The sequence below is a fragment of the Sulfitobacter sp. OXR-159 genome, from assembly GCF_034377145.1.
Taxonomy (GTDB): domain Bacteria; phylum Pseudomonadota; class Alphaproteobacteria; order Rhodobacterales; family Rhodobacteraceae; genus Sulfitobacter.
This window is the reverse complement of sequence record NZ_CP139707.1, coordinates 2,119,043-2,345,199: the sequence shown is the minus strand read 5'-3', so window position 1 is coordinate 2,345,199 and position 226,157 is coordinate 2,119,043. Positions and strand designations below refer to the sequence as shown.

The window sequence follows — 226,157 nt, the reverse complement described above, 5'->3', positions numbered from 1 at the left end:
CTTTAATGACGTAACAAACAGACTTTCTGAAAAGGAGAGCCGATGGCCGGATCATCCGCCGTGCTGGAGGACAGCAGCCTACTCAGCCGCCTCGACCGGGGCCTGCTGAAGCTGGAGACCTTCTTTGCCCTGATCTCGGGGATTGCCGTTTTTATGTTGATGGTGCTGGCCGTTTGGTCCGTGGGGGGGCGCAAGTTCTTTTCCACGCCGCTGGCGGGCTATGTCGACTGGATCGAAGCGGCGATGCCCTTCATCGCCATCATGGGCATCGCCTATACCCAACGTATGGGCGGGCATGTGCGCATGGACATCTTGATCGGCCAGCTTAAGGGCCGCGCGCTTTGGGCGGCGGAGCTGCTGTCGGTCGTGCTGATCCTGCTCTTGATGCTGGCGCTGACGTGGGGCGCTTGGGCGCATTTCGACCGCAGTTTTGATATGGCTGCCCCGATGTGGAGCCGCGATAGCTCGATCGACATCGGCCTGCCGATCTGGCCCAGCAAACTGGTGGTGCCACTTGCCTTTGCCGTGATCTCTCTGCGGCTTTGTCTGCAGATTTGGGGCTATGGCCGGGCCTTGGTGCTGGGGCTGGAACGCCCTGTGGCCGTGCCGCTGGTACAATCGGCAGCAGAACAAGCAATGGCCGAGGCCGAACAACTGGATGGACGCGACTGATGGATCCTATCGAAATCGGCCTTTGGGTCTCGGGCGGCATGCTGCTTATGGTGGTGCTTGGCATGCGGGTGGCCTTTGCCGCCGCTATGGCCGGGCTTATCGGCCTTATCTGGATTTTCTGGGCCAAGAAAGGCATGGAGTGGGACCAGCTGGGCTGGGCGCTGACCGTGGCGATCAAGACCGCCGGGCAGGTGCCACACTCAAAAGTATCAAGCCAGACACTCTCGCTGATCCCGACCTTCATCCTGATCGGCTTTCTGGCCTATTACGCAGGTCTGACCAAAGCGATCTTCGAGGCTGCGAAACGCTGGTTCGCTTGGGTGCCGGGTGGTTTGGCCGTCTCGACCGTATTTGCTACGGCGGGCTTTGCGGCGGTCTCCGGCGCCTCGGTGGCCACCGCAGCGGTTTTTGCCCGTATCGCCATCCCTGAGATGCTCAAGATCGGTTATAATAAGCAGTTCGCGGCGGGTGTCGTGGCGGCAGGGGGCACGCTGGCCTCGCTGATCCCGCCCTCGGCGATCCTCGTGATCTATGCGATCATCGTTGAGCAGGACGTGGGCAAGCTGCTGCTCGCAGGCTTCATCCCCGGTGCCTTTTCGGCGGTAGTCTATGCGGTGTTGATCATCGGCATTGCCATGATCTGGAAGAACGTCGGCCCGCCGGTGACCGGCTTCACATGGCGTGAACGCTTTGCCGCTTTGCCTGCCGCTCTGCCGATTGTCGCGGTGGTCGTGATCATCATCTTCTTCGTCTACAACCCCTTTGGCGACGCTTGGGGCACCCCCACTGAGGGCGGCGCCGTGGGTGCGTTCATCGTCTTCTGCATGGCGGTTTTCCGTGGGATGCGTCTGGCCGAGTTGAAGGACGCGCTGTTGGAGACGGCCAAGCTGACGGTGATGATCTTCACCATCATCTGGGGCGTGTTGATCTACGTGCGTTTCTTGGGCTTTGCCGATCTGCCGGGCGCGTTTGCCGATTGGATCTCCTCGCTCGAAACCTCTCCGATGATCATCCTGATCTGCATCCTGCTGGCCTATGCGGTATTGGGTATGTTCATGGACGCCATCGGCATGCTGCTTTTGACGCTGCCCGTGGTCTATCCGGCGGTCATGGCGCTCAACGGGGGCGAGTTCGTCTCTGCGGCTGACAGCGCCTTTGGCATGTCGGGGCCAATGTGCGCGATCTGGTTCGGCATTCTGGTGGTGAAGATGGCGGAGTTCTGTCTGATCACCCCGCCCATTGGCCTCAACTGCTTTGTCGTCGCGGGCGTGCGCCCCGACCTCAGCGTGCAGGACGTGTTCCGCGGCGTGATGCCCTTCTTCATCGCCGACGCGGTGACCATCGGCTTGCTTGTGGCCTTCCCGCAGATTGTGCTTTGGCTGCCGTCCCTCGCGGGCTAGGCAGCTTTAGCCACCGGGCTTTTCCGCGGCGGGTTCATCCGCCGCGGTTGCCGCCACATCGGGGGCGGATTTATCCAGAAAATGCCCGATCATGTTGAGCGCGGTGACATTCTCGCAAATCACCTTGAAGACCACGAGGAAGGGCACCGCCACGAGCGCGCCCGCAATCCCCCAAAGCCAGCCCCAAAAGACCACGGTGAGGAACACGGCAACGGTGTTCAACTCCAACCGACGCCCCACAAGGTAGGGGGTGATGAACTGCCCCTCGATCCCGGTGAGGATCTGATAGCCGATGGGGGCAAGGATCGCATAGCCGACGCTGTCGAATGTGGCGATGGCATAGGCCCCCACCAGCACCGCGCCGATCACCCCGCCGATATAGGGCAGGAAGTTCAGCAAGAACGCCGCCAAGCCCCAGACATAAGGAACGGGCAGCCCAAGCGCGAAAAGGTAAAGCCCAACAGAGACGCCAAGCCCCGCGTTGATGATGGTGATGGTCAGCAGGTAGCGCGACACGCGGCGCTCAACGTCATAGACCGCCTTTAGCGCGCGCTTCTTGCCGGTGAAGGTCTGGAAGGACTGAACCAGCTTGAGGTAAAACAGATCGCCCGAGGCCAGCAGGAACAGCGCCAGCACAAGGGCGACGGCCACCGTGCCGCCAATCCGCGCGCCGGTGTTCATGGCATTGTCGAGCAGGCCCGGCTGTTTGACCACCACCTCTTCGGGTTTGCTGGCGCCGTTATCTGCGCCGATCTTTTCGACCTGTTCCGTGGCAGAGCGGACATCCTCTACCGTCTTCATCCAGCCTTGCAGCTTGCGCTGTATCTCATTGCCCATCGAGGGGATTTCGTCGGACCACGTGGCCACGGTGCCCGCCGACAGCCCGGCCAGCACAAAGATGATCAGCCCGACAAAGCCAATCAGCAGCACAGCCCCCAGCGGAGGCGAGATGCCAAATTTTTCAAAGGAGCGGATCAGCGGACTAAGCGTCAGCGCGAGGAGGAAACCAAGCAGGATCGGCAGCAGCAAATCCTTGGCGAAATAGGCAGTCACGAAGAGGGCGATCAGTACCAGCACTTCCAACAACCGTCTGATCGCGGCGATATCGTTCAATGTATTCCCCCCACCATGCCCTGCGCAGATGCTACGAAGCCAACGCGGGACAGGGGGAAAAGTTCATTTACGCAGGGCACTTGATGCCGTTATTTCTATCGGTCCACCGTTTGCAGCCGCAAAGCCTGTCCGCCAAGGGCACGAAAGGCGCGTTGGCGGCAAGTCAGGACGATGATCTGCATATCGCTGGCCTGCCGGTGAAGCGCGTCGAACATCCGCTCGATCCGGTCGTCATCGGTAAAGACCAGCGCGTCGTCCAAGATCACCGGCGCGATGCGTCCCGCACGGGCCAGCATCCGCGCAAAGGCCAGCCGTACCAAAAGCGCCACCTGTTCCTGTGTGCCACCTGAAAGGACGTCGATCGGCTCTTCGCGACCTTCGCGGATCAGCGCGTGCGGCAGCAGCGATTCCTCGCCCCATGTCAACTCAGCATCGGGCCAAAGGAGCTGCAGCAGCGGTTTGAGTTCTTTGACGATGGGGGTGAAGTACCGCTCTCGCGCCTCGTTCCGCGCGTCTTGCAAAGCGCCTTCCAGCCGGATGAGCACCGCAACCTCATGGGCGATCCGCGCGAGGGTCTCTTCGGCGGCCTGCAATTGGTCTTCGGTCTCGGCGAGCCGTTCCTCCACCGCGTCGCCAGAGGCGCGGGTGATGCGTTCGCTGAGCCGGGCCAGCAGGGGACGCAGGCGGGCGACTTCCTCTCGGGCTTGGGCCTCGACCGATTCCGCGCGGGTGAGGGCGGCCCGAAGGCTGGCCGCATCTGGCGCGTCTTTGGCCTTTTCGGCGTGGGACAGGCGTGCGGCCTCCAGCGCGGCGGCGGCGCTGGCGGCTTGGGTGGCAAGCGCGTCTTCCGTGACATCGCCCAGCTTGGCCTGCTGCGCCTCGGCGCGCTGCAACCGGTCACTGAGCGAGGCAAGCTGCGCGTCTTTGACCGCGGCATCGGCCTTGGCATCGGCCAGCGCCTCGGCTGCTGTCTCCCGCGCAATCCGGCACGTCTCATGCCCGGCCTGCGCAGTTTCGAGGGCGTTTTCGGCGTGCGCAAGATCAGGTGCGTCGGAAACCTCCTCCGAGGCCGGAATAGCGGCGAGGGCTTGGTGCAGCGCGTCGATCCCCTCAGGGGCGAGGCTGTTGAGAACGGCCTTGGCCTCTCCCTGACGCGCGGCGGCTTCCACACGGGCTGCGGCGGCGGCGCGGGCCCCGGTCAGGTCAGGCGCGCCAATCTGGTCGAGCGCGGCTTGCAGGCTGGCGGCTGCGGTTTCGACTGGGCCGTCCTCTGCGCCCTCCGCGCCGGGGTGGACTTCCAAACTGCCGATACCGTCGATCCGCAGGGTGGTGCTGCGCGGAAGGGGCAGGGGGGTGCCCTCCGCCAACGGCCCGCTGTCGCTGTGAATGCTGCCCGATTGGCCGTGGGCGTAGCGGACGATCACTTGGGGGGCTGCGGCATCGCGGGCGGCGCGGCTGGCGGAGAGTTCGGCAGAAAGGGTTTCTAGCCGTTGCATCGTGGCGGCGTCCGGGCCGGATTGGGCGGCGGCACCGGCGGTCTCCATCCGGCGGCGGGCCTCTTCGGCCTCTTTGATGCGATCCTCAAGCGCGCGGCGGCGGTCAGCGCCGTCCCGCGCGGCGCGCGCCCGCAAAGCGTGGCGGTGTTGGTCCTCGGCGGTTTTGAGGGCGGCGCGGGCTTCTGTCGCGGCGGCCTCTGCGGTGTCCAGTGCGGCGCGGCGTTCAGATAGGATACAGTGGGCGGTCTCTGCCGCTTTGCGGGCTGTGGCTTCGGCGGCGCGGGCGGCCTTTTGCTCGATCTCTCCGGCGCGGTAGCTGTCGAGCCGTGATGTGGCGCTTTCAGCCGTGAGACGCGCGAGGTCTACGGCCCGGACGAGGGTTTCCAGTTCTTCCGCGTAGCGGGTGGCGGCGGCATGGGCGGCGCGGGCGGCCTCGAGCTTTTGGCGGCGTTCTTCGACCACCTCAGGCGCTTCGAGGTCGGCCAAGGCCCGCCGTGCCCGCTGACGCTCGGCCAAGGCGTCCTGCAACTCTCGCGCGGTGGCGGTCAGTTGGTCGCGCGTGGCCTGTAGCGCCTCCACTTGATCTTGGGCCTCTTTCCACGCTCCGCCGGTGCGCGGGCGTCCGGTGCCGGTGGCGTATTGGGCAAGCTCGTCGCGGCATTGTGCCAGCGCCTTGTCCATGCGCCGCCCGCCGGTCATCGCTTCGACCTCGGCCCCGACCGAGGTCATCAGATCGCGCCGCGCCTCCAGCGCCAGTTTCTCCTCTTTGGTCGAGCCGCCGGTCAGCGCGGTCATGCCCTGCCGGACCCAGATCAGCCCTGACGGACCGCCTGCATCCCCGCCCAAAAGCTGCGCGATCCATGCCTCGGCCTCATCCGCCTGCGCGATCAGCCTGCCATCGCGGTGCACGGTGGCAAGGGGCTTTTGGAACCACCGTTTGTGAACGGTAAAGAGCCCTTCGTCGGTTTCGACCTCGATGGTTACCTCCGGCGCACCGCCCGCATGGGGGCGCAGGGCGGCGACCTCTTTATCGCGAGAGCCGAAGGGTTTGAAGAACAGCGCCTGTATCGCGTCGAAAAGCGTGGATTTGCCGTGCTCGTTCGGCTCGCTCAAGACATTGATCCCGTCGCCTATTCCGGTCACCTGCGCGGGGTCGGTGAAGCGGCGGACGTTGTTGAGGGTGATGGCGCGGATTTTCATGCTTTTGCCCCCTGCACATAGGCATGAAGCCGGGCGAGGGCATCGGCGGCCACATCACGCTCGGACTGGGGCAGGGTGTCGGATTGCGCCTCGTTCACCAAAGCTTCCGCCGCCATGCGCAGGGCACCGCCGCGGTCGATCTCATCAAGGTCTGCGGCCTCATATTGCGTGCCCAAACCTTCGGTCACCAGTTCGAAATGCGCGAAATCGGGGGCACAGGCCTCGGCCGCGCGGGCAAGCGCTGCGCGATCGGGAAGGCCCGCCCAGCCCCCTGCCTTGACGCGCAGCAGGTGATCCCGGCGGCCCGCAGCGGGCAGCAGGGCCTGCAATGCCGCCGCCGCGTCTTGGCGGGGGTGAAGCGTAAGCTCGGCCTCGGACCAAAGGAATCTGCCGGTTTCGATTTCATCCACCTTGGGGGCAGCGCCGGGGCCTGCAACCTCAACCGCAAGGCAGACGCCCCGGCGCCCGTGTTTGAAACGATCCTGCTCCGGCGTGCCGCAGTATTGGACCCGGTCTGAAACGGCCATCCGCCCGTGCCAATCGCCAAGAGCGAGGTAGTCCAACCCCGCGCGCTGGTCCCGGTCAGGCGCAATCGCCTCTCCGCTGTCGGTGAAATCGGTGACGCCGCCGTGGGCGAGGCCGATGCGCAGATGCCCCTCGGGGCTTTGCATCTTGTCCAAAGGGGCGCTTGGATCGCTGGCGCCGGCGCGAAAGGTGACGGGGCAGGGCAACAGGCTTGCATCCGTGCTGATCTCAACCGGGGCAGCGTCCATGAGGGCGCGCAGATTGGCGGGGGCATCGCGGTGGATCACCTCCCACAGGGGTTCGGCATCGCGCAGATTGTCGTGGTTGCCGGGCAGGATCCACCAAGTCACCTCTGCCGCCTCGCCCATGGCGGTCAGGGCCTGCCGCAGCACGGCGGCCGAAGGTGTCGCAGTGTCGAATGTATCGCCCGCCAAGAGCACATGCGCCGCCCCGTGATCCCGCGCGGCTTGGGCCAGTTTGGCGATGGCCCCATGCCGTGCTTCCATCAGGCGCCCCCGGATGTTGCCATCCGCCGCTTGCGGGATATTGGCGAACTTGCGCCCGATGTGCAGGTCAGACGCGTGGATGAAGCGGAATGTCATGCGGTGGTCCTGAATGGCTTTTGGAAATGGCCGCGCGGGCGGAAATGAGAAAAAGGCGATGGCTGATCGGCCCGTTGGGCATGGTAGGCGCGGCGGCTCCATTCATCGCAAACTCAGCGCAGAGTGCAAGACGTTGCAAAATCTGCGCGAGGTGCTGGTTCCGCAGGGATTGTGGACTACATATGCGTGACGCGCGGCTAAGACGCAGCGGCGCCCGCCGCCCAGACCTAAAAATTCCGAGATACGATGAAATCTAGAGCAGCCTCCGAAACCCTCCCTGCCGTAGCGAGCCAAGTCAGGGCAGCCGCGAGACACGGCGCTGCAACCGTCCTTGCCTGACATCATAAATCAAGATTGAATGCGCGGCTGAGGCTGCTGACCTGCACGTTCCGATAGATAAGAAGATCAACACACGATGACCCATGACTTTGAAAAAATCCTCCAGGCCGCGCCGTCGCCCTTCGTGTTGTTGGATAGTGAGCTTCGGGTGGTCTGGGCGAATGATGCCTACCTACAGGTGACTGATCGCCAGTTAGAGCGGCTTATCGGGAAGGACTTGTTCGAGGAATTTCCATCTGACCCCGAAAGCGAGTCGGGCCGCATGCTGCGCGCGTCTTTCGCACGGGTGTTCCGCGATGGCACCACCGATCACCTGCCGGTCATCCCCTATCCAATCGCCAGTGCCGAGGGCAAAACCGAAGACCGCTATTGGAGCGCGACCCATACGCCGATCCTAGATGCGGATGGCGAGGTTGAGTTCATCTTGCAGCACACGCAGGACATCACCGAGGTCTATACCGCCGAAACCCCGGGGGAGGGGCGTGCAGGCTCGGCCCAAGCCGCCGTGTTGCGCCGGGCCCATGAGGTGACGCAGCAGAATCTGGAACTCGATACCGGGATCAGCCTTTTCAAGTTGATCTTTGAACAGGCACCGAATTTCATGGTCACCCTCATGGGGCCGAACCACGTCTTTCGCACGGTCAACGCCGCCTATTTACGAATGGTTGGTCAGCGGGACCTTATTGGCAAACCCGCGCGCGAGGCTTTGCCCGAAATCGCAGGGCAAGGCTTTTTCGAAATGCTGGACGAGGTCTATCGCACCGGCGAAGCCGTGAGCCAACAGGGGGCCGAGGCATGGGTGCAACGCAGCCCCGGAGGTCCGACTGAACGGGTCGTCGTCGATTTCGTGTTTCAACCGCTCGACAACGTGCGGGGGGAAACCATCGGCATCGTGATCCAAGGCAATGACGTCACCGCGCATAAGCTTGCCGAAACCAAGCTGCGCGAGGCGGAGGAACGATTCCGCACTATGGCCCATACCATGCCGGTCCATGTCTGGACCGCCACCGCCGATGGGCGTTTGGATTGGGTCAGCGATCAGATATATGCCTTTTCGGGTGCTACGCCGGGCAGTCTGGTTGGGGATGCATGGCCCGCGATCATTCACCCCGAGGACCGCGCCGAGGCGATTGCCACTTGGGCAAAGGCAGTGGAAACCGGGGCGGTCTACGAAAGTGAATTTCGCCTGCGACGGGCCGATGGTGCCTATTGCTGGCACTTGGTGCGGGCCGTGCCGACCAGAGATGACCAAGGCGCGGTGATGCGCTGGGTCGGCACGAATTCCGAAATTCACGAGCAGAAAGAACTGTCCCGCCAACTGGCCGATCTGAACACGACGTTGGAAGAGCGTGTCGAGAAACGCAACCGCGAGTTGGAAGAGCTTCACGACCGGTTGGCCCAAAGCCAGCGGGTCGAGGCGGTCGGCAATCTTGCTGGCGGCGTTGCCCATGATTTCAACAACCTGCTGCAGGTGATGACCGGCAGCCTGACCATGGCCGCGCGCGAAATTGCAGCCGATTCCCCGGCGCGGGTGCGGATCGACGCGGCCATGCGGGCGGTGGAGCGCGGCGCGTCGCTGTCCTCGCAACTGCTTGCGTTCAGCCGCCGTCAGCCATTGCAGCCGCGCTCGATCGACCTGCGCGATCTGCTCAGTGATATCGACGACATCATGCGCAGCGCCTTGGGCGAGGGGATGGAGGTCGAACTCGACACGCCCGATGCCCTGTGGCCAGCCTACGCCGATGCGGCAAGCACCCAGAATGCCGTGCTAAACCTCGTCATCAACGCGCGCGACGCGATGGAGGGGCGCGGCAAGTTGAAAATCGCGGTCGAGAACCGGCATATCGGCCCCGAAGAATTGCTGGGTGAGCCTGATATGGTGGCGGGCGACTATCTGGAGGTCAAAGTCATCGACCACGGGCCCGGCATCCCGGCGGATACGCTGGCCAAAGTGTTCGATCCGTTTTTTACCACCAAACCGGTAGGCAAAGGCACCGGGCTTGGGCTCTCCACCGTTTATGGCTTCGCGCGGCAATCGGGCGGGCGGGCCACCATCGCCAGCCATCCCGGCGCGGGCACGACGGTGACGCTTTTGCTGCCGCGCGCCGAGACGGCGGCGGAGCCTTTGCAATGGCATGACCCCACCGACATCGCGGGCGGGAACGAGACCGTTCTGCTGGTCGAAGACGACGCCGAGGTGCGCGACGCCACCGCCGCCTTGCTGTCGGATCTGGGCTACCGCGTACGCACCGCAGAAGACCCCGCCACCGCCCTAGAGGCCGCGCGGCAAGCACCGGAATTCGATCTTTTGGTCTCGGACGTGGTCATGCCCGGAGAACTGAGCAGCCGCGACATGGCCGAAACCCTTCAGGCCGAGCGGCCCGACCTGCCGATCCTCTTTATCTCGGGCTATTCACGCGATGCGATCGTGCGCGATGGCCGGGTGGATGCCGGGGTGCAGTTCCTCGCCAAACCCTTCACCAAAGACGCTTTGGCGATCAAAGTCCGCGACGCGCTGTCCTCGGCTCCCGCTGCAAAAACAAAGGCTGACGTAGTCCAAGAGCAGCCAGACCGGCCCTGTCATGTGCTGCTCTGCGAAGACGACGCGCTGATCCGGCTTGATCTGGCGGATATCCTCAGCGGGCTGGGCACCGAGGTCACCGAAACCGCGTCGGGTCAGGAGACATTGGACAGGCTGCAAGAGGGGCAATACGACGCGCTGCTGATCGACGTGGGCCTGCCGGATATTTCGGGCGAGGAGGTCGCCACCCGCGTGCGCGCGCAGCATCCCGATATGCCGATCATCTTTGCCACCGGCCAAGCGGAAGTCCCCTCCGCCGCGGCTTTGGGCCGTTGTGCCGTGGTTCAGAAACCTTTCGGTGACCGCGATCTGGAACGTGCATTTGCAAGCTTGGGCATTCTGTCACAGACGGAGACGGCCACAGCGTTTTGACGGAGCGTTGCCCGCGCGCGCGCGACATGACGCGCGGGGAGGGCTGCGGCACAAGAACATCTTGCGCCGCCCCCGCAAAGCCGTGCAGAAGGCCGTGAATTAACGACGGAGCCACCCGCATGCGCGATCAGAAATTCACCCACGCCGAGGTTTACCGCGCAGCGCGTCTGTCGGTGGCACCTATGATGGACTGGACCGACCGCCACTGCCGCTACCTCCACCGGCTGCTGAGCCGTGAGACGCTCCTCTATACCGAGATGGTCACCGCCCCTGCGCTGGTGCGGGGCGGGGCGTTGCATCTGCTGGATCACGATCCTTCGGAACATCCCGTGGCGCTACAACTTGGCGGGTCGGACCCCGCAGAGCTGGCACAGGCGGCACGGTTGGGGGCTGACGCTGGCTATGATGAGATTAACCTCAATTGCGGCTGCCCGTCTGACCGGGTGCAATCAGGTGCCTTTGGCGCGGTCTTGATGCAGCAGCCGGGGCTGGTGGCGGACTGCGTGGATGCCATGCGCGCGGCCTGCGATGTCGAGGTGACCGTGAAATGCCGTATCGGCGTGGACGATCAGAACCCTGAGGAAATCTTGCCCGAGTTCCTTGCGCGTATTGTGGCGGCGGGCTGCACCCGTGTCACGATCCATGCGCGCAAGGCGTGGTTGCAGGGGCTGAGCCCCAAGGAAAACCGCGATATTCCACCGTTGGACTATGATCTCGTGCATCAGATGAAGGGGCTGTTTCCGAACCTGCATATTTCGGTCAATGGTGGGGTCACATCGCTCGATCAGGCCGAAGCTTTTCTGGATGCCGGGTTAGATGGCGTCATGGTGGGGCGCAGCGCCTATCATGCGCCGACCGACATCCTCGCCAGCGCTGATCGGCGCATCTACGGGCGGGGTGCTGACAGCAGTGCAGAGGCCGCGGTGCAGGGGATGTTGCCCTATATCGAGGCGCATCTGGCCAGCGGCGGACGTCTGGGGCAGATCACCCGGCATATGCTGGGGCTTTTTGCCGGGCGGCCCGGCGCGCGGCAGTGGCGGCGTATCCTATCGGAAGGGGCGCATAAGCCCGGCGCGGGGCCGGAACTGGTCGAAGCGGCCTTGGCCGAGGTCGCCGCGGCGCAGGAAATCGCCGCGGCGGGGTAGGTTTAAACCGTGGGCTCTGCCATCGGGCGGGGCCGCAGCAGCGCCAGCGTGAGCAGGGCGGCCACCAGTCCGCAGGCCGCGATCGCCCCCAGCATCGGTGTGACAGAACCGTCAAAGAACGGCCCGGCCAGCGCAATGGAGAGGCCACCCGCCACCATCTGCAATGTGCCGCCCAGCGAAGAGGCGAGACCAGCGATATCGCCGTGATCGTCCAGCGCCACGACCATGACCGTCGGCACCACGACGCCAAGGCAGGCATTGGCGCAAAACAGCCCCGCCATCACCAGATAGAGGCCCGGATCGGTGACCAACGCGGTGACAAAGATCGCGGCGGAAAAGAAGACAAAGCCCGCCACACCGCGCCGCACAAGGCTGCGCATGCCCCAGCGTTCGCCCAGCCACCCCGCCAGTTGCGAGGCCGAGAAGAAGCCGACCGCGTTGACCGCAAAGGCCAGCGAAAACCCCGTCGGCCCCAGCCCGTATTGCCCGGTGTAGACAAAGGGCGCAAAGGCGATGAAGACAAAGAATGACCCCATGGCAAAGCCGCCGATAAAGGTCAGCCCCATGAAGATCGGATCGCTCAGCAGCACTTTCGCCCCACGCCAAAGGTTGCGCGGGTTGATCCGCACGCGGCGTTTGACGGGCAGCGTCTCGGGCTGAGCGAAGGCGGTGAGTGCCAGAGCGGCAATGGCCAAGACAGCCAAGGTCATGAAAATCGCGCGCCAATCGGCCAGCGCCATCACTGCGCTGCCCGCCAGAGGGGCCAGCATCGGCGAGATCGAGATCACCAGCATCAACATCGCCATCAACCGCGTGGCCTGCGTGCCGGTATATTGGTCGCGGATGATCGCACGCGGCACCACCATCAGCACCGCACCGCCAAGCCCTTGCAGCGCGCGCCAGCCCGTCAGCGCCGCCATCGTCGGCGCGAAGGCGGCCCCGAATGATGCGATGAGGAACAGCACCAGCCCCACCATGATCGGCAGCTTGCGCCCCGCCTGATCGGCCCATGGGCCATAGAAAAGCTGACCCAGCCCGAAGGCGATGAAATAGGCGGTGATGGTCGCCTGAACCGCCGTCTCTGACGCGCCATAGCTGGCGGCGATGGCGGGCATGGCGGGAAGATACATGTCGATGGCGAAGGGGCCGACCAGCCCCAGCAACCCGAGAATGAGCGCTGAACGTAGCACGTGATGTCCTTTCGGATGGGATGGCCAGGGCCAAATGGGCAAGGCGGCAAGCGCAGACCGATGTCTGGGGCCGACTTTCGCGCGCAACCTAACTCCGCTTAGGGGAAGTGCAACCCCGCGTTATCGCCTTGAACCCCGGGCGCGAAACGTCTTGATAGGCGCAACGACAGCCGGGAGGTGCACATGCCAGAGTTGAATGATCTTTTGCCGATGCTGGTACTTATCGCTTTGATCGGAGGTTTTGCCGGTGTTCTGACAGGGCTGCTGGGCGTCGGCGGGGGGATTGTCTTGGTCCCCGCGTTTTTCTATGCGCTGCAATCGCTCGGCTATGACGGGCCACAGCTGATGCAGATTTGCCTTGCGACATCACTGGCGACGATCATCGTCACCTCTGCGCGTTCGGTCCATGCACATAATAAAAAGGGCGCGGTCGATTGGGAAATCCTGCGCACGTGGGCGCCGGGGATCATGGTGGGGGCCATCTTGGGCGTGCTGCTGGTGGCGCAATTGCGCACCCAGACGCTTCAGGCGATCTTTGGCGGGCTGGCGCTGATTGTGGGGCTCTACCTAGGGTTCGGGCGCAGCGATTGGCGCTTGGGAGAGACCATGCCGCGTGGCATCAAACGTGCGATCCTGTCGCCGATGGTCGGGTTTCTGTCGGTGCTGATGGGGATCGGTGGCGGCAGCTTTGGCGTGCCGCTGATGACGCTCCATGGTCGGCCCATTCACCGGGCCGTGGCCACAGCGGCGGGCTTTGGGCTTTTGATCGCCGTGCCCTCGGTGATTGCCTTTCTCTTCGTTGATATCGCGCAAAGCCGCCCGCCCTTGACCATCGGCGCGGTTAATCTAGGTGCCTTCGGGATTGTCGTGACAATGACGCTCATCACCGCGCCTTGGGGCGTGCGGCTGGCCCATGCGATGGACCCCAAGCCGCTCAGACGGGTCTTTGCCGGGTTTCTGGTGCTGGTGGCGCTAAATATGTTGAGAAAAGCACTTTGGGGCTGAGGCGACCCGTTTTTGACCTTAAACCTGCCGGAATGTGATGGTTTCTGCCCAATTTCGGACAATGTTCATCAAATTGCCGCAATCTCGACACAAACAACTGGCTTACTGCCTTAACAAACGCAGAATCATCCGAACCAAGGGACGTGACGAGATGCGCCGAAGCGGGACCAAAGCGATCATCCTCAAAGGGCAGGGCAGTGACCTCGCCTATTGGAAACCTGCGCGCCGTGGCCGTCGGGCATTTCGCTTTGACGGGATGTTCACCCGCGAAACCAGCCTGACATTTGCCCGTGCCTCGGTGCCCGCGGCCAATTACAACGCGACCCCGATGGGCCTCCACGACGCCACGGATGGCGAAGCGGCTCTTATTTTCCTGAACCAGATCGTCCAGCGCCGCGGCGCCTAAGGCGGCGCTAGTCGCGCCGCCGCGCCAGTTTTGCCGCGCGGCCCCCGCGCCGTTTTGCGTGGACGCTTTCACGTTGGGGCAATTCCGCCATGATGGCGCGGCGCTCCTCCGGGCTCATCGCTGACCAGCGGCCAATCTCATCAATCGAACGCAAACAGCCCGTGCAGAGCCGGCTTTCGGGATGCACCACGCAGATGTTGATGCAGGGGCTTTCGACCTCATTGCGCTGCCAGAGCTTCTTAGTCACGGCGCATCACCTGCAAACGGTCCAGCAGCCCCTGAAGGATATAGCCCGCGGCCACATGGTCGATCACCTCGGCGCGGCGTTTGCGGGTGGTGTCGGCCTCTAGCAATGCGCGTTCGGCGGCCACGGTCGACAGCCGCTCGTCCCAATAGGTGATGGGCAGCGGGGTGAGCCGGTCGAAGTTGCGTGCGAAAGCGCGGGTCGATTGGCAGCGCGGCCCTTCTGAGCCGTCCATATTACGCGGCAATCCCAAGACCAGCCCGCCGATACGGCGCTCGGCGATGATCTCGGCCAGACGCGCGGCATCCACGCCGAATTTCTTGCGCCGCACGGTTTCCAGCGGGGTGGCGACGGATTGGAAGCTGTCACTCACCGCGACGCCGATGGTCTTTTCGCCCAGATCAAGCCCGATCAGCGCCTGCATCGGGGGCAGGGCGGCGATGAAATCTGCCGTGTCGTCGTAAATCATCCTGCCACTCCTGCACGTTCTCCGGCGCTGCGGATCATGTCCAGCGCCGCATTATCGCCTGAAAAGACCTCAAGCGCGTTGTCATAGACCGCGCGGGCCTGATCGGTGTCGCCCAAAACGCCAAGCGATGTGATCAGCCGCGCCCAGTCCTGCGGCGGGCCTCCTTCGCTGGCAAGACGATCCGAAAGCCCGGCCACCATCCCGCCGATCATCTCCATCCGGTCGTCTGCGCTCATCTCCGAGGCGGCTTCGATGTCTTCGGCGGATGGCCCCCGCGCAGGGGCGCCGGTGCCGATCTGCGGCATCTCGTAATTCACCCCGGCAAGGCTGGCGACCTGCGAAATCTGCGCGCGGATCGGCTCGATCCATGCCGCCTCCGCAGGCCCGCGCCGCAACAGCGCGTCCCAAATGCGGAAACCGACATCCGGCCGCCCGGTCTGCACCATCATCAGGCCAAGGTAATAGCGTGCGCGGCCATCCTGCTCATCGCGGTTGAGCACTTCCCGCAGGGCGGTTTCCGCCTCGGGAGAGACATAGCCCCCCGCCGCGAGAACCAAAAGTTCGGCGTAATCCGCGATGTCCTTCGCGGTCCGGTTCGCGCCTTTGAGACGCAGCACATTGCCCTGCGCCTCGGCAGCGGCGGCGAAATTGCCGATACGGGCTTCGTTCTGGGCAAGCAGGGTCTGACCTTGCAGATCTTCGGGGCGCTCTTTGACCGTGGCGCGGAGCTGTTGGATCAGCGCGAGGTAGTCGGCGCTCAGCCCTTCGGTGCTGGGGCTGGCGGGCAGGCTTTCCACCGCGCTTTGCTGGCTGGGGCGGTTGCGGCGCATATCTTCGGCAAAGGCGATGCGGTCAGCAAGCGCCAGATCACCATAGCCGGGTTGGCCCAGATGCCAGTACAGCGCCAGTGACCCGGCACCCAAAGCGATAATCCCCCCGATCAGCACGAGCGGCGCGGGCCGCGACGTGCTTTGCACACGAGTGTCGCGCCCAGCATCGGCGGCGAGGATCCGGCGCGAGATCTCGGTTCGGATCCGGACGGCATCGGTCTCAGACACCACACCGCGGGCGAGGTCACGCTCCACCTCGTCCAATTGGTCGCGGTAGACCTTGAGATCATAATCCGCCTGTGCGGGGAGGGGCGTATCCGCACCGCGCCACGCGGCCCGCGCTAGAAAACCGCCCACGACAAGCGCCATCGCGCCAGAGAGAAACCAGAATATCATGGCCTCTACCTAACCTTTGCCCGGCCCCAACAAAAGACCGCAATTGCTGCGCCCCCTGCGGCATTTTTCACCAATTGCACCACATGTCGCAAAACCGCGTCCAAATGCCGTGGTGGTCATTTCGAATATCTGCTCCTAGGCTCAGAAAAGACCTCAGCCGCCCGCGCGGCCCGAATCCTTGCCGGGAAGTGACGTGATGAAGAAATACTCCGTTTTCGCAGTGGCCCGAGAGGCGATGCGCCATCATACGGGCTGGACCCGCGCGTGGCGCGATGCTCAGCCCAAGAAACGCTATGATGTGATCATCGTCGGCGCAGGCGGGCATGGGCTGGCCACGGCCTATTATCTGGGCAAGAATTTCGGCATCACCAATGTAGCGGTGCTTGAAAAGGGATGGCTCGGCGGCGGCAACACCGGGCGCAACACTACGATCATCCGCTCGAACTATCTCCAAGACCCTTCGGCCGCGATCTATGAAAAGGCGCGCAGTCTCTATGAGACGATGAGTCAGGATTTGAACTACAACGTCATGTTCAGCCCCCGCGGGGTGATCATGCTGGCGCAGACCGAACATGAGGTGCGCGGCTATCAGCGCACGGCGCATGCCAACGCGCTTCAGGGCGTCAGCACGGAGTTCATCGGGCCGGACCGCGTCAAACAACTTGTGCCGATCATCAACATCGACGGGCCGCGCTATCCTGTGCTCGGCGGGTTGTGGCAAGCGCGCGGCGGCACGGCGCGGCATGATGCGGTGGCTTGGGGCTATGCGCGGGCCTGCTCGGATATGGGCATGGACATCATCCAGAAATGTGAGGTCACCGGCGTGCGCCAGACGGGCGGCAAGGTCACCGGTGTCAGCACCACACGCGGCGATATTGAATGCGACAAACTGGGCATGGTCGTCGCCGGACACTCAGGGCAGTTGGCGAATATGGCGGGCTTCCGTCTGCCGATGGAAAGCGTCGCCCTGCAAGCGCTGGTCAGCGAGCCGATCAAACCCTGTATGGATGTCGTTGTGATGGCCAATACGGTGCACGGCTACATGAGCCAGTCCGACAAGGGCGAGATGGTCATCGGCGGCGGCACCGATGGCTACAATAACTACACCCAACGCGGCAGCTTCCATCATATCGAAGAGACGGTGCGCGCGCTGGTTGAGACCTTCCCGATGATCTCACGGCTCAAGATGTTGCGGCAGTGGGGCGGGATCGTGGATGTGACCGGCGACCGCTCTCCGATCCTCAGCAAGACCCCGGTGGAGGGGGTCTTTATCAACGGCGGCTGGGGCACGGGCGGGTTCAAGGCGATCCCCGGGTCGGGCTGGGGTTTTGCCGAGTTGATGGCCAAGGGGCATTCACCGCTGACCGACGCCTTTGGGCTAGAGCGGTTCGCCGAAGGCCGCTTTATCGACGAATCCGTTGCCGCCGGGGTGGCGCACTGATGTTGCGGATCGGCCACAAATCGCTGAAGCGTTGTAATGCACGGAACGAATTCGCCCGCGCTGGAGTTGCCTGTTCAGACATTGAATATAACGGAGCTGAACAATGGCAACCCCGGAAAACAACCGCACAGACCACGTCGATCACACCAACACCACCACGACCACAACCACGACTGATCGTGGCGGCAGCAGCGGCCTTGCCTTTATCGTTGGCGCGGTTGTCGTTGTCGTGGCTCTGCTGGCCTACTTCCTCTTTGCAGGTGGCGACATCGACGGTGCGAATGACGTTAACGTCAACGTCGAAGGCGCAACCGAAAGCACAGGCGAAGCCATCGAAGGCGCAGCCGAAAGCACAGCGGACGCAGTCGAAGAGACAGCCACACCGACTGAGTAAACCGACTTTGGCAGCGTCCCGCGGGACGCTGCCCTTTCACGACCGACGCCGTTCCGCGCCTTTGCGCCGGGGCGGCGTTTTGCCGTTCTCCATACGACAAGGAGCCTGCCCATGCTGATCCTCACCTGTCCTTGCTGTCATGTTACCGCCGAGGAGGCAGAGTTTCACGGCGGCGGTGAAGCGCATCTGAAACGTGTCGGCCCCAGCGGCGCGGACGACGATTTCGAGAGCTATCTGTTCATGCGCGAGAACCCGAAGGGAGTGCATCTGGAGCGGTGGCGCCATGTCTATGGCTGTGGCAAGTGGTTCCACATGGCCCGTGATACCGCCACGCTTGAAGTTTTTGGCAGCTATGCGGCCCAGACCCTCGCCCCGCCGGAACACATCCTTGAGGCGATCCGCAATCGCCATCCTGATTGGCAGTGGCACAGCGCCAACTAGCCCCGTTCGGTTCCGATCCCCGCACCGGCATCCCTCTTTCTTCAGCCCGCAAGGTTTTCCAAGATGAGCACAAGACTGGCCACAGGCGGCCGCCTGCTGAACAAAAGCAAACCGCTGAGTTTCACCTTCAACGGCAAGCAAATGCGCGGCTATGAGGGTGACACACTGGCCTCGGCTCTGCTGGCCAACGATCAGGTGTTGGTCGGGCGCTCGTTCAAGTACCACCGCCCGCGCGGCATCGTGACCTCCGGCCCCGAAGAACCCAACGGTTTGGTGGGGCTGGGCCAAGAGGGGCAGTTTGAGCCCAACGCCCGGGTTACCACGACCGAGCTTTACGAGGGGTTGGCGGCGGAAAGCCAGAACCATTGGCCGAGCCTTGAGTTCGATGTGGGCGCTCTCAACAAACACCTCAGCCGCTTTCTGCCCGCGGGGTTCTACTACAAGATGTTCATGCATCCGCGCCCGCTGTGGAAGCACCTCTACGAGCCGATCATCCGCCATTCCGCAGGCTTGGGCAAAGCGCCAAAGGCGGCGGATGCGGATTCCTATGAACACTTCCACGCCTTCTGCGACGTGCTGGTCATCGGCGGCGGGGTCGCGGGGCTGCAAGCGGCGCTGGCGGCGGGGCTGAGCGGCGCGCGGGTCATCGTGATGGAGCAATCCGGCCATTGGGGCGGGCGTGCGCCGGTCGATGGGGGCACGGTGGATGACGCACCGGTTGAGGATTGGATTGCCCAAACGCTCGACCGTCTGCGCGGCATGGAGAATGTCGACCTGCGCGACCGGACCATGGGCGCGGGTGTCTACGATCACGGCTATGTGCTGGGCTATGAGCGGATACGCGATCATGCCCCAGAAGCCTTAGGCCCCCGCCACCGGCTGTGGCGCGTTCGGGCCGGGCATGTGATCACCGCGACAGGCGCGATTGAGCGGCCTTTGAGCTTTGCGGGCAATGACGTGCCGGGCGTGATGCTGGCCTCGGCCATGCGCGACTATGTGGCGAATTACGGGGTCTCGCCGGGGGACCGCACTGTTCTGGTCACCAATAACGACAACGCCTATCTTACCGCCATTGCGCTAAAGCAGGCGGGGCTGGATGTGCCTGCCGTGCTAGATGCCCGGGTATTGCCACAAGACAGCGAATTGGTCGCAAAAACCAAGGCGCTCGGCATTCGGGTGGTCATGGGCCATGCGGTTTCCTCGGTTCAGGGGGGCAAGCGCGTGACCGGCGTGGCGGTCTGTTCGCAGGCGGGCGAAGGCGCGGTGCTGGAAGAGATCGCCTGCGACGCCGTCGCCATGTCGGGCGGCTGGTCGCCCGTGGTGCACCTGTGGTCCCATTGCGGCGGCAAGCTGACATGGGACAAGACGCATGCCTGTTTCCGCCCCGATCAGGATCATCCGCCCACCGGGGCGGATGGCCACGGTTTCGTCACGCCCGCGGGGGCTGCGGCGGGGGTCTTCGCGCTCGACGACGTGTTGCACGACGCCCATGCCGCCGCCGATGGGGTGGCCACCTCGCTCGGGTTCAAGATGCCGCGCGATTTCACCTCGCCCGAGGCCATGCGCCGCGAGGAAGCGCCGATGATGCCGGTCTGGCAAATGCCGCAGGGCGCCAGCGTCAAACTGCGCGAGAAGACCTTTCTGGATTACCAGAACGACGTGAAGGTCTCGGACGTGCGGCTAGCGGCGCAAGAGGGCTTTGTTTCTGTCGAACACGCCAAACGCTATACCACGCTCGGCATGGCGACGGATCAAGGGAAGCTGAGCAATATCAACGGGCTGGCCACGCTGGCGGGGGCGCTGGATGCGGAGATACCCAGCGTCGGCACCACCACCTTCCGCCCGCCCTATCACCCGATCTCAATGGGCGCGATTGCGGGGGCGGCGCGGGGCGATACCTTCCAGCCGATCCGCCGCACCCCGCTGCATGACTGGCACGCGGCCAATGGCGCGGTTTGGGAGCCGGTCGGCCAGTGGCGGCGGCCCTATGCCTATGTGCAAAGCGGCGAAAGCACCCATGACGCGGTGATGCGCGAGGTAACGAATACGCGGCAAAACCTCGGCCTGCTGGATGCCTCGACACTGGGCAAGCTGATCGTGCGTGGCCCGGATGCGGCGCGGTTCCTCGACATGATGTACACCAATATGATGTCGACGCTGAAGCCCGGCAAATGCCGCTATGGGTTGATGTGCAATGAAAACGGGTTCCTGATCGACGACGGCGTGGTCGCGCGGCTGGATGAGCAGACCTTCCTTTGTCACACCACCACCGGCGGGGCCGACAGCATCCACGCCCATATGGAGGAATGGCTCCAGACTGAATGGTGGGACTGGAAAGTTCATGTGGTCAACGCCACCGAACATTACGCGCAGGTGGCCGTGGTCGGCCCCAATGCGCGCAAGTGTCTGGAGAAACTCGGCGGCATGGACCTGAGCCGCGAGGCGCTTGGCTTTATGGAATGGACCGAGGGCGAGTTGGGCGGCTTCAAGGTGCGGGTCTTCCGTATCTCTTTCTCGGGCGAGCTGAGTTATGAGATCGCGGTCGAGGCCGGGCAGGGGCAGGCCTTTTGGGATGCGCTGCTGATCGCCGGGCATGACTTGGGCGTGATGCCCTATGGCACGGAATGTCTGCACATCCTGCGCGCCGAGAAGGGTTTTATCATGATCGGGGATGAGACCGACGGCACGGTGATCCCCCAAGACCTTGGCCTCAACTGGGCGATTTCGAAAAAGAAAGACGACTACCTTGGCAAACGCGCCCAGCAGCGCAGCCATATGCAGGACCCGACACGCTGGAAGTTGGTGGGCCTAGAGACCACGGATGGCAGCACCCTGCCGGATGGCGCCTACGCGCTTGGCGAAGGGGAGAATGAGAACGGGCAAAAGGTGATGCAGGGGCGCGTGACCTCGACCTATCATTCGCCGACGCTCGACCGCGGCATCGCCATGGGGCTGGTGCTGAACGGGCCGGACCGGATGGGCGAAGTGCTGATCTTCCCCGGCACCGACGGCAAAACCTACGAGGCGATGATCGTCGACCCGGTGTTTTATGATCCCAAAGGGGAGAAACAGAATGTCTGAACCCGTCACCGCGTTGAAGAACGCCCGCTACGACGCTGGTATCGCTACGATTTCCGAAGTCGCCCCCTTGGGCATGATCACCATTCGCGGCGATCTGGATGCCCCCTATGTGCGCAAGGTGACCAAAAAACTCACCGGCGTTGACCGCCCGGAGCGCGGGCAGTGCCAGTTCGAAGGCGCAGCCGGCGTGGCTTGGATGTCGCCCGACGAACTGCTGCTTTTCTGTCCGCATCCGCAGGTCCCAGAGGTGCTGGCGAGGCTGCATGCGGCCTTCGAGGATACCTACACTACGGCGGTGGATGTCTCCGGCGCGCGGGCGGTGTTTCGCGTCGACGGCCCCCATGCGCGGGAGGTGCTGGCCAAGCTGGCGCCGGTCGACCTCGCCCCCGGTCAGTTCACCCCCGGCATGTTCCGCCGCACCCGCATGGGGCAGGTGCCAGCGGCCTTTTGGCTGCGCGAAGACGGTGCTTTTGAAGTGATCTGCTTTCGATCGGTTGCGCAGTATATGTTTGACCTGCTCAGTGTCGCGGCCCAGCCTGCCAGCGAGGTCGGCCATTTCCAAACGGCATAAGTCGGGAGAAAAACTGACTATTTCGCTTGGAACGGATGCGATTTGCAGACGTTGACCTTGACGTTGGCGCTTGATCCCCATCAAGTGGCCGCAGCGAAATTCCCAAATGAGGAGGCCCAGAAATGGCTTTTGAACTTCCCGATCTCCCCTATGCCCACGACGCGCTTGCATCCAAAGGCATGTCCAAGGAAACGCTGGAATACCACCACGACAAGCACCACAACGCCTATGTGACCAACGGCAACAAGGCGATCGAAGGCACCGAGTGGGAGGGCAAGACCCTCGAAGAGATCATCAAGGGCACCTATGACCCGAACGCCGTGGCGCAGTCCGGCATTTTCAACAACATCAGCCAGCTGTGGAACCACAACCAGTTCTGGGAAATGATGAGCCCCGAAGATAACAAGCTTCCCGGCGAGCTGGAAAAAGCGATCACCGAGAGCTTTGGTTCCGTCGACAAGTTCAAGGACGAGTTCAAAGCCGCAGGCGCGGGCCAGTTCGGCTCGGGCTGGGCATGGCTGGTGAAAGATAAAGACGGCAGCCTGAAGGTCACCAAGACCGAGAACGGCGTGAACCCGCTCTGCTTTGACCAGACGGCATTGCTGGGCTGCGACGTGTGGGAACACTCCTACTACATCGACTTCCGCAACGCGCGCCCCGACTACCTGTCGAACTTCCTCGACAATCTGGTGAACTGGGACAACGTCGCCTCGCGCCTGTGATTAGGTTGCGGCGCGTTTGAGCGACGCCTGCGCTTGATGCGGGTGTTGCTCTCCCAGCCACCGCCGCCCGCGGCTGCGCCGCAGGCTGGGTGAACTGGGACAACGTCGCCTCGCGTCTGTGATGCGGTCCTCCGGCTTTTGGGCTGGCCCCAAGTGACAGACAGAACCCCGCAGCCTGCTGCGGGGTTTTTTCGTTGGAACCCAAGCCCCTTCGCGGATGTTTTTCCCCTGAGACTTCACGTCAAAAAAGGAGGACAACATGGCCGAGCGGAAACGATCCAACGACGGTACCAAGGAAACGGAAAAATTCCTCTCCGAGGCTGAGACGCCAGATCAAGGCGGCCGCGCCGGGGGCGATTTGCAAAAGGACGTTGGCACCCAAGACGCCATGCGCCGCGCCGAGAAGGGCGAAGACGGCGTGACCCGTGTCACCGGCGAAGACAAACGCAACCACGGAGAGCCTTCATGACCAAACTCAGCCAAGATACATGGGTTCTAATCGCGGATGGCGAAAAGGCCCTTTTCCTGCAAAACCACACGGACGGCAAAGACCCTTATCTTCAGGTCGTGCGCAAGGAACAGCAGGAAAATCCCCCGACGCGGGAACAAGCCGCCAACCGCCCCGGTCGGATGAGCGATGGGCCCAGCGGGCACCGCTCTGCCTTTGACGATACCGATTGGCACGAGCTGGAAAAAGAGCGCTTTGCCAAAGACTTGGCGGACATTCTTTACAAGCTTGCCCACAAGGGACGTTTCGAGCGGATCGTTCTGGTGGCGCCACCCGCCGTGCTGGGTGATCTCCGCGATGATCTTCACAAAGAGGTGCGGAACAAGGTCGTGGGCGAAATCCCCAAGACCCTGACCAACCACCCCATTGACGAGATCGAAAAGATCGTGGCCGGGGAATTGGCCCAAGCCTGACTTTTCCCTTGGCGCGGGAATTGATTGCCTTCACAAGGAAGCAGTCTACCGCGCCAAGGATTTCCAATGACCGACACCACCAAGGGTTTCGCCGCCATGATCGCGGCCTGCTGCATCTGGGGGCTGTCGTCGATCTTCTATAAATTGTTGTCGCATGTGCCCGCCGCCGAGGTGCTCGCGCATCGCACCGTATGGTCGCTGGTGTTTTTCATCATTGTCTTGACGGTACAGCGGCGTCTGCGGGCGGTATTCGACGCGATGGCGGGGCCGCGGGCCTTTGGTCTGCTCGCCTTCGCGGCGCTGGTGATCGCGACGAACTGGTATCTTTTCATCTCAGCGGTGCAGAGCGGGCAGGCGACCGAGGCCGCTTTGGGCTACTACATCTTCCCGCTGGTCTCCGTCCTGCTGGGGCGGCTGGTCTTTGGCGAGCGGCTGAGCCCTGTGCAGCTCTTCTCGGTCGGTTTGGTCACCGTGGCCGTCTCATTTCTCACCTATGGGCTGGGCACCGCGCCCTGGCTCGCCTTGGCGCTGGCAGCCTCCTTCGGGCTTTATGGGCTGGCGAAAAAGCGGTTGGCGGTGGGGCCGGTGGTCTCCGTCACGGCGGAGGTACTGCTTTTGTCGCCCCTCGCGGTGCTCGTGCTGTGGCAAACGGGTGACAATGGGGCCGGGGCCTTTGGCGTGTCGTTTCGCGATACAGCGCTTTTGATACTGTCAGGACCGATCACGGCCACGCCGCTGATCCTGTTCAGCTACGCCGCGCGGCGCCTGTCGATGGCGACGGCCGGATTGCTGAGCTACATCAACCCGACCTTGCAGTTTTTCTGCGCCGTGGTCCTGTTCCGCGAGCCTTTCACCGGCTGGCATGTGCAGGCTTTCGTTCTGATCTGGTGCGCGTTGGCGGTCTATTCCGTCAGCAGCTTCCGTCAGGACAAGGCGCGGCGCAGGGCGCTGAGAGCGGCATCGGCATCCGCCACTACGGTGACGTAATTTAATAGCGTCGCATCGGCAAAACCATGAGCCACGACATGGTTCATAAGTGACATGAAGGGATCCCAGTATCCATTTGTGTTCACAAGGAAAATCGGTTTTTCATGTAGGCCCAACTGGCGCCATGTCAGCACCTCGAAAAGCTCATCTAGTGATCCCGCGCCGCCGGGCAAAACGGCTACGGCATCGCAGTTCATGAACATCACTTTCTTCCGCTCGTGCATCGTCTCGGTCACGATGTAGCGGGTCAGATCGGTCTTGCCGACTTCCCATGCAACAAGATGCGCGGGGATCACGCCGAAGGTGTCTCCGCCAGCCGCTTGGGCGGCACGAGCGACGCTGCCCATTAGGCCGACATCGCCCGCGCCATAGACCAGCCGCAGCCCGGCTTCGGCCAGACCACGGCCCAGCGTTTCGGCGTCACGGGTAAAAGCATCGTCATCGCCGGGGCGGGAGCCGCAATAGACACAGACAGAATGTTGCATGGTAAAGTGTCCTGATTATTTGGAAAAATCGGCGCAGATGGTCTGCGCTTTTGACCCCTGTTAGCCTGCTTGCTAAAAAGGCTCAACCACAGGGGAAGTAGAAGATGTTCAAGGGATTTGGCCGGTTTGGCGGCATGGGGGCGATGGCGGCGGGCGCCTTTGCGGCGGCGGTGCTGGCGCTTGGCGCTTGGATCGGCAGCAAGCGCAGCGGGCCGGAGGAGGCAGGGCAAACCACCGTGGCCGTGCTCCCCGAACGCGATGCCACCCCAGAGAACGCCACGCTTGTGCCAAATGCCGTACAGGGCGTTTCCATCGGCCCCGAAGACGCGGCAGCGACGGAGCCCAGCACCGCGCAGCAAGCAAAAGAGCCGCAGGTCTCAGAGCCGCAGGCCCTGGCTTTCGACGAAGTGCGCCGCGAAAGCGATGGGATGACTGTGATCGCAGGCCGCGCGGCCCCCGGCAGCAGCGTGGCCGTGTTGAAGGACGGCGAAGAGATCGCCACCGCCACCGCCGATGGGTCCGGAAAGTTCGCGACCCTCGCGATGATCCCCCCCGACGGAAAGGGCCATGTGCTGACGCTTTTGGGGCAGGACGGTGAGACCAAGCTCGCCTCGGAAGAAGAGATCATCCTCACGCCGACCGCAGCGCCTCTGCAGATGGCAGAGGCGGACACCACGCCCGAACAAAGCCCGCTTGCCCATGCGGAGGAGGGCGGGGACCCCGATGGCGAGGCGGCAGCAGACGAGGGTGCCGAGCCTGACCTCGCATCGCCGGGCGACGTGCAGGCGGAGGCTGAAGCCTCTGACGTGACCTCGCTTTCCGAGGCCGAGATGACGCGAGAGACGCCTGCGGATCAGACGGCCTCGACCGATGCTCCTGCTGAAGAGCGGGACGAGGCCGCAATCGAGCCCGCCGCGACCGCTCCGGAACAGGCGACCCCGCTGGCCGGGACCGCGACCGCCGAGGCTGAGGGGGCTGCCGAAAGCCAGCCAACATCTGACGACGGTTCGGCAACGCCCGCAGCTGCAAGCGAGACGGCCACAACGGAGGAAGAGACCATTGAGGGCGGAGGCCAATCGGACCCTCTGGAAACCGACAGGGCCCAGGGCAGCGCAGCAGAGCAAGAGCCTGCCGCGGGTGAAGGAGCGATTGCAAACGTATCCGACCTCACTCAGGCCACACCGCTTTCCGGAACTGGCACGGCGGAGGGCGTGAACGCCGCCCCAGAGCAAGAGCCCGCTGCGGGCGAAGGAGAGATCGCCAAGGTTTCCGACCCCACTCAGGCCACACCGCTTTCCGGAACCGGCACCGCGGAGGGCGTGAGCTCCGCCCCCGAGCAAGAGCCTGCCGCGGGTGAAGGAGCGATAGCCACCGGCTCTGACCCCTCTCAAGCCACAAAGCTTTCCGAAACCGGCACCGCCGAGGGAGCGGGCTCCGCACCGGAGCGGGAACAAGTCACCGAGGCGGGGGAAGACCTTGCCGCCGGCACCGCGCCCTCTCAAGCGACTCCGTTGGCCGGAACGGGCACTGGCGCGGGGTTGGCCGGAACGGGCACTGGCGCGGGATTGGCCGGAACGGGCACTGGCGCGGGGTTGGCCGGAACAGGCACTGGCGCGGGGTTGGCCGGAACGGGCACTGGCGCGGGCGACAGCACTGCGCCAGAGCGTGCGCCAGACCAAGGGCAACAGGCGACCTCCGACACCCCAGCCCAAGCCACGCCGCTGGCGGAGACGGGAACGGCGGACGCCGCCACTGGCGCTGCCGACGGTACCGCTTCCCCTGCGCAGGGGCCCCCGACGCCAAATCCCACAACCGATGCCCCCAGCCTTGCGGAACGCGACGCGCCCAGCCCTGAGACCACAACCCCGACGCCCACGGAAGAAACCGACACCACCGCCGCCCCGGCTCAGCCATCTGCGCCAGCCCCGGTGCTGAAATCCACGGCCGAGGGTGTGGAGCGGCTCGACACCGCGCCGCCGCAGGTGATGACCAATGTAGCGCTCGACACCATCGGCTATTCCGATCAGGGTGACGTGCAGCTTGCAGGCCGTGCGCAGCCGGACACCAGCGAAGTGCGCGTCTATCTCAACAACAACGCGGTGATCAGCCTGCCGGTCGATCAGGAGGGCCGCTGGCGGGGCGATCTGCCGAACATCGATGAGGGCGTCTATACCCTGCGGGTGGATGAGCTTTCTCGCGCAGGCGATGTGACCAGCCGGGTGGAGACACCCTTCAAACGCGAATCCCCCGAGGTGCTGGCCGCCGCCACCGAAGGGCTGAGCGGCCCGTTGAGCGCTGTGACGGTCCAGAAAGGCGACACGCTCTGGGCGATCTCACGCGAACGCTACGGTGATCCATTGCTCTACGTGAAGGTGTTCGAGGCCAACAGCGGCAATATCCGCGACCCCGATCTGATCTACCCCGGACAGGTTTTCGATCTGCCCGAAGAACCCGCACCAGAGTGATCTGATGGCCCAAGGCGGGGCGGCATTCGCAGCGCGCAGAGCGGCTGTGCGCCGCCCCACACTGGCAACCTTGGCGGATGGGGCCTATGTAGCCTGTAATCACTTCAGGAATTCCCATGCCAGCCGATACAGACCAAACGCCCGCCGCGCGTCGGCGCGACCGCAAAACCCCCAAGCCTGAGCGCATCCCCACAGAGGCCGAGATGATCGACGCCGCCGAGCGTCAGTCGGGCTTTTTGGTGCTGCGCAAAGTGGCACCCTACCTTTGGCCCAAGGATATGCCGTGGGTGAAACGCCGGGTTGTTCTGGCTATGTTGGCGCTGCTCGTGTCGAAACTGATCATCGTCGCCACGCCGTTCTTCTACCGCGACGCGGTGGATGCGCTGGCGGGCGAGGGCGCGCCGATGCTGGCGCTTGGGGCGATTGGCCTGACCGTGGCCTACGGCATGGCGCGGCTGATGGGCGTGGGCTTTCAACAGGTGCGCGATGCGGTCTTTGCCCGTGTCGGACAGCGCGCCTTGCGGATGTTGGCGCTCGAGACCTTTCAGCACATCCACAAACTGTCGATGCGCTATCACATTACCCGCAAGACGGGGGGCTTGAGCCGGATCATCGAGCGTGGGGTCAAAGGCGTCGATTTTCTGCTGCGCTTTTTGCTGTTCTCCATCGGGCCGCTGATCCTTGAGCTGATCCTCGTCGGCGTGATCCTCGCCGTTTTGTTCGACATTTGGTATCTGGCGGTCGTGACCGTGACCATTGCGGTCTACGTCTGGTTCACCTTTGCCGTGACCGAATGGCGCGTGCGTCTGCGCAGGCAGATGAACGACAGCGACACCGAGGCCAACCAACGCGCGATCGACAGCCTGTTGAACTATGAGACGGTGAAATACTTTGGCGCCGAGGGCCGCGAGGCCGCGCGTTATGACTTGGCAATGGCCGACTACGAAAACGCGGCGATCAAGACGAACTATTCGCTCGCTTTCCTAAACTTTGGCCAAGCGTTGATCATCACGGCGGGGCTGGTGGGGGTCATGGTGATGGCCGCGATGGGCGTGCAAAGTGGCGAACTCAGCGTCGGCGACTTCGTCATGGTGAACTCCTATATGATCCAATTGACCGTGCCGCTGAACTTCCTTGGCACCGTTTACCGGGAGATCCGTCAGGCGCTGGTGGACATGGGGCAGATGTTCGGCCTGCTCGAACAACCGGCAGAGATTGACGACAAGCCGAATGCGCCGGACCTCAAGGTAACGGGTGGCCATGTGACGCTGGAGAATGTGCGCTTTGCCTATGACACCGACCGTGAAATCCTCAAAGGCATCTCGCTTGAGGCGCAACCGGGAGAGACGGTGGCGATTGTCGGCTCGACGGGCTCGGGCAAATCCACCATCGGGCGGCTGTTGTTCCGCTTCTACGATGTCGCCGGGGGCGCGCTGAAGATCGACGGGCAAGACGTGCGCGATGTGACCCAGCATTCGCTGCATATGGCGATTGGCGTGGTGCCGCAGGATACGGTGCTGTTCAACGACACTATCGGCTATAACATCGCCTACGGACGCGATGGGGCGACGCAGGAAGAGGTCGAGGAGGCGGCACGCGCTGCACAGATCCACGATTTCATCATGGCGTTGCCACAGGGCTATGCGACCACGGTGGGCGAGCGGGGGCTGAAACTCTCGGGCGGCGAGAAACAGCGCGTGGGCATCGCCCGGACGCTGCTGAAAGACCCGCCCATCCTGCTGCTGGACGAGGCGACAAGCGCGCTTGACAGTGAGACGGAGCATGAGATTCAAGACGCGCTGCGCCGGGCGAGCCAAGGGCGCACGGTGCTGACCATCGCTCACCGTCTTTCCACCATCGCAGAGGCGGATCGCATCGTCGTGCTGGAGAAGGGCGAGATTATTGAGCAGGGCAGCCACGAGGTGCTCTTGGCCCAAGGCGGGCGCTATGCCCAACTCTGGCAGCGCCAGCAGGCGGAAGAAGAGTAAACGCCGCGCAGGCCCCGCCTTCTGTTTTGGCAGACGGGCGGGGCATTGCCGCCGATGGTGCAAACGTTGCTGATCTGCTCTTGCGTTGTGCCAAGCGGCACACGATATCTACCGCCATGACCGATCTCTCCCCTCCCTCGCCACAGTCGCTGCGCGCCCGCGCGGCACGACTGGCTGACCGCGCTTCGTTTCAGAACTTCATTCTGGGCGTGATTCTGTTCAACGCTGTCATTCTGGGGCTGGAGACCTCGGATGAGGTGATGGCGCAGGTAGGGCCGTTGATCCTGCTGCTCGACAAAATCTGTCTCGGCATCTTTGTCATTGAGATCGCGATTAAACTCTACGGTCGGGGGATGGATTTCTTCAAACGCGGCTGGAGCATTTTTGACTTTGTGATCGTCGCCATCTCTTTGATCCCTGCCACCCAAGGGCTCAGCGTGTTGCGGGCGCTGCGCATCTTGCGTCTGCTGCGCGTCGTCTCCGTCGCCCCCTCGCTGCGCCGCGTGGTTGAGGGGCTGGTCAACGCGCTGCCCGGTATGGGCTCGGTTTTCCTGCTGATGGGAGTAATCTTTTACATCGCCTCCGTCATGGCCACCAAACTCTTTGGCGCGGATTTCCCGCAGTGGTTCGGCACGCTGGGGCGCTCGGGCTATTCGCTGTTTCAGATCATGACGCTCGAGTCGTGGTCCATGGGCATCGTGCGCCCGGTGATGGAGGTCTATCCCTATGCGTGGATGTTCTTTGTGCCCTTCATCATGGTCACGACCTTCGCGGTGGTGAACCTGCTGGTCGGTCTGATTGTGAACTCGATGCAAGACGCGCATCATGAGGAAAGCAACGAGCAGACCAATACCTACCGCGATGAGGTCATGTCGCGGCTGACCGATCTGGAAAACCTCATCAAGGCGCAGAACACCCCGCCCAAACGCTAAGGTCCGGGCGGGGAGAAGCGTTACTCTTCGCCGATCGCCTTGGCGGTGAGGTTGTCCAGCGCCTCGGTCATCTTGGTGATATATTCCGCGTCTTCGGGCAGGCCATGGGCCGTAACCAGTGTTTCAGGGTCGGCATAGGTCACATGCACGGCCCCTTCGCCATCGGCATAGACCAGCACCCGCATCGGCAGATCCAGCCCGGCGGTCTGCGCATCCTGCATCGCGGGCGTGCCGAGCTTGGGGTTGCCAAAGATCAAAAGCTGCGTTGGGCGCAGCTCCATCTCGACCTTCTCGGCCCCGGCGGCGTGATCGACGCGGGCGAAAACCTCGGCCCCGGCCTCTTCGACGGCGCGTTCCAGCCGGTCCATCGTTGTCACCACGTCATGGGGTGACACTTTGGCCACCAAATCTTGGGCCAAGGCGGGCACCGCTGCCATCACCAGACCTGCGGCCATTGCTATCGCTCTCATCATCTTCTCCTTTGTTGCATCCTGCCCCTGATCTAGCGTGACCCTTGCCCGTGCCAAGCGCGCAACACCGTGCTGCGGTTCGCTGGGTCTTGGCTTGGCTGTCCACGCGCGGTAAGAGGGGCAAAATCAGGCCGGGGGCAGGGCGCGATGAGCGATACCGACAGTTTTATTGACGAAGTGAACGAAGAGGTCCGCCGCGACCGGTTTTATGGCCTGCTGCGCCGCTATGGTTGGATCGCTGTGGTCGCTGTGGTTGCCATCGTCGGCGGTGCCGCGTGGAACGAATATAGCAAAGCGCAAGAACGCGCGCAGGCCGAAGCCTTGGGCGATGCCATGCTCGGAGCGCTTGAAGCGGATGCCAGCAATGCCCGCGCCGAAGCGCTTGCCCCGATTGAAGCCGAAGGCCCCGGTGCCCGCGCCGTGCTGAATTTCATGCGTGCCGATGCCTTGGCCGAGGCCGGTGAGATTGACGCCGCCGTCGAACAGCTCGACGCCGTGGCGCTCGACGGCGATCTTGCGCCGATTTACCGCCAGTTGGCGCAGTTCAAGGCCGTGACCCTTCAGGGCCAATCGGTGCCCGTGGCAGAGCGGCGTCAGGCGCTCGAAACACTGGCCCAGCCCGGTGCCCCGCTGCGTCTTCTGGCCGAAGAGCAACTGGCCCTGATCGACATCCAACAGGGTGAGACCGACAAGGCCGTGGCGCGATACCAATCCATTCTCTCCGATGCGGAAACCACCCCGGACTTGCAACAACGCGCCCTTCAGGTGATTGTGGCCTTGGGTGAAGAACCGGGGGTCGAAGACGCTGCTGCAGCGGCTGAGCTGGAGATCCCCGAAGCAACGGGTGACTGACACATATCCACCCGCCGAAAACGGCGGGGGCGTGAAGGTTGAGGAAAGACAGAAAGTGAGCAGGTCCATGACGAAGCATCGCGAATCCGAACCCGGCCATGCGGGTCTGCGGGGGCTGGGCGTGGCGGGGGCCATCGGTGCCGCGCTGCTGCTGACGGCCTGCGCGGATGAGCAGACCTATCTGCCGGGCAAACGTGAAGACGTGCGCGCGGTGCTGCAAAACCCCGGTGTGCAAGACCCGGCCTTTGACGCCATCGACGGCCCGGTGCCAGAAAACACCAGCCGCGCCATCGCTTTGGGCGGCGCGGTAAACAACGCCAACTGGACCCACAGTGTCGGCACCCCCTCGACCCGCGTGGGCCACCCCGCGTTGCGCAGCACATTGCAGCCGGTCTGGAGCGCCAAGATCGGCGCGGGCGACAGCCGCAAACAGCGCATCACTGCCGATCCGGTGGTCGCGGGCGGGCGCGTCTTTACGCTCGATGCAGGCGCGCAGGTCACTGCGACCTCGACCTCAGGCCAAACGCTCTGGACCCGCGACCTCACCCCCGCATCCGACCGCGAAGGCCAAGCCACCGGTGGCGGGCTCGCCGTGGACGGCGAAACGCTTTACGTCTCTGTGGGCTTTGGTGTTCTGGCCGCGCTCGACGTGACGACAGGCGGAGTGCGTTGGACGCAAGACCTCGACGCCACGGGTTCGGGCACGCCGACCGTCTCGGGCGATCTGGTCTATCTCACGGCGGGTGACGATACCGGCTTTGCGCTCGACAAAACCACAGGCCGCATCCAGTGGCAGACCGGTGCTGTCACCAGCCTCAGCAATGTGCTGGGCGCACCGGCGCCCGCCATCACCAATGATCTTGCGATCTTCGCCTTCGGCTCGGGTGAGGTTCAGGGGCTGTTCCGTCAAGGCGGGCTTGAGCGGTGGGCGACCTCTGTTCTGGGCAAACGTCAGGGCCGCGCGCTGAGCTTTGTTGGTGACGTGACAAGCGCGCCCGTGGTCTCGGGCGGGACTGTCTATGTGGGCAACCATTCGGGCCGTCTGGCCGCGCTCGACGTGAACAGCGGGGACCGTAAATGGGTCGCGCGCGACGGGGCGATCGGCCCGGTCTGGCCTGCGGGCGATTCTGTTTTCGCGGTCACCGACCTCAATGAACTTGTGCGGCTCGACGCCAGCACGGGCCGCCGCATCTGGGGCACGCCGCTGCCGAATTTCGTCAAGGACCGGCCCAGAAGGCAATCCGAAGTCGTGGCGCATTACGGCCCGATCATCGCCGGAGGCCGCGTGATCGTGGCGTCCAACGATGGGGTGCTGCGCAGCTTTGACCCCGTGGGCGGCGGGCTGACGGGCACCACCCAAATCCCCGGCGGGGCGACCACTGCCCCCGTCGTGGCAGGCGACACGCTTTATGTCGTCTCCACCAAGGGGCAATTGCACGCTTTCCGTTAGGCCGCAAATAGGCTAAGGCGCGTGTCTGAACTGGCCCAACCGGGGCCCGGAGCCTGAATTATGTCCTTTACCCTTGCCATCGTGGGCCGTCCCAATGTCGGGAAATCCACGCTGTTCAACCGCCTTGTCGGCAAACGCCTTGCGCTGGTCGACGACCAGCCCGGCGTAACACGCGATCTGCGCGAAGGGGCGGCCAAACTGGCCGACCTGCGCTTTACCGTGATCGACACGGCCGGTCTGGAAGAGGTCACCGACGACAGCCTCCAAGGCCGGATGCGCCGCCTGACTGAGCGTGCCGTGGATATGGCCGATATCTGTCTGTTCATGATCGACGCCCGTGTCGGCGTGACCCCGTCGGATATGGTCTTTGCCGAGATCCTGCGCAAGAAATCCGCTCATGTAATTCTCGCCGGTAACAAAGCCGAGGGCAAAGCCGCCGATGCGGGCATGATCGAGGCCTATTCGCTGGGTCTTGGTGAGCCGATCCGCCTCTCCGCTGAACATGGCGAAGGTCTGAACGATCTCTACTCAATGTTGATGCCGCTGGCCGATGAATATGAGGACCGCGCCACGCGGGACGCGCCCGAGACGGATGTGGACCTGCCTGAGGATGACGCCGATCTCGAAGCCGAATCCGTGCCGATGCCCACGCGCGCCAAGCCTCTGCAGGTTGCCGTGGTGGGCCGCCCCAATGCGGGCAAGTCGACGTTGATCAACCAGATTTTGGGCGAGGACCGTTTGCTCACCGGACCGGAGGCGGGGATCACCCGCGATGCGATCTCTCTCATGACCGAATGGGCCGGGCCGGATGGTGATCCGGTGCCGATGCGGATTTTTGACACCGCCGGGATGCGTAAAAAGGCCAAGGTGCAGGAGAAGCTTGAAAAGCTCAGTGTCAGCGATGGTCTGCGCGCGGTGAAATTTGCCGAGGTCGTTGTCGTTCTGCTCGACGCCGAAATCCCGTTTGAGCAGCAAGACCTGCGGATTGCCGATTTGGCCGAGCGTGAGGGTCGTGCCGTCGTTGTTGCCGTGAACAAGTGGGACATCGAAGAGAACCGTCAGGAAAAGCTGCGCGATCTCAAGGAAAGCTTCGAGAGGCTCTTGCCGCAGCTGCGTGGCGCGCCGCTGATCACTGTGTCTGCCAAAACGGGCAGGGGGCTTGACCGTCTTCAGGCCGCGATCATGCGCGCCTATGAGGTCTGGAACCGCCGGATCACCACCGCACAGCTTAACCGCTGGCTCTCGGGCATGATGGAGGCGCATCCGCCCCCCGCGCCGCAGGGCAAGCGCATCAAGCTGCGTTACATGACGCAAGCCAAGACCCGTCCGCCGGGCTTCGTGGTGATGTGCAGCCATCCCGACAAGGTGCCGGACAGCTACGCGCGCTATCTGGTCAACGGGTTGCGGTTGGATTTCGACATGCCCGGCACGCCGATCCGTCTGTGGATGCGCGGCCAGTCGGATGCCAACCCCTATAAAAACCGCAAAAAGGCCGCGCCGTCGAAGCTGCGCAAGCACACCGACGGTCGCCGCCGGGATTGACCTCGGTCAGCCCCGCCGAAACGCCCTGAGCGTGGGCAGCGCCACAAGGATGCTGCCCCCAAAGGCCAGATAGGCGACCAAGGGCGTTTCGCCCCAATTGGTCACGATCACGCCCACCAGCCCCCAGATCACCGCGATACCGTAGGTGGGGGTCCGGCCAAGGGCGGTCTGCACGATGGCCCCAATCGCCCCTGCGAGCCCGACAAAGACCACGGCTGCCGTCTGCTCTTCCAGATAGCCATAGCCCGCCGCAAGCAGCGCCAGCGACACACAGGATGCGGCAGAGAGCCAGCCTGCGTAGAGCCCCACCGGGGCCGCGGCCCACAGCGGGTCTTCGACCGGGGCGAGGAACAGGGCGATCAGGGCGGTGATCAGCATGACCCAGATCAGCACCGCCGCCCAGATCGGGCTCATGGTGGCCACCGCGAGCCATGTTGTCCCCACGGCGAGCGACAGGCAGAGCGGCACGCGCATGTCATGCCACTGCCCATCCCGCGGCGCGCGCAAAAGCCCATAGGCCAATCCGATAATCAGCCAAAGATAGATCACACCCCAGATGGAAAACGCATAGCCCGCAGGCTGCGCGGGCGGGTTGTCTTGCGGGACCGGGAATTGGTTCGGGTCAAAGCCCGAGAAGCTGGGCACGAAGAAGGGCGAAATCGCGAAGGCGATGCTGAGCAGCAGTGCAAGCGCAGCGATCAGGGTGCGGGAGGATTTGGGCAAGCGGGGGCCTCGCGGGATTGGATGTTGCGGTACATCTAATCCTAGAGCGCCCGCTCGCCACGGCAACCAAGGGCCAGCGCCTTCCCGTGGGGTGGCGAACCCTGCCGCTTTATGGCTTAGCAGTGAGGCACGTTTGCAAGGGAGTACTCAGCCTCACGAAATCGCCGGCCCGTCGCACCAAAGGTGCGCTCATAGAGACAGGCACGCCTTTGGCGTGCCGGGACGGGCAGGCGATGGCCCGGCGCCTGCGGCGCGGATCGGGCTGGGTGCCTCACCCTTACGCTAGCACACCTTCCGCAGTCAGCGTCGTCTTGCCCCCTAGATACGGCGCTAGCACCTCGGGCAGTTTCACCGACCCATCCGCCTGCTGGCCATTCTCCAGCACCGCGATCAGACAGCGCCCAACCGCCAGACCCGAGCCATTCAGCGTATGCACAAACTGCGGCTTGCCGCCGCCCTCGGGCTTGAACCGCGCATTCATGCGGCGCGCCTGAAAATCCCCGGTGGTCGAGACCGAGGAAATCTCGCGGTAGCAATCCTGCCCCGGCACCCAAGCCTCGATGTCATAGGTGCGCCGCGCGCCAAAGCCCATGTCGCCGGTGCAGAGGATCACCGTACGGTAGGGCACGCCGAGCTTCTCGAGGATACCTTCGGCGCAGGCCACCATGCGCTGCTGCTCGGCGTCGCTTTCATCGGGGTGGGTGACCGAGACCATCTCGACCTTCTCAAACTGGTGTTGGCGCAGCATGCCAGCGGTGTCGCGGCCTGCACTCCCGGCCTCGGAGCGGAAGCAGAGGGTATGGGCGGTCAGCCGGACCGGCAGGGCGCTTTCCTCTAACGTGTCGCCGCCCACCGAATAGGTCAGCGGCACTTCCGAGGTCGGGACCAGCCACCAGCCATTGGTGGTTTGATAGCTGTCTTCGCCGAATTTGGGCAGCTTATCCGTGCCATACATTGCCTCGTCGCGCACCAGCACGGGGGAGTTCACCTCTGTCAGGCCGTTCTCATCCACATGGGTGTCGATCATGAACTGCGCCAGTGCCCGGTGCACCCGCGCCACGGCGCCTTTCAGCATGACGAACCGCGCACCCGAAATCTTGGCCGCGGTCTCGAAATCCATGCCGGGTTTGACGCCCTTGATCTCGTAATGCTCGACCGGTTTGAAATCAAAGCTGGGCTTCTCGCCCCAGCTTTTCACCTCGACATTGTCACCTTCGTCATCGCCTTGGGGCACATCATCGGCGGGGTTGTTGGGGATCCGGGCGAGCATATCGGTCAGCTTCGCGTCCAACTCCTGCGCCTCGACGTTCATCGCGGCGACCTCTGCCTTTTTGTCGCTGACCAGCGTCCGCAGGCGCTCGAACTCGGCCTCATCGCCGCGGCCCTTGGCGGCCCCGACTTCCTTGCTGGCCTTGTTCTGCTCGGCCTTGGCAGTCTCAGCGGCGGCGATCTTAGCGCGGCGTGCGGCATCGAGCGACAGCACCGCCTGCGACATCGCAGCCTCGCCCCGGCGGGCGAGAGCGGCGTCAAAAGCCTCGGGATTGTCGCGGATGGCGCGGATGTCGTGCATGGGTTTGTCCTCAAAATCGGGTGAGTCGGTTTTGCTGCCTTATGCCTCAATGTGCTGCGCGGCGGTAGGGGCCGCAACCGTGCGGCGATTGGCCCCGCGCAGACGGCCATGCGGCGGCGGCTTTCCACCTTGCACCCCGCTGCCGCCGCGCATAGGTTCTGGCCAAATTCTCAGGGCCCATCCTGCGGCCCAATACCCATCGAAAAGGACGACCCCCATGGAAGGCATCCAGCAATTTGTGCCGCTGATCCTGATCTTCGCGATCATGTATTTTCTGCTCATCCGCCCGCAGCAGAAGAAGGCCAAAGAACATCAGGCCATGGTGGCCGGCCTGCGCCGCGGCGATCAGGTCGTTACCCAAGGCGGGATCATCGGCAAGGTCTCCAAGGTCAAAGACGACGGCGAGCTTGAGGTGGAAATCGCTGAAGGCGTGAAAATCCGTGTGGTGCAGGCCACCATCGCGACCGTCGTTTCCAAGACCGAACCGGCGAAATAAACCCTACCCCGAGGCCGCAACCCAAAGGCGGAACTATGCTACAGATTGATCTGTGGAAGCGGATTGTCATTGTCCTGACCTGTTTGGCAGGGCTTTGGCTCGCGCTTCCCAATGCCTTTTACGCTCCTGTCGAAAAGCACAATGACGCCGTTGCGGCCATCGAAGTTCAGGGCAGTACGCCTGAGTTGGAAGCGCAGCGCGCGCTTTGGCCCGAATGGATGCCCTCGGGGTTGGTGAACCTTGGCCTCGATCTGCGCGGCGGTGCGCATCTGCTGGCCGAAGTGCAACTGGCCGATGTCTATGCCTCGCGCATGGAAGCACAATGGCCCGAGGTTCGTGACGCTCTGCGCAGCCTGACTCCGGTCCGGCGCGAAGAAGCGCCAGCGGGGGAATTGCGGGTCCGTCTGAACGATCCGTCCAAAATGGAAGAAGCTCTGCAGATCACCCGTGATCTGGCCCGTCCCGTCACCACGGTCACCGGGGCAGGCGGCAGCGACATCAACGTGAGCGGCGCCAATGGCACCATCACCATCACCCTGTCGGATGCCGAAAAACAGGCGACTGACGAGCGCACCATGCAGCAGAGCCTCGAAATCGTGCGCCGCCGCATTGATGAGGTCGGCACCCGTGAGCCGACGATCCAGCGTCAGGGTGCAGACCGCATCTTGATCCAAGTGCCGGGCATTGGCTCCGCTGCCGAGTTGAAAGCGATCATCGGCACGACGGCACAGCTGACCTTCAACCCGGTGGTCAACCGTGGCTCCAATGAGAACGACAACCCCGGCATTGGCAACGCGATCCTGCCGGCGGCGGATGAAGAGGGCGTGTTCTACACGATCGAAACCGCCCCCGTCGTCACCGGCGAGCAACTCGTCGACGCACAGCCCAGCTTTGACCAGAACGGGGCACCTGCCGTGTCCTTCCGTTTTGACACTTCCGGTGCGCGCAAGTTCGGTGATTACACGGCCGAGAACATCGGCTCGCCCTTTGCCATCGTGCTCGACAACGAAGTCATCAGCGCGCCGACCATCCAAAGCCATATTCCCGGCGGCTCAGGCATCATCACCGGGCGCTTCTCGGTCGAGGAAAGCACCAACCTTGCCGTGCTGCTGCGCGCCGGGGCCCTGCCTGCGGGGCTGAGCTTTGTCGAAGAGCGCACCATCGGACCGGAACTGGGCCAAGACAGCATTGACGCGGGCAAGATCGCCACGATGGTGGCCTTTGCCGCTGTGCTGTTCTTCATGTGGGCGTCTTATGGGCTCTTCGGGTTCTTCGCCAATATCGCGCTGATCATCAACGTCGGGCTGATCTTTGGTCTGCTGAGCCTCATCGGGGCCACGCTGACCCTGCCGGGCATTGCCGGGATCGTGCTGACGGTCGGCATGGCGGTGGATGCCAACGTGCTGATTTTCGAGCGTATCCGTGAAGAGCAACGCAACGCCAAAGGTGCTGCGCGGGCGATCTCGCTGGGCTATGAGCGCGCACTCAGCGCCATTCTGGATGCCAACATCACGACCTTCATCGTGGCGGTCATCCTCTTTGCCCTAGGCTCTGGTCCGGTGCGCGGCTTCGCCGTAACGCTGGGACTGGGCATCATGACATCGGTCTTCACCGCCTTCTTCGTCACCCGCTTGCTGGTGGTGATCTGGTTTGAACGCCGCCGTCCCAAGACAATCGAGGTTTGACATGCGACTGAAGCTGGTACCCGACAACACGAACTTCGATTTCTTCGGCTATGCCAAGATCACCTTTGGCGCGTCTGTGGTGGCGATGATCCTGTCGCTGATCGCTTGGGGCGTGATGGGGCTGAATTTTGGCATCGACTTCCGCGGCGGCACGACCCTGCGGACCGAAAGCTCTGAGGCCATCGACGTGGGCGCTTACCGCGATGCCCTCGGCCCTCTGGAACTGGGCGACGTGACGATTTCCGAGGTCTTTGACCCCGGTTTCGGCGCGGACCGCCATGTGGCGATGATCCGCGTACAGGCCCAAGAGGGCCAAGAAGCGGCGACCACGGAAACCATCGAAACCATCGAAGCGGCGCTGCAAAGCGTGTCTCCGGACATCAAGTTCACCTCGGTGGAATCCGTTGGGCCCAAGGTCTCGGGCGAGCTGATCCAGACGGCATTCCTCGCCGTGGGCGGGGCGCTGGCGGCGATCCTGATCTATATCTGGTTGCGGTTCGAATGGCAGTTCTCGGTCGGCGCTGTGGTGGCCCTGTTCCACGATGTGGTGCTGACCATCGGGCTATTCTCGATCTTGCAAATCCGTTTCGACCTGCCGGTGGTGGCCGCGATCCTGACCATTATCGGCTATTCAATCAACGATACGGTCGTGATCTTTGACCGCCTGCGGGAGAACCTGCGCAAATATAAGAAGCGCCCCCTGCGTGAGGTGATGAACCTCAGCGTGAACGAGACGCTGAGCCGGACACTGATGACCTCGGGCACCACGCTGCTGGCGCTGATCGCGCTGCTGATCTTGGGCGGCGATGTGATCCGGGCTTTTGTCTTTGCGATTACATGGGGCGTGATCGTCGGCACCTATTCCTCGGTCTATGTGGCCAAGAATGTGGTGCTTTATCTCGGCGTGAAGCGCGACTGGTCCAAGCCCGACGCGGGCGCGGGCACGCAATTCGCCAATATTGATGCCTGATCTGCTGGCGCAGGCCATGGCCACCCCCGGGGTGGCTTGGCTTGCGCTGGCCGTGATCGTGGCGGGGCTGGTCCGCGGCTTTGCGGGATTTGGCTCTGCCATGATTATCATGCCGGCGGCGGCCTCCGTGCTTTCTCCGGTCGAAGCGATCCTGTTCATGACCGCTGCCGAGTTGATCGGCCCCCTGCCAAACCTCCCCGATGCCCTGCGCGAAGGTGCCCCCCGTGAAGTGGGGCGGTTGTTGCTGGGGGTGTTGATCGGGATGCCGCTGGGCCTGTGGGGGCTATCGCTCATGTCGCCCGAGGGCTTTGGCTGGATTGTCTCCGGCGTGGTTCTGGGACTTCTTGTGCTGCTGCTTGCGGGCTGGCGCTATCATGGGCCGCTGAGCGCGAAGCTGGTGACGGCAACTGGCGCTTTGGGCGGCTTCATGACCGGTTTTGCGGGCATCGCCGGGCCGCCGGTGATCCTGCTCTATATGGCCAGCCGGCGGCCCGCTGCGGTGATCCGTGCCAATTTCCTGCTCTATCTTCTGGGGCTCGACCTGATGCTTTTTGCGATGCTGGCAGCGACGGGGCAGGTGGTCTGGCCGGTGCTGATGCTGGGCCTCTTGGCCGGGGTGCCGAATGTCATCGCCAATATCGTCGGGGCGCGGCTATTTGATCCGGGCCGAGAGCGGCTTTTTCGCGCGGTGGCCTATATCGTCATCGCCGCATCGGCTATCCTTAGCCTGCCGCTGTGGAATACCTGAGCCTGAGAGGGACATGACATGCGATTGAACGAGATCACCTATACCGACGCCAAACCGATCGACGGCTATGGCCCCGGCTTTTTCCGCATTGGCGGAGAGGTTGTGCAAGGGCCGCAAGTGATCGGCCCCGACGGCATCACAGGCTGGGGCGGTCTGGCTGATCCCGCGCCGGTGTTGGCGCTGGCGGGCAAGGTCGATGTGGTCTTCCTCGGCACCGGGCCGGACGTGGCGCATATCCCCGACGACCTCCGTGAAACGCTGGAGGAGGCGGGTCTGGGGGTCGAGGTCATGTCGTCCCCCGCCGCTTGCCGGACCTACAACATCTTGCTGAGCGAGGGGCGGCGCATCGCACTGGCCCTCTTGCCGGTCTGAAGGCGGAGCGGCGACGCCGGTGCAAATAAGCGATCTCAGTGTGGCGCGGGGCGGGGTGCCGGTGCTTTCGGGCGTATCCTTTGCTCTGGAGGCGGGGGAGGCCTTGGTGCTGCGCGGCCCTAATGGCGCGGGCAAAACGACGCTGCTGCGCTGCATCGCTGGGCTGCAAGCGCCGCTCACGGGGCAGATCGAGGGGGCGGAGGACCGTGTCGCCTATGCCGCCCATGCGGATGGGCTGAAATCCATGCTGACCGTGCGCGAGAACCTGAGCTTTTGGGCGCAAGTCTTTGGAAATGTTGATATTGCGCAGGCGCTTGATAGTTATGCGCTGCGGCCGCTTGCAGATCGTTTGGCAGGTACGCTCTCTGCCGGGCAAAAGCGGCGACTGGGGCTGGCGCGGCTGTTGGTCACCGGGCGGCCGATTTGGGTGTTGGATGAGCCGACGGTTTCGCTCGATGCGGATGCTGTCGCGCTCTTCGGCAGCGTTCTGCGCCGGCATCTCGCGGCGGGGGGATCGGCGCTGATGGCCACGCATATTGATCTGGGGGTCGATGCCCGTGTGCTTGATATCAGCACCTTTCGCGCGGCCCCCGATGCCGATCTCGGCGCCAGCGACGCGGCGTTTCTATGAAGGCGCTGTTGCTACGGGATCTCCGGCTGGCGCTGCGCGCGGGCGGAGGCTTTGGCCTTGGGCTGGCGTTTTTCCTGATCGTGACGATGCTGGTGCCCTTTAGCGTTGGGCCAGAGGCCACGCTGCTCAAGGCGATTGCCCCCGGTGTGCTTTGGCTCGGCGCGCTGTTGGCCTGCTTATTGTCGCTCGACCGTTTGCTGGCGCTCGACCTTGAAGATGGCTCTCTCGAACTGCTGCTCACCGCACCTTTGCCCCTCGAAGGGGCGCTGGCGATCAAGGCTTTGGCGCATTGGCTGACCACAGGTCTGCCGTTGGTGCTGGCGGCGCCTTTCCTTGGGGTGATGCTGCAACTCGCGGCGCCCGGTCATCTGTGGCTGCTCGCGTCGCTCGCACTCGGCACCCCCGCGCTGTCGGTGATCGGCATGTTCGGCGCGGCGCTGACGGTTGGGATCAAACGCGGTGGTCTGCTGCTGTCACTGCTTGTACTGCCGCTTTATATCCCGACGCTGATTTTCGGGGCCGAGGTTGCGCGGCGTGGCAGCGCGGGGCTGGATGCCACGACGCCGCTTTTGATGCTGGCGGGGCTGACGCTGGCCGTGGTGGCGTTGATGCCATTTGCCGCAGCGGCGGTGCTTCGGATGGGGTTGCGATGACCCAAGAAATCGTGCCCCAAGTATTTGTGCATTGAGCACCACCCACCCGCGCGATAGGTAGTCCGCATGTCCCTTTGGCAATACGCAAACCCGGTCAAATTCCTTGCGCTTTCAGAGCGTGTGCAACCTGTGCTTTGGGCGCTGGCGGCAGTCTTTGTAAGCGTTGGCCTGCTTTGGGGGTTCTTCGGCACGCCCGATGACGCGCGCCAAGGTAGCACGGTCAAGATCATCTATCTGCACGTGCCAGCCGCCCTGATGGCGATCAACGCATGGTTTATGATGCTGGTCGCCTCGCTGATCTGGCTGATCCGTCGGCACCACGTCAGCGCGCTGGCGGCCAAGGCCGCGGCCCCCGTGGGGCTGGTCATGACGCTAATTGCGCTGGTGACCGGGGCGATCTGGGGCCAGCCGATGTGGGGAACATGGTGGGCGTGGGATCCGCGGCTAACGTCGTTCCTGATCCTGTTCCTGTTCTATCTGGGCTATATCGCGCTGTGGCAGGCGGTCGAAGACCCGGATACCGCCGCCGATCTTACTTCGGTGCTCTGCCTCGTTGGCTCGGTCTTCGCGGTGCTATCGCGCTATGCGGTGCAGTTTTGGAACCAAGGGCTGCATCAGGGCACGTCGATCCCCGTGGCCACGGGCAACCGCAGCGTGGCGGATGTGTTTTTCTATCCTTTGGTGCTTGCGATGATCGGCTTCGGCCTGCTGTTTTTGGCACTGGTGGTTTACCGCACGGGCACCGAAATTCGCCTGCGCCGTACGGCGGCGCTGCGAGCGCGGATGAACAGGGGGGCGTGATGCCGGAACTTGGAAAATATGCGGCCGAGGTGCTCTCGGCCTATGGTGTGTCGCTGCTGCTGTTGGCCGCATTGGTGGGGCTGACCCTGCTGCGGGGCCGGGCGGCACGCCGCGCTTTAGAAGAGGTCGAAGCGGAGGCCGGACGCCGTGGCTAGGTTCTCTCCCATGATGATCGCCCCGCCGCTGATTTTCGCGGCCTTCGTGGCACTGGCAGCGGTCGGCATGTACCGCGATGACCCCGAGGGGCTGCCCTCTACGTTGGTCGGGCAACAAGCACCCGCCATGCCCGAGGCCGCGCTGCCCGGCTATCCGCAGGCCACCGACGACATGCTGCGGGGGGGGGAGGTGAGCCTTGTGAATTTCTGGGCAAGCTGGTGCCCGCCCTGCCGTGCTGAGCATCCCAAGTTGCTGGATTTGCAGGCCGAGGGGATGAACATCATCGGCGTGAACTTCAAAGATACCGAGAAGAACGCCAGCGCCTATCTGGAAGACGAAAAAAGCCCCTTTGCCGGGGTTGGGTTCGACCCCCAAGGGCGGGTGGCGATTGATTGGGGTGTCACCGCCCCGCCAGAGACATTCATCGTTGGCGGGGACGGCACGGTGCTGTTCCGCTTTGCCGGGCCGCTGGTCGGCAGCGATTACGAACAGCGGTTTCTCCCGGCATTGCAAGACGCGCTTAGCCGCTGATCTTGCCTGCGAATTCGACCAGACGTTTGGCTTGGAAGGCGACGGATTTCTTGCCGGTTTCATCCAGCGGGCCGGGTTCGCAGGAATAGCCGTAGGGGTTGCCGCCGTCTTCAAACTTCACCCCATCGGCATAGCCCGGCGGCACGATGATCGCGCCCCAGTGCATGGCGGTGACATAGATCGACTGGATCGTGGTTTCTTGGCCCCCGTGGGGATTCTGCGCAGAAGTGGTCGCGGTGACCGCTTTATTGGCCAGCGCGCCTGATTGCCACTGTGGCCCCAGCGTGTCGATGAAGGCGCGGAACTGGCTGGCGGCGACGCCAAAGCGCGTCGGGACAGAGATGAAATAGCCATCGGCCCATTCCATGTCTTCGGGCTTGGCCTCGGGGATGTCTTTCATCTTGTCCAACTGTTCGCGCCACGCATCTTGTCCGTCGACAACGGCTCTTGGGGCGGTTTCGGTGCAGCGGCGGAGGCGGACCTCGGCGCCGGCTTCTTCGGCGGCGCGGGCGGCTTCCTCAGCAATGGCGTGGTTTGTGCCATAGGTGGAATAGAAAAGAACGGTGATTTTCGGGCTCATGAGGTGTCCTTTCGCTTGGGTGCGTCCAGACCAACGGCTGGGGGGGTGTTCTGTTCCTCGCGCTCAAAGCGAATACTGCCGCGCCCAGTCTCGCAGTCGGGCGATGAACTGCGCATCGGTCAGTTGATCCAAGGTGCCCTCAGGCGCGGTGAAGTCGGGCAGCGGCTCTAGTGCGATGCGCAGGCGGCGCATCTGTTCGGGGTAGGGTGCGACCCGCTGGGCCATCTCGACCATCGCCGCGGGCACGCGGCGGGCAGGGTGTTCGGCACTGTAGTAGAGCGCGAATTGCATCGCGTTGAGGTTCGACACCAGATCGGCAAGCTCAGGCAGGATGATGGTGTTCATCTCGTTGCTATCGGCTGCAAACATGGACGCTTTGGTCAGCAGCCCGCGCGCTTGGGCCACGGTGGTGGTGGTCGACAGCACAAAGCTGACCGACAGCGTGAGGATCACCATACCGTTGACCCCGGCAAGGACCGACAGCACCAGCCAAAAGGGGTTTTCGGTCTGAAACGGCCCGCCGCCGAGGGTTGAGAGCAGATGGCCGACGAATGCGAAATCGCGCAGAAAGCCCGCCGGGCGTTCGCTTTCGGTCATCACCACGGCCTCGCGGCTTATCTGAAAGACCAAGGTCCAGCCAAGCGAGACGAGTATGATCCATGTCACCGCAATGGCTGTCATCACCACCGGGCCAGAGAGGCGGTGGCGGGCGTTGCCCTCTGGCATGATTTTGGAAAAGACGAAGAACGCCGCCCGTGCAACCCGCTCCGACAGGGGCGCGACAGGGGCGGCACCGATGGCGGTATAGAGAAAGTCCAGCAGCACGATAGCTAGGATCAGCGCGCCCAAAGCGCCAAGCGCGTAACCTGCTATCATTGCTTTGCCTTCCCCGCACGCGATCGTCTTACAGGGGCAACCCGTGATCGGCAGGCAGGTTCCCGCGCAGGGGCTTGGGGCAAAAAGAAAAGGAGCGGCCCGCTGGGGGCCGCTCCTTGGATCAGTTCGCGAGGGCGATTGGCGCTTAGGCCGATTTCGCCAAGTTGCGCAGCACGTAGTGCAGCACGCCGCCGTGTTCGATGTATTCGATCTCAATCGCGGTATCGATGCGGCACTTCAGCGTGATCTCTTTGGTGCTGCCATCGGCCATTGTGATCGTGCAGGGCACTTCCTGCAGCGGCTTGATCGTGTCCAACCCGCTGATCGACACGGTTTCCTCGCCGGTCAGGCCCAGCGATTTGCGGGTGTCGCCGCCGGTGAACTCAAACGGGATGACGCCCATGCCGACGAGGTTGGAGCGGTGGATACGCTCAAAGCTCTCGGCGATCACGGCCTTCACACCCAGCAGGGCAGTGCCTTTGGCAGCCCAGTCACGCGAAGAACCCGCGCCGTACTGTTCGCCACCGAAGATCACGAGCGGTGTGCCGTTCTCCTGATGCGCCATGGCGGCATCAAAGATCGAGGTCTGCGCGCCATCGGGGCCTTTGGTATAACCGCCCTCAACGCCGTCCAGCATCTCGTTCTTGATGCGGATGTTGGCGAAGGTGCCGCGCATCATGACTTCGTGGTTACCACGACGCGAACCGTAGGAGTTGAACTCCCGTACCGGCACCTGACGCTCTGTCAGGTACTGACCCGCAGGGGTGGTTTCTTTGAAAGAACCAGCCGGCGAGATGTGGTCGGTGGTGATCATGTCACCCAGCACCGCCAGCACTTTCGCGCCGTCGATGTTGGAGATCACGCCCGGCTCTGGCGACATGCCTTGGAAGTAGGGCGGGTTTTGCACGTAGGTCGAGGTCGGCGGCCAGTCGTAGGTCTTGCTGTCCGTGGTTTCGACCGACTGCCACTTTTCGTCGCCTTTGAAGACATCGGCATATTTCTCTTGGAAGGCTTCGCGCGTCACGGTCTGTTCGACCAGTTCAGCGACTTCCTGCGTCAAGGGCCAGATGTCTTTGAGGTAAACGTCATTGCCGTTCTTGTCCTGACCCAGCGGGCTGTTTGTTAGGTCGTGGTTCATGTCACCCACCAGCGCATAGGCCACCACGAGGGGCGGGGAGGCGAGGTAGTTGGCACGCACGTCAGGACTGATGCGGCCTTCGAAGTTACGGTTGCCTGAGAGGACCGAGGTGCCGATCAGGTCATAGTCGTTGATCGCCTTGCTGATCGGTGCTTCCAGCGGGCCGGAGTTCCCGATGCAGGTGGTGCAGCCGTAGCCCACTAGGTTGAAGCCGATCGCATCGAGGTCTTCTTGCAGGCCAGCGGCCTCAAGATAATGCGACACGACCTGCGAGCCCGGCGCCAGCGATGTCTTGACCCAAGGCTTGCGGGTGAGGCCCAGTTCACGCGCTTTGCGTGCCACGAGGCCCGCGCCGATCATGACATAGGGGTTCGAGGTGTTGGTGCAGGACGTGATCGAGGCAATCACGATGGAGCCGTCATGCAGCTGGTAGTTGCCATCCTCGGTGGCGACAAAACCGCGGTTGTGATGACCTTCGTCACCGGGGATGTCCTGCGGTTCGGGCTGGCCGCCTTCGCCTTCCCAACGGATTTCCGAATTGGCCGAGGTGTCTTTGCCTTCGCGGATGCCTTTGACGTAGTCGGCGAATGCAGTGTGCGCACTGTCGAGAGCGATGTAATCCTGCGGGCGTTTCGGGCCCGAGATTGCAGGCACGATGGTGCCCATGTCGAGCGAGAGCGTGTCGGTGTAGACCGGCGCATAGTTCGCATCGCGCCACATGCCGTTCTCTTGGGCATAGGCTTTGACCAGCGCCACACGATCCTTGTCGCGGCCTGTGTTGGTCAGGTAACGCAGGGTCTCATCGTCGATCGGGAAGAAACCGCAGGTGGCACCGTATTCGGGGGCCATGTTGGCGATGGTCGCGCGGTCTGCCAGCGGCAGGTGATCCAAACCTTCGCCGTAGAACTCGACGAATTTGCTGACCACGCCTTTTTCGCGCAGCATTTCCACGACTTTCAGCACGAGGTCGGTGCCGGTGGTGCCTTCCATCATGCGGCCTGTCAGCTCAAAGCCGATGACTTCGGGGATCAGCATGGAGATCGGCTGGCCCAGCATCGCGGCTTCGGCTTCGATCCCGCCAACGCCCCAGCCCAGAACGGCAGCGCCGTTGACCATGGTGGTGTGGCTGTCGGTGCCGACGAGCGTATCGGGGTAGGCGACTTCCTCACCGTTTTGGTCCTTATCGGTCCAGACGGTCTGGCTGAGATACTCAAGGTTCACCTGGTGGCAGATGCCGGTGCCGGGGGGCACAACGCGGAAGTTATTAAACGCCTTTTGGCCCCACTTGAGGAAGGTGTAACGCTCGATGTTGCGCTCATATTCGCGGTCGACGTTCATCTGGAACGCGCGCGGGTTGCCGAATTCGTCGATCATGACGGAGTGGTCGATCACGAGGTCGACGGGGTTCAGCGGGTTGATCTTATCCGCGTCGCCGCCAAGCGCCACCAGACCGTCGCGCATCGCGGCGAGGTCAACGACGGCTGGAACACCGGTGAAATCCTGCATCAGCACGCGGGCCGGACGGTAGGTGATTTCGCGGGGGTTTTTTCCGCCTTTGGTCGCCCATTCGGCAAATGCCTTGATGTCGTCCTGAGTGACGGTCTTGCCGTCCTCGAAACGCAGCATGTTTTCCAGAACGACTTTCAGCGCCGCTGGCAATTTGGAGAAATCGCCCAAGCCCGCAGCCTCGGCGGCGGGGATGGAATAGTAGGCGATGTTCTGGCTGCCAACGGAGAGTGTCTTGCGTGTCTTGGCACTGTCGTGACCGACTTGGATTGTCATGGCGGGCTCCCTTCGGGGTCTGATGGGTGGCTAGATTGTCGTCTCAATGCCACTACGGGCGCGGCGGTTCAACTGTTATCAGGTGGTTTCGCGCGAATTTGTATACCATTGTGTACCGAGATTAAAGGGGGCAGTCTGCGCAAAGCCCTCTGTGGGCGCTAACGGGCGTCTCAACAAAGGTTGATTGGTGTTTCACCCGCCAAGCCGTTAGACCAATGCCATCACCGCGATATTGATCCGTCTGGAATTTTATGAAGCCCCTGATTTATCCCGTTCTCGCCGCGTTTTCGCTGCTGGCCGCCCCGTTGCAGGCCGAGCAGGATCAGCCTGTGGTGGTCGAACTCTTTACCTCTCAGGGCTGTTCCTCTTGTCCCGCCGCCGATGAAATGCTCGCCGAATTGGCCGATCGGGAGGACATTATCGCCTTGGCGCTGCACGTGGATTACTGGGATTATATCGGTTGGGAAGACCCCTTTGGCGACCCGGCCCATGCCGAGCGACAGCGCGGCTATGCCGCCGTGGGCGGGCGGCGCAGTGTTTACACGCCCGAGTTTATCGTGCAGGGTCAGACCGATATCGTGGGCGCCAAACCGATGAAGCTGATGGACGCGGTGGAGCGGCACGCCGAGGCCGCGCCTCAGGTGGCGCTGACGCTCACGCGGTCGGGTGAGACAGTTGATATCACGGCGAAACCCCTGACCGACGCCGCTGCGGGGCCGATGCATGTCCATATGTTGCGCTATTCGCCGATGGAGCGGACCAAGGTCACCCGCGGCGAGAATGCAGGCCATGTCATGGAGCACAGCAATGTCGTGCGGGGCTGGCAGGTTTTGGCGGATTGGGACGGGTCAGCGCCGCTGTCGCTGACAGCAAAAACCAAAGGCGATCAGCCCGTTGTGGTGATTGTTCAACGCCAAGAGCAGGGTGGTCCGGGCGCGATTCTCGCAGCAGCGCGCATCAAGTAGGCACGCAAAGATTAGGTTTCGTGCGGGCGCCAGCGGCGGTGCACCCAGAACCATTGCTCTGGCGTTTTGGTGACCTGCACGGTCAGGCTGTCGTTCAGCGCCTGCGTCATGGTCATCGGATCGCTATGTGGCACCGGCGCTTCAAGCACCACGTCAAAGCTGACCCCATCGTCTTGGCGAATGCCGTAGAACGGGATCAACAGCGCGTCATAGCGCAGCGCCAGCTCTGCCGCCGAGATCGCGGTGCGGGCAGGTTTGCCGATAAAGTCGAGGATCGGCGCGCGGATCACATGCTGATCAAACAGCAGCACCAGCCGACCGCCCTGTTTCAGATGCCGCACGAACCCCGCCGTGCCGCGCCGCCCTTGCGGAAATACTGGTCCACCGAAGGCTTCGAGCGTTTTGACGTAATGGGCGTTGAAATAAGGGTTCTTCATCTCGCGGTAGAGCCCGCCGATGTCATAGCCCCGCGCCACGAGGGACGCCCGCGCCGCTTCGTAATTGCCGTAATGCCCGGTCACCAAGATCACCGGCTGGCCACTGCGGTTGGCCTCCTCCAGCGCCGCCATGCCGGGGCCCCGCGGCTCGGCATCGGCCATGCGTTTGGGGAAATCATCGGCCGAGTAATTCTCGATGAAAGACCGGCCAAGGTTGTTGAGACAGCGCGTGGCGATTTCTTCGCGACGGGCGAGCGGCATCTCGGGCCAGACATGTTCCAGATTATCAAGCGCGCGGCGGCGGTAGCCCGCCAGCGGGGCCAAGACATGCTGCACCAAGCTGCCGACAAAGCTGAGCCGCGCCTTATAGGGCAGGGCCAAAGCCGTGCGAATGATCCCGACGATCAGCAGATTGCTCAGGTAATGGCGCGCCCGGCGACCGAAGGGATAGGGATTTTTGACTTGGGGGGCTTGGTCCGACATGGGCTCTGACAGGCTGTTAAAGTTTTCCTGACATAGCCTGCGCCGCCCCGCGCAACAAGCCATGCCGGGCGTCATAGGCCGGGGTCAGCCGTCGAAGGCCCGCGCGGTCGCAGCCGCGGGGGCCGCCAGGGCGCGGCCCTCTGATCCAGCAATGAGAAACCCTGCCGCCGTTGAAAACCTCAGGCGGTGGCGTCTGGCACGCAGGTGCCGCTGCTGATGTCGAGTTTCATTCCCTCGGCGCAGGTCATGACCTGTTTGTCATGAACGCAGCCCGATGCAAGGGCGAGGGAGGGGGCCGTGAGCGCCATGAGGGCGCCGAGTGTCAGTGCGAGTTTCATGTCGTTTGCTCCTTTGACAGGCGCAGACAGGGTACACCCGTCCGCGCCAATCTCAAAGCATTACGATGATCGCATCACGCGCCGAAGACGCGCTTGAAGATCGTGTCGACATGTTTGGTGTGATAGCCCATGTCGAATTTCTCGTTAATGCCATCTTCGCCCAAGGCCGCGACGACCTCTTCATCGGCGAGCAGCAATTCGCGGAAATCAAGGCGTTCTTCCCAGACTTTCAGCGCGTTGCGCTGCACCATGGAATAGGCGTCTTCGCGGCTTACGCCAGCTTGGGTCAGAGCCAGAAGCACCCGCTGGCTCATCACCAGACCGGGGAATTTGTTCATGTTCTCCAGCATGTTCTCGGGGAAGACGAGCATTTTGTCGATCACCCCTGCCAAACGGTGCAGGGCAAAGTCCAGCGTGACAGTCGCGTCAGGCCCGATGCCACGCTCGACGGATGAATGCGAGATATCGCGCTCATGCCAAAGTGCTACGTTCTCCATCGCCGGAACCACGGCCATGCGCACCAGACGGGCAAGCCCGGTGAGGTTCTCGGTCAGCACGGGGTTCTTTTTATGCGGCATGGCCGAAGAACCTTTTTGCCCCATGGAGAAGAATTCCGCCCCTTCGAGCACCTCGGTGCGCTGCATGTGGCGGATTTCAGTCGCCACGTTTTCGATGCTGCTGGCGATAACGCCGAGCGTGGCAAAGAACATCGCATGACGGTCGCGCGGGATGACTTGGGTCGAGATCGGCTCGGGGTTGAGGCCCAGTTTCTCGCAGACATGCTCTTCGACGCGGGGGTCGATATTGGCGAAAGTGCCGACAGCGCCCGAGATCGCGCCGGTGGCGATTTCCTCACGCGCGGCGACGAGGCGGGCGCGGTTGCGGTCCATCTCGGCGTAGAAGCGGGCAAAGGTCAGGCCCATGGTTGTCGGCTCGGCGTGGATGCCGTGGCTGCGGCCCACGCGGACGGTGTCCTTATGCTCAAGCGCGCGTTTCTTCAGCGCGGCCAGCAGCTTGTCCATGCCGTCCAGCAGCAGATCAGCGGCGCGGGTCAGCTGTACGTTGAAACAGGTGTCGAGCACGTCCGAGGAGGTCATGCCCTGATGCACAAAACGCGCCTCATCGCTGCCGACATGTTCGGCCAAGTGGGTCAGGAAGGCGATGACGTCATGTTTGGTGACGGCCTCAATCTCGTCGATGCGGGCCACGTCGAATTCAACGTCTTTGGCTTTCCACACGGCGTCGGCATTCTCGCGCGGGATGGTGCCCAGATCGGCCATCGCGTCGCAGGCATGGGCTTCGATCTCGAACCAGATGCGGAATTTCGTTTCCGGCGACCAGACGGCAACCATATCGGGACGGGAGTAGCGGGGGATCATGCGCGCACCTTTTTAGGACAGGGGATGGGTCAGGGGCGGCATAGACTGACTTGGGGTTAAGGACAAGTGTGAGGAGGGCGGGTCAGTGTCTGCCCGTGGGGTGGCGATGTTCAGGTGGCTTCGTGCCACTTTATGGTGCAGCCTTGGGGTGACCTACTAGACGCGCACTCAGCCTCATCAAATCGCCAACCCGGTCGCACCAAAGGTGCGCCAGTGTATATCGGCACGCCTCTGGCGTGACGGGCGGACAGACGATGGCCCGGCGCCTGCGGCTTGATTCCGGGGTAGGGAGTGTCATGAACTTTGTGTATCTGGCCTGGCCCATGCGGGTTTTAGATACAGTCACGCATTGAAGCGATCCTCGAACATTATGGCGAAATGATTGCGGGCCGCAGACCATTCTCGAACATTCCGGCCGCCTTTCTCAAAGTTGCGGATCGCCAAGTAGATCAGCTTCGTTGCAGCGTCTTCGGTCGGGAACGATCCCCGCGTCTTGATCGATTTGCGGATTACACGGTTCAAGCTTTCAATCATTGCCCGGCAGGCGCATGCAAAGCATGCTGCCGAGAGGGGGCGTTGGTGGTGTAGATGATCTTCCGGATGGCAGGATCAAAAGCAAAGAACGGGATCACTTCCTGCCAAGCTCTGCGCCAGGCCGGTGCGATGGGGGCATATTTCCCGGCCCATTTTTCCTCGAAGGCATCCAACTCCAAGCCAGCTTGATCGGCTGTAGGGGCGCTGTAAATCCGCCGCAGATCGGCTGCCACCTCCTTGCGATCTTTCCAAGCACAGAAGTTCAGCGAATGGCGCACGAGATGAACAATGCACATTTGCACGGCCGTGTCCGGAAAGGCTGCTGTGATGGCATCCGTTGCCCGGCAGTCGAAACGCAGTTTCGATGAGAGGGAGGGAAGCCCTTGAGACCATCTACGACCGCAATCAGGATGTCTTGCAGCCCACGGTTCTTCAGCTCTGTCATCACCGAGAGCCAAAATTTGGCGCCCTCGTTGTCAGCGATCCAAAGACCGAGAACCTCGCGCACGCCATCCCTGCTGACGCCGAGGGCCACGTAGACGGCTTTGCTCTTGACCATGCGGCTATCCACTGCCCGGCAGGGCATTGCGAAGCAATGTCCCGAGAGGGGCGTCGCGGATCTTGACCCGTAGAGCGTCAAAAATGACGATGGGATACATCCGGTCCAGCGCCCGGGACTGCCATTCCCGAACCTCATCCAGCACCGCATCGGTCACGCGGCTGATCAAGTCTGGCGAAACTTGCAGGCCATAGACGTCCTCAAGATGAGCACGGATGTCGCGGACGGTCAGACCGGCGGCGTAAAGCCCGATAATCTTGTCATCCATCCCATCAATGCGGGTCTGCCCCTTCTTCACCAGTTCAGGCTCGAAGCTGCCGTCTACTACCCGGCAGGCGATTGCAAAGCAATCTGCCGAGAGGGCCGGTCCCGCGGCACAGCGATAGGCAGTTCGCCGTCTTGCCCTTTCAATCTCTTGGCAGATGAGCCGTTGCGACGGTTGGCCTGATCAGACGGGGCATCCTTGCCGTCTTCATAGCCCAGATGTGCCGTCAGCTCAGCACCGAGCATCCGCTCCATCAGCTTGATCTTGAGCTCTTTCATTAGCCCGGCATCGCCAAGCAGGTCTTCAGGCCGCTCGCAGCCCTTCAGTAGTTCGTCCAGCAGTTCCTTGGATATGGTCATCGTCCTTGCTCCTCTCAGGAAGCATGGACCAGTTCGCAGTTACACAAAAGATCGGACACTCTCCTCAATGCGGTTGCGGCGCTTGTAACGACGCTTGTCGTATCTAACGACCTTCTTGCGCGACTTGCGACCAGGGATGCAGGGCCTTGTGCCCCTTTCCGACAAAGCTTCGCGGAACCAATCGGCATCATAACCTCGATCCGCGAGCAACCATTCTGCATTTGGAAAACTGCTCAGCAAAGCCATGGCACCGGTGTAGTCGCTAACCTGGCCAGCGGTGATGAATAAGCGGATCGGACGGCCGCTGGTGTCCGTAACGGCATGTAGCTTTGTGTTCATGCCGCCATTGGTCTGCCCAATCAGGCGTCCACGCCCCCTTTTTTAGCCCCAAGCTTGATGCGGTGCGGTGAGCTTTAAGATAGGTGGCATCGATAGAGATTGTCTTGTTGTCGGGGGCTTCTGCCGCCAATCCTATCATGATCCGGGCAAACACACCAATATCACTCCGACGCTTCCAGCGTTTGTATAATGTCTTAGGTGGACCGTAGGCAGCGGGCGCATCACACCAGCGTAAGCCGTTGCGGTTGATGAATATTATGCCACTCAATATGCGTCTATCATCAACGCGTGGCCGACCTCGGCTCTTTGGGAAATACGGCCGAAGCCGCGCCATCTGCACCTCAGTCAGCCAATAAAGATTGCTCATATTTTTCCCCACTAGTTTGGGGGGATGAATCACGCAGGCATAGCGACTTCAACCAGCTTTATGGGTCCTGAGCCTAAGGCTCTGGCGTTATTGCAACGTACGTGGCGGCGGGATCTCGATCGTGGCGAAAACTCTGTAGGATTTTATGTGCAGCGCTGGGTGGCTGACATCAAAGCGAATCGCCGAAGGTTGCGACAAAGTATAAGGATCGCAGGACGTACTCAGGCAGTGGCCTGCCATTGCTGCACATCCATCGCCACTCATCCCACTGGGAAGGCCACACATCGAAGCCGTGTGAACAGAAGCCATTTCACCGGATGTCAAACCAGCGGGTGCAGCACCCGCAGCATGCGTCATGAGCGAAGACAATGTTATTGTCAGCGCCAGCAGAAAAACCAGAATTGTTTTCCTCGCCTGTGTTATGTCATCCCGTTTAGATAAATCTTCAATGTCTTGAGCAGCTAACACAGCCAATCTCTCCTTAAAAGGCGTTTCCTGATGCAGTTCTACTGGCGCAAAGCGTTATGGATCGCCGTCGCGGCCACCGCACCCTGCCCCATTGCAAAAGCAATCTGATCAAGCCCCTCGACGATATCGCCGATGGCATAAAGACCCGCGACCGAGGTTTCCTGCTGTGCATCAACGATGACACATCCAGTTGCATTGCACTTTGCGCCGATCGATACGGGAAGATCAGAACGCGGGCTGGTGCCGAGGGCCACATAGAGCGTATCGAACCGATGCTGCTGGCCCGACTCCACCTCGACCAGAACTTGAGTGTCTGTCAAAGACAGGCGGCGCATCGGCGACGCTAAAACTCCGATATCATCGGTGGCATGTGGCACGTACCCCTCGGGTGGAATGAGCGTCACATCATCGGAATAACTGCGAATAAAGCGGGCCTCTGCCAGCCCGTGTTCGCCATGCCCCAACACACCGATCTGTTTGCCGCGAACTTCATAAGCGTCACATATCGGGCAATAGCGGATAAGCCCGCGCGACAGACCGAGGTCATGATCCTGTTTTGAAAGTGGCGGGCCATGGTTGATCACGCCGGAGGCCAATATAACGGTCCGTGCAGTGGTGGTGCCATTTGCGGTCGTCACACGGAATGCGCCATCTGTTTTGGAAACCTCCAGCACCTCATCATTGATGATCTCTGCGCCATAAGTTTCAGCATGGGATTGCATCCGTCCAAGCAGGTCCTCGCCCGAAATGCCGTCAGGAAAGGGAGCAAGATTGTGCGTCGTGGGGATTTTCAGCGCCCGTCCTGCGCGCGCATCGAAGACCACGACCTCGCGCAGAAAGCGGGCAAGGTAAAGTGCGGCGGTAAGACCCGCTGGCCCGCCACCGATGATGAGGCAGTCTTTCATTTCGGATATCCTATAAAAACTTGTTAAATTTGCCACATGATGCAGTTATCCGGGCAATAGCTGACTGAGTTGAAAGGCTGTGAACGCGCTTCCGGCCAACACAGCTCCGCCGATCACGAAAATGCCCCCGATCAACACTGCCACCCCACTTGAGCGATCAAGTACAGCGATCTCCTCAGGCGGCGCGTTGAAATATGCGCGGCCCATTACCCGCGCATAGTAGAACAGCGACGCAACGGTATTGGCAGCTGCAACCACCGCGAGCCAAGTATAGCCGCCGTCTACCGTGGTCATGAACAGCGCCAGTTTGCCCAGAAATCCGACTGTTGGCGGAATGCCCACCAGAGACAGGAAAGAGACCACCAGTACTGTCGCCACGAGCGGGCGCCGCTTGGCCAAGCCGTCGTAGTCGGCGATAGCCGTGCGCCCGCGTAGGTATGCCACGACCGCAAAGGCTGCGAGATTGCCTATCGCATAGCTGGCTATGAAGGCCAAAAGGGCGCTCAGCGCATCTGGGCTAAGCCCCAGAACGGTGACGGCCATCAATACGTAGCCTGCCTGTGCCACCGAGGACCAGCCGATTAGCCGACGGATATCATCCTGCCAAAACGCGGCCAGATTGCCCAAGGTCATTGTCGCTGCGGCTAAAATCGCGATCAGCGGGCGCAGGCCAAGAAATTCCGGGGGCACAAGCTGTACGAGGCGGGCCAATGCGATGGCCGCGCCGATCTTGGGCACGACCGTCAGGAATGCGGCTGAAGGGACTGGTGCGCCTTCGGCCACATCGGGCAACCATGCATGCGCGGGTACTGCGCCCAGTTTGAACGCGACGCCGGTTAGGGTTAGCGCAAATCCGACAAAGAGCAGCGGAGAAAACCCAGTGCCGAGCCTTAATGAAGCGGCAATATCTGCGTATCCGGTGTTCCCCAAGAGTCCCAGCATTAAGGTGACCCCGGTAATCAGCAATGCGTTTGCCAGTGCTCCCATGAGGAAATATTTCATGCCAGCTTCGATGGACAGCGCCCAGTCGCGGTGCCACGCGGCCAGCGTGTAGCCGGTGACTGAAGACAGCAGCACCGCGATAGTGAGTTGTAACAGGTCTCCGGCACCGGCCATTGCCATAGCCCCAAGCGCACCAAGCAGGAGGATCGTGTAATATTCTCCATGGCGTGGATCGGTGCGGAACCAGCCCGGTGCCAGCAGAATACAAAAGGCCGTGCCCAGCAGGATCATCAATCGCGCCCAAAGGCTCGCTCCGTCCAGCGCCCAAGTTCCTGAAAAGGTGAACCGGGTTTCCCCCAATTGCCCCAGGACCAAAACAATGGCGACGGCAATGCCTGCAAGGGCGATGAGTGCCGACCCCGCCTGCATCCGGCGGGGCGCAAAGGCCGCAAACAGCAGCGCCAACACTGCCGCCACGATGATCGCGATCTCAGGGGATACGTCGCCGATTGGCACCGGTCAGCTCCCTATTATGGCAGAGGAGGCGCTGCCGATCAGATCAAGCAACCAGCGCGGATAGATGCCGATCAGAATGACCAGCGCCAAGATCGCTGCAAGAATGCTGCCTTCACGTAAGCTGACATCGGCAAACCCCTCGCGCGCTTTTGGCAGGTCACCAAAGAACACCTGTTGCAGCAACCGCAGAAAGAGTGCGGCAGTAATGAGAATGCCCAGCAGACCAATCGCAGCGATCACCGGAAAGACGGCAAAGGTGCCGACAAAGATCTGCACTTCCGCCACAAAACCGGCCAACCCCGGCAACCCGAGGCTGGCAAAAGCCGCAATCACGGCAGCGGTTGTCAAGCGAGGAGCCACTTTGGCCAGCCCGCCGTAAGCATCCATGTCATAGGTCCCACTGCGCGCCCAGAAGCCACCGGCAATCAAGAACAGCGCGCCGGTGATTAACCCGTGCGCTACCATTTCGACCACCGCACCGGTCAAAGCCATTTCGCGCGCACCTTCTGCGCCGTTCAACAAGGCTCCTGCGGCGGCGATGCCCAAGACGGTATAGCCCATATGATTGACCGAAGTATAGGCGATGCGCCGTTTTAGGTCGGTCTGTCCCAAAGCGACAATGGCTCCCCACAGGATAGAAGCGAGTGCCACAATCGCCAGCGGCAATGCATAATCGGCGAAGGTTTCGCGCATCATCTGAAAGGGGATCCGCACGAGCCCATAGGTCCCCATCTTCAGCAAGACGCCAGCGAGGATGGCCGACACCGGCCCCGGTGCCATGACGTGCGCAGGTGGCAACCATGTGTGAACCGGAAACAGGGGGGCCTTGACGGCAAACCCCAGAACGAAGCCCAAAAGGATCAAACCACCCCGCAAATCCATCCCTGCCAATGGCTGCGCAGCAATCAAGGCGCGCATGTCAAATGTGATTGGGTCAACCGTCAACACCAGCCCGATAATCGCCAGCAAAATCGCGAGGGACCCCGCTAATGTATAGATAAAGAACTTGAGCGCCGCACCTTGGGCGTCACCATGGCCCCACCGTCCAATTAGGAAGAACATCCCGACAAGGCTAAGATCAAAGAAGACATAGAAGATCAGTAAATCGAGGACCATGAATAGGCCCAGCGACACCGACTCCAGAAACAGAAACCATGCATAGTAGGCGCGGGGACGTTCAGGGGTCTCCATCGGCCATGCGATGCAAGCGATAAAGAGGACGCCGCTCATCAACGAGAGCGCCAATGACATGCCATCCACGCCCACGCGCCAGAAGACACCGAGCGCGGGTATCCAAGGGGCCTCCGCATAGGCCTGAAAGGCAGGGGCCCCTGAGCTTGTGTCAAACTGGTACCAGACGATTAGAAGCAGCAAGAACGACAATGTCGAGGTTGCGACCGCGATGATGCGGGCAGTGGCATGGCCGAGACTGGGCAGAACGGTCAGAGCCAGGGCGCCCAGCATCGGGATTAGGATGGTGAGTGTCAGCATGTCATGCTCCTGCAGCGAGAATGGCGATCACGGCGATGACGCCGCCGATAATGTAAGCGTAATAGTGGTGAGAGAGCCCGGTTTGCAGGCGGCGAATGTCGCGGCCTAACATACCGGTCAGGCGCGCACTGCCTTCGGGTATGCCATCAGAGATCGTCTCCCCGAAACGGTCGCTGACCTGAGCGAGCCAGTCGCCAAATGCAGCAGTGTTCCGGATACCCTGATCAACAACACGGTTGTCCATTTCCGCGATAAAAGCCGCCCCTTTGCGGCCCATGAAAGCGACCCCACGAGGCCCCGCGTCAATGAGAGTGTCGTCAATCCAAGCCGTTGTGCGGGCAAGCGCATCTAAGGGTCGCACAACGGCGATGGTGATCAACTTGGGCAGCCCGAGCCAATCTGAGGCGGCAGCAGTGGCACCGCTTGTTCCGAGCGTAGGGTGCCGCCGCACCAGATAGACGCCGCCCAAGACACCGGCGGCGACAAAGGCCAGCGAAAGGCCAAGCATCAAAGGGCTGCCTTTGGGGAGCGTCATGTCCAATAGGGCGGCAAGTGCCTCAGCCAGGGGCGGATACCACAGAAGGCTTGTTGTCAGCGTTAATGCAGCGAGGATACCCAGTCCGATGGTTTCCATCATGCCAGGCACTTCGATTGACCGCTCGTCATCGCCGCGCCAGCTAAATGCCAACAACAAGAAGCGCGTCGTATAGGCCGCGCTCAGTGCGCCGCCGAGCATCACTGCGATTGGCAGCCAATACCCAGTATGTTCAACCGCTTTAATGATCTCTTCTTTACTCCAACCACCTCCCGCAGGCGGCATCCCGGCAAGTCCGACTGCTGCTATAGCTGTAAGCCCCCCGACGATTGGCAGCGATTGGCCCAGCATCATTTTATCCAGGCGGTAGCTCCCCGCAGCATCGCCTGCGAGGCCAGCCGAAAGGAAAAGCGGCGCTTTGAATGTGGCGTGGACAATCAAGTGCAGCACCGCGATCCCAGGATACCCCGCGCCGACTGCGACGAACATAAATCCGAGTTGGGCTGAGGTGGACGCCGCAAGCAGCCGTTTGGCGTGGTTCTGCAAAACCCCGGTGACGCCGCCCGCCAGAGCAGTGATTAACCCGATCGAGATCGCCGCGACGCTAAACCCGGGAGCGAGGGACAAGGATGGCTCAAGCCGCGCGATGATATAGGCTCCGGCTGCCACCAGCGTCGCCGCATGGAGAAGCGCCGAGACCGAACTGGGGCCAGCCATCGCCCGAAACAGCCAGGGCGAGAAGGGAACCTGTCCGGCTTTCGAGGCCGCCGAAAGAAGGATTCCAAAGGCTACGATCCACTGAAACGTGCCTTCGAGCGTTGCGATACCGGCATAATCGAAAGACCCCGTGGCGGAGTAGAGCGCCATCGCCGCGGCAAAAAGTCCAAGGTCACCGAACCGCGTCATCACGAAAGCATAAAGGCCCGAACGCGGATTTTCGATGTCGCGCCACTTGTGCGAGATCAGCGCCCAGGAACAGGCGCCAATTAGCTCCCAGCCGATAAGCAGCGTCAAGAGATCATCGGCGACGACAACCAATTCCATACCGCCTGTGAACAGGATCATGATGCCAATTAGCCGTCCCAGCCCACGCGCTTGTTCATGCTGTGTGGCGTGAAAGACAACAGCAAGTGCTATGGCGGGAACCATGAGAGCAACCGCCGCTGAGATCGGCGTGAGAGAGGCGGTAAGCCGGAGTGCATCCGACCAGATCAAGTATGCGGTCCAATCTTGTGTGACGTCAGCTAACGCCAAGACGAAAGTCCCGCCAAGCACGGCCACTGCCAACCCTCCAAGCCAGCCGCGCGACCGATCACCCATCACCGCGATTAACACGCCTGACAAAATCGGTAGAAGGGGGAGTAGCCAAAGCGTCATTCTTTCAGCGTCCCGAGCGCTTCAATCACATCCGCTTGGCGTTTGCGATAGACGGCAACAACCAAGGCAAAGCCGATTGCCAGTTCGACTGCCATCACCGCCATGATCAGGATCGCAAGCAATTGTCCCTCAGGCGCCCCTTCAAGGGTAAAGGCCCAAAACCCCACAGCCGCGAGTAGGGTGCCATTTAGCATCAGCTCCAAGCCCATCATCAGCATTACAAAGGATTTCTGTGATAACGCACCGAAGAGACCGATGCCAAAGAGCGCCGACGCGACAATCAATATGGCTGTTAACGTCATATCAATGCTCCTTCTTCGGCTTGGTGCCGTGGCCTTCATGCGGGTCCGGTGCTGGCTCTTGTTTGGGCTTCTTTGGATCGGCGCCTTCTGGGTTAGCGCCGGTTGTGTGTCCTCCGTGACCCGTATGCCCTGCTGACAACGCCGGGTCGGCGTCGGCCATCTCGTGACCCATATGGCCAGTGCCTTGGCCGTCGTCCTTCTCGTCAGTCATCTTGTCATGACCACCATGGCCGCCGTGCCCACCATGCCCTCCGTGGCCACCGCCTTCCTCCACCTTGCGCCCCGCAGGTGTTCCGCCCGGATGAAGCCCTGGGGGGATAGCACCCTCGTCCGACACTCCAAACCGGCCACGGCGGCTCGATAAGATGACAGCGCCGAGCATGGTCGCCAATAGCGTCACCCCGGCGGTCTCAAATATCAGCATCGAGCTGCCCAGCAGGTTGATGCCCAGATCACGCATGGTATCCCGACCCGCAGGCAGGGGATTATGCGGTAGGTCAGTTGTGAGCACCGCGACTGTGAGGCCGATAAAAGCGACAATGCCCGCTCCTATCGACAGGCGGTATTGATGCACCATCTGCATCGGGTTCAGGCCTGCCGGGTTCATCATGAACATCACCATGAAAAGACCCATGACCATCATCTCGACCGCCATCATAAAGACCGTGGCGACGCCGATGTAATCGGCAGACATCAATAGCGCGATGGCACCGACACAGATGAACGAGACCATCAGCGCGAATGTTGCACGGATCATCGAGTCGACCCGAAAAACCCGCCAACCGCTCCAGATGGCGATCGCCGAGAGGAAATAGAAAGCAATATCCGTCATGCCAGCGCCACCAGTCCGGCCAGCAACAAGTCTAAGAAGGCAATTGGCAGCAGGACCTTCCAGATCAGCCCGAGCATCCGTGCTACGGGCATACGCGCCAGCAGATGAGACAGGGCGATAATGACAGCCATGATGGTTAGTGTTTTGAACGCGAGCCAGACAACTCCCGGAAGGACCGGGCCGAGATAGCCGCCCAGAAATGCCGAGGCGGCCACTGCAGAAAAGCCGACCAACATGGACAATCTTGCCACCTGCCAACCGGACCGATTAGCGCCTGAATCCTCAATCGACGTGCCGCCTGCAAGGTCAGCACTGTCGGCGTAGTCGAGTGGTCCGCGCAGCGTAAGTGACAATCCCAACAGTATGAAGAGGGGCAGCCCAAGCGGTTGGCGGATCACGTTCCATATGTCCTCTTGCGACGTCACGATAGCGCGTAGATCAAGCGACTCTGCAGGCAGTGCGGCGGCGATCAGGACAAACATGCTAAGCAGCATGATCGGCAGCCCAATAGCGACATAGCGATAGGCCCCGATCAGGGCGAGCGGGGAATTGGGTGCCCAGCCGTGCAAAAACACAAGCACAACCACGAGGGACTCGCACGCCCCCCACAGCACCACACTGGTTTCGAGGCCAATCACTACAGACTGTGGCCCGAGCGGTACGACAGCGAGACCAATCGCACCGAGCGTCAGAAAACCCGAGATGGACAGGAACCAGTTCATTCTGTCTGGCGCCTCGGTCGAAATGCGTTGCCGAGACACTTCCGCCGCAGCGGTATAGAGCGGCGTTAGCAAACTGCCCCCAGTTCGTCCGGCCAGCCATCGGTAGAAAAACGTGTCCAGAACCGCAGCGATAAGCATGCCGACGGTCATGAATACGAGCATTATCATCAGGGTGAGGGCGACGCTCATGACATGTGCCCTGCATGGACGCCGTGATCCATTCCGCCCGCCATTGTATCGGGCTCGGGATCAGAGGTATTGGCGCAAATGGCGCGCAGCGATGCGTTGTCAAAGCTGTTCAAAACCAGCATGGCTTCGTGCCATTCCAGACCGATCAATAGATCATCAAGGCCTATTTGCTGGACGTGCAGGTTGAAAATGGGTTCTGAGGTGCCGGTCAGCAGGTCAAAGCGCGTGCGTACGTCCGATCCGTCATGAGTGCGGCCCAACCCTTCGGGGATTGCTGCCCGCGCGCCCGATAAGCGGATCAGCCGTTTGACGGTCGCATTGCCGATGTTGGTGGCGCGTAACATCCGTTCGGCCAGTGCGGGCAGTCCCAGAAGATTGAGTAGAACCCAACCGCGTTGTTCTTGGGTTTCGAACGGCGGATGCGCAACCGCAACGTTCTGTATCGTGTCGCCTTGGAGAGTGAGGGTCAAGACGAGCCCGGCCGGGAGCATGGGCAGAAAAGGACCGAAATCTGCGGTGTAGGCATCAAGCTCCAGCCCATCCCGCAGATCGGCGGCTGTCATCGCCATCGGCCTTCCATAAGGGGTGCCGCCCATCATGCCTTTGCCGCCTTGACCATGTGGCCCGACCCCGTGCCACTCGTTTGGCGGGGCATCTGACAAAAAGTCGGGCTCGGACTTGAGACTGCCACCCAGCAGATCTCTGTGAATTGCCCTCAACAAAACGCTGATGTTCGCTATTTCTTCTATTCTCGTCGCGCCTGGCAACTCATTGCGAGAATGCCAGAGAGCGCTGGCGCGGGGGTGCGGCAACTGGTCATGCAGGCGGTGCAGTTGAGGTAGAAGAGCCTCTGGAACCGTGCCTACAACGAACAAGATCGCTGCGGCTCGCGGCGTCTCAACAACGCGCAATCCGGGGGCTTTAGCCAGCACGCTCGGGGCATCTGCAGGGGCACCCTCGCCAAAGGCTACAAACACCGGCACTTCGGCCAGCCCTGCCATTTTTGCAAGCCAGCTCATTCCCACCGAAAAATACCCTCCCGCCAGCCATAGACGATCCCGACCGATAGAATGACCAAGAACATACCCATCTCTGCCAGCGCCTTGGGGCCTTCCTCTACAAAAACCACGGCCCAAGGATACATGAACATCATTTCCATCTCGAAGGCGACGAACAGCAGCGTCATAGTGTAGTACCGGATGTGGAAACGTTGCCATGCATGGGTCTCAGGATCACTGCCCCCGAGTATAGGGCGCTTCTGAGGATAGGTGCTTGGACCTGCAGCACCTGCGCGCAATGCTGCGGTGAACAGCATTGAGAACGCAAAGATCAAAATGATGGCGATCAATGTCGTCATGAATTTTGGTATCCCTTATGCCCAAGCAAGGTTACCTATCGGCGCGAACTATAAAAGCCTTCCTCCTGCTGGAGCCTTGCACTTTTTCTGAGGCCTGCGCGTCAAGTGGCTGTGACATCAAACAGTAGACCAGATCACAGGAAGGCTATCTTGCTGGCAAAATTCAGCCCTTTTCACCGTACCAGCTATGGCGCCAGTCGATCATTTTGCCGATCTCTTGGGCCTGAGCATCGATAATGCTCCTCGAAAGCTTCTTGATGTCGCTGTTGGAACTCTGTTTCAGAGCGACCGCTGCCATTTCAATTGCAGAGGCATGGTGCGGCAGTTGTGAATCGATGAATGCTTTGTCGAAGGGTGCCTTTTTTGCGAGTTCTTCTGGGCTGTCCATCCCGAGCATGCTGCGCTCATGGGGATGGGTTTCCGTCGCGACTTCATCAGGGCCATCAAGGTCTTCGATTATGCCATCAAGCGTTTCGATTTCTTTCTTCTGATCTTCGATCATGGTCTTTGCGAACTGGACGAGTTCGTTGTGCTCGCCTTTTTCCACCGCAACCTCGGCCATTGATACCGCCATCGCATGATGGGCGGACATCATATTGACGAACCGTAGATCGGAATATTCTCCATTGTGAACCAAATTTGCGGTCGCTTGGCACTGTGAAGTCATCATCGTTCTCCTTTGGTTAGTATTGGAAACGCGGAATAGCCGCTATGGTTCCGGTCGGATAAGTTGCGCCACGGGTAGAGGCCTTTCTTTCCACCTCAGATTTTCGCTGAAGCATGTGCTTTTCAACAAAAGGCCAGAGAGCGAAGCACGGCGCACGGGGTTTGGCTGGAACATTATCAGACAGTCAGAGTTCTGGGTAAAAGATGCCTTTGAAGCCAGTTAGCCGGCTCAGCGCGCCATTAGAGAACGGAGCACCCGATGCCAAACGAACCAGACTACGCCAAAGAAAAGCGCCCGCCGCACCGCAAGCGGCATAATGCACAAGACGATCACGAGGGAGCCGCTCACAGTCCTGAAGAGTTCGATTCAAAGAATCCCAAGAAAGTGCTCAAGGAGGGCGACTAAGCCTCTCGACTTGATGTCGCCTACAGCCCTTTCAGAAACCAATAGTGCTCAGACGGCCATTGGTCACGCTACTGCTGCCATCGCCAGGCTTCTCACAGCCTTGGCCTGCTAATCGTCCGCTGTAGCAGGGCCTCGTCCATTAAACCCTCTATAAACGTGCTGAGCAATTGCGTGCGCCCGGTCACGCCAGCCTTGCGATAGATTGCATTGGTCTGGGCTTTGATCGTGCTTTCCAATTTGCCCCCCATCTTCGCAATATCGCGCATGCTCAGCCCAATGATAAGGAACAATGCAACAGCCCGCTCAGCGGGCGTCAGGCCCGGTTCAGGCTCATCGTCAATACGATCCAGCTCAGAGCCACGCCCAAGTTCAGACCGATTTCTAAAACCATCTGATGATACTCATGGCTTTGCCATGTCAAGATCGCTGGCTCAAGCCCCAGTGCGTCCAGAACGAAATAGAAGGTAAAGGAGTGCGCTACGTAGGCTGGTAAGGTCAACATATAGGGCAGTTCACCGACGGGCGGGAAGGGGGCCTGACCTGCCAGTTCGACCGGCACGCGGCCTTAGTACTGGCTTGGATCAATTTTTACCGCCTGTGGCGCCCGGCTGAAGTTGGCGACGCAAAGTACCGCCTCATCGCCATCGGTACCCGGCTTTATCCCTCGGTTATGTCGGATATACGCCAAGATCTTCCGATTGTTCGGATAAGGCAGGTCGATATCGCCACGCCCTGATGTGTGAAGACAATTCGGCGACGCCCCACACTGCGGCCCGTCATATTTATAACTAAGTGCGAGACAAAACAGCGTTGTCGCCGTCGAAGTTCTCGATGACGTCGGCAAGCGGACCCAAGGCCAGGGCCAGGGCCAGGATGGCGAAAATCAGCAGTGCCGCAGCAGTCAATCGTGCGGTTCGCCCGAACACGAACCGTGGTATTCCCGGCCTCACGGCACATACAGCACAAAAAGGAAGGCTGCCGCCAACAGCTCGAAGACGACGCAGAACGGAATGTACCACCGCGTGACCGGCGCGCCGAACACATCGTTGTGATGCAGAAGATCCCACGCGGCATGTGCGGCGAGCCCTACAGGCAAAGCCAAAGGAGTCCAGAGCAATCCCGCAGCGCGGTCGCCGCGAACAGGACTGCAACCGCCAATTCTGCGCAAAAGGTTTTCAGCGAATTAGCCGTCGCACCAAATCCGATGTAGGCTCCGCCGATCAGCGCCAACGTTATCGCGGCGATCAGCAACAAGACGGCTCCCACTGCACCAGGCGCCCAAAAGCCTTCGCCGAAGGTCAGGGATTTTTCTCTATCCTGGATGCTGTCAGCCACCTGCCTCCCTGTTACTCGGGTTCGAGCCCGATTCCCCGATGCATACGCCCTCCAGCGACCCAAAGATCAACGATATGGCGATCATGCCGCATCGACAGTCTCGCACAGCATGTCGCGCAGGATAACGTTGCATGGCAACATCGCGCCCACGCGCGGTTCGATCCCGATTGCCTTGTGGGCCATTTCCGGATTGCAGGCGCCAAGGATGCGATAGCCGTCCATATCGACGTCGATCTTTTCCTTCATCGTCGTCTTGACATCGATTACGGTCAGAACGCCGAAACCCTTATCCGCCAGGGCGGCGCGGACGCGCTTTTCCGCGTCGTCGATACTGACGCCTCTGAGTACGCGGTTATAGGTATAAGTCACTTTCATCTCCTCAAGTTACTCAAGCGGCTGCTTGATCGGCTTGAGCCGACCCCGCAGGATCGTCGTTGTCGCGAGAACCAGCCAGACGATCATCATTACAAGGCTCATCATATTTGCCTCCGTCAAAGCAGGGCTAAGTCCGTACCGATCCGCCGACCATGGCTCGGTACCGGATAGGAGCGCCGCCACATAGGCCGACGCCCGAAAACGCTCAATCGTTGTTCATCATGTCGCTGTCGCCCATGCCGGGGCCGTCGCCGGGCTCCATCTGCCCCATTGCGTCGCGCATCTTTTGCATGCGCTCCATCTTGTCGGCCGGGGCTGTCATTTCTTCGGCTGTGATGGAGCCGTCGCCATCGGCATCCAGATGCTGGAAGCGATCCACCATCATCTCGCGGATCATCGCGCTGTGCAGCGCCTCGAATTCCTCGATAGACAGGGTGCCGTCACCGTCGCTGTCGTATTCGGTCAGCTCGGCCTGCAGTCCGGCGCGCATTTCCTCGGGCGTCACCGTGCCGTCACCGTCGGCGTCGAACATCTGCATCATGGCGCCGCCCATCGGGTCCATTCCGCCCATCATGCTGCCGCCCATCATCTGGCCGTGCATGCGCTTCATCATGCCCATCATGTCGGACATGCCGCCCTCCATGCCGGAACCGTCCTGCATCATGCCGGCACGGTCGCTCATACCGGATTTACCCCCATGTCCGTGATTGGAGTCCGCGATCGCGATTCCTCCGATTGCAGTTGCGGCCAAAACGGTTGCTGCGAGCAGGGTTTTGCGGGTCATCGTGATTTCCTCATGTTTTGGTTTCGATAGACTTTATATGGGAGTGTTAGGCCGCAGCGGAACCGGCTGGAACAACGGTATTGTATCGCCATGTCGCAAACCCCGCCCCTGTTACATTTCGTGACAATTCTCTTCGGGAAACCGATGCGCTAATCGTTAGAAGGAAGAACATGAACGATCAGCCCCATATCCTCGTCGTCGACGATCATCGCGAAATCCGCAACTCCGTTACCCGTTACCTCGAAAAGAACGGCCTGCGCGCAACCTCGGCGCGAGATGCCGTCGAAATGGATGCGAAGCTTGCGAGAGGACAGTTCAATCTGATCGTTCTCGATGTCATGATGCCCGGAGAAAACGGATTATCGGTCTGCCGTCGTCTGTCGGCCAAGGGCGACGTGCCGATCCTGATGCTGACAGCGCTCGGTGAAGAGACGGATCGCATCGTCGGATTGGAAATCGGGGCGGACGACTACCTTGCCAAACCATTCAATCCCCGAGAACTGCTCGCGCGCATCAAGGCCATTCTGCGACGTTCGCCGCTGCCCGGGACCCATGCCGGAAAATTGTCGGGAAGACGCATCGTATTTGCACAGTGGACCCTCGATACCGACAGCCGCATGTTGACCGATGAGAGCGGCGGGCAGGTCGACCTCACCGGTTCGGAACTCAAACTTCTAGTCGTTTTTCTCGAACGGCCCCGGCTCGTACTCAATCGCGATCAGCTTCTCGATCTCACTGCCGGACGCGCGGCCTGCAGGAAGGTGAGGCCATGAATCTGCGCTTGCGGCCGCAATCGGTCCGGCGCGCCCTTCGCAACCTCATCGACAATGCCGAACGCTATGGCGGAATGGTCGATGCCAGCTATGGACGCGAGAACGACCACGCCTTTATCCGCATTACTGACAACGGACCCGGCATACCGAATGCCGACCTCGAACAGGTCTTCGAGCCCTATTTCAGACTTGAAAAATCCCGTTCGAGAGAGACCGGCGGCACAGGGCTCGGGCTGTCCATCGCGCGAACCATTATCCGGGCACATGGCGGCGACATCAGCCTCGCCAACCGGGCGGAAGGCGGCCTTGTCGCGACCGTGATGCTGCCGCTGGAAACGCAAACGTCGAACAACGAAAGGACAATGACATGAAAATCTTGGGTTTTACGGCCATTGGCGGATCGCTTGGCCTCACCGCGACCCCTGGTTGGGCTGCGGCAGGCGACGGGTTCGGCCACATGATGTGGGATGGCGGCTTTGGAATGTGGGGCGGGCTGATGATGGTGATCTTCTGGGCACTCGTCATCGGTCTGATTCTACTTGCGGTTCGCGGCTTCTCCAACCGCTCGGACACTGGAACCGGGCAGACAGCGATTGATATTCTTCGTGATCGCTATGCCCGCGGTGAAATCGACGAGGACGAATTCGAGCGGCGACGGGCCAAACTGGAGGCCCGGAAGCAGTGAACTGTGCGGAATCCGGTCGGTGATGAAAGTACCGGTCGCAGCCCTCGCCAGCCTGATACGTCGGTGTTTACCCGCCGATGCGCGGAAAGAATTGTCTCCGAGCGTAACAGGTCCCTGCATTTGCGACAGACGCCTATATAAAAGGCCGCGAGGCTGTGTTGATAGTCGCAATCCCGTCCATACGTTGGCGGCAGTCGCAATTACACCTATGAAAGGAAATATATCATGCGCATCACTACCCTAACGCTCGGTGCGGTCTTGATGACCGGCAGCGTCGCGATTGCCGATGTCTACGTCCCCGAAGGCGAGCTGGGAACAGTGCTTCATCTGGATCAATTCTTCAATGAGGCAGGTCGCATCGAAGGGCTTGATAACGTCCACGGTCTCGCCGGTGCGCCCAAACGCGGCATTCTGGTGGCCGGTAGCCTGTCGGAATCCATGCCCGGCGATGTAGCCAAGCCGACCGCCGTCTCAGAAGAGGATCACGCGGCCCATCACGGGGGTGGGGACACGGCCAAGCCGGACACGGTAAGTCTGGTAACGCTGATTGAAGCTGACAGTCGCGAGATTCTGCGCCAGATCGAGGTGCCGGGCATTGTTCACCACGTCGGGATTTCGTCGGATGAACGCTTCGCCGTGGTGACCCATCCCGGCCTGGGTGCCGTTTCGGTAATCGACCTTGAAAGAGGCCGGGTCACCGCGACGGTCGCTACCGGTCCGGTTCCAGAATATGCGGTCGCCGATCCGAAGACCGGAAGTTTCCTCGTCTCCAACGCCGGCAACGCAACGATCAGTGTACTTGACCCGGAGGACGGGATCGTGACGCGAAATTTCAAGCTCCAGGGGCCACCCAAGCATATCCAGCTTGATGCCGATGCCCGTCAACTGATTGTCAGCGAAGCCGACAACGGGACCGTCTCCATCATGGATGCCGACAGCGGCGAAATCCTCGACACGTTCGACATCGGGGGAGAATTGCATGGCGTAGCGGTTGACCAGGACGCGATCTGGTCGAGCGCGCGTGAACGCAATCTCGTGGTGCGCATCGACCGGTCGACCGGTGAACGGCTGGAAGTCAACGTCGGACCTGAACCTTATCACATGGCGCGCATAGAGGATGCCTTGCTGGTGAGCAGTGCCGGCAAGCCGGAACTGTGGATTCTCGATCCCGAGACGCTGGAGCTTCGCCAGACGATCGAGACCGACAGTAGGGCACACCAGTTCGCCCCGATGCCGTAGGCCGAAGCGGGAAAAACGGCAATGATGCAACTGACGGGAATGTGCCAGCGGAAGCTGGAACCGGGCTTGACGTTCCAGTCCGGGAAGGCGGCAGGACCGCCAAAACAATAGGCTGACGGAAACATCCACGTGATACCTGAAATCGGACAATTTGCGCTAGAACTGGCGCAACGACAGATTCAGGCCGAACGCAGTGCCGCCGAACCCCAGAAAGAAGGAAATTGACAATGCACCCGATGAAGACCACCGCGCTGGCGATTGGCCTGGCGGTCGCGCCGATTGCCGGCTTCGCGCAGGAGCCAAGCGATGCGCGGATCAAGGAACTGGCGCTGGAAGCGATCCGGGAAAACCCACAGATCATCATGGAAGCCGTGCAGTTGCTCGAACAGGAGCAGGCGGCCACTCAGGCAGAGGCAGCCGCCGACCTTTTGAAGAACCAGCGCGAGTTGCTCGAGCATGATCCGAACGCGCCGGTCTTCGGAAACCCCGAGGGTGATGTCACGGTCGTGGAGTTCTTCGACTACAACTGCCCCTACTGCAAACGGGCCATGTCCGAGGTTCAGGGGCTGCTGGACGTCGACCGGGATGTCCGGCTCGTCTATCGCGAATGGCCCATTCTGAGCGAAGGGTCTGTCTTCGCGGCCAAGGCCGCCCTGGCCGCCAGGGAACAGGGCAAATACGAGGAGTTTCACTGGGCATTGATGGGTATGGAACAACGCGCCGAGGAAGCATCGGTCATGCGCCTGGCCGAGGAGATCGGGCTCGATATCGAACAACTGCGCACCGACATGGAAGCACCCAAGGTGCAGGAGCATATCGACGAGTCGATGCGCCTGACCCAGGCGCTTGGCTTCAACGGAACACCGTCTTTCGTGATTGGCGACGACATGGTGCCCGGTTTTGTCGAACAGGAGCAACTGGAGGCCCTTGTCGACAAGACACGAGAAAGCGATTGATGTTCGCGTAGCGGATCACGTGTTGAAATGGCGCCGAACCCATCGGCGCCATTTTTTCGTATCAGGTCGCTGCCGGTGCTTTTACATCATACCCGACATCACGAATTGCCTCGGATATTGCGCGCTCGCTCAAGTATCTCTCCACCTCGACAATATGCGCCCCAAGGTCACAGGAAACCTTGGCGGTCGGGTCGATCGCCTTGATCGCTTTTTCAATTGCGGCGGTGCAGTGCCCGCAGCTCATGTCCGGTACGCTCAATCTCATCATGCCGAACTCCTTCGAATGCCAGCTCAGGTGAGGGTCTTCCAGCGTGGAAAGGTCAAGGACGGAATGGAATAATTTTTAGTAGTGTCCGCAAATCGTGTCGGTGGCCTTCGATTCGACAAGAATGGCCAATATCGCTGCACGTTCCGATCATCATAAAGAAGCGCGAGTAGTGCATATTCTTTCACCTCCGTGCAGTAATTTACTAGTCAACAACATTCCGGCGCTGGAGGGCTCCATTCGTCGGGGTTTTCGTAGCTTCAAGGCAACAACGACGCGCGTTTTGCCAAGATCACGGTTTGTTTTCTTCTGTCCTGAAGCAAGCTGAATTTTTATGGGGCCGAGGAGACCGCGATGGAGAATTTTACGAGAAGAAAGCTGCTCTATGCCGGAATGATGGGATGCTTGCTGCCCAAAACCGCCTTGGCTCACAAAGTCAAACTGCCCGAACGATTCGAGCCGCAGTTGATAAACACCCGTCGCGGTGACTGGTTGAAAGGGGATATTCACGTCGTTCCTGACGATTTTTTCCTTTATTTCATGCTCGAAAAGGGAATGGCGATCCGTTACGGAGTCGGAGTAGGGCGCAAGGGTTTGTACGAACCCGGGGAGTTCATCGTAGCGCGCAAGGCCAAATGGCCGTGGTGGCGACCAACTAACGCCATGATCCGGCGCGATCCACAGAAATATGCTAAGTACAAGGATGGTCTGGAAGGTGGGCTAAACAATCCGCTCTGGGCCCGTGCGCTCTATCTTTATAATCATGTGGGGCGCGATACCTATCTTCGCATACATGGAACGAACGCTCCGCAAACAATCGGTTCGGCTGTATCTAATGGATGCGCCCGGTTGACGAATGAACACGTGAAAGACCTCTATGATCGTGTCGCTACCGGCGCCCGGGTATTCCTGTATCCAAAGATCGCAACGGCGTGAGGAGCGCTTTGTGATCTTGAACCCACTCCTCAGGCAATGGGAAACGCAAGACAAATGGCGGAAGCCCGTCGTGCGATGATGAAACGGTATTGCCAAATCGTGCAGTCTGTATGTAGGGCCATTTCAGTTCCTGCAGCTTAATCCGGCGCTCCAGAAACAGCCGGTCGGGGTGATGCTTGATCACTGGGCGGCGGCGAAATCCACGCGCAATCACGCCGCCGAATGTGAAAATATCAGGCGTGTCCTCGCGAAAATCTACCGCCACCGGGACCCATTGATCCCATTGATCCCATTGCGCCAGCCGGACCCGCGACTGCAGAAGGAAGTGGCCCAGCTATGGCGCAAGTCCCACATTTACTCATCCGCCGATGTACGTCGGATGCTCGACTTCGCTCGTTCCTGCTCCTCACCACGGTCACCACTTCGCCCGTTGACGGTCTGCAGTATGCTGGTGCCGACCTATTGTGCAGGCTCGCGGCGGGGCGAGCTTGCCCGTCTCGATCTTGTCGATGTCGATCTCCAGAAGGGTCCGATCACGGTTCGCCAAACGAAGTTCTTCAAAACCAGGATCCTGCCGCTGCCCGATAGCGTGAGGACCGATCTTCGAGCCTATATCAAAGCCCGGCGCCGTGCCGGCGCATCGCAGGATCCATGTTTTGGTCTCTTCTGGCACGAGCAGGGCCGGACCCGCCGTTACACACCAGAAATGATCACCTGGCTGCTCACGAACGTCATACGGCGCGCCGGGTTGAAGCCACTGCAAGGGCGAACCAGGCCACGCGTTGATGGTCTACGCCATTCGATGGTCGTGAACCGTATCCTTCTGGCCGCGCGCATGGTTTCCTTTATCGAGGGTCTTGACCTACCGCTGGAAACCCTTGCTGGCGTTGACCACGGTTGGGCGGCCCCTCTGGCGCGTCAGGTGGATGGCGACACGGCGTTCAAGATGCGTCGGCACGATGCCCGACCGATGGTTTGGGCTATTTGCCATCTATTTGATGCGCCGTAAATCATAGCTGATCGACGGGTTGATTGTAACCGCGCCATTGGTACCGCAGTTTACGCGGCTTGACTGTTGGCTTCTCGAGGCAACGTCTTCCAGTTCCACGGCAGCAGCTCATCCAGCTTGTTGATCTTGTGGTCGTGGATGCGGTCGAGAACGTCCGCGAGATATGCCTGTGGGTCGAGCCCGTTTAGCTTTGCCGTCTCGATAATAGTCATAGCGCGGGCCAAGGTTTCCGCACCTGTGTCGGCCCCTGCAAAGAGCCAGATGAGATGACCGTTTTCCGTGACTGCAGTGCATAATCGTGCGGCGAGGAAAGGAGAACTGTTATGGATAATTTTGATGCCTATGTGGGTCTCGATGTACACAAGGATACAATCGCTGTGGCTTTTGCTGAAGGCGAACGATCCGGCGAGGTTTGCTCTTTGGGTTCAATCCCGAACGAGACGACCGCCATCAATCGAATGGTCAAGAAATTGGCGGTCAGGTTTGAAGCGATATCTTTTGCCTATGAAGCAGGTCCGTGCGGCTATGGCCTGCACCGCCATCTTATCGGACTCGGACATGTCTGCGACGTCGTTGCACCCTCCAGAACCCCTGTTCAGCCGGGAAAGCGGCGCATGAAGAACGATACGATCGACGCGCTGAATCTGGCCCGATTGCACCGGGCCGGTGAACTCACCTATATCTGGACACCGGATGCGACCCACGAGGCGATGCAGGACCTGGTCAAGGCGCGGCGCATATCCTCTCATCAAGTTCGTAAGGCACGCCAGCGCATCAGCTGCTTCTTGCTGAAGCACGGCCGGCGCTATGAACGGAAGAAATGGGGACATCGACATCGGGTCTGGCTGGCGGATCTTCAATTCGGTCATGTTGCAACGCAATTCGCTTTGCAGAGCTATCTCAATGAAGAAGAGCAAGCTGTTGATCGACGGGCCCAGATTGACGGACAGATTGAAAACCTGATGTCAGACTGGGTTTTGGCCCCGATCGTGCGAGAACTCACAGCCCTTCGCGGTCTTGACATAGTGATAGCCGCAGCGGTTGTCGCCGAAGTCGGCGATTTTGCTCGGTTTGAAAACCCACGTCGTCTGATGAGCTACTTTGGCCTGGTGCCGGGGGAATTCTCAAGTGGGTCCAGCATACGCCCGCGCGGGATCACTAAGGCAGGATCCTCGGACGTTCGCGCGCTCTTGTTCGAGGCTGCCTGGCTCTACCGGCTGAAGCCAAAGGTGGGTCAATGGTCGCTGGTTCGACAAAAAGACCTGTCTCAGGCGGCGAAGGATATCGCCTGGAAAGCGCAGTTGCGATTGTATGGCCGATATCAACGTCTCACGCAGATACGCCACAAACGCAGTCAGGTGGCTGTGACAGCTGTCGCGCGTGAACTGGTTGGATTTATCTGGGCGATTGCTCGCAATGCAGAAGGCGAAATGGCCGTACGATAGAGCAATCCCGGGCCGAACAAATCTGGTGGTCTGTATGCAGAACGTTGAGACCGGTTAAGGGAATCCTTGGGCAAGAATTTGGAGCCGGCAAACCGGATCTCCGCAGCTAGATTAAGGCAGCCCTTTACGCCGTACCATCAATATGGGGCCGAACAGGATCCCCGAATGAGAGTTTGAGCAACCGTCGCGTTGAACTCAGCGCTCTGCACCAGCCCATCAGCCAGAAGTCCACAAACGTCGTACCGGCGATCGGTAAAATGCGCCTAAAATCTTGACAACGGTCATGAGAGTTCTTTCGCCCAATACCGATTGGGCGCAGAGCCCGCTCTGCTGGATTGTTGTCGATGGCCACGCGACCGTCAGTTAAGAAGAGGCTGAAGGCATCCCTTCGGCTTAGGCCATAGCGGAAGGCCTTGGCCAGATCGCTCTTGCCGGGGATGCGCATGAGCTGTTGTTCGGACCAATCAAAGAAGGCCTCCACCCTTGGTCGGCTCAGCCTTCGACGGGCCGCAAGGCGGGCCTCTGCAGCCTGGCCGTTGATGTCGCGCTCAATATCGTAGAACTTACCGATCCGGTCGAGCGCCTCACGCGCAATCTCGGACTTGGTTGAGGTCCAAAAGTCGTGGAAGTCTCGTCGTAGGTGCGCCCAACAGGCCGCCTCGTGCAAACGCGGTGAGCCATCGGATTGAGGCTCGTAGAGCTTGGCATAGCCTTTGTAGCCGTCCGCTTGCAGAATGCCGCGGGCATTGGCCAGATGGCTTAGAACGTGCTCTTCTTTCCAGTTGGGAGCGAACCGATAGACAGCGCCGGGTGGCGCATCTCCCGCCCACGGGCGCTGGTCACGCACGTAGGCCCAGATCCGGCCTTGCTTCACGCCTTTCCCCAACCCTTTGTCTCTTCGGGAACGGTCCAATACCCGGATTGGGGTATCGTCCGCGTGTAGAAGGTCGCTACCCAAGATCTCCGCATCGATCCGCTCGATCAGCGGCGATAGTGTCTTCATGGCGCGGCCGCACCAGCCCACAAGTGTGCTTTCGGGGATGTCGGCCCCCATACGCTCGAAGATTTCATGTTGACGGTAAAGAGGAAGATGGTCGTCGAACTTCGAGACCAACACATGCGCCAGGAGGTTCGGCCCGGCCATTCTGCCCGGGATCGGACGGCTGGGCGCAGGTTCTTGCACCATCCGCTCGCAGCGCCGACAGGATTTCTTGATCCGAGCGATCTGAATTACCTTCATCTGGGCGGCGATCATGTCGAGCAGTTCGCTGACATCCTCGCCCGTCGCACCATAGGTGCGCATGAGATCGCACGCCTCTGGCGTGACGCGCAGATCGCCCCCACAGTCTGGACAACACGCACCTGGGTCAAGCTCACGGCGTTCCCGCAGGGTCGCATCAGACACACGCGGGCGGCGGCGCCGAACAGGAGCTGACGCCTCCTCTGAAGCTGGCTCGTCCAACCCTTCGTCGATAGGACTTTCATCCTTCTCAGCCACTGCAACCAGCAGGTCTTCCAAAGCCAGTTCCAGTTGCTCAATCTCGCGCTCAACCTTCTCCGACGATTTGCCAAAAGCCAGCTTTTGCAACTTTGCGATCCGCAGGCGAAGCGCCTGAACCAATTGATCATGGGCCCGCAGCGTGGCTGACATCTTGGCGTTCTCCGCCGCGATCTGAGCATTTTCAGCCTGCAATGCCGCAATCATCGCCTTCAATTCGGCGGGATCATTGGGCAGTTTTTGGCTGAGCGCGACATGCGCCTGACTACAAAAAATCAGGCGCAAACACCATATAAATATAGCAGATCAGAAGCTCTAATCACCCTACGCGCGCAGGGGGAGCGCCCCAAGCGGGGCGTCGCCAGTCAATGCCTTCCCAGAGCATTGCAAGCTGCGCAGAGGTCAACCGCAAGGCTCCGTCTTCCGCACTCGGCCAAGGAAAGCGGCCGAGTTCGAGAACTTTATAATAGAGGCAAAACCCCTGACCGTCCCAGTACAGAAGCTTCACCCGGTCCCCGCGCCGACCCCGGAAGGCAAACACAGCACCGCCCGTGGGCTTCTGGCGCAATACATCTTGAGCCATAGCGGACAAACCTGCGATCCCTTTACGCATGTCCGTCACGCCGCATGCCAGATACACACGGACACCGGTTCCGGGCCCGATCATGCTACCTCAACTGCCCGAATGAGTTGCTGGACGCGCTCTGATGGCAGATCACTGGCGCAGCTTAGCTTGCGCCCATTTCCAAGCACGACTTCGATCTCCAAGTCTTGCCGATCTCTTGGCTGCCCGGGCTCCTCGCAAGAAGGCGAAGGCAGTGGCAGAAAAACCGTCTCCGAAGACCGCGGCAAAACCCCTTTACGTCGAAGTTCCTGGCGCCACTGGTAGATATGCTGGCGTGTAATGTCATGACATCGCGCAACATCACTGACCGTTGCGCCATTTAAGCCAACTTTTCCGAGGATCGATAACTTCTCTTCTTCGCGCCAACGGCGCCTTCGCTCAACGCCCACAATCACTTCATGATGCATAGCTCGTCCCATCTCATACGACGTCAGTAACGACGACAATAACGACAGTAGTTAAGTGAGTATGGGGTCACGCGGCAGGCGGTAACAATCGGGCGCTTACGGTTGATTAATCTGCTGTTGGGGGTCGTCCACCGCTTAAAAACGCGATCACGGCGCAAATTCATGCCAAGGCATTGCATCAGATATTAGCGCGGTTCACGGCTAAGAGCGCTTGCTCGTTGATATAGGCACCGCCACGTTGGAACATCCTGATGGCCGCGTCGGTGACGTTATCTTTGCGATTGCGGGGGCTGCCAAGTTGCGCGCGGTTATCGAAGAACATGGTGCTAAAGGGGAGCTGGATACGCGTATTCAGAATGTCATGCGCAGTTTTTATGCGCGCCACTACTACCGTATGCTTACCTCCTTGCTGAATGCGTTGCAATTTCGATCGAACAACGCGATGTGGCATCCGTTATTGACCGCTTTAAATCAGATTTTCCGGTTTGCAGCGGCTGGCCGCCGAATAGCTCCGGAAGACGGCATTCCCTCTGGGCTCATCCCCGCCAAATGGCGCAAAGCCGTCATCGATAAGGCTGGCCGGGTTAATGTTGTGTCCCTCGAACTCTGTGTGCTGACGCAGCTTCGAGAGCGCATCCAGGCTAAGGAAATCTGAGTTGAAGGGGCAGATCGCTACCGCGATACAGATGACGACCAGCCTCAGCCAATCGTCAAAACCAGATCATTAGATAGCTGCATTTCTGGAATATGAAGATTTTCAGGCGCAGGGCCCTTTCTTATCCGCCCGGCAGTGTCGTAGTGCGATCCGTGACAAGGACAGAACCATCCACCAAAGTCCCCGGCACCATCGCCTATCGGCACACAACCCAAGTGGGTGCAAACACCAATCATGACAAGATACGCCTCTTTTCCCGCTACTGCCCGATTATCGTCGGTTGCCAAAGCGTCTCCGTCAATGTTTGGGTTTCTTGCAATCTGGTCCGGCAAATCTTCAAGCGCTTCAGACTTTGCAGCGGCGATTTCTTCCTCAGTTCTGAAACGAATGAACACGGGCTTCCCTCGCCATTTCACAGTTAACTGACTACCGGTTTCCAATGACGATATGTCCACCCTGATCGTTGAAAGTGCCATGACGTCAGCCGTAGGATTCATTTGATTAATCAGAGGCCAAACCGCCGCACCAACTGCTACTGCACCAGTGCCTGCAGTGGCGAAATAAAGAAAATCCCTGCGTTCAGCTATTTGGATATCATTCATATCTAGGTTTCTCGTTTGTTGGATTAGACGATGTATGCTTGTGGCAGGCAGGATAAGCTTCGTGTCCTTCCGCTCGGGCGACCCTAGCCATAACGCCGACCTCAGCTTTGTTTAGGCTTGCAACTTCAGGTATAGGCGTATCGTCAGCAAAATTTTCGCGTTAATAGACTAGTTACATCCAAGTCGTCTAAGGTTTGAAGATTTAGTCAACATTGATTCCGCGTACAAATAGCGACGTAATTGGTTCCTGTGTGGGAAGGTCAATAGCCGATTTCAAAGTCACTTCCCAAAATGCCTGCCTATCCTTTGCACCTCATCTGCTTTGGCATCATGTTGCCTTGGCAGATGGAGCTGTCTCATGGCCACTAACAACTTGGAGGACAAAAAATTTGGATGGCATCGTTGCACGCGCTACAAATCTTCAAACGTAAATCTGATCAACTGGCTTCATATTATTAACATAATTAATCCTATAGGTCGTTTTTTCCAACGCAAGGCGCGCGCTACCCTAAAGTGCGACTCTTGTTAGAAAACAGTAGTTTATCTAATGAGAGGAATCGGTATGGGAGCCGTTTACAAGCAACTGAGTATCACAGAACGACGCAAGATAGAACGTTGGAGACACGCCAAGGTCCCAGTTAACGAGATGGCGCGCGTCCTGAAGCGCTGCAGATCAACGATATTTCGCGAGCTAAAACACATCCATTTCTTGCACGAAAACATATCTGGATGTGACGGCTCTTACGGCGCCGCCGCCCATATGATGCAAGCGGATCGTCGTGGCCGGAAGCGCAAGCTAATCAACTCCAGAACTGAGCGGCGCGGAAGTTGTAGCAAAACTGGTTAGATTTAATTTCGACTGCCAATACAAAAGCTGTTAAGAAAGCCTTCTCAATCTTCTCCCAAGCGAACGCGGACTTCTAGAGGAGTTCTAATCGTTCTGAAACACACGCTCTCTGGGCCTAGAGGACACCTCTGAAAGCACCTCACGCAAATCGCTAACCATCTTGTCGCCTTCGAACTCGATGCGCTGGTAAGCCACCAAGAATGAGAACCTTTCAGCAGCGCTCAATTTCTCAAGCCGCAGCTTCACGGATTCATAAATCGTCGCAATTGGATTTCTGGACATTTCCTTATAGGTAGGATGTTGCAGCAAATCTGCATAGAGGACCTCCCAGCCGCCGCACCCCGATTTCATCTTCTCGTAGCGCAGGTCCAACAATCCAACATACCACTCCATGGGTGTCAGCATTGGAAAGTATGTGGATGCCAAACAGACCGCCGCATCCAAAACATCGCAGACTTTAGCGCCGTTTTCTACGGCGACTTCCGAGCAGCTTTGTGCGTCACTTGACAACTCGGGCTCAGACAAGTTGTAAACCTCCGGCGACGGCCGTCTGATCTCAGGCTCGATCCGATGGTAAGTCCGACCTTATGTCCGACTTTATCAACCGCCCTCAAATCGAAGTTCTGTCTGCTGCCGATGGTGAACGCCGCCGGCATTGGTCGGATGATGACAAACTGCGCATTGTGGAAGAAAGCTTTATTGGCCACCGTCAGGTGACAGCCACGGCGCGGCGACACGGCATTTACCGGTCGCTTTTGACGACTTGGCGGCGGCAGTATCGAAACGGTGAGCTTGGGTCTTCTGGCTCTGTACCGTTCGCGCCGGTGACTGTGCCGAAGGAAGTTTCCGCGTCGCAGGCAAATCCGATCGATGCCATTCCATCTCCGGACTGTCGGGTTGAGGTAGCCCTTCCGAATGGGCGTCGACTCATCGTGCCGATCGGCGTGGAGTCCGAAGCGCTTGCTCGGATTCTGGCAGTGGTGGATCGGCAATGATCGCGTTTCCGGCGGGCGTGAAGGTGTGGATCGCAGGCGGCGTCACCGATATGCGGCGGGGCATGAACACGCTGGCGCTACAGGTGCAAGAAGGGCTCGGCCGCGATCCCCATGCGGGTGAGATATTTTGCTTCCGAGGTCGTAAGGGCGACCTCGTCAAGATCCTGTGGCATGATGGCGTGGGCATGTCGCTTTATCTAAAGCGCCTGGAGGCAGGCAAGTTCATCTGGCCCGTGAGCCGGTCGGGCGAAGCGGTGCAGATATCGGCGGCGCAGTTAGGCTATCTTCTGGAGGGCATCGACTGGCGCAATCCTCGCTGGACACAACGCCCTGCAAAGGCTGGTTAATTCAGGCCAGAAAGCCTGTTTTTATTGGTGTTCCGCGGCCCCGGCTGGTAAATATCGGTCATGTCTAATGCCGCCTCTGAACTCGCCAAATTACGCGCTGCCCTGGCCGCCGCAGAGGCCCGTGCAGATGTTGCGGAAAGCGAGCTGGCGCAGGCCCGCGCGGTTGTCTCCTGCTCCGAGGCGATGATCCAAGAGCTCAAGCTCGAGATCGCCAAACTGCGCCGTGACAAATACGGTATCTCGTCAGAACGACGCGCCCGGCTGATCGATCAACTGGAACTGCAGCTTGAAGAGATGGAAGCGGCGGCCACCGAGGATGCCTTAGCCGCAGATCAAGCAAGCGAGAAAGCCAGCACGGTGCGCGCCTTCACGCGCCGCCATCCCGTGCGCAAGCCGTTCCCCGATCACCCGTTGCCCGGCAGTCGCTGCTTGCAGCGATGAGAGGGAGCCGCGCGAGCGGGTTGTTGTTGAGGCACCGGCCGCCTGCACTTGCTGTGGCTCGGACCGGATCGTGAAGATGGGCGAGGACATCACCGAGACGCTGGAGGTAATCCCACGTCAGTGGAAGGTGATCCAGACTGTGCGCGAGAAGTTCACTTGCCGGGCCTGCGAGAAGATTAGCCAGCCGCCGGTGCCGTTCCATGCGATTCCGCGCGGATGGGCCGGACCCAGCTTGATCGCAATGCTGATCTTCGAAAAATACGGACAGCACCAGCCGTTGAACCGGCAGGCAGAGCGCTTTGCGCGTGAAGGCGTTGATCTGAGCCTCTCCACGCTGGCAGACTTGGTCGGGCACGCGACTGTCGCCTTGCAGCCGATCCATGCCCTGATCGAAAGCCATGTGCGTGCCGCTCACCGCCTACATGGCGATGATACCACCGTGCCGCTTCTGGCGCGGGGCGGTGCAAAAAAGGCCCGGCTCTGGACCTACGTGCGTGATGATCGGCCATGGAATGGTGGCGCCCCACCAGCGGCGTTCTTCCGCTTCTCTCGAGATCGCGGCGCAACCAATCCCAATCAGCATCTGGCCGGATGGCAAGGTGTGCTGCAAGCCCCCTCTCATGGTTTGCAAGCAAACCACTGCCGGGCAATGGACGCCTATGGTGGATACAACGATCTCTATCGCGAAGACCGCGACGAGGGGCCCGTGACCAGTGCGTTGTGTTGGTCACATGCCCGCCGGAAGTTCTTCGAACTGGCCGACATTGCGGGCAACGTCCGCAAGGGCAAACCCGCCCATCAGATCTCGCCGGTCGCACTGGAAGCGGTGAAACGGATCGATGCCATCTTCGACATCGAGCGCGAGATCAATGGGCTGGATGCTGATGCCCGGCTCGTCGCCCGCCAGAACCTGTCCCGTCCCCTGGTGAACGGCCTCCACGACTGGCTGCAGGACGAGCGCGCGAAACTGTCCAGACACAACAAGGTGGCCAAGGCGATCAACTACATGTTTGAGAAGCGTGGCCGTTGGCAGGCCTTCACGGCATTCCTCGATGACGGGCATATCTGTCTGACGAATAATGCGGCCGAACGCGCTTTACGTGGCGTGGCACTGGGCAGAAAGTCGTGGCTCTTCGCAGGCTCAGAGCGCGGCGGTGAACGGGCTGCCGCCATGTATACCCTTATCGTCACCGCCAAAATGAATGACATCGATCCGCAGGCCTGGCTCGCCGATGTTCTCGCCCGGCTGCCCGACTTGCCCGTCTCGCGCGTGCATGAACTTCTGCCTTGGAACTGGAAAGCTCTATCCCTTCCGCAAGCAGCCTAACCATGCAGCTGAACAAGGTGTATTCCGTCAAGACAATCGACCGCGTCGCTGTCGAACTGGGCGAAACCGTCAATAAGATCTTTGATCGCCACCGGTATGGAAACCGAAGATGGTATAATCTGGGTCTACGGTCCCAGCGACGAAGGTGTCATCGCATTCACTCCAATCGGGATCGAAAACCTGCAAGAGCTCATCGAAATGGACCGTGATCGCGAGCGATGACCTACCTGTGGCCTACGCCGGATGCTTACCATCCCTGGTCGCAAGTCGCGCAAGAAGGTCGTTAGATACGACAAGCGTCGTTACAAGCGCCGCAACCGCATTGAGAGAATGTTTGGCAGGCTCAAAGACTGGCGACGCGTCGCAACCCGCTATGACAGATGTCCAAAAGTATTCCTGTCGGCAATCGCCCTCGCTGCAACCGTCATATTTTGGTTATGAGTCCTGAACCTAATAATTCGAATGCCAAGGCCGAGCCGATGATGAAGCCCCCCGGCACCAGGACGAACCGCGACAGCACCAGTGAAAATCCGGCAAAGACCATCAGGAAAAGGTAGTTGGACGGTGCCAGCACCACGCCCAGTGCAAGCCCCGCCCACAGGTAATGTGTGGCAGAGATTATCTTTGCCGCAAAGGCGCCAAGCAGAACGTTCAGCCGGTGGCGCGTTGCCCGCGGCCAGAGCACGCCCTCACACAGCGAACTTCTGAGCGCAGCACCGTCGGCGCGGCTCCATGCCGCAATCCGGTCGAACAATCGGCAGATCAGCGGCCCGTCCTGTCCGAACAATGCGCGAAACCGGAACATCGCCCAGAGTGCCGCCCCAAACAGAATAAGGTTCAGCGCGCCTGCAACCGCAAGTCCAAGTTCCAGATTGCCTTGAATTTGCGGCACTTTTCCTGTCATCGCCACCAGCCCGGCGAAAAGTGCAAAGACCACGCCGTCAATAAATCGCGCGATGATTGTGGTTATCAGGACCGTTCCCATCTTCAAACCCTCCATCCGGGCGACCAGCCAGGATCGAACCAGCGGGCTGATGCCGAGTGGCACCAGAACGTTGGCGCCATTTCCAGCCATTCGCGAGCTGTTCCAGCAGGATGGTAAGCGCCAGTATCGCGATCCAACCGGTGTTTGCCGTGCCGAGGCCCGTCACGAAAAGACCCAAGTCAAGGTCGCGATAAAGCCAGAAGATGAACGCAAGCGCGATTGCGCCTCCGAAAAGCGGCGGTACCCAGCGTTTGAAATGCAGGGCGGCTTGATATTCAGCGAGGCGGCGTTTGATAATTCAATTCCAATTTACCAGTTGTCCTTTTGCGGGTGAGCTTAATCTACACGACTTGCAGTAGCGTCCCCAGATCAGAACCGACACTTGGATATGCTGCCGTCATCGGTTTGAGTTGCTTTGCTGTCAGCCCGAGCTTTATCGCCAGCCCGAAAAAGTTGATCTGTGCAACACGGCCCCAATTGGCCCCGTCCCGCAAACAATTACCAGCGGGACGGGGCCTTACTCATAAAGCGTTAGAAAAACAGACGCGTTCCGACCACAAGTGAGAGGTTGTCGCTTTGCCCCCCGCCTGCCTCGATCAGGTCAGCAGTGCCGCCAAAAGATTTCTCGTAATTCACTCCGACGTAAGGCGAAATGGCGCGATCCACGAGATCGTAGCTGAGCCGTGCGCCGATCTCGATCGTTGCACCGCCAGCCGCTTGGCCCGCCTTGATGTCGTCCTTGAACGGCATATTGACTTCGATGCTTGGCGTCAGGATCAACCGGTTGGTCAGCAAAGCCTCGTATTCAGCCTCAAATCGGCCAAACGGGTGCTCTGAGAGGTAAAGATCTGCGTCGATCTCGAACCACTGCGGAGCGAGCCCTTTGACGCCGACCACCAGATTATACCGGTCGGGTCCGTCAGTCGGGGTGCTTGCATGCGCCCCGACCACAGCATCAAAGAATGTTGAAATCGGCATTTGCAGACGCAGCTGGTTTTCGAGCGTCTCGAAGTCGTTTGACGCTGTCTCCATCTCCGCTTCGCTTCTGAATACCAGCTTCAATTCATCATTGCCGACCATGGCGTCGAAATCCCAAACGAGGAGCTCTTCGTCATTTTCGCCGAAACGGTATTCAAGCTGCTCGGCTTGAATGCCATAGATCAGCGGTGCCACACCGGGCTCTGCTAAGGCAGCGCCTGCGGCAAAGGTTGCAAGAGCCACTGCTCCGGACGTGATAAGGTTTTTCATAGGGGTACCCTTTGGATGTGTCTGAGTGCTCATGCTGGACCACCGACAACGACGACTTTGCGGAACATGCCCGCTTCGGCGTGGTAGGACAGGTGGCAGTGGAAGGCCCACTGGCCGGAGGCATCAACTTCGGTTTCGGTATAGACCGTGGTGCCGGGATTGATGTTGACCGTGTGCTTGATGGGGTCCCATTTTCCCTTGCCGGTATCAAGCAAGGACCACATGCCGTGCAGGTGCATCGGGTGCGCCATCATCGTCTCGTTCACGAACTTAAAGCGTACACGCTCGCCATAGTTCAGCACGATCGGGTCGGCATCTTTCATTTTGGCGGTGACGATAAGGGTATACATGGCGGCAGCCCGTTCACCGCCGCGCTCTGAGCCTGCGAAGAGCCACGACTTTCTGCCCAGTGCCACGCCACGTAAAGCGCGTTCGGCCGCATTATTCGTCAGACAGATATGCCCGTCATCGAGGAATGCCGTGAAGGCCTGCCAACGGCCACGCTTCTCAAACATGTAGTTGATCGCCTTGGCCACCTTGTTGTGTCTGGACAGTTTCGCGCGCTCGTCCTGCAGCCAGTCGTGGAGGCCGTTCACCAGGGGACGGGACAGGTTCTGGCGGGCGACGAGCCGGGCATCAGCATCCAGCCCATTGATCTCGCGCTCGATGTCGAAGATGGCATCGATCCGTTTCACCGCTTCCAGTGCGACCGGCGAGATCTGATGGGCGGGTTTGCCCTTGCGGACGTTGCCCGCAATGTCGGCCAGTTCGAAGAACTTCCGGCGGGCATGTGACCAACACAACGCACTGGTCACGGGCCCCTCGTCGCGGTCTTCGCGATAGAGATCGTTGTATCCACCATAGGCGTCCATTGCCCGGCAGTGGTTTGCTTGCAAACCATGAGAGGGGGCTTGCAGCACACCTTGCCATCCGGCCAGATGCTGATTGGGATTGGTTGCGCCGCGATCTCGAGAGAAGCGGAAGAACGCCGCTGGTGGGGCGCCACCATTCCATGGCCGATCATCACGCACGTAGGTCCAGAGCCGGGCCTTTTTTGCACCGCCCCGCGCCAGAAGCGGCACGGTGGTATCATCGCCATGTAGGCGGTGAGCGGCACGCACATGGCTTTCGATCAGGGCATGGATCGGCTGCAAGGCGACAGTCGCGTGCCCGACCAAGTCTGCCAGCGTGGAGAGGCTCAGATCAACGCCTTCACGCGCAAAGCGCTCTGCCTGCCGGTTCAACGGCTGGTGCTGTCCGTATTTTTCGAAGATCAGCATTGCGATCAAGCTGGGTCCGGCCCATCCGCGCGGAATCGCATGGAACGGCGCCGGCGGCTGGCTAATCTTCTCGCAGGCCCGGCAAGTGAACTTCTCGCGCACAGTCTGGATCACCTTCCACTGACGTGGGATTACCTCCAGCGTCTCGGTGATGTCCTCGCCCATCTTCACGATCCGGTCCGAGCCACAGCAAGTGCAGGCGGCCGGTGCCTCAACAACAACCCGCTCGCGCGGCTCCCTCTCATCGCTGCAAGCAGCGACTGCCGGGCAACGGGTGATCGGGGAACGGCTTGCGCACGGGATGGCGGCGCGTGAAGGCGCGCACCGTGCTGGCTTTCTCGCTTGCTTGATCTGCGGCTAAGGCATCCTCGGTGGCCGCCGCTTCCATCTCTTCAAGCTGCAGTTCCAGTTGATCGATCAGCCGGGCGCGTCGTTCTGACGAGATACCGTATTTGTCACGGCGCAGTTTGGCGATCTCGAGCTTGAGCTCTTGGATCATCGCCTCGGAGCAGGAGACAACCGCGCGGGCCTGCGCCAGCTCGCTTTCCGCAACATCTGCACGGGCCTCTGCGGCGGCCAGGGCAGCGCGTAATTTGGCGAGTTCAGAGGCGGCATTAGACATGACCGATATTTACCAGCCGGGGCCGCGGAACACCAATAAAAACAGGCTTTCTGGCCTGAATTAACCAGCCTTTGCAGGGCGTTGTGTCCAGCGAGGATTGCGCCAGTCGATGCCCTCCAGAAGATAGCCTAACTGCGCCGCCGATATCTGCACCGCTTCGCCCGACCGGCTCACGGGCCAGATGAACTTGCCTGCCTCCAGGCGCTTTAGATAAAGCGACATGCCCACGCCATCATGCCACAGGATCTTGACGAGGTCGCCCTTACGACCTCGGAAGCAAAATATCTCACCCGCATGGGGATCGCGGCCGAGCCCTTCTTGCACCTGTAGCGCCAGCGTGTTCATGCCCCGCCGCATATCGGTGACGCCGCCTGCGATCCACACCTTCACGCCCGCCGGAAACGCGATCATTGCCGATCCACCACTGCCAGAATCCGAGCAAGCGCTTCGGACTCCACGCCGATCGGCACGATGAGTCGACGCCCATTCGGAAGAGCTACCTCAACCCGACAGTCCGGAGATGGAATGGCATCGATCGGATTTGCCTGCGACGCGGAAACTTCCTTCGGCACAGTCACCGGCGCGAACGATACAGAGCCAGAAGACCCAAGCTCACCGTTTCGATACTGCCGCCGCCAAGTCGTCAAAAGCGACCGGCAAATGCCGTGTCGCCGCGCCGTGGCTGTCACCTGACGGTGGCCAATAAAGCTTTCTTCCACAATGCGCAGTTTGTCATCATCCGACCAATGCCGGCGGCGTTCACCATCGGCAGCAGACAGAACTTCGATTTGAGGGCGGTTGATAAAGTCGGACATAAGGTCGGACTTACCATCGGATCGAGCCTGAGATCAGACGGCCGTCGCCGGAGGTTTACAACCCTCAGGGCAATTCAGGCGTTGGAGTATCTATAAAATTGTTACACCTTTTTCGGGAACCAACAATCTCAAGCTGCGTTATTCTCTAGAGCACTTTGCAGATAGGAGCTAAAAATGAAAACGACTTTGAAAACAATCGCGATTGTTGGGGTTCTGGGCAATGTTTCTGCGCCTGCCTTTGCAGCTGCGCATACGGTCATGGCTACCATGACCTGCGCCCAATATGCTCAGCTAAGCGACAATGATAAATTGGAAGTCGCATCCAAGGCGATTGCTGAGCTTGACGATGGCGGTGATCACGTCGGTTCGATGATCAGCGAGACAAGAAATGATGGTTCTGCGCCAAGCGACATTTCTGTTACTAAAGCCACGGACGCTCAGGAGACTTCAGGCTCGATGATCAATGACACCCAAGCTGTGGAAGATACGGAAGAGGCGGACGCCATGGCTCACACCGATATGGAGCAGAATTTGGAAAACTTTGTGGCCATCTGTGCGCAGAACCCGGACGCACTGGTGAGCGAGGCTGCAGCGAACATGCGCGGTAAAGACTAGGCAGCACACCCATTAATTCTTGTTTGATTGCATAGTTTTGTGATTCACTTTCAACCTAACGGATTGAAGCGGAACGGCTTTCAGCCGGTCCGCTTCAGCGTGAAACCGTATGAGAGCCCCCCTGCGTTTGAAGCCTCCGAAGGGGTAAGGCTTCAAACGCAGGGGGGGCTCTCATGGCCTATTCTAAAGGATCACATACCATATTTTATTACCGATATCATATCGTTTGGGCGACAAAGTACCGTTACAAGGTGCTGTGCGGTCCAATGCGGGAGCGGATCCGCGATGACCTGCCACGGGATTTTTCCTCCACCGTCGATTAGAGTCCGGCCCAACTTGAGGACGGACAATGAAGCGAACGAGATTCACGGACGAACAGATCATCGGCATCCTTGGCGAGCACGAAGCAGGCGCAAAATGCGCGGACTTGTGCCGCAAGCACGGCATGTCGGAAGGCACCTTTTATAACTGGAAGGCCAAATTCGGCGGCATGACGGTGTCTGAGGCCAAGCGGCTGAAGACGCTTGATGATGAGAACGCCAAGCTGAAGAAGCTGCTGGCCGAGCAGATGCTCGATCTGGCTGCAATGAAGGAACTGGTTTCAAAAAAGTGGTGACGCCTGCCGTGAAGCGCGAGGCGGTCGCGCATCTGAAGGCCCTTCTCGGGCTATCGGAACGGCGGGCGTGCCGGATTGCCGGGGCGGACCGCAAGATGGTCCGCTACCAGGCTAAGCGTGCGCCGGACACGGTTCTACGCGGTCGGTTGCGGGATCTGGCCAATGAGCGTCGACGGTTCGGTTATCGGCGGCTCTTCGTGCTGCTGCGCCGCGAGGGCGAGCCCTCGGGGATCAACCGGATCTATCGGCTTTACCGCGAGGAAGGGCTGGCGGTGCGCAAGCGAAAGGCCCGACGCAAGGCTGTCGGGACACGGGTGCCAATCTTGGTCGAAGCACGGCCGAACGCACGTTGGTCATTGGATTTCGTCCACGACCAATTCGCCAGCGGCCAGCGCTTCCGGGTGCTCAACGTGGTCGACGATGTCACCCGGGAGTGCTTAGCGGCAATCCCGGATACCTCGATTTCGGGACGGCGTGTGGCACGCGAGCTGACGGCATTGATCGAGCGGCGCGGAAAGCCTGGCATGATTGTCAGCGATAATGGGACCGAACTAACCAGTAACGGGGAGTCTCATGAACTTTGTGTATCTGGCCTGGCCCATGCGGGTTTTAGATACAGTCACGCATTGAAGCGATCCTCGAACATTATGGCGAAATGATTGCGGGCCGCAAACCATTCTCGAACATTCCGGCCGCCTTTCTCAAAGTTGCGGATCGCCAAGTAGATCAGCTTGGTTGCAGCGTCTTCGGTCGGGAACGATCCCCGCGTCTTGATCGATTTGCGGATTACACGGTTCAAGCTTTCAATCATTGCCCGGCAGGCGCATGCAAAGCATGCTGCCGAGAGGGGGCGTTGGTGGTGTAGATGATCTTCCGGATGGCAGGATCAAAAGCAAAGAACGGGATCACTTCCTGCCAAGCTCTGCGCCAGGCCGGTGCGATGGAGGCATATTTCCCGGCCCATTTTTCCTCGAAGGCATCCAACTCCAAGCCAGCTTGATCGGCTGTAGGGGCGCTGTAAATCCGCCGCAGATCGGCTGCCACCTCCTTGCGATCTTTCCAAGCACAGAAGTTCAGCGAATGGCGCACGAGATGAACAATGCACGTTTGCACGGCCGTGTCCGGAAAGGCTGCTGTGATGGCATCCATTGCCCGGCAGTCGAAACGCAGTTTCGATGAGAGGGAGGGAAGCCCTTGAGACCATCTACGACCGCAATCAGGATGTCTTGCAGCCCACGGTTCTTCAGCTCTGTCATCACCGAGAGCCAAAATTTGGCGCCCTCGTTGTCAGCGATCCAAAGACCGAGAACCTCGCGCACGCCATCCCTGCTGACGCCGAGGGCCACGTAGACGGCTTTGTTCTTGACCATGCGGCTATCCACTGCCCGGCAGGGCATTGCGAAGCAATGTCCCGAGAGGGGCGTCGCGGATCTTGACCCGTAGAGCGTCAAAAATGACGATGGGATACATCCGGTCCAGCGCCCGGGACTGCCATTCCCGAACCTCATCCAGCACCGCATCGGTCACGCGGCTGATCAAGTCTGGCGAAACTTGCAGGCCATAGACGTCCTCAAGATGAGCACGGATGTCGCGGACGGTCAGACCGGCGGCGTAAAGCCCGATAATCTTGTCATCCATCCCATCAATGCGGGTCTGCCCCTTCTTCACCAGTTCAGGCTCGAAGCTGCCGTCTACTACCCAGCAGGCGATTGCGAAGCAATCTGCCGAGAGGGCCGGTCCCGCGGCACAGCGATAGGCAGTTCGCCGTCTTGCCCCTTCAATCTCTTGGCAGATGAGCCGTTGCGACGGTTGGCCTGATCAGGCGGGGCATCCTTGCCGTCTTCATAGCCCAGATGTGCCGTCAGCTCAGCACCGAGCATCCGCTCCATCAGCTTGATCTTGAGCTCTTTCATTAGCCCGGCATCGCCAAGCAGGTCTTCAGGCCGCTCGCAGCCCTTCAGTAGTTCGCCCAGCAGTTCCTTGGATATGGTCATCGTCCTTGCTCCTCTCAGGAAGCATGGACCAGTTCGCAGTTACACAAAAGATCGGACACTCTCTTGGGCCGGGATGGTAAACCTGTTGTAGCTAAAGCAGTTCGGTCAGCACCGTCGAACTCCGCTCCAACGTCCGATGCACCGGGCATTTATCCGCGATCTCCAACAACCGCTGCCGCTGCTCCTCGCTCAAATCCCCTTCTAACCGGATACGCCGCCGCCACGTGTCAATCTTCTCCGCAGCCCCGGTGCCCGCGTCCTGCGCATGGACCTTGTCATGGCAGACATCCACGCTGACACCCGTCAGCGGCCAGCCCTTGCGCCGCGCATACATGCGGATCGTCATTGACGTGCAAGCGCCCAAGCCCGCAGACAAAAAACCATAGGGCGACATGCCGCGATTGGTGCCGCCATAAGCCAGCGGCTCATCCGCCAAAGCGTGGTGGTGGGGGCCTGCGTTCACGTCTTGCAAGAACCCATCGGCGTCGGCTTCGGTCACGCGCACGATCCCCTCCGGCGCGCCGGGGGGCGGGGCGGGAGATTTCAGTGTCATATAGCGATCCGCCCATGTGGCGATGATCTCTGCCGCATATTCGGCATCGCCCGCGCGGGTGATGAGGTGGTCGGCATCGTCCAGCGTGACAAAGCTTTTGGGATGTTTCGCGGCCAAGAAAATCTGGCCGGCGTTGTCGATGCTTACAATCTCATCGCGCGGGGCATGGAGCACCAGCAGCGCGGCTTTCAGCTTGGCGATATCAGGGGCGAGGGAGGCGCCCTGCACATCGTCGATAAAGCCCTGACTGATGGTGAAAGGCCGCCCGCCAAGATTGACTTCGGCGCTGCCATTGGCCGAAATCTCGGGCAGGCTCTCGGCAAAATTATGGGTGACATGGGCCGGATCGAAGGGCGCGCCGAGCGTGGCGACCGCTTTGACATGGGCCAGTTGCGCTGCGGCTTTCAGCACCGCCGCTCCGCCCAGAGAATGACCGATCAACAGCGCAGGCGCCATGTCGCGGCTCGATAGATAGCTGCAGGCAGCGATCAAGTCGTCGACGTTGGAGGAAAAAGACGTGTTCTCAAATTCACCGCCCGAATGGCCCAGCCCGGTAAAATCAAACCGCAGCACGGCGATGCCCATCGCCGCCAACCGCCCGGCGATACGCCGCGCGGCGGGGATGTCCTTGCCACAGGTAAAGCAATGCGCAAACAGCGCGGTCGCCAGATGCGGCCCTTCGGGCATGTCCAGCCGGGCGGCCAGTTCCGTGCCATCCGGGCCGGGGAATGTGATACGTTCAGTGGCCATGGGGCGCTCCAGTTTGGGGTGCGTCAAAGGTGACATGTTCTGCCGGTGGATCAAGGGCCGCGGCTCTCTGCTCACCCAAGCGTTACGTGAAAGCACTGGCCGTGATCCCATTTGCCCCGGCTTGTTGCTTTGTATACCACTTGGAAAAACATCTGTTGGAGAAACCACTTGGCACAGCCTCCCAAATCGCAATTGCACCCTGCCACCATCGCGGCCCAAGCCGCGGGCGCCGTCGATCCCGCCTCGGGCGGGGTGGTGCCGCCGGTGCAATTTGCCACCACCTATCTGCGCGATGAGAACTACGATCTGGTCAATCCCGACAACGTCTATCTGCGCTCGCACAATGAAAACACCCGTGTGGCGGAGCGTATTCTGAACGCGCTCGAAGGGGCCGAAGAGACGTTGATCTTCCCCTCGGGCATGGCGGCCATCGCGGCGGTCTTCCGGACCGTGCCCAATGGCGCGAGCGTGGTGGTGCAAAGCCAGATTTACTGGGGCACGACGAAATGGATTCGCGATTTCTGCACCCGTCGGCAGATTGCGCTGCATGAGGTGGACGCCAGCGATCTTGATGCCTTTGCAGCACTTTGCAGGGCCGAAAAGCCTGACTTGTGTTTGATCGAGACCCCTTCGAACCCATGGCTGCGGATCACCGATATCTCTGGGGCCGCCGCCGCCGCGCATGAGGTCGGCGCGACGCTGGTGGTCGACAGCACGGCGGCCTCGCCCGTGCTGAGCCACCCGCTGGAGCATGGCGCGGATATCGTGATGCATTCGGCCACCAAGGGGATCAATGGCCATTCCGACGTTTTGGCCGGCTCGCTTGCCACCAATGACGCAGGCGCGCCGCGCTGGCAGATGATCCGCGATGACCGGAACGAGGCAGGCGCGGTGATCGGCCCGATGGAGGCGTGGTTGCTGGCGCGCGGCATGCGCACCCTGCCGCTCAGAATGCGCGAGATGTCCCGCAATGCCATGACATTGGCGGAGTTTCTGGCGGATCACCCGCAGGTCGAACAGGTGATGTATCCCGGCCTGCCGGACCATCCCGGCCACGCCCTTGCTGCGCAGCAGATGAGCGGGGGCTATGGCGGGCTGTTGTCATTTGTCGTCAAAGGCGGGGCGGGAGCGGCGCTGAAAGCGGCAGGGCGGTTGCAGCTTTTCCACCGGGCGACTTCGCTTGGCGGGGTGGAAAGTCTTGTTGAGCATCGCCACACGATTGAGCCGCACACCGGGATCCCCGAAGGGATGCTGCGGCTCTCGGTCGGGATTGAGGATGTCGAAGACCTTGGTGCTGATCTGGGGCAAGCGCTCGGCCAGTGAGGCTGGACTGGCCGCGGGCCTCCGCGGCCAATCTCACCCGAGGCACGGTGTTGTGCCCGTGCAGGTGCGCGAAAGATAACCGCTAGGTTTCAGACCAAGCCTGCAGCTTCTCGATCACCCCATCGGTCAGCGATTGCAGATCGTCTTGCACGGCCCGCGCGGGGCAGGGCCGATCCAGCCGCGCGGCGATATCGCCCATGCGGAACCCGTTGGCACTGTCGAGGTTTTCCAATTCCTCCCATGTCACCGGCACGGCAACCGGCGCACCGGGGCGCGCGCGCAGGGAATAGGGCGCGATGGCCGTAGACCCGCGTTCATTGCGCAGCCAATCGATGAAAATGCGGCCCTTGCGCTTGGCCTTGGACATGGTCGCGACATAGCAATCAGGGTTCTGCGCCGCCATGACATGGGCAAAGGTCTTGGAGAACAGCTTGACCGTCTCCCAGCCGCGTGTCCGGCGTAAGGCCAGCCAGACGTGCACGCCCTTGCCGCCGGTGACGATGGCACCCGATTGCAGGCCCAGAGCCGCCAGCGCGTCGCGCAGCTCAAAGGCTGCCGCGCGGATGTCGGGCCAGTCCAGCCCCTCATCGGGGTCAAGGTCAAAGACCAGCCGGTTGGGGCGGTCCAACCGGTCAACCCGCGCGCCCCAGATATGATATTCCAGACTGCCCATCTGCGCCGCCGCGATCAGGCTTTCGGGCCGCGTGGCATAGAGGTAATCCGCCGCGTCGCCATCGCTTTCCTCAATCGATACCCGTGACAGTGCATCAGGCATCCCGCCACTGTCGTGTTTTTGAAAGAAACATTGCCCGTCGATCCCCGAGGGGCAGCGGAACAGCGACAGAGGGCGATGGCCCATGAGTTCAATCATGCGCGGGCCGACACGCGCGTAGTGCCGCGCCACGTCACCCTTGGTGCAACCGGCGTCGGGGAAAACCTTGCGGTCGGCGTTGGTGATCTGCACGCCGCCGATCTTGCTGTCATCGCCCATCTTCGGCTCCTCCTGCGGTTCCTCCAATGTCACTTGGGCGGCGTCCTTGTCCTGACGTAGGCCCAGAAAACTGCCGTGGCGGATCACGCCATCGGCGGTGAACTCAGTAAAGTCGACCTCGGCCACCAGATCGGCGCGGACCCATTTCGCATCCCGCGCAACCTCGGCTGGCATGTCGCTGGCGGGCGGGGTTTTGCGGGCGGTCATGGCACGGGCAAGATCGGCCATCACCGCTTCGGAAAACCCCGTGCCGACACGGCCTTTATAGCGTAATTCACCCCCCTCATGACTGCCCAACAGGAGCGAGGCAAAGGCGCGGCCCTTTTTGTCAGAGGGGGAATAGCCGATGATGACGAATTCCTGCCGCCGGGTGCATTTGACCTTGAGCCAATTCTTGCTGCGTCTGCCGGAGTAGGGCGCGTCGATACGTTTGCTGATGATCCCCTCGGCCCCGGCTTTGCACGCGCGGTCAAAGACTTCGGGGCCATGACCGACAACATGTTCGCTCAGCCGCAACGGCCCGCCCGCTGGCACGCCGGAAAGCAACTTTGCCAGACGGGCGCGGCGGTCTTTTTGTGCCTCATCCCGAAAGTCATCGCCATCAAGCGACAGCAAATCGAAAGCATAAAAGACCAGCGGATGCCCCTCTTTCAGCGCCTTTTGCAGCGATGAAAACGCAGAGCCATTGATCTTGGCCGCCATGACCTCTCCGTCCAGCAAGGCGCGATCGCAGGGCAGCGGATCAAAAGCATGACCAAGCCCGTTGAATTTGTCAGTCCAATCCTTGCCCGAGCGGGTATAGAGCCGCGCACCGCCCTTGCCGAGTGAGACCAGACAGCGGTAGCCGTCGAATTTCGTCTCATGCATCCAATCCTCGCCCTCGGGCGCGTCGGAAACGAGCGTGGCAAGCTGTGGTTTGACAAAGCTGGGGTTCTTGCCTTTGCGTTTGGGCTGTGGGTCCGCGACATCTTTCGCGGGGGCATCCTTGGCGATTTCCGCCATGGTGCGGCCTGTGGTGATAGACCGGGCAGTGCCCTTGGTCAGCCCGTCCGGCACATCGCGGGCATAGTCGTCGCGCTCCTTGATCAGCAGCCAGTTCTCCCGCTTTTCCTGGCCCCGCATCCGCACCAGTGTCCAACCGCCCTGCATCTGTTGGCCTTGCAGCGTGAATTTGAGCTTGCCGTCCTTCAACCCCTTGGCGACATCGCCCTGCGGCATCCATGTGCCCCGGTCCCAGAGCATCACCGTGCCGCCGCCATATTGCCCCTTTGGGATCGTTCCTTCGAACCCGCCGTAGTCGAGCGGGTGATCCTCTGTCCGCACGGCAAGACGCTTTTCGGATGGGTCGGGGGAGGGGCCTTTGGTGACGGCCCAGCTTAGCAGCACCCCCTCCCATTCAAGACGAAAGTCATAGTGCAGGCGGGTGGCGTCGTGTTTCTGGACGACAAAGCTTTGGCCCGCACCGTTGCCGATCTGACCACGGGGTTCGGCTGTCGCCTTAAAATCGCGCTTTGCGTTATAATCGGCAAGCCTGTCGGGAGATTTGGCCATCACGAGGCCTTCTTGCGCGGCGCCTTCTTCTTGGCGCTGGATTTACCGCCCGCTTCCTTCAGGCTCTCTTTCAACGCGCCCATTAGGTCGATGACATTCTCGCCCTCGGCAGGGCCGTCATCCCCGGTTTGCACGCGCGGGGTTTTCTTGTTTTTCACCTTCGCATCCAAAAGCTTTTGCATCGCCTCGGCATATTTGTCGGTATAGGCGGAGGCGTCGAAGGGGGCTGTTTTCTTGTCGATCAGCGATGTCGCCACATCGAGCAGGTCCTTGTCGGTCTTCTCATCCTCGATATCGGTGAAAATCTGATCCGCCTCACGCAGCTCATCGGCGTAGTGCAGCGTCTCCATCAGCAGCCCGTCGCCACAGGGTTTGACGCAGGCCAGATATTCTTTGCCGCGCATGGTGACCTGCCCCAAACCGACCTTGCCCGCTTGGCGCAACGCGTCGCGCACCACGCGGTAGGCGTCTTGGGCCAGATCGTCAGAGGCGGTGATGTAATAGGGCTTGTCAAAATAGAGCGGAGAGATTTCGCAGGCGTCGACAAATTGCACCAGCTCAAAGGTCTTCTTCGTCTCGAGTTTGATCTCATCCACTTCGTCGGGGTCAAGCAGGATATATTCGTCACTGCCGACCTCATAGCCTTTGACGATATCTTCTGCCTTGACCGGCCCGATGCCGGGCACGGATTTCTCATAGCGCACCCGCTTGCCCGAGGGTTTGTGAATCTGCCGAAAAGAGACCTTGGAACTGGTCTTGGTGGCCGAGAATATCTCGACCGGGATCGACACCAACGACAGGCGAAGCTGACCTTTCCAGAGTGCGCGCGGTGCCATTGGATCCCCTCCTATTTACCCTTGGCGCGGCCCAGCCTGTCGGCCTTGACCGCGTCGCGGTGGCCCATCGGCTCTTCTGGACCGGTGGTGCTGTCCTTACGGGTCTGGGCTTCCATTTCGGAGTTGAACTCGGCCCCCAAGAGCACGATGAAGGCCGAAATCCACAGCCACATCAGCAGGATGATCGCCCCGGCCATGCTGCCGAAGCTCTCGTTATAGCTGCCGAAGTTGCTGACATAGATCGAAAAACCGACAGAGGCGACGATCCACAGGATGCAGGCGATGACAGAGCCGGGGGTGAGCCATTTCCACTCTGCGTCATCGCGGGCGGGGCCATAGCGGTAAAGCACGGCCAGCGCGAGCGTTGTGAGCGCGGCAAGCAATACCCAACTGCCATAGGTGAGCAATGTCTCAACCCAATCCGGCAGGGCGAGGAAGGCGACTACCGCAGGCACCGCCAGTGTCGCGGCAAGACCCAAGAGCAGCACACCGATCAGCATCACGGTGAGGCCCAGTGTCCAGATCAGTTTGGTGACGAAACCGCGGGTTTCATTCTCATCATAGGCCACGTTGAGACCTTCCATCAGGCTGCCAACGCCCTTGGAGGCAGAGTAGAGCGCAAGACCCAGACCGATGAGAAAGGCCCAGCCGAGCCCGGTCTCTTCCGATCCGGTCACAGCAACGGCCTGATCGAGAATGATGGTGGCGGCTTCTTTGGGGATGAGGTTTGTCAGCGCTTCAAGCTGGGCGGTGACCTGAGCAGGCTCCATCACCAGCCCGGCCAGCGCCATCAGCGCGGTAACAGCGGGAAAAATCGCCAGCAGCGCATAAAAGGCGACACCGGCGGCAACGAGCGACACGTGATCGGCGGCGATTTCGTCCTTGACCCGAAACAGGATGTCTTTCCATCCGGGGGCCGGTATCTCCATCGGCGTTTCCGCTTCACGTCCGCGCGCCATAATCGTACCTCTGACTTGCAATTATTGTCGTAAAAAAGGAGCCCACCCCCGGATGCCGGGAGCGGGCAATGGTATCGCTTAGCTCTTCACGTCGCCGAGCTTTTGCTTGTCGGCTTCGTTTTTGGCAGCATCTGCAACGCGTTGACCGCTTTCCTTGGCCTTTTTCACGGCGGCGTCGGCGGCGGTCTCTTCGTCGGCTGCGGCATCGGCGTTGGCTTTCGTCTCTTTCAAGACTTTGCCTGCCTCATCCGTGGCGGCCTTGGCCACTTTGCTCAGCTTGTCACGCTCTTCCACATAGATACGCTCGGCTTCGTTAAAGAGCGCATCGCTGTGCTCGCCCAGATAGGCGTCTTCGGTGCGGCTGCGGGGCAGGGCGGCACCGATGGCGGCACCCACTGCGAGAGCCAATGCACCAGCGACCATCGGATGCTCTTCGAACATGTCCGAGGCACGCTCACCGCCCTGACGGGCATAGCGGCCACCGGCATTCCACGCATCGACGGCACGAGCACGGGCCATCACGATGCGCTCACGCGCTTCGGCGGTCATGTTCTCGGTGCCTTCCGACAGACGGTCGCGCAGCACATGGGCACGCTCGTTGGCAGCATTGGCGCTGTCACGCACGCTATGGGCGGCGCCACTGGCGGTGCTGCGGATGCTGTCGACGGCAGAGCTTGCACCATAAGACGCGCGGTCACGGGCATAGCGGGCACCGCTGGCAACCGACGACCCGGCAGAGCGGGCACGACCAGCAGCCGAGCTTGCAGCGCCTTTGACGCTACCGGCGGCGGAGCCTGCGGCACCGGACACACCACTCGCGGCGGAGCCTGCGGCCCCCTTTACGCTACCAGCGGCAGAGCGGGCACGGTCGCCCAAGCCACGGCTGTCATCGTCGTCATGGTGCACGTCACGAGCCCATGCGGGCACATTGTCACCTGCGCCACGCTCGGAGCCATAGCTGGAGGCGTAGGCGCTTGCGGGGGCGGAGGAGCGGCCTGCGTCGCGTACGGCGGGACGGTTTTCGGTGTTGGTCACCGGCACCGGCACGGGATGTGCGCGGTCGCGGTCCAGCCCTTCGTAGCCACGGCGGTCACGGCTGTTGCCGCTGCCGAACATCATCCACGCCAGACCAGCACCTGTCAGCGCTAGAGCAACCGGGTTGCGCTTGGCCGCGTCAGAGATGGAGCGACCCCAGTCGCCGCCATGTTCGCGGAACTGGTCAGAAAACTGACGCGCGATGCCTTCGACGGAGAAGCGGTCTTGCAAATCGTCCAGCGTATCGGCCAGACCGGCGCGCTCCCGTTCGATTTCGCGTTCAATTTCTTCGGGGTTTCTGGAGTCATTTGTCATCGTAGATCTCCTTCATGGTTGCTGCGTCACGCTTGACGTTTTTGGCGGTGCGGGTCGGCGCAAGGCTACTGAGTTTCAGATCATTGGTGCCTTTCTGGACCATCACATAGGCGACGATGGCCAGAAGAACGCCCACGATCACGGCGGACCAGCCAGCGGCGATGCCGGCTTCGGTCAGCGCGGCGACGAGGGCGGCGCTCAGCACGTTCAGTGCAGTGAGGGCAACAACCACGGCGCCGACGATCAGGCCGATGGCCACGCCCGCATGTTTCAGGTTCTCGTTCACTTCGGCGCGGGCCAGATCAACCTCTTTGCGCATCAGGGAACTGACGTGGGAGAGTGCTTCGGTCAGCAGGCTCCCGGCGGATTTATTGCTTTCGGTGGTCATGCTTTCTCTCCTGTTACGACGTTGGGCGCGGCAGGCTGCGGGGTCGGCTGTGCGGCGGTGCGGCCGGGCACGGTGCTTGCGGCGCCTGTGGGCGGCGTGCCGGGCATGGGCCGGTCGATACGGTCGTCGTCGTCATATTCGACGCCGCTGCCGCCATAGCCGCCCTGAGGCCGGTCGCTGGACGCTTTGGCAAAGCGGGTCGCCACAAAGCCTAGAAGGGCAGCGCCACCAAGGAAGACCAGCGGGTTGCGCTTGGCAAAGCCATTAAGGTCGCCCATCATTTCGCCCAGATCTTTGTCGCGCATCGTGTCGGAAACATCGGCAAGGCCATCGGCGAGTTGGCTAAAGCTGCGCTCCTGCGGGGAGCCGCTGCGCAGCTCATCGGCTGCGGTGCGCAGCGCGGACGCGACGCCTTTGACTTCGTCGGCGGCGGTGTCACGCGCTTGGTAGGCGTAGTTGGTGGCTTCGGCAGATACGGTGTCGGCCACGTCCCGGGCCTGTGCCTTGGCGCTCTCGGCAGCACTGCTGGCGGCAGCGGCGGCTTTGTCTTTTGCAGCGGTCGCCTGCTCTTTCGCGGCGGCGGTTTGGGTCTGTGTGTTTTTGTCGTCGGGCATGGTGACCTCCTTTAAAATACGAGATTCAGGATCGCGAGAACGACCACGATCAGGCCGATGAGGTAGAAAATTCCGTGCATGGGTCCCTCCATTCGTCTGCAGCAATTATCTTATCTACAGTCCAACGAATGACGCTGCGGGCGGTTCCCCGGTCAGACCAAAAGATTGCAGGGAACCCGTTGACCTGTGGGAATTAAACGGGCTCAGAGGCCCGCCGAGCCCACAAACGCAAGCGGCGCGCCCCAAGGGGACGCGCCGCGGCTTAACAAAGATTAAGTGGTTCTTAGCCGTCGATGCGGCTGGCCATGATGGCGATGGCCTTTTGATAGACGCCCGCCGCGTTCCATGCCTGAATGACGCGGAAGTTCGGCTGCCCCTCCTGATAGCCAGCCCCCGGCTGCCAGCCTTTCTGGCGCAGGAAATTGGCGGTCGAGGCGAGCGCGTCGACTTCGTTGTAGAAATCCACGCGGCCATCACCATTGCCATCGACACCATAGGTCAGCGCGTTGCCGGGCAGGAATTGGGTGTGGCCAAGCTCACCGTGTTTCGCGCCTTGGGTGTTGGGCGTGATCGCGCCGCGGTCCACCAGCTTTAGGGCACCGATGGCATGGGGCACGAAAAAGTCGGAGCGGCGGCAATCATAGGCCAGCGTGGTGATCGCGGAGACGACCGCGCTATTGCCCATGAAACCGCCAAAGCCCGTTTCCATCCCGTGGATCGCCAGCAAAACCCCCGCGGGCACGCCATAGCGCTGCTCAAGCGCGTTAAAGAGCCCCGCACTGCGGGCTTTACGCTTGCGGCCTTGGGCTACAATCGTATCCGCGCCACGCACCTGCATGAACTTGGACAGGGAATACTTAAAGGATTTCTGGTTCCGGTCAGCGGCGATGGTCCCATTGGCGTAGCGGGCGCTGGCCAAGGCATCCAGTCCGCGCTGGCCTACTCCGGCGGCGCGGGCCTCTTGGGCGAAAGCGCCTTTCCAAGCATCAAAGCCATCTGCCGTATTGCCGCATTGGGCTGCCAATGCGGGCGCGGCCATAAAGGTGCAGATGGCCGCGGTGGTGGTGAAAAGTGATTTGAACATGAGTTTGACCCTCTGCGTCTGTGTGCCGATCAGAGGTTAGCCCGTCTGGACAACGGTTCAACTCAGTTGGTGAAGGGAAGGTAAAATCTTTGACCCTCAGCGCGGCAGCAGCGCGCGGACATATTCGATCGCAGTGCCTGCCCAGGCATTGACCTGCGGGGCACTATCTTGGGCAAAACTCGCGCCGCCGAACAGCAAAGCGAAGGTCACCAGAAACATCAGCCCTTTTCGGCTGCGTTTGGCGCGGCGGTGCTTGCCGTCCGCGCGTTTTGCGCGCTGTTCGATGCGGGTCAGCCGCTCGCTGAAAGTCGTCGTGGAAATCGCCATCTTATCTGCTTCCTTTGCAGGGTCTCGTTAAAGATTGCTTAGGTCCTGTGGCCCTTTTATGGCGATGGTGGGGCGGGTTGCGGTCAGCCGCCGAGAAAATAGGACGCGCCCGCAAATCCAGCGATACCCGCCCCAATAAAGGCCAGCAACATCAGCAGGCCGTCACGATAGAGCAGCGCCAGCCCGAAGATTGAGATCACGATCATCGGGGCCGAGGTGGCAAAGGGCACCACCTCAAGCGGCGGGACGGAGAGGCAAAGGCAAAGGATGACGACACAGGCGACCTTTTGACCGGTGGGGCCTGCAAAGCGGGACAGCCGGGCATGCAACTTGTCGTCGATCCATTCGGACACGGGCCGCAGCCACTCAACCGACTTTAACACCTTTTCGGATTTCAGAGATCGTTCGCGCAGCCAGTTCGGGGCCCAAAAATGCTCATAGCCCAGCAGCAGCCGCAACGCGAGGATGCCGACCAACAGCGCCAGAACGGTTGGGAAACCGGGAATGCCGCCCAAGGGGGTAAGCTCCATCAGCGGAATGACAGCAAGGGCAGGGCCGTAGCCCCGTTGGTCTAGCGCGTCGATCAATTGGCCGACTTCAACGGTGTCTTTCCCCTGGGAGGCGTCTTTCAGCTCGTCAACAACATCCGTCAGCGCCGTTGAATCCTCGGCCATGATCCGCACCCCTCTCTCGCTGCTCTGCCAAGCCAACGCGGCACGGGAGGCTCTGTTCCGGGGGGGGGCCATGCAAAAGGGCGCGGAATGAACCGCGCCCTTTCTAATTTCTCCAATCGCCCGGTAGGGCGGGGATGGATCAGCAGCTGTAGTACATGCCGAATTCGACGGGGTGTGGGGTCTGTTCGAATTTCAGAACCTCTTCCATCTTCAGCCCGATATAGCCTTCGATCTGGTCGCGGGTGAACACGTCACCGGCCAGCAGGTAGTCCATGTCCTTGGACAGTTCGTCCAGCGCTTCGCGCAGCGAACCGGCCACTGTCGGGATGTCCGCCAGCTCTTCTGCGGGCAGGTCATAGAGGTTCTTGTCCATCGCCTCGCCCGGATCGATCTTGTTCTTGATGCCGTCAAGGCCAGCCATCAAGAGGGCCGAGAAGGCCAGATAGGGGTTCGCCGCCGGATCGGGGAAACGGGCCTCAACGCGCTTGGCTTTGGGGCTTTCGGTCCATGGGATACGCACGCAGCCCGACCGGTTGCGCGCGGAATAGGCGCGCAGAACGGGGGCTTCAAAACCCGGGATCAGACGCTTGTAGCTGTTGGTCGTCGGGTTGGTGAAGGCGTTGAGCGATTTGGCGTGGGTCAGAATGCCGCCGATGAACCACAGCGCTTCTTGGCTGAGGTCGGCGTATTTGTCACCTGCAAACAGCGGCTTGCCGTCTTTCCAGATCGACATGTTCACGTGCATACCAGAGCCGTTGTCGCCAAAGATCGGCTTGGGCATGAAGGTGGCCGACTTGCCATAGGCATGAGCCACGTTGTGGACCACGTATTTGTATTTCTGGATTTCGTCCGCCTGCTCGGTCAACTCACCAAAGATCAGACCCAGTTCGTGCTGGCAGGACGCAACTTCGTGGTGGTGCTTGTCGACCTTCATGCCAAGGCGCTTCATCGTCGAAAGCATCTCGGCGCGCAGGTCTTGGGCTTCGTCCACCGGGTTCACCGGGAAGTAGCCACCCTTGAGGCCCGGGCGGTGACCCATGTTGCCCATTTCATAATCGGTGTCGGAGTTCCACGAGCCGTCGGATGCGTCAACTTCGTAAGATACCTTGTTGATCTGGTTCGAGAACTTGACGTTGTCGAAAAGGAAGAACTCGGCCTCGGGGCCAAAGTAGGCATTGTCGCCGATGCCGGAGGAGCGCAGATAGGCTTCGGCTTTTTCGGCGGTGCCGCGGGGGTCACGCTCATAGCTTTCGCCGGTGTCGGGCTCGGCGATGGAGCAATGCAGACAGATCGTGGTTTCTGCATAGAAGGGGTCGACATAGGCGGTGCTGACATCAGGCATCAGCTTCATATCGGAGGCTTCGATGCTTTTCCAACCTGCGATGGACGAGCCGTCGAACATGAAGCCTTCTTCGAGGAAATCTTCGTCGACCAGATCGCTTACGATGGTAACGTGCTGCAAGGCGCCGCGGGTGTCAGTGAAGCGGATGTCGACATATTCGATGCCTTCATCTTTGATTTTGCTCAGGAATTCCTGGGTATCCATCGTGTAGGTCCTTTATGGTCTATTCGTAGTCTGGGCCCGAAGGCCGATGTCAAAGTGCGTCTGAACCGGATTCACCGGTACGGATGCGAATTGTTTGTTCTACAGGGGAAACGAAGATTTTGCCGTCACCGATTTTCTCCGTTTTGGCGGCGTCGACGATGGCCTCAATAGCGGCATCGACCTGATCGTCATCCAATACCACTTCCACCTTCACTTTGGGAAGGAAATCTACGACATATTCCGCACCACGGTAGAGTTCGGTGTGGCCTTTTTGACGGCCGAAGCCTTTTACTTCAATCACGCTGAGGCCTTGAACGCCCACATCTTGAAGGGCTTCTTTGACTTCGTCGAGTTTGAACGGCTTGATGATGGCTTCGATCTTTTTCATGGTATTCCCCTGACAATTCCCGCGCATTTATGCTCTGGTTTCGACAGAGCATCCTGCCCGCGTAACGTCCAGCGCCGGGCAGGGGGTAACATGGCGCGGCGGATGCATTTGCCAAGGGGCGCTGAGAATTTGGGCGCTACGCCTAAAAAATAGGCGGTGATGAATCGGACTCGGACTGTACCTTCGTGTGGTGCTTGCTAGAACCCTATGCATGACCATTTCCGAGATCACCCGCGAGAGCCTTGATGTTGCACTGTTGCGCAAGCAGCCGGGGCATAAATACGACCACGGCCATGCGCTGATCCTGTCCGGCGGGCCGGGCCAGACCGGTGCCGCACGGATGGCGGCGCGCGCGGCACTGAGGGTCGGCGCCGGGGCTGTGACATTGGGCGTGCCGCCAGCGGCGCAGCTTGAAACAGCGATGCAGGTCACGGCGATCATGCTGCAAAGGGTGCCGGATGGCGCGGCGTTGTCGGAGGCGTTGAAAGACAGGCGGATCAACGCGCTTTGTCTTGGTCCCGCCTTGGGATTGGGGGCGCGTGCGACGGAGATGGTCAAGGCCGCCCTTGCCGCGCCCCAAGTTGTTCTGGACGCCGATGCGATCACCCTGCTGTCGCAAGACGCCGATCTGCGCGCCGCCCTTCACCCCGGCTGCGTTTTAACGCCCCATATGGGAGAGTTCGCCCGACTGGCCCCCGATTTGGCGCAGGCCGCCAAGGCTGAGGGGCAGGGCGCAAAAGCGCAGGCCGCCCGGGATGCAGCCACGCGATTTGGGTGCGTGATCTTGCTGAAAGGGCCCGAGACGATCATCGCCACGCCAGAGGGGAACCTGCGGCGTCACCGCGCGACCCAAGACCGCGCGACGCCGTGGTTGGCCACTGCGGGGGCTGGCGATGTCTTGGCGGGGCTTATTACCGGCCTGCTCGCGCGGGGGATCGCACCGGTAGAGGCGGCCACCCTCGCCACGTGGATGCATGCGCAGGCGGCGTTGCAGCATGGGCCGGGGCTGATTGCTGAGGATCTGCCGGACCTGATGCCACAGGTGTTGCGCGACTTGGGGGTTTAAGCGGCGTGCAGCACCGCACCGCGGGCGCGGGCGGCATCGGCGGTGCCAAGCTCAAGCCCATCGGCATAGATGATATGCGGGCCGTTGCAGAAAATCTGGATCAACGTCGTCTCTTCCTCACCCAGATCGGTGATGAATTCCTCGTCGACCAATGCGCGCGCTGCGACCAAGGCGCGTTCGGAGTTGAAAAGCGCCCGCGCGCGCCAATCGCGCACCAGCAGCATCTGATCCCCGGCGAGTTGTACATCGCGTTCGGGCCGCGTGTGGCCCAGCGATCCTGCCGCCAGCGCGATGCGCCGCACCTTGCGGGTCGTGCGTTGAATGTGAAGGATTTTGGCAAAGCCACTGTCGCGCGTGATGACCCGATCCCCGACCGAGAGGAACTCAACCGGGATTTCACCGTCCAGCGTCAGAATTAGGGCGCCCTGCACAAGACCGGTGTCCAGCGCAGCAAATGGGGAAAACTGCCCCCCATGGCGATCGTTGTCGCCTACGCACCCGACCGTATTCGGTTTCATGGGCGTCTCTTTCTATTGTACCTGCCTCAGGTATCACCAACCATATGCAAACATCTGGTTAATGTCTTGTGCTTTTTTGCTCTCGCATCTGCCGCGCGGGTTTGCTAATCAGCGCGGGCACCGGTTGGTGCAGTGCGGGTGTGGCGGAATTGGTAGACGCACCAGATTTAGGTTCTGGCGCCTATGGCGTGGGGGTTCGAGTCCCTTCACCCGCACCACTTCCCCTCCTAAATGACGGATATTTCAGGCTTTTCGCGGACGCTTTCGTTCAGCCCAGAACCGTCAACCAAAGCCATACCGTCAAAATCGAACTGCCCGTCGCGATCAGCACCGAGCTTGCCGCGACACGGCGCGCGCGGCCGTACATATTGGCGAAAATATAGGCGTTGAACCCCGGTGCCATGGCCGCCGTCAGCACGCCGGACCGAAATCCCGCCTGCGGCAGGTTAAACATGGTGCCAAAGCTCCAGACCAGCGCGGGATGTACCAAGAGGGCGATGGCGCAGACCATGAGGATCGCTTTCATGTCGCCTTCGGGCTTGTATTGCAGCAGCACCCCGCCAAGCGCGAAGAGCGCCGCGGGCAGGGCGGCGCGGACGATGAGCGACAGCGCGTCATCCACCACGCCGGGGATCGGCAAGCCGCTGAGGTTGACGGCAAATCCACCAAGAATCGCAATCACCAGCGCGTTGCGGAACATCGCGCGGCTGACATTGCGCAGAAGCGACAGGCCCGATTGCCCGCGGTTGCGCACGAATTCCATCACCGTGATGCCCAAACCATAGCAAAAGGGCGCGTGGAACGACAGGATCGCATAGTTCCCGGCCAGCGCCTCGGGCCCATAGGCGCGTTCGGTGATCGGCAGGCCCAAGAGGATCGAGTTCGAAAACAGGCAACAGAACCCGATCGCCACACTGTCCTCCCAATCGCGGCGGAAGAGCACCCGCGCGCCGAGGATGCCAAGTGCAAAGCACAGCGCCGCACCGCCGTAGAAACTGCTCAGAAGACGCGGATCATAGCTGCTGGAAAGGTCAATGCGGGCAATGGCTTGGAACAACAGGCAGGGGATGGCGAAGTTCTGGGTGAATTTCATCACCCCGTCGATGCCAGAGACGGGGAACAGCCCGCGCCAGACCGCCACGTAACCAAAGCCGATGACCAGAAAGACCGGCAGAATAACGTCTAAAAGAGTTTGCACTTAAAAGGGCCTTTTGGGGGCGCGGCGGGGCGCCGACCCTTAGGCCTGCGCCCGGCGCCGCCTAGTCTGAATGAGGTAGGGGGAAATGAAGGGTCAGCCCGTCATAGGCCGGTTGAATATGATCCGGCGTTTCCGCGGCGACGGTGTGGTAATCAAGATCGTTATGCATATTGGTCAGAACGGCGGTTTGTGGTGCCACGCGGGCGACCCACTCCAACGTCTGTGCCAAATGGCTATGGGTCGGATGCGGGTCACGGCGCAGCGCATCGACGATCCAGCAGCGCAGGTTGTCCATCATCGGCCAGCAGTCCTCGGGAATGGCTGAGACATCGGGCAGATAGACGATATCGTCAAAGCGAAAGCCAAGCGCGTCGATATTGCCGTGGGTCACGGTAAAGGGCGCGAATTCGAGCGTGCCGCCGGGGCCGTCGATGCGGACTTCGCCCGTGATGTCATGCATGTCGAGGATGGGCGGATAACTCGACCATTCGGGCTGCACGAAAGCATAGCCGAAGCGCTCAATCAGCGCGTCCCGCGTGGGCGCATCGGCCCAGACCGGCAGGCGGGCGCGCATGTTCATTACCACCATGCGCAGGTCATCCAGCCCGTGCACGTGGTCCGCATGGGCATGGGTGTAGATCACCGCATCAAGCCGTCCGACGCCCGCGTCGAGAAGTTGGCTGCGCATGTCGGGGGAGGTGTCGATCAGAACGGTGGTTGTGCCCGCATCCGTCACCCGCTCCACAAGGATCGAGCAGCGGCGGCGGGCGTTTTTGGGCTCATTCGGGTCGCAGTCCCCCCAGTGGCCGCCGATCCGCGGCACGCCCCCGGAAGAGCCGCTGCCCAATATGGTCACCCGCAACTCAGCCATCAGCGCGCGGGCTCCCAAGCGGCGGCTTTCGCAAAGAGCCGCTCGAAATTCGCCTGCGTGCGGGCCGCGAAATCGGCGTAGTCGAGGCCAAAGGTCTCTGCCCCGCGGCGGGCGGTATGGGCGGTGAAGGCAGGCTCATTCGGCTTGCCCCGATGCGGGGGCGGCGCGAGGTAGGGCGCGTCGGTTTCCACAAGGATGCGGTCGAGTGGGGCTTGGCTGAAGATATCACGCAAGTCCCGCGACTTGGGAAAGGCGGTGATGCCCGACATCGACAGGTAAAACCCCAGGTCCAGCGCCGCGCGGGCCAGTTCAGCCGAGGAGGAGAAGCAATGCATGACACAGGAATAGGCACCTTGCGCATGTTCCTCGCGCAGGATGCGGGCCATGTCGTCATCCGCATCGCGGGCGTGAATGATCAACGGCAGGCCACTTTCCCGCGCCGCAGCGATATGGATGCGCAAGGAGGTCTTTTGCACCTCGGCACTCTCGGCGGTGTAGTGGTAATCAAGGCCGGTCTCACCGATGCCGACCATCTTGGGATGCTGGGTCAGGGAGAGCAGTTCGTCGACGGAAGCCAGAGGCTCTTCGGCAGCGGACATCGGGTGGGTGCCCGCGGCGTAGAACACCGGATCATGCGCCTCGGCAATGGCGCGCACGGCGGGCTCATTCTTTAGCCGGGTGCAGATGGTGACCATGCGCGTGACGCCTGCGTCAGCGGCGCGGGCGATGACGCCGGGCAGGTCGGCGGCAAGGCTCTCGAAATCGAGGTGGCAGTGGCTGTCAGTGATGTGGGGCGTGTCGGTCATGCTGTCCTTTCGGCTATCGCGGCGCCGTCTGGCCTATCTGCCGCAGGGTATCTAGGACCAGCGCGGCAGGGTCAAGGTTCACCGCCAGTCCATGGCGGGCGCGGTCGGATATCTGTTGCGCGGCATCGGCCCAAGCGCGGCCCTGTGCGGGGCTGGGCGAAAGGCGTTGCAGCACGGCGATCTCATCGGGGCAGGCGGCGCGCGCGGGCGGCGCACCGGTGGCCCCGGTGCGTGCCAGACGGACCAGCAGCAGGTCGAGCAGGGTAAAAAGCAGGTCGAGCTTGGCTTCGGCTCCGCGCTGTGCTGCGGCTTCGGCCAGTTTGATGGCGCGGCCCCGGTCGAGTTGCGGCAGCGAAGAGATCAGCCCCACAAGATCGGCATAGGTCTTGACCCCACCCATCAGCGACAGGCGCAGTGCCCCGCCGACAGAGCCGCCGGAAAGCTCGGACAGTGCGGCGGGATCGTCTTCGACCTCCACCCCCGAGCCGGCCAGCGCCTCGGCCATCTGGTCCGCGTCGAGCGTGCCAAGCCGCAGCGTACGGCAACGCGAGCGGATGGTGGGCAGCAGGCTGGAGGGTTGGTGGCTCAGCAGCAGCAGAATGGCCCGTTCTGGCGGTTCTTCCAGCATCTTGAGCAAGGCATTGGCGGCGTTGGGGTTCATCTCATCCGCGTCGTCGATGATGACCACGCGGCGGCCCCCGTCGGCGGCGGACATCTGGAAGAACCCGTTTAGCGCGCGGATGTCATCGACGACGATCTGCTTGCGCATCTTCTTGGTATCGGGGTTCAGCGTGCGGGTGACGGATTTCAGCCCCGCTTCGGCCCCGGCGGCCACACGGCGGGCGACAGGATGCTCGGGGTCGATCTCAAGCGTGTCAGTCGGGGGCAGATCGAACATGCCGCCATCGGGGTCGGGCGTGGCCAAAAGGAACCGCGCGATGCGCCATGCCAACGTCGCTTTGCCGACGCCGCGTGGGCCGGTCAGCATCCAAGCGTGGTGCAATTTGCCGCTGTAATAGGCGTCTAGAAAGGCGGCCTCGGCTGCGCTTTGGCCGATCAGGTTCGGCGTGTCGCGCGGGTGGCGGGCACCTTCCACACGGTCTGGCTGGGGGGCGTCGTCTGTCATGGTCTCGGTCTAGCATGTTTCGCCGCAGAGGGAAGCGGGCAGGGCGATCACCCCAAATGGGCGGTCACGGTCGTGGTCACATCACGCGCAACGCTGTCAATATCGCGGCCCCCGTCGATCACTTGGAAACGGTCGCTGAATTCTTCGGCAAGGCTCAGAAAACCGGCCCGCATCTTCGCTTGGAGTTCCACGCCGAAATCCTCAAACCGCTCCTCCGCCGTCTGGCGCGAGAGGGCACGCTCCAGCCCATTGGCCGGGTCCATGTCGATCAACAGGGTCAGGTCAGGCTCTACGCCGATCATCAGCGCATGCAGATCGTCCACCATCTGCCGCAGATCACCGCGCGACAGGCCTTGATACATCCGCGTGCTGTCGGCGAAACGGTCGCAGATCACCACTTTTCCGGCGTCCAGCGCGGGGCGAATGGTACGCTCCAGATGGTCGCGGCGGGCGGCGGTGAAAAGCAGGATTTCGGTCTGCGCCGACCAGCGGTCGGGATCGCCTTGCAACACCAGCGCGCGGATTTCCTCGGCCCCCGGGCTGCCGCCCGGTTCGCGGGTCAGTACCACGTCATGGCCCTGCGCTGTCAGATGGTCAGCCAAAAGCCGCGCTTGGGTGGATTTGCCGGACCCGTCGATGCCTTCAAAGGTGACAAACAGACCCGACGTGCGGGTCTTTTCTATAGTCGTCACGAAGCTTCCGCTTCCGCTTCCACTTCGGGGGCGGCCTGCGGCCCGGCGTTAAGGCGGTTCATCAGATGCAGCGCGGCGGCGGTCATTTTAACCATGAACCCCCCCGGCGCGATGGAGGCGGAGGCCACCAGCGGCACACGCATGGCGGGCAATTCGCCCCGGTCGACCACCAGTTCGCCCAATTCGTCGCCCTTGCTGATCGGCGCTTGGAACGGGCCAGTATAGATTACCTCGGCCTCGATCTCATCTCCGCCGGTGACGGGCACGAGCATCGACAGATCGTCCTTCAGTTCCAGCCCGACCGATTGGGTCGTGCCAAGGGCCACAGGCGCCTCGGCAATACGGCTGCCCGCCGCGCCCAGATCGCGCTGTGTGAACTGACGGAAGGCCCAATTGACCACCGATTCAGCCTCCTGCGCGCGGGCAGCGGCGCTGTCGAGGCCCGACAGCACAAAGATCACCCGGCGGTCGCCCTGTTTAGCCGAACCGACGAGACCATAGCCCGCTTCATTGGTGTGCCCGGTCTTCAGCCCATCAGCGCCGATGCCGAGACCCAGCAGAGGGTTGCGGTTGCTCTTGTTCTGTGGCGCGCGGCCATCAAAGGCGAACTCGCGCTCGGCAAAGAGCGGGTAGAACTGCGGGTAGTCCGAGATGATCCGGTTCGCCAGCAGACCGAGGTCACGCACGGACATCAGATGCCCCGCCTGCGGCCAGCCGTTGGAGTTGGCGAAGGTTGAATTGGTCATTCCCATTTGCTGCGCGCGCTGTGTCATCAGCCGGGCAAAGCCGTATTCTGTGCCATCTGGGCTCAGCGCCTCGGCGATCACGGCAGAGGCGTCGTTGCCCGAGAGCACGATGATGCCCCGGATCAGGTCTTCGACAGAGACGCGGTCGGTGGTGTCGAGAAACATGGTCGAGCCGCCATAGGACATGGCATGTTCGGACACGGGCAGTTTTTCGACAAGGTCGAGCCCGCCGTTCTGCTTGCCGCGTTCCACGGCCTCAAAGGCCATGTAGAGCGTCATGAGTTTGGACATCGACGCTGGCGGCAGCGGCTCATCCGCGTTTTTGGCCAGCAGCACGGTGCCGGTGGTCTGGTCCAGCACATAGGCGGCGGTGGCGCGGGTATCGAAGGCAGCGGCAGGCTGGAACGTCAGCACCAGCGCCACGGCGGCAGCAAAAAGGCGGATCATAGGAAGCATTTCCTCCGGTTTGTCAGTTCGACACGGCGTAGGCGTCGGTAAAGCCCTCAGCTTTGACCTTCTTGAGAAGGGCGTCGAGTTCGGATTGGCTGGTGGCGGGGCCGATCACCACGCGCCAGAAGGGTTTGTTGTTGATCGCGCTTTGCTTGACGGTGGGCACCATGCCGGCGCCGCGCATCTGTTTGGCGGTGCGGGTGGCATTGGCCTCAACGCTGAAGATGCCCAGTTGCACGAAGGGTTTGGACAGTTTGGCACCGCTCGCCGTTCGCGCCGGTTTCGGGGCCGCGGCGACTGGCGGTTTGGCCGCCGGGGTGGTGCCGGCTGTCTCGCTGGCCGCAGAATTGGCCGCTGTGCTGGCCGACGCCGTCGCGGCAGGCTCCAACGCCGTGGCCGTCACGGGGGCAGGGGCGGCAAGCGTGCCAGCGGCATCGCCGGTGTTTTCCGCCTCAAAGCTCTCCTCAGAGGCGGCGCTTTCCTCGCGGCGCAGGGCGGTCACGTTCAGCGGGGCCGGGGCGCCCGCCAGAATGCCAAGTGCTGCGGCAGCGTCCGAAGAGATCTGCAATTTCGGGCCGGGCAGTTCCCGCTCACGGCGGAACAGCGCGCCGATCACGAATTTGCCGTTCGCCTCATTGCGCACGATTACGCGCTCAGGTTCGGTTACGTCCGGGTGCGCGACCCAGACACCGCCAAGCGAGGGGCGACCGTCCCACAGACCCTCATCCGTGGCCGAGAACACTTCAGGCGCTTCGACATCGCGCTCGACCAGTTTGGTTGAGGTGCTGCGCGGGGCGCTGGCACCCTCATTCGCGCCGAAGGGAAGTTTGAAATCGCCGCCTTCACAGCCAGCCAGCAAACCAAGCGCCAGAATGCCCACGCCCAAGCCCGCTGCGCGGCTTTTCTTGATGCGCAACGGTTGATTGTCCCTGCTCATGCCTTCGATGTCCTTGCCTGCTGTCGTCGCGCGCCGCGACCCATGTCCCGCGAGAATGTCGCGCCGTTGGATCGGCACGCCCTTCGCCCCCCCTGAAAGGGGCTTTGGCGCAGAGTAACCCGACCGAGCGGCCCTTGAAAAGGCCGCGCAGGGCAGATCGGCGAATTTCCCCAAGGGGCAGCAGGGGTCTGGCCGCGAAAATGTGCATTTGCCGAATCAATCAGGGCGCACTAGGAGGAGCGTGCTGCGGAGGAGTGGCAGAGTGGTCGAATGCACCGGTCTTGAAAACCGGCGTGCGTGAGAGCGTACCGTGGGTTCGAATCCCACCTCCTCCGCCATACATTCTTGATTTGAAAGTAATTTATTTAAGTGTTCTGGTTATACCCGCCATAAAGCCCGCCAACCGAATTGCGCTTGTTTGCGACGGTATCTTACAGAACCTGAGCATCTAAAGAAGTCCGGCAAGCTATTTATGGATGAGACAACGGTCCCCGTTCTGGACCCGGGTCGAGGCCGCACGAAGACAGGATACCTTTGGGCACTGGCGCGCGATGACCGAGGATGGGGTGGAGATGATCCGCCAGGCGTTGTCTTCACCTATGCCCCGGGTCGTGCAGGGCAGAATGCAGAGCAGATATTGCAGGGCTTTGACGGCACTCTGCAACTGGACGGCTATGCTGGCTACAACCGGCTCACGCGCCCGTCGCGCAAAGGCGGCGCGCCGATCACCATCGCGTATTGTTGGGCACACGCGCGGCGCAAGCTGAAAGAGGTCTTTGATCGAGACGGCTCAGAGATCGCCGCAGAAGGGCTGCGCCGGATCGCAGAGTTCTACCGCATTGAAGGCGAGATCCGTGGGATGGGTCCCGGTCAGCGCCTCTCGGCACGTCAGACCCGCACGGCGCCATTCGTTGCAGAGTTCGGCGAGTGGCTTCAGAGCCAACGGCGCCGGATCTCCTCGAAGTCCCGCCTCGGCGAGAAGTTGACCTATATCCATCGGCAATGGAGCGGGCTGCAGACCTTCCTGCACGACGGCCGGGTCGAGATCGACTCCAATGCAGTCGAGAACCTGATCCGCCCAATTGCCCTGACGCGAAAGAATGCGCTTTTTGCCGGTCACGATGAAGGTGGCCACGCCTGGGGCCGCATCGCATCTCTCATCGCCACCGCGAAGGTCAATGATGTCGAACCGTTCGCATACCTCAAAGCGACCCTTGAAGCGATTGCGTCAGGTTATCCTGCCAATCGCATCGATGATCTTCTTCCGTGGAATTTCCAGCCGTCAAGCTGATCCTAAGTGCTGCGTAGCCGCCGCTCTGATGTCTTTTTTCAAGGATTTTTTCACGCGAATGGGGACGCTGACGCGATCTCCGTTGTTTCGGCACCCAAAGGTGGGCACGAGGTCTGAAGACGTCGGTGAACAAGCTCTGATGCGCGGATTGGATACCGCATGACCGATTATTCGTCTCGGGGCTATTCCTGTCTTACAACGGGCGTCAACCAGAGTTGGCCACAAAGCGATTGCCGGATATTCCCCTGCAGTCGACCTCGCGCCCGCCATTGGGCGCATGTGAGTGCCGCTTAGCGCGCTGGCATGGTTCGGCGGGCAATATCCCACATGAAAGCGGCCATTTCGCGCGCTATGGCGGTGGTTACAACCGTCGATCTCTTTCCGCGCAGGCTGAGCTTTCGATACCTTGCTGTTAGACGCGACTGAGCTTTCCAGGCAATATCCTGAACATCCGGAGGCTGCTCTTCGAGAATGTAAAGCTTCTTTGCACCCGGGCGCGCCTGCAGCCGATACGTCCAGGCCCCTTCGATCAACTTGTGGCGAACGCGGGCATTTCCGGCCCGGGTGATGCCGCCACGCCTTGTTGTTTTGCCCGTCGAGTATTCGCTCGGCACAAGCCCCAGATAGGCCATCAGTTTTACCGGCGTTTCAAATCGGCGCACGTCGCTGATTTCGGCCATGAATGTGACCGCGCTGATCAACGCGACACCCCGCAATGCCTGAAGCGCATTCACTGCCGGGGCGAGATCCCAGTCTGGCACCAGTGCCTCTATGTGTCCGGTGAGCCGGCCCAGGCGTTCGGTTGCGTTGCGCTCGGCCTGCAGCATCTCCTGAAGAGCAATCTGATGCGCAGGATGATTGAAGCTCTGGCTTTGCAGCCATTGGCGATACCGCATCGTCCATGGCTTAGTCCTGTGATAGACACGCCCATGGCGCAACATGAACGCTGAAACGAGCTGACGTTTGTGTCGCTGATCCTCTGCCGCGCTTTCGCGGGCACGAACAAGATCGCGCATCGCCTCATGCGTTTCGTCCGGAACCCAGATCGGGGTCAGTTCGCCAGCACGCAACAGCCGAGCAAGTCGGATGGCATCCAGGCGGTCGGTCTTTACCCGCTCACCGGCACGAACCGGGATCAACGACGGAGCGACCACACAGCATTCAAACCCAAAGGCACACACCTGCCGATAAAGCCCATAACCTGTTGGTCCTGCCTCGTAGCAGACTGACACAGATGGTGCCCGACCGGACAGTTTCTTGAGTAACTTGTCAATGCTATCAGGAGCGTTCTCGAAATTGTCCAGGCTCAGCACTTCGCCCCGCAGCCCACCGCCGGCTATCGCAACCGCGAGCCTGTCCTTCGACACATCGATTCCAACATAAATCGTTGATTGTTCGTTCGTCATGCCTTCCTCCATCGCAGATCGACGGCACCTGCCGCCATGCGATCAGAATACAAGCTGATCCATCATGCGCGTGCCGCTGGAAAAAGACATGCGGTCTTACGACAGAGGCAAGCTATTTTGCACGTTCAAGCGCTCCTCGTTGCCCCGCCGCGCGCGCGAATTAGCGGTAGCAGACGGTGCCATTATGCGTCTGTCAGGAGGCGAAATGCTTTTGTTCGGTGATCGGGGTCTAAAGTTTGGCGCTCAAGCCGCGCAAGCTGCAATAGCAGTTGCCGGTTACAGACCATCCAATAGCTTTTCCAAATTTATGACGCTCTCGGGTCAGAAAAGATAGGTACGCATTCGCTGTCTTGCTAGGCGCCATTGTCTAAGGGGCATCAGGGATCGCCTTCAGAAGTGCGTCACGAGCGTCTAAATAAAACTGAATATCAACCTTCGTTGCCATGTCGTCAGACAAGTCGAACAGTTGGCGCCTGCATGCAACCGGCATCAATACCGCAGTCGCTCCCTTTTCGACCGCGATCTCCACCATCTCCACAGGGTTGTGAAGGGTTTCGATCGATCCTCCGAGATTGACCTCACCGACAATTACAAGCCCGCCACGCGTAGTTTTCTTTAATAGCGCGGTGCATAAAGCCACTAGCGCCGCGACACCTGTTTTTGAACCAGACTTCGCTGCGTCAAAGGCCCTAAGCTGAACTGAGAACTCGTGATGACGTGGATCTTTGTCTCCAACTAGCTGAGCCGCTCGCGCATACAAGTTTTGTTCGGCATAACCGATGCTCTCCTTAAAGGCTGCAGGGACCGGTTTGTTGAGAATCCGCACTCCAGAGCCTGGGCCTTCGTTAACTTCAATTCGGAACAACCCCGGGTGTTCACCTTCGCCTCCCGGCCCAATTGTCCAAACTTGGCCAGGTTCGAGGGGATCACCTGCGATACTATTGTCATTCTGTAGCTCAGGTGTTGAGATGAATTTTTCCACACCGTCGTCGCCCATAGTATAACTGAAGTGGGTGTTTCGGAATTCCGCCGCACCCACGCGCTTCTGCTGCTCTTTCACACGGCGACGCGCTTCAAGCGCAATCCGCACAGCCCACTCGATATCCTCCTCACTCACGTTATCGGCGGTCGGATAAAGAAGCTTAAGGAGTCCGCTTGCCGTCTTGTTTACGGCATTTGTGTCGCGCCCCGACAAGGCTCCGCCGAAATAGACTCTTCCCTGAAGCAAGCCAACGCGACTCTCGTTACGTAGCTGGCTCCAGCATTCCGAAAGGAAGTCGCTCACTAGGCCAAAATGTGAAGTCAGTAGTTCCTTGCTAATTTTGGGCACGTCCCAACCGGGCAAGAAAGCATGGATCCGATCCATGAAGGCAGTATCGTCTCGCATCTCTGGAGGCATCGGACCAAAGAGGTGACCAATGCGTTGTTGATGCTCGACATCGACATCAAAATTCCCGACCAGCACGATGCTTCCGTCCGCGCGAATGCTTTCTTTACCTCTGCTAAACTCACCCGATTCCATGTAGCCTTTCATAATATTGACGCCGTCTTTCTGATCAAACGATACCCCTGAGACTTCGTCGAAACAGACAACATCGTACTGGCAAACCAGGCCCCGTTGCCCATTGGAATTGTTAACGAACATTTTGGCTACCGTGGCTTTTCCGCCTGAAATCAAGTGGGCATATGGTGAGACCTGTTGAAATAGGTGGCTTTTCCCGGTGCCTCTTGGGCCGAGCTCGACCAGGTTGTAGTTTCGCTCAACGAATGGCACCATTCGCAGCATTATGGCATCCCTTTGACGTACCGTGAGGTCGCCAGGCTCTAAGCCAATTGAACGCAGCAGGAAGTCTTTCCATTCTGCCGTACTAAAGTTCTGGCGCGCTTTCGCGAGGTCGCCAAGTACGTCACGTTTGGAGAGCTGAATTTCCCGTAGCGCCGTAATCCCGAAGGGACGGCCCTTACTTTCCTGTGCGATCGATGCGTCGTAATTAAGGGTGACCTCGGCGTAAAACCCTCCAGTCAACATTCGCTCATGTTCCTGTATTTGCTCAGGATTGATCCGGACGTCTGTCAGTCTCAAGCTTGGCAGCGACGCGACATAGGAGTCTGTTTTAGCGTCCAGCCTAGCGGTGATGATATCAATTATTTTGACGCTGCCTTCTTCGCGAGCCCGAGCCTTAAAAAGCTCCTCTTCACCGGCACGAACCGTTCGCGATTTCAACTGTCGTTCAACAATTTCTAGACCTTCTTCGATTTCTTCGGGATCAATGCTGGCGCAATATCTGCCCAGCAGGAACTCCACCACGTAAGTTGGAACCGGATACTGTCGGCTGAAGGTTCGGACCAAGTCCTTTCGAACGAGATAACCATCGAGGATGGCTGCCGCCTTTCGGTCAATGTCGTCAAGCTCGATCATCCCCCAACTCCGCCTATGCTTATTGATACTTGACCGACAGTTGCACTATTTTCGTTGACAATGACCAGTGTTGCCTCGGTCCCTTCGAGGTCCTCGTTGTCGACTACGACGGATGCTGACCCTGAGGCTGAAAAAGGCTTTGGTTTTACGACGACGGTGCTGCTCGGGTTGGCCGGCTGTAGGCGGATATCAAGCGTTAGAGTTTCATTGGGAACAGTGAGCACAGCTGTGCAGCGCAGTCCCTTCCAAACGACATCTGAGATTTCGACGTTCGTCGCGAGAACACCGGATGATGGTTTCACTTTCAGGTGAAGGGTTAGGCATTCTTGGAGACTCAATCCACCGTGAGTGTACTCCTGCCCCAAGCGGAAACAGGCAATGCCATTGGCAAGGGCGAAGTGATGGGAAGGGTTCCAAAACCATGGAAACACGGGAGTATCTGTCTGCGCCCCGGGCTTTATAGCTGCACAACGACCCCATTTGTTCACTGACCATGCAGATGGCAGTTCGGTTTTGGGCAACCCTCCTGGCATTATGAGCCATCCGTGGTCGGTGACAATTCGTACGTTCTTCCACCCGCCTTCTAAGAGTTGGACGATGCGGTTTTCCACCTCCGAAATCAATACGTCGAGGTGGCGAGCCAGTTTCCAACCGCGCTCGTGGCCTTCGTGGTCAATGTCACCCAATTCCGTCCAGGCTGTTCCAGACGGATCGCCAACTTCACTTCGAGCCAGTATTTGATATCCCGAATCAGCTATCAGTTTCTTGAAATGATAGCCGCCCCTGAGAGACTGCCCGGATGCAGCGACGGAGGGATCGAATTCTTCGCTCTGGTCGCGTCCTGCGATCTCATGCAACACCGGTGACACTGCAGGTTTCGCTGTCGAGGTAACGCTTGGCAAAGCCGACCACACTGGGGCTTCGATCACCTCCAGTCCGGAGCCTTCTAGTTTGGATGATAACCGTTTCCCAAGGTCAAACCTCAATCCATCAACGAACAGTATGCATTCGGAGCTTATCTGGCTGGTTTTGGGTTTTGACGCAATTGAGCCGCCAGGATAGCCTTCACTTTCAACTAGTTTCTGAACGTGGCGCGCGGACGCTTCTGCCCAAGGCAAGTAGATCGATCGTAGCGCGGCAATCACTGACGCGGCATTAGCGTCCGTATTGGCCTCCTGTAACGCGGACAGTACTGCATCGTCTGCCTTCCAGCTTCCTTTGGTGTAGCTGCTTTCGACATCATTCAGCGTCCCGCCTGCCAGAGATTGCCTTGTGATTTCAGCCAGAACAGCAAGATGCTTGAGCGACTTGGCAAGCGGTGCTTGCCCCATTTCAGCCCAAACCAGAGTTCGCCTCGCCGAATGTGCTTTTTCGAGTTCCTTCAAGGCCGTTCGCGCCTGCGCATCGGTCGACGTCCCGAGGGCCAGGAGTTTTTGACGCAGCGCCTCTTCTTCGGCATCGTTCCATTGCGGCCACGCGCCCTTTGTCGAAATGTCGCTCAATAAATCAAAGGACGGCATTTGGCATTTGCGAAGCGTATCGGGGATGTTCGGGTATCGCTGCGGTGCTTCGCAGAACCGCTCCCAGACGGCGCCCCACTGACCCTCGCGCCCCGCAAGCTTTTCAGCACCTGTCAGAACGCCAGCGGTTCTGGGGTCGAGGCCGAGCTGTGTGACGCAGATATCGCTGAACGCTCCCCAGGCCGCCGTACCGATGCGTTCGGCGTAGGCGTCGCCCTGATCGATCCAAGTCAGCACATCACGCGTCAGATCTCCGCTGGTCAACAGGCCGTTGAAGAAATCCCGGTCCAGCCTTTTGCCTTCAAGCGCGGAAACCTCTTGCTCGAGCACTTCGTTCAGTGCGGTGATCATGGCGGCGCGGGTATCGCCGTCCGCTGTAACCTCGAGGCCAAGGCCTCCTTGCGCAGACTTCAAAAACGCGAGAACAGTCCAGTCCTTGGCGCTGACCTGTGACCAGATCGTGCCGCGATATTGCAGTTCTGCGAGGGGTTTGAGGGCGTCGGGGCATTCGTTCACGGCACGCAGGTCGGTTCGCGCCACACCAGGCAGGTACAGGATCGGGACGCTGCCAACCGGGAAGTCGATGCCGTCCAGGGTTCCCGCTATGGCACAGCGCAACCAAATCGCAGGGCCGGTCCGCCGATCTGGGGCGTAGTCGCCCAGCACCACCATTTCCGGCAGGGCATCCTGAAGCTGCGGAACAACCGCTTGCCACTGCCGATCAGGATCGGGCCAAAGGATGCAGGCAGGTTTGACCTGCACCTCCGGGTTATAGGCCGCCGCACCACGGACAGCGTTCTGTAAGCGGTCGATCACCTTCACTTGGCAGCCTCCCGCGCAGCCTTCTTCTCGGCCAGGCTCAGGTGATGATCGTTGATGCGGTCGCCGTTGAACGTATCGAACCATGGGGCAGAGGCGACATCCTTGCCGCGATCCTTGGTCCATTTGATGTTGGGCTTGTCGCGCAGGACGCCCGCATCACGCTTGGACACATCGCCGACGGTCATGAAGGGGCGGATGTTCAGGCGCACGCCGTCGTTCAGATCGGGGTCCCAGCCGATCGGCTGTTCCTCCAGCGGCTTCCAACGCACGAAGATGTCGTGGGGGGCTTCGCCCTCCAAGATGAGCTCAAGCTTTTTTTTCAACGCGTCGGCGGCGGCGAGTTTTTCCTGAGCGCCGTCAACACCGCGGGCGATGTCGTCGCGTTGGGTTTTCATCCAGTCGCCGAGATAGGTGTAAATCAGAGTCTCGAGCGTCTTGCCATCCAGCTTATGGTAGTTGACCAGCGCGGCAAAGCCGTCCTTGAGGCCGTCCCATATGTGCCAGATGAAGGGGCGATGCTGGAACAGCTTGCAATGCTGCGTGAAGAACTTGTCGCGCAACCAGCTGTCCAGGGATTTGCCAGTGTGACCGGCGCTGGCCAGCAGCTGGGGCAGCGTGCTGGTCCTCCAGGCGTCGCCATAGGCGGCGGCGAGCAGGTTCAGCAGACGATCTTCAGCTTTGGTTTCGCCTCGGATCGGCGGGATGCAGACAATACCGTCGTCATCCGCGTGGGGCAGCAGGGCGTCGCAGCGGTACACCCATGCGCGCTGCTCGTCTGCCAGTTCCATGCTCGGATCGAGTTCCGCTGGCCAGCGATAGCCAAGCAGGCGGGCGACCGCGACGTGGAGCACGGTCTCATCGGTGCGGTGCGAGCCTTCAGCGGTCCATTTGGCGTCTTGATCCCAGATGACAGAACCGCAAGGATGGCCGTGGAATATCCATTGTGTTGGGTCGCTTGTGTATGGTTTGGGAGTTCCCTTTTGATACTCCTGAGATGCAATTTCGTGCCATTTTTCATAATCAAAAGGTATATTCACAAGATAACTTGGTGGAACCTCAGGTTTTTTATACACTGCGCGAACAGTTTCTATAAACTCCGAACTCATGCAAAAAGAATAAACTGCACCCAGGTATTCTGGACGCTTTGGAGAAATTACACCAATGTCTGCAGAGAATTTGTCTCCTGAATAAAGTGTCCTGTTCAAGCTCCCCATTCGGTTAATTGTGACTCCTGGAGCGTTCCAGTAAGGCTTCCCCCTGCGCCAGCTTTGAACCGCATGGTTTAGATGTTTGAGGCTGTCAGCCAAATTAGCAAGCTGCCCCGATTCATTCTCCCAAAGAATAATGGCTTTCCTGCCCCCAACGACGGAAGTTTCATCAGCTGTTTCGTGAAGAAAATCCCATACATCGCTATGGTTTAGTATCTCCCAAAAGTACCGTTCAAACCGATTTTTTTCACCCGTTGATAGACCTTGGAGCGCGTTGGCGTAGTCACCAAGCTTGCTACCTCCTACAGATTGAATGGCTGTAAGCTGATGTTTTTCACTTTTTCGCGCAACATTCTGATTGAGAAACGCCATTTTGGCATTAGCCATCTCATGCTCTTTTTTCTGTGGGCTTTTTGCCTCAGAAACATCTAAGAAAGCGATTTCTTGATCACTACCGGGTGCGATATTTGAAGTGATTGAAGTAAGAACTTGTGCGCCAACCGGATAGGAAAAGGCGCCGCCACCCAAATTGCAAATCATATCCATCGTGAAGTTCTCTAGCAAAAACTTGCGAAAACGCTTCTCCTGACTTTGGACCAGCCAGCCTTGAGGCATGACAACTGAAAACGCGCCAGATTTTTTACAGAAGTCTGCGCAACGTTTGTAGAACACTAAAGCGAGGTCTGATTTCCCAATCTCAAAGTAGCCTCTAACGAAGTCTGTTAGCGTTTCCGAATACTTTAGCTGTCCCAGATACGGAACATTGGTCATCACAAAGTCATATTTCCGCGAAAGTAACAGGGCTGCTTTCGATAGTCCAAAAGCAACAATTGCAGTCTCTGCTTGTACGACAGTCTGCTCTTTGGACATTGCGGCGCTTAATGCTTCAGATAACTCGGACCAGTCAACAATCTTTGAAGCAGCAGATTTCGCCGGGTTCAAAAGGCTGCCAAGCACTGGTGCTTCGCGGAACGTATCATGCATCCAGTCCAGTGCGATGCTCAGGTTATGCTTGCCAAGGCCAAGCTGCTTCCATTCATCCTTTGCCACACTGACAGACAGGCCGGAGCAGGCGAGGTTCAGTTCCGGCAGCGTGCGGTAACCGCCCGCACCCGGGTATTTCCACGCCGTCAGCGCCAGCGCAAAAGCCGCCAATTCCACACAGCGCTGGTCTATCTCCAGCCCATGGATGTTCTCGCGCAGAACCGCATCAACCGCGTCCTGTGCGCTTAGGCCATCCCGCTCTATCCGCATCGGCACCAGCATCAGGAAGATCGACACAAGGAAGTGCCCCGATCCGCAGCAGGGGTCGAGCATGGTAAGGTCTTTCAGCTGTACCGGCCACCCATCAAAGGTTCCGGCCGCCGGGGCCCAGGTGCCGTCCTCGTCCTGGACAAAGCGTAGGTAATCGAGCGGCACACCGGGAATAGACGCCTTGCGGCGCAGCTCCTCTTCGCTGGTCGCGGTTTTCAGATCCTGCTCTGTCAAACGACGGGCGGCCCACCATGCGCCCAAGCCGTTGTCCAACAGGAAGCTGACCATATAGGGTTCGGTGAACAGCTGCGTGACGGCGGGCAGTTCCCGCGCGCCGATTTTCACCTCGGATTTGTTGATCTGCTCTTTGTTGTCCGCCTGCCAGAACTGGTAGACCCAGCCGAGCGAGTCCGACGCCGTGAAGACTTCGGCCGGCAGGCTTTCGACATGCTTTTCCAGCCGCTGCTGATACTCCGGCGACAGGAACAGCTGGAACACAGGGGAGTCCAGCCGGAAGATCTGTGGCAGCATCCGGGCCGCGTACTGCGCCGCCAGTTCCCATCCGTTGGCCGCACCTTCATCGGGCGCAAGGTCTTCACATTCCTCGAGAGAGACGGCGACCGGCCCACTCGGGTCGGGGTACATGAGCAAGTTGTTCTCGGCCAGGAAGCGGGCAAAGAGCATGCGGTGCCAATGCTCGTACCCGACTTCTTCTATCAGCCGGTCAAGCTCTTGCGTCTGGCGTTCGTTAAGGCGTCTGTCGCCCAGCTGACGCCCGTGAATGCGCAAGCGCCTTCTAAGATCGCGTTCGTCTTCCGAGAGGTGCGGGAAAGCGGTTGCTTCGCCCACGCCCAATTGCTGCAGCGCGGCCTCGGCAGCTTCTTCCGCCACTGTCCGCGCCGCTTTTACAGTGCGCTCCAGTTGGTTTCGTAGGGTCTTTTCAAGCGACTGCATTCGGGCGTCCTATCGAATAATCACGGGGCCCTGAGCAAGGGCTGCGGCAAGGTCTTTGCGGGCTTCGTCGAGCCATGCCTCGAGGTCCGCCTCGGACTTCAGCGTGCGGCTGGGCAGATGGATGGTCTTGGCCGTTGGCTCCATCATCTCAGCCGCTTGGGTCTGAACCTCATTGAAGCGGGATGAGAGCGACTTCACCCGGTCTTCAAACGCGGACAATGTCAAAGTCTGCAGTGTCTGAAGGACCTCAGCAGCGCTGCCGACCTTCACTTCCGGCATGTCACTGTTGGTCAGTTTCTGTTCGGCGAGAAGGCGGTTACGTTGATCAGGCTTAAGCTTCTGCCAGTTATCGTCGGCCTTTAGCTTGGCTATTCCAGCCTCGTGCTGCTGTTTGTAAGCCCCCACGAGACGATTAAGTTCGTCACGAAGCATCTGCGTGAAACTGGCGACCAGCGGCTTTATTGGATCAGGATCAGCCAGTAATTGACGCTGATCCTCGATTGCTTGGACCTGCGTACGCAACACTTCAGCGTCAGTCAGGCCGTTGGCCCTTTCCGCAAGGCGTCGCAGGGTTTCCCAGCTCGGCCAGCGAGCGTCGATTTCTTTTGCCTGTAAGGTCCAAGCATCAATAGAGGATGTGAGTTCGTCCCTGCTGTTGTAGATGGACAAGAGCTGTTCGTTGCCAGCGGCTCGTCTAATATCATCGACCAAAGTCAGGTCGGGGGTCTTAGGCTTTGGAGCCTCGCCCCCCGCACGTTTGGCGAGATCCGTGATACTTTGAACAAACTGCGGAATCGACGAAAGCTCCTCACCTTGTTTCGCGGCAATTCCGACCTTCTGAAGAACCTTTCGAATTTGAATGCGCTGCGGAGTTGAGATGGTCGTTGCTTCGACAATGAATGACGCCTTGCCAATCGATTTGCGTTCCAATGTCTTCGCATCACAAGCGCGGTGCTGTTCGTCCTCTGCTCTGATCAATCCGGACACAAGAAGTGCTAGTAGTGCGCCATCGACTGCATCACGCGACCAGCCAAACGGCGGACCCTCAAAATGATCTCGGATGTCCGTTCCCTTTTTCCCTCCGGCGATGAACGATAGGACAGCTTTGCAGACAGCGTTCTTTTCAGGCTCCCCTTCATGGCCGACTGCTTTCAGGGCGTCCGGCGCTCCCTTGTGGGCGTTATCATACACTTTGGACCAGCCAGTATTGTCCGCGACCGCAAACTGGGGGTAGAGCCTGGTGAGCGAGTTCTCTGCCCCTTCAGTAACTGTTGCCTGCAGCCCATTCCCGGTTAGCTCGTTACCCCCACCTTGGAATACGCGGGCGCCGGACATGGCCTCCAAGATCAATTCGTTGATTTTCGCTTCGGCAACCTGACGAATGGTCTCCATCGCGCCGCGCGCTTCCTTTCCTTCAGGGTTGTCTGGAGCGCCACGCTTATCGAGAGTTGCACTAGCCGCCTTGAACTCAAGAATATTGTTTCGCAGATCATCTGCAGAGCGTCGGGGGATAAAGACAAATACCGTGGGGGATTGATTGCCAGCCTGACGAGCGTCTGCGCGAACCGAATTGTCGTCAGTTGCCCAGCCGTCACGTATCCACACATAGATTCTCTTGTTGGCATCGGGCGGAAGCGATGGATCGAAGATCGCGCTCACATCCCGTGTCACTTTTGAGTCGCCATGAGGTAGCGAAACACGCCCAACAAGAGTACCAAATTTCTTCCGGATGAGGTCATCGCGTTCTGCTTCGATACGATGCGATTGGTTTGCTAACGTGGCTTTCTGACTGAGGAACTCGTCGTTCCAAGCCGAGCTTTCTTCTGTCTGTATTCGATACTCATCGCCGACTCGCATGATGAGATCGCACGCGTCGAGAAGCTTAGGCAGCTTGCTTCGAAGCCCAGAAGAGCCCGTTGGAAGATCGTCGACTAGCAGATCTGCGATTGTATCAATCGTCGCCTTAATTCCAATTTCAGAATTAGTGCTTCCGATCTTGTTGATCAGAAAAATGATGCCGCAAGCGCGAGCCGTTAATTTTTGATCGTCACTTCCATGTATCCAAGACATCGTCTTTTCATGCAGCTTTCGCGGCAGGATTCTGGACTGCAAAAGCTTATCCGCACCGTCAAAATAGAGGAAATCTGCCGGGACCACGAACCCAACGTTTTGATCAGCACTTTCTCTTATCGCTTTATGAATAAGACTAAGCTGGTTACGAAGCTGACTATCGGTACCCGAGGCGTCAAGAACTCGATTAGCGGCTTCCCAGAAGCGCCGACGAACAGGAAGGATAGGGTAATCCTGCGTAAAGAAAGCGACGTCATGTTGCCGGTGGCCGATGTTGGTCCCACTCAAGTGCCGTGATATCTCGCCAATATTTTCTTGCATCATAGCTTCGATATTGGGTTTGGACTCGGCGTTCTTAGCAAGTATAACCTGCCTCACCACTGCATCTACGTCCGTATCTGATAGTTCGATGCGGATAGTGAAACGACCCTGTAGCTTTGCAAGGGTGGGCGTCCCAGTGACCGCGGTTTGACCGGTTCCGACAAAAGTGAGCTTGCCGCCGAGGCTTTCGTCTTTTACTACCGCTTCGACCATTTCCTGAACTTCGATAGCTCGATCGCCACTGGTGCCAATGAATTGCTGAACTTCATCGAGTACGATCAAGGTTAAAGGAAGTCTGTTTTCGCGTGAAATGGCTGTCCGAATAGCGGAAATCATTTCCTGATTGGAGACGTCCTGAACGTTCGGATAAGTGTTTTGAAGAGCATCAATCATGGAATTGGATGAGGCAAATAGCTGTGGCTTTGCTTCGATTAGGGCTGCATGAAGCCCTTCCGCCACGTAGAAATTGGCGAGTTCTTCATCCCAGTCATATCCACTTGCTTCTACGTGAGCGCGAACCTGTTCCTCTATTCCTTCCTTCCTCAACCACATTGCGAACCGAGCGAGAGGATATTGTTCTGGCAACCCGACCGATTTAAACACAATTCTAAGCAGGGCAAGGCGAACGCTACCGCTGGCGCCAGCGCCGAGCGTTCCCGAGGCTGCGTGAAGGCCACCATAACGACGAGATTGAACCGTCAATTCCTTTAGCTGATCGCGAACGTCTTGGGGCAGGTCTGCTATGCCTCGGGCGGTCGCACCGTCGTCAAAAGTGGTGTCTAACCAAAGTGCGCGAAGCATCTTCACCATGTGGGATTTACCAGACCCAAAGAAGCCGCTGACCCAGACAGCAGGCTGCTGTGCCTGGTCAATATTTTTCAGATAGGTGTCAAGGATATGCGCCATCCCGGAGCCATACTGTCCGTCACATACAAAGGTCTCGAGCTCATACCGCAATACGTCCCTCGCAAGTGACGACGTGCCATCATTCACGTTTGCGACGCCTTCGTTGACGAGTTTACGGGCCGTGGGATCTTGCCGATAGAGCGAGCGAAGTTGCATTCGAGGTCTCTTTCTCAGTAAATTTTGTCAGCTGTTATCGGAACGGCCAAGTAGTTCCAGCCATCATAGCCGTCGAGAAGCCGATAATTATTGTCTTCGTAACTGCCGGGGAAAAATATCACGAGTCTGCCCGATACCATTGGAGCCAGGCGATCGACCACATCTTTGACTTTGAGAAACCCAAACAAACTACCAACGCCGGATATAGCAATTACACTATTGTGGGGCGACTCCATCTCAGAGATGCGGCGCTCAAAATCCAAGGCCAGATGCTCCAAGTATCTTGGATATATTGTCGCCAAAAGGCTTGGCTTTTCGAAGTAGGATTTCGCATATCGCTGTGATGCCAACCACTCTGCGAATGTGTCTGTCAGCTCGTGGAGGTGCCAATCGTGTCCAGCTTGTCTGGATGCCAATTCAAACTCATCTATTGTGGCTCTAAGTGCTCGCTCCTCGGTCTCATGATAGACGCAAAAGACCACTCGCTGGGCCGCAGCTGCGTCATCTCGCCAGGGTATAGAGATGAACTGAGCGTACGATTTCACGAGGCGCTTGACTCGGCTCATTGCAACCACTCCCGGTCGGTCCGCGGCAGTAGATTTGGAAATGAAACTTCAAACACGTCGCCAATATGGTTAATGCTCAGCCACCCTTTTTGACCCGCATGTTGTGCCAGTTCGAGGGATCGGTCCGCGTTGCAGTCCAGTAGTTTTGCGTATGGGCTACTAAAGAGCGAAAGCCCTCTGAGTCCTGCCAAGTATCCTAAGTAGACAGCATATGCGGCGTTTCCGGGTGTTGGATTGGCCTTGCAGCGGATTTTCACGGCACGACCGGACAGCTGTCCGGCTTTTGTCCAAGATGAGTTTAAGTTTTGAGCTGTTGACTTGAGCGTCGCCGCGCTGAAACGATTTGGAAAGAGCGCTTCGATATGCGCTTCCATTAACTCGCGTGGCACCGTATCGCCGACGACCTTCGAAGAAATGAAGGGCGCCGATGATCTCAAAAGCGCGTCCCGTGCGAATGCGCATTGCAGGGCTAGCAGCGAATGTCCGTCCGGATCCCGGTCCCAGAAAAACCTCAAGCCACGAAATACCAGTAGGTCCGGATCAAGTCCGTAGAGGTCAGCAAGGTGCCGGAATGTCAGTGTGCGCGTTTTTACAGATCTCTTTCCGAGCGCATTGTCCTTGATAATTGCCAAGCGATATTTCTCGCGTTCAGCAAGAGGATCCTGAACCGCGTCTAATAGTCTGCCAAGTTCATCCACCATGATTGTGCGTGAGGCATGTGCCCCACCCGTTTCGCCACTAAAACCCAAACGCTGGAGGTTTGCCTTCTCCATGTGCAAGTCTGATCCGTTACTCATTGCGAGGGCCGATCACGCCGGGGTTGAGTAGAACAATCTGCTGATCCTTTGGTTGCCGCGCAGCTGGATCTGTGTCGAGCCCGAGCCGTTTGAGCGCGTAGTGAACTATGGCGCGCCGAACGGAGATCTTTGTTTTGCCATCTCGCATTCCATAGTCGAGCGCGATTACTTTCTTTTGGCTTTCGGACAGCTCTGGGTGGGGGGCGATTTCAAGCGTGACCTGCTCTTGCCAGTCCGCATCGGCTGCATCCGTGACCTCACTGGCTTCAACACTTCCCGTCGAGATGATGCGAGAGAGCATGAAGTCCTTGAACACCTCATCCATCTGGCAGAAAGCCCGGGTGTGCCATCGGAAGCCATCGAACCCGATGGCATGGGGCGCGATCCACCGCCAACACGGCTCAGGGCGTGACAGGGACTGATACTTCACCTCGATGGCTTCTGAACGGCGGATAGCGCCGACAACTGATCGCAAAATGACAGGGTTCACACCGCGGGTGAGCGTTGGTGCGGCATCATAGGATGGCAGTTCAGCGATCCAGGTATCGTCGCTGTCCATAATTCCGTCAGCCAAAGACCGTAGCTGCGCGAGGTAGCGGCTGGCGTCAGGCTTGATGAAGTGTGGAGCATAGTCCGGTCCCCGGACATATGTCCGCGCACTTTTGTTGTAGACCATGTTGTCCGGCACGACCCCGATATAGCGGTTCAAGTCGGCGGACGCTTGGTTCACCGAAAGCCCGAACTGCTCCATCAAGTCGCTACGGTTCACATGCCCCTCCCAAAACAAGCGGAACTCGATGAACTCGATGCGCTGCGCGACACCCCAGCGAAGCTCCGACTTTTCACTAACCATTTCGCACTCCCGACTCCGCGCGTATGATTAATATGCGCGCCCATATTTTGTGCTGACTGCACGCTAGCTGGGTGTCATGTCGTGTTCAATCGAAATGCTTCGTATGCTTGTCTTTTTCGCGCTGCCGCGGTCCTGGGGGGGCAGCTAATCACTCAATCTTTAATAGGTGGATCGCCAGCTCGCCACCTTGCCCATCTTTACCGCTGAGAAGCCGCAATGCGATCCCGTCCTTCGGGCGTCTATGGCACCGAAGAGAGCCCTCCATGGGATCTGCAGCGTCGTTTCCCTGGGACAACCTTTGCTTTGCATGCAGCTCCATCTACGAGCTCGGGACCGCAGCTCGGAAGTTATTCATCAGGCAGAGGCCAATATTTCTCATCGAGACCGATTCCCCCTGTGCGGTCCAAAGCTGCATTGAATGCAGACGCGCCGCTTGCCTTCATGCCACCCCGCCTAGAACAACAGGATCCAAGCACATCATTACACTGCTTTAATCCTGAGTGCACCTGCATTGTCGTATTCGCGGCCTTCGCTATATAGCGAAAAGCGGGTCATTGGCGCATCTAGAGGCGCGTAATGATACCTACAGTGATGCCTGTTTCCGGTGCCATTCGCTCGGGATCATCCCCGCAAGATCAGCCGGAATCCCACTGCCGAAAGCAAGCTCGCGAACATCCATCGCGATTACCTCCAAGATTGGCTGTTCTTTCGTTCTGAGTACGAACTCCGTGATCTTTCCTGGCGGGCAGTCCACAGAGGCCGGGTAGACGAGCGCCAGACGACTGCAGCGGTAGCGGTTGGCATACGCGTTCATCTGATATGCGTCGCTGCTTGAAACGCCTGAGTTTGACTTGATTAAATCGAGGCGTTTCCATTTCGCATCTATGATCGCAAAGCTCTCGCTGCCGTTTTGAATAGTAATGTCGGGCCGAAGCTGGAAACCCGATATGGCAAGGTTTTTCACCGGGCTTTGCAGTCCGACTGAAATGTGATTACTCGCGCTTGCCTGACACGCATGTCGGATGCGCAGTCCCAGCACCATCTCGAAGAGCTTTTCCATGTTAAATAGCAGTGCCGAACCAGCTGCGTCGCCAGTGCGGACATCCGGAAGCAGACTTGCCAAGAGCCACCGGGCCCGTGCGAACACTGGCCCCCAGTGTCGAATTGTGCGGTCAAGGTGGAGCGCGTCAATGTCGCGGGTCGTGATCCTTCGGTCCCTTACCTCGTCGAAGCGATGGAGGAGTGCCGCCACCATCGCTCGGGTCCGTGGACTCAGCGCAAACCTAAGCAGAAGGAGGATGACCGCCTTAAGCGCTTGATTATAGGGATTGTCAAAGCTGCGCTCATCGAAACGACATAGCAGCCGCGAACGGTCGAATACGTTCGCGCACAGATGGTTGGTTAGCTCGAGCCGTCCGCGGATGGCGTTCAGGTTCTCTGTCCTCTCAGAGTATCGGGCGATGGCCCCGCCTCGTAGCGCGGATTTCACCTGGCTGCAAAAATCTTCGATGAAAACGTCTAGGAGATGATTGTGCTGGTGCCCGAGACCGGCATCGCCCACCCGCTTTGTTGCAAGTTCACCTGACCGCGCAAGCATAGCCACCAACAGTCCGCGCATTTCCTCGTTAACGCTCCCATGGTCGATCTTAGGCAGTATTTCGATCGCCAACTGCCCGGTCTGCAAGACCCCACAGAAGGGCCCAAACTTCAGTGCGCGGTGACCCCATGCGAGGGCTCCGGGGGGCAAACGTCCGGCAAGTCTTGCGATGCCTTCTGCCTCCAGTTCGCTAATTTCACCGTTCGGACCAATGCTGACGCTTTCCCTCTCGCGGAAGGTTAGGCGCCTCATTCGGGTGGCTCGTAGATCTTGCGGATCGCGTTCGGGGTGATGTCGTTTTCTCGGATAATCTCGAACGCCTCACCATCACTGATTTCGGCCGGATCCGCTTTAGGGAAGAGCAGGGCGGCACTTTGTTTCCGCGCCCGGACGAGTTGCAGTTCCTCATCTACCGCTTGGTCGGCAAGGATGTATCTGATCTGCCGCCAGTCATCATAGAACGCCTCTTGCAGGAAAGGCAGAATTTCCTGTGCAAAGACCCGGCGCAGCTTGTCGAACGATTTCACATGATAAAGGTAGCTGTGGCCAAGGGCCTGGTCTCGATGCAGCAGGCGGGACAGGCGGGCATTCATCGCCTGCAGTAATTGCCGCAGGTCGATCGTGTTGCCCTCGCCATCGTCAATTGATCCAAGCAGTTCTGGTTTCGGCGTGAGTTCTTCAAACCGGAACCGCCGCCGCAAGGCGCTGTCGAGCAGGGCGATTGAGCGGTCTGCGGTATTCATGGTGCCGATCACATCTACATTCACCGGCACCCCAAAACGCTCACCGGAGTAGGGGAGCGCCACCTCCAAGCCTTTGCAGCTCGCCAGCCGACTCCCGGTGGCATCGGTGCGGATACGCTTGTCTACCTCAACCAGCGTGATGAGCTCGCCGAAGATCTTCGCGACATTCCCGCGATTGATCTCGTCAATGAAGAGGGCGAAACGCGTATCAGGCGCGCGTCGGGCACGCTCGCAGAGCCGCTTCAGTACGCCCGGCCGTACTTCGTATGTGACGGTGCCGTCCTCCGTGATAGGACGTATCCCTTCGACGAAATCCTCGTATGCATAGCTCTGATGGAAAGTGACGAACTCGAAACGATCTCCGGCCCCATCCTCGTAACGCGGCAAATAATCGTTCTTCAGGCGATAGGTCTTACCGGTGCCTGGAGGGCCGTAGATAATCAGATTCAGCGGCGGCGCGGATTTCTTCGGCAACGCTTCTCCAGATCCCTTATCGCCCTTCGGTGCAGTTGTGTCTGTCGATACCTGTGGCAGCGCCTTCCAGAGGCGCTCCAAGGTCCTAGCCGCCTTGTGCTTGATCTCAATCCCAGAGGACTGCGGGTTCCATTCTTGGCTGGGTTCGCGGGTCTGAAGGTCTTCTAAAGGGGCAATCTCGTCGATGGTTGCGTCGCGGACGGAGTCGAATGCCACGTCCACGAAGCGCGTCACCTCTCCGGCATCGGCGCGGGCTTGTTCCCAGTGCTCTGCGTCGTACGGCGCGCGCGTAACCTTGCCGGCAGCTACAATGCCCTTCGGAGGACTGCCGGTCTGCATCAGAAAAACGCGGTCACCCTCGCGCGGTTTGCTCGAGCTGCATCGCCAGCGGTTGTCGGCCTTCTCGCCACTGATGGTCATGGCGCGGTCGTCCGCGAATGTATCCCAGTTCCATCTGGATGGGTTCCAGCTGAGGAGCCAGTTCTTTGTCTGCGTCTTCCATTGGGACTCAAATTCTTCTTGGTAAAAGTCGATGTCCGAGCCATGCTCGTGTTCCAGGCGACGGCGCAGGTCCAGCAAAGCGCGGTCGATCTCAATTGTAGTCCACTTCCGAATTTCCTTTTCCGGCTTGTCACCGAAACCTGCGAGGATAAGACGCTTATCGCTTTCGGAGCTGATCCGCTCGAAGGTCTCAGGAAACAGCAGGTGTGGCAGGATGTGAATCAATTGTCTGTTCCGGGCCCCTGGAAGGCTGCTCAACCAGCCGGAAAATGCCCAGGGGTCCGAGGCGATCTGCTCGCTGTCAGTGGCGTTGCGCGCCTTAAAATCGCGCATGGCACCGATCAGGAAAACTAACTCGCGCCACCGATGCGTATTGTAAGCAGTTCCAGCTGAGCCAATGCCCTCCAGTACGTCATCATTTATAAGCGGATGCGCTACGTCCAGGTCATCTCCAGACCAGGACCAGATCTCCTGCACGTTCTCTCGCTTCTTGGCTGCACCCACGTTGGAAGGGAATAGGAGTAACAACCATAAGGTCTCGGCCATCAGCTGCCGACAAGCGGGAGATCCTTCTGAAAGCTGCACTTTCAGTTTTGAGAGAAAATCACCTTTGCCGGCGTCGAGGTTTTTGACGAAGCGTTGGTCAAGTTCATTCAAAAGTTCGTTCGTCCAAAGGCTCTTGTCCTCAGAAAGGATCGAATGCTCAGCGGTTAGCGATCTCTTCCGCCACTGCCCCGCAGCCTCGTAAATCGGTTTGACTTGGCGGTTGGGATTATACTTTGACACAAAGGTACGCTTTCTTGGTTGCTTTATGGGGCGAGGGGGAGGCTAGACGCCAGGCCCCATTTGCCACCGACCCGAGTGTAGGTTTCGTCAACGTGCCAATCGACGCTTGCGCGACGCAGATGCCTCTCAGTCCGCTTCGTTAGTTCAGGCGAGAACTTCTGGACCCAGCGGAAGACTGTTGATCGATCGACCGCGATCCCGCGCTCTTCCAGGAGATCAACAACATCTTGGTAGGACAACGGATATCGCAGATACCAACGAATAGCGCAGAGAATGATCTCCCGGGGAAAGCGATGGCGCTTGAACGGTGATTTACGTGGCATGCTCGACCTCCAAATCATGATCGTCGCCAAGTGGCTTCGTTAATGCAACAGTCCCGATCGGGAATATTGAATGGCCCCATGCGTACGGCGTCGACCCAGCCCAGCATTTCGCCCTTGCCGGAGCAGAAAAGCTGCCGACGATGCGGTCCTTTCTGGACAAAGCGAGCGCGGCTGCCGCCCTTTCAAACGATGAAGCTGTCCTCTTTGTGCATGGCTACAACAATAATTACGCGGAAGCTGTCTACCGTCATGCGCAGATTGCTTGGGATTACGAGATGCGTGGTCCGCAGATCCATTTCGCCTGGCCATCGGCGGCTGATCCGCTGGAATACGCCTACGACCGGGACAGTGTGCTGATCGCCCGCGATACCCTTGTCCCGCTGTTGCTGGAATTGTTGCAAGAAAGTCGGCTACGGCTTTCTGTGGTCGGCCATTCGATGGGAAGTCATTTGATTATGGAGGCGCTGAGACAGATCGCCCTAGGGTCAGGATTCATAGCCAGTAGATGACGAGGGCGGCGAGGGCGATGGCCGAAAGGAAGACCTTCGGGCATCGGTCATATCGGGTGGCCACACGCCTCCAGTCCTTGAGTCTTCCGAACATGATCTCAATGCGATTGCGCCGCTTGTATCTCCGCTTGTCGTATTTGACCGGCGTCTTGCGCTTCTTTCGGCCTGGGATGCAGGCGCGTATCCCCTTGTCCTGCAACGCTTCTCTGAACCAATCGGCATCATAGCCGCGATCCCCGAGTAGCCATTTGACCTTTGGCAGGCCGCTCAGCAGGGCCCGTGCGCCGATGTAATCACTGACCTGTCCGGCGGTGACGAACAGGTCGATCGGTCGTCCCTGACTGTCGCAGATGGCGTGCAGCTTGGTGTTCATGCCGCCTTTGGTTCGACCGATCAGGCGACCACGCCCCCTTTTTTGGCGGCCATACTGGTCGCCGTTCGGTGGGCTTTAAGATACGTCGCGTCGATCATCACGGTCGTCTTCTCGCCGTGTTCTGCCGCCAGCCCGGCCATCATCCGCGCGAAGATCCCCTTCTCGCTCCAACGCTTCCACCGGCTGTAGAGCGTCTTGTGAGGACCATAGGCAGCAGGCGCATCGCGCCACCGCAAGCCATTGCGATTGATGAAGATAATCCCGCTCAGCACCCTCTTGTCATCTACCCGGGGCTTCCCGTGTGACTTGGGAAAAAAGGGAGCCAGACGGGCCATCTGCGCGTCGGTCAGCCAGAAAAGATCGCTCATATCACTGCTCCATTTTCCGAGCGGTGAATCATGCTGTGCGAGCGAAATCAATGCATCCTGACCCTAAGGGAAAACGGCTCGGAGCCGGCAAATTCTATTTCGGTCGGACCGGTAAGCATCACGTTAGGTGGCTAATGGGTATTAGTGAGCTACTCCCCATCTGTTGGACAGGATCTGGCGTAATTTAAGCTATTCGCTGCACCTGCTGATTGGGCTGGGTTTCGTATTTTCTCTGGCAATAGACCACGGCTGGCGGCCTGCCGCCAAGGGCGGAGTGTAGGCGCTGGTGGTTATAGAAGGTTATCTACTTTCGAATGCCTCCCTTCGCTTCTGACCCGCTCTGCCAAGCATGCAGATAGACGCATTCGTATTTCAATGTCCGCCAGAGCCGCTCAACTACATTCGGGGGAGGTTTAACCAAGCATGCCGTTGTCGTCGCGCTTGAAGACGATTACCGAGGAGCGCAGCAACCCTTGGCAATCGGGCCAACTGCCGCTAGGTGGCTACCGCATGCCACCGTTCTGCAATTGCTCGGCGGCTAACTCTCGGCGCAAAGCTGAAGCTGCTTTCTAATTAGCAGCGAAAGGGGTTCTCTGTTTCAGAGTGATCAGGGATCAAGGATCAGAAAGAAAGATCGCGGTGCGGGAGCTGATATGCAAATTATTCGACAGCATGATTTGGTGGAAACACCATGGAAAAACGGCGGCGGCATAACGCGTAATATCGCTCAAGAAGGAGATACAAGCGGCCCTTTGTGGCGCTTGAGCATGGCGGATGTCGATCGGAATGGGGAGTTTTCCAGTTTCCCGGGCATGACCCGTATTTTGACCGTGATCAAGGGCGATAACATGATGCTCCACAGGCCGAATGGCGCTATGCTGGCGCGCTACGCGGTGCCAATGACCTTTGACGGGTCCACGCCGATAACAGCCACGCTGGGCCAAGGGCCGATACGTAACTTCAACCTGATGTTCGATACCGCGCAATGCGTGGGTAAGGCGCGTGTTGTGCGTGAGCCTGGTGTCACTGACTTTGGGCGGGCAGATCAAACGGGCGTCCTGCACGTGATCGCGGGACACGCGCAGGTAGAGGGGGCTGTGTTGGATATGGGTGATACGGTCATCAGCACGGCCATGCCGATAAGTTTCGATTTACCTGATGATGCAGCGGCATTGATCATCACCCTGCGCGCCAAAGACTAAAGCAATGTGATACGCGGGTAGCGATCGTATGGCGTGCGCTGCGCCGCAGTGTCTGGCACGGGGGCCATAATGGTCTGCCATCGCAAATCCGTCGCTTGGTCCTGTCGGAAGGGCCGCTTTTGCAATTCTATCTGGCGACCGCCCACAAAAGGCATTTTCAGGAATGAGCTGAACCCGTCGACGATTCTAGCCAGGTAGGTAGAGGTTTGCGCTTTCACAGACGAGGCTCACATGCAGCATCGCTGAACCGTCGAACTCTGCCCGGCTGGTCAATACTGCATGGTGATGCGATGACCGCGGCGATAGGTCAGTTGCACGAAGGTGATTGTCCGTCCCTCAAGCCATGTCATGCGCTCAGTCTGAAATAGAGCATCGCCTTTGGTGCAGTCCAAGTAATCAGAGACAGCGACGTCTGCCGTGATGGCGTGGAAGCTGATTTGCGCATCGGTGAAAGGCACAGTGGACACCAGCCACTCATTAGGACCGACATCTGCAAAATCGTTCTGTTCGGCTTCGGGCAGAGCGCTCAGGTTGATCCATCGATCTTCGTGCTGATAGGGCGCGCCATCGGCATAATGCATGCAAGTTAGGTGGAGCACACGATCGTCACGATCTAATGCCATGCGGGCGCGCAGCCAGCTGGGGGCGAGTTCAGCTTTACTTTGTACCAGCGCGTAGCGATAGGTCGCGCCGATGTCTTCGATTGTCAACGGCGGAGTAAAATTCGGCCATTGTGGCGGAGCAAAAGTCGGCCAGTTTGGGGCGAGCGCCTTGGAGCGTGCGGCCCTCATATAGCAAGCCCGGTCCAAGGCGCATTGGCCGTCAGGCCAATTCTGTGAGGTTTATTTGTTAGCGGCGGCGAGGCGGGCGCGGCTTTGATTGAGGCGGTAGCTTTCGCCGTTCATCTCGAGGATGTTGACGTGGTGTGTCAGCCGGTCCAGCAGCGCGCCGGTCAGGCGTTCGGTGCCGAAGGTTTCGGTCCACTCCTCGAAGGGCAGGTTGCTTGTGATCAGGGTCGACCCTCGCTCGTAGCGCTGTGAGATCAGCTCGAACAGAAGCTCGGCGCCGGTTTTGCTCAAGGGGACGAATCCCAGCTCGTCGATGATCAGCAGTTTGACCTTGGCGAGTTTGCGCTGGAGTTGCAGGAGGCGTTTTTCGTCGCGGGCCTCCATCATCTCGTGCACGAGGGCTGCGGCGGTCACGAAGGCGACAGGCAATCCTTTCTGGCAGGCAGCCAGTCCCAGCCCGAGGGCGACATGGGTCTTGCCGGTGCCGGAGGGACCGAGCGCGATCACATTCTCCTTGCGTTCGATCCATTCGCAGCGCGCCAGCTCCAGCACCATCATCTTGTTGAGCGACGGAATCGCCTTGAAGTCGAAGCTGTCCAGGCTTTTGATGGTCGGGAACTTTGCGGCCTTGATCCGGCGTTCCACCATGCGCCGTTCCCGGTCGATCAGTTCCAGCTCGGTCAGCCGGGCCAGGTAACGCACGTGATCTACGCCTTCAGCGGCGCAGATACGGGCCTGCTTGTCATGTTCACGCAGGAACGTGGGCAGCCGAAGCGTTTTGAGATGGTGGGCCAGCAGCAGTTCGGGTGCATCCGTCATGCCCCACCTCCTGCCAGCAGGCTCATGTAGGATGCGGCGGAGGTGGTGGTGATGTTGGTTCTGGGCAGGAAGGGATAGACATCCAGATCCAGCCTCGGAGGCCTTTGCTCGACCCTGCACAAGATCAGGTGCTTGATTGCATCGAAGCTGACCGCTCCCATTCGCAAGGCATCTTTGACGGCAAGATGCAGCACGTCAATCTCGAAGCGCTCCAGAAGGCGCAGGACCTGCACATACTCGCGCTTGCCGGCCTTTCCCTGCCGGGCTTCCAGCAGTCGGCGCAGGGTTTTGAACGCTTCGGGCAACTCCCAGCCCTGCAGAGGCGCGGCCTGATCGAAGGACATGATCTTGCGTTCGATCAGCGCCAGGTAATGCAGTGGATCAAACACCATGTCGCCGGTGTCATAGGAGCGCGAATGCTCAGCGATCACCTCGGCGCCGCAGCCGATGACAACCCGGGTCACGAAGCCCTTGATCCAGACCGCACGGTGGCCGTAGGCAACCGGCACCGAATAATCATTGCCGCGATAACGCACCACCGATGTCGATGTGACCTGGCCACTTTGCAACTCACAGGCCTCAAAGGGAGTGCCGGGCAAATCCCGCATCGCCGCGAGATCGGCCTTCAGCCGTTCCCCGATGCTGACCTTGTGGCCACGCAGAACATCACCCTGGCGCTTGCGGCACTGCTCTTCCAGGTGAGCGTTGAACGCGTGCCAGTCCGGAAAGGACGGGATCGGCACCATGAAGTTGCGACGTCCGTAGCCGACCAGCCCCTCCACGGCCCCTTTGTCATTGCCCTTGCCGGGACGGCCATAGCGGTCCCGGATCACGTAATGCGACAACATCGCGCTGAACCGCTGGGTTCTTTGCCGGGAGCCATCCGGCAGAATCCGGGCTACCAGGCAGCGGTCATTGTCATAAAGAACCGACTGGGGAACCGCGCCGAAGAACGCAAAGGCATGGGCATGGCCGTCAAGCCACGCCTCGGTATTGGCCGCAGGATAGGCCCGGATGTAGCATGCATCGCTGTGCGGCAGATCGAGGGCAAAGAAGTGTGCCTTCTGCTCGACGCCGCCGATCACGACAAGCGCTTCACCAAAATCGGCCTGTGCATGACCGGGCGGATGGCTCAGCGGCACGAACATCTCCTTGCCGGTCCGCTTCCGGTCTCGAACGTAATCCTTGACGATGGTGTAGCTGCCATCAAAACCGCACTCGTCCCGCAACCGCTCGAAAATACGCTTGGCGGTGTGACGCTGCTTGCGAGGGCGGCTCCTGTCTTCAGCAAGCCATTGGTCCATCTGGCTGGTGAACGCATCCAGCTTCGGGCGCCTGATCGGCGCTGTCCGCCGATATCCCGGCGGTTCCGAATAGGCCAACATCTTCGCAACACTGTCCCGGCTGATCCCAAAATCCCGGGCAATCTGACGCCCGCTCAATCCATCCTGGAAATGAGCGTGACGCACCTTCAAATACAAGTCCACGGTGTATATCCCCAAGCCCTCCCGAAATCCGAAAGGGCAAAAGTGGACGACTTTTACGCCGCCCGCGACAACACTATGCCGTCGCTACCGTGGCCGAGTATTGCTCCGCCGTTCACACTCGGAGGCGCAAAAGGCCTGCCCATTTGGGCGTAAATCAAGCTATACTCCGGGCATGTCCGACCTGCCGCCCATCGATATATCTGCCATCCCCGAGAGCCAGCGTGAAGCTGTCTTGGCGGTGCTGCGCGAGAACAAATCGCTGAAGCAAGAGACGACCGGGCTACAAACCAAAACATCTGAGCTGGAAGTTTTGGTTAAGCGTCTGGAGCACCTCATTGCCGAGCTCAAGAACGCCACACATGGCAAGCGCTCGGAGAAGTTAAGCGAGGATGAACGGCAGCTGGCTTTTGAAGACCTTGAGGTTGCCGTCGCTGAAGTTGAGACTCAGCAAGCTGAGCAGACGCCCTCAGAGGCACGGCCTCGCAAAGCTGCCCGACGCAACCGTGGCAATCTTCCCGAAGACCTTCCACGGGTTGAGCGGGTGGTCGAGCCTCAGAGTTTGAACTGCCCCTGCGGGTGTGGCGAGATGCACCGTATAGGTGAAGACCGCACCGAGCGGCTGGATATCATTCCAGCGCAGCTGCGTGTCATCGTCACCGTTCGCCCCAAATATGCTTGCCGTTCCTGCGCTGAAGGTATCACGCAGGCCCCGGCTCCTGCGCATCTGATCGAAGGCGGGTTGCCGACTGAGGGCGCCATCGCACATGTGCTTGTCAGCAAATTCTCAGACCATTTGCCGTTGTATCGTCAAAGCCAAATCCTTGCCCGCTCCGGCATCGATATCCACCGCAGCACTTTGGCCGATTGGGTCGGCACAGCGGCTTTCCATCTGAGCCCTGTCGTGGACCGCTTGGCTGAGCATCTAAAGAAGTCCGGCAAGCTATTTATGGATGAGACAACGGCCCCCGTCCTGGACCCAGGTCGAGGCCGCACGAAGACAGGATACCTTTGGGCACTGGCGCGCGACGACCGAGGATGGGGTGGAGATGATCCGCCAGGCGTTGTCTTCACTTATGCCCCGGGTCGTGCAGGGCAGAATGCAGAACAGATCTTGCAGGGCTTTGACGGCACTCTGCAACTGGACGGCTATGCTGGCTACAACCGGCTCACGCGCCCGTCGCGGAAAGGTGGCGCGCCGATCACTGTCGCGTATTGTTGGGCACACGCACGCCGCAAGCTGAAAGAGGTCTTTGATCGAGACGGCTCAGAGATCGCCGCAGAAGGGCTGCGTCGGATCGCAGAGTTCTACCGCATTGAAAGCGAGATCCGTGGGATGGGTCCGGGTCAGCGCCTCTCGGCACGTCAGACCCGCACGGCGCCATTGGTTGCAGAGTTCGGCGAGTGGCTTCAGAGCCAACGGCGCCGGATCTCCTCGAAGTCCCGTCTCGGCGAGAAGTTGACCTATATCCATCGGCAATGGAGCGGGCTGCAGACCTTCCTGCACGACGGCCGGGTCGAGATCGACTCCAATGCAGTCGAGAACCTGATCCGCCCAATTGCATTGACACGAAAGAATGCGCTTTTTGCCGGTCACGACGAAGGTGGCCACGCCTGGGGCCGCATCGCGTCTCTCATCGCGACCGCGAAGGTCAATGATGTCGAACCGTTCGCATACCTCAAAGCGACCCTTGAAGCGATTGCGTCAGGTTATCCTGCCAATCGCATCGACGACCTACTTCCGTGGAATTTCCAGCCGTCAAGCTGATCCTAAGTGCTGCGTAGCCGCCGCTTACGGCGCACAATTAGCCTAGGGTTTCATTCCGGGGCTGGGGTACATGTCTTCTCGCTTTTGATCGCCTGCACGCCATCGTGCCCATCTATCGCGCTGAGCCGCCGCAATACGTTTCCGTCCGTCGGACGTCCTTGGCCCTGTCGAGAGCCCTCCATGGGACTGGCAGCGTCGCTTTCCGGGGACAACCTTTGCTTCGCACGCAGCACCGTTTCTAAGCTTGGCACCGCAGCTCGGAAGTCGGTCATCAGGCAGAGGTCGATATTGCTCATCGAGGCCGATTTCTTTGAGGCGCTTACAGCTGCCTTCAAGACATAGGACGCACGCTAGCTGTTTACTGTGGTGCCATCCGGCCGTGAACGGGCATTTGCGCCACCAATGGCGCTCTGGTTCTGATGAGTTGGCCTGAGCATTTGTGGTCATTGGAGCGATGAAGTTTGGCGGTCGTCCCATACTTTAAGTTAACTTTTGTAAATGCCTGAGTAAAACCCTTGCTGAGGCGAAACGACTTTTTTTAAGGGAATTCATTGCTGCCCTAACTTGCCAAGAGGGGTTGAGTATTCAGACAGTATCCACCAGCGTGACGACTGTGACACCTCCTAGAGGTGTGTCACAGCCGTCACGGCAAATCTGGTCCGCACATGTCACGCACAGTGACGGAATGTCACGATTGTCATGGTGTGCATCAGTCATCGTCCTGACCTTGCACTCGCCAAACGTAGCCGCCAAACTCACGCACCTCATCCATGTCCATCAGCTTATCCTTGGCCCGCTTAAACGCTTGACGGGCGGCGCTTTCACTTACACCCGTTGTCAGCCCATGAACGCCACACTCTTTGCGCCAATCATCCACAGGAACGACCTCCCGGTTATGAGGCCATTCTTTGCCGCTCTTTTTCGTGCCGCCCTGGCGCAGCGCGTCATTAAGCGCTTGCATCGCCACCTCATTCCTGCCCCTAAGCGGCTTGCGCGTGGGCTTAGGAGGGTCAGCTAGATCCACCACTGCGCTTGTAACGTGCTCCCCATCCTCATCCAGACCAAGGGCCACCGAGCGAAGCTCGAAATGCAGTGGCTCAGGCGGCTCTTGATCGCGTTGCTTGCGTGATCGGATTTCCCATTCTGAGGTGACCTGGATTTCATTATCCACGGCCGCCCGGAGGGCAGAGGAACCACGCGCCCCACGATCCTCATCCTTGCCCGTGTGATGGATGACCATGACGTGCGCCCCCGTGGCCTCGCGGATCAGATCGCAGTTACGCACAAACATGGCCGCGTCCTTGGCCGTGTTCTCATCTCCCGCGCCCATAGACCGAGCCAACGTATCGACCACCACCAGGGCAGGCGCTTTGTCGGGCATGGCCTCACAGATTGCCAGGGCGTCACCTTGCCCGTGCAGGTCCAATCCGAGAGGCAGGAGGGTGAACGGTGCAGACGCCATGTCAGGGCGGTCAAGCTTGATTGCAGCAACGCGGTTGCGGATACCCGCCCCACCCTCAGCAGCGATGTAGAGAACCGGGCCGCCGTTCACGCGCTTACCGCGCCATGACTTGCTCACAGCGATGTGCATGGCAATATCGAGAGCCACAAACGTCTTGCCCGCGTTAGATGGGCCATAGAGCATAGACAGGCAATTCCGATCCAGCCAACCTTTGACCATGTAGTTGTTGGTCAACACTGGTTCGATTGTCGAAAGGCTTACGAGGCGACCTCTGATTTCGTCCGCGCGCGTTTCATGCACTTGCTCTTGAGGGTTTTCACCACGCGGCGGAGAATTGATCGCCTCCGGGTTACGCAAGCCGATGTTTGCGGGTTGGATAAACGTCATGTCGCTGCCCTCCCTTTTGCAAACTCAAGGAAAGCTGCTTGCCGCGGTTGAGGCATGGCATTGAAGCTGGCGAGGCAATACGCCTCAAGTGCCTCAGGTTCAGCCACGTCAGCCCAGGAAACCGCCTCATCCATGTGATTGAACAAGGGCGCAATCGGGGAGCTCGTGGCATCTGGCAAGACGGTCTCGGCCAACGCAACAATTTGCTTAGGCGTCAGGGACCGCAGAACAGCCCATGCCATGGCCAAGCGCTCTTTTTGCGTCAAACGTGCCGTCAACACTACCGTAAGACCATGCCACGCGGCAGCGTCAGCCAGTAGCAGACAATAACTCACACACCGGGACACGCGCTTGTAAGCGTCTGGCATGCACTTTGCGATACTGCTGCGATCATACCCCATTGCAATAACGGGATGACTTTCCGCTAAAGAAGAAGTATCTTCTTCGGGAAGCTGACCAGCTTTATATGTGTGTCGAGCGTCGTTGCGGGGTCCAGCCGCAACGACGCTTTTCTCTTCGTCCTTCATTATTCACCGCCTTTCTTGGCGGTTTCCCAGGCTTCCAGATCGGCAAGCTTCCAACGTGTGCAGCCGGGCGTGAGCATGACGGGCTTGGGAAAAGTTTTGTCAGCTTTAGTCCAGCGCCAAGGCGTAGAGCGGTGGACACCGTAGCGGATGGCGACCTGGGTGTCAGATAGATAGATATGCGACATACGACAAACTCCTGTTAGATGAGATTGTCTGCATTGTCTCGCGACCGTACCCGGACACGGCAGTGCACTGTCCGGACTTTCGATGGTGCTCTATGAGTTTTTCTTATGCCGCCTCCAAAGCTTTTCATTTGCAGCTTTGTTACCCATTCCACTTTTTGCAGCGTGTTGTGCGGCGGCCGAGATTGAAAATCCGTTGTTTATGCTGGTTTCCATGCGCTGCAATCTTGCTGAAACGTCCGGACTGCGAGCTTGCTTTGCCGCTTTGCCTCCTTTGGAAGCGTATTCCTTTATCATTCCGCCGCGGATTGCCAAATCCTCATACGTTTTGCCCAGAGCGGATCGTGTATGCGATCCAGCACTGAAAGCTAAGTGAGAGACCTCGGCAATAAGCTCATCTGGGAGTGTGCGTAATTTTGTGCCCTGACGCCTTTAGTTACGCCATGGGAAAGCGTTCTTCGAACATGATGGCGAGTTGGCTTTTAACACGGTGCCATTCACGCACAGATCGCTTCCACTCGACGGAAGTAGCATTGAGCGCCAAGAAGATCAACTTTGCTGCCGCCTCATCGCTCGGGAAGTGGCCTCGGGTTCGCACCGCACGCCGGATTTTTGAGTTCAGGGCTTCTATGGCATTCGTTGTGTAAATCAATCGGCGCACTTCGGGCGGGTAGTCGAGAAACGGGATCACCTCGTTCCAGGCTCGGCGCCAGCTCGGTGCAATGGCCGGATAGCGCTTGGCCAGATCGCTCTCCTCGAACTCGGCCAGCGCAGCCTCTGCTGCTTCGACGTCCAAGGCGGTGTAGACTGCCTTCAGGGCTGTCGCCACGGCCTTGCGGTCCTTGTAGCTGGCAAAGCTCATAGAGTGGCGCAGCAAATGAACGATGCACGTCTGGACCTGGGTTTCCGGGAAAGCCGCCTCAATGGCCTGGGGGAAGCCTTTGAGGCCGTCGACCACGGCAATCAGAATGTCCTGAACGCCCCTGTGACGTAGATCATTCAGAACCTTTGCCCAAAATTTGGCACCCTCGTTGGCCTGGAACCACAGCCCCAGAACGTCCCGGGTGCCGTCTGGACGGATCGCCAAGGCTACGAAGACCGCCTTGTTCGAGACCGCTCCATCACTGCGGATGTTGACGCGGATCGCATCCATGAAGACGACGGGATAGCAGGGTTCCAGTGGCCGGCTCTGCCAGGCGGTGACCTCGTCCATCACAGCCTCAGTGATCACCGATATCAAGCTGGGTGATGCCTCAAAGCCGTAAATCTCTTCAATGTGCCCTTGGATCTCACGGGTCGTCATTCCGCGTGCATACATGCTGACGATCTTGCGGTCGAACTCGGGAAAACGACGCTGATACTTGGCGATCAACAGCGGATCAAAGGTGCCGTTGCGGTCGCGCGGAATATCCAAGATGACCTTCCCACTGTCGGTGGTCACAGTCTTCTGGCTGCTGCCATTACGACGATTGGGCGGATGGTTCTGGCCCTCCGCGACACCTTCTTCGCGCTCTGCCCCAAGATGTTCCTCCATCTCAGCTGTTAAAGCGCGTTCTGCCAATGCTTTGGTCAACTCGGCAAGAATGCCCTCCTTGCCGAATAGGTCGCCAGAGGACCGGCCTTCCATCAGTTGGTCTAATAGCTTTTTGTCGATGCTCATACGTGGGTCTCCTTATAGAGCAGTTACCACGCCAGAGCACAAAATTCAGGACAGTCCCGCTCATCTAACCATAGTCGCTCGTCTGGATTAAGCTCTTGTCGCATCCAAGAACCAATCTGGTCGATGTCGCCCAGCATTTGGAGCGCCTGTTCTGCGTGTGCGCGACGGGATAGCTCGAGGGCCCCTTCGGTGACTTCGTTGACCTCAGTGTAGCTGGCTAGTTTTGTCTCAAGGGATGTCCGAGCCTTTTGCCATTCTTGTAAGGCGGAGTCGGGCTCTCCATCTAGGATCGCGTCCAGCTCGCCAAGGTGAAGAATTTCAGCCCCGCCTCGCCATTCTTCAGTAACTTCATCTGGTCGAGCGTACTCCTCCATTTCCTCGACGCCATTGCGTCGTTTAACGCGTGGAATATCTTGGCGAAGACAGTCTCGCAAAATCGCGACCTCTTCCTTGTCTTCTGAGTGATAGAACCACTCCTCGACTTTCGCCCAATCGCGGTCTTTGTAGTGATCGCGCCAGTCTGTCATTCTGCACTCCGGTCTGTAACCGCTGCTCGGAAAGATTGATGTGAGGTGAGATAGTCTGCCCAGGCGGCCATCATTGCGCGACGTTTTTCAACCATATCACCGCGCCGGTAGGATGCTTCCACCGCATTGCCAATCTTGTGAGCCAGCGCCACCTCAGCCATATCGCCGGGGAAATGAGTGCGCTCCGCAACCCAATCTCGAAACGTACTGCGCAGCCCGTGAGGAACAGCTGGACGATTGTTCACGCGGTCGACGAACCCAGCCCGACCCGCGCTCACATCTGCGACATGCAAGCGCTTCATGGCAGCACTAAGCGTCATGTCAGACATCTCTCCGCCTCGAGGGGCGGGAAAGGTGAGGGGATTGTCCTGCATGCGAGGCAGGGATGCCAGTAACGTCACAGCGTCCCGTGTGAGTGGTACACGGTGTTCTCGTTCCATTTTCATGCGAGCCGCCGGGATAACCCATAGTCCCGCCTCCAGATCAAATTCCTCCCAAGCAGCTCCACGCACCTCTTGAGATCGGGTGGCTGTAAGCGCCGCGAACTCCAAAGCCCGCGCACCCATGCCGTCACGTTGGCGTAGGGCCTGAAACCATCGAGGGGCATCCTCGATCTTCACTGCCGGATGGTTCTTCTGTTGTGCGATCTTTGATGCGGCGGGGAGAAGCTCTTTCAGATTTCCTTTCCAGCGCGCTGGGTTGTCGCCGATACGATGTCCGGACACTGTGGCCCACGACAGTACGGTCTCAATGCGACCGCGGAGCCGTGAGGCGGTTTCGGTTTTGCTCTGCCAGATCGGCTCCAGAACCCTTAGCACGTCCTGCACGGTTATTTCGTCAACCAGCAACTGACCCAGCTCTGGCATAGCGTAGGTCTGCAAGGTGTTCTGCCACTGCTGGCGGTGCTTGAAGTTTTTGAAGGCATCAAGTTTCGCAGCAAGACACTTGTCGGTCGCTTCTGAGAAGGTCAGGCCGCGACGACGTGCGGACACCAAAGCTGCCTGGGCTGCTTTGCGCTCCTCCACGGGGTCAATGCCACGCCGTATCTGATCTTTGGCTTCTCGTGCACGCTCACGTGCCTGCGCTAACGATACATCGGGAAAGCCGCCCAAACCGATTTCGCGGCGCTTATCGCCAACGGTTACGCGAAGAAGCCAAGTGCGCCCACCATTACGGGTAATTTGCAGCATCAAGCCTGAGACACCACCTACCGCAAATGTAGCGTTGCGGTTCGTGGTAGTGTGACGCAACCTTTTCACTTCAAGTGCCGAGAGTTCCTTAGCGATACGCGGCATATATATACCCTCCTACCTACCCGCCTTTAAACATGCAGTGTTTTGCAGCGTACAGCAACAACAAGCGACATCAGCACACGATAAGCTCTTCTATCAGGATGAAATTAAAGACATTTCGCAACAATATGCGGCGGGTCGATGGCGGGCACCTCCTCCGCCACCACATTCATCGCGCGGCCCCTTACAGATAGTACCGTCGTGCCGCCCAGCGGGCGAGCGCTTCGACCGCGGTCCACAGCAGCAAGGACAGCGCCGCCAGCACGATCAACGCTGCGAACATCAGAGCAGTTTGGCCGCGGCCATTGGCCATGAGCATCAGATGCCCCAAGCCGCGGGAGGAACCGACCCATTCGCCGATCAGCACGGCGAGGGGGCCGTACACCACCGCGAGGCGCAGGCCCGAGATCAGGCCGGGCACCGCATGGGGCAGGCGCAGCAGCAGCGTTTCGCGCCAGCGGTTGGCGCCAGAGAGACGCGACAGATCGCCAAGGCCCGCAGGCAGCGCCATCAGCCGGTCGAAGAGAGCAGAGGCGATGGGGAAATAGGTGACAAGCGCGATGGTGACGATTTTGGACGGCATGCCGTAGCCAAGCCAGAGGGTGATGACCGGGGCGAGGGCGAAGACAGGCACGGCTTGGGCCACCACCAGCATCGGGCGCAGCAGCCAGCGCGCGCGGCGCGAAAGGGTCAGCAGCAGCGCTGTCTCAATGCCCAGAAAAATCCCCACGCCCAACCCAAGTGCCAGATTGCCCGCCGACCACAGCGCATTCTGCCACAGCAGCGCGGCATTCACGCCCAGCGCCTGCACGACAAGCCATGGCCCCGGCAGGATGAAACGCGGCACCCCGCTGAGGGTGACCACAAGCTGCCAGATCGCCAGAGCAAGCGCAAAGCATACCGCGCCGCGCCATAGTCTATGCCCCACATGCGCCATTAAGCGACCTGCGCGGGTGCGGCCAGCCCCATCCGGCGGAGGAGATCGGCTTGGGCTGCGAGGGTTTCAGGCGCGTCGATCTCGCGTGGTGGACGCGCTTCGGGCAGGCTGCAGGGCGTGATCCCTTGGTGGCTCACGACCCACGCATGATCGGCCAGCCGTAGGGCTTCGGCAGGGTCATGGGTAATCAGCACGACAGTCCGCCCGCAAAGCAGCCGCGCCGCCAAGTCTTGCATTTTAAGGCGGGTCACCACGTCGAGGGCAGAGAAGGGTTCATCCAGCAGGACAACGGGGCGATCTTCGTAGAGGGTACGCGCAAGGGCGACGCGCTGGCGCTGACCGGCGGAAAGCTCGGCGGGTTTGCGGCCCCCTTCGGCGGCGAGGCCCACATCGACCAGAAGCGCAGTGGCGCGGTCAGGAACCGCGCGCGCTCCACGCAGGCGGGCGGGGATGGTGACATTTTCCATGGCGCTCGCCCATGGCAGCAACTGATCATCCTGCGCCATCAACGCGACACGGGGCGCGAGGGGCCGATCGTCATCGGCTGCGATGCGCCCGTTTAGGCGGGCGGCAGAGGGCAGGCCCGCCAGAAGGCGCAACAGCGACGTTTTCCCAACGCCGGAGGGGCCGAGCAGCACGTTCCATTGCCCGGCCCTGAAGGTGATATCGAACCTGTCGATCAAGGGGGCAGCGGCCCCCTGCAGCGCACCCGACAGATGAATCGCAGGCGCCGTCATGGTGCGGCGGGCGCAAGCGCCATGCCCCAGAAACCAACCTCAAGCCGGGTCGCGGTATTGAAACGCTCTTGCAGGGTTTTGGCGCGCGGCAGTGTTTTCCATTCCGCGCTCAGACGCCGCCGCAATGCGCCGTCGATCAAAGCACCAACATCCCGGCAAAGCGCTTGGTAATCTTCACCGCCATAGACGGCGCACCAATCGGCATAGGGGCCATCATTGCCCCGAAGGCTCAGCCCAATCTCACCATAGCCCAACATACAGGGCGCAAGTGCGGCCATCAGATCAAGGAAATCACCGGAATAGCCTGCCTCTAACACATAGCGTGTATAGGCGAGGTTGCCCGGTGCCTCTGCCGTGGCCTCAAGCGTGGCGCGGTCGATGCCTTGGCGGGCACAGGTTTCCACATGCAGTGGCATCTCTACATGAACAAGCGCATGAACCGTGGCACTGGCTGCGGCCATCTCATCCAGCGTTTCCGCCTTGGCTGCGGCGAGCGCCCATGCGCGGGCGAAGTGGATCAGAAAGACATAGTCCTGCCGTAGATAGTGCAGATAGCTGGCCTGTGGCAGCGTCCCCGCGCGCAGCTCTTCGACAAAGGCATGGCGGATGTAGTCCCGCCACGCCTCTCCGGCGCCGCTGCGCCATGCGGCAAAGGCATCGCCGTAGTCGGGTGCCGTCATGGCTTGGCCTGCGCGGTGACATCGACCACCAGATCAGCGGCGGGGATCACGGTCTCGACCACACCGCTTTCCTGCATGAAAGCCTCGAACCGGTCGTAGCGCCCATGATCCACGGCGGCGGGGCGGGTGGCGAAACGCGGCCATGTGTCTTCCCATGCGCGGGTGTTCAGCTCGTTGCGCAACTCGGCATCGGAGGCAAAAAAGGTCTCGCCGCTGGCAGCCGGATCGTTGACGATATCGGCCGCGGCACGTTCGGTGGCACGCAGGAAGCGCGCGATCATCTCGCGGTCCATCTCCTCGGCATGGGCGACATAGATCAGCTCGTCATAGGCGGGCACGCCTTCGGCCTCGGGATAAAAGCAACGGCCCTCATGGCCTTCGATCTGCATCTGGTTCAACTCGAAATTGCGGAACGCGCCGATCACGCCGTCGACCTGACCCGACATCAAAGCGGGCGAGATCGACCAGCCGATATTGATCTGCTCAACCTCAGAGGGGGCCACGCCATGGTGGCTCAGCATCGCGTCCAGCAGCATTTCTTGCACGCCTGATACCGCAAACCCCACCTTGCGGCCCTTAAGGTCGGCCACCTTTTGCACGGGACCATCCGCGCGCACGACAAGGCAGGTCAGCGGGGTCTCAATCAGCGTGCCGACACGGCGGATGTCCAGCCCTTCGCGCTGCGCAAGGTGCAGCTCTGGCTGGTAGGAGACCGCCAGATCCACCCGGCCCGCCGCCACCATGCGCGGCGGCTCGTTCGGGTCGGCAGGAGAGATCAGTTCAACCTCCAGCCCCGCATCGGTGAAATAGCCCTTTTCATCGGCCAGAATGATCGGCCCGTGGTCAGGGTTGATGAACCAGTCCAGCATGACGGTCATCTTGTCTTGGGCCAAGGCCGGGGCGGCGATCAATGTCAGGGCGAGGGGGGTAAGGATGTGTTTCACGAAAGGCTCCATTTTGTGGTTTTGTTCAAGAAAGGGTCAGGCACCGGGCAGGGCCAGCAGGGCGATTTCTCCCGGCCAGCAGGCGCGGAGGGTGTTGGCCGCGTGATGCGCGCGCAGGCCGGTGCGGCAGGCGAGCACGATGCGCGGTGTGTGTGGGGGCAGCGGCAGGTCCGGCAGCGCCTCGGGGGGGACATGGCGCGCTTGGGCTGAGAAGGGCGCGGGCGCTTCGGCGCGCAGGTCAATGACCATATCGCGCGGGGCGATCTGGCTCTCGGCGATGAAATTTACGGGCGACGCAGGTTCGGGAGCGCTTTCAAAGCGAAAGCCCGACATCCGCCATTGTGCGGCGTCCCAGATCATCAGCTGCCCGAGCGGAGAAGGCGACAGCCCCAGCAGCACCGACAGCGCCATCTGCGTCTGCGCCGCGCCGATTATTCCCACCACGGGGCCCAAGACGCCCGCCGTGGCACAGGTGGCCGCCGTCTGCGGCAAATCAGGGAAAATCGCGCGGAGAGAGGGGGCAGGCCCGCAAAAGCCGCCAACATAGCCCGACAGCCCAAGCGCCGAAGCCGAGATCAGTGGCTTGCCTTGCGCCAAGGCCAGATCCGAAAGCGTTAGGCTCGCGGCGAAAGTATCCGCGCAGTCGAGGGCAATATCGCACTCCGCCAGCAATCCGGGGGCGTTGGCGGGGGTAAGCCATTCAGCACGCGGGGTGAGCGTCACCTCCGGGTTCAGCGCCGCCATCGCCTCTGCCGCGGCGGTGACCTTGGGCCTACCGATATCGCCCATCCGGTAGAGCGGTTGGCGGTGCAGGTTACTCATCGCCACCACATCGCCATCGACCAATGTGATCTGCCCAACACCGGCCCCGACGAGATATTGCAGCACCGGCACCGCCAGCGCTCCGGCACCAACGACCAGCACATGCGCGGCGGTAAGCCGTTCCTGCCCCTCGGCACCGACCTGCGGCAGAATGGTCTGGCGGGCGTAGCGGCTCATGCCGTCACCTTGAGCCATTCGCGCATCCGCGCTTCGGGGTCGGCATTCAGCGTGATATCCGTGACCGCCGCCACTGTATCGGCCCCGGCGGCAAAGGCCCCCGGCGCGCGGGCGACGCTCATCCCGCCGATGGCGCAAAGCGGGATATCCCCGATCCGCGCCTTCCATTCGGTCAGCCGGTCGAGGCCCTGTTCGGTCCATTTCATCTTTTTCAGAATGGTCGGATAGACCGGACCCAGGGCGATGTAATCGGGGGAGAGGGCCAGCGCGCGGTCAAGTTCGGCGTGGTCATGGGTGGAGAGGCCCAGTTTCAGCCCCGCGCGGCGGATCGCGGGGATGTCGGCTGTGTCCAGATCCTCTTGGCCCAGATGCAGCCACTCGGCCCCCAGTTCGATCGCCAGTTGCCAGTGGTCATTCACCACCAGCAGCGCGCCGTGCTGGCGGCAGAGGTCGAGCGCGGTGGTGATCTCATCGCGCAGCAGGTCATGGGGCGCGTCTTTGACGCGCAACTGCACCAGCTTGACGCCCAAGGGCACCGCCCGCGCAACCCATGCAGCACTGTCAAAAACGGGATAAAAACGCGGCAGGGTCATAGCCAAGCCTTTCCGATGACGGGGGTGGAGGGCACCGCCATATCGCGCTGGCCCATGGGGCCGGAGGCGGCGGCAAGCGCCCCCGCGCGGCAGGCCAGCGCAAAGGCCTCGGCCATGGCAGCGGGGTCGCGGGCTTCGGCGACGGCGGTGTTGAGGAGCACCGCGTCGAACCCCATCTCAAGCGCCTGCGCGGCATGGCTGGGCAGGCCGAGGCCCGCGTCGATCACCATGGCCACCTCCGGAAATGCCGCCCGCAGGCTGCGCAGCCCGTGCAGGTTGTTCAGCCCCAGCCCTGACCCAATCGGCGCGCCCCAAGGCATCAACACCCGGCAACCCGCATCGACAAGCCGCCCGGCCAACACCTGATCTTCGGTGGTATAGGGAAAGACCTCGAACCCATCGGCGCAAAGCGCCTCGGCAGCCTCGACGAGCCCGAAGGGGTCAGGCTGCAGCGTGTCGGCATGGCCGATGACCTCAAGCTTGATCCAATTGGTCCCGAAATACTCCCGCGCCATCTGTGCCGTGGTGATCGCCTCCCGCGCCGAATGGCAACCGGCAGTGTTGGGCAGCAGATGCACGCCGAGCCCGCGCACCATATCCCAAAACGCCTGACCCGCGCCCTGTTCGCGGCGCAGCGAAACGGTTGCGACCGGGGCGGCACTTTGGCGAAAGGCGGCCTCCATCACCGCGGGCGAGGGGTAGCGCGCGGTGCCCAGCATCAGCGGCAGGGGCAGGGTGGTGCCGTAGAAATCGCGCATCGCTCAGCCCCCCTGCATGGCGCTGAGCACTTCGAGCTGGTCGCCGTCACTGAGCGTCGTCGCGCCCCGCGCGCCTGCGGGGACGAAATTGCCGTTGAGTGCGGTGGCGACCTTGGCTTCGCCCCAGCCAAGCTCCACCAAGACCGCGTTAAGCTGCGTGGCAGTGACCTCACGCGCTTCGCCGTTCACTTCAATTTTCACGAAATAAATCCCCCGCTGTCGCTGTTGCAAGAAAGGCTGCGGCCTGTTCTGCCAAGGCCGGTGCCATCAAAAATCCGTGCCGAAACAATCCGTTAAGGTACAGCGTCGCGCCGCGTTGCACGATGCCGGGCAGGTTGTCGGCAAAGGCCGGGCGCAGGTCGGCGCCCATCTCAATGATCTCGGCTTCGGCAAAGCGCGGATCGAGCGCATAGGCCGCCGAGAGCAGTTCCAGCGCCGAGCGCGCGGTCATTTGGGCGCGGCTGGCGCTTTCGATCTGGGTTGCGCCCAGCATGTAAATTCCGTTCCCGCGCGGCACGACGTAAAGCGGGTGGCGCGGGTGCAACAGGCGGATCGGGCGGGTGAGAGTTACATCAGGCGCTCGCAGCAAGATCATCTCACCGCGCACCGCCCGCAGACCGGGCAGGTCGGCGCTGGCGGCCATGCCACGGCAGTCGATCACCGGGCCTGTGACCTCCGAAGGGGTGAGGGGCGTGGTCTCGACCTTCACCCCTTGGGCGGCGAGCGTTTGGGACAGATCATGCAGCGCTTGGCGCGGGTTCAGATGCGCTTCTTCGGCAAAGAACAGCCCGCGCCGATGACGCCCTGCGAGGTCCGGTTCTAGGGCCGCGATGGCCTCGGCATCGCAAGTGCTGTGGCTTTTGGTCCGGTCGGCAAACCGCTGGATCTCAGCGCGGTCCCGTTCCGGGGCGAGGACCAGCGTGCCCCTGTGGGTGACCTCGGTGATCTCAGACCAGAGCGCCGCGGCACGCCGCCCGTTGGTCACCACCGCAGGCTCGCTCAGCGCGCCTTCGCAAAAGGGCGCGAGCATCCCGCCCGCCCACCATGAACAGCCATGCGGCCCGGGCGTGCCTTTGCGGTCGACCAACCGGGGCCGCAGCCCCTGCGCCAGACAGGCCCGCGCGGCCCAAAGCCCCGCAACGCCTGCGCCGATGATGGTGACGTCACTCATGGGACCAAACCGCGTGGAAGTGGTGGACCGGACCGTGGCCGCTGCCGATGTTGAGGGTGTCGGCAGCAGTAATGGCGCGTTGCAGATAGGCGTGGGCCGCCTGTACGGCGTCTTGCAGTGTCTGCCCCCGCGCCAGACCCGCGGCGATGGCGGCAGAAAGGGTGCAGCCGGTGCCGTGGGTGTTGGCGGTGTGCTGGCGGGGCGCGGAAAGGCGCAGGGTTTCATCCGCGGTGATCAGCAGATCGACGCAGGTCTCGCCCTTGCCATGCCCACCCTTCATCAGCACCGCGCCGGGACCGGCAGAGAGCAGGGCGCGGCCCTGTTCCAACATGGCGGCCTCATCGGTGGCTTCCGGCCTGTCCAGCAGCCGTGCGGCCTCGGGCAGGTTTGGCGTTAGTACATGGGCCAAGGGGAGCATCCGGTCACGCAGGGTCGCCACAGCCTCGGCAGAGAGCAGCGCATCGCCGGATTTTGCCACCATCACCGGGTCGAGTACCACAGGCGCGGCGCAGCCCGCCAGTCCCTCGGCCACGGCGGTGATCGTTTCAGGATCGCCCAACATGCCGATCTTCACCGCACCGATTGCCAGATCATCAAAGACTGCCGCCATCTGTGCCCGGATCATTTTGGGGGAGATCATCTCAACCCCGGTCACCGCGTGGGTGTTTTGCGCCGTCACGGCGGTGAGCACGCTGGCCCCGTAAACGCCAAGCGCGCTGAAGGTCTTGAGATCGGCCTGAATCCCCGCCCCGCCGCCGCTGTCGGACCCCGCAATTGTTAGTGCTTGAAACGCCATTTGGCCCCCATGTGTTAGATGGGCCAAGGGCGTGTGGATACGGGATAAACGACGGGCCGCATGGGGCCGATGCTTGGTTCCGTTCCCTACGCCGGTACGACCCGGATCAGGTTCGATGGGTCGGTTTTCACCTCTCAGCCTTGCGGCACCCCAACGGATTGCGGGCAGGCTAGCGAGGCGGGGTGGCAGGGTCAACTGGTGATGGTTAATTTATGATTTGTCGTTCTGTATCAACTATTTGCGAGTCACACTTGATCAAATACATGAAGATTCGTTAATGAAAATCCCGCGACTTCGGGATCACCCGCGCATCGCGCGGATGGCTATGTATCGCCACCTGACCGGGCAGCGGATGGGTCGGGTGATCGCCCCGCGTGGTGATGCCGGGCATCGGTGCGTCCGACAGCGATGCAAGCCTGTCAGAGCGGTCCTCAAGCCGGTCGGCCACCACATGGATCACCCGCCCGTCGGTCTGCACGCGCCCTTCGACCACCAGCAGCCGCGCGGCCATGATCGTGGGGCGGTAAAGCTTGAACATATTGGGCCAGATCACGAGGTTCGCCACGCCGCATTCATCCTCCAGCGTGATGAAACAGACCCCCTTGGCGCTGCCGGGTTTCTGGCGCACCAGCACCAGCCCGGCGAGTTTCACCCGCCGCCCGTGGCCCATTCGCCCCAAATCGCGGGCCGAAGCAAACCCCTGCGCGGCAAGGCTGCTGCGGTAAAAGGACATTGGATGCGCCTTGAGCGAGAGCCGCAGGGTTTGGTAATCGGCCACGACCTGTTCGGCCTTCGGCATCACCGGTAGGGTGACCTCGGGCTCCGGCCCCTGAGCCGCGGCCTCGGCATGGTCAAAGATCGGCAAGGCGGGCGCGTCGCGCAGCCCTTGCGCTTGCCAGAGCGCTTGGCGCCGGTCGATCCCCATGCTCCGCATCGTGTCGGCGGCGGCAAGCTGGCGGATTGCCTTGGCGTCGAGGCCGGCGCGGGTCTTGAGGTCTTCGACATCCGCGAACGGCGCCTCGCGCCGGTCCATGATCCGCGCGGCGGCTTTTTCCTGCAACCCGTCCACCATGCGCAGCCCCAGCCGCAGGGCAAAACCGTCGCCGCAGGGCTCCAGCGTGCAGTTCCAATCGGAGTAATTCACATCAACCGCGCGCACCTCAACCTGATGCTCGCGGGCGTCGCGCACAATCTGGGCGGGCGCATAAAATCCCATCGGCTGGGAGTTCAGCAGCGCGCAGGCAAAGGCCGCCGGGTAGTGGCATTTCATCCAACTTGAGACATAGACCAGCTTGGCAAAACTCGCTGCATGGCTCTCGGGGAAGCCATATTCACCGAACCCCTTGATCTGGTCAAAACAGCGCTGCGCAAAGACCGGGTCATAGCCGCGTTTGGTCATCCGGCCCACCATCTTGTCTTGCAGCTTCTCGATCGTCCCGCGCGAGCGGAAGGTGGCCATGGCCTTGCGCAGCTCATTGGCCTCGGTCGGGGAAAACTGTGCCGCGTCGATGGAGATTTTCATCGCCTGTTCCTGAAAGATCGGCACGCCCAGCGTCCGGCTGAGGATGCTGAACAACTCGTCCTGCGGATAGGCCGGGCCGGGGGCGGGGTAGACGACGCTCTCCATCCCCTGGCGGCGGCGCAGATAGGGGTGGACCATGTCGCCTTGGATCGGGCCGGGGCGGACGATGGCGACCTCGATCACCAGATCGTAAAAGACCCGCGGGCGCAGTTTCGGCAGCATGGCCATCTGCGCACGGCTTTCCACCTGAAAGACACCCAGACTGTCGCCGCGGCAGAGCATGTCGTAGGTGGGTCGCCCGGTGGCGTCGTCCTCGTGATCCTCCACCGGGACGGTGGCCAGTTCCAGCGGGCGGTCGTAATGCGCCTCGATCAGATCAAAGCATTTGGCGATACAGGTGAGCATGCCAAGGGCGAGGATATCGACCTTGAAGATCTGCAGCGCGTCGATGTCGTCCTTGTCCCATTCGATGAAACTGCGCTCGGGCATGGCGCCGTTGCCGATGGGCACGATCTCGGTCAGGGGGCGTTCGGTCAGGATAAAGCCGCCGACGTGCTGGCTCAGGTGGCGCGGCATGCCGATCATTTGGGAGGCCAGTTTCAGGACCATGCGTAGATAGGGGTCGGAGAGGTCCAACCCCGCCTCGCGGGCGCGGGCGTCGTCCATCTGGCCCTCGAAACTGCCCCAGATCGTGCCCGCGAGTTTCGAGGTAACGTCTTCGGAAAGCCCCATCGCCTTGCCGACCTCGCGAATGGCCGAGCGCGGGCGGTAGTGGATCACCGTGGCGCAAAGCCCGGCGCGGTGGCGGCCGTATTTGCCGTACATGTATTGGATGACCTCTTCGCGCCGCTCATGTTCGAAATCCACGTCGATGTCGGGCGGCTCATCGCGTTCTTCGCTGAGGAACCGCTCGAACAGCAGGTTGTGCACCGCCGGGTCGACCGAGGTGATGCCGAGGCAGAAACAGACCGCCGAATTAGCCGCCGAGCCGCGCCCTTGGCAGAGGATCGGCGGCTCAGCTTCCTCGCGGGCAAAGCGCACGATGTCGTAGATGGTCAGGAAATAGCGGGCGATCTTTTTGGCGGAGATGAGCGCGAATTCCTTCTCGATCGTCTTGGTCACCGCCTCGGGCACGCCTTGCGGGTAGCGGCGGGCGGCACCCTCCCATGTCAGCCGCGCCAATTCCTCCATCGGGCTGCGGCCTTCGGGGACGATCTCATGCGGGTATTCGTAGGCCAGATCGGTGAGGCGAAAGGTGACCCTGTCCGCCAGCCGGCGCGTCTCGGCGATGGCATGGGGCCAGTCGGTGAAGAGGCGGGCCATCGCCTCGGGCGATTTCAGGTGCCGCTCGGCATTGGCGGCCAAGAGATAGCCCGCTTTCGGCACGATCACGCCTTCGCGGATCGCCACCATCACGTCTTGCAAGGGCCGCCGGTGGCGCGCGTGATAGAGCACGTCATTGGTGGCCAAAATCCTCAGCCCATGGGCGCGGGCCAGTGCATCGAGCCGGTTGATCCGCGCCCGGTCATCTCCTCGGTAGAGGAAACTCGCCCCGATATGGTGCATCTCCGGCAGCGCTTTCACCAGACGCGGCAGGCCAGCGGCAAAGACATCAAGGTTTTCGGGTGGCATGAGGATGAGGTGCAGCCCTTCGGCGTGTTGGCTCAGCATCTCCAGCGTCAGATGGGTCTCACCCTTTTGCTGCCATGCGCCGTCCACCGATTGCATCTTGCCCGCCGACAGCAAGGTCGAGAGCCGCGCATAGGCGGCGCGATCTTGCGGGTAGGTCAGCAGTTCAGTCCCACAAAGCAGCACCAGCCGCGCACCGATCAGGGGGCGGATATGGGCCTTTTCCGCCTCCACATGCAGCCGCACCACACCTGCCAGCGTGTTGTGATCCGCGATGCCGAGGCTGTCATAGCCGTGGTGATAGGCCATCTCGATCAGGTCCACGGCGTCGGAGGCCGCGCGCAGGAAGGAAAAGCAACTGGCCAGCCCAAACTCCACGTACTCCGCCCGCGGCGGGGCGGCAAAACCGTCTTCGCCCAGCGTTCGGCGTTTATGTCCTTCTTGCTCGGGCATCAGGCGAAAAGCCCATGCAAAAACCAGCGCGGCTCGGCCCCGCGACCGTCATAGATCACCCCCTCGCGGTAGAGCCAGAAGCGCTGTCCGCCCTCGACCTCCACCTTGTAGTAATCGCGCAGCCGGGTGCCGGGGCGGTCGCGCCACCATTCGGGCGCGATGCGTTCGGGGCCGGTGTGGCGCGTGGTTTTATAGGTGACGCGCCGCCAGTTGAACTGCGAGGGCGGGCCTTCGGGCACGGCATAGATCACGCGCACTTCCTCGGGCGGAGTTAGCAGGCGCAGGGGGCGCTCGCGCAGCAAGGCGGGTGCGGCGGTGGGGGTGCCGTGCAGGGCGTCGACACGTTGCTCCACCCGTTCGGGCTTATGGGTCTCGCGCCATTGCGGCCAGTTGACCTTGTCCGCGCCCAGCTTCGCGGCGAGCCGGTCGAGCAGCCCGGCCACATCCGCCGAAGGGTCGCGTTTGCCGTCGAGGTGGTCTTGCATCAGCGGCAGCGGTTCGCTGGTCAGCGCCTCCAGCGTCAGCAGGTCAAAGCCGAAGCCGCTGTCGATGTTTTCCAGTTTGCCGTCGAACAGCCTGCGCAGATGCGCGGGGTCACGGCTGGCCCGCGCCGTGGCGACCCCAAGCGCGCGCCAATCGCCGTCGATGCGGTAGATGGTCAGGCGCAACCGCCGCGCGCCAAGCTCGGCGCGGGCCAGAAGGGTGCAGAGGTTATCGACCAGCGCGGGCAGATGCGGGGCGGGGTCGATCACCGGCTCAGGCAGGCGGCTGCGGGTTATGAAATGGCGATGATCCGGCGGGGCGTTCAGCGGGTCGGGCGCCTTGCCGAGGGCTTTGTCGAGCAGGATCAGCGGGTTGCGATCGGGCTTGAGGCTGGCGAAGCGGCGCATCAGCGCGGCGCGGGGCAGATCGCTGAGCGCGCCAATGGTCTTGAGGCCAAGACGGTCCAAGAGCCGTGTGGTCTGCGCATCCAGCCGCAGGGCGGCGACGGGCAGGGGGGCGAGGGCGGTGGCCACGCCCTCAGCCCCGCAGATCTGCGCGCCGGAGCCGAAGCGTGCCAGTGCCTGCGCGGCACCGGGAGTGGGGGCCATGGCGACCCGCGCGGTCAGCCCCTGTAGCGCAAAACGGCTGCGGATGTCGCGCAGCATGGCGACCTCTCCGCCGAACAGATGGGTGCAGCCGGTCACGTCCAGCAGCAGGCCATGGTCCTGATTCCGCGCCGTCCAAGGGCACCAGCGCCGCGCCCAATGCACCAGCCGTTGGATCAGCGCCTCATCGCCCTCCAGATCGGCGGGTTCCACATGCAGATCGGGGTGGATCGCTTGCACATCGACCACCCGCGCGCCCGCCTCGATCCCGCGCATCGTGGCGGCAGCGCTCAGCCCATGGACCACCGGCCCATGGGTTCCGTCGCGCGACAGGACGACGGGCACCTCATCCCCCGGAACGCTGCGGTATTGGGCGATCACCCGGCGCCACCGCTCCATCGTCAGCATAGGGAACCAGACGGAGACGATCCGCGGCGCGGGGGCTTTGGCCTTTGTCGGGGTCATGGGCAGCCACCCATCGGCCCGGCGCATGGCCACGCGCGCGAAACAGCTCTAAATCCCAGCGGGCCGCGCCGGGGGCCTGTGCATCGTATGGATGGGCCTGTGAGGGCAGCGAGGAAATGCGCCAACGCATCCGCGCCGCGCTCAAGCCGCAGGGATCGCCGCTGCGAATGAGATAGAGCGGCACATTTGAGGCCTCGGCCCGAAGCGAGAGCCGTTTGGTGGCGGTGAAATCCAGCACCTCCGGCCCGCCGTGCACCTCGCCGATCACGGCAGAAAGCCCCGCACAGGCGGCCCCTTCCTCCATCGTCCAAAGCACGTCGCGCGGGTGGCTGACGGTGACCAGCAGCACCGGCTGTTCCAGCCCGAAGTCGCGCAAGCTGGGCGTATAGGGCGCCCCATTCTCGCGCCGCGACAGAAAGTCCTGCACCCAAAGCACCGGCCCCTTGCCACGCGGCAAGAGCGACAGCACGAAGGCACTGGCCGGGGCCGTGGCGAAGGCCCCCGGAAAGACATCCGTCAGCGGCGCGTGTGCTGCCAGAACCCCCGGTTCGGGGGGTGTCGACGGCAGCCGCCGCGGCAGGGTAAGGACCTGCCCATATGTAGAATCGGTTGTCATGCACGACTCCATATGTTCACATTTTGTTCTGGTTATAAATCATCAATTGCGGTGCTGTCAAAGATCCTGTGGCCCTTGCCGGACGCGGGCAAAACCGCATCTAATGGGCCAAGATGACGGCAAGGGGGCCAACCGATGTGCAATCTCTATTCCCTGACCAAGGGGCAGGCCGCAATCCGCGGCTGGTTCGACGGCATCGACGACCAAACAGGCAACCTGCCGCCGATGCCCGGTATCTACCCCGACTATGCCGCCCCGGTAGTGCGCCACGGCGATGGCGGTCCGGTGCTGGAGATGATGCGATGGGGGATGCCCTCTCCGGCCTTCGCGCTCAAGGGCAAGAAGACCGACCGCGGCGTGACCAACATCCGCAACATCGCCTCGCCGCATTGGCGGCGCTGGCTGGGGGCCGAGCATCGCTGCGTGGTGCCCTTCACCGCCTTTTCCGAACCGCTGAACCGCCCCGGAGAGCGCTCGCGCCCGGTCTGGTTCGCGCTTGGCGAGGACCGTCCGCTGGCCTTTTTTGCGGGCGTTTGGACCGAATGGACGAGCGTGCGCAAACTGAAGGACGGCGAGACCACTGATACCCTCTATGGCTTTCTGACCACCGAAGCCAATGCCGAGGTCGGGGCCGTGCACCCCAAGGCGATGCCGGTGATCCTGACCACGCCCGATGAGGTGCAGGCGTGGCTGACAGTTGAAACGACCGAGCTGCCCAGCCTGCAACGCCCCTTGCCGGACGGCACGCTCCAGGTCATCGACCCCGAGGATTAAGCCGCCTCTGCCATCATCCGCGCCGCCATCGCCAGATCGGAGCGGAACTGCGCCGTGGCCTCTTCGCGCAGCGCCGGATCCGGCACGCGCAGCAGATAGGACGGGTGCAGGGTGATCAGCACCGGGATGCCTTCTGGCCCCGTCTCGATCGTGCCACGGCGTTTCAGGATGCCCGTGCCGTTGCCCGTCAGGCTTTGCGCCGCTGTGGCGCCCATGGCGAGGATCAGCTTGGGCTGCACCTGCGCCACCTCGGCGTTCATCCACCAGCGGCATTGGTCGATCTCGGGCGTCTCAGGGCGCTGGTGAATGCGGCGTTTGCCGCGGGCGGTGAACTTGAAGTGTTTGACGGCATTGGTGACGAAAGCCGCCTCGCGGTCGAGGCCGGCCTCTGCCGCCACGCGGTCGAACATCTGCCCGGTAGGGCCCACAAAGGGACGGCCCGCGAGATCCTCCTGATCGCCGGGTTGTTCACCGACCACCATCAGATCGGCGCGGTTTGGCCCTTCGCCCGGCACGGCTTGGGTCGCATGGCAATGCAGCGGGCAGCGGGTGCAGGCGCGGATCGCGGTGGGCAGGTCCTCCATCGGGCCGTCCCAAGCGGATGAGAAGGCCGAAAGCTGCGCCTGCACCCGGTCCATCCGCACCGGCGGCAGGGTGGGTGCTGCTTCGGCCATGGCACGGGCGCGGGCCGGGGCCTCGGCGATCATCTGTGGGATGAAAGCGGCCTCGGGCATGTTCTTCCAGTATTTTTTCGGCATCTCGGATTGCATCGCCTTCACCATCAGGCGGGCGGGGTTAAAGATGTTCTGGAAGTAGGTGATCCAAAGCTGCTCGCCCGCGTCCTCGGGCAGGTCGGGTTTGGCGTGCCCTTCTTGGAACGTGAGTTTGCCGTTCTCGAAAATGGCCGAGACATCGGGCGTCAAGATACGCCAGTCCATGTCGGAAAACCGCCGCACGAAGAAATCCGCCGTCGGCTCCACCGTGTGATGCGTGGGCTCGAACCACGCGGCGAAGCTGCGGCGCGGGGCGTTTGGGTCGCCGATCTCGCGGAAGCGGACGAAGGCCTTCATCTTGTGCTGGCAGCGGCGGACGTTCTTCTCCATCCCGCGCAGCACGGCGAGGTCGGCATCGCCCCGGTCGGACATCAGATGCGGCGCGTCTTTCACGCGCCAGAGAAAGGCATAGAGCCGCGCGAAACGCTCCGGATCGCTGTGCCAAACGGCGGTTTCCGCCATGGAGACGAAGCTGCGCGGGACCGAGACCTGCCCGCCTTTAGGTGAGATGCTCTCGCCGCCGAAAAGATCGGGCGCGGCGGCATGATCGCCCCAGAGAATATCCTCGGGCGGGACGCCTGCAGCCAGAAAACCGCGCGCCGCTTCGCGCCATGCTTTCGCCGTGCCGATGGGGGGGAGCGAGACGCGCTGCATCAGAACAGGGTCAACTGCTCGGGCGGCGGCGCGAAACGTGCGCGCAGGTCGGCGCTGTCGGTCAGCCCACCAGGCGACCAGCCGCCTGCCGTGACAAAGGCGCGGGCCTTTTTCATCGACGCGCCCATGCGGGTCAGGTCTTCGTAGCGCAGGGACCGGTGGCGGCGGGCGGCGAGGATGCGGTTTACCGTTTTCACGCCAAACCCCGGCACCCGCAGCAGCATCTCGCGGCTGGCGCGGTTGACGTCGAGCGGGAAGTGTTCGCGGTGCACCAGCGCCCAAGCGAGCTTGGGGTCGACCTCCAGATCGAGATTGCCGTCGCGGGTGACGGAGGTGATCTCGTCCAGCTGGAAATCATAAAACCGCAGCAGCCAATCGGCCTGATAAAGCCGATGCTCGCGTTGCAGGGGCGGGCGGATCAGCGGCAGTTTGGCGGAACTGTCGGGGATTGGCGAGAAGGCGGAATAGTAAACGCGCTTCAGCTTGTAGCTGGAGTAAAGCCGGGTCGATTGGCCCAGCACTGTGGCGTCGTTCGACCCATCCGCGCCGATGATCATCTGCGTCGACTGGCCTGCGGGCGCGAAGCGGGGCGGGCGCTTGCCGGAAAAGGATTTCTCTTTGCTCGCCTCCTTGGTCATCCGCACATTCGCCATCGCGCGGCGGATCTGCTCGGGCTTCTTCTCGGGCGCGTATTGCTGCACCGCCGTGTCGGTGGGAAGTTCGACATTGATCGACAAGCGGTCCGCCAGACGGCCTGCTTCCTCGATCAACTCAGGGGAAGCATCGGGGATCGTCTTGAGGTGGATATAGCCGCGAAAGTTCTCTTCGTGCCGCAGTTTGCGGGCGATCTGCACCATATCCGACATCGTCGCATCGGGGGAGCGGATCACGCCGGAGGACAAAAAAAGCCCTTCGATATAGTTGCGGCGGTAGAATTCGATGGTGAGCTTGACCACCTCATCCACGCTGAACCGCGCCCGGTCGACGTTGGAGGACACGCGGTTGATGCAATAGCTACAATCGTAGATGCAGAAATTGGTCATCAGGATCTTGAGCAGACTGATGCACCGCCCGTCGGGGGCGTATGCGTGGCAGATGCCGCTGCCTTCGTTTGAGCCCAGCCCCTTGCCATCGCGCGAGTCGCGTTTGGTCGAGCCGGAGGAAGCGCAGGAGGCGTCGTATTTCGCCGCGTCGCTGAGAATCGCCAGTTTTTGATCGAGTGTCTGTTTTGCCATGCGTTCCATATATGTTCTCATGGCTAGGGTGTCATTAAACTATCTTAATGCCGCGACAATCTGCGCAGGGCACCGCCTGTGCGATGGCGCGGGCAGGGGGTGAGAGTTTAAATTGACGTAGCGAAATCTTGTCGCTACGAATTACATGCAGATACATATTATGCATATGCATGCGAGAGCACCGGGGCAAAGATCGCGGGCTTTTGATCACAACTGGGAGACGATCATGAAAACAACAACTACGCTCAGCGCGGCGCTCTTTGCCGTCAGCACCCTTGCCACCACCAGCACCGCCAGCGCCGACGAAGTGACGCTGCGCGCCGTTTCGGCCTTTACCCTTGGCACCGCCTTTAGTCGCGAGTTTGAATCCTTTGTCGAATGGATCAACGAGAACGGCAAGGGGGTCGTGCAGATCAATATGGTCGGCGGGCCAGAGGCCGTGCCGCCCTTTGAATTGGGCAACGCGGTGCAATCTGGCGTTGTCGATATCGCTAACAACACCACGGCCTATTACCCGAACCTGCTGCCCACGGGCGACGCGCTGCATCTGGCGGAAAACACCATTCAAGAGCAGCGCGAGAATGGCTGCTATGAACTGGTCGACCGCATCCACCAAGAGCAGATGAACGTCAAATACCTCGGCCACGGCGGCGACGGGATCGGCTATCACCTCTATCTGACCAAACCGGTCGAGGGGCCGGACCTGAGCGGTCTGACCATCCGCACCACACCGGTTTATCAGGCGATGTTCACGCAACTGGGCGCCAATCTGGTGCGCACCGCGCCGGGCGAAGTCTATAGCGCGCTGGAGCGTGGGGCGATTGACGGTTACGGCTGGCCCTCGCAGGGTGTGCTTGATCTCGGCTGGGACGAGCAGACGAAATACCGGGTCGACCCGAGCTTTTACAACGTCGACGTGAACCTGCTGGTGAACCTCGACACGTGGAACGGGCTGACCGACGAACAGCGCGCCAAACTCGAAGAGGGCGCGGCTTGGATGGAGGAGCTTAACAACGACAATGCCGACCGCAACGCGACGGAATACGCGGCGCAGGCAGAGGCGGGGATCGAGACGATCACCTTCAGCGAGGCCGATGCCGAAGCTTGGACCAATGCCGCGCGCGATGCTGGCTGGGCCGCTGTCGCAGAAGTGGATGCCGATCTTGCGCAGCAGATGCGCGCCTGCATGACCAAGTGATCGCCCGATGATCTCAACATTGTTTGACCGGACACTCCGGGGGCTGGCCGTTTTCTCGGCCGGTATCCTCGGGGTGATCGCGGTGTTTATCGCGATCAACGTGGTGCTGCGCAATCTCGGCTTGCCGGTGGTCTATGGCGCGCTGGATGCCATCCAATATGCGTTGATGATTGCCACCTTCCTCGGCGCGCCTTGGGTGCTGTCAATCGGCGGGCATGTGAAGGTTGATCTGATCACCAGCAACCTGTCGCAGCGCACTGCCTATGCTTTGACCCGCCTGACCAGCGCCATCGGCGCGGTGACAGCGGGGGTGCTGGGCTGGTACGGGCTGCAGGCGGTGCTGGCCTCTGCCGCGCGCGGGTCGATGATCCGCACCTCTTTTGTGATCCCGGAGTGGTGGATGCTGGCCTTTGTGCCGCTGTCGCTGGCGCTGTGTACGATCATCTTTATCCGTCGTCTGCTCTATCCGGAAACGGCCGAGCGTAGTTTGAGTGGTCTTTGAGATGGATTGGGGCCTGACACTGACTTTGATGCTGGGCGGATTGGCGGTTTTGCTGTTGATCGGTCTGCCGGTCGCCTTTGCCTTTATCGCCGTGACCACCGTAGGCGCCTATTTCGTATTGGGCGGAGACCGCGGCATTCTGCAACTGGCACGCAACTCGGCGCAATCGGTGGCGAATTTTCAACTCGCGCCGATACCGCTGTTTATCTTGATGGGAGAGATCCTCTTTCAGACCGGGGTCGCGCACCGGGCCATTGACGCGATCGAGCGGGTGGTGACGCGCATTCCGGGCCGCATGTCGGTCGTGACGATCTTTGGCGGCACGATCTTTGCAGCCCTCTCCGGCTCGACCATCGCCAATACCGCGATGCTGGGCGGCACGCTGCTGCCGGGGATGCTGAAACGGGGCTATCATCCCTCGATGGCGATGGGGCCGATCATGGCCTCGGGCGCGATTGCGATGTTGATCCCGCCCTCGGCACTGGCGGTTCTGGTGGGCTCGCTCGCGGGTATTTCCATCGCCGGGCTGCTGATCGCGGGGGTGCTGCCCGCGCTGCTGCTGGCGGTGCTCTTTGTGGTTTATGTGGTGGGGCGCAGTGTGCTGGACCCGAAGGTGGCGCCGCCAGATGTCTATGAGGAAATGACCCTCCGTGAACGCTGGACGCCTTTCGTGATCTATGTGCTGCCGCTGTCGGTGCTTTTTGCTGTGGTCATCGGCTCACTGCTGGCGGGGATCGCAACGCCCACGGAAAGTGCCGCCCTTGGCAGCATCACCGCCGTGATCATCGGGGCGGCCTATCGCGCGCTGAGTTGGGAGAAGATGGGCCGCGCCTTGATGGAGACGCTGAAGCTTTCGGTGATGATCCTGTTCATCATTGCGGCCAGCCAGACCTTTGCGCAGGTGCTGTCTTTCTCGGGGGCGACCAATGGGCTGATCAACGCAATCAACGCGGTCGATCCGACGCCTTTGATGGTGCTTTTGGGGATGATCGCGATCCTGCTCTTTTTGGGGTGCTTCATTGATCAGGTTTCAATGCTGATGGTCACCGTACCGGTCTTCGTGCCCTTGGCGGGTGCGATGGAGATCAATGAGCTGACCCTTGGCGTGGTCTATCTGCTGACCATGGAGATCGGTTTGCTGACACCGCCCTTTGGTCTGCTGCTGTTCGTCATGCGGGGCGTGGCGCCGCCTGAAATCCGGATGCCACAGATCTATGCGTCGGTCATGCCGTTCCTGCTGATCAAGCTCTTCGTTCTGGCATTGATTGTTTGGCTGCCGGGTATCGGCACATGGTTGCCCGGTTTGATGGGCCGCTGAATCTTGGGGCGGCGCGCCTCAGCGCCGCCCCGCAAGCTATTGCCTTAATTCGACATTTGCCGACTGTGCCGCCGCGCGCGGGCTTCGGTTGGCTTGCATTACCCCGCGTGATGCGGTTGTAATCCCGCAAGGAGGCAGTCGGCTTTCCCAAGAACAACACGCGAGGAGCACCGTGATGGCAAACCCCCTTTATGACACTCTGTTTGGCCGTCACGCTGGCAAAACGACGGCCTTTCTGCATCTCGAAGGCGGGGTCGTGCTGACCCACGCGGGTTTCCTTGGGCGCGCTGCGCGGTTTGCCCATGTGCTGACCGATCTTGGCCTAAAGCCGGGTGACCGGCTCGCGGTGCAGATCGACAAATCCGCCGACGCTTTGGCGCTTTATGCCGCCTGCGTGCAGGCCGGGGTCATCTTTTTGCCGCTCAATACCGCCTATACCGCCGATGAGGTGCGCTATTTCGTGACCGACAGCGGGGCGGCAGCCTTTGTCTGCCAGCCTGCGCGCCGCAATGAGATGGCTCCGGTGGCCAAGGCGGCGGGTTGCCAACTTGAGACGTTGGGGGCGGATAACGACGGCAGCTTTGCGGATCGTGCGACCTCGGCCTCCGATAATTTTGAGACTGTGGCACGGGACGCCGATGACCTTGCGGCCTTCCTCTATACCTCGGGCACCACGGGGCGCTCTAAGGGGGCAATGCTGACGCAGGCAAACCTTTTGTCGAACGCGCAGACGCTGGCCGACCTGTGGCGCTTCACCGCAAGTGACGTGCTGCTGCATGCGCTGCCGATCTTTCACACGCACGGGCTGTTCGTGGCGACCAATGTGACGCTGGTGGCGGGGGGCGCGATGATCTTCATGCCCAAGCTCGACATCGACCGGTTGATCGACCGGATGCCCCATGCCACCGCGATGATGGGGGTGCCAACCTTCTACACCCGGCTTTTGGACGACGCGCGTTTCACCCGTGAGACGACGGCGAACATGCGGCTGTTCATCTCGGGGTCGGCTCCGCTTTTGGCCGAAACCCATGTCGATTTTGAAGAACGCACCGGCCACCGTATCCTAGAGCGTTACGGCATGACCGAGACCAATATGAACACATCAAACCCCTATGAAGGCGAGCGCCGCGCGGGCACCGTGGGCCTGCCGCTGCCGGATGTGGAGTTGAAAATCACCGACCCCAAAACCGGCGCGACCCTGCCGGACGGAGAGATAGGCAGCATCGAAGTACGTGGCCCGAATGTCTTCAAGGGCTATTGGCAGATGCCCGAGAAAACCGCCGCCGAACTGCGCGAAGATGGCTTTTTCATCACCGGCGATCTGGGGCGGCGCGATGCGGATGGCTATGTGACCATTGTGGGCCGCGACAAAGACCTGATCATCTCGGGCGGCTATAATATCTACCCTAAGGAGGTCGAACTGCTGCTCGATGACCGACCGGGCGTGCTGGAAAGCGCGGTGTTTGGCGTGCCGCATCCCGATTTCGGGGAAAGCGTGGTGGCGGTGTTGGTGGCGCGGCGGGGCGCGGAGTTGGACCTTGCGCAGATCGCCGGGGATGTGGCCGGATCGCTGGCCAAGTTCAAACGACCCGCCAAGCTGATCGTCCTGCCGGAATTGCCGCGCAACACGATGGGCAAGGTGCAAAAGAACGTGCTGCGCGACACCTACCGGGACTTGTTTCAACCGGGGTAGGGGCGCCCGAGGGCCATTCTAGCGGGCATAGGGGCGGCGGTATCGCCATCCCACGGGGCAGGACTGCGGTGTAACCTGCGACAATCTGGCGTTTAATGCCCGGTTTCGCTTGAGGTGCCGGGAAAATTTCTACAAAATGTGGTGACCTTTCAGTCCGCCAGATCAGGAGTTCGCGTGTCCCTCTTCCTTATCGTTGCCTTGCCCTTCTTGGGCGCATTGTTACCCGGACTGATGAATTCCGCAGGGCGTCAAGCCTGCGCCGGGGTGACCTTTATGGTGACCCTCGTGGCGCTGGTGGGTTTGCTCACGCATCTGCCCGCCGTGCTGGCGGGCGAATTGGTCACCGCGCGGGTTGACTGGATCCCGCAGCTTGGCCTGAACCTGACCTTGATGCTTGACAGCCTCGGCTTTTTCTTTGCCTGTCTGATCCTTGGCATCGGTCTGTTGATCATCGCCTATGCGCGGTCTTACCTGTCGCGCGACGATCATATGGGTGAGTTTTTCACCTATCTGCTGCTGTTCCAAGGCGCGATGGTCGGCATCGTTCTAAGCGATAACGTGTTGATCTTGCTGATCTTCTGGGAGCTAACCTCGCTGTCGTCCTTCCTGCTGATCGGCTATTGGAAACACCTGCCCGAAGGCCGTCAAGGCGCACGCATGGCGTTGACCGTGACGGGCATGGGCGGCCTTGCGATGATCGGTGGCATGTTGCTGCTGGGTCAGATCGTCGGCAGCTATGACCTGAGCGTGATCCTCGACAACCGCGAGATGATCCAAGCCTCGCCCCTCTATCTGCCCGCGCTGATCCTGATCCTCTTGGGCTGTTTCACCAAATCGGCGCAGTTCCCGTTCCACTTCTGGCTGCCCCACGCGATGGCAGCACCAACGCCGGTCTCGGCCTATCTGCACTCCGCCACCATGGTGAAGGCGGGGATCTTCCTGATGGCGCGGATGTGGCCGGTGCTGTCGGGCACGCCAGAGTGGTTTGTCATCGTCACCACGGCGGGTCTGATCACCATGGTGCTGGGCGCGGTCATCGCGCTGTTCAAACATGACCTAAAGGCGCTGCTGGCCTTTTCGACCGTCAGCCACCTTGGTCTGATCACTATGCTTTTGGGCACCGGCACGGCCTTTGGCGCGATGGCGGCGGTGTTTCACATCTTGAACCACGCGACCTTTAAGGCCGCGCTTTTTATGTCGGCGGGGATCGTGGATCACGCGGTGCATACCCGTGACATCCGCCGCTTGGGTGGGTTGCGGCATCTGATGCCTGTGACCTTTGTCATCGCCACGCTGGCGGCGCTGTCGATGGCGGGGATCCCGCTGCTCAACGGCTTCCTGTCGAAAGAGATGATGCTGGAAGAGACCCTGCACACGAAGCTCTTTGACATGCCGTGGCTGGTGCCGGGGCTTGCGACCTTTGGTGCGCTCTTCTCTGCCGCCTATAGCTTCCGGCTGATCGGCCATACCTTCCTTGGCAAAGAGCGTGACGACTATCCCGACCATCCGCATGACCCCAAGCCCGGTCTGTGGCTGCCGCCTGCGTTGTTGATCATCCCCGTTGTGGTGATCGGCCTCGCACCGTTTCTGGCTGAGCCTTTCGTCAAACTGGTGACGGCTTCGGTTCTCGGCGGCGCGGCAGAGATGCCTTCGACTCATCTCAAAATCTGGCACGGGCTGGGTCCGGCGCTTTATATGTCGATCATCGCGGTTGTCGGTGGCCTGATCCTACTGGCGCTTTTCGCCCCGCTTCTGCGTGTTTGGGATGCCACGCCCCGGCCCGAGGCCAAGTCGATCTTTGACCGCATCATCGCGGCCTTTGTCGGCCTGTCGCAGGCGATGTCGCTGCGTCTGCACAACGGGGCGTTCTCGCGCTATGCCGCGATCATGGCGGTGACCGTGGTTGTAGTGGGCTACTACGCTTGGGCCACCGGCACCGTCGGGGCCGCGACCCGTGCGTTGCAGCCGACCAACGCAGTGCAGATCGCGGGCTGGCTGATGCTGGTGGCGGCGGCATGCGGGCTGGTGTTCCTGCACCGCAACCGCCTGTTATCGCTGATCCTGATCGGCATCGTGGGGCTGATCGTCTCGGCTGGTTTCGTCTTTTTCAGCGCGCCTGACTTGGCGATGACCCAGCTGACGGTCGAGGTGGTGACGATCATCTTGTTGCTCTTGGCGCTGAACTTCCTGCCCAACCGCACACCGATCGAAAGCAGCGTGCTGCGTCGGACGCGCGACGTTGTGGTCTCCCTCGCGGCGGGGGCGGCGACGATGGCGCTGTCCTATCACTACCTCCTGCGCGACACCGTCGCACCGAGCATCTCGGAATTCCACCTTGCCAACTCCTACAAGGGCGGCGGCGGCACCAATGTGGTGAACGTGATCCTCGTCGATTTCCGGGGCTTTGACACCTATGGTGAGATCATCGTTCTGGGCATCGCTGCCTTGCTGATCTACGCCCTGACAGAAACGCTGCTGTCTGGCCCAGTACGCGCACGCCTGCTCAACCGCAAACCAGACCAGCCAAGGGCAGGGGACCGGCACCCGATGATGATGGTGGTGATGACCCGCGTCATCATGCCCGTCGTGCTGATGGTTGGTTTCTATATCTTCCTGCGCGGCCATAACGAGCCGGGCGGCGGGTTTATCGCCGGTCTGATCGTCTCCATCGCCGTGGTGATGCAGTATATGGCCAGTGGCTTTGCCTGGGCATCGGCGCGGCTGCGATATCCCTATCACGGGATCATCGGCACCGGCGTCTTGATCGCGGGGCTGACGGGGATCGGGTCGTGGCTCTTTGCCAAACCTTTCCTGACTTCGGATTTCACCTATGTGCGCATCCCGCCTTTCGACAAGTTCGAACTGGCGACTGCCGCGCTCTTTGATCTTGGCGTGTTCCTTGCCGTTGTCGGTGCGGTGATGCTGTCGCTCGAAAGTTTCTCGCGGCTGGCCCGCCGGGCGCATGTGCCTGAGGCCGATCACCCGATGGACATCGACCCATCGCGCGAAGACACCACCAAGGCGGAGGCATAAACATGGAACTTCTCGTCGCATCCGCCATCGGCATCCTGACGGCCTCTGGCCTCTACCTCGTGCTGCGCTTGCGGAGTTTTCCCGTCATCATGGGCACATCGCTGCTGACCTATGCGGTGAACGTGTTTCTCTTTGCCTCGGGCCGTTTGACCGTGGGCGCGCCGCCGATCCTCACGGATGCCGCGCGCTATACCGATCCGCTGCCCCAAGCGCTGGTGCTGACCGCCATCGTGATTTCATTCGGCATGACCGCCGTGGTGGTGATGATCGCGCTTGGCGCCTATCTGGGCAACAATGACGACCATGTCGACGACCCGCTGACCGATATCAAGGCGGAGGACCGCACATGACCCATTGGCTGATCCTGCCCATCGTGCTGCCCGCATTTATTGCGCCCTTCATCATTTTGGCCGCACGCTACCACATCACCATCCAACGGGTGTTGTCGCTGTTCGGGGCGCTCGCGTTGGTCGCCGTGGGGCTTGGCCTGTCGGTCGAGGCGGCGAGCGGCGATGTCATGCTCTACCGTCTCAGCGATTGGGCCGCGCCCTTTGGCATCGTGCTGGTGGGCGACCGTCTGTCGACGCTGATGGTCACGCTGACGGCGGTGCTGGCGCTCTTCGTGCTGCTTTACGTGATCGGCTCGAAATGGGACGAACGCGGACGGCATTTTCACGCGCTGTTCCAGTTCCAGTTGATGGGGATCATGGGGGCGTTCCTGACGGGCGACCTTTTCAACCTCTTCGTCTTTTTCGAAGTGCTGCTGATCGCTTCCTACGGGTTGATGATCCACGCCGGCGGCACGCCGCGGCTGCGGGCCGGGGTGCAATATGTGCTCTATAACCTCTTGGGCTCGACGCTGTTCCTCTTTGCGCTTGGCGCGATCTATGCCGAGACGGGGACGCTCAACATGGCCGATCTGGCGCAGCGTGTGGCGCTGATTGATACCGGCGCGACCGTGGGCATTCGCATCGCGGCGGTGCTGCTTTTGATGGTCTTCGCGGTCAAAGCTGCCGTGGTGCCGCTGCACTTCTGGCTCCCGTCGAGCTATGCCGAAGCACCCGGCCCTGTGGCGGCGCTTTTCGCGATCATGACCAAGGTCGGCGCCTATGCAATCATCCGCGTCTATACGCTGATCTTCCCGCCAGACCTTGCCGCCACGGTGGACCTGCACACAACATGGCTGCTGCCTGCCGCGCTGCTGTCGCTGGCGCTTGGCATGATCGGCGTGCTGGCGGCCAAGCAGTTGGACCGAATGGTCGCCTTTTCGGTGATTGGGTCGATGGGCATGGTGATGATTTCTATCGCGCTGTTCACGCCCGAAGGGATCGCCGCGGCGCTTTATTATATCGTGCATTCGACGCTGGCCGCAGGCGCGTTGTTCCTGATCGCCGATCTGGCGCGGGCGGGTCGGGACAATCTTGATCTGACGGCGCAGCCGCAGGTGGCGGGGGCCAAGCTGACCTCGGCCCTGTTCTTTGTCGCGGCTATCGCCATGGTCGGCGTGCCGCCGCTTTCGGGTTTTCTGGGCAAGTTGCTGATCATGGATGCTGCTGCCGAGAATGATTACTGGGTCTGGATCTGGGCCGTGATCTTAGGCGCGAGCCTTTTGAGCCTTGTCGGCTTTGGTCGCGCGGGCAGCGTGGTCTTCTGGAAATCTCGCAGCGTCACGCCGCAAGAGGGGGCCACCCCCGCCGAGGCGCCCTCGGCGCTGAGCTATGTTGCGGTCGGTGGCCTTCTGGCGCTACTGGTCGCGCATACGCTGCTGGCGGGCCCGGCCACGCAATATGCCACGGCGATCTCAAACCAACTGTTCGGCCCGGAACGCTATCTGAGCACCGTGCTAGAGACCCCCGGCAAACTGTCGGACGGCAAAGAGGAGGCCCATTGATATGATGCGACCTATCCGTTGGCTCTTGCCGCACCCGTTTCTGACCCTACTGCTGACAGTGGTCTGGGTCCTGCTGCAAAACAAATTCAGCGCGGGCATGCTGGTCTTTGGTCTGATCCTCGGGATCGTGATCCCGGTGCTGACCGCGCGTTGGTGGACCGACCGGCCCCAAGGCATTCGCCCGCTGCGCATGATCGCCTATGTGATCTTGGTCCTGTGGGATATCATCATCGCCAATATCCAAGTGGCATGGATCATCCTGACCAAATCCAACGCCAGCATGTCGCCCGCCTGGGTTGTCGTGCCGCTGGACCTGAAAGAACCCGAAGCGATCACGATTCTTGCGGGCACCATCACCTTGACCCCCGGCACAGTCTCGGCGGATCTGTCGGACAACGGGCGCTACCTGCTGGTGCACGCGCTGGACGCCACTGACCCCGACGCCGTGCGCGATGAGATCAAAGACCGCTACGAACGCCGCTTGAAGGAGATTTTCGTATGACCCAAGCGACCGACCTTTTGACCCTTGCGCTTTATGGTGCCCTGACCTTGGTCGCCATCGCGCAGTTCATGGCGATGATCCGGCTGTGGATCGGCCCCGGCACCGGGGACCGCATTCTGGCGCTGGACACGATGTTCATCAACGCCATCGGCATCATCGTGCTTTTGGGCATCCTGCAGGGCACGCAGATCTATTTTGAGGCGGCGCTGATCATCGCCATGCTGGGTTTCGTCTCAACCGTGGCCTATGCCCGGTTCGTCTTGCGCGGAGATATCATCGAATGAGCCCCGATATCATCGCCACCTATTTTATCATCGTGCTGCTGGTGATCGGCAGTTTCTTCGTGCTTGTCGCCGGGATTGGCTTGCTCAAGCTGAACGACCCGATGACCCGCCTTCACGCGCCGACCAAAGCCGCGACGCTGGGGATCGGGGCCTATCTGTTGGCGGCGATGGTGAATTCGTTTCTGTCTGGAACGGGGTCGCTGCATGAACTGCTGATCATGGCCTTCATCTTTGTCACGGCTCCGGTTTCGGCGAATTTCATGGCCAAGGCGAATATCCACCGGCGCGATTGCCTGCCGCATCCGCCGGAACTGCCGGATGGCGATACGTGGGCCACGCTCAACGTGCCGGAAGAAGACCGCGAGATCGAAGAGACTTCGCCCAACGCCTGAACCACGGCAGCAAGGGTCGGATTCATTTCAAACTGTTACGATGGTGGAAACCTTTTCCTGCCAGCATAGGTTAATGGGCGGCGCCGCCCAACCGAAGCTGACCGAAAGGAGCCCGCCATATGCGTTTGACCGCGATCCTCTTGATGTTGTTTCTGCCCCTCGCTGCAGCGGCCCAAGACCGTGTGGCGATGGTGATTGGCATCTCTGCCTATGAGTATGCCGCCCCGCTTGACGGGCCGCGCGCCGATGCCGCGCTGCTGACCCAAACGTTAGAGGGGCAGGGGTTCGATGTTACCACGCTGATCGACACGGATAGCGCCACGCTCAAGCGGGAACTCTCTGACTTTGCCTTTCAGGCCGAAACGGCGGATATCGCCTTGATCTACTACGCGGGTCGCCGCGTCGCCTCGGGCGGGCAGAGCTATCTGATCCCGGTCGATGCGCCCTTGGCCCCGGCCTCGGCGCTGCGGCAACAGGGGGTGGCGCTGCCTGCGCTGCTGCGTGCGGCGGGCAAGGCGCGACAGATACGGCTTGTTTTGCTTGATAACTGCCATGCCGCCCCGCGCCAGTCGACCGCCCCGCTGCCGCCGCCCGAGCCGCGTCTTGGCACGCTGGTCGTCACCTCCGGTGAGGTGGGCGCCTGTGACAAGGGCGGTGAAAACGCGGGCCTTTTCGCGGCCACATTGGCCGAGGTTTTGACCGAGCCGGATGTCGAAGTCGGCGCCATGCTGGACGGATTTCGCGCCACGCTGCGCAGCCGTAGCGGCGGCAGCCTCTCCGCCCGGCGCTTTGGGCGGCTGACCCCGACGCCAGCTTTCATCGCAGAGACGGACAGCGCGGATGCGGCCCCGCAGACATGGGGGGATTTGGACCCCGCGCAGAGCCAGCGCTTGGCCGAATTGGCGCGGCAAGGGGACACCCGATCCCAACTTGGTCTTGCCGCCCTGCAAAGCGACCCTGACGATCCGCGCTATGACCCGCAAACCGCTGCGGCCCAACTGATGCGGGCAGTAGAAACCGGCTCTGCCGAGGCGCGGTATCAGCTTGCACAGCTTTATGAAGAAGGACGCGGCGTCGCTCAGGATGAGGCCCGCGCCATGGCCCTTTATCGCGACGCCGCCGAGCGGGGCCATGCCGGGGCGCTGAACGATCTGGGGTTCATCCATCTACAGGGGGAATTGGGGCAGGAAACCGATTCCGATCTGGCGTTGGACTATTTCCGCCGCGCAGCCGATAGGCGACACCCAGCGGCGATGTTCAACTTTGCCGCGATGATCGACGATGGCAAAGTGCCCGGTCGCGGGGCGGCGGATGCGGCGCTTTATCTCTATCGCGCGCTGCGGGCGGGGGACGGCACGCTGCTGGGGCTGATGCAGGATGAGCCCAAACTTTTCAACAGCGAGACCCGCAAAGCCCTGCAACGCAAACTTTCGGATTTCGGATTTTACGACGGCGCGATCGACGGGCTTTACGGCGAGGGAACCCAAGCCGCGATCCGTGCGGCATTTGGGATGAAGGCGGCAGAGGGGCAGGGAGAAGCCCCTGAAACCGTTGAGGAAACGCAAGGGACCGACACCCTCGAATCGCCCCCGTCAACGCCCGCCACGCCCGTGGCTGCGCCTGCTCAGACGCCCGCCGCCCCCGCCGAAGAGACCCCGAAGATTGACGCCGAACCCGAGCCGGGTGCGGACCAAAATGTCACCCCGGTTCTGCGCCCGAAACAGGCCGCGCGGGAGTGAGTTTTGAAACAAGTAGAATTGCTTTTTGCCCTCCAGTAAGTTGGCGAAATTAATCCGGTTGCAATATCGCGGCCGATGGCTTTTGATTGGCGCATCAGTCAATAAAAACTTCTCTGGGGAGAACACCAATGAAAAAACTGCTTATGACATCCGCTCTGGCGACAGTTGCCGCGACCTCGCTGGCGGCGGCCGAATGTAGCGAAGTCACCTTCTCAGACGTGGGTTGGACCGATATCACCGCGACCACCGCCGCCGCTTCGGTCGTGCTTGACGCGCTTGGCTATGATACCGAGACCAAGATCCTCGCCGTGCCGGTGACCTACACCTCCATGGCCTCGGGCGACATCGACGTGTTTTTGGGCAACTGGATGCCCACCATGGAAGGCGACATCGCGAAATATCGCGAAGAAGGCAGCGTCGACACCGTGCGCGCCAACCTTGAAGGCGCGAAATACACGCTGGCTGTGAACAAAGCCGCCGCCGACATGGGCATCAAGACCTTCGCCGACATCGCCGCCAATAAAGACGCGCTGGAAGGTGAAATCTATGGCATCGAGCCCGGCAATGACGGCAACCGTCTGATCCAGTCGATGATCGACGAGAATGCATTTGATCTGGGCGAGTTTGAGGTCGTTGAATCCTCCGAGCAGGGGATGCTGGCCCAAGTCCAGCGCGCCACCCGCAAAGAGGAGCCCGTCGTCTTCCTTGGTTGGGAACCGCACCCGATGAACGCCAACTTCGATCTGACCTATCTGGAAGGCGGCGATGACTACTTCGGCCCCGATCTGGGCGGTGCAACGGTCTATACCAACACCCGCGCCGGTTTTGTTGAGGAATGCCCGAACCTTGGTAAATTCCTGAACAACCTCGAGTTCACGCTTGAAATGGAGAATGAGATCATGGGCGCGATCCTTGATGACGGCGAAAAGCCGGAAGAGGCAGCCGCCGCTTGGATCAAAGCGAACTCCGACGTGCTCAGCACTTGGCTGGACGGTGTGACCACCGTCGATGGTGGCGACGCGATGGAAGCTGTCGCTTCGCTGAAGTGATCATCGCGATATGATGGAAAAGACCCGCCCCAAAGCGATGGGGCGGGTCATTCTCATGCGCAATTCTCCAATCCTGAAGGACTGACATGGACTGGCTGACAGAAAACAAGATCCCCGTGGCCGATGTGGCCGAAGACGCGCTGGATTGGCTGCAAACGAACGGAGCGTGGTTCTTTGACGGGCTGTCGGACCTGATGGAACGGCTGATCGACGCGATCCTCTGGGTGCTGCAAACCCCGCACCCGCTGATCCTCATCGCCGTGTTTGCCGCGATCACATGGGGCATTCAACGCAATTGGAAAACCGTGGCCTTTGTGGTGCTGGGCTTCCTTTTCATCCTCAACCAAGACTACTGGGAAGAGACGATGGAGAGCCTGACGCTGGTGCTTTCGGCCTGTGTGGTCTGTATGGGCGTCGGCGTGCCGATTGGCATCGCCGTGGCGCATCGGCCCCGGCTCTATGCATGGGTGGCCCCGGTCTTGGACCTGATGCAGACGCTGCCGACTTTCGTCTATCTGATCCCCGCGATTGTGTTCTTCGGTATCGGCATGGTGCCGGGGCTGATCGCCACGGTGATCTTCGTGTTGCCCGCGCCGATCCGGTTGACGCAACTGGGCATCTCCTCAACCCCTAAGGCGCTATTGGAAGCGGCTCAGGCCTTTGGCGCTAAGCCACGTCAGACGCTGTGGAAGATCGAACTGCCCTATGCTTTGCCGCAGATCATGACGGGGCTGAACCAGACGATCATGCTGTCGCTGTCGATGGTGGTGATTGCAGCACTTGTGGGCGCAGATGGCTTGGGTGTGCCGGTGGTGCGTGCCTTGAACCAAGTGAACACAGGCTTGGGATTTGAATCCGGGTTGGTGATCGTCGTCGTGGCGATCATGCTCGACCGTATCCTGCGGGTGGGACGGAAATGAGTAAAGCAGTAGAATTCGACAACGTATCCATCGTCTTTGGCGACAAGCCGGAGAAGGCGCTGCCGCTGATGGACGAAGGCCAAAGCCGTGCCGAGATTGAAGCGGCGACCGGGCAGGTGCTGGGCGTGCATGATTGCTCGCTCACCGTTGAGAATGGCGAGATCCTTGTGCTGATGGGGCTTTCGGGCTCGGGCAAATCGACGCTTTTGCGCGCGGTGAATGGGCTCAACCCGATGGTGCGCGGCACGGTGCATGTGCATGACGTAAACTGGTCTTGTGACATCCACGCCAGCAATGCCGCAGAGCTGCGACGCGTGCGCCGTGAATGTGTGTCGATGGTGTTTCAGCAGTTCGGCCTGCTGCCATGGCGCACGGTGCGCGACAATGTGGCGCTTGGGTTGGAACTGTCGAATGTCCCCAAGGCCGAGCGGCTGGAACGGGCAGAGCGGCAGTTGAAACTAGTGAGCCTCAGCGATTGGGCCGACCGCAAGGTGGGCGAGCTTTCGGGCGGGATGCAGCAGCGTGTGGGGCTTGCCCGCGCCTTTGCCACCGAAGCGCCGATTTTGCTGATGGATGAGCCATTCTCTGCGCTCGACCCGCTGATACGCACGCGGCTGCAGGACGAACTGCTGGACCTGCAGCGCGAATTGAACCGCACGATCATCTTCGTGAGCCATGACCTTGACGAAGCCTTCAAGCTGGGCGGGCGCATCGCCATCATGGAAGGCGGGCGGATTGTCCAGATCGGCACGCCGCGCGAGATTTTCTCGAACCCTGCATCGGACTATGTGGCGGAGTTCGTGGCCAATATGAACCCGCTGGAGGTTCTGACCGCGCGCGACGTGATGGGCGTGGTTGACGGCGCTCCGACGCAGGGCGAAACCACGGCAGAGACCCCGGTGCGTGCGTTGATGGAGCGGCTGCGCGGGGCGGATGCGGCGATTGCGGTGATGGAAGAGGGCACGCAGATCGGGACAGTCACGGCGCATAGCATCGTGGACCGGCTCAAGGCCTAGGCCGAGGTCTGACAAAACGCAAAAGGCGCCGCCCGGCTTGGCTGGGCGGCGCCTTTTGCTATTGAAAGCGGTGGTTATGTGGCCGCTGCGGTGCCCAAGGTCTTTAGGATCGGACAGTCGGGTCGATCATCCCCGGCGCAGTCGCGGACCAGCGTGCTCAGCGTGTCGCGCATTTCTTGCAGGCCGCTGATCTTGGCTTCGATCTGCGCCAGATGCTCTTTGGCGATGGCCCGCACGTCGGCACTGGCACGTTTTTTGTCCTCCCAAAGAGCCAGCAGGTTGCGGCAATCCTCAATGCTGAAACCCAAGGTTCTGGCGCGGCACAGAAAGGCGAGCTTGTGCATCTCGCTTTCGCGAAAGGCGCGGTAGCCGTTGGCGTCCCGCAGCGGTTTGACCAATCCGATATCTTCGTAATAGCGGATGGTTTTCGGCGGCAGGCCTGTGTGTTGTGAGACTTCTCCAATGTTCATGATGCGCTCCTATTCTGCGGCCACGGGGGCGGTGGCCCGGGGGCCGTGTGAGGGGGTGGCGTTTTCGGCCAAGGGGGCGGCAATCCAGCGCAGGCGCAGCGCGTTGCTGAGGACGAATACGCTCGACAATGCCATCGCTCCGGCGGCCAGAGCAGGCGACAGAAGCCAGCCGGTCAGCGGATAGAACGCACCCGCGGCGACCGGGATCAGCAGCACGTTGTAGCCAAAGGCCCAAAAGAGGTTCTGCCGGATATTCGCCATGCTGCGCTGGCTCACGTCGATGGCGTTGACCACGCCGCGCAGGTCCCCGGACATCAGCACCACGTCTGCGGCTTCGATCGCCACATCGGTGCCGGTGCCGATGGCGAGCCCCACATCGGCCTGCGCAAGAGCAGGGGCGTCATTGATGCCGTCGCCCACGAAAGCGACGCGGTTGTCGCCTTCCCTGAGCTCGTCGATGGCGGCCACTTTGCCGTCTGGCAGCACTTCGGCGATGACCCAATCGATGCCCAGTTGCGCCGCGATGGCGTCTGCCGTAACCCGGTTGTCGCCGGTGATCATCGCCACGTCGAGATTGAGGTCATGCAGCCGCGCGATGGCCTCGGGCGTGCCGGGTTTGATCGGGTCGGCCACGGCGATCACCGCCGCCAGCTGACCGTCTAGCGCGGCGTAGAGCGGGGTTTTCCCGGCCTTTGCCAATTCCGCCGCGATCTTCCCGGTGTCGCCCAAATCGATCCCGTCGCGGGTCATAAGGCGGTCCGCACCCAATGTGACCCGGCGGCCCATGACCGTCGCGCTGACGCCAAAACCGGTGTGGGATTGGAAATCGCTGACCTCGCCCGGTATTGGTCCCGCAGCTTCTGCACGCCGCAGGATGGCTTGGGCGATGGGATGTTCCGAGCGCGCCTCGACCGCGCCGATCAGGGGCAGCAACTCATCCTCGGGCAGGTCATTCATCATCACAAGATCGGTAAGTTCGGGCTTGCCCTTGGTCAGCGTGCCGGTCTTGTCCAGCGCCACGGTCTTGACGCCTTGCAGGCTTTGCAAAGCATCGCCCCGCCGGAAGAGCACGCCCAGTTGCGCCGCGCGCCCGGTGCCGACCATGATCGAGGTCGGTGTGGCCAGACCCATGGCGCAGGGGCAGGCGATGATCAGTACCGCTACCGCCGCCACCAAAGCGTGGCTAAGCGATGGGCCGAAGGCGAGCCAGACCCCAAAGGTCACCAGCGCCACGGCGATCACCACCGGGACGAACCACAGGGTGATGCGGTTGACCAAGTCCTGAATGGGCAGCTTTGCGCCTTGGGCCTCTTCGACCATGCGGATGATCTGCGCCAATACAGTGTCACCGCCCACTTTGGTGGCGCGGTAGGTCAGGCTGCCGGTGCCGTTGACCGTGCCGCCGACAACCTCCGTTCCTTTGGCCTTTTCCACCGGCACAGGCTCGCCGGTGATCATGCTTTCGTCGACATAGGATTGCCCGTCGACGACGACGCCATCGGTGGCGATCTTCTCGCCCGGGCGGAGGTAGATGATATCGCCCGCGACGATCTTGTCCAACGGCAACTCAACGAGCGTGCCATCCCGCTCCACCCTTGCGCTGCTGGCGCGCAGGCCCATAAGCTTGGCAATCGCGGCCCCGGTTTGCCCCTTGGCGCGTGCCTCAAGGTAGCGGCCCAGCAAGATCAGCGTCACGATCACGGCGGCTGCTTCGAAATAGACCACGCGGCTGCCCTCGGGCAGGGCCCCCGGCGCAAAGAGCGCGGTGACCGAAAAGAGCCATGCCGCCCCCGATCCAAGCGCCACGAGAGAGTTCATATCCGGCGCGCCTTTCGCCAAAGCGCCAAGCCCCTTGCTATAGAAATGCCGCCCCGGCCACGCCAGCACGAGGGTGGTGAGGATGAACTGAATGAACCAGCTTGTCTCCCTCCCGATGGTGGCCGCGATCCAATGGTGGAATGCAGGGATCAGGTGGCCGCCCATCTCCAGCACGAAGACTGGAAGGGTGAGCGCCGCCGCCAACAGGGTCATCCGTTTGAGATGGGAGACTTCCGCTTCTTTGCGCGCTGTCGCATCAGGGCTGCCTGCCGCGGAGGCATCGACACTCGCCGGATAGCCAGCCTGCGCCGCCGCATCGCGCAGGGCAGGCAACAGATCGGCATCCTCCAAGCTCTCGACCGTCGCCTCTTCGCTGGCAAGGTTCACCGAGGCCGAGATCACCCCCGGCACCGCAAGCAGCGCCCGTTCCACACGGCCCACGCAGGAGGCGCAGCTCATGTTGGACAGTCGCAATCTGTGGGTGGTCTTGCGCGCCGGATAGCCCGCCTGCGTCAAGGCAACGTCGAGTTTTGCCGCGTCAAAACCCGGTTCTGTCGTCACCCGCACGTTCTCCGCGGCAAGGTTCACCCGCGCATCGTGCAGACCCTCCAGCGCGTTCAGCGCTTTTTCCACACGTCCCACGCAGGACGCGCAACTCATGTTTTGCACGCCAAAAGTGAGTGTATCTGCTTTGCGCATTTCATGTCCTTTATCCGTCATATGCCGAATATGGGGCTTCCAGTTGCTGGAGGGTCAAGGGGGCATTTAGAAAAAATGAGTAGGGGGCCGAGGGGGAGGCGAATCACGGTTAACAGCAGGCCGAAGCGCGGCACGGGCTGGGCCATTTTCGGGAGCGGCAAAGGCGTAGCGGTATATGCGAAGGTCGTATCGGCGCCTAGTCTTCTGCCACCTGTCTGACCGGAAGCATATCTTAATACCTTTCTGCGTAAGTCCTCCCAACCCGCTTCGTCGCTAAGCTGTTTTAAAGGTTCATTGCTAGGCTGCTTTAAAAGATTGTGAGCAAAGATATGCATTTTTATTTTCATTTTCTCGGCTTGTTCGTGGCGCAGGGTTTGCGCTCTCTCTCCGCTTGGGGCGGGTGGGAGACAGGGCTGCGGGTGATCTCGAAGGCGCTCTTTTCCCTGCTTCCGTTCGCCTTGCTGACCAAGGTCGCCGTGGCCCAGCAGTTGATCCTAAATCCTGTCGCCGCCCCCACTGTGGTCGGGGCGGGCATTGGTGAGCGGGCCTTGTGGCGCAACGCGGGCACGGTTGGCGGGGTGACGGTCGATATTGTTGGTGAGATGATCTTTACGGGTCGGGATCATGTTTTCGCCACTGGCAATGGACAGATCCAGATCACCTCGACCGGGCAAGATCCGCATTTCATGGATTTCTTCATCTATGAGGCAGGCACCCATAACATCTCGACCAACACGGGCGGCGTGCCGGTGGTGGCGGATGTCTTTTTTCAGATCAATGACATTGATGGGCCGCTGAATGAGCAGGTCTATGTAAATATTTGCGACGGGACGGTCGAATATGTTCGGATTGACCGCAGTGCGACCACCTATCGCGGCTATATCGAAGGGCCGGATGCGAACCTCGGGACAGAGGTCTTCTATCTCGCCGGGGACCGCAATTATAGCAACCAGCCGGTATCGGGTTTGGAAATCTTCTACCCGCAGACCTCGACCTTTCGCTTTGGCCGGACCGCCAACAACGGCTTCCTCGTCCGGCTTGCTAATCCAACCTATGACGAAGCGCAGACCTATGACCTGAAATGTGGTGACTTCAAAGCACCGGTTCTGCAGGACGACGTGAAAGAGCAGGTGCTGAGCGAGCCTGTGGTGGTGAACATCCTGTTCAATGACAGCGTCGCGACCGAAAATAACAATGCGCCGGCCAATAATTCCGGGCAGCCCAGCGAATATTCCAAACAGGCCATCGATCTGATCCCGCCCGCCGGGGCGCAGAACATCGTGACCGATTCCGAAGGCCATCGGGTGGGTTTCGATGTGTTGGGAGAGGGCACGTGGAGCTATGATGATCTGACCGGAGAGTTGACCTTTACCCCCTTCGTGGCCTTTTTTGCCGCGCCGACGCCGATTGGCTACCGCTATCAATCGCCCATCATCCTGCCCAATGAGCCGCGGGCCTATTCGGCCCCGGCGCAGGTCTCGATCGATGTGGGCTCTGTCGGTCTGCTGAAACTTGCGCAATTGGTCGATGCCAACCTGAACGGCTATGCCGACCCTGGAGAGACGATCGCCTATGTCTTTACCGCTGAGAACTTTGGCAATGTCGATCTGACCAATGTGCAGCTTGCCGAAACGCAGTTCAGCGGCAAAGGCGTGCCGCCCGTGATCACCTTTCAAACCGCGACATCGCTGTCGCCCGAAGGCACGCTCTTGGTTGGCGAAAAGGCCGTTTATACGGCGACCTACACATTGGTGCCCGAAGATTTGGACACCACGATCAGCAACCAAGCGGAGGTCACCGCCGAGACGCCGGGCGGGACGGTTGTCTCGGACCTGTCGGATTCCGAAAATCCCGGCGACGGGGATGGTGTCGCGTCCAACGGGCCAGGCGAGGGGCGCGATGACCCCACGACGATCTACGCAGGCTCCGGCCCCGACCGGGGCGATGCGCCGGTCACCTATGGCGATCCGCAGCACGCGGATACCGCGCAATACTGGATCGGCGCGCTCAACGGTGATGGCGACGGGTCGGCACAGCATTCCGTCGATGGCACGGGCGATGACCTCGACGGCAAGGATGACGAGGACGAAGAGAGCTTTCCCCAGCTCTACGGCGATCTGACCCGCACCGTAACCGTGGTGGTGAACGAGCCCACGCCCGGCACCGGATATTTGCAGGCCTTTGTCGATTTCGGCGGCGATGGCCTCTTTCTTGGCGATCAGGTCGCGACCGATATCCAAGACGGCGGGGCGCAGGATCTCGATGGGCTGGTGAATGGTGAAATTTCATTCCCCGTCAGCGTGCCGGTCACGGCGGTGCTGACCCCGACTTTCGTCCGACTGCGCTGGTCCTCAACGCCTGGGCTGGACGCGATCACCCCCGCCCCCGATGGAGAAGTCGAAGACTATGGCATCACCATCAGAACACCGCCCGACGCCGACCGCGGCGATGCCCCTGCCAGCTATGGCGATCCGCAGCATATCATCGAAGGCCCCGGCGCGCCGGAGGTCTATCTGGGCAGCACAGCGCCCGATATCGATCTTTTGGCGCAGAACTCCATCGGGGCCACGGGCGACGATACCGATGGGTCGGATGACGAAGACGGGGTGACCTTGCCACAGTTCTATCGCGGCGGGTTGGCCGAGATCTCAGTGGCGGTCAGCGATCTGGCCGGAGCGCCGGGATCTTCTTATCTTCAAGCCTTCATCGATTTTGATGGCGACGGCACCTTTAACCAAGCCGGAGAGCAGGTCGCGCTGAACCTGCAAGACGGCGGTCTGCTGGATAAGGATGGTCTGACCAATGGGACAATCCTTTTCGAGGTGGCGGTGCCCGCAGGGGCGACCACATTGCCCACCTACGCCCGTTTTCGCTGGTCGACGGACAGCACCGGCCTTGCCACTGCTTTCGAAGGGGAGGTGGAAGACTACACGCTGACCATCTCCAGCGATCCGCCACCGCTGGTCTGCGATGCCTCGCTCTATGCCATCGTCGACAGACCTTCTACACTGGTGCGTATGACCTTCCGCGATAGCGGCGGCAGCTACGCCACGACGGTTGAGGCTTCTGGCAGCACCGGGCAGAACCGCGATGGCGCTTGGGGCTACAACGCGCTGGATGGCTATATCTATGGCGTGGATCAGAACACCCGCAGGCTCTACCGGATTGATGGGGCTGGCGACATCACGGATTTCGGCAACATCCCCGGCGCGGACGATGCGCTGAACGCCGGGGATATTCTACCCAATGGGCGGCTGATCTACGAAGTTGATCCAAACACATGGCAGATCGTTGATCTGACCAACCCTGCCGCACCGATTGTATTGGGTGACATCGCACTTACCATCGGCGTCAATCCGGAAGACCTCGCCTTTAATCCCGTCGACGGCATCATGTATGGGATCGACAGGAACTCGGGCTTTTTGTTCCGCGCGGCGATCAACAACGGCACACCGGGGAGCGTGACACCGCAGGCGATTGGCCCTGCCGTCTATGCGGGCGAGTTCGATGCGCTGTGGTTTGACCGTGATGGCAGGCTCTATGGCTATTCCAACACCACCAACAATCTTTTCGTGATTTCGACGGCGACGGGTGTGCCGCAACTGGTTTCCGGCATTCCCTTTGACGAAGGCGGGCGCAGCGATGGCGTCTCCTGTCGGGGGCCAGCACCGATCCCGCTGGGGGGCATTTCGGGCAACCTCTATGAGGACGCGGACGCATCGGACGTGAAGGACAATGGGGAGACCAATTTCGGGGCGGGCGTGGGCATCTCGGTCTTTGCCGACAATGGCACCCCGTCCAATACCGCCGATGATATTTTTCTTGTCACGACGGATACATTGGCCGATGGCACCTATGCGGTGGGGGACTTGATGGTGAACACGACCTACCGCGTCGCGCTGGATGAGGCGGACCCTGATCTGCCCTCGGGGCTGACCATCGGCACCTCCAACCCGCTGATTGGCGTCCCGGTTTCCGGCAATAGCGTGACCAGTGACCAAGACTTCGGGTTCGATCCGGCGGGAAGTGACCTTGAACTCAGCAAAATCGCCGCCGCGACCGGGACGACGACGCCGATCACAAATGTCTCGGAAGGGGACACAATCGATTGGATCATCACGATCACCAATGTCAGCGGCGGCTCGCCCTCGGGCGTCAAGGTGATCGATCAAATACCAAGCGGTTTTGCCTATGTCTCGGACGATGCGCCCGCGACCGGGGATACCTATGACCCCGATACCGGATTGTGGTTCGTGGATGAACTGCTCAGCGGGGCGAGCGAGACCCTGACGATCACCACCACGGTGCTCGGCAGCGGTGATTTCACCAATCAGGCCGAGATCATCTATAGCTCGCTGCCCGATCCCGACAGCGACCCCAATACGGGGCCGTTGACCGATGACCTGTTCGACCAACTGCCCGATGACGACGAAGCGTCCTATTCCGTGAACCTTGTGACAGGTGAGCGGATCCTGACGGGCCGTGTCTTCATCGACAATGGGGCGGGCGGCGGCACCGCGCATGACGCGCTGCGCAATGGCAGCGAAGAAGGGGCGTCTTCGGCGGTGTTGGAGATCCTCGACAGTGGCGGCGCGGTGCTGGCCACCCCCGGGCTGGCGACGGATGGCACGTGGAGCTATGGGCTCTCCGGCGCCTATAGCGGTCCGATCACAATCCGTGCGATCCCGGCCAATAACTACCGCGCGATTTCCGAAGCCGCGGCAGGTCTGCCCGACCTAGTGAACGCCAACCCCCATGACGGTGAATTTACCTTCACCCCTGAGGCTTTCGGCAATCGCATGGGACTGGATATCGGCCTGTTGCAACTGCCCAGCCTGACCAACGACCAAACCACGACGGTCGCTCAGGGGCAGGTCGCGACCCTGCCGCATATCTATACCGCAACCTCCGAAGGGCAGGTGACCTTCTCCTACGCCGGTGCCACCTCGACCCCAACCGGCGCGTTCAGCGCGGCACTTTTCCAAGACATCGGCTGTGACGACAGTGTCGATGGGCCGATCACCGGTCCCATCGCGGTCACGACGGGGCAAACCGTCTGTATCGTCTCGCGGGTTTCTGCCGGGTCTGGCGCTGGGCAGGGCAGTACCTATGTCTATCAGGTGCTGGCGGCCACGGCCTTTGCGCGCACCACGGTGACCAGTTCGGCCAGCAACACCGACGAAGTCTCGGTCGGGGGGCAATCGACCCAGATCGAGCTGCGCAAAACGGTGGAGAATGAGACTCAAGGCACCGGTGAAGGGACCATCAACCTTGGCGGTGTGAATGATATCCTGCTTTACCGAATATACCTGCGCAACAATGCGACCACCCAGGCATCGAACGTCAAGATTTACGACATGACCCCACCCTATACGGAGCTGTCGGAATCCATCGTCGATCCGCAACAGGTCTCACCCAACCTCAGTTGTGATTTGGTGCGGCCAGCAAGCAACCTGGCAGGCTATGCCGGGGCGATCGAGTGGAACTGCACCGGGCAGATGTTGCCGGGTGAGACCGGGGCAGTGCAGTTCAGGGTTGGCATTCAATAGGCCGCGGGCCCAGCGGCAAGGCTCATGCCGGGGCGCCGCGATGCCCCGGCGTTTCGGCCTTTTCCGCTCGGCCTTTTCCGCCCGGTCTTTCCCGCCGGGGCTTTTCCCGCCGGGGCCTTACTCCGCTCAGGCCTTAATCCGCGTCGCGCGCCAACCGCAGACCCATCATCTGCCAGCGTTGATGCGGATAGAAAAACGTCCGGTAGCTCGGGCGCAACTGTTGCTTTGGCGTGGCGCACGATCCGCCGCGCAAAACGCGCTGGTTGACCATGAACTTGCCATTGTATTCGCCCAAAGCACCCTCAGGCGGGCGGAAACCGGGGTAGGGTGCAAAGTCAGAGGCGGTCCACTCCCAGACATCGCCCCAAATGCCCTTGCCGGGCAGGGGGCGTAGGGCACCGATCGCATCGGCATCGCCCATCAGGTTGCCGTTGATCGGCACATCGCGAAAGGCAACTTCATGCTCGGCTTCGGTGGGCAAACGGCCCCCGGCCCAACGGGCAAAGGCTTCGGCCTCATAATAGCTGACGTGGACCACCGGCGCATCAAGCGCGACAGGCTGCGGCCCGCGCAGGGAAAAGGTCCACCATGTGCCATCCTGCTGCCACCAGTAGAGCGGATGCGCCCATGCTTCGCGCTGCGCTACGGCATGGCCTTCCATCAGCCATAGCCGCGCGTCGCTGTACCCGCCGTCCTCCATGAAAGCGATCCATTCGCGGTTGGTCACCGGACGGTCGGCAATCTCAAAGGGGTCGAGCCAGACCCTGTGGCGCGGCCCTTCGCAATCATAGGCAAAGCCGCCCCCCTCATGGCCAATCTCAACAAGACCGCCCCTGTGGCGGCTGAAGTTGAGTGGCATTTCGTCGGTGACCGCCAGCGGCTCGGGGTCTTTGTAGGTGGGCAGCAAAGGGTTAAAACTCAGCCCGTGGAGCAGGTCGGTGATCAACAGCTCTTGATGCTGCATCTCATGGTGGCAGCCCAGTTCAACCAGTTGAGCGATCTCATCGGCATCGTCGCGGCTGGCGTTCATCAGATCGTTCAGGCTGTTCTCCACATGATCGCGATAGGCCCCCACCGCAGCGCCATCGGGGCGCGAGACCAATCCGCGTTTGTCACGCGCATGACGCGGTCCAGCCTGCACATAGTAGGAGTTGAACAGCACCGCGAAACGGTCATCGGGCGAGCGATAGTCAGCGACCCGGGGTTTGATGATGAACTCCTCAAAGAACCACGTCGTATGGGCCAGATGCCATTTCACCGGAGAGGCATCCTCCATGCTTTGCAGCATCATGTCTTCGGGACAAAGCGGCGCTGCCAAAGCCTGCGTCCGGCTGCGGGTGGTGGCGAAAAGGCTCAAGGCCTCATCAGGGGACATCGGCTGGGGTTTGGCGTTCATTTCGGGCGCTCCTTTGGTGGTCCGCAGACAGGGTCCACTATGGGCAAATTTAAGGCCGCCGCGTAGATTTCAAGCGATAACAGATGCTCACCATTTGGTATGGGCCGCTTTGGCGGCGCCGTGAGCCCGCTATCGCTTGCCTTCCCGCGTGGAGCCTGCAATCCGTTGCGTAAGCAAAACAGGCCCCCTGCCGCCACGTACAACCGCCCAAAGGACCACCCCATGACCCAGTTCTGCCTGACCGTGACTTGCCCCTCGAAACGGGGGATCGTCGCCGCCATCGCCAATTACATCGCCGAAACCGGGTGCAATATCACCGACAGCGCGCAGTTCGACGACACGGAGAACGGCCAGTTTTTCATGCGCATCAGCGCAGAGGCGGAAACCGGGGCCACGCTTGAGAGCCTGCGCGACGGGTTTGATGCGGTCGCAGAACCCTTTGGCATGACCTATGATTTCCATGACCAAGACACCACGATGAAGGTCGTGGTCATGGTCTCTCGCTTTGGCCATTGTCTGAACGATCTGCTCTACCGGGTGCGGATCGGAGCCCTCCCGATTGAGATCGTCGCCGTGATTTCGAACCACATGGACTATCAAAAGGTGGTGGCGAACCATGACATTCCGTTTCATTGCATCAAGGTAACCAAGAATAACAAGCCGCAGGCAGAGGCGCGGATCATGGAGGTGGTAGAGGATACCGGCGCGGAACTGGTCGTGCTGGCGCGCTACATGCAGATCCTCTCGGATGCCATGTGTCAGAAAATGTCGGGTCGGATCATCAACATCCACCACTCTTTCCTGCCGTCTTTCAAGGGGGCGAACCCCTATAAACAGGCCTATGAGCGGGGCGTGAAATTGATCGGTGCCACGTCGCATTACGTCACCGCCGATTTGGACGAAGGACCGATTATCGAACAGGACACCGTGCGGGTCACCCATGCGCAAAGCGCCTCTGACTATGTGTCGCTGGGCCGTGACGTTGAGGCCAGCGTCCTGGCGCGGGCGATCCACGCCCATGCCCATCAACGGGTCTTTCTGAACGGGAATAAAACCGTGGTCTTTCCGGCATCGCCGGGCAGCTATAGTTCCAAGCTGATGGGGTAAGCGCCACGGCCCCGCGTTCGCCGAAACTGGTGTGATCGCGGGGCCTTGGGGGCGAGCAATGCGCACAGGCATCCGTAAACCGCGGGCGGCAGGTATCGGATCAGCGTGAGGATAAGTGTTTCATCTGGCGGGAAAAGTGGTGCCCCCACACGGTCAACAATTAGCGCCGTTTTTCTCTTATTTTTATAGGGCATGTGGACCACGCGCGAAGCCTGTCGGGCCTTATATATTTCAATCACTTACAATGAGGGTGGACCACGAAAAATCAGGACTCCCCACAGGAAAATACACGCTTTTCGGCCGCAGGAGACCCCATGAATAATGCTCAAAAAGACACCTATCGCGCGCTCGCCGCGGCCAAAGAGATTTGCGATGGACGCCACCCGATGGAGGACCGGGCAACCATCCTGATCACTCTCGATCATGTGATCGCCACGGTCCCAATTGCCGCGATGGGAAATGACCCGAAGAAGGCGATCGCCATGCTCAATGAGGGGGTCATCCCCAGCGTAGAAGAACGGATCATGCTTTTTGCGAACAAGCGCCAACCGAAATAATTCAAGGGAGACCTAAATGACCAAACAGTCACGCCTGCCAATCAAAGCAGCAAAAGACATCGCAGTTACTCATGGGTGGGATCAGGTGATCGTCATCGCAAGGAAGGTGGGAGATGATGGATATGAACATGTGATCACCTATGGAAGGGACGCGGCTCATTGTGAGGCGGCGGCGCGCGCCGGGAATGCAGTCAAGCATCACCTGATAAAATGGCCATGCGCTTTATTCGACAGTGCAATTCGGGTGCTCGGGGTGGGGCGCGATGCCGATAATCGGAAAGCCTTGCGGGTCACTTTGAAACAAGAGCCGTCAGAGCACGACATCAGAATGGTTCAAGACATGCTGCGAGCACCCACGCACTCGCCCGCCGCTGTCGAAAACGGCGCGTAATCCAACTACATCTGGGAGGGATTGAGATGACCCGAACTATCTGTATCTACCACGCAAACTGCGCCGACGGGTTCACCGCCGCATGGGCGGTACGTGAGGCCCTTGGCGAAACGGTGGAGTATATCCCCGCTGGATATGGCGATGAGCCGCCAGGCGTGACAGGCGCTGACGTCATAATCGTCGACTTTAGCTATAAGCGCCCTGTCCTTGAGCGCATGGCCCACACAGCTCGTTCAATTATCGTTCTCGACCACCACAAGACTGCGAGGGATGACCTGATCAACCTGCCGCGCCCAGCCGGGGGATGGGACGCACATCGGGCGGCTGCCGGAAACCCCGCCGCGCTCTTCGATATGGATCGGAGCGGTGCGCAGATGGCGTGGGACTACTTCCACCAGGGCGCGCGCCCCTTCCTGGTCGATGTCGTGGCCGACCGCGATCTGTGGCGCTGGAGCATAGACCAGTCGCGAGAGATAAACGCGGTCATCGGATCGCACGAGATGACATGGGATACATGGCACGATCTAGCGGCGCGGCTCCAGGCAGACGCCGACATCGGCCGCGTTGCTGCTGAGGGCGGGGCCATTCTGCGCGCGCACGACAAACTGGTGCGTCAGGTAATCGATGTCTCGAAACGCCGTATGGTGATCGGCGGCCATGAGGTTCCTGTCGCCGCCGCGCCATACGCTCTCGCATCGGACACGGCCGGCACAATGGCCGAGGGTGAGCCCTTCGCTGCGACTTATGTCGACGGGCCGAAGGGCCGGGCGTTCTCACTTCGATCGCGCGGCGACGGCCTAGACGTTTCGCAGATCGCCGCAGCCTATGGCGGGGGCGGCCACCGCCGCGCGGCTGGCTTCCTGATGCCACATGGATGGGAAGGTGATGGTCTGCCAAGCCATCGCGCTTAAGTACACGAAAGGAGGCGGTAATGAGCGAAGTATTAAATTGCGATGCAGGCGGATGCGGTCATGTTGAACATGTCGGTACGATCACACCGGAGCATGTCGGCGCAGCCTGCCCTAAATGTGGGGCAAACCTCTTGACCCAGAAAGATTGGGAAGCGTGGAGGCCAATTCAGGCGCTTCTGAATATGGCGCGCAGCCAGGCTCAAGGCTCGACCGATGATCGAGCTGAGGTGCGCGTTAGCCTGCACGGCGATAGGACATCAATTGAGATCACCAACCGTAAACCCGACTAGCTGCCGGAGGAAATCAGTATGGTTCTTGCTTTCGAGAGCGACGTGCCCCAGGACACGGTTCTGGGCCGACTTGTTGGATGTCGACGGAAATACTGTGGGTGAAATCCAGCTCAGCCGAGGCAGCTGGAATTCATTGAAAAACCACTGGATGCGCTGCAAAATGCAGCACCTCTAGCAGCCGAAAGAAGTGGAGATGGCTCTATCAGCCCGCATTTACCCCTATCGCCCGGAAGCAAAGAAGAGGGGTGACAGCGTAGAAATCATCTGGACACCCCGTTTCCTGTTTAATTTCATTCATTCCCTCAAGCATGGTGGGGATGCGGTGCCCGTCGGGGAAGCTATTAGCTTTTGAGTTGGAGGGCTTGGTTTCGGGCATTTTCGAAATCACCCCTAAGATACTCCATTTCCCAGAAATATGGTGGCCGTGTGTCAGGATGCTAGAAGCGCCCAGCTGCCAATACTCTCTCTTGAAGGGAGACCAGGTCTTTTTCCCAGCCCCAAATAGGAGTGCGACTGGATCGTCGAAGAGCTTGCTTGCCACTGCGCCAAATCCTTGCTCGCCCTCGCCTTCGAATTGGTGCCAGCTTTCGGAAATCAAGCCCAAATCCAATATATGCAAGTTGCCTCGCATCAGTGCAATTGACCCAAATGTTGCCTTACTGGCATCTCGGAAGATCATTCCTCTATGATCAAGTAGGGAGAGTAGCGTCTGCGGAGCAATATCAGATGCGTCAAAGCTCTTATTAACTGAGGCCGCATAGCCAGCTTGGCCTTGTAAGGCTGCTCCTAGCGAGCCCTTTTTAACAAGAGGTATCCCCGCTTCGCCTGCGGTTTCCACGTCTAGTGAGACAGCTTTGTCGCGAGTTGAAGAAGTCTCTAACGCCGTCATGACCCCGTTCGGATCCATTTGAGCGATCAGACTGGCAACGCGTCGCCAGTCGACATAGATAAATTCATAAACGGAAAGGTTTTTTTCCTCGGAATGCGCCATCTGAATGATCTCTTTTTACTGATTCTTCCAACGTATCGTCCTGAAAAATAGCATCAAAAAACTTGTTCGCCGCGTCGCAGGCGTCGTCCGACCGGGTGCGGTCGTTAGCTTCATGATTGTTTCGATCATTCTTACACATAGGAAATATATAACATGATTGCGTAGTTTTTCAATTTTCCAACGCTCGCCGGTGGAGCCTTCATCATTGGCGGTGATTCTGCAAACCAGACATAGTCCATACTAGGTGAGCACCAAGGCGCCTATTGGCCGCTCAAGCTTCACACTCACGCTCGAAGGTCAGGTTGGTCTTATAATCCCGCCTCAGATTCCACGGCGCATTTTTCGCCCGCCAATCGATCTCCTCGCGCGTGAACCGGCGCTTCTCTTCGACATCGCAGAATGCCACCTCAGTAGACGGTGGAGGGGCCGGGGGTGTCTGGAACCACGAACAGCCACTCATCAGGAACGGCGCGAAGATCAGGCATGTTGTCGACTTTGGCATCGCTTTCATTGTCCTCTATGAGGTTGCTTGCGCGGGCCGTGCATCCGGCCAGCACTCTTGTCAGTCGGTCAACATCGGACCGCAGGGCCGCGTTCTCCTCTCTGAGCCCCATGACCCACCAGACGCCGCCACCTGCTAGTGCGGCGGCGATCAGGTAGGGCGCGAGGCGAGAAATCAGGGCCGCCCCGATCATCTCATGCCTCGCAAGACCCGATAGTTATTCAAGGCAACGAGCCCCGTGATCGCGGTGATGATCCAGACGGCCGAGATATTCCCATTGGTCCAGAGAAAAGCGGCTACGATCAGCGCGGCCGCGACCTTCACCACTGACCACTGATCACCTGTCTTATCCATGATCCATTTCATGATCGGGTTCAGCTCACGGCCGCCGCGGGCGAGAATCTGATTGGTTGTCCACACGTCCGCGATTTGGACCGCGAACAGGGCGAGAATGGTTACGAGCTCGTACATCATGCGATCACCCCGGCCATGCAGAAACCTTTCTCAGCAGAGCGCCGACGAACAAGACCGCGCCACACGCGGCCGCCCGCCTTATTGTACCAGGTCAGCGCTTCGCAGCCGCCCGGCACATCACCCGCGTTCAGGCGCTTGGTCGCGGTTGCTGTCCCGGCCCGCGACACGCCGACATTGTACGCAAGGCTGACATAGGCCACATCGCGCTTGACGGGCAGCCGATCGGATAAGGTCGATGGGGTGAAGTAGCGGTGCAGGCCTTGCCGGTAGCTCAATATCTCGCGGGCGAGCATGGCTTCGCATTCCGCCACGGTATAGCGGTCACCAGGCCGCACGCCTTTCGTCTCTCCAAAACAGACGGTCCAGACGCCGACAACATCCTTGTAGGCCACCAGCCGCAAGCCCTCCCACTCGCCAATGAACGGCACGGCGATCGCCAAGAACTCGCCTTCGGTCGCGACACCCCCGGCCTTGACCAGCTCCACGGGCACCTCCGCCATCGCCGGGATGATGCGGGCATGCTGCTCAATGCGGACATCATGGCGATACTCCGGCGCCTGTCGGCCCTCGATGACCGCACCGCCCAGCGATTGAAACAGCATCACCAAGCCGTAGGCGAAAGCCGTGAGGAACAGGCCCCGGCGGAAAACAACGCTTTGCGCATCCTGCCGAATCAAGCGCCCAAAAATACCGATAATGAAGAACGCGAGAGCGGCCTTGCCGAGCGGGTAGGGGTCCGCCTCGATGCCGAAAAACCCGTAGAGGATTTCGCTGCCTAAAAGGGCGAGGAGGCCGAGGTACAGGCTCCACATCGAATAGCTTCGAAAGGCGATCCGTCGCCAGTTGTCTATGAGGTTCATGTTCGATCCTTCCATGTTTAGAAGCCCCGCAGACGGGGTGTGGTAGTTGAGTTTGCGGTGATCTGGCCTTTAGCCGCGGCTTACGTTCAAAGGCCACCAGGGAGAGAAGCGCGGGATTGGCTCCCGTGGGCCGGTGCACTCGGGATAAACAACCCGGCTGCGCCAATAGTATTCCCCCTCAGCTATCAACGGGGGGAGATCGAGCGGCACGTCGAACTCCTGCGGGGTGCGCCCGAGCTCAACAGGGCGGAACCCTCTGCTATACCCGATCCGCAGCTGGCGGCCGCTGGACAGCCTGAGGAACACCTCTACCTCGCGGGGGCGGCCGCAATTCTCACCAAACTCAGTCCGGGAACCAACCAGCCGATAAACGCAACGCTGAGATGTGCAGGCGCCAACCTGGAATGATGCTTCGGGTATCCAGTCGACGACCGGCGGTGCTGGCAGGACGCGCTCGATATACTCTAGGCGCTCAGACACCCCGCTGATTTGGTCATTGAAGTCTCGGCGCAGCTCATTCTGACCGGAGAACTCACGGATCCACTCCTGCACCCCGGGGCCGATCAACTGAACCCATAGCGCAGCTGCTACGCCACAGGCGGTGGCGATGATGCGCCACCAAAGAAACGCTGACTCTGCACGTTCGCGCGCCTTCGTCTTCGTCTTTTCATTCATACTTTAGCTTTCCCCGTAAATGCGGTGCGCAAACCGCCGGACTTCGTGAAGGAGTGCGTGACGCGATCGAGAATGAATTCTCGACCATCGACCAGAGGGCGCACCCCGGCGTAGATGAGTGGCTGCCCCGCCATGAGGGCGGGACGGCCGACGATCGAGCACTGTGTTTCGATAAGCCCGCGCATCATTTCGCGTGCGGCCGCCTTGGCCGCTGATGTCGCCTCTTCTTTCGAGCTGTAGGGGTCGCGGAGCACGTGCTCTCCACTTGCCTCGGGGTCTGCATCGACGGTGATCTCCTGACGTTTTGCGCCCTTCCGGTCTTGCCAATAAGCCTTGACCGTCTTGAACCGATCGACATCAGTTTCCGACACGCGGCACGAACCTTCGATCACCGCCGGCGCAAGAACGATCGACGGCGGGATGGCGGTTCCATCTGCCGTTTTTCCCGCGCCGCGCTCCAGCCAAAGGAGGGTGCCGTTCTTAATTGTGAACAGGGCGCGATGACGGCGCGCGAGGCGCTCCAGAAAGTTCAGGTCCGATTCATCTTGCTGGGCAATCCACTCATAGACGTGACCTGAAACAGCATCGGATACCTTGGCCTCTAGGTCGTAGTCGCCGGCCTTTTCTTCGACGATGTCTTTTACTGAAGCGTCATCCCAGTGTTTGGTTTTACTGGCCTTCATCGCTGAGCGAAGATCAGCAGAGTGCCCCCTGACCGTGATCGTGTAGGGCAAGCAGGCGAATTCCACTCGATCGACGATGTAGGAGCCGACAAACGCCCCACTTGCGCCGCTTAATATCGTGGCAGATACAACAGCACCGCGCCGCGGTGATTGGAAATGCGGCGGCGCGTCGTTAAAGGTCATCTCCAAAGTGTCTGTCTGGATGCCTTCACGATCAGTGATGGTCAGGCTCACGAGCCGCTCAAAGAAGGGCCCAGACACCGGCACCCCATCGACGGTGACAACGATTTGAGGGTGTGTCATCAGTCCCATAACCTCAACGGTTGGCCGGACCTCTCTTGGATCGCGATGTCGGGCAGCGTGATTTCAATGCCCCCTGGGAGCCGATGTGCTACCTTCTTGATGTGGGGGTTTGCTTCCAGGACGCGCTCAACAGCACCCGACTGCGCGCTGTATTCGCGCAAGCAAATGAGGTCGAGCGCATCCCCTGCGCGGGTGACGTAGGTGCCTGCCATTAGAATGCCCCCAGCAAGGAAAGGAGAGAGAACCCCGCGCCGATCCGCTTTACCTCGATGGTGTAGGCGTTCCGGCCGGGGGTACCGTAGCGATCGTGGAACCCTCGATCCTCATCGATCTTCTGAATTGCGTGGCTGCCGAATACCTTGCCCCCAAGCGAAACCAGCATCAGAGGCAGACCGGACTTAGCCGCAAGGCGTGCCCCCTCAAGCGTGCCGATGCCCCCGAACTCTTGCGGGAACAGAACGCCGTTGATCGTCACGACCTCACTGCGCGGGCCTGTCCATTGCAGGGCGTTCAACCGCCCCGCCGTCTCAATTTCAGCCCATGTGGTATCCAGTTTCCGACCCAGCCCGCTATAGCCGAAGCCATGGGCGCGAAACATGAATGGCCCGAGGGCCATGGTCACAGGTCCAGCCATGCCACCTCCTTAATCTGAAAAGCTTGCCGTGAGTGTGGCGGATACCCGCTGCCCAATGCGTTCAGACACGAGGTCTGCGATAGCCTCAGGGTCAGAAACCCCAGACGGGACCTGCACGGTGAAGTTTTCGATCTGCACCGTGACGGAACTGCTGCCGGGCTTGACCGGCGGGGCAGACTGCGCCGCGGCTGGCATCGCAACGGCCGAGCTGGTCAGAACCGCCAGGCTCGCCGCACGCAGCCCCTGCGCGCCCCGGTGAAGCCGCGTCAGAGACGGGTTCGTGGGGATCGGGCGGAAGGACATCGAGGTCATGTGAGCTCGAAGTGCGGATTGCGCCTGAGACACATTCAGAATCCCCCCTGACTGAGACGGGACAAACCACTCAGACCGAGGGGTGTTCTCATTCACCAGATAGGGAAGCCCCGTGCGGACCGGCCCCCCGAGCGCACGCGCCCCCGCGGGCTTCGGGCTTGCAACCGCGCCAGTGCCCGCAGATGGGATTGAGCGCAATTGAGCCAGCAGGCGTGCCACTTTTTCATTCGCGCGATCGATGGATGCCGTGCTGATCTCAGGTGCCGCCTCCGTTCCATCCAGAACCTGAAGCGCCGAGGTCAGATCGTCCGCCCGCTTCTCAGCGCTGGACAGTTCCGTTTCGACCTCTTGAAGCTCTCGGCGGCGGGCGTCCATATCCTGCCGCAGCGGGATCGCCATGGTATCGGCCATCGGACCCTGACCGAGGTTGTCAATCTCACCTTGGATATTGGCGATTTCCTCGCGCAGACTGGCCGCGTGATCGCGAAGCTCCTGAAGTCGTGCAGGTGTTGGCAATGGCCCAGACTGGGTTATGGACACGACCGTTTCCGCCGCCGCACGGGGAGCTGGCGGCAGCATGCGAAAGCTATCCAGCTCCACCACTTCGGACAAAGGCGCTGCTTGCAACTTCGCTAACATCTCGGAGATCAGGCCGTCTGCGCGCTCAATTGATGCCGTGCTGATTTCCGGCGCGGCATCAGTGCCGTGGATCACTTTCAACGCGGCAGACAACTCGTCTGCGCGCACTTCAGCATTCGACAATTCCGCCTCGACTTCCCGCAGCTCTCTACTGCGGACACCCATGGCTTGTCGTAGCGAGGCTGCCATACTGTCAGCCATCGGGCCCTGGCCAAGATCATCAATCTCACCCTGAATTCGTGTGATCTCCTCACGAAGACTGATGGAATGTTCGCGCAAATCTTGCAGACGTCTGGGTGTCGGTAACGGCCCGGCCTGCGCCACGGAGACAACGGTCTCCGCAGCTGACTGTTGCGCCTCGGGTAGCTGGGAAAAATTCGGGGCGTCAATAATGGTCGGCGCAGCAATTTCAGCCTCATCCCCTCCAAAGATGGATGTCCACCAGCTCGGCGGTCCGCCCCAATTAAACACATCGGACATCTCTATCACGCCAATTGATTCAACGATGCGCGCAGGCATGTCCTTCACCCACTCGATAAACTCAGCGAATTCAGCGCGGGCGCCATCCCAAAGACTGACGATGATGTCGCGGCCAACCTGGAAGACACCAGAAACCCCCGACGCAATACCGTCGATGATCTTATCGGTCATTTCTGATGCGCTATTCTCTAGACGAGATTTTTCCTCATCGGTTAGCACCTCACGCGAGAAAAGGTCACCGGAAAAGAATTCGCGAATGGCCGACACAACGTCACTGATGACATCCCCGATCCCAGAGAATGCGGTTTTCACCCCGTCGACAACAGGCGACAAGAATTCCAGCACCGGCTTGATGCTTTCCAGAACGGGCTGAAGCCGATCTCCGATCGCCGAAGCAACGCCACTGACGATCGAGGAAATCCGATCCCAGTACTTCCAAGCAGCCCCGACCGTGGCAACAGCGGCGGCGACTGCCGCCCATACAGGGGCGCTGATGGTGCCCACGACGCCAACGAGGCCTGTCAGGGCCGTTGCCACTACGCGTAGCCCAGTGATCCCGGCAAACCCACGCAAAGCGCCGCTGACCGCCCGCATCGCGCCCGCACGGCTAGTGGTAAACGCGGTCAACCCAGTGCTGAGACGGGCCAGCCCTGACCCGCTACGGCCAGCGCGAACGATACTGGAAGCCAACGTTGCGACCTCGCCACCCGCGAATACCGCGCGAGCGCCCAACCCAACCAAACCGAAGCGCAGAACCGCCATCGTCCCGATCAGGCCACCTGCAACGGTCAACACAGCACCCCCTGCCACTGCCAGAGCGCCAAAGGCAGTGGCGCCAATAACGAGACCTTTGGTTAGTTTGGGGTTCTCTTTCGTCCACTCAACCAGCCGCTCAATGACGCCCTGCGACATTTCGAGCAGGTCATTCAGAGGCGGCAAAACTACTTCACCAATACTGATACCAAGGCGGGACATCTGGTTTCGCATCAGCTGAAGGTTATTCGCCGTGGTTTTTGCACGTTCGGCATACTCAGCTTCGGAACTACCCAAATACTGGCGCTCTTCGGCGACCAACGACAGAAGCTGCGGCAAAAGCTCCGCATTGTTAATCAGCTTGGTCAGTTCTCGCGCCTCATCGCCAAAAAGGTCTGACATCACCGACGCCTGCATATGCTCCGGCAATTCGCGGAGACGCTGAAGCACGTCAGATGTCGTAGCGACTGCATCACGCTGCATGCCTCGGGCGACTTGCTCAGCATCTAGACCGAGGATGCGCATCGCCCCAGACTGCCGTTTGGTCGCGCTCGCGCCGCGCGTCAGCGAACGTCCCATATTGCGAAAGGATGTCGCTGCGGTATCCGCGCCAGCCCCCGCCGCGATCATAGACGCACCGATCGCAAGAGTTTCGGTGTTATCGAAACCGAACGTCGCGCCGGATGCACCAGCGCGATTCATAAAGTCCAATGTCTTGTCGGCTCGAGCATTGGAGTTATTCGACAGATGGTTCATCGCGTCGAACAGGGAACCCGTCTCATCCAGCGTCAGCCGCATCGCTGTTTTAATATCAGCCATGGATGAGCCAGCATGATCTGCCGAGATGTCGAAAGCCACCCCAACCTTCGCTGCCATTTCAGTGAATTTCAGCAGTTCATCGCGGGCAATACCCGACTGACCACCAGCAGCAACGATTTGCGCCAAACCGTCCGCCGCCATTGGGATACGGGTCGACAGTTCCAGAATATCCTCCGACATCTCGGAAAATGCCTCCGGCGTGTCAAAATCCACAACCTTCCGAACATCAGACATCGCGCTTTCAAATTCGACCGCCTGCTGCACCGGGCCCGAGAGCGCGGTCAGGATGCGCTTGCCGGAATGTATCGACGCAAAGCCGGTGATTGCGACATTGCTGGCGGTTGCCAGCGACCTATCCATCCGCTCACGGCCTTCAGCGATGCGGGTTTGCATCGTCTCCAACCGACGCAGGCGATCGATTTGGTTGCCGATCGATGTGGTGACGCGATCGACCGACCCCGCAAGCCGCCGCTGTTCGCCCGCAAGGTCTGCCGTATTGATATCGGCACTACGCATTTGACCCCGAAGCCCGGACAGTGTGCGGCGGTTCTGATGGTGCTGCTGCTCAAGTCTGTCAGCCGCAGTTCGAGCGCGGTCGAACTCACGTCGCATCTGCGCTGTCGGATTATTTGTCGCGCGGATTTCAGCCAGCAAGCGGCGCTGCTTTTCGCGCGCCTGCTCCATGGCGGCGCCTGACTTGCGCACCACATCTTGCTGCTTACGGAAGTCCTCGATCAGCCGCAGAGGCCCGCGAATGCCTTGCAAGCTGCTCAACTCAGTACGGACACCATCTGCAAACCGACCGGTAGCGGTTCGCATATTGCGCAAGGTGTTCGAATACTGGTCGATCGCTTTAATGCTAAGGAGGGTCTCGATGCGCTTGGTGGCCATAAGTCAGTACTCACATTGAAGTGATTGAGGGGGGAGCCTATGTATAAGGCATGGAAATCTTCGCGATGATCTTTGCCATCTTCATGATTGCCGCCGCTGTTGCGGCGACAATCTTTGTGGGCATGTTTGCAGGTGGGGTGTGGGGAGCGCTCGCATTCGCCGCTTTGCTGATCGTGATCTATCGCGCGATGACGCACCAAAGCGGGCCATCGCGCCCTTTGAGACGAGACGAGCTGAACGCCTTTCAGCGCCCTCTGTCTGACGACTGAACCTATTCGAATTTCAAACGGGTTGCGTCCCATACATCGCGGGCAGTGTCTTGCCAGATGTCGAACTCACTGACCTTCATGGCCAGCACCTGCGGGAGCGGGGTTGAAAGCGCCTTCGCAACAAACCCCGCGGCAAAGCGCAGGTCTTTCGCTACTTTGCCGGTTGGTCGTTTCCCGCGTCAGACCCCTGCTGCGCGGCCACATGCGCTTGATAGGGGCGCAAAACGAGCTTTCCGATCTCTCGGAAGTCGCTTTCCTTCACCTTCAGCATCACCGAACGGTCTACGCCCGCCATGCCCGCTAGGAGTGTGGCAGTCTGGAGGGCGGGGGATTGCGCCTCCTCAACAGCAATGCTGGTCGCAAGATCGGGCTCGTCGAATGAGAGCTTGTCGATCGTCTTTCCATCAACCTCAACAGGGCGCTTCAGCGGCACTTCGATAGGATATTCCATGATGCCCCCTTACAGCAGCAGTGCGGCGCGGATATCGCCGGTTTGGCTAACGCCGTTGATGCTGACGTCGAAGTCATCGGCTTCGACGCGGGTTTGGCCGCCGATGTCCAGCTTGAAGTAGTGCCAGACGAATTCGTACTCGGATTCGGCCTTATCGCCGGGCTTCCATGTGCCGAAATCAAAGGACTTCATGAAGCCCCGCAGATAAAGCGTTGCGTTCGTCATGGTGCCGTCTTCATCAGCCAGCGCGCCGGTGATCATGAAGGGCAGCTCATAGCCGGGTTTGCCGGTCAGCTCGGTCACCGTGGCGGGATCCATGGCGGTCATTTTGAATTTCAGGTCATCGGTCTCATAGCCGAGCGAAACCTGACGTTCCTTCACCATACCGGCGTTGCGAAGCCCCTCGGTTTTCACCTTGAAGGCCGGGATGGTCACTTCGGACATCTGCCCGACCTTGACGTCTTCGTTCACCCAAAGCGCGCAGTTGCGCAGGATGAGGGCTGGGGTGGATTTCATGGCTGTTTCTCCTTGTCAGCGCAATGTTGCAGACCAAGCGCGCGGGGTGCGCGCTTGGCTTTCAGATCGCAGTGGGCGGTGCCTTTATGCTGCCGCCTTCAGCGCCTCTTTGGTCAGTTCCAGGTAATACTGGATGTTGCGGTGAGCGATGAAGCGGATGTCCTCCATCGGCGCGGGCGGCTCGAACTCCATGGAGAGCGTGATTTTACCCGCCGCCATTTCAGTTGGCTCGTTCAGGGTTTCGTCAATCCAAACGCGACCCCCCAGAATGGCGCCCGAAGCCTTGAAGGTCCGCATGGCGGCGTTGCCGCTTTCCAGCATGAACTTCAGGTTCGCGGCCGAGAACGGCTTGTCCACGAATTCCAGATACGCCTTCTCGATGGCCTCATTGATGAAGTCCGCTGTCCGGCGCACCGACAGGAATACCCACAGATCATCTTCCGTCGCCGCGCGGTTGCCCCAAGTGATGAAGCCCGACCCCATATTGATGATGGTGCCGACATGGTTTTCGTTGAGGTAGTCAGCCTGCAGGCCGTAGGTCACTGTGCGAGATGCACCGCCGATCCCGTTGATGTTCTTGTTCGACAGCGAGTGCCAGAAGCCAAGATTGGTATCCACGCGCGCCTGGACACCGGCAAACCGCGCAGACGCAGGCCGCGCCGCATATGCGTCGGCCTCTGCATCCCAAACGAGAACTTTCGGATCGACCACATAGACCCGCTGCGAGCCAATCAGTTCGCGATAGGCGAGAGCATCCTCATCAGTGGTGTCGGGCCCATCGACGAACGCGACAGCCTTCAGCTGGTCCAGGACGCCGACCAGCTCGGCTACCACGGGGTTTGCGGTCACGCCGTCGCCACTGGTGAAGCCCGGGATAGCGATCAGCCGCGGCTTGATGCCCAGCTGAGCTTCCGCCTTTTTCAGTGCGTGGACGCCGGTAAGCTGCGTTGCATCGCCCACCAAGTTGGTCATCGTCGCGGCCTCATCGAGACCCTCCTCGACACGGATCACGATGGTGTAAGCACCGATCTGGTCGAACACATCGTCGACGGCGTCTTTGAGCGTGCCCGCCGTGCCAAGGTCAGCCGCCGCCGCGGGGTTGCCTTTTAGCAGCACGGGAGTGTTGATCGGGAATTTCGCCGGGTCAGCATCAGGGGCGGTGCCCATGAGGCCTACAACAGCAGTTTGTGCCACCTGCACCAAAACCGGGGTCTCATTGGACTCCTGAAGGCGGGTGCCGTGGTGGAAGCTAAGAAAGCTCATCTTCGTCTCCTCTGACAAAAGAAAGCCCGGCATCAGCCGGATTTGGATTGTGAGCCGAAAGGCCCGTTCAGTAGCTTGCCGGTGCCGCCAAGCCGTTTGCCGTCAACACGCGGGGGTGCCGTCGGCAGCCATCAGCATGCGAGCGCCGCAGTCGCTGCGCCCGTATGCTGGTGCCATCGTGTGTTCGGTGTCGCAGCCGCGCCGGCGACTGGGGCCACCCCTTTACTTCCTGTCGCGCAGAAGCGGGGGTGGGATGAATGGGACATCGCCAAGGACGCGTGTCCGCAGGCGATAAGTGTTTGCGTGTCCCGCGTGGCCGATCCAACTCATGATGACCTTGTCGACATCTTTCAGGCTGATCTTGCCTTCGTGATAATGCCGCGCCATGCGCTTCATCTTTTTGCGCATCCTACACGCGCTATCCTTTCGGATTTTGCGATGCGTCGGCCAGATACGGTACCCGAGGAAGTCTAGGGCGCGGCCATTCGTGAGTGACACCGGAAAAATCTGTGTCTTGTGATTGCAGCGCAGGCCGAGACGCGCATGCAGGAAATTCTCGATGTCCTGCCGCACCGCGTGCAGATGGGCCTTGTTGCTTCCAACAATCGCAAAGTCATCCATGTACCGCAGATAGCGGCTTTCTCGAAGGTCGAACTTCACAAACTCATCGAGTTCATGAAGGTAGATGTTCGCGAAGAGCTGCGACGTCAGGTTGCCGATCGGGATGCCCCGAGGCAAGGGATCGCCCGGCTCAAGGGTGCTGTCGATGATATTGTCGATGACCCACAGGGTATCCTTGCAGGCGATGCGCTTGCGCAGCAGGCGCTTCAGCACATCATGGCAAATCGATGGGAAGTATTTGGCGATGTCAGCTTTCAAAACATAGATCACATCACTTTCCTGCAGGGTTTGACGCAAAAACAACTGCGCCCGATCTGCACCGGCGTGCGCGCCTTTGCCAGGCCTGCATGCGTAGGTGTCATGAATAAACCGACTGGACCAAATCGGGTCGATCGCCTCCACCAGCGCGTGTTGAACAATGCGGTCCTTTATCGGAAGGGCTGAAATATCCCGCTCCTTCGGCTCAAAGACCTTAAAGTTTCTGTAGGGGCCGGTCTTATAGGTCTTCCATAGTAGGCTGTTCTGGATGTTGATGAGGTTTGCTTCCAAGTCAGTCTCGAACCGGATGACATCCAGCTGATGCCTGCGTCCTTTCACGACCCTCCCATATGCCCGATGCAGCGCTTCGAAGGTGGTGAAGCCTTCGAACAGGCCGGAGTACGTTTTTGCCATTTCTTGTATTTCCAAAGTCGGCCAGGGCGAGGGGTCTCCACCTAGGATTGGATACTATCCCACCCCGGCCTGTTTATATCTTTCGGCACTTGGCCGAGGAGTGCGGGTCCTTTCGAGGGTGCTCTGGATGAAGCCCCGTTAGGGCTGCAACTTCTGGCATTTCCCGAGAGCGGGCCGAAAACCGATGTTCGTGTTCACGTTCGAACGCGGGTTGTTCAGGTTGAGGGCGAACAAGCCGGCATTGCTACCGTTGTTCCAGTTGCCCCCACGGAACGGCAGACGCTCAAGCCACATTACCTGCACCCCTTTCCTGAAGGCTCTTGAACCAACCGCCAACCATGCGGCCAATCTCATCAAGATGGCGGCTCCACACCTCGTAGCTTTTAAACGACAAGTAGCCGAGCCTTTGCGCCATCCGGACCTGACTGCGGAGCAGGTCAAGCTCCGCGTCCAAGTCCTGCATCGTGGTCTTTTTAAAGTACCGCTTGTTGCAGATGATGATTAACCGAAGGAGTGACCACATTGAGTTGCGGATTTCCTGATTCAGAACGTGCCGTTCTGATTTTGGAAATTGCGGCAACACGACATAGCCATACGCAATCATGTCTTCGCATTTGCGTCGGATTTTTAAGTCTTCCACCGCAAACTCCTTCAGCGATCAAAAGCGAGGCGCGGGCTATCGCCCGCACCCAACAGAACTCAGGTGGTCCGATTTCAGATTACGAAAGCGGGCCGAAAACCGAGGCTCGTGTGCACGTACGAACGCGGGTCGTTCAGGCTGAGGGCGAACAAGCCGGCACCGCCACCGTAGAGCCAGTTGCCCCCACGGAACGGCAGACGCTCCCCCTCGTTGCGCATGTAGAACCGCCCGCGCTCAATGGTCGCGTCGTACGGGAACAGGCCGAGAAGCTTGAGAAGGTTCGGAACTGTCACGCCTGCCGCGGCTGCGACATCCTTGTACATCGCGGACGCGCTCGTGGTGCCGTCCGATTGGCTGGTGACAGCTGTGTCAAGCTCGGGGCTTCCGGTGCCATCCGCGCCGGTGGCATTCCACTTCAAGCTCCCCGCTGTGCCCGGCGCAACCAGCGATCCGTTGGGCATGATCGCCTTCCAAAGCGCGCTCGCAGGCGAGTGGTCGGCATCGGTTGCTGCGGCATCGTTGTCAGGGATGATCTGGATTTCGCCATCAACCATCCGCATGCCGCGCTGCCATTCCCATACGTTACCCGTCAGATCGGCGATGCCTGCCGGGGTATTGTCATGGAACCAGCTAGCCGGGCCTGAGCCGGTCAATGTCCGCGCTGTGCCCGAGGCTTCTCCCGGCGCTGCGCCGTCTTGGCGCCGACCGGTTTCGTATTGCTGAACGTGATCGCGGCCATACTGTGTATTGCCACGCGGCATGAACCCGTTCTTCCAGCACCAGAGCGCGACGGCCGACCATTCTGCATTGGTCATCATGTGCCAGCCTGGGCCCTTAGCTGTACAGCGGGCGTCGGCGGTATCGAAGTTGATTGCAGCAGATGGATCTTGCCCAGGCAATGACAGGGCGTGACCATCGTGAATGCGGGACAGGAATTTGCCGACGAAGATTTCAGATTTTGGGACGCCGTTCACGACAAACGCGGGGTGAGTTCCGGACCCCAAGGCAGGATCGATGTCCTCGATATTGAAGCGCGGCACGATGCACATGACGGAAGGATACCCCTTGGCATCATACAGCACCGTGTTGGCACCACCCGAGGCAGCCTCAACGGACTGCCGCAGCGCATCTGGTGTGGAAATTGTAATGGACATCTAGGTCACTCCTCGTTTTCGGTAGGGTCAGCAGTTTCGTCGATCGACCAAAGCTGAAGGGTTACGGCGGCGACCTGGCAGGGCTGGGCAACCGGAATGATTTGGACGACTTCTTCGCCGTCCACGACATCGTCGACCTCCTCATCGAGGTAGCGGCGGGGCGGGACAACGATCACCGCGGCGTAGCGCTTTCCGCTTTCCTGCAATTGACCCTCATCGTCGACAAACAGGCTGATCACCCGCTCGACGTCCTCTTGCTCCTCATTGAGGTCGAGAACGATATTCTGGCCGATGGTCAGAATGCTGCCTTCGAGGCTATGGGCGACCTTCGGGCCCTTGTTCATGTGCGTGACGTTCACTTAGCCACCCCCTCTTATTGATAGTTTGGGTTGATCGCGGTCCAGCGAATGCGCACGTTATCTGCGCTTCCGGTTTGGCCAATTTTGAAGCCGTTATTGGCCTTGTCGTAGATGACCACATCACCGACCGCTGCGATGTTAGTTGCATCTTCGATTTCGACCGACACCATGTAGTCAGCCGATGGCAGCGCATCGGCAAATGCCACGGCCGCGAATGGCTCAATGACGGATGTCCATGCGTTTTCCGCCTGAATGACCCGCAAATCTACGAGCGTCACAGCGTTCAGGTTGCTCGCGGTATCCCCAGCCGGGATATCGATCCGATAGAGCGCGAGCGCCTCATCCGGAACGGAAGCTCCAATATCGACGCCATACACGCCACCCGACTTCACTAGGTAGGCAAAATACTGAACCGGCGATCCCGTTTCATTTGTGGGCACCGAGACGTGATAGTCATCATCGGGAAGGGCCACGATAAGGCCGTCTAGCTTTGCCTTGGACAGGCCTGCGCCAACTGTGCCGGTTTGGGAGAGGTGCAGGGTGCGGACCTCGCTCTTGGTCAGCTGCATGCCTGCAATGACGTGCTTGAGGCGAATAAGGGCGACACCCTGAGCCAGCACGCGCCGCCGCATGACATCCATTTCTCGCAGCAAGACTCCGCCGAGGTTCATGGCCTGCTGCACCCCTGCCGCCATAGCGACCTGGTCGGCAGGGCTGTATTGATCCATCGCATCCAGCCGCGCCCCAAGACGATTGAAGTCGCCCCGAGCCTCCGCCAGCTCATCATCAGGAGCCTCCACAATCACGAGGCCGTCCGCAACACGTGTGAAGCTGAGGACGTGATCGATCAGATAGCTTATGGCCCCAGTCTGGCGGGGCTCCACGTCATTGCCTGCCCAAACCGCAATGAGGTCTCCGTCAGCATCAAAGAACCCCATCTCACGGACAGCGAAGGCAGGTGTTTCGGGACCGAACTCAGCCCGAACACGCCAAGCATTCCCGCCTTCGATGTGTCGCGTTGCAATCGGCTGCCGAGCCATTTCTCGGCGCAAGCCTGTTTGGGCGTGCCCCGGGGCATAATTCGAGCCATTCCCGTCGCCCAGGGCAACGTGCGTGATTGCGACCGCCGATCCCGTGCCTGCTGCAGCGGTGATCTTTGTTTCCGCAATGTCTGTTAGAAGTGTTGTTGGCATTGGGTCTATGCCCTCCTTTGGATGTCATGGAATTCACTGCTCAGGGCCGTAGCCATGGCAGCAAACCGCAGGGTGAACGCCGTTGAGGTCATGGCCGGCCGTACGTCCGGACTCTCGTGACCCGGGTGCTGTAGATAAATCCGGAGCTGGGTTCTGGCCGAAAGGTCTGTCGGCGCCGGGGTTGATGGCGGTAGCAACTCAAGGCTGCCCACCTTGGATTGCGTAAGGCGAAAGCCTGTGCGCACAGAAATATCAGGACTTGCAAGCTCGGGGCGGGGGGCTGGGTCTGACCCGTCCTCCAGTGACTGCGACCCCTGCGCGTGAGCGCGAACATACGTCTCCGTCTGAAACTTCTCGCCCAACCGGAATATAAGTTTGCGAGACACTGGCGCGACACGCTGCAGAACGGCGTTCATCGCAGCCACCATGCGATTGTTCAGCGTGTTTTCACTGTCGCCATATAGCGACCGACCTGCGTATGCCGTGACCCTGAAACTGCCGGCCTCCAAGCCGTCCGTCACGCCCTCGGGCTCGAACCACTCAAGAAGCTCTGAATCAACGTCGAAGGCAGCGAGCGCCAACTTTAGGGCGTACGGGGTCCCCTTATGGCGATGAACCTCCGCAGAGGCTGCGATAACGTTTCTCTTTACCTCTTCTGGCCAGTCGAAATCCCAAACATCGACAGACTCCTCCCAAGCGAGATGGTCGAGCAGTCGCACATCCACAGTGCGCGGGTTTTTCGACACCATCTCGACCGGAAGCTGGAATAGCCGCTCCTCCAAAATATCCAGCGCCTTCGCGAGCGGGGTCGCGGTCGGTGGCAGCAGCGTGTCCCTTGCGTCAAACATCGCGCCAGCCCCCGGTGATCGATTTAAGGGTCAGGTTGACACCGGTGCAGTACGGCGCCTCAAACGGGCCGATATCCAGATCAGCAGCGGGCGATATCAGCTCGACATCGACCACGCCCTGCACAGTCAGCGCAGCTGCCAAAGAGGTACGGTAAAGCTTTCGGCCAATACGTATCCGGCTATTCACGAACGCCGTTGCTGCCGCCTGCGCCGCCTCCTGGACCGCCGAGGCGGTTTCGGGGGTGGTGACGTGCAGCACCGCTTCGATCGCATAGGGGGCGGGCGATGCGGATATCACTGAAAGCTTATCTGCTACCGGACGGCGCTTATCTGTTGTGCAGTGCAGAAACACTGCCTCTAAAAGCGCCGCATCTGCTGTACCATCACCTTCGCTGGACAGGATGACCATCTTTGGCTCGGCAGGCGGAATGGGTGGCTCCAAGCCATGGTTTGGCCCGTAGACGGCAACATCGACCACGCGGTCATCGGCATCCAGCGCCCAATAAACGTAAGAGCCTTCAGTGCCGTGGGGGGACCAAGCCTCGATGACCAGTTGGATGCGGGCACGAAGGGCCTCATCTGTTTCCATCACCGGATTGTCCGGATCGCTATCATCCAAGATTTTTCGCAGGACACCGCGGTTGGCCCCGATCTGATCGAGATCATTACCGCGTGCCGTCGACAGAAATACAGACCGCACCGCCTCATTGATGCGGTTTTCCATATACAGCTCTCGTGCGGCACCCGCCTCGTTGAGGTATCGTATCGGGCTGGCAGCGATGTTTCGTGCGAGCGCCATAACCTCGGCCACCTTCGGTGCGTCGAACACCTCAGATAGCTGCGCCTCCAGCTCAGCCAGGCGCGCCTCCAGAATGGCATCGAAGTCCAGGACGCCGATGGCGGTTGGGTCTGGCAGGGTGGTTAAATCGAGTGCGGCAAAACGGCTCATGCAACAAGCCTCCAGTTTTCCACGCGATCGCGAACGACGCGGACGGTTTGAATGTCATCCACCACAGCCGCCAGATCGCCTTTGTGCGCATTTGGGCGGTAGCTTCCGACCAATGTCATGGTCATGACGCCGCTTTCAGCGGCCTCGACTGCGACGTCGGTCAGTTCAAATCGTGGCTCCCACCGCTCCAAAGCGTCGGCAACAGCCACGTAAAGCGCCAAGACGTTCGCGTCGTTCATAGGCGCATCGACCAGAGCCGGGACCTCGGAGCCAAATTCCCGGCGAAACACGCGCGAATTCAGCCGTGTGGTGAGGATGGTCTGGATGCTTTGCACCACATGATCCCACCCCTCCACCGCGGCCCCGGTCTCATGGTTCAGATCCATGGCGATCAGACCTCAGTCTTATCTGCCTTGAGGGGCTTCTCCGCATGCACCTTCTGCTTGGGAAGCTTATCCCCAGCCAGCTTCAAGCCTGCGCCGTGCGGGGGCAAATAGTACTTCGCCTGCTTAGGCGTCATGGACACGGTCTCGCCAACGGCGCGATGCACGCCTTGGATTTCACGAGCTTTGGTTACTTCGTAGTCAACCGGTTCGATTTTCTTGAGGTCCGCCATGGCTCTCTCCATTAGTTTGGTGGTTTGGTGTCAGCGGGCCCGCTTAGGACGCCGCCATGGGTGTGAGTTTTGCCGATGTTCTTGCCATCGTGGGTCAACGCGCCGCCCGAATTGGTCGCGCCCCCGCTGGATAGGGTCAGTGAGTAGCCGCCGACCGAAAAGACGATTGCAGTCCCTCCGCCGGTCACCGTTATCTTGGCAGCCCCAACGGACAGCATCACATACTCATCTCCCGCGCCGGAGGGGCGGCCATTGGCATCCGAGTTCAAGCTGCCCTGAATAACCGCGTCATGCAGGTCGCCAGATTCAGATGCGATCTGCACTTGCTGCCCCACTGAAGGCGGGTTGTGTGTTTTGTTGGCGCCCGCGGATGGCTCCACCCAAGGTATCCACCCCGTCAGAAACGGTTGGTCGCCGTCTTGCAGCTTCACCCGCGCCGTGCCGTTGCCTGCATCCACCTCTGTCACGACACCGATGCGGGATTGAGACCGTAGCCGCCGCTCCAATTCAGCGATGCGGCGTCGGTGATCATCGATAATTTCTGGCAGGCCCCGCATTAGCTTGGCACCGCGTCACTGATGGCCTCGGTCACCACGACATCACGCGACACGCCGCCATAAGTGTAGAGCCGGAGCGAATGCGCGTCGCGGGTCGACATGCCGGTCAAGCGCTCAAATTCCTCATAGGGGCCAGACGTCGGATCGCCGAGCATCTGCTGGAATAGCGGCAACTGCGGCGCGCCGTGCTCGGCCATCAAGGCCAGAAAGCGAGGCCAGGGGCCGCCCTCGGCCAAAGGCTGACCGTGGCGCGGGTCTGCGAAGACATCGACGGTTATCTTGGTTTGCCCTGCGGCGAGGCGCACGTTTTCCGCCGCACTACTCGATCGAACATGTTCCTTCGCCACATAGGACTGTACGAAATCCCCAAACACCTGAGCCCACGGGTTGTCCGGGTCTGTCAGCGTGCGCGTGATCTGCAAATCCAGCATGTCGATCGTCGCCTCAAGATTGGCGTCAGTGGCCGGGAAGAGGTCCACGATTTGCGTCTCGCCGGTCTCTCGATTGGTTTCCGCCATGGTGACCGAGACGCCACAATTGAACATGACGTCGATGCGTCCATTCGAGCGCAGGCCACTCTGGCTCAAGTCTTGTGATTTGGCGGCGTCGGTATAGACGGCAATGAAGGGTCGGCTCTGGTCGCTTTTCAGCTTTCCATCTGCCGTCTGATCGATGGCGGAAATCTGACTGTCCAGAACATTGTCACCGACCAACGTCCCGCCAGCCTTTAGGGCCTGCACGGCCGCAATGCGCAATGCCATCATCGTCAAGGACATCAGCTCGCATCTCCCAGTTCACAAATTAGTCTGAGGTGTGATCGATCGTCGACTGACAGCACCTCGAAAATCGGCTGCCCGTCACGCTCCATCGCAACAATCTTGTCGCCCTTGCGGATTGAGATCGTCGCATAGAGCGACCGGTCGACCCGCAGATAGCCGCCGTCCGCTGCAACACCCGAGCGCGCGCTATTTCCACGGCCGAAGTTCATGCGCTCCACGTTGCGATCCCCGGTCCGCAAGACCGCGACAAACTCCACGGCATCGCGATCATGGTCTTGGCGACCATCGGCCAGTGGAAGATGGCGGACCACTTCCGCCCACACATCATCCACCTCGGCCATCAGGTCTTGGCGCAGACTGCGGTCCATTACGACGCCGGTTTCAGCGCGGCCAGATCGGCTTCCGCTTCTTCCAACTTCTTGATCATATCATCCCAGCCATCGTCGCCTTCTGACATTTCGGTCTTTTCGGCATTCAGCTCATCAACGCGGTCTTGGGCGGCTTTGAGCTTTGCGGCCTCGGCCTTCTCCTCTTCTGACTGCCCGCCGGACGCTTTTGGCTCAGATTTCTTTGGTGCCTGACTTTTTTCAGCAAAACCCTCGTGAACAACGTGGTCGGCATAATCAGCCGGAAGCAAGACCGGCTCACCAACCTGCATCTTCTGATCCTTTTCTGTGCCGATCACCTCAGCAGGAACCGTGGCATTCGTCCGGAACGCCACCCATTTCTTTTTACTCTTGGCCATGATCGTCTCCTCTTGGGGCTAAATTCCGAAACGCCCCCGTGGCGCTCGGGAATGCAGCCATAGGCCCGCCGACTTCCCGGCGGGCCCAATCTTGCAGCGATCTTCTCGGATATCAGGCGATGGTCAGGCGGCGCAGCGCGCCTGGACGGGTGCACAGGTTGATGACGTTCATCTGCGCATCGAGGTGCCGCCCCTTGCCATTTGGCATCGCGTACTGACGTGCGTAGCGGGGCAGGCCGATCGTGTTGACAGTTTCCTCGTAATCCGCCGGACCAAAGCGGGTCAGATACATCTCGGGAACGCCCACCGGGAACAGCCGGGCCTCGTCATCTGCGATATAGGCGGCGTTGTTGTTTGCCGTCTTGGCCTTGCGGCCCGTGCGGTAGCGCTCGAACACCATATCGCCAAATTCAAAGACGCGCGGGATGCCACGCCGCAGAACTTCGGCCGCATTTGTGTTCAGGAACGTTTCGCGGACAACCTTTTGGGTCCACATCTTTGTGTGGAAGGTGCGGCCGGTCAAAACGTGTAGGTGATCGTAATTAGCATCGAGATCGTCTTCGACGGAATGCGTCACGCCATCGAGGAGTTCGCCGAGATTTGCCACTTCGCCCGCGCCGATGCCGAGGTTCACCGCATTCGGCACAGCGATGCCGAAGCGATCATAGAGGTTGTGGAGCACCCGGCCTGACTTCGAGACGATCAACCCTTTGATGGCGCCGACCCGGTAATGCTCCAAAGTGTTGTCCATGGCGCGGGCATGACGCTCTTGCTTTGAATCGATGCGCGATTGGATTGTCTCCAGAGCATCATCGCTGCCAAGCGCTCGCACCCCTTGCACTTCATCGGCATAGACCGCGTCATTGATCTCGAAGTGATCCATATTGAACGGAATTTTGTTGCGCTCACTGTCACCAATGGTCACCCCAGGCGCGCCGCGCGGGGTGGGCTCGATGAGATCGAGGACGCCGTTCTCTTCTTCGACTTCGACGGTCGTGACATTCACCCCATCTTCTTCGAAGATCCCGAGATCGCCGATCTGGCCCGGGACGAAGGGTTGGTTGTTGAGCGCGGCCGTGAGGGCGATAACGCTGAACTGCGGGTCGTTGAATTGTTCCATAGTGGCTGTCTCCTTAGCGCACGCGGATGCCGACAGCGTCCAGCTGCGCCACCTTCGCATCGGTTTTTGTCTGATCATCCACCGAGGCGTCAAAAGACAGCATCGGCAGCTTGGCTTCGGCATCGCGATCGATGATGGCCACCTCAACGGCCTCGTTGGTCGCATCTACGCCATAGGCAAGAATGGCCACGGCGGTTTCTGCACCCTCTTTGCCTGCAACTGACGCCGCAGTTGAGGGAATATACTCGCCGGAGGCGGTGACTTTGCCCAGCACCGTGCCGGGCGCGAGCTTGCCCGCGCCAGAGGCAATCGTGCCGGCGTTGCGCGAGCGCTGCCCTGCCGCCTCAGAAAGCAGAAAGGACAGATTGCGGGTCTGCATAGTTACATTTTCCATGGCTTATGCCTCCTTTGCGATGCGGCGGGCGGCGTAGATGCCCCCGGTATTGATGGCAGCCTTCGGCTTGGCAGCGTCGCGCTGAGCGGGCTGGGCCAAGTCCGCAGCGGCGCTGCGGCTTGCTTGGTACTGCGCGGGGTCCGGGGCCGGGTCACCTTGATCGGTCGGGGCATCGGATGCCGCCGCTTTCAGTGTCGCGATGGCCTCATCGGCAGGCATGTCGGTATCGAAAGCCAGATGCTTGGCGAGGGCTTGAAAGCCTTGGGCGGCATCATCTTCGGTGATGGCTTTGATGCGGGCTTTAACGTCAGCCGCAGTGGGGGCAGTGGTGCTCCCGGGCTGCTGGCTGTTTGCCGTGTCGGCGGCTTGGTTGTCCGCCGCTTCAGGTTTTTGTGCCATGTTGGGTTTCTCCTTTTCATGGGCCTTGGGTTTTGCGGCAGACGCCGTTGGTCGAAAGAAGCTCTCGATGCGCCAACCCTCTTGCTTTGCCTGTGAGGTCAGTCGCTTCGGAGCGTGTGAGTAAATTTGATATGGGAATGCGGCGACATCAGTCGCTTCGGTATCGTCCGTTTCGGTTGCATAGCCGCGCGCCACAGCCTCTTCGCCGTTCAGCCAGATTTCCGCCTTCATATCCGCGCGGATAGCCTCAGGGTCTTCGCCGGATTGCTCAGCGTAGATGCTGACCATGCTGCTGGCGTGATGATTGAGGCGGGTGACCGCTTGCTCATGATCAGCTGCGGTTCCGAATGTGACGCCAGACGGATCGTGGATCATCATGTCAGCGCCACGGCGCATCAAGATTTGATCGCCGGCCATTGCGATGATCGAGGCGGCGCTCGCAGCAATGGCGTCGATTTCCACACGGACATTGCCTTTGTGCCGCGTCAGCGCGTTGTAGATCGCAATACCTTCGTGGCTAAAGCCGCCGCCGGAATTGATGCGCACTGTGATATCCGCTTCAGCGCCCACTTCCGCTAAGGCATCAAGCACCTGAGTGGACGTGAAGCCCTCATCCCAAAAGTCATCACCGACGAACCCGTAAAGCACGAGCTCGCCGTCTACCAAGACGGGCATATCTTTCTCCTTGTCGATTAGTTGAAGCGAAAGCGCTTCGCATACCTTGTTCGAGGCTTGCTCTGGCGCGCCTCTGGGCAGAGCTCGCGGTACTGCAAAATCAAAGCCGCGAGGCGGCGGTCATTTGCCCGGGAAAAGGTCACCTCTTCACCGTCGATGCGGACGGTTTCCCGCAAGCTGCCGGTCGCCAGCTTTAGCTGCACCTTGAGCAGCGCCGTATGCACATCGCAAGGCTTACTGATATCGATCAGCTCACCGCCAATGCGGACCATGGTCGAGGCGCTCATGTCGCTGGCTCCGTCTCAATGATCGGCTGCAACTCGCGCGGCGCATAGGGTGATTCCATGCCAGCGTCGATATACCGCTGATGCTCACGCTGGCGTTGCTCGAATAGCGTATCCGGATCGACGCCCAGATCACCGGTCTCCTGAGCAATGGAGCTGGTGCCGTTCTGCAGCCTTTCGGTCGATGCTCTTGCTGATTTGTGATCGTCTGCCGTCGGTTTTGCCGGGCCCTGCCAATTCGCGGCGCTCACGCGGTTGCGGTTGGCGCGGAACGCGGCATAGCCGCCCCTGAAGGGGATACGGCCCTCGCCGACTTCTTCGTCAAGCCAATTTTCATAGACCATCTGACACATCGGTGCTGCGATCCGCTCACGACGCCGCATTACCACGGCCCAGATCGACGCATTCTCCATCCGCACACTGGAATACGTCGCAGAGGTGTGATCCATCGTCAGGCCGCCATAGGTGATTCCGATGGTGCGAGCCATGTCGCGCGCGAGGCTGTTCGAGAATGGCAGGAAATCTTGCCCCGGTATTTTTGCGGTTTCCATCCCAAGCTTTTCGCCCGGGCCGAGATGGGACACCTGCGGGTCCGAACCCACGGAAATTCTACTGTCCGCAGCGCGCTCAAGCTGTGAGCCCAAATATCCGAGGTATTCCTGCGCGTAGCCCGTACCGCCTTCGCTTTCTTTAAGCACTTCGAGCGCCTCATAGGCGTCTTGGCTGGGAGACTCACTGGTCAAAGTAATCGCAAACACGGTTTGCAAGATGGCCATCTGCAGAGTCGCATCGTCCAACATCTCGGCCTGTATGTGCTTCCGGAAGGCGGGAGCGAGGAGCGAGATGCCGCGAACGTCCGTTGCATCCATCGGGTCAAAGACATGCATAACCAGCGGCCGGCCATCTGCATCAAAGGCGGCGTAGTCTCGCTTTGTCTTGAACCCGGCCGCGTTAGCTTCAAAGCGATAGGACACTGGCCGCCCCTTGCCGTCGTGGCGCACGCCCTGAAAGAGGCCTTCCATCGGGCTTGTGTCCTGAACGAGCCGCGATGGGGGTACGAGACAAAGCTTTGTGCCGGAAGTGATCCCATACCGGCTGCGGTCGCTGCCGGAGAAGAAGTCAAAAACGCCTGTGGCCTCCCCGTAAGCAATATGCCAGCGCAGCCCGATGTCGACCATCTGCGCACCGGTGAGCTTGCCACGCATGTCGCATTCGCGCGCGTTGTGCCAATAGGACCGCCAGCGCTTCTTCACCAAACGAATCCAGTCGGTCTTTTCCTTTTCGTCGTACCCCGCGGCGAGCAGATCAGGGTCCGGCGTCAGGGTGAGTCCCACGCCAACGGTGTCCGCAAGTACCTGGTCTGTCGCCCCCTTTAGCCTGCCGCTGTTCTGGATCAGGTCCATGGCAAGCCCTGCGGCACGTGACCATGATTGGCGCACGTCGTCGCGGTGGCTGGTCAATGACGTCGCCCGCGATGCAATGACGCCGCTCTTGGTGTCGCGCATATAGCGGGCGGTCGGGCGCGAGGACCGTCCAGTCGCCATCAAGGGCGTTCCGTCTGGCTTGATAAGACCGCTCATCGCGTTCTGTTTCTCCACTTCGACCGCGCGCGCTCTTTGGCTCGCGCTTCAGTTTCGTCTTCGGTTGCCGTCCCTGATGGCGCCGGTTCGGCCTGCGGCTGCGCCGCCATCAGAAGATCTTCAAAATCCCCCTGGACGTCTTCCGGGGGGCGCTCTCGATCGGCCATGAATCGGTCCCACTCGGTTTCGGGCAGGTCGCGCTGCGGGCCAGCCAATCTAACCCAGGCAGCCTCAGCCTGGAGGTGAGTATCCAAACCTTCGTTTGCCTGGTTGGGGTCCTTAACCCAGAGATACCGGGTGAACCCGGATTTCGCTTTCTGCGCCTTTCGCGTTTCCGCAGTAAGCTGGCGATAAAACTCATCCTCCAAGCCTTTCGGCACAGCGACAAATCCGCGCTCTTCCGGATCATCCTTTTTCAGATTCCGGTAGAGACCCATCTTCAAAACCGAGGAGGCGAAGTTGTAAAAGCGCTTCGAGTAGCGGACGATTTTCCCGCGCCGATTCCGTTCCTTCTTCACCTGCGCCAGCAATGGGGCGCTTTCAGGGTGGACGCCTCGCACCATGATGACCCGTGACGCTGGATGCTTGCGCGCCCAGTCCCACACATCCTCAGTGTAGGCGTTGCCGTCGATCGCAAGCATATCGATTTCAATCTTGCGGCCGTAGGCATTCCGAAAGCCCTGCCGCAGCAAATCGTTGAGCTTTGACTGGCACTGATCCTCTGAGATGTGCCCATTGAACACGCCGTACTCGATGACCGCGCGGCGTTTGTTTTGACCCCACGCAACAACCTGCCATTCCACCCGGTCCCCTTGGCAGTCGACGCCGCAGGTTAGTATTGGATACCCGGCCGGAATGTTGCCGTGAGCGTAGTCCGACTCTGCCGCCCGATCCCGGATATCCTCCCATGGAGGGGCTTCACCGAGGACGCGATAGGCCTTCCCTACAACGTCATTCCAGAAGGTCTGCTCCTTTGGCGGGTCACCCTTCGCCGACAGCCACGAGCGCGCAATGCGCTCGAAGGATTGAAGCAGCGAATAGGCTGACCAGATGTAGAACGATCGGTGCACCCTTTTCATCTTCGGGTTTCCCGCGACCCATTTCGCGCCACGTAGCATCTTCGGTCGATGGTGCTCCTCGATCGCTGAGCCGCAGCTTTCGCAGGTGAAGTGCGCGCGCTCTGGATGATCTTCATCCAAGCTCGCGAGCATGTTCTCCCACTCCAAAACCTGCATGTGCCCGCACTCATCATGGGGGCAAGGCACATGCAGAAGTTCCTGACTTCCCGCCTCAAAGTTTTTGGTGATCCGGCACCCCGGAACGACCATGGGTGTCGAAATCTTGAATATCTTTGCGAACTCATACCCCTGACTGCGGCTGTCCGCTTGTGTCTCAGGGTCGCCCGCGCTGTTCATATCCCATTTGGCAAGGTCATCTTGCACCTGACGGGACATCGATACTTGCGAGAGCGAGGCGGGCGAGTTCGCCCCTGAAATCTGGATTGCCCCGCGACCATCGCGGCGCTCTTTGTAGAAAACCGAATCCAACCCATCGCGGGCCTTCATCGGGAAAATTTTTCGCAGCGCCGTGGTGCCTTTCAGCATCGGGGCCAGCTTCATCTTCGACCACCGCCGTGCGTTTTCGTCGGTCGGGTGGACATACAGGAAGTCACCGGGGTCCATGTCCATAGAGCCGCCGGTGAAAATGTTGGCCAGCACCGTGCCGCCGAGCTGCGCCGACTTTGAAAGCGTTACGATCCGGCATGGATCGTCCGGAGACAGTGCGGTTAGAACTTCATCGAAGTAGCTGAACCGTTCGCGGTTGTACGGGCCGGGCAGGGGGCTTTCCCGTGAGGAGAAAACGATATTCTCCTCCGCCCAGGTCAGATAATCCACGGGGGGCGGTGGGTCGATCACATCTGCCAAGACATCGTGCGCCATCCATTCGGCGCTAGTGACCGCAACATCCAGCATTACGCCTCCATATCAACCGAGGTTTGCACGTCCTTCTGAGCGGCCTCCGCGCGGGTCCGCTCCTTCATCGCCGCCGTTTTGCGAACCTTTTTGAATTCCGCTCTCAGCAGGTGAAGCACATCCCTTTGGGGCAGATCGAAGCGCGCTGCCGTTGCGGCTGCGAAGTCTGGCAGCGCTCCCTCGAAGATCTGTAACATCATCCCGGCAATGCGCCCCATCTGCTCTCGCGCATCCTCCGCCGCCATCAACTTGCCTTGCCGAAGCGCCTCCTCCGAGGCCTGCATGCGGTTCGTCCGCAGCTGCTGCTCCAGCTTGGCGCGCTTGAGCTGGTCCTCCACGGAAACCGGTTTGTTCGACGGGACCTGCTCGGATAAATCCGCCTCCAAGGGCAACTCCGCCGCTTCCTCACCGGCTTTTTCTGGGGGTTCCTCCTGCAAGGCCGGGGTGCCGGTTGTCCGGGTCGCAATCCCGTTGCCAAGAGACTGGCCGATGTCGCGATTGCGGCGGACCTGCTCCATGGCTTTGTGGAGATAGACCTTTCCCGTTTTACCCGGCTCAGTGAATGCATCCTCTTGCAGGATGTCCTTTGACTTCCACTGACTTACGGCCGCTCGGCTCACGCCAAAGTGCCTCGCCAGTTGCGCCTGCGATACTGCCTCTTGTGCGGTTTCCATTGATCGCCCCATTCAGTTTCTGGCTGCTCAATTTGGTAAGCCGATCAGCCAGCGTTAAGCATATCCCCTTGTGTTAAGGCTTTGAAAAAACGGTCAGACTGCCGAACCCTCGGGCAGCTTCCGCCCCGCGTGCGCGCCAGATGCTGTACGGTCCCTTTTTTTCGGGGGCATAAGCTTATACTCATATGCCCGCGCTACAGGCCCAAAAGGCGGCTGATCTCATGGTCCAGTCGGCGCGGGAGGTTCTTCTCAACCGACTTCTCGAACGCCTCAGCCGTTGCGCCATCCACCATCTCTTCGGGGATGAACACGCCGGACTTGACCTTTTCCAAGTCGGTGCGCCCGCCAACGCGAACGAAAACGTGCCCATGGCTCCAAATGATCGCCTTCCGTGGGCGCGGCCACCGGCCACCTCGGAAGAATGATTCAGCGAACCAATCCCAGCCCCGCGCATCGCCGAGGTAAGCCCGGACGCCGTCATCGGTCTCGCGCTTCTTGAAGTACTTGAGCGAAACGTCACCCCCCGCAGACTTGAGCTGGTATTCCAAGCTGGCCCAGGATGACCGCTTGACCTTCACCGACTTGCGGATCGTCTTCTGCGGCAGGCCGGTTTGCCGCGCCAACGTCCTGACCACCTGTGTGCGGGCCATATCGCCAGTGCGGTTGATAGCCCGGTTCACGGCTTTCGGCGCTTCGGCTCCCAAAGCCCCCAGCATGTTCTCGAATTGCTGAAGGCCCTTCACATCGATTTCGCCCACGCTGAACATTGGCATTCCTCCATATGAGCGCCGCTCACAAAAAAGGCCGGCACCTCCAAACGGTGACCGGCCTTAGTTCAACAGGGAGGAAATAGATTTCATTTACATGGCAACCTCCATCTCAATACCCACCAAGCATTGGTGCAAGTACCCTTTAGACATGAAAAAAGCCCGAGCTTTTCAGCCGGGCCATTCTCTCCATTGCAGTAGCAGTGTCACAGGCGGCGGCGCTTTCGCGTGGTAGCCCGGACTTGACGGCATACAGTCGAAATCGGGTGCAACACATGCGACTTCGACCGCCCGGAGCGCTGGCATGTATCTTTCAACAGTGGCCAACAAACCTTCGTCTATGCCCAACTGTTAAGAGACATGCGCCCCCGCAGTCAAGCCCCCTTAACGCTGTGAGGAAAACTTAACGTCATGCTGTCCACCCAGGCATTCCAGCGCTTTTTCGCGTCGTCCTCATCCCGAGACCATCGTGCAGCGCGGCCGCCGCAGTTGCCGCAAGCCACGCAATACCCCGAATCGTCAGGCAATACTTGAGCTGCCCGATGGCCGCATGGGCATGCAGAAAGCGCGGGATCGAATGGGTCGCTCAAGCTTAGATCAGACAGCAGAGATGGGCGTTCCTCGGTGATGCGCTCTGGAAGTTTTTCGATCGGAACCTCAAGAGGGGTTTCGCGCCCGAAGATGTTGATGACCCCCCGGGCAGCCTTTGCCGTCACATCCACAATTCTAAAATCGAAGTCGACAAAAGGCCCATCAGGAACTTTCACGATCTCGCCCGGGCTGTAAGGCTGTGGCTGTTCGGCCATTTTTTTGCACTCACGGGATAAACGACCTCCGCCCCACTGTCGCATCAGTCGGGCAACTCTGTACGAAGGGATTGCCGCCGGGCGCCCGCCAGTCCCCATGACACCTGAGATCACCTCCAACTCCATCAGCTCGCGCCACCTATCGACATCCGCCCGCCATCCCACGAAAAGCCAATCGGCCAAGAGCGGCTGCGTCACGTGTGTTTTCTCAGGCGTAAAACGGTTCTTCCGGCGCAGCACTTTTTTTACGGGCAGGAATACCTCGAAGCCAGCTCGGCGCAGCAGGTGTTCCGGCAGGAACACCTGGCTTCCGGTTCCATTGACGCGGCGCTTGCGCATCCGGCCTGATCGATCGCGGTATGCCTCGAAGTCCCCGCCCACGGTGACCGACCGAATGCCGCCAAGCTGCTTGCGTTTCACTCGGCATGCGAACCACTGGATTTCGGGGGTGTCGATCTTCGCCATTTTCATCACGCACCCTCTCCGGTCAGCCAGCCGCGCAGCATTTCTTCAGTTTCGTGGTATCGCTGCAGCCAGCTATTTTCCTCTTCGGTGACGGTCACGCCGCGATGCAGGCGGTCTTCGATCAGCTCGACCCGGCGCGCGTAATCCTCGGCGCGGCTGGTGACGATCGACCATTCCCGATCCCCACGCGGAGGGCGCTTGTGGTTCTTCCAAAAAACATACTCGGAGATCAACCGGCCCGGAACGGCTGCCGCCTTTCGGCCTGCGGCCGACACGAACCAAGATCGCAGGCCCGGCACGTCCTGCAACGGCATGCGCTCACGCGCTTCGGCAAATCCGAGGATGCTCACCCGGCTGGGCCAAAAGACCTTGCTCGACCCTTCGCCCTTCGTTCGCATGCAGGCGGCGAGGACGCGCAGCGATTCATCCGAGAGATACCCGAGATCATCGGCCATCTGGTCAAGCTTGCGCCGCTGATCGTCAGCCGAGGTCTGTCGGCGGAAGCGCATGCCATCCTTGACCAGCGGATCGATGAACAGACGGCGTACCCGCGCTCGGTTGGTCTCTTGCGGCGCGGCACCTTCAGTTGCCGCATCGGTGGTTTTGATCTGATCCATTCGCCCCATCCCCCTATTCTCAGCCCAGCCCCGCCGCTGCCTGTTCGGCATCGGTGAGCAGGTTCGCAGCGATGATGTGATCGATGACCCAAGGCTGCAGATCGGCGAGGGCATCAGGGCGGCCCTCCCGCAGTCTGGCGACGGCGTTTTTCGCCTCTCGCTGAACCATCGGATTGGGGGAAAACTTCCCCGCTTTCGCCCTTTGGTTCTTCTGTGGTTTATCTATATTATGCACCAATGCAGATTTACCCCCTTTTCCGGGCAAATCTGCCCCCTTTTCGGAATCGCAAAAGGGGGCATTCCTACCCCCTTTTAGGGGTGCATTTTTACCCCCTTTTAGGTGCACGATTTTGGCCCGTGTGAGGAACCCGTATTGGGTGCTTTTCCCCCGGCCGACGCCTGCCAGAATCACGATCCACTCAGCCTTAATCAGTTCCCTGATGGCCCGCTTGATGGTGTCTTCCGAGCAGCCGTGTATGTCGGCCAGCTGGCGGCGCGATGGATCGCAGCGATGGGTTTCGCGGTTGGCGAACTCCAACACCAAGGTGTCGGCGACAAGCCGCGCCATGGGGCTCAGGCTGCTGTCGCGGCGCACGCTTTCCATCCAACCCCATCGTTGCTGTCGCCACTCCTCAGGGGCGATCACGCGCGGTTCACCCTCAAAGGGGGGCCGCTCGATGTCGTATTTGCGCATTGGATCCACTCGTTTCGCCCTCGCATGCCTGTTGGCACGGCAAAACGCCGCGCCAATCGTGTGTTATTCAGGCCTTATGCGGCCTGTTTTTCGCCTCTTACTCAGCTCATGGAGGTCGAGCAGGCGGCTTGAGTATGCGGGGCCATAACAGAGCGCTGGAGGGCATTTGGGCGTCCATCACGCAGCCTCCCTCACAGCAGCCGAAACGCGGGCGCATGCGGCCTCAAAGTGCACGGGGCTCTTTTCGATACCGATGGCCCGTCGACCCAGCATAGCCGCAGCAACCAGCGTGGTTCCGGACCCCATGAACGGATCGAGTACGAGATCGCCCTCGCGGCTGGAATTGCCGATGTACTGCGCCATCAGGTCGACCGGCTTTTGTGTTGGGTGCACTGCATCTTTCGGACGCGCCATTCGCGTGATGCGCTTGTCACCACCGTTCGTGATGTCGCGCGCCGCCCCCTTCCAGAGGTAGAGCGTGAACTCACTGTCCTTCATATAGTACCGGGTGCGCGAGGGGGTGATCTTGTCCCAAGTCAGCAGGCTGTGGAATTTGAACCCTGCGCCAAGGAAACCCCCGTGGGCTGCGAACAGATTTTTATCGTCCGCCATGACATACGCGTCCGCGTCGGATTTGAGGGCGCGGTAAATTGGGCCGCCGATATCGGCCCAGTCCACGACATCCATAAGCAGCCCGCTGTTGTCATAGACGGTTGCCGCCATCTTGCCGCCCATGGCTCCGGGGCGATTGCCTCCGGACGTCAAGCGGTATGGCGGGTCTGTGACCACCAAGTCTGCCTGCCCCGAAAGGTTCGGCAGAACATCCAGGGCATCACCGAGGATCAACCGGCATCTGCCGATCGTCACGTCTCTCGTCGCGCTACTCACAAATCAGCTCCAAACTCAGAGCCTTTGGCGATGAGGTGCACGGGAACGTTGTGCAGCAGCGCCCAACAGGCGTCTCGCCAAACGCCCTGGGACACGTCCCAGCCGTCCATTGCCGGGATGACCACGGCGCCAGAGGCCGATAGCAGCGGGCGGCGCCAGCGTGCCCAAAACACGTCATCCAAAGGGTCAAGCCGGTCCTCGATGTCCGCGTGGCAGGCTGCGCAGGAAAGTAGAATCGGCGAGACGGCCGTGATGCCTTCGATCGCAAAGGCACGCACCCAACGAGCGGTGCGCACTTCGATGTCACACGACATGCCGCGATCCCACTCCATCTGATCGTTGACCACGGCCTTGGTGTAGGGCGTTGATAGGTAGGCCATTCGTCCGATGAGGTGACTTACAGCCTCGACAAACTGACAATCTGCCCGCAGCAGCACGTTGCTCGGATAGCTGGCCTTCAACCATTCCCAGTCAGGGTCGCGGGGAAACTGGAAGTCATGCCCCATGGTGCACGCTCTTCTGTTTCGCCGTAAGGAGACCAGCCGCGGGCAAGCTCGGTGTAGTCACGCTGCACCCCCGTTCCCCATCGACTTTTCCAGCCGCGCCCGTGCTTGGCGCAGGGCGAACATGGCGTCATCGACTTCCTTGATGGCTTGCGCGCATTCATCGGCGCAGGTCGACTGCTCTGCGGCCAGAATGGCCGATATCGCTTCCCCGCTTTCCTTGGCGATGCTGGATCCATCCATCAGCAAGCTACCACCTTCGGCAGCGGGCCGATTTTCCAGCCGCCGCGCCATCATGCGGGTGACGGGATAGCGGCCTGCCGCGTCTTCCAGCGCGATGACGTCGGCCACCGTCCAGTCCAGATTGCCGCTAATCTTCTTGCTGATCGTGCCCTTGCTTGCGCCGCCGCCCCACCGGGCATTGAAGGTTTCGGCAACCGCGTCATAGCAACCAAACCAATCCACGAGAGACTTCATGTTCGCGCGGACGATTTTGCGGAAGTCAGGCATTACCAGTCTCTCCTTCTGAAGGCGAAGCGAATAGGGTTTTCGAAACTTGCGAAAACAAAGGAATCAACATGATGGATAAAACGCTTGAAGGCCGCATTTCCGCGTTGGAGAAAAAGCTGCAGATACAATCTGAAGTGCTGGAATTCATCCCATCGGACATGTCAGCACTAGCTATCGCCTTTGGAACCGCGTGCGACTTGCTGGATGAGATCAAGCCAGGTAGCTTCGACACTCTCTGCCGCAGAATTGCGACACAAAGCCAAGTCCATATGGATGATGCAACCGAAGTGGCGTTAAATGAACTCATATCGCGCATATCAAAGCTCCACCAAGTCAGGTGACGGGCCGCGCTGGATTGCAGCTTCCACTTCCGATCGAAGAATGCCGCGCATATATGTAGCTTGATCAGAACACTTTGGGCAGCAGTTCACGGCACCACTGCACGCATTGCAGCGAAGCGCGCAAAGGGCCTCCCATCGCTGAGAAAATTGAAACCACTCTGCGTTGGTCATCGGCGAACCATTTAGCAAATGGCTAAACAACAGCCACAAGGCACGGCTTCCATCATCTGGACGTATGCCTGCTGGATATTCAGTCACTGCGCGACACCATGGGAAACCTCGTTTCCTGTGCGCGCGCGGGAAAGCGGCGCAGGGTTA

At 60.4% G+C, this 226,157-nt stretch carries 215 protein-coding genes, 2 tRNA genes, 15 pseudogenes and 1 riboswitch; of the genes and pseudogenes, 83 read left to right on the top strand and 149 right to left on the bottom strand.

The features are described 5' to 3' along the window. Positions 1-42 precede the first annotated feature (42 nt). Positions 43-672 carry a TRAP transporter small permease subunit gene (locus tag T8A63_RS12060; protein ID WP_067622382.1) on the top strand — a complete coding sequence of 210 codons (630 nt, stop codon included), beginning with the start codon at positions 43-45 and terminating at the stop codon, positions 670-672. After that, complete coding sequence (locus T8A63_RS12055) at positions 672-2,072, top strand: TRAP transporter large permease (RefSeq protein WP_067941434.1); 1,401 nt, start codon at positions 672-674, stop codon at positions 2,070-2,072. The genes T8A63_RS12060 and T8A63_RS12055 overlap by 1 nt, the downstream gene beginning before the upstream one ends. A gap of 6 nt (positions 2,073-2,078) precedes the next feature. Here T8A63_RS12055 and T8A63_RS12050 read toward each other — a convergent pair whose 3' ends face one another. The 3 genes from T8A63_RS12050 to T8A63_RS12040 all read right to left on the bottom strand — a co-directional run bounded on the left by T8A63_RS12050 (position 2,079) and on the right by T8A63_RS12040 (position 7,008). Further along, complete coding sequence (locus T8A63_RS12050) at positions 2,079-3,185, bottom strand: AI-2E family transporter (RefSeq protein ID WP_082849525.1); 1,107 nt, start codon at positions 3,183-3,185, stop codon at positions 2,079-2,081. 95 nt (positions 3,186-3,280) lie between these two features. Next, on the bottom strand, positions 3,281-5,881 hold the full coding sequence (locus T8A63_RS12045) for a chromosome segregation protein SMC (RefSeq protein ID WP_322343941.1): 2,601 nt from the start codon (positions 5,879-5,881) through the stop codon (positions 3,281-3,283). After that, a complete protein-coding gene (locus T8A63_RS12040; RefSeq protein WP_322343940.1) occupies positions 5,878-7,008 on the bottom strand; it encodes a metallophosphoesterase family protein in 1,131 nt (376 codons plus the stop codon). Before T8A63_RS12040 ends, T8A63_RS12045 begins: the two co-directional genes overlap by 4 nt. A 415-nt stretch (positions 7,009-7,423) precedes the next feature. Between T8A63_RS12040 and T8A63_RS12035 the strand changes: the two genes are divergently transcribed. Beyond that, positions 7,424-10,300 carry a PAS domain-containing protein gene (locus tag T8A63_RS12035; protein ID WP_322343939.1) on the top strand — a complete coding sequence of 959 codons (2,877 nt, stop codon included), beginning with the start codon at positions 7,424-7,426 and terminating at the stop codon, positions 10,298-10,300. 119 nt (positions 10,301-10,419) lie between these two features. Beyond that, positions 10,420-11,445, top strand: a complete 1,026-nt coding sequence (dusA, locus tag T8A63_RS12030) for a tRNA dihydrouridine(20/20a) synthase DusA (protein ID WP_322343938.1) — start codon at positions 10,420-10,422, stop codon at positions 11,443-11,445. A gap of 2 nt (positions 11,446-11,447) precedes the next feature. Here the strand turns inward: dusA and T8A63_RS12025 are convergent, their stop codons facing one another. After that, positions 11,448-12,635, bottom strand: a complete 1,188-nt coding sequence (locus tag T8A63_RS12025; protein ID WP_322343937.1) for a multidrug effflux MFS transporter — start codon at positions 12,633-12,635, stop codon at positions 11,448-11,450. Between the two features lie 183 nt (positions 12,636-12,818). Here T8A63_RS12025 and T8A63_RS12020 point away from each other — a divergent pair, with 183 nt between their 5' ends. Further along, complete coding sequence (locus tag T8A63_RS12020; protein WP_322343936.1) at positions 12,819-13,640, top strand: sulfite exporter TauE/SafE family protein; 822 nt, start codon at positions 12,819-12,821, stop codon at positions 13,638-13,640. Between the two features lie 151 nt (positions 13,641-13,791). Next, positions 13,792-14,046, top strand: a complete 255-nt coding sequence (locus tag T8A63_RS12015) for a hypothetical protein (RefSeq protein WP_067621842.1) — start codon at positions 13,792-13,794, stop codon at positions 14,044-14,046. A gap of 7 nt (positions 14,047-14,053) precedes the next feature. On the opposite strand, the gene T8A63_RS12010 is transcribed toward T8A63_RS12015, so the two are convergent. Genes T8A63_RS12010 through ccmI form a run of 3 tightly spaced genes read right to left on the bottom strand, consistent with a single transcriptional unit; the run spans position 14,054 to position 15,985 of the window. Further along, entirely contained in the window at positions 14,054-14,293 is a 240-nt protein-coding gene (locus tag T8A63_RS12010) for a DUF1289 domain-containing protein (RefSeq protein ID WP_322343935.1), read from the bottom strand. Next, positions 14,286-14,759, bottom strand: coding sequence for a Holliday junction resolvase RuvX (gene ruvX, locus T8A63_RS12005; protein ID WP_120350743.1), 474 nt, complete (start codon positions 14,757-14,759; stop codon positions 14,286-14,288). The genes T8A63_RS12010 and ruvX overlap by 8 nt, the downstream gene beginning before the upstream one ends. Continuing rightward, positions 14,756-15,985 (bottom strand): c-type cytochrome biogenesis protein CcmI, encoded by a 1,230-nt coding sequence (ccmI, locus tag T8A63_RS12000; protein WP_322343934.1) that lies wholly within the window; start codon positions 15,983-15,985, stop codon positions 14,756-14,758. Before ccmI ends, ruvX begins: the two co-directional genes overlap by 4 nt. A 196-nt stretch (positions 15,986-16,181) precedes the next feature. On the opposite strand from ccmI, the gene T8A63_RS11995 reads away from it, so the two are divergent. From T8A63_RS11995 to rarD, 9 genes are all read left to right on the top strand, one after another. Further along, positions 16,182-17,426, top strand: a complete 1,245-nt coding sequence (locus tag T8A63_RS11995) for a sarcosine oxidase subunit beta family protein (RefSeq protein WP_120350745.1) — start codon at positions 16,182-16,184, stop codon at positions 17,424-17,426. 103 nt (positions 17,427-17,529) lie between these two features. Further along, positions 17,530-17,820: a hypothetical protein gene (locus tag T8A63_RS11990; RefSeq protein ID WP_067630669.1), complete on the top strand. Its 291-nt coding sequence runs from the start codon at positions 17,530-17,532 to the stop codon at positions 17,818-17,820. A gap of 111 nt (positions 17,821-17,931) precedes the next feature. After that, positions 17,932-18,261 (top strand): sarcosine oxidase subunit delta, encoded by a 330-nt coding sequence (locus T8A63_RS11985; protein WP_322343933.1) that lies wholly within the window; start codon positions 17,932-17,934, stop codon positions 18,259-18,261. Positions 18,262-18,324: 63 nt separating this feature from the next. Further along, a complete protein-coding gene (locus T8A63_RS11980) occupies positions 18,325-21,342 on the top strand; it encodes a sarcosine oxidase subunit alpha family protein (protein WP_322343932.1) in 3,018 nt (1,005 codons plus the stop codon). Continuing rightward, positions 21,335-21,913, top strand: a complete 579-nt coding sequence (locus tag T8A63_RS11975) for a sarcosine oxidase subunit gamma (protein WP_067630677.1) — start codon at positions 21,335-21,337, stop codon at positions 21,911-21,913. The genes T8A63_RS11980 and T8A63_RS11975 overlap by 8 nt, the downstream gene beginning before the upstream one ends. Positions 21,914-22,035: 122 nt before the next feature. Then, positions 22,036-22,635 carry a superoxide dismutase gene (locus T8A63_RS11970; RefSeq protein WP_259949156.1) on the top strand — a complete coding sequence of 200 codons (600 nt, stop codon included), beginning with the start codon at positions 22,036-22,038 and terminating at the stop codon, positions 22,633-22,635. 259 nt (positions 22,636-22,894) lie between these two features. Continuing rightward, a complete protein-coding gene (locus tag T8A63_RS11965) occupies positions 22,895-23,104 on the top strand; it encodes a hypothetical protein (RefSeq protein ID WP_322343931.1) in 210 nt (69 codons plus the stop codon). Continuing rightward, the gene (locus T8A63_RS11960) at positions 23,101-23,556 is read left to right on the top strand and encodes a host attachment family protein (RefSeq protein WP_067942325.1); all 456 of its coding nucleotides are present in this window, start codon (positions 23,101-23,103) and stop codon (positions 23,554-23,556) included. Before T8A63_RS11965 ends, T8A63_RS11960 begins: the two co-directional genes overlap by 4 nt. A gap of 66 nt (positions 23,557-23,622) precedes the next feature. Further along, complete coding sequence (rarD, locus tag T8A63_RS11955; RefSeq protein WP_322343930.1) at positions 23,623-24,543, top strand: EamA family transporter RarD; 921 nt, start codon at positions 23,623-23,625, stop codon at positions 24,541-24,543. Here the strand turns inward: rarD and T8A63_RS11950 are convergent. Continuing rightward, positions 24,480-25,028 carry a TIGR00730 family Rossman fold protein gene (locus T8A63_RS11950; protein WP_067630692.1) on the bottom strand — a complete coding sequence of 183 codons (549 nt, stop codon included), beginning with the start codon at positions 25,026-25,028 and terminating at the stop codon, positions 24,480-24,482. The genes rarD and T8A63_RS11950 overlap by 64 nt on opposite strands. 104 nt (positions 25,029-25,132) lie before the next feature. On the opposite strand from T8A63_RS11950, the gene T8A63_RS11945 reads away from it, so the two are divergent. The 3 genes from T8A63_RS11945 to T8A63_RS11935 all read left to right on the top strand — a co-directional run bounded on the left by T8A63_RS11945 (position 25,133) and on the right by T8A63_RS11935 (position 30,413). Continuing rightward, positions 25,133-27,493: a LysM peptidoglycan-binding domain-containing protein gene (locus tag T8A63_RS11945; RefSeq protein WP_322343929.1), complete on the top strand. Its 2,361-nt coding sequence runs from the start codon at positions 25,133-25,135 to the stop codon at positions 27,491-27,493. Between the two features lie 116 nt (positions 27,494-27,609). Next, the gene (locus T8A63_RS11940) at positions 27,610-29,481 is read left to right on the top strand and encodes an ABCB family ABC transporter ATP-binding protein/permease (RefSeq protein WP_416153211.1); all 1,872 of its coding nucleotides are present in this window, start codon (positions 27,610-27,612) and stop codon (positions 29,479-29,481) included. 116 nt (positions 29,482-29,597) lie between these two features. Beyond that, entirely contained in the window at positions 29,598-30,413 is an 816-nt protein-coding gene (locus T8A63_RS11935) for an ion transporter (RefSeq protein ID WP_067630712.1), read from the top strand. Between the two features lie 20 nt (positions 30,414-30,433). On the opposite strand, the gene T8A63_RS11930 is transcribed toward T8A63_RS11935, so the two are convergent. Continuing rightward, positions 30,434-30,883, bottom strand: coding sequence for a DUF302 domain-containing protein (locus T8A63_RS11930; RefSeq protein ID WP_416153210.1), 450 nt, complete (start codon positions 30,881-30,883; stop codon positions 30,434-30,436). Positions 30,884-31,030: 147 nt separating this feature from the next. Here T8A63_RS11930 and T8A63_RS11925 point away from each other — a divergent pair, with 147 nt between their 5' ends. The 3 genes from T8A63_RS11925 (at position 31,031) to der (ending at position 34,727) form a co-directional block, all read left to right on the top strand. After that, positions 31,031-31,735 carry a tetratricopeptide repeat protein gene (locus tag T8A63_RS11925; protein ID WP_322343927.1) on the top strand — a complete coding sequence of 235 codons (705 nt, stop codon included), beginning with the start codon at positions 31,031-31,033 and terminating at the stop codon, positions 31,733-31,735. A gap of 67 nt (positions 31,736-31,802) precedes the next feature. Beyond that, on the top strand, positions 31,803-33,185 hold the full coding sequence (locus T8A63_RS11920; RefSeq protein WP_322343926.1) for a PQQ-like beta-propeller repeat protein: 1,383 nt from the start codon (positions 31,803-31,805) through the stop codon (positions 33,183-33,185). A gap of 60 nt (positions 33,186-33,245) precedes the next feature. Then, entirely contained in the window at positions 33,246-34,727 is a 1,482-nt protein-coding gene (gene der / locus T8A63_RS11915) for a ribosome biogenesis GTPase Der (RefSeq protein ID WP_322343925.1), read from the top strand. Positions 34,728-34,733: 6 nt separating this feature from the next. Here der and T8A63_RS11910 read toward each other — a convergent pair whose 3' ends face one another. Further along, positions 34,734-35,450 carry a tryptophan-rich sensory protein gene (locus T8A63_RS11910; protein WP_067630708.1) on the bottom strand — a complete coding sequence of 239 codons (717 nt, stop codon included), beginning with the start codon at positions 35,448-35,450 and terminating at the stop codon, positions 34,734-34,736. 277 nt (positions 35,451-35,727) lie between these two features. Beyond that, on the bottom strand, positions 35,728-37,020 hold the full coding sequence (serS, locus tag T8A63_RS11905) for a serine--tRNA ligase (protein ID WP_322343924.1): 1,293 nt from the start codon (positions 37,018-37,020) through the stop codon (positions 35,728-35,730). Positions 37,021-37,237: 217 nt separating this feature from the next. Here serS and yajC point away from each other — a divergent pair, with 217 nt between their 5' ends. The 10 genes from yajC (at position 37,238) to T8A63_RS11855 (ending at position 44,063) form a co-directional block, all read left to right on the top strand. Beyond that, a complete protein-coding gene (gene yajC, locus T8A63_RS11900) occupies positions 37,238-37,516 on the top strand; it encodes a preprotein translocase subunit YajC (protein WP_067627241.1) in 279 nt (92 codons plus the stop codon). 35 nt (positions 37,517-37,551) lie between these two features. Then, on the top strand, positions 37,552-39,201 hold the full coding sequence (gene secD / locus T8A63_RS11895; RefSeq protein ID WP_322343923.1) for a protein translocase subunit SecD: 1,650 nt from the start codon (positions 37,552-37,554) through the stop codon (positions 39,199-39,201). Between the two features lies 1 nt (position 39,202). Continuing rightward, positions 39,203-40,171 (top strand): protein translocase subunit SecF, encoded by a 969-nt coding sequence (secF, locus tag T8A63_RS11890; protein WP_322343922.1) that lies wholly within the window; start codon positions 39,203-39,205, stop codon positions 40,169-40,171. A gap of 16 nt (positions 40,172-40,187) precedes the next feature. Next, a complete protein-coding gene (locus T8A63_RS11885; RefSeq protein WP_322343921.1) occupies positions 40,188-40,919 on the top strand; it encodes a sulfite exporter TauE/SafE family protein in 732 nt (243 codons plus the stop codon). Between the two features lie 18 nt (positions 40,920-40,937). Continuing rightward, a complete protein-coding gene (locus tag T8A63_RS11880) occupies positions 40,938-41,291 on the top strand; it encodes an Mth938-like domain-containing protein (protein WP_120350764.1) in 354 nt (117 codons plus the stop codon). A 19-nt stretch (positions 41,292-41,310) separates the two neighbouring features. Continuing rightward, positions 41,311-41,922, top strand: coding sequence for a heme ABC exporter ATP-binding protein CcmA (gene ccmA, locus T8A63_RS11875; protein ID WP_322343920.1), 612 nt, complete (start codon positions 41,311-41,313; stop codon positions 41,920-41,922). Continuing rightward, on the top strand, positions 41,919-42,575 hold the full coding sequence (gene ccmB, locus T8A63_RS11870) for a heme exporter protein CcmB (RefSeq protein ID WP_322343919.1): 657 nt from the start codon (positions 41,919-41,921) through the stop codon (positions 42,573-42,575). The genes ccmA and ccmB overlap by 4 nt, the downstream gene beginning before the upstream one ends. Before the next feature lie 66 nt (positions 42,576-42,641). Further along, positions 42,642-43,376: a heme ABC transporter permease gene (locus tag T8A63_RS11865; protein ID WP_093925839.1), complete on the top strand. Its 735-nt coding sequence runs from the start codon at positions 42,642-42,644 to the stop codon at positions 43,374-43,376. Further along, entirely contained in the window at positions 43,376-43,531 is a 156-nt protein-coding gene (gene ccmD, locus T8A63_RS11860; RefSeq protein ID WP_067627937.1) for a heme exporter protein CcmD, read from the top strand. The genes T8A63_RS11865 and ccmD overlap by 1 nt, the downstream gene beginning before the upstream one ends. Before the next feature lie 13 nt (positions 43,532-43,544). Next, positions 43,545-44,063 (top strand): DsbE family thiol:disulfide interchange protein, encoded by a 519-nt coding sequence (locus tag T8A63_RS11855; protein WP_322345715.1) that lies wholly within the window; start codon positions 43,545-43,547, stop codon positions 44,061-44,063. Here the strand turns inward: T8A63_RS11855 and T8A63_RS11850 are convergent. The 3 genes from T8A63_RS11850 to acnA form a co-directional block, all read right to left on the bottom strand. Continuing rightward, entirely contained in the window at positions 44,053-44,643 is a 591-nt protein-coding gene (locus T8A63_RS11850; RefSeq protein ID WP_322343918.1) for an NAD(P)H-dependent oxidoreductase, read from the bottom strand. The genes T8A63_RS11855 and T8A63_RS11850 overlap by 11 nt on opposite strands. Before the next feature lie 63 nt (positions 44,644-44,706). Further along, positions 44,707-45,519: a hypothetical protein gene (locus T8A63_RS11845; protein ID WP_132443672.1), complete on the bottom strand. Its 813-nt coding sequence runs from the start codon at positions 45,517-45,519 to the stop codon at positions 44,707-44,709. Positions 45,520-45,664: 145 nt separating this feature from the next. Beyond that, positions 45,665-48,439: an aconitate hydratase AcnA gene (acnA, locus tag T8A63_RS11840; protein WP_322343917.1), complete on the bottom strand. Its 2,775-nt coding sequence runs from the start codon at positions 48,437-48,439 to the stop codon at positions 45,665-45,667. Between the two features lie 251 nt (positions 48,440-48,690). Here acnA and T8A63_RS11835 point away from each other — a divergent pair, with 251 nt between their 5' ends. Further along, positions 48,691-49,404 (top strand): DUF1223 domain-containing protein, encoded by a 714-nt coding sequence (locus T8A63_RS11835; protein ID WP_322343916.1) that lies wholly within the window; start codon positions 48,691-48,693, stop codon positions 49,402-49,404. Positions 49,405-49,415: 11 nt separating this feature from the next. Here T8A63_RS11835 and T8A63_RS11830 read toward each other — a convergent pair whose 3' ends face one another. From T8A63_RS11830 to T8A63_RS11755, 16 genes and pseudogenes are all read right to left on the bottom strand, one after another. Further along, positions 49,416-50,324 carry a lysophospholipid acyltransferase family protein gene (locus T8A63_RS11830; protein WP_322343915.1) on the bottom strand — a complete coding sequence of 303 codons (909 nt, stop codon included), beginning with the start codon at positions 50,322-50,324 and terminating at the stop codon, positions 49,416-49,418. Between the two features lie 179 nt (positions 50,325-50,503). Continuing rightward, the gene (locus T8A63_RS11825) at positions 50,504-50,662 is read right to left on the bottom strand and encodes a hypothetical protein (protein ID WP_162931827.1); all 159 of its coding nucleotides are present in this window, start codon (positions 50,660-50,662) and stop codon (positions 50,504-50,506) included. A 74-nt stretch (positions 50,663-50,736) separates the two neighbouring features. Further along, positions 50,737-52,041, bottom strand: a complete 1,305-nt coding sequence (gene purB / locus T8A63_RS11820) for an adenylosuccinate lyase (RefSeq protein WP_322343914.1) — start codon at positions 52,039-52,041, stop codon at positions 50,737-50,739. Positions 52,042-52,383: 342 nt separating this feature from the next. Beyond that, a pseudogene (locus T8A63_RS11815) lies at positions 52,384-53,758 on the bottom strand (IS256 family transposase). Positions 53,759-53,821: 63 nt separating this feature from the next. Further along, positions 53,822-54,464 (bottom strand): annotated as a pseudogene (locus T8A63_RS11810) (IS5 family transposase); the annotation flags it as partial. 87 nt (positions 54,465-54,551) lie between these two features. Next, on the bottom strand, positions 54,552-54,932 hold the full coding sequence (locus T8A63_RS11805; RefSeq protein ID WP_322343913.1) for a hypothetical protein: 381 nt from the start codon (positions 54,930-54,932) through the stop codon (positions 54,552-54,554). Positions 54,933-54,970: 38 nt separating this feature from the next. Continuing rightward, complete coding sequence (locus T8A63_RS11800; protein WP_322343912.1) at positions 54,971-55,837, bottom strand: NAD(P)/FAD-dependent oxidoreductase; 867 nt, start codon at positions 55,835-55,837, stop codon at positions 54,971-54,973. 45 nt (positions 55,838-55,882) lie between these two features. Further along, entirely contained in the window at positions 55,883-57,295 is a 1,413-nt protein-coding gene (locus T8A63_RS11795; protein ID WP_322343911.1) for an NADH-quinone oxidoreductase subunit N, read from the bottom strand. Between the two features lie 3 nt (positions 57,296-57,298). Beyond that, positions 57,299-58,786: an NADH-quinone oxidoreductase subunit M gene (locus T8A63_RS11790; protein ID WP_322343910.1), complete on the bottom strand. Its 1,488-nt coding sequence runs from the start codon at positions 58,784-58,786 to the stop codon at positions 57,299-57,301. 1 nt (position 58,787) lies between these two features. Further along, the gene (locus tag T8A63_RS11785) at positions 58,788-60,698 is read right to left on the bottom strand and encodes an NADH-quinone oxidoreductase subunit L (protein WP_322343909.1); all 1,911 of its coding nucleotides are present in this window, start codon (positions 60,696-60,698) and stop codon (positions 58,788-58,790) included. Beyond that, complete coding sequence (nuoK, locus tag T8A63_RS11780) at positions 60,695-61,000, bottom strand: NADH-quinone oxidoreductase subunit NuoK (protein WP_067937003.1); 306 nt, start codon at positions 60,998-61,000, stop codon at positions 60,695-60,697. The genes T8A63_RS11785 and nuoK overlap by 4 nt, the downstream gene beginning before the upstream one ends. A gap of 1 nt (position 61,001) precedes the next feature. Continuing rightward, positions 61,002-61,832 carry an NADH-quinone oxidoreductase subunit J gene (locus tag T8A63_RS11775; RefSeq protein WP_322343908.1) on the bottom strand — a complete coding sequence of 277 codons (831 nt, stop codon included), beginning with the start codon at positions 61,830-61,832 and terminating at the stop codon, positions 61,002-61,004. Further along, positions 61,829-62,743 carry an NADH-quinone oxidoreductase subunit H gene (locus T8A63_RS11770; RefSeq protein WP_322343907.1) on the bottom strand — a complete coding sequence of 305 codons (915 nt, stop codon included), beginning with the start codon at positions 62,741-62,743 and terminating at the stop codon, positions 61,829-61,831. Before T8A63_RS11770 ends, T8A63_RS11775 begins: the two co-directional genes overlap by 4 nt. Next, positions 62,740-63,762 (bottom strand): hypothetical protein, encoded by a 1,023-nt coding sequence (locus tag T8A63_RS11765; protein WP_322343906.1) that lies wholly within the window; start codon positions 63,760-63,762, stop codon positions 62,740-62,742. The genes T8A63_RS11770 and T8A63_RS11765 overlap by 4 nt, the downstream gene beginning before the upstream one ends. Next, on the bottom strand, positions 63,759-64,100 hold the full coding sequence (locus T8A63_RS11760) for an NADH-quinone oxidoreductase subunit A (protein WP_120351436.1): 342 nt from the start codon (positions 64,098-64,100) through the stop codon (positions 63,759-63,761). The genes T8A63_RS11765 and T8A63_RS11760 overlap by 4 nt, the downstream gene beginning before the upstream one ends. Before the next feature lie 163 nt (positions 64,101-64,263). Beyond that, positions 64,264-64,770: a DUF305 domain-containing protein gene (locus T8A63_RS11755; protein ID WP_067937019.1), complete on the bottom strand. Its 507-nt coding sequence runs from the start codon at positions 64,768-64,770 to the stop codon at positions 64,264-64,266. Positions 64,771-65,025: 255 nt separating this feature from the next. On the opposite strand from T8A63_RS11755, the gene T8A63_RS11750 reads away from it, so the two are divergent. Continuing rightward, positions 65,026-65,172, top strand: a complete 147-nt coding sequence (locus T8A63_RS11750; protein ID WP_300057452.1) for a hypothetical protein — start codon at positions 65,026-65,028, stop codon at positions 65,170-65,172. 92 nt (positions 65,173-65,264) lie between these two features. Here T8A63_RS11750 and T8A63_RS11745 read toward each other — a convergent pair whose 3' ends face one another. The 6 genes and pseudogenes from T8A63_RS11745 to T8A63_RS11720 form a co-directional block, all read right to left on the bottom strand. After that, positions 65,265-65,438 (bottom strand): hypothetical protein, encoded by a 174-nt coding sequence (locus tag T8A63_RS11745; protein WP_322343905.1) that lies wholly within the window; start codon positions 65,436-65,438, stop codon positions 65,265-65,267. Between the two features lie 47 nt (positions 65,439-65,485). Then, entirely contained in the window at positions 65,486-65,731 is a 246-nt protein-coding gene (locus T8A63_RS11740; RefSeq protein ID WP_067941181.1) for a hypothetical protein, read from the bottom strand. A 6-nt stretch (positions 65,732-65,737) separates the two neighbouring features. Then, positions 65,738-66,016 (bottom strand): alpha-glucosidase C-terminal domain-containing protein, encoded by a 279-nt coding sequence (locus T8A63_RS11735; protein WP_322343904.1) that lies wholly within the window; start codon positions 66,014-66,016, stop codon positions 65,738-65,740. A 242-nt stretch (positions 66,017-66,258) separates the two neighbouring features. Further along, positions 66,259-66,507 (bottom strand): hypothetical protein, encoded by a 249-nt coding sequence (locus T8A63_RS11730; protein ID WP_322343903.1) that lies wholly within the window; start codon positions 66,505-66,507, stop codon positions 66,259-66,261. Positions 66,508-66,615: 108 nt separating this feature from the next. Further along, positions 66,616-66,876: pseudogene (locus T8A63_RS11725) on the bottom strand (DUF302 domain-containing protein); the annotation flags it as partial. A gap of 211 nt (positions 66,877-67,087) precedes the next feature. Next, positions 67,088-67,666 (bottom strand): calcium-binding protein, encoded by a 579-nt coding sequence (locus T8A63_RS11720; RefSeq protein WP_322343902.1) that lies wholly within the window; start codon positions 67,664-67,666, stop codon positions 67,088-67,090. A gap of 170 nt (positions 67,667-67,836) precedes the next feature. Here T8A63_RS11720 and T8A63_RS11715 point away from each other — a divergent pair. The 5 genes and pseudogenes from T8A63_RS11715 to T8A63_RS11695 form a co-directional block, all read left to right on the top strand. After that, positions 67,837-68,418: pseudogene (locus T8A63_RS11715) on the top strand (response regulator); the annotation flags it as partial. Positions 68,419-68,435: 17 nt separating this feature from the next. After that, positions 68,436-68,810, top strand: coding sequence for a sensor histidine kinase (locus T8A63_RS11710; RefSeq protein WP_322343901.1), 375 nt, complete (start codon positions 68,436-68,438; stop codon positions 68,808-68,810). After that, on the top strand, positions 68,807-69,124 hold the full coding sequence (locus T8A63_RS11705) for an SHOCT domain-containing protein (protein ID WP_300057690.1): 318 nt from the start codon (positions 68,807-68,809) through the stop codon (positions 69,122-69,124). Before T8A63_RS11710 ends, T8A63_RS11705 begins: the two co-directional genes overlap by 4 nt. 225 nt (positions 69,125-69,349) lie before the next feature. Further along, the gene (locus T8A63_RS11700; RefSeq protein WP_322343900.1) at positions 69,350-70,363 is read left to right on the top strand and encodes a hypothetical protein; all 1,014 of its coding nucleotides are present in this window, start codon (positions 69,350-69,352) and stop codon (positions 70,361-70,363) included. Positions 70,364-70,599: 236 nt separating this feature from the next. After that, complete coding sequence (locus T8A63_RS11695; protein ID WP_300057721.1) at positions 70,600-71,319, top strand: DsbA family protein; 720 nt, start codon at positions 70,600-70,602, stop codon at positions 71,317-71,319. Positions 71,320-71,380: 61 nt separating this feature from the next. On the opposite strand, the gene T8A63_RS11690 is transcribed toward T8A63_RS11695, so the two are convergent. After that, entirely contained in the window at positions 71,381-71,587 is a 207-nt protein-coding gene (locus T8A63_RS11690; protein WP_300057696.1) for a heavy-metal-associated domain-containing protein, read from the bottom strand. A 351-nt stretch (positions 71,588-71,938) separates the two neighbouring features. Between T8A63_RS11690 and T8A63_RS11685 the strand changes: the two genes are divergently transcribed. Together T8A63_RS11685 and T8A63_RS11680 are read left to right on the top strand one after the other, a co-directional pair. Then, complete coding sequence (locus T8A63_RS11685) at positions 71,939-72,520, top strand: L,D-transpeptidase (protein WP_322343899.1); 582 nt, start codon at positions 71,939-71,941, stop codon at positions 72,518-72,520. Positions 72,521-72,692: 172 nt separating this feature from the next. Continuing rightward, positions 72,693-73,529: a tyrosine-type recombinase/integrase gene (locus T8A63_RS11680; protein ID WP_322343898.1), complete on the top strand. Its 837-nt coding sequence runs from the start codon at positions 72,693-72,695 to the stop codon at positions 73,527-73,529. 50 nt (positions 73,530-73,579) lie between these two features. Here T8A63_RS11680 and T8A63_RS11675 read toward each other — a convergent pair. After that, positions 73,580-73,801: pseudogene (locus tag T8A63_RS11675) on the bottom strand (transposase domain-containing protein); the annotation flags it as partial. A 51-nt stretch (positions 73,802-73,852) separates the two neighbouring features. Between T8A63_RS11675 and T8A63_RS11670 the strand changes: the two are divergent. After that, complete coding sequence (locus tag T8A63_RS11670; protein WP_322343897.1) at positions 73,853-74,974, top strand: IS110 family transposase; 1,122 nt, start codon at positions 73,853-73,855, stop codon at positions 74,972-74,974. A 289-nt stretch (positions 74,975-75,263) separates the two neighbouring features. On the opposite strand, the pseudogene tnpC (T8A63_RS11665) reads toward T8A63_RS11670, so the two are convergent. From tnpC (T8A63_RS11665) to T8A63_RS11655, 3 genes and pseudogenes are all read right to left on the bottom strand, one after another. Continuing rightward, positions 75,264-76,679: pseudogene (gene tnpC, locus T8A63_RS11665) on the bottom strand (IS66 family transposase); the annotation flags it as partial. Positions 76,680-76,791: 112 nt separating this feature from the next. After that, a complete protein-coding gene (tnpB, locus tag T8A63_RS11660) occupies positions 76,792-77,139 on the bottom strand; it encodes an IS66 family insertion sequence element accessory protein TnpB (RefSeq protein WP_067941192.1) in 348 nt (115 codons plus the stop codon). Next, on the bottom strand, positions 77,136-77,504 hold the full coding sequence (locus tag T8A63_RS11655; protein ID WP_322343896.1) for a transposase: 369 nt from the start codon (positions 77,502-77,504) through the stop codon (positions 77,136-77,138). Before T8A63_RS11655 ends, tnpB (T8A63_RS11660) begins: the two co-directional genes overlap by 4 nt. Before the next feature lie 238 nt (positions 77,505-77,742). On the opposite strand from T8A63_RS11655, the gene T8A63_RS11650 reads away from it, so the two are divergent. Next, complete coding sequence (locus T8A63_RS11650; protein ID WP_300057709.1) at positions 77,743-78,159, top strand: hypothetical protein; 417 nt, start codon at positions 77,743-77,745, stop codon at positions 78,157-78,159. Between the two features lie 44 nt (positions 78,160-78,203). Here the strand turns inward: T8A63_RS11650 and petA are convergent, their stop codons facing one another. Continuing rightward, positions 78,204-78,761, bottom strand: a complete 558-nt coding sequence (gene petA, locus T8A63_RS11645; RefSeq protein ID WP_067941198.1) for a ubiquinol-cytochrome c reductase iron-sulfur subunit — start codon at positions 78,759-78,761, stop codon at positions 78,204-78,206. Between the two features lie 547 nt (positions 78,762-79,308). Between petA and T8A63_RS11640 the strand changes: the two genes are divergently transcribed. Beyond that, positions 79,309-79,608 (top strand): helix-turn-helix domain-containing protein, encoded by a 300-nt coding sequence (locus T8A63_RS11640; RefSeq protein WP_322343895.1) that lies wholly within the window; start codon positions 79,309-79,311, stop codon positions 79,606-79,608. Between the two features lie 84 nt (positions 79,609-79,692). Here the strand turns inward: T8A63_RS11640 and T8A63_RS11635 are convergent, their stop codons facing one another. Then, on the bottom strand, positions 79,693-80,133 hold the full coding sequence (locus tag T8A63_RS11635) for a hypothetical protein (RefSeq protein ID WP_322343894.1): 441 nt from the start codon (positions 80,131-80,133) through the stop codon (positions 79,693-79,695). Positions 80,134-80,195: 62 nt separating this feature from the next. On the opposite strand from T8A63_RS11635, the gene tnpA (T8A63_RS11630) reads away from it, so the two are divergent. From tnpA (T8A63_RS11630) to T8A63_RS11615, 4 genes and pseudogenes are all read left to right on the top strand, one after another. Beyond that, the gene (gene tnpA / locus T8A63_RS11630) at positions 80,196-80,603 is read left to right on the top strand and encodes an IS66-like element accessory protein TnpA (protein ID WP_322343893.1); all 408 of its coding nucleotides are present in this window, start codon (positions 80,196-80,198) and stop codon (positions 80,601-80,603) included. After that, positions 80,600-80,950: an IS66 family insertion sequence element accessory protein TnpB gene (gene tnpB, locus T8A63_RS11625; RefSeq protein WP_067630184.1), complete on the top strand. Its 351-nt coding sequence runs from the start codon at positions 80,600-80,602 to the stop codon at positions 80,948-80,950. Before tnpA (T8A63_RS11630) ends, tnpB (T8A63_RS11625) begins: the two co-directional genes overlap by 4 nt. Before the next feature lie 60 nt (positions 80,951-81,010). Then, a pseudogene (tnpC, locus tag T8A63_RS11620) lies at positions 81,011-82,718 on the top strand (IS66 family transposase). 252 nt (positions 82,719-82,970) lie between these two features. Further along, positions 82,971-83,159, top strand: a pseudogene (locus tag T8A63_RS11615) (transposase); the annotation flags it as partial. Here T8A63_RS11615 and T8A63_RS11610 read toward each other — a convergent pair. Next, on the bottom strand, positions 83,143-83,793 hold the full coding sequence (locus T8A63_RS11610) for a lysylphosphatidylglycerol synthase domain-containing protein (RefSeq protein WP_322343892.1): 651 nt from the start codon (positions 83,791-83,793) through the stop codon (positions 83,143-83,145). The pseudogene T8A63_RS11615 and the gene T8A63_RS11610 overlap by 17 nt on opposite strands. Between T8A63_RS11610 and T8A63_RS11605 the strand changes: the two genes are divergently transcribed. Further along, on the top strand, positions 83,675-84,037 hold the full coding sequence (locus T8A63_RS11605) for a hypothetical protein (RefSeq protein WP_322345793.1): 363 nt from the start codon (positions 83,675-83,677) through the stop codon (positions 84,035-84,037). The genes T8A63_RS11610 and T8A63_RS11605 overlap by 119 nt on opposite strands. 197 nt (positions 84,038-84,234) lie before the next feature. Here the strand turns inward: T8A63_RS11605 and T8A63_RS11600 are convergent, their stop codons facing one another. The 4 genes and pseudogenes from T8A63_RS11600 to tnpA (T8A63_RS11585) form a co-directional block, all read right to left on the bottom strand. Then, on the bottom strand, positions 84,235-84,951 hold the full coding sequence (locus T8A63_RS11600) for a copper resistance protein B (protein ID WP_300058128.1): 717 nt from the start codon (positions 84,949-84,951) through the stop codon (positions 84,235-84,237). 29 nt (positions 84,952-84,980) lie between these two features. Then, a pseudogene (tnpC, locus tag T8A63_RS11595) lies at positions 84,981-86,853 on the bottom strand (IS66 family transposase). A gap of 60 nt (positions 86,854-86,913) precedes the next feature. Next, complete coding sequence (gene tnpB, locus T8A63_RS11590) at positions 86,914-87,264, bottom strand: IS66 family insertion sequence element accessory protein TnpB (RefSeq protein WP_067630184.1); 351 nt, start codon at positions 87,262-87,264, stop codon at positions 86,914-86,916. After that, positions 87,261-87,668 (bottom strand): IS66-like element accessory protein TnpA, encoded by a 408-nt coding sequence (tnpA, locus tag T8A63_RS11585; RefSeq protein ID WP_290844652.1) that lies wholly within the window; start codon positions 87,666-87,668, stop codon positions 87,261-87,263. The genes tnpB (T8A63_RS11590) and tnpA (T8A63_RS11585) overlap by 4 nt, the downstream gene beginning before the upstream one ends. Positions 87,669-87,842: 174 nt before the next feature. Here tnpA (T8A63_RS11585) and T8A63_RS11580 point away from each other — a divergent pair, with 174 nt between their 5' ends. The 3 genes and pseudogenes from T8A63_RS11580 to T8A63_RS11570 all read left to right on the top strand — a co-directional run. Then, on the top strand, positions 87,843-88,283 hold the full coding sequence (locus T8A63_RS11580) for a hypothetical protein (RefSeq protein ID WP_067941069.1): 441 nt from the start codon (positions 87,843-87,845) through the stop codon (positions 88,281-88,283). A 173-nt stretch (positions 88,284-88,456) separates the two neighbouring features. Further along, a pseudogene (locus tag T8A63_RS11575) lies at positions 88,457-88,570 on the top strand (transposase); the annotation flags it as partial. 62 nt (positions 88,571-88,632) lie between these two features. Next, positions 88,633-89,462: pseudogene (locus T8A63_RS11570) on the top strand (IS3 family transposase); the annotation flags it as partial. Positions 89,463-89,518: 56 nt separating this feature from the next. Here T8A63_RS11570 and T8A63_RS11565 read toward each other — a convergent pair. Further along, positions 89,519-90,893: pseudogene (locus tag T8A63_RS11565) on the bottom strand (IS256 family transposase). Positions 90,894-90,984: 91 nt separating this feature from the next. Next, positions 90,985-92,196 (bottom strand): bifunctional alpha/beta hydrolase/OsmC family protein, encoded by a 1,212-nt coding sequence (locus T8A63_RS11560; protein ID WP_300051805.1) that lies wholly within the window; start codon positions 92,194-92,196, stop codon positions 90,985-90,987. Positions 92,197-92,364: 168 nt separating this feature from the next. Here T8A63_RS11560 and T8A63_RS11555 point away from each other — a divergent pair, with 168 nt between their 5' ends. Further along, on the top strand, positions 92,365-93,519 hold the full coding sequence (locus T8A63_RS11555) for an aminotransferase class I/II-fold pyridoxal phosphate-dependent enzyme (protein WP_322343891.1): 1,155 nt from the start codon (positions 92,365-92,367) through the stop codon (positions 93,517-93,519). Between the two features lie 82 nt (positions 93,520-93,601). Here the strand turns inward: T8A63_RS11555 and ligD are convergent, their stop codons facing one another. The 11 genes from ligD to T8A63_RS11500 form a co-directional block, all read right to left on the bottom strand. Then, entirely contained in the window at positions 93,602-96,061 is a 2,460-nt protein-coding gene (gene ligD, locus T8A63_RS11550; protein WP_322343890.1) for a DNA ligase D, read from the bottom strand. Continuing rightward, positions 96,061-96,897: a Ku protein gene (locus tag T8A63_RS11545; RefSeq protein WP_317389557.1), complete on the bottom strand. Its 837-nt coding sequence runs from the start codon at positions 96,895-96,897 to the stop codon at positions 96,061-96,063. Before T8A63_RS11545 ends, ligD begins: the two co-directional genes overlap by 1 nt. A gap of 11 nt (positions 96,898-96,908) precedes the next feature. Next, the gene (locus tag T8A63_RS11540) at positions 96,909-97,856 is read right to left on the bottom strand and encodes a YihY/virulence factor BrkB family protein (protein ID WP_067623518.1); all 948 of its coding nucleotides are present in this window, start codon (positions 97,854-97,856) and stop codon (positions 96,909-96,911) included. 78 nt (positions 97,857-97,934) lie between these two features. Continuing rightward, positions 97,935-99,206: a DUF3618 domain-containing protein gene (locus tag T8A63_RS11535; RefSeq protein WP_322343889.1), complete on the bottom strand. Its 1,272-nt coding sequence runs from the start codon at positions 99,204-99,206 to the stop codon at positions 97,935-97,937. Continuing rightward, positions 99,196-99,594 carry a phage holin family protein gene (locus tag T8A63_RS11530; protein WP_322343888.1) on the bottom strand — a complete coding sequence of 133 codons (399 nt, stop codon included), beginning with the start codon at positions 99,592-99,594 and terminating at the stop codon, positions 99,196-99,198. The genes T8A63_RS11535 and T8A63_RS11530 overlap by 11 nt, the downstream gene beginning before the upstream one ends. After that, entirely contained in the window at positions 99,591-100,208 is a 618-nt protein-coding gene (locus T8A63_RS11525; RefSeq protein WP_120350782.1) for a hypothetical protein, read from the bottom strand. The genes T8A63_RS11530 and T8A63_RS11525 overlap by 4 nt, the downstream gene beginning before the upstream one ends. Before the next feature lie 283 nt (positions 100,209-100,491). Further along, positions 100,492-101,292, bottom strand: coding sequence for a lytic murein transglycosylase (locus tag T8A63_RS11520; protein ID WP_322343887.1), 801 nt, complete (start codon positions 101,290-101,292; stop codon positions 100,492-100,494). Positions 101,293-101,388: 96 nt separating this feature from the next. Beyond that, the gene (locus tag T8A63_RS11515) at positions 101,389-101,619 is read right to left on the bottom strand and encodes a hypothetical protein (RefSeq protein ID WP_322343886.1); all 231 of its coding nucleotides are present in this window, start codon (positions 101,617-101,619) and stop codon (positions 101,389-101,391) included. A gap of 83 nt (positions 101,620-101,702) precedes the next feature. Then, positions 101,703-102,293: an exopolysaccharide biosynthesis protein gene (locus tag T8A63_RS11510; protein WP_322343885.1), complete on the bottom strand. Its 591-nt coding sequence runs from the start codon at positions 102,291-102,293 to the stop codon at positions 101,703-101,705. Between the two features lie 139 nt (positions 102,294-102,432). Further along, the gene (glnA, locus tag T8A63_RS11505) at positions 102,433-103,839 is read right to left on the bottom strand and encodes a type I glutamate--ammonia ligase (RefSeq protein WP_067625776.1); all 1,407 of its coding nucleotides are present in this window, start codon (positions 103,837-103,839) and stop codon (positions 102,433-102,435) included. Between the two features lie 49 nt (positions 103,840-103,888). Beyond that, the gene (locus tag T8A63_RS11500) at positions 103,889-104,227 is read right to left on the bottom strand and encodes a P-II family nitrogen regulator (protein WP_067266338.1); all 339 of its coding nucleotides are present in this window, start codon (positions 104,225-104,227) and stop codon (positions 103,889-103,891) included. A gap of 211 nt (positions 104,228-104,438) precedes the next feature. Between T8A63_RS11500 and T8A63_RS11495 the strand changes: the two genes are divergently transcribed. Further along, entirely contained in the window at positions 104,439-105,293 is an 855-nt protein-coding gene (locus tag T8A63_RS11495; RefSeq protein ID WP_322343884.1) for an NAD(P)H-hydrate dehydratase, read from the top strand. On the opposite strand, the gene T8A63_RS11490 is transcribed toward T8A63_RS11495, so the two are convergent. Then, the gene (locus T8A63_RS11490) at positions 105,290-105,811 is read right to left on the bottom strand and encodes a Hint domain-containing protein (protein WP_067939494.1); all 522 of its coding nucleotides are present in this window, start codon (positions 105,809-105,811) and stop codon (positions 105,290-105,292) included. The two genes, T8A63_RS11495 and T8A63_RS11490, sit on opposite strands and share 4 nt — an antisense overlap. Positions 105,812-105,945: 134 nt before the next feature. Between T8A63_RS11490 and T8A63_RS11485 the strand changes: the two genes are divergently transcribed. Continuing rightward, positions 105,946-106,029: transfer RNA gene (locus tag T8A63_RS11485), tRNA-Leu, on the top strand. Positions 106,030-106,079: 50 nt separating this feature from the next. Here the strand turns inward: T8A63_RS11485 and T8A63_RS11480 are convergent. The 7 genes from T8A63_RS11480 to T8A63_RS11450 form a co-directional block, all read right to left on the bottom strand. After that, positions 106,080-107,009, bottom strand: a complete 930-nt coding sequence (locus T8A63_RS11480; protein WP_322343883.1) for an AEC family transporter — start codon at positions 107,007-107,009, stop codon at positions 106,080-106,082. Between the two features lie 61 nt (positions 107,010-107,070). Beyond that, positions 107,071-107,880, bottom strand: coding sequence for an MBL fold metallo-hydrolase (locus T8A63_RS11475; RefSeq protein WP_322343882.1), 810 nt, complete (start codon positions 107,878-107,880; stop codon positions 107,071-107,073). Then, positions 107,880-108,686, bottom strand: a complete 807-nt coding sequence (locus tag T8A63_RS11470) for a TatD family hydrolase (RefSeq protein ID WP_322343881.1) — start codon at positions 108,684-108,686, stop codon at positions 107,880-107,882. Before T8A63_RS11470 ends, T8A63_RS11475 begins: the two co-directional genes overlap by 1 nt. A gap of 13 nt (positions 108,687-108,699) precedes the next feature. Next, positions 108,700-109,812, bottom strand: a complete 1,113-nt coding sequence (locus T8A63_RS11465) for a DNA polymerase III subunit delta' (RefSeq protein WP_322343880.1) — start codon at positions 109,810-109,812, stop codon at positions 108,700-108,702. Between the two features lie 47 nt (positions 109,813-109,859). Next, positions 109,860-110,504 carry a dTMP kinase gene (gene tmk / locus T8A63_RS11460; protein WP_322343879.1) on the bottom strand — a complete coding sequence of 215 codons (645 nt, stop codon included), beginning with the start codon at positions 110,502-110,504 and terminating at the stop codon, positions 109,860-109,862. Further along, a complete protein-coding gene (locus T8A63_RS11455) occupies positions 110,501-111,697 on the bottom strand; it encodes a D-alanyl-D-alanine carboxypeptidase family protein (protein ID WP_067938093.1) in 1,197 nt (398 codons plus the stop codon). Before T8A63_RS11455 ends, tmk begins: the two co-directional genes overlap by 4 nt. Positions 111,698-111,719: 22 nt before the next feature. Beyond that, positions 111,720-112,637, bottom strand: a complete 918-nt coding sequence (locus tag T8A63_RS11450; RefSeq protein ID WP_322343878.1) for an SPOR domain-containing protein — start codon at positions 112,635-112,637, stop codon at positions 111,720-111,722. Between the two features lie 248 nt (positions 112,638-112,885). Between T8A63_RS11450 and T8A63_RS11445 the strand changes: the two genes are divergently transcribed. Together T8A63_RS11445 and tnpC (T8A63_RS11440) are read left to right on the top strand one after the other, a co-directional pair. Beyond that, positions 112,886-112,975: transfer RNA gene (locus T8A63_RS11445), tRNA-Ser, on the top strand. A 110-nt stretch (positions 112,976-113,085) separates the two neighbouring features. Then, positions 113,086-113,928, top strand: a pseudogene (gene tnpC / locus T8A63_RS11440) (IS66 family transposase); the annotation flags it as partial. 290 nt (positions 113,929-114,218) lie between these two features. Here the strand turns inward: tnpC (T8A63_RS11440) and T8A63_RS11435 are convergent. The 11 genes and pseudogenes from T8A63_RS11435 to T8A63_RS11390 form a co-directional block, all read right to left on the bottom strand. Continuing rightward, the gene (locus T8A63_RS11435; protein ID WP_322343877.1) at positions 114,219-115,334 is read right to left on the bottom strand and encodes an IS110 family transposase; all 1,116 of its coding nucleotides are present in this window, start codon (positions 115,332-115,334) and stop codon (positions 114,219-114,221) included. Between the two features lie 367 nt (positions 115,335-115,701). Then, a complete protein-coding gene (gene brxL, locus T8A63_RS11430; protein WP_322343876.1) occupies positions 115,702-117,753 on the bottom strand; it encodes a BREX system Lon protease-like protein BrxL in 2,052 nt (683 codons plus the stop codon). After that, entirely contained in the window at positions 117,750-120,095 is a 2,346-nt protein-coding gene (gene pglZ / locus T8A63_RS11425; protein ID WP_322343875.1) for a BREX-1 system phosphatase PglZ type B, read from the bottom strand. Before pglZ ends, brxL begins: the two co-directional genes overlap by 4 nt. Continuing rightward, the gene (locus tag T8A63_RS11420) at positions 120,092-123,511 is read right to left on the bottom strand and encodes an Eco57I restriction-modification methylase domain-containing protein (protein ID WP_322343874.1); all 3,420 of its coding nucleotides are present in this window, start codon (positions 123,509-123,511) and stop codon (positions 120,092-120,094) included. Before T8A63_RS11420 ends, pglZ begins: the two co-directional genes overlap by 4 nt. A 9-nt stretch (positions 123,512-123,520) precedes the next feature. Continuing rightward, positions 123,521-126,964 (bottom strand): BREX system P-loop protein BrxC, encoded by a 3,444-nt coding sequence (gene brxC / locus T8A63_RS11415; RefSeq protein WP_322343873.1) that lies wholly within the window; start codon positions 126,962-126,964, stop codon positions 123,521-123,523. Between the two features lie 14 nt (positions 126,965-126,978). Beyond that, a complete protein-coding gene (locus tag T8A63_RS11410) occupies positions 126,979-127,530 on the bottom strand; it encodes a BREX protein BrxB domain-containing protein (RefSeq protein WP_322343872.1) in 552 nt (183 codons plus the stop codon). Beyond that, a complete protein-coding gene (locus T8A63_RS11405; protein WP_322343871.1) occupies positions 127,527-128,303 on the bottom strand; it encodes a hypothetical protein in 777 nt (258 codons plus the stop codon). The genes T8A63_RS11410 and T8A63_RS11405 overlap by 4 nt, the downstream gene beginning before the upstream one ends. Before the next feature lie 16 nt (positions 128,304-128,319). Continuing rightward, complete coding sequence (locus tag T8A63_RS11400) at positions 128,320-129,180, bottom strand: WYL domain-containing protein (protein WP_322343870.1); 861 nt, start codon at positions 129,178-129,180, stop codon at positions 128,320-128,322. Positions 129,181-129,419: 239 nt separating this feature from the next. Further along, positions 129,420-129,506, bottom strand: a pseudogene (locus T8A63_RS22410) (HGGxSTG domain-containing protein); the annotation flags it as partial. Positions 129,507-129,763: 257 nt separating this feature from the next. Continuing rightward, complete coding sequence (locus tag T8A63_RS11395; RefSeq protein ID WP_322343869.1) at positions 129,764-131,029, bottom strand: McrC family protein; 1,266 nt, start codon at positions 131,027-131,029, stop codon at positions 129,764-129,766. Beyond that, positions 131,026-133,281 (bottom strand): McrB family protein, encoded by a 2,256-nt coding sequence (locus T8A63_RS11390; protein WP_322343868.1) that lies wholly within the window; start codon positions 133,279-133,281, stop codon positions 131,026-131,028. The genes T8A63_RS11395 and T8A63_RS11390 overlap by 4 nt, the downstream gene beginning before the upstream one ends. Positions 133,282-133,744: 463 nt before the next feature. Between T8A63_RS11390 and T8A63_RS11380 the strand changes: the two genes are divergently transcribed. Then, on the top strand, positions 133,745-134,113 hold the full coding sequence (locus T8A63_RS11380; RefSeq protein WP_322343867.1) for an alpha/beta hydrolase: 369 nt from the start codon (positions 133,745-133,747) through the stop codon (positions 134,111-134,113). Here the strand turns inward: T8A63_RS11380 and T8A63_RS11375 are convergent. Continuing rightward, a protein-coding gene (locus tag T8A63_RS11375) for an IS5-like element ISPso2 family transposase (RefSeq protein ID WP_132446695.1) occupies positions 134,097-134,854 on the bottom strand; the annotation gives its coding sequence in 2 pieces (ribosomal slippage) (positions 134,097-134,518 and positions 134,518-134,854; 759 coding nt in all). The genes T8A63_RS11380 and T8A63_RS11375 overlap by 17 nt on opposite strands. 184 nt (positions 134,855-135,038) lie before the next feature. Next, positions 135,039-135,251: pseudogene (locus T8A63_RS11370) on the bottom strand (integrase core domain-containing protein); the annotation flags it as partial. A 256-nt stretch (positions 135,252-135,507) separates the two neighbouring features. Here T8A63_RS11370 and T8A63_RS11365 point away from each other — a divergent pair. Beyond that, the gene (locus T8A63_RS11365; RefSeq protein WP_322343866.1) at positions 135,508-136,056 is read left to right on the top strand and encodes a HutD family protein; all 549 of its coding nucleotides are present in this window, start codon (positions 135,508-135,510) and stop codon (positions 136,054-136,056) included. A 269-nt stretch (positions 136,057-136,325) separates the two neighbouring features. Here the strand turns inward: T8A63_RS11365 and T8A63_RS11360 are convergent, their stop codons facing one another. From T8A63_RS11360 to istA, 3 genes are read right to left on the bottom strand one after another with little or no spacing between them, the layout of a single operon-like run. Further along, complete coding sequence (locus T8A63_RS11360) at positions 136,326-136,847, bottom strand: UTRA domain-containing protein (RefSeq protein ID WP_322343865.1); 522 nt, start codon at positions 136,845-136,847, stop codon at positions 136,326-136,328. A 51-nt stretch (positions 136,848-136,898) separates the two neighbouring features. Beyond that, positions 136,899-137,663 carry an IS21-like element helper ATPase IstB gene (gene istB / locus T8A63_RS11355; RefSeq protein ID WP_058317429.1) on the bottom strand — a complete coding sequence of 255 codons (765 nt, stop codon included), beginning with the start codon at positions 137,661-137,663 and terminating at the stop codon, positions 136,899-136,901. Continuing rightward, entirely contained in the window at positions 137,660-139,159 is a 1,500-nt protein-coding gene (gene istA / locus T8A63_RS11350) for an IS21 family transposase (protein WP_416153249.1), read from the bottom strand. The genes istB and istA overlap by 4 nt, the downstream gene beginning before the upstream one ends. Before the next feature lie 163 nt (positions 139,160-139,322). Between istA and tnpC (T8A63_RS11345) the strand changes: the two genes are divergently transcribed. After that, positions 139,323-140,915 carry an IS66 family transposase gene (gene tnpC, locus T8A63_RS11345; protein WP_322343863.1) on the top strand — a complete coding sequence of 531 codons (1,593 nt, stop codon included), beginning with the start codon at positions 139,323-139,325 and terminating at the stop codon, positions 140,913-140,915. A 42-nt stretch (positions 140,916-140,957) separates the two neighbouring features. On the opposite strand, the gene T8A63_RS11340 is transcribed toward tnpC (T8A63_RS11345), so the two are convergent. The 4 genes from T8A63_RS11340 to T8A63_RS11325 all read right to left on the bottom strand — a co-directional run bounded on the left by T8A63_RS11340 (position 140,958) and on the right by T8A63_RS11325 (position 143,476). Continuing rightward, the gene (locus T8A63_RS11340; protein ID WP_322343862.1) at positions 140,958-141,362 is read right to left on the bottom strand and encodes an HGGxSTG domain-containing protein; all 405 of its coding nucleotides are present in this window, start codon (positions 141,360-141,362) and stop codon (positions 140,958-140,960) included. A gap of 262 nt (positions 141,363-141,624) precedes the next feature. Then, positions 141,625-142,764 (bottom strand): helicase RepA family protein, encoded by a 1,140-nt coding sequence (locus tag T8A63_RS11335; RefSeq protein ID WP_322343861.1) that lies wholly within the window; start codon positions 142,762-142,764, stop codon positions 141,625-141,627. Then, a complete protein-coding gene (locus T8A63_RS11330; RefSeq protein WP_322343860.1) occupies positions 142,761-143,291 on the bottom strand; it encodes a hypothetical protein in 531 nt (176 codons plus the stop codon). Before T8A63_RS11330 ends, T8A63_RS11335 begins: the two co-directional genes overlap by 4 nt. Then, positions 143,291-143,476 carry a helix-turn-helix transcriptional regulator gene (locus T8A63_RS11325; RefSeq protein WP_322343859.1) on the bottom strand — a complete coding sequence of 62 codons (186 nt, stop codon included), beginning with the start codon at positions 143,474-143,476 and terminating at the stop codon, positions 143,291-143,293. The genes T8A63_RS11330 and T8A63_RS11325 overlap by 1 nt, the downstream gene beginning before the upstream one ends. Positions 143,477-143,558: 82 nt before the next feature. On the opposite strand from T8A63_RS11325, the gene T8A63_RS11320 reads away from it, so the two are divergent. Next, entirely contained in the window at positions 143,559-143,849 is a 291-nt protein-coding gene (locus T8A63_RS11320; protein WP_322343858.1) for a hypothetical protein, read from the top strand. A 60-nt stretch (positions 143,850-143,909) separates the two neighbouring features. Here T8A63_RS11320 and T8A63_RS11315 read toward each other — a convergent pair whose 3' ends face one another. From T8A63_RS11315 to T8A63_RS11240, 16 genes are all read right to left on the bottom strand, one after another. After that, entirely contained in the window at positions 143,910-145,133 is a 1,224-nt protein-coding gene (locus T8A63_RS11315) for an IS256 family transposase (RefSeq protein WP_322343857.1), read from the bottom strand. A gap of 23 nt (positions 145,134-145,156) precedes the next feature. Beyond that, the gene (locus T8A63_RS11310) at positions 145,157-145,660 is read right to left on the bottom strand and encodes a hypothetical protein (RefSeq protein WP_322343856.1); all 504 of its coding nucleotides are present in this window, start codon (positions 145,658-145,660) and stop codon (positions 145,157-145,159) included. Beyond that, positions 145,657-146,955, bottom strand: a complete 1,299-nt coding sequence (locus tag T8A63_RS11305; protein WP_322343855.1) for a tyrosine-type recombinase/integrase — start codon at positions 146,953-146,955, stop codon at positions 145,657-145,659. Before T8A63_RS11305 ends, T8A63_RS11310 begins: the two co-directional genes overlap by 4 nt. Positions 146,956-147,136: 181 nt before the next feature. Then, a complete protein-coding gene (locus T8A63_RS11300; RefSeq protein WP_322343854.1) occupies positions 147,137-147,889 on the bottom strand; it encodes an ABC transporter permease in 753 nt (250 codons plus the stop codon). Further along, the gene (locus T8A63_RS11295) at positions 147,889-148,626 is read right to left on the bottom strand and encodes an ABC transporter ATP-binding protein (RefSeq protein ID WP_322343853.1); all 738 of its coding nucleotides are present in this window, start codon (positions 148,624-148,626) and stop codon (positions 147,889-147,891) included. The genes T8A63_RS11300 and T8A63_RS11295 overlap by 1 nt, the downstream gene beginning before the upstream one ends. Beyond that, the gene (locus T8A63_RS11290) at positions 148,623-149,306 is read right to left on the bottom strand and encodes a TenA family protein (RefSeq protein ID WP_067625742.1); all 684 of its coding nucleotides are present in this window, start codon (positions 149,304-149,306) and stop codon (positions 148,623-148,625) included. The genes T8A63_RS11295 and T8A63_RS11290 overlap by 4 nt, the downstream gene beginning before the upstream one ends. Continuing rightward, complete coding sequence (locus tag T8A63_RS11285) at positions 149,303-150,250, bottom strand: ABC transporter substrate-binding protein (protein WP_322343852.1); 948 nt, start codon at positions 150,248-150,250, stop codon at positions 149,303-149,305. Before T8A63_RS11285 ends, T8A63_RS11290 begins: the two co-directional genes overlap by 4 nt. 36 nt (positions 150,251-150,286) lie before the next feature. After that, complete coding sequence (locus T8A63_RS11280; RefSeq protein ID WP_322343851.1) at positions 150,287-151,249, bottom strand: HesA/MoeB/ThiF family protein; 963 nt, start codon at positions 151,247-151,249, stop codon at positions 150,287-150,289. Continuing rightward, positions 151,246-151,842 carry a thiamine phosphate synthase gene (locus T8A63_RS11275; protein WP_322343850.1) on the bottom strand — a complete coding sequence of 199 codons (597 nt, stop codon included), beginning with the start codon at positions 151,840-151,842 and terminating at the stop codon, positions 151,246-151,248. The genes T8A63_RS11280 and T8A63_RS11275 overlap by 4 nt, the downstream gene beginning before the upstream one ends. Then, entirely contained in the window at positions 151,839-152,600 is a 762-nt protein-coding gene (locus tag T8A63_RS11270) for a thiazole synthase (RefSeq protein WP_067916119.1), read from the bottom strand. Before T8A63_RS11270 ends, T8A63_RS11275 begins: the two co-directional genes overlap by 4 nt. Before the next feature lie 3 nt (positions 152,601-152,603). Further along, positions 152,604-152,801 carry a sulfur carrier protein ThiS gene (gene thiS, locus T8A63_RS11265; protein WP_317389537.1) on the bottom strand — a complete coding sequence of 66 codons (198 nt, stop codon included), beginning with the start codon at positions 152,799-152,801 and terminating at the stop codon, positions 152,604-152,606. Next, positions 152,791-153,771, bottom strand: coding sequence for an FAD-dependent oxidoreductase (locus T8A63_RS11260; protein ID WP_322343849.1), 981 nt, complete (start codon positions 153,769-153,771; stop codon positions 152,791-152,793). Before T8A63_RS11260 ends, thiS begins: the two co-directional genes overlap by 11 nt. Further along, the gene (thiD, locus tag T8A63_RS11255) at positions 153,764-154,567 is read right to left on the bottom strand and encodes a bifunctional hydroxymethylpyrimidine kinase/phosphomethylpyrimidine kinase (protein ID WP_322343848.1); all 804 of its coding nucleotides are present in this window, start codon (positions 154,565-154,567) and stop codon (positions 153,764-153,766) included. Before thiD ends, T8A63_RS11260 begins: the two co-directional genes overlap by 8 nt. A gap of 66 nt (positions 154,568-154,633) precedes the next feature. Further along, positions 154,634-154,730, bottom strand: a riboswitch (TPP riboswitch). A gap of 111 nt (positions 154,731-154,841) precedes the next feature. Further along, positions 154,842-158,171, bottom strand: coding sequence for an error-prone DNA polymerase (locus tag T8A63_RS11250; RefSeq protein WP_322343847.1), 3,330 nt, complete (start codon positions 158,169-158,171; stop codon positions 154,842-154,844). Then, positions 158,171-159,658 carry a DNA polymerase Y family protein gene (locus T8A63_RS11245; RefSeq protein WP_322345712.1) on the bottom strand — a complete coding sequence of 496 codons (1,488 nt, stop codon included), beginning with the start codon at positions 159,656-159,658 and terminating at the stop codon, positions 158,171-158,173. Before T8A63_RS11245 ends, T8A63_RS11250 begins: the two co-directional genes overlap by 1 nt. Continuing rightward, positions 159,606-160,340 (bottom strand): hypothetical protein, encoded by a 735-nt coding sequence (locus T8A63_RS11240; protein ID WP_322343846.1) that lies wholly within the window; start codon positions 160,338-160,340, stop codon positions 159,606-159,608. The genes T8A63_RS11245 and T8A63_RS11240 overlap by 53 nt, the downstream gene beginning before the upstream one ends. 135 nt (positions 160,341-160,475) lie before the next feature. Here T8A63_RS11240 and T8A63_RS11235 point away from each other — a divergent pair, with 135 nt between their 5' ends. Then, positions 160,476-161,114 (top strand): SOS response-associated peptidase, encoded by a 639-nt coding sequence (locus T8A63_RS11235; protein ID WP_322343845.1) that lies wholly within the window; start codon positions 160,476-160,478, stop codon positions 161,112-161,114. On the opposite strand, the gene T8A63_RS11230 is transcribed toward T8A63_RS11235, so the two are convergent. Together T8A63_RS11230 and T8A63_RS11225 are read right to left on the bottom strand one after the other, a co-directional pair. Next, positions 161,111-162,541 (bottom strand): UdgX family uracil-DNA binding protein, encoded by a 1,431-nt coding sequence (locus T8A63_RS11230; protein ID WP_322343844.1) that lies wholly within the window; start codon positions 162,539-162,541, stop codon positions 161,111-161,113. The genes T8A63_RS11235 and T8A63_RS11230 overlap by 4 nt on opposite strands. Next, on the bottom strand, positions 162,541-163,776 hold the full coding sequence (locus T8A63_RS11225) for a putative DNA modification/repair radical SAM protein (protein WP_322345710.1): 1,236 nt from the start codon (positions 163,774-163,776) through the stop codon (positions 162,541-162,543). The genes T8A63_RS11230 and T8A63_RS11225 overlap by 1 nt, the downstream gene beginning before the upstream one ends. Positions 163,777-164,002: 226 nt before the next feature. On the opposite strand from T8A63_RS11225, the gene dctP reads away from it, so the two are divergent. The 14 genes from dctP to choV all read left to right on the top strand — a co-directional run bounded on the left by dctP (position 164,003) and on the right by choV (position 179,313). Beyond that, entirely contained in the window at positions 164,003-164,974 is a 972-nt protein-coding gene (dctP, locus tag T8A63_RS11220) for a TRAP transporter substrate-binding protein DctP (RefSeq protein WP_300051706.1), read from the top strand. Between the two features lie 7 nt (positions 164,975-164,981). Further along, positions 164,982-165,476: a TRAP transporter small permease gene (locus T8A63_RS11215; RefSeq protein WP_007120055.1), complete on the top strand. Its 495-nt coding sequence runs from the start codon at positions 164,982-164,984 to the stop codon at positions 165,474-165,476. A gap of 1 nt (position 165,477) precedes the next feature. Beyond that, positions 165,478-166,794, top strand: coding sequence for a TRAP transporter large permease (locus tag T8A63_RS11210; protein WP_322343843.1), 1,317 nt, complete (start codon positions 165,478-165,480; stop codon positions 166,792-166,794). 175 nt (positions 166,795-166,969) lie between these two features. Continuing rightward, positions 166,970-168,487, top strand: coding sequence for a malonyl-CoA synthase (locus tag T8A63_RS11205; RefSeq protein ID WP_322343842.1), 1,518 nt, complete (start codon positions 166,970-166,972; stop codon positions 168,485-168,487). A 174-nt stretch (positions 168,488-168,661) separates the two neighbouring features. Further along, positions 168,662-171,520, top strand: coding sequence for a monovalent cation/H+ antiporter subunit A (locus T8A63_RS11200; RefSeq protein ID WP_322343841.1), 2,859 nt, complete (start codon positions 168,662-168,664; stop codon positions 171,518-171,520). A 2-nt stretch (positions 171,521-171,522) separates the two neighbouring features. After that, a complete protein-coding gene (locus tag T8A63_RS11195) occupies positions 171,523-171,870 on the top strand; it encodes a Na+/H+ antiporter subunit C (RefSeq protein WP_067630864.1) in 348 nt (115 codons plus the stop codon). Then, positions 171,867-173,411, top strand: coding sequence for a monovalent cation/H+ antiporter subunit D (locus T8A63_RS11190; protein WP_322343840.1), 1,545 nt, complete (start codon positions 171,867-171,869; stop codon positions 173,409-173,411). Before T8A63_RS11195 ends, T8A63_RS11190 begins: the two co-directional genes overlap by 4 nt. Before the next feature lies 1 nt (position 173,412). Further along, complete coding sequence (locus T8A63_RS11185; protein ID WP_322343839.1) at positions 173,413-173,913, top strand: Na+/H+ antiporter subunit E; 501 nt, start codon at positions 173,413-173,415, stop codon at positions 173,911-173,913. Beyond that, complete coding sequence (locus T8A63_RS11180) at positions 173,910-174,197, top strand: K+/H+ antiporter subunit F (protein WP_067630872.1); 288 nt, start codon at positions 173,910-173,912, stop codon at positions 174,195-174,197. Before T8A63_RS11185 ends, T8A63_RS11180 begins: the two co-directional genes overlap by 4 nt. Next, a complete protein-coding gene (mnhG, locus tag T8A63_RS11175; RefSeq protein WP_259949392.1) occupies positions 174,194-174,589 on the top strand; it encodes a monovalent cation/H(+) antiporter subunit G in 396 nt (131 codons plus the stop codon). Before T8A63_RS11180 ends, mnhG begins: the two co-directional genes overlap by 4 nt. Positions 174,590-174,708: 119 nt before the next feature. After that, positions 174,709-176,328, top strand: a complete 1,620-nt coding sequence (locus T8A63_RS11170; protein WP_322343838.1) for a caspase family protein — start codon at positions 174,709-174,711, stop codon at positions 176,326-176,328. Positions 176,329-176,456: 128 nt separating this feature from the next. Next, positions 176,457-177,377, top strand: a complete 921-nt coding sequence (locus tag T8A63_RS11165) for a choline ABC transporter substrate-binding protein (RefSeq protein WP_322343837.1) — start codon at positions 176,457-176,459, stop codon at positions 177,375-177,377. A gap of 86 nt (positions 177,378-177,463) precedes the next feature. After that, on the top strand, positions 177,464-178,297 hold the full coding sequence (gene choW, locus T8A63_RS11160; protein ID WP_067626912.1) for a choline ABC transporter permease subunit: 834 nt from the start codon (positions 177,464-177,466) through the stop codon (positions 178,295-178,297). After that, positions 178,294-179,313 carry a choline ABC transporter ATP-binding protein gene (gene choV / locus T8A63_RS11155; protein WP_322343836.1) on the top strand — a complete coding sequence of 340 codons (1,020 nt, stop codon included), beginning with the start codon at positions 178,294-178,296 and terminating at the stop codon, positions 179,311-179,313. The genes choW and choV overlap by 4 nt, the downstream gene beginning before the upstream one ends. A gap of 74 nt (positions 179,314-179,387) precedes the next feature. Here choV and cueR read toward each other — a convergent pair whose 3' ends face one another. Further along, a complete protein-coding gene (cueR, locus tag T8A63_RS11150; protein WP_067626909.1) occupies positions 179,388-179,783 on the bottom strand; it encodes a Cu(I)-responsive transcriptional regulator in 396 nt (131 codons plus the stop codon). A 9-nt stretch (positions 179,784-179,792) separates the two neighbouring features. Beyond that, entirely contained in the window at positions 179,793-182,300 is a 2,508-nt protein-coding gene (locus tag T8A63_RS11145) for a heavy metal translocating P-type ATPase (RefSeq protein WP_322343835.1), read from the bottom strand. A gap of 329 nt (positions 182,301-182,629) precedes the next feature. Between T8A63_RS11145 and T8A63_RS11140 the strand changes: the two genes are divergently transcribed. Then, positions 182,630-187,849, top strand: a complete 5,220-nt coding sequence (locus T8A63_RS11140) for a GEVED domain-containing protein (protein WP_322343834.1) — start codon at positions 182,630-182,632, stop codon at positions 187,847-187,849. Positions 187,850-187,982: 133 nt separating this feature from the next. Here T8A63_RS11140 and egtB read toward each other — a convergent pair whose 3' ends face one another. Then, positions 187,983-189,245 carry an ergothioneine biosynthesis protein EgtB gene (gene egtB, locus T8A63_RS11135; RefSeq protein ID WP_322343833.1) on the bottom strand — a complete coding sequence of 421 codons (1,263 nt, stop codon included), beginning with the start codon at positions 189,243-189,245 and terminating at the stop codon, positions 187,983-187,985. 222 nt (positions 189,246-189,467) lie between these two features. Here egtB and purU point away from each other — a divergent pair, with 222 nt between their 5' ends. The 5 genes from purU (at position 189,468) to T8A63_RS11110 (ending at position 192,501) form a co-directional block, all read left to right on the top strand. Further along, positions 189,468-190,352: a formyltetrahydrofolate deformylase gene (gene purU, locus T8A63_RS11130; protein WP_322343832.1), complete on the top strand. Its 885-nt coding sequence runs from the start codon at positions 189,468-189,470 to the stop codon at positions 190,350-190,352. A 314-nt stretch (positions 190,353-190,666) separates the two neighbouring features. Continuing rightward, positions 190,667-190,909: a hypothetical protein gene (locus T8A63_RS11125; protein WP_322343831.1), complete on the top strand. Its 243-nt coding sequence runs from the start codon at positions 190,667-190,669 to the stop codon at positions 190,907-190,909. A 16-nt stretch (positions 190,910-190,925) separates the two neighbouring features. Next, the gene (locus tag T8A63_RS11120; protein WP_322343830.1) at positions 190,926-191,300 is read left to right on the top strand and encodes a hypothetical protein; all 375 of its coding nucleotides are present in this window, start codon (positions 190,926-190,928) and stop codon (positions 191,298-191,300) included. 26 nt (positions 191,301-191,326) lie between these two features. Beyond that, positions 191,327-192,211: a phosphohydrolase gene (locus T8A63_RS11115; RefSeq protein ID WP_322343829.1), complete on the top strand. Its 885-nt coding sequence runs from the start codon at positions 191,327-191,329 to the stop codon at positions 192,209-192,211. Between the two features lie 20 nt (positions 192,212-192,231). Then, positions 192,232-192,501, top strand: coding sequence for a hypothetical protein (locus T8A63_RS11110; protein WP_322343828.1), 270 nt, complete (start codon positions 192,232-192,234; stop codon positions 192,499-192,501). 202 nt (positions 192,502-192,703) lie between these two features. Here the strand turns inward: T8A63_RS11110 and T8A63_RS11105 are convergent, their stop codons facing one another. The 9 genes from T8A63_RS11105 to T8A63_RS11065 all read right to left on the bottom strand — a co-directional run bounded on the left by T8A63_RS11105 (position 192,704) and on the right by T8A63_RS11065 (position 201,517). Continuing rightward, positions 192,704-193,492, bottom strand: a complete 789-nt coding sequence (locus tag T8A63_RS11105; protein WP_322343827.1) for a hypothetical protein — start codon at positions 193,490-193,492, stop codon at positions 192,704-192,706. A 407-nt stretch (positions 193,493-193,899) separates the two neighbouring features. Next, entirely contained in the window at positions 193,900-194,187 is a 288-nt protein-coding gene (locus T8A63_RS11100; RefSeq protein WP_322343826.1) for a hypothetical protein, read from the bottom strand. Beyond that, on the bottom strand, positions 194,184-194,468 hold the full coding sequence (locus tag T8A63_RS11095) for a DUF5658 family protein (protein ID WP_322343825.1): 285 nt from the start codon (positions 194,466-194,468) through the stop codon (positions 194,184-194,186). Before T8A63_RS11095 ends, T8A63_RS11100 begins: the two co-directional genes overlap by 4 nt. After that, the gene (locus tag T8A63_RS11090) at positions 194,465-195,328 is read right to left on the bottom strand and encodes a lysozyme (protein WP_322343824.1); all 864 of its coding nucleotides are present in this window, start codon (positions 195,326-195,328) and stop codon (positions 194,465-194,467) included. The genes T8A63_RS11095 and T8A63_RS11090 overlap by 4 nt, the downstream gene beginning before the upstream one ends. 69 nt (positions 195,329-195,397) lie before the next feature. Further along, positions 195,398-196,003, bottom strand: a complete 606-nt coding sequence (locus tag T8A63_RS11085; protein WP_322329567.1) for a hypothetical protein — start codon at positions 196,001-196,003, stop codon at positions 195,398-195,400. Continuing rightward, positions 196,000-196,920, bottom strand: a complete 921-nt coding sequence (locus tag T8A63_RS11080; protein WP_322343823.1) for a phage late control D family protein — start codon at positions 196,918-196,920, stop codon at positions 196,000-196,002. The genes T8A63_RS11085 and T8A63_RS11080 overlap by 4 nt, the downstream gene beginning before the upstream one ends. Positions 196,921-196,988: 68 nt before the next feature. Continuing rightward, entirely contained in the window at positions 196,989-197,201 is a 213-nt protein-coding gene (locus T8A63_RS11075; protein ID WP_322343822.1) for a tail protein X, read from the bottom strand. Further along, a complete protein-coding gene (locus tag T8A63_RS11070; protein ID WP_322343821.1) occupies positions 197,201-197,623 on the bottom strand; it encodes a phage tail protein in 423 nt (140 codons plus the stop codon). Before T8A63_RS11070 ends, T8A63_RS11075 begins: the two co-directional genes overlap by 1 nt. Before the next feature lie 9 nt (positions 197,624-197,632). Further along, positions 197,633-201,517, bottom strand: coding sequence for a phage tail tape measure protein (locus T8A63_RS11065; RefSeq protein WP_322343820.1), 3,885 nt, complete (start codon positions 201,515-201,517; stop codon positions 197,633-197,635). 50 nt (positions 201,518-201,567) lie between these two features. Between T8A63_RS11065 and T8A63_RS11060 the strand changes: the two genes are divergently transcribed. Then, positions 201,568-201,786, top strand: a complete 219-nt coding sequence (locus tag T8A63_RS11060) for a hypothetical protein (protein WP_322329572.1) — start codon at positions 201,568-201,570, stop codon at positions 201,784-201,786. A gap of 151 nt (positions 201,787-201,937) precedes the next feature. Here T8A63_RS11060 and T8A63_RS11055 read toward each other — a convergent pair whose 3' ends face one another. From T8A63_RS11055 to T8A63_RS10910, 30 genes are all read right to left on the bottom strand, one after another. Beyond that, positions 201,938-202,237 (bottom strand): phage tail assembly protein, encoded by a 300-nt coding sequence (locus T8A63_RS11055; RefSeq protein ID WP_322343819.1) that lies wholly within the window; start codon positions 202,235-202,237, stop codon positions 201,938-201,940. Between the two features lie 9 nt (positions 202,238-202,246). Further along, the gene (locus T8A63_RS11050) at positions 202,247-202,753 is read right to left on the bottom strand and encodes a phage major tail tube protein (RefSeq protein WP_322343818.1); all 507 of its coding nucleotides are present in this window, start codon (positions 202,751-202,753) and stop codon (positions 202,247-202,249) included. An 84-nt stretch (positions 202,754-202,837) separates the two neighbouring features. Then, positions 202,838-204,016, bottom strand: coding sequence for a phage tail sheath subtilisin-like domain-containing protein (locus tag T8A63_RS11045; protein WP_322343817.1), 1,179 nt, complete (start codon positions 204,014-204,016; stop codon positions 202,838-202,840). A 222-nt stretch (positions 204,017-204,238) separates the two neighbouring features. Continuing rightward, complete coding sequence (locus tag T8A63_RS11040; RefSeq protein WP_322343816.1) at positions 204,239-205,309, bottom strand: reverse transcriptase/maturase family protein; 1,071 nt, start codon at positions 205,307-205,309, stop codon at positions 204,239-204,241. 283 nt (positions 205,310-205,592) lie between these two features. Continuing rightward, positions 205,593-205,949, bottom strand: coding sequence for a diversity-generating retroelement protein Avd (gene avd, locus T8A63_RS11035; protein WP_322343815.1), 357 nt, complete (start codon positions 205,947-205,949; stop codon positions 205,593-205,595). Between the two features lie 74 nt (positions 205,950-206,023). Next, positions 206,024-207,103 (bottom strand): SUMF1/EgtB/PvdO family nonheme iron enzyme, encoded by a 1,080-nt coding sequence (locus tag T8A63_RS11030; protein WP_322343814.1) that lies wholly within the window; start codon positions 207,101-207,103, stop codon positions 206,024-206,026. A gap of 5 nt (positions 207,104-207,108) precedes the next feature. Further along, positions 207,109-207,462 (bottom strand): hypothetical protein, encoded by a 354-nt coding sequence (locus T8A63_RS11025; protein WP_322343813.1) that lies wholly within the window; start codon positions 207,460-207,462, stop codon positions 207,109-207,111. A gap of 14 nt (positions 207,463-207,476) precedes the next feature. Beyond that, positions 207,477-208,655, bottom strand: coding sequence for a phage tail protein (locus T8A63_RS11020; RefSeq protein ID WP_322343812.1), 1,179 nt, complete (start codon positions 208,653-208,655; stop codon positions 207,477-207,479). 5 nt (positions 208,656-208,660) lie between these two features. Next, positions 208,661-209,503, bottom strand: a complete 843-nt coding sequence (locus T8A63_RS11015) for a phage tail protein I (RefSeq protein WP_322343811.1) — start codon at positions 209,501-209,503, stop codon at positions 208,661-208,663. Further along, positions 209,496-210,452 carry a baseplate assembly protein gene (locus T8A63_RS11010; RefSeq protein WP_322343810.1) on the bottom strand — a complete coding sequence of 319 codons (957 nt, stop codon included), beginning with the start codon at positions 210,450-210,452 and terminating at the stop codon, positions 209,496-209,498. The genes T8A63_RS11015 and T8A63_RS11010 overlap by 8 nt, the downstream gene beginning before the upstream one ends. After that, positions 210,449-210,838: a GPW/gp25 family protein gene (locus T8A63_RS11005; RefSeq protein WP_322343809.1), complete on the bottom strand. Its 390-nt coding sequence runs from the start codon at positions 210,836-210,838 to the stop codon at positions 210,449-210,451. Before T8A63_RS11005 ends, T8A63_RS11010 begins: the two co-directional genes overlap by 4 nt. Positions 210,839-210,843: 5 nt before the next feature. Then, on the bottom strand, positions 210,844-211,068 hold the full coding sequence (locus tag T8A63_RS11000; protein ID WP_322343808.1) for a hypothetical protein: 225 nt from the start codon (positions 211,066-211,068) through the stop codon (positions 210,844-210,846). A gap of 11 nt (positions 211,069-211,079) precedes the next feature. Beyond that, positions 211,080-211,625: a phage baseplate assembly protein V gene (locus T8A63_RS10995; RefSeq protein WP_322343807.1), complete on the bottom strand. Its 546-nt coding sequence runs from the start codon at positions 211,623-211,625 to the stop codon at positions 211,080-211,082. Next, positions 211,625-212,401: a hypothetical protein gene (locus T8A63_RS10990; RefSeq protein WP_322343806.1), complete on the bottom strand. Its 777-nt coding sequence runs from the start codon at positions 212,399-212,401 to the stop codon at positions 211,625-211,627. The genes T8A63_RS10995 and T8A63_RS10990 overlap by 1 nt, the downstream gene beginning before the upstream one ends. Continuing rightward, the gene (locus T8A63_RS10985; protein WP_322343805.1) at positions 212,401-212,772 is read right to left on the bottom strand and encodes a hypothetical protein; all 372 of its coding nucleotides are present in this window, start codon (positions 212,770-212,772) and stop codon (positions 212,401-212,403) included. The genes T8A63_RS10990 and T8A63_RS10985 overlap by 1 nt, the downstream gene beginning before the upstream one ends. Next, on the bottom strand, positions 212,772-213,149 hold the full coding sequence (locus tag T8A63_RS10980; RefSeq protein ID WP_322343804.1) for a hypothetical protein: 378 nt from the start codon (positions 213,147-213,149) through the stop codon (positions 212,772-212,774). Before T8A63_RS10980 ends, T8A63_RS10985 begins: the two co-directional genes overlap by 1 nt. Before the next feature lie 112 nt (positions 213,150-213,261). Continuing rightward, positions 213,262-214,269: a major capsid protein gene (locus tag T8A63_RS10975; RefSeq protein WP_322329589.1), complete on the bottom strand. Its 1,008-nt coding sequence runs from the start codon at positions 214,267-214,269 to the stop codon at positions 213,262-213,264. A gap of 13 nt (positions 214,270-214,282) precedes the next feature. After that, a complete protein-coding gene (locus T8A63_RS10970) occupies positions 214,283-214,663 on the bottom strand; it encodes a head decoration protein (RefSeq protein WP_322343803.1) in 381 nt (126 codons plus the stop codon). 3 nt (positions 214,664-214,666) lie between these two features. Next, positions 214,667-215,737 (bottom strand): head maturation protease, ClpP-related, encoded by a 1,071-nt coding sequence (locus T8A63_RS10965; protein ID WP_322343802.1) that lies wholly within the window; start codon positions 215,735-215,737, stop codon positions 214,667-214,669. A 17-nt stretch (positions 215,738-215,754) separates the two neighbouring features. Further along, positions 215,755-216,024, bottom strand: a complete 270-nt coding sequence (locus T8A63_RS10960) for a hypothetical protein (RefSeq protein ID WP_322329592.1) — start codon at positions 216,022-216,024, stop codon at positions 215,755-215,757. Beyond that, positions 216,021-217,601: a phage portal protein gene (locus T8A63_RS10955; RefSeq protein WP_322343801.1), complete on the bottom strand. Its 1,581-nt coding sequence runs from the start codon at positions 217,599-217,601 to the stop codon at positions 216,021-216,023. The genes T8A63_RS10960 and T8A63_RS10955 overlap by 4 nt, the downstream gene beginning before the upstream one ends. Continuing rightward, on the bottom strand, positions 217,598-219,574 hold the full coding sequence (locus tag T8A63_RS10950; RefSeq protein ID WP_322343800.1) for a phage terminase large subunit family protein: 1,977 nt from the start codon (positions 219,572-219,574) through the stop codon (positions 217,598-217,600). Before T8A63_RS10950 ends, T8A63_RS10955 begins: the two co-directional genes overlap by 4 nt. Then, positions 219,574-220,248, bottom strand: a complete 675-nt coding sequence (locus T8A63_RS10945; protein ID WP_322343799.1) for a hypothetical protein — start codon at positions 220,246-220,248, stop codon at positions 219,574-219,576. The genes T8A63_RS10950 and T8A63_RS10945 overlap by 1 nt, the downstream gene beginning before the upstream one ends. Positions 220,249-220,442: 194 nt before the next feature. Continuing rightward, positions 220,443-221,015 carry a phage tail protein gene (locus T8A63_RS10940; protein WP_322343798.1) on the bottom strand — a complete coding sequence of 191 codons (573 nt, stop codon included), beginning with the start codon at positions 221,013-221,015 and terminating at the stop codon, positions 220,443-220,445. 374 nt (positions 221,016-221,389) lie between these two features. After that, a complete protein-coding gene (locus T8A63_RS10935; protein ID WP_322343797.1) occupies positions 221,390-222,286 on the bottom strand; it encodes a transcription termination/antitermination NusG family protein in 897 nt (298 codons plus the stop codon). A gap of 5 nt (positions 222,287-222,291) precedes the next feature. Next, positions 222,292-222,903, bottom strand: coding sequence for a hypothetical protein (locus tag T8A63_RS10930; RefSeq protein ID WP_322329598.1), 612 nt, complete (start codon positions 222,901-222,903; stop codon positions 222,292-222,294). Positions 222,904-222,922: 19 nt separating this feature from the next. Next, positions 222,923-223,597 (bottom strand): helix-turn-helix domain-containing protein, encoded by a 675-nt coding sequence (locus tag T8A63_RS10925; RefSeq protein ID WP_322343796.1) that lies wholly within the window; start codon positions 223,595-223,597, stop codon positions 222,923-222,925. A 177-nt stretch (positions 223,598-223,774) separates the two neighbouring features. Beyond that, the gene (locus tag T8A63_RS10920) at positions 223,775-224,464 is read right to left on the bottom strand and encodes a DNA-methyltransferase (RefSeq protein ID WP_322343795.1); all 690 of its coding nucleotides are present in this window, start codon (positions 224,462-224,464) and stop codon (positions 223,775-223,777) included. A gap of 17 nt (positions 224,465-224,481) precedes the next feature. Next, positions 224,482-224,991 (bottom strand): DUF1937 family protein, encoded by a 510-nt coding sequence (locus T8A63_RS10915; protein ID WP_322343794.1) that lies wholly within the window; start codon positions 224,989-224,991, stop codon positions 224,482-224,484. Between the two features lie 57 nt (positions 224,992-225,048). After that, a complete protein-coding gene (locus T8A63_RS10910) occupies positions 225,049-225,498 on the bottom strand; it encodes a hypothetical protein (RefSeq protein WP_322329602.1) in 450 nt (149 codons plus the stop codon). Between the two features lie 68 nt (positions 225,499-225,566). Between T8A63_RS10910 and T8A63_RS10905 the strand changes: the two genes are divergently transcribed. After that, positions 225,567-225,839, top strand: coding sequence for a hypothetical protein (locus T8A63_RS10905; RefSeq protein WP_322329603.1), 273 nt, complete (start codon positions 225,567-225,569; stop codon positions 225,837-225,839). Positions 225,840-226,157 lie beyond the last annotated feature (318 nt).

Excerpts from the sequence above, each read along its gene's own strand:
- T8A63_RS12060 (WP_067622382.1), top strand. The coding sequence starts at position 43 with ATGGCCGGATCATCCGCCGTGCTGGAGGACAGCAGCCTACTCAGCCGC.
- T8A63_RS12055 (WP_067941434.1), top strand. The coding sequence starts at position 672 with ATGGATCCTATCGAAATCGGCCTTTGGGTCTCGGGCGGCATGCTGCTT.
- T8A63_RS12045 (WP_322343941.1), bottom strand. The coding sequence starts at position 5,881 with ATGAAAATCCGCGCCATCACCCTCAACAACGTCCGCCGCTTCACCGAC.
- T8A63_RS12040 (WP_322343940.1), bottom strand. The coding sequence starts at position 7,008 with ATGACATTCCGCTTCATCCACGCGTCTGACCTGCACATCGGGCGCAAG.
- T8A63_RS12035 (WP_322343939.1), top strand. The coding sequence starts at position 7,424 with ATGACCCATGACTTTGAAAAAATCCTCCAGGCCGCGCCGTCGCCCTTC.
- dusA (WP_322343938.1), top strand. The coding sequence starts at position 10,420 with ATGCGCGATCAGAAATTCACCCACGCCGAGGTTTACCGCGCAGCGCGT.
- T8A63_RS12020 (WP_322343936.1), top strand. The coding sequence starts at position 12,819 with ATGCCAGAGTTGAATGATCTTTTGCCGATGCTGGTACTTATCGCTTTG.
- T8A63_RS12015 (WP_067621842.1), top strand. The coding sequence starts at position 13,792 with ATGCGCCGAAGCGGGACCAAAGCGATCATCCTCAAAGGGCAGGGCAGT.
- ruvX (WP_120350743.1), bottom strand. The coding sequence starts at position 14,759 with ATGATTTACGACGACACGGCAGATTTCATCGCCGCCCTGCCCCCGATG.
- ccmI (WP_322343934.1), bottom strand. The coding sequence starts at position 15,985 with ATGATATTCTGGTTTCTCTCTGGCGCGATGGCGCTTGTCGTGGGCGGT.
- T8A63_RS11995 (WP_120350745.1), top strand. The coding sequence starts at position 16,182 with ATGAAGAAATACTCCGTTTTCGCAGTGGCCCGAGAGGCGATGCGCCAT.
- T8A63_RS11990 (WP_067630669.1), top strand. The coding sequence starts at position 17,530 with ATGGCAACCCCGGAAAACAACCGCACAGACCACGTCGATCACACCAAC.
- T8A63_RS11985 (WP_322343933.1), top strand. The coding sequence starts at position 17,932 with ATGCTGATCCTCACCTGTCCTTGCTGTCATGTTACCGCCGAGGAGGCA.
- T8A63_RS11980 (WP_322343932.1), top strand. The coding sequence starts at position 18,325 with ATGAGCACAAGACTGGCCACAGGCGGCCGCCTGCTGAACAAAAGCAAA.
- T8A63_RS11975 (WP_067630677.1), top strand. The coding sequence starts at position 21,335 with ATGTCTGAACCCGTCACCGCGTTGAAGAACGCCCGCTACGACGCTGGT.
- T8A63_RS11970 (WP_259949156.1), top strand. The coding sequence starts at position 22,036 with ATGGCTTTTGAACTTCCCGATCTCCCCTATGCCCACGACGCGCTTGCA.
- T8A63_RS11965 (WP_322343931.1), top strand. The coding sequence starts at position 22,895 with ATGGCCGAGCGGAAACGATCCAACGACGGTACCAAGGAAACGGAAAAA.
- T8A63_RS11960 (WP_067942325.1), top strand. The coding sequence starts at position 23,101 with ATGACCAAACTCAGCCAAGATACATGGGTTCTAATCGCGGATGGCGAA.
- rarD (WP_322343930.1), top strand. The coding sequence starts at position 23,623 with ATGACCGACACCACCAAGGGTTTCGCCGCCATGATCGCGGCCTGCTGC.
- T8A63_RS11950 (WP_067630692.1), bottom strand. The coding sequence starts at position 25,028 with ATGCAACATTCTGTCTGTGTCTATTGCGGCTCCCGCCCCGGCGATGAC.
- T8A63_RS11945 (WP_322343929.1), top strand. The coding sequence starts at position 25,133 with ATGTTCAAGGGATTTGGCCGGTTTGGCGGCATGGGGGCGATGGCGGCG.
- T8A63_RS11940 (WP_416153211.1), top strand. The coding sequence starts at position 27,610 with ATGCCAGCCGATACAGACCAAACGCCCGCCGCGCGTCGGCGCGACCGC.
- T8A63_RS11935 (WP_067630712.1), top strand. The coding sequence starts at position 29,598 with ATGACCGATCTCTCCCCTCCCTCGCCACAGTCGCTGCGCGCCCGCGCG.
- T8A63_RS11930 (WP_416153210.1), bottom strand. The coding sequence starts at position 30,883 with ATGAGAGCGATAGCAATGGCCGCAGGTCTGGTGATGGCAGCGGTGCCC.
- T8A63_RS11925 (WP_322343927.1), top strand. The coding sequence starts at position 31,031 with ATGAGCGATACCGACAGTTTTATTGACGAAGTGAACGAAGAGGTCCGC.
- T8A63_RS11920 (WP_322343926.1), top strand. The coding sequence starts at position 31,803 with ATGACGAAGCATCGCGAATCCGAACCCGGCCATGCGGGTCTGCGGGGG.
- der (WP_322343925.1), top strand. The coding sequence starts at position 33,246 with ATGTCCTTTACCCTTGCCATCGTGGGCCGTCCCAATGTCGGGAAATCC.
- serS (WP_322343924.1), bottom strand. The coding sequence starts at position 37,020 with ATGCACGACATCCGCGCCATCCGCGACAATCCCGAGGCTTTTGACGCC.
- yajC (WP_067627241.1), top strand. The coding sequence starts at position 37,238 with ATGGAAGGCATCCAGCAATTTGTGCCGCTGATCCTGATCTTCGCGATC.
- secD (WP_322343923.1), top strand. The coding sequence starts at position 37,552 with ATGCTACAGATTGATCTGTGGAAGCGGATTGTCATTGTCCTGACCTGT.
- secF (WP_322343922.1), top strand. The coding sequence starts at position 39,203 with ATGCGACTGAAGCTGGTACCCGACAACACGAACTTCGATTTCTTCGGC.
- T8A63_RS11885 (WP_322343921.1), top strand. The coding sequence starts at position 40,188 with ATGGCCACCCCCGGGGTGGCTTGGCTTGCGCTGGCCGTGATCGTGGCG.
- T8A63_RS11880 (WP_120350764.1), top strand. The coding sequence starts at position 40,938 with ATGCGATTGAACGAGATCACCTATACCGACGCCAAACCGATCGACGGC.
- ccmB (WP_322343919.1), top strand. The coding sequence starts at position 41,919 with ATGAAGGCGCTGTTGCTACGGGATCTCCGGCTGGCGCTGCGCGCGGGC.
- T8A63_RS11865 (WP_093925839.1), top strand. The coding sequence starts at position 42,642 with ATGTCCCTTTGGCAATACGCAAACCCGGTCAAATTCCTTGCGCTTTCA.
- ccmD (WP_067627937.1), top strand. The coding sequence starts at position 43,376 with ATGCCGGAACTTGGAAAATATGCGGCCGAGGTGCTCTCGGCCTATGGT.
- T8A63_RS11855 (WP_322345715.1), top strand. The coding sequence starts at position 43,545 with ATGATCGCCCCGCCGCTGATTTTCGCGGCCTTCGTGGCACTGGCAGCG.
- T8A63_RS11850 (WP_322343918.1), bottom strand. The coding sequence starts at position 44,643 with ATGAGCCCGAAAATCACCGTTCTTTTCTATTCCACCTATGGCACAAAC.
- T8A63_RS11845 (WP_132443672.1), bottom strand. The coding sequence starts at position 45,519 with ATGATAGCAGGTTACGCGCTTGGCGCTTTGGGCGCGCTGATCCTAGCT.
- acnA (WP_322343917.1), bottom strand. The coding sequence starts at position 48,439 with ATGACAATCCAAGTCGGTCACGACAGTGCCAAGACACGCAAGACACTC.
- T8A63_RS11835 (WP_322343916.1), top strand. The coding sequence starts at position 48,691 with ATGAAGCCCCTGATTTATCCCGTTCTCGCCGCGTTTTCGCTGCTGGCC.
- T8A63_RS11830 (WP_322343915.1), bottom strand. The coding sequence starts at position 50,324 with ATGTCGGACCAAGCCCCCCAAGTCAAAAATCCCTATCCCTTCGGTCGC.
- T8A63_RS11825 (WP_162931827.1), bottom strand. The coding sequence starts at position 50,662 with ATGAAACTCGCACTGACACTCGGCGCCCTCATGGCGCTCACGGCCCCC.
- purB (WP_322343914.1), bottom strand. The coding sequence starts at position 52,041 with ATGATCCCCCGCTACTCCCGTCCCGATATGGTTGCCGTCTGGTCGCCG.
- T8A63_RS11800 (WP_322343912.1), bottom strand. The coding sequence starts at position 55,837 with ATGAAAGACTGCCTCATCATCGGTGGCGGGCCAGCGGGTCTTACCGCC.
- T8A63_RS11790 (WP_322343910.1), bottom strand. The coding sequence starts at position 58,786 with ATGCTGACACTCACCATCCTAATCCCGATGCTGGGCGCCCTGGCTCTG.
- T8A63_RS11785 (WP_322343909.1), bottom strand. The coding sequence starts at position 60,698 with ATGACGCTTTGGCTACTCCCCCTTCTACCGATTTTGTCAGGCGTGTTA.
- nuoK (WP_067937003.1), bottom strand. The coding sequence starts at position 61,000 with ATGACGTTAACAGCCATATTGATTGTCGCGTCGGCGCTCTTTGGCATC.
- T8A63_RS11775 (WP_322343908.1), bottom strand. The coding sequence starts at position 61,832 with ATGACGGATATTGCTTTCTATTTCCTCTCGGCGATCGCCATCTGGAGC.
- T8A63_RS11770 (WP_322343907.1), bottom strand. The coding sequence starts at position 62,743 with ATGAGCGTCGCCCTCACCCTGATGATAATGCTCGTATTCATGACCGTC.
- T8A63_RS11765 (WP_322343906.1), bottom strand. The coding sequence starts at position 63,762 with ATGAGCTGGCTTGCAAAAATGGCAGGGCTGGCCGAAGTGCCGGTGTTT.
- T8A63_RS11760 (WP_120351436.1), bottom strand. The coding sequence starts at position 64,100 with ATGACGACATTGATCGCCATCATTTTGATCTTTGCGTTCTCAATGCTG.
- T8A63_RS11755 (WP_067937019.1), bottom strand. The coding sequence starts at position 64,770 with ATGATGACTTCACAGTGCCAAGCGACCGCAAATTTGGTTCACAATGGA.
- T8A63_RS11750 (WP_300057452.1), top strand. The coding sequence starts at position 65,026 with ATGCCAAACGAACCAGACTACGCCAAAGAAAAGCGCCCGCCGCACCGC.
- T8A63_RS11745 (WP_322343905.1), bottom strand. The coding sequence starts at position 65,438 with ATGCGCGATATTGCGAAGATGGGGGGCAAATTGGAAAGCACGATCAAA.
- T8A63_RS11720 (WP_322343902.1), bottom strand. The coding sequence starts at position 67,666 with ATGACCCGCAAAACCCTGCTCGCAGCAACCGTTTTGGCCGCAACTGCA.
- T8A63_RS11710 (WP_322343901.1), top strand. The coding sequence starts at position 68,436 with ATGAATCTGCGCTTGCGGCCGCAATCGGTCCGGCGCGCCCTTCGCAAC.
- T8A63_RS11705 (WP_300057690.1), top strand. The coding sequence starts at position 68,807 with ATGAAAATCTTGGGTTTTACGGCCATTGGCGGATCGCTTGGCCTCACC.
- T8A63_RS11700 (WP_322343900.1), top strand. The coding sequence starts at position 69,350 with ATGCGCATCACTACCCTAACGCTCGGTGCGGTCTTGATGACCGGCAGC.
- T8A63_RS11695 (WP_300057721.1), top strand. The coding sequence starts at position 70,600 with ATGAAGACCACCGCGCTGGCGATTGGCCTGGCGGTCGCGCCGATTGCC.
- T8A63_RS11690 (WP_300057696.1), bottom strand. The coding sequence starts at position 71,587 with ATGATGAGATTGAGCGTACCGGACATGAGCTGCGGGCACTGCACCGCC.
- T8A63_RS11685 (WP_322343899.1), top strand. The coding sequence starts at position 71,939 with ATGGAGAATTTTACGAGAAGAAAGCTGCTCTATGCCGGAATGATGGGA.
- T8A63_RS11680 (WP_322343898.1), top strand. The coding sequence starts at position 72,693 with ATGCTTGATCACTGGGCGGCGGCGAAATCCACGCGCAATCACGCCGCC.
- T8A63_RS11670 (WP_322343897.1), top strand. The coding sequence starts at position 73,853 with ATGGATAATTTTGATGCCTATGTGGGTCTCGATGTACACAAGGATACA.
- tnpB (WP_067941192.1), bottom strand. The coding sequence starts at position 77,139 with ATGATCGGGCCCGGAACCGGTGTCCGTGTGTATCTGGCATGCGGCGTG.
- T8A63_RS11655 (WP_322343896.1), bottom strand. The coding sequence starts at position 77,504 with ATGCATCATGAAGTGATTGTGGGCGTTGAGCGAAGGCGCCGTTGGCGC.
- petA (WP_067941198.1), bottom strand. The coding sequence starts at position 78,761 with ATGAATGATATCCAAATAGCTGAACGCAGGGATTTTCTTTATTTCGCC.
- T8A63_RS11640 (WP_322343895.1), top strand. The coding sequence starts at position 79,309 with ATGAGAGGAATCGGTATGGGAGCCGTTTACAAGCAACTGAGTATCACA.
- tnpA (WP_322343893.1), top strand. The coding sequence starts at position 80,196 with ATGTCCGACTTTATCAACCGCCCTCAAATCGAAGTTCTGTCTGCTGCC.
- tnpB (WP_067630184.1), top strand. The coding sequence starts at position 80,600 with ATGATCGCGTTTCCGGCGGGCGTGAAGGTGTGGATCGCAGGCGGCGTC.
- T8A63_RS11605 (WP_322345793.1), top strand. The coding sequence starts at position 83,675 with ATGATTGTGGTTATCAGGACCGTTCCCATCTTCAAACCCTCCATCCGG.
- T8A63_RS11610 (WP_322343892.1), bottom strand. The coding sequence starts at position 83,793 with ATGGCTGGAAATGGCGCCAACGTTCTGGTGCCACTCGGCATCAGCCCG.
- T8A63_RS11600 (WP_300058128.1), bottom strand. The coding sequence starts at position 84,951 with ATGAAAAACCTTATCACGTCCGGAGCAGTGGCTCTTGCAACCTTTGCC.
- tnpB (WP_067630184.1), bottom strand. The coding sequence starts at position 87,264 with ATGATCGCGTTTCCGGCGGGCGTGAAGGTGTGGATCGCAGGCGGCGTC.
- tnpA (WP_290844652.1), bottom strand. The coding sequence starts at position 87,668 with ATGTCCGACTTTATCAACCGCCCTCAAATCGAAGTTCTGTCTGCTGCC.
- T8A63_RS11580 (WP_067941069.1), top strand. The coding sequence starts at position 87,843 with ATGAAAACGACTTTGAAAACAATCGCGATTGTTGGGGTTCTGGGCAAT.
- T8A63_RS11560 (WP_300051805.1), bottom strand. The coding sequence starts at position 92,196 with ATGGCCACTGAACGTATCACATTCCCCGGCCCGGATGGCACGGAACTG.
- ligD (WP_322343890.1), bottom strand. The coding sequence starts at position 96,061 with ATGGCCAAATCTCCCGACAGGCTTGCCGATTATAACGCAAAGCGCGAT.
- T8A63_RS11545 (WP_317389557.1), bottom strand. The coding sequence starts at position 96,897 with ATGGCACCGCGCGCACTCTGGAAAGGTCAGCTTCGCCTGTCGTTGGTG.
- T8A63_RS11540 (WP_067623518.1), bottom strand. The coding sequence starts at position 97,856 with ATGGCGCGCGGACGTGAAGCGGAAACGCCGATGGAGATACCGGCCCCC.
- T8A63_RS11535 (WP_322343889.1), bottom strand. The coding sequence starts at position 99,206 with ATGACAAATGACTCCAGAAACCCCGAAGAAATTGAACGCGAAATCGAA.
- T8A63_RS11530 (WP_322343888.1), bottom strand. The coding sequence starts at position 99,594 with ATGACCACCGAAAGCAATAAATCCGCCGGGAGCCTGCTGACCGAAGCA.
- T8A63_RS11525 (WP_120350782.1), bottom strand. The coding sequence starts at position 100,208 with ATGCCCGACGACAAAAACACACAGACCCAAACCGCCGCCGCGAAAGAG.
- T8A63_RS11520 (WP_322343887.1), bottom strand. The coding sequence starts at position 101,292 with ATGTTCAAATCACTTTTCACCACCACCGCGGCCATCTGCACCTTTATG.
- T8A63_RS11515 (WP_322343886.1), bottom strand. The coding sequence starts at position 101,619 with ATGGCGATTTCCACGACGACTTTCAGCGAGCGGCTGACCCGCATCGAA.
- T8A63_RS11510 (WP_322343885.1), bottom strand. The coding sequence starts at position 102,293 with ATGGCCGAGGATTCAACGGCGCTGACGGATGTTGTTGACGAGCTGAAA.
- glnA (WP_067625776.1), bottom strand. The coding sequence starts at position 103,839 with ATGGATACCCAGGAATTCCTGAGCAAAATCAAAGATGAAGGCATCGAA.
- T8A63_RS11500 (WP_067266338.1), bottom strand. The coding sequence starts at position 104,227 with ATGAAAAAGATCGAAGCCATCATCAAGCCGTTCAAACTCGACGAAGTC.
- T8A63_RS11495 (WP_322343884.1), top strand. The coding sequence starts at position 104,439 with ATGACCATTTCCGAGATCACCCGCGAGAGCCTTGATGTTGCACTGTTG.
- T8A63_RS11490 (WP_067939494.1), bottom strand. The coding sequence starts at position 105,811 with ATGAAACCGAATACGGTCGGGTGCGTAGGCGACAACGATCGCCATGGG.
- T8A63_RS11475 (WP_322343882.1), bottom strand. The coding sequence starts at position 107,880 with ATGGCTGAGTTGCGGGTGACCATATTGGGCAGCGGCTCTTCCGGGGGC.
- T8A63_RS11470 (WP_322343881.1), bottom strand. The coding sequence starts at position 108,686 with ATGACCGACACGCCCCACATCACTGACAGCCACTGCCACCTCGATTTC.
- T8A63_RS11465 (WP_322343880.1), bottom strand. The coding sequence starts at position 109,812 with ATGACAGACGACGCCCCCCAGCCAGACCGTGTGGAAGGTGCCCGCCAC.
- T8A63_RS11455 (WP_067938093.1), bottom strand. The coding sequence starts at position 111,697 with ATGATCCGCCTTTTTGCTGCCGCCGTGGCGCTGGTGCTGACGTTCCAG.
- T8A63_RS11450 (WP_322343878.1), bottom strand. The coding sequence starts at position 112,637 with ATGAGCAGGGACAATCAACCGTTGCGCATCAAGAAAAGCCGCGCAGCG.
- T8A63_RS11435 (WP_322343877.1), bottom strand. The coding sequence starts at position 115,334 with ATGACGAACGAACAATCAACGATTTATGTTGGAATCGATGTGTCGAAG.
- brxL (WP_322343876.1), bottom strand. The coding sequence starts at position 117,753 with ATGATCGAGCTTGACGACATTGACCGAAAGGCGGCAGCCATCCTCGAT.
- T8A63_RS11420 (WP_322343874.1), bottom strand. The coding sequence starts at position 123,511 with ATGCAGTCGCTTGAAAAGACCCTACGAAACCAACTGGAGCGCACTGTA.
- brxC (WP_322343873.1), bottom strand. The coding sequence starts at position 126,964 with ATGCAACTTCGCTCGCTCTATCGGCAAGATCCCACGGCCCGTAAACTC.
- T8A63_RS11410 (WP_322343872.1), bottom strand. The coding sequence starts at position 127,530 with ATGAGCCGAGTCAAGCGCCTCGTGAAATCGTACGCTCAGTTCATCTCT.
- T8A63_RS11405 (WP_322343871.1), bottom strand. The coding sequence starts at position 128,303 with ATGGAGAAGGCAAACCTCCAGCGTTTGGGTTTTAGTGGCGAAACGGGT.
- T8A63_RS11400 (WP_322343870.1), bottom strand. The coding sequence starts at position 129,180 with ATGGTTAGTGAAAAGTCGGAGCTTCGCTGGGGTGTCGCGCAGCGCATC.
- T8A63_RS11395 (WP_322343869.1), bottom strand. The coding sequence starts at position 131,029 with ATGAGGCGCCTAACCTTCCGCGAGAGGGAAAGCGTCAGCATTGGTCCG.
- T8A63_RS11380 (WP_322343867.1), top strand. The coding sequence starts at position 133,745 with ATGCGGTCCTTTCTGGACAAAGCGAGCGCGGCTGCCGCCCTTTCAAAC.
- T8A63_RS11365 (WP_322343866.1), top strand. The coding sequence starts at position 135,508 with ATGCAAATTATTCGACAGCATGATTTGGTGGAAACACCATGGAAAAAC.
- T8A63_RS11360 (WP_322343865.1), bottom strand. The coding sequence starts at position 136,847 with ATGAGGGCCGCACGCTCCAAGGCGCTCGCCCCAAACTGGCCGACTTTT.
- istB (WP_058317429.1), bottom strand. The coding sequence starts at position 137,663 with ATGACGGATGCACCCGAACTGCTGCTGGCCCACCATCTCAAAACGCTT.
- tnpC (WP_322343863.1), top strand. The coding sequence starts at position 139,323 with ATGTCCGACCTGCCGCCCATCGATATATCTGCCATCCCCGAGAGCCAG.
- T8A63_RS11340 (WP_322343862.1), bottom strand. The coding sequence starts at position 141,362 with ATGACCACAAATGCTCAGGCCAACTCATCAGAACCAGAGCGCCATTGG.
- T8A63_RS11335 (WP_322343861.1), bottom strand. The coding sequence starts at position 142,764 with ATGACGTTTATCCAACCCGCAAACATCGGCTTGCGTAACCCGGAGGCG.
- T8A63_RS11330 (WP_322343860.1), bottom strand. The coding sequence starts at position 143,291 with ATGAAGGACGAAGAGAAAAGCGTCGTTGCGGCTGGACCCCGCAACGAC.
- T8A63_RS11325 (WP_322343859.1), bottom strand. The coding sequence starts at position 143,476 with ATGTCGCATATCTATCTATCTGACACCCAGGTCGCCATCCGCTACGGT.
- T8A63_RS11320 (WP_322343858.1), top strand. The coding sequence starts at position 143,559 with ATGGTGCTCTATGAGTTTTTCTTATGCCGCCTCCAAAGCTTTTCATTT.
- T8A63_RS11315 (WP_322343857.1), bottom strand. The coding sequence starts at position 145,133 with ATGAGCATCGACAAAAAGCTATTAGACCAACTGATGGAAGGCCGGTCC.
- T8A63_RS11310 (WP_322343856.1), bottom strand. The coding sequence starts at position 145,660 with ATGACAGACTGGCGCGATCACTACAAAGACCGCGATTGGGCGAAAGTC.
- T8A63_RS11305 (WP_322343855.1), bottom strand. The coding sequence starts at position 146,955 with ATGCCGCGTATCGCTAAGGAACTCTCGGCACTTGAAGTGAAAAGGTTG.
- T8A63_RS11300 (WP_322343854.1), bottom strand. The coding sequence starts at position 147,889 with ATGGCGCATGTGGGGCATAGACTATGGCGCGGCGCGGTATGCTTTGCG.
- T8A63_RS11295 (WP_322343853.1), bottom strand. The coding sequence starts at position 148,626 with ATGACGGCGCCTGCGATTCATCTGTCGGGTGCGCTGCAGGGGGCCGCT.
- T8A63_RS11290 (WP_067625742.1), bottom strand. The coding sequence starts at position 149,306 with ATGACGGCACCCGACTACGGCGATGCCTTTGCCGCATGGCGCAGCGGC.
- T8A63_RS11280 (WP_322343851.1), bottom strand. The coding sequence starts at position 151,249 with ATGAGCCGCTACGCCCGCCAGACCATTCTGCCGCAGGTCGGTGCCGAG.
- T8A63_RS11275 (WP_322343850.1), bottom strand. The coding sequence starts at position 151,842 with ATGACCCTGCCGCGTTTTTATCCCGTTTTTGACAGTGCTGCATGGGTT.
- T8A63_RS11270 (WP_067916119.1), bottom strand. The coding sequence starts at position 152,600 with ATGCGCGATTTCTACGGCACCACCCTGCCCCTGCCGCTGATGCTGGGC.
- T8A63_RS11260 (WP_322343849.1), bottom strand. The coding sequence starts at position 153,771 with ATGAGTGACGTCACCATCATCGGCGCAGGCGTTGCGGGGCTTTGGGCC.
- thiD (WP_322343848.1), bottom strand. The coding sequence starts at position 154,567 with ATGGCGTTTCAAGCACTAACAATTGCGGGGTCCGACAGCGGCGGCGGG.
- T8A63_RS11250 (WP_322343847.1), bottom strand. The coding sequence starts at position 158,171 with ATGCCCGAGCAAGAAGGACATAAACGCCGAACGCTGGGCGAAGACGGT.
- T8A63_RS11245 (WP_322345712.1), bottom strand. The coding sequence starts at position 159,658 with ATGGAGCGGTGGCGCCGGGTGATCGCCCAATACCGCAGCGTTCCGGGG.
- T8A63_RS11240 (WP_322343846.1), bottom strand. The coding sequence starts at position 160,340 with ATGACAACCGATTCTACATATGGGCAGGTCCTTACCCTGCCGCGGCGG.
- T8A63_RS11235 (WP_322343845.1), top strand. The coding sequence starts at position 160,476 with ATGTGCAATCTCTATTCCCTGACCAAGGGGCAGGCCGCAATCCGCGGC.
- T8A63_RS11230 (WP_322343844.1), bottom strand. The coding sequence starts at position 162,541 with ATGCAGCGCGTCTCGCTCCCCCCCATCGGCACGGCGAAAGCATGGCGC.
- T8A63_RS11225 (WP_322345710.1), bottom strand. The coding sequence starts at position 163,776 with ATGGCAAAACAGACACTCGATCAAAAACTGGCGATTCTCAGCGACGCG.
- dctP (WP_300051706.1), top strand. The coding sequence starts at position 164,003 with ATGAAAACAACAACTACGCTCAGCGCGGCGCTCTTTGCCGTCAGCACC.
- T8A63_RS11215 (WP_007120055.1), top strand. The coding sequence starts at position 164,982 with ATGATCTCAACATTGTTTGACCGGACACTCCGGGGGCTGGCCGTTTTC.
- T8A63_RS11210 (WP_322343843.1), top strand. The coding sequence starts at position 165,478 with ATGGATTGGGGCCTGACACTGACTTTGATGCTGGGCGGATTGGCGGTT.
- T8A63_RS11205 (WP_322343842.1), top strand. The coding sequence starts at position 166,970 with ATGGCAAACCCCCTTTATGACACTCTGTTTGGCCGTCACGCTGGCAAA.
- T8A63_RS11195 (WP_067630864.1), top strand. The coding sequence starts at position 171,523 with ATGGAACTTCTCGTCGCATCCGCCATCGGCATCCTGACGGCCTCTGGC.
- T8A63_RS11190 (WP_322343840.1), top strand. The coding sequence starts at position 171,867 with ATGACCCATTGGCTGATCCTGCCCATCGTGCTGCCCGCATTTATTGCG.
- T8A63_RS11185 (WP_322343839.1), top strand. The coding sequence starts at position 173,413 with ATGATGCGACCTATCCGTTGGCTCTTGCCGCACCCGTTTCTGACCCTA.
- T8A63_RS11180 (WP_067630872.1), top strand. The coding sequence starts at position 173,910 with ATGACCCAAGCGACCGACCTTTTGACCCTTGCGCTTTATGGTGCCCTG.
- mnhG (WP_259949392.1), top strand. The coding sequence starts at position 174,194 with ATGAGCCCCGATATCATCGCCACCTATTTTATCATCGTGCTGCTGGTG.
- T8A63_RS11170 (WP_322343838.1), top strand. The coding sequence starts at position 174,709 with ATGCGTTTGACCGCGATCCTCTTGATGTTGTTTCTGCCCCTCGCTGCA.
- T8A63_RS11165 (WP_322343837.1), top strand. The coding sequence starts at position 176,457 with ATGAAAAAACTGCTTATGACATCCGCTCTGGCGACAGTTGCCGCGACC.
- choW (WP_067626912.1), top strand. The coding sequence starts at position 177,464 with ATGGACTGGCTGACAGAAAACAAGATCCCCGTGGCCGATGTGGCCGAA.
- choV (WP_322343836.1), top strand. The coding sequence starts at position 178,294 with ATGAGTAAAGCAGTAGAATTCGACAACGTATCCATCGTCTTTGGCGAC.
- cueR (WP_067626909.1), bottom strand. The coding sequence starts at position 179,783 with ATGAACATTGGAGAAGTCTCACAACACACAGGCCTGCCGCCGAAAACC.
- T8A63_RS11145 (WP_322343835.1), bottom strand. The coding sequence starts at position 182,300 with ATGCGCAAAGCAGATACACTCACTTTTGGCGTGCAAAACATGAGTTGC.
- T8A63_RS11140 (WP_322343834.1), top strand. The coding sequence starts at position 182,630 with ATGCATTTTTATTTTCATTTTCTCGGCTTGTTCGTGGCGCAGGGTTTG.
- egtB (WP_322343833.1), bottom strand. The coding sequence starts at position 189,245 with ATGAACGCCAAACCCCAGCCGATGTCCCCTGATGAGGCCTTGAGCCTT.
- purU (WP_322343832.1), top strand. The coding sequence starts at position 189,468 with ATGACCCAGTTCTGCCTGACCGTGACTTGCCCCTCGAAACGGGGGATC.
- T8A63_RS11125 (WP_322343831.1), top strand. The coding sequence starts at position 190,667 with ATGAATAATGCTCAAAAAGACACCTATCGCGCGCTCGCCGCGGCCAAA.
- T8A63_RS11120 (WP_322343830.1), top strand. The coding sequence starts at position 190,926 with ATGACCAAACAGTCACGCCTGCCAATCAAAGCAGCAAAAGACATCGCA.
- T8A63_RS11115 (WP_322343829.1), top strand. The coding sequence starts at position 191,327 with ATGACCCGAACTATCTGTATCTACCACGCAAACTGCGCCGACGGGTTC.
- T8A63_RS11110 (WP_322343828.1), top strand. The coding sequence starts at position 192,232 with ATGAGCGAAGTATTAAATTGCGATGCAGGCGGATGCGGTCATGTTGAA.
- T8A63_RS11105 (WP_322343827.1), bottom strand. The coding sequence starts at position 193,492 with ATGGCGCATTCCGAGGAAAAAAACCTTTCCGTTTATGAATTTATCTAT.
- T8A63_RS11100 (WP_322343826.1), bottom strand. The coding sequence starts at position 194,187 with ATGATCGGGGCGGCCCTGATTTCTCGCCTCGCGCCCTACCTGATCGCC.
- T8A63_RS11095 (WP_322343825.1), bottom strand. The coding sequence starts at position 194,468 with ATGATGTACGAGCTCGTAACCATTCTCGCCCTGTTCGCGGTCCAAATC.
- T8A63_RS11090 (WP_322343824.1), bottom strand. The coding sequence starts at position 195,328 with ATGAACCTCATAGACAACTGGCGACGGATCGCCTTTCGAAGCTATTCG.
- T8A63_RS11085 (WP_322329567.1), bottom strand. The coding sequence starts at position 196,003 with ATGAATGAAAAGACGAAGACGAAGGCGCGCGAACGTGCAGAGTCAGCG.
- T8A63_RS11075 (WP_322343822.1), bottom strand. The coding sequence starts at position 197,201 with ATGGCAGGCACCTACGTCACCCGCGCAGGGGATGCGCTCGACCTCATT.
- T8A63_RS11070 (WP_322343821.1), bottom strand. The coding sequence starts at position 197,623 with ATGGCTGGACCTGTGACCATGGCCCTCGGGCCATTCATGTTTCGCGCC.
- T8A63_RS11065 (WP_322343820.1), bottom strand. The coding sequence starts at position 201,517 with ATGGCCACCAAGCGCATCGAGACCCTCCTTAGCATTAAAGCGATCGAC.
- T8A63_RS11060 (WP_322329572.1), top strand. The coding sequence starts at position 201,568 with ATGGAAATCTTCGCGATGATCTTTGCCATCTTCATGATTGCCGCCGCT.
- T8A63_RS11055 (WP_322343819.1), bottom strand. The coding sequence starts at position 202,237 with ATGGAATATCCTATCGAAGTGCCGCTGAAGCGCCCTGTTGAGGTTGAT.
- T8A63_RS11050 (WP_322343818.1), bottom strand. The coding sequence starts at position 202,753 with ATGAAATCCACCCCAGCCCTCATCCTGCGCAACTGCGCGCTTTGGGTG.
- T8A63_RS11045 (WP_322343817.1), bottom strand. The coding sequence starts at position 204,016 with ATGAGCTTTCTTAGCTTCCACCACGGCACCCGCCTTCAGGAGTCCAAT.
- T8A63_RS11040 (WP_322343816.1), bottom strand. The coding sequence starts at position 205,309 with ATGGCAAAAACGTACTCCGGCCTGTTCGAAGGCTTCACCACCTTCGAA.
- T8A63_RS11030 (WP_322343814.1), bottom strand. The coding sequence starts at position 207,103 with ATGTCCATTACAATTTCCACACCAGATGCGCTGCGGCAGTCCGTTGAG.
- T8A63_RS11020 (WP_322343812.1), bottom strand. The coding sequence starts at position 208,655 with ATGCCAACAACACTTCTAACAGACATTGCGGAAACAAAGATCACCGCT.
- T8A63_RS11015 (WP_322343811.1), bottom strand. The coding sequence starts at position 209,503 with ATGTTTGACGCAAGGGACACGCTGCTGCCACCGACCGCGACCCCGCTC.
- T8A63_RS11010 (WP_322343810.1), bottom strand. The coding sequence starts at position 210,452 with ATGAGCCGTTTTGCCGCACTCGATTTAACCACCCTGCCAGACCCAACC.
- T8A63_RS11005 (WP_322343809.1), bottom strand. The coding sequence starts at position 210,838 with ATGGATCTGAACCATGAGACCGGGGCCGCGGTGGAGGGGTGGGATCAT.
- T8A63_RS11000 (WP_322343808.1), bottom strand. The coding sequence starts at position 211,068 with ATGGCGGACCTCAAGAAAATCGAACCGGTTGACTACGAAGTAACCAAA.
- T8A63_RS10995 (WP_322343807.1), bottom strand. The coding sequence starts at position 211,625 with ATGCGGGGCCTGCCAGAAATTATCGATGATCACCGACGCCGCATCGCT.
- T8A63_RS10990 (WP_322343806.1), bottom strand. The coding sequence starts at position 212,401 with ATGTCCTTGACGATGATGGCATTGCGCATTGCGGCCGTGCAGGCCCTA.
- T8A63_RS10985 (WP_322343805.1), bottom strand. The coding sequence starts at position 212,772 with ATGGACCGCAGTCTGCGCCAAGACCTGATGGCCGAGGTGGATGATGTG.
- T8A63_RS10980 (WP_322343804.1), bottom strand. The coding sequence starts at position 213,149 with ATGGCCAAGAGTAAAAAGAAATGGGTGGCGTTCCGGACGAATGCCACG.
- T8A63_RS10975 (WP_322329589.1), bottom strand. The coding sequence starts at position 214,269 with ATGGAACAATTCAACGACCCGCAGTTCAGCGTTATCGCCCTCACGGCC.
- T8A63_RS10970 (WP_322343803.1), bottom strand. The coding sequence starts at position 214,663 with ATGGAAAATGTAACTATGCAGACCCGCAATCTGTCCTTTCTGCTTTCT.
- T8A63_RS10965 (WP_322343802.1), bottom strand. The coding sequence starts at position 215,737 with ATGCCCGTCTTGGTAGACGGCGAGCTCGTGCTTTACGGGTTCGTCGGT.
- T8A63_RS10960 (WP_322329592.1), bottom strand. The coding sequence starts at position 216,024 with ATGAGCGCCTCGACCATGGTCCGCATTGGCGGTGAGCTGATCGATATC.
- T8A63_RS10955 (WP_322343801.1), bottom strand. The coding sequence starts at position 217,601 with ATGAGCGGTCTTATCAAGCCAGACGGAACGCCCTTGATGGCGACTGGA.
- T8A63_RS10950 (WP_322343800.1), bottom strand. The coding sequence starts at position 219,574 with ATGCTGGATGTTGCGGTCACTAGCGCCGAATGGATGGCGCACGATGTC.
- T8A63_RS10945 (WP_322343799.1), bottom strand. The coding sequence starts at position 220,248 with ATGGAAACCGCACAAGAGGCAGTATCGCAGGCGCAACTGGCGAGGCAC.
- T8A63_RS10940 (WP_322343798.1), bottom strand. The coding sequence starts at position 221,015 with ATGTTCAGCGTGGGCGAAATCGATGTGAAGGGCCTTCAGCAATTCGAG.
- T8A63_RS10935 (WP_322343797.1), bottom strand. The coding sequence starts at position 222,286 with ATGGCGAAGATCGACACCCCCGAAATCCAGTGGTTCGCATGCCGAGTG.
- T8A63_RS10930 (WP_322329598.1), bottom strand. The coding sequence starts at position 222,903 with ATGGATCAGATCAAAACCACCGATGCGGCAACTGAAGGTGCCGCGCCG.
- T8A63_RS10925 (WP_322343796.1), bottom strand. The coding sequence starts at position 223,597 with ATGCGCAAATACGACATCGAGCGGCCCCCCTTTGAGGGTGAACCGCGC.
- T8A63_RS10915 (WP_322343794.1), bottom strand. The coding sequence starts at position 224,991 with ATGGGGCATGACTTCCAGTTTCCCCGCGACCCTGACTGGGAATGGTTG.
- T8A63_RS10910 (WP_322329602.1), bottom strand. The coding sequence starts at position 225,498 with ATGCCTGACTTCCGCAAAATCGTCCGCGCGAACATGAAGTCTCTCGTG.
- T8A63_RS10905 (WP_322329603.1), top strand. The coding sequence starts at position 225,567 with ATGATGGATAAAACGCTTGAAGGCCGCATTTCCGCGTTGGAGAAAAAG.